Here is a 229,523-nt window from a genome sequence, read left to right as displayed (position 1 = left end):
CCGTCCTGCTGGTGCGGCTGCACCTGGCCGGCTTCGCCTGGGGCGACTGCTCGCTGTCCAACACACTCTTCCGGCGGGACGCGGGCGCGTACGCCGCCTATCTGGTCGACGCCGAGACCGGTGAACTGCACCCGCGCCTCAGCACCGGGCAGCGGGAGTACGACCTCGATCTCGCCCGCGTGAACATCAGCGGCGAACTGCTGGACCTGGAGGCGGCCGGCGCCCTGCACCCCTCGGTGGACCCGATCGAGTTCGGCCAGGAGATCTGCGCGCGCTACCGGAGCCTGTGGGAGGAGCTGACCCGCACCTCCGTCTACCCCGCGGGCAAGTACCACTACATCGACCGCCGCATACGCCGCCTCAACGACCTCGGTTTCGACGTCGCCGAGATGCAGATCGCGAGCTCCTCCAACGGCGACACCGTCACCTTCGTGCCCAAGGTCGTCGACGCGGGCCACCACCAGCGCCAGCTGCTGCGGCTGACCGGCCTCGACACCGAGGAGAACCAGGCACGCCGGCTCCTGAACGACCTGGAGAGCTGGATGGCCACCCAGGACGACTACGCGCCCGGCGACGCTTCCCCGGGCTCCCGGCTCCGTCCGGACGGAGGGCATCCCCACGCCGCCCGGCCGGAGGTCCTCGCCCACCGCTGGGTGCGGGACGTGTTCCGGCCGACGGTCCGGGCGGTGCCGCCGGACCTGCGGGGCTCCATGGAGGCGGCCGAGCTCTACCACGAGCTGCTCGAACACCGCTGGTTCCTGTCCGAACGCGCCCAGCACGACATCGGCCTTGACACGGCCGTCGAGGACTACATCGCGAACATCCTCCCCAAGGTCCGCGACCCCCTGCCGGACCCCGCGCGGGAGCCGGGGCCGCCCCGCTCGTCCCCGGTTCCTGAGCAAAGGTGACCGATCGTACATACGATTGGCTCTGTACCTGCCGCGCGGCGCCGCTCGGAGTCCGCGTGGCCGGGACGCAACTGACCTGCTCGGGGTGGGAGAGGTATGACCCAGGCCGCCAGTCCGGCGCGGACCGTCATTCTGACCGTCGACGACGATCCCGGGGTGTCGCGCGCCGTCGCCCGGGACCTCAGGCGTCGGTACGGCGAGGCGCACCGGATCGTGCGCGCCGAATCCGGGGAGACCGCCCTCGACGCACTGCGCGAGCTGAAGTTGCGCGGTGACCAGGTGGCGGTGATCCTCGCCGACTACCGGATGCCGCAGATGAACGGGATCGAGTTCCTGGAACAGGCCCTCGATGTGTATCCGGGCGCGCGCCGGGTGCTGCTGACCGCGTACGCGGACACCAACGCGGCGATCGACGCGATCAACGTGATCGACCTCGACCACTATCTGCTCAAGCCCTGGGATCCGCCGGAGGAGAAGCTCTATCCGGTCGTCGACGATCTCCTGGAGGCGTGGCGGGCCAGCGACTACCGGCCCGTGGGGGCCTGCAAGGTCGTCGGGCACCGATGGTCGGCGCGTTCGTCGGGCGTGCGGGAGTTCCTGGCCCGCAACCAGGTTCCCTACCGCTGGTACTCGTCCGACACCGAGGAGGGACAGCGTCTGCTGAGCGCCGCCGGGCAGGACGGACAGCGGCTGCCGCTGGTGGTCACCCCGGACGGCACGCCGCTCGTCGAGCCCGATGACCCCGACATCGCGGCGCACGTCGGGCTCGCCACGACGCCCACCTCGGAGTTCTACGACCTCGTCGTCATCGGCGGCGGTCCCGCCGGGCTCGGGGCCGCCGTGTACGGCGCCTCCGAGGGCCTGCGTACGGTGCTCGTTGAACGGTCCGCGACCGGCGGCCAGGCGGGCCAGAGCTCCCGGATCGAGAACTATCTCGGCTTCCCCGACGGCGTCTCCGGGGGACAGCTCACCGAACGGGCGCGGCGGCAGGCGGCCAAGTTCGGCGCCGAGATCCTCACCGCGCGTGAGGTGACCGGACTGGAGGTGACCGGGGCCTCGCGCACGATCCGCTTCTCCGACGGCTCCGCGATCTCCGCGCACGCGGTGATCCTCGCGACCGGAGTGTCGTACCGCCAGCTCCAGGCGCCGGGTCTGGCCGAGCTGACGGGCTGCGGCGTCTTCTACGGCTCGGCGCTGACCGAGGCCGCCGCCTGCCAGGGCCACGACGTGTACATCGTGGGCGGCGCGAACTCGGCCGGCCAGGCGGCGATGTATCTGGCCCGGGGCGCCAAGTCCGTCACCATCCTGGTGCGCGGTTCCTCGCTGTCCGCCTCGATGTCGCACTACCTGATCGAGCAGATCTCCGACGCGCCGAACATCTCGGTGCGCACCGGCACGGTCGTGGACTCCGCGCACGGCGACGGCCATCTGGAACAGCTCACGCTGCGCGATGTGGAGAGCGGCCACACCGAACTCGTCGACGCGCAGTGGATCTTCCTGTTCATCGGCGCGGCCCCGCTCACCGACTGGCTGGAGGGCACGGTACTCCGGGACAGCCGCGGATTCATCGTGGCAGGCCCGGACATGACACCCGACGGGCACCCGCCCCGCGGCTGGGAGCTGGACCGGCCTCCGTACCACCTGGAAACCAATGTGCCCGGCGTGTTCGTGGCCGGGGACGCGCGCGCCGAGTCGGCGAAGCGGGTCGCGTCCGCGGTCGGAGAGGGAGCCATGGCCGTCATGCTCGTCCACCGTTATCTGGAGCAGTCGTGAGCGGGCGGCCGGTGCCGTGCGACGCGGCGGAACTCAGCACGCTCTTCCTGTTCGAGAAGCTCGACGACGACCAGTTGGACCGGCTGTGCCGGGAGGGCCGGACGGAGCAGTTCGACCCTGGGCCCGTCTACACCGAGGGCGATCCGGCCACCTGCTTCTACGTGCTCCTCGAAGGCACGCTCGTGATGTCGCGCAGGGTCGGCGCGGACGACGTGGAGATCAACCGGACCTCGCAGCGCGGGGTGTACGCGGGCGCGATGCAGGCGTATCTCAGCGATCCGGGCGACGCGCAGTACAAGGGGTCCGTGCGGGTCACCGAGCCGTCCCGGTTCTTCGTGCTGCCCGCGGCGACGTTCGCAGCCATTCTGCGGGACTGGTTCCCGATGGCCGTCCATCTGCTGGAGGGCATGTTCTTCGGCAGCCAGAACGCCCAGCGCACCGTCGGGCAGCGCGAGCGGCTGCTGGCGCTCGGCTCGCTGTCGGCGGGACTCACGCACGAGCTCAACAACCCCGCCGCGGCGGCCGTGCGGGCCACCTCCTCGCTGCGTGACCGGGTGGCGCACATGCGGCAGAAGCTGGGGATGATCGCCGCGGGACCGTACGCGCGCGACGCTCTGGAGACGCTGGTCGAGATCCAGGAGCGGACCGCCGAGCAGGTCGCCAAGGCCACCCCGCTGAGCCCGCTGGAGGCCTCCGACCGGGAGGACGCGCTGGCCGACTGGCTCGACGACCACGACATCGCGGGCGGCTGGCAGCTCGCCCCGACGTTCGTGCAGGCGGGTCTCGACACGGACTGGCTGGACCAGGTCGCGGCGGCCGTGGACGGGCCGACCCTCGAAGGCGCGGTCCGGTGGCTGAACTACACGGTCGAGACCGAGCTGCTGATGAACGAGATCGAGGACTCCACCACCCGTATCTCGCATCTCGTGGACGCGGCCAAGCAGTACTCGCAGATGGACCGCGCGCCCTACCAGGTCGCCGACGTGCACGACCTGCTCGACAGCACCCTGATGATGCTCGCCGGCAAGATGGGCGCCGGCATCAAGGTCGTCAAGGAGTACGACCGTGCGCTGCCCCGGATCCCCGCCTATCCGGGCGAGCTGAACCAGGTGTGGACGAACCTCATCGACAACGCCGCCTCCGCGATGGCCGGCGAGGGGACGCTGACGGTGCGGACCGCGCCCGACGGCGACCATGTGCTCGTCGAGTTCCGCGACACGGGTCCCGGAGTGCCCGAGGAGATCCGCGACCGGATCTTCGACCCGTTCTTCACCACCAAGCCGGTGGGCGAGGGCACCGGTCTCGGCCTGGACATCTCCTGGCGGATCGTCGTCAACAAGCATCACGGAAGCCTGCAGGTGCAGTCCGTGCCCGGCGACACCCGCTTCCAGGTGCGCCTGCCCCTGACCGTCACGGAAACCTCCGAGGAGCCGACATGACCACGCCGAACGGTATCGACCCCTCCGTCCCGCCGAGCGGCACCGGCTGCACCGAGTGCGACGCCGCCGGCGGATGGTGGCTCCACCTGCGGCGCTGCGCTCAATGCGGGCACATCGGATGCTGCGACGACTCCCCGGCCAAGCACGCCACCGCCCACGCGCGGAGCACTGGGCACCCGGTCATCCAGAGTTTCGAACCGGGCGAGAACTGGTTCTGGGACTACGACACCTCGGAGCTGTACGAGTCGGGTCCCGACCTCGCTCCCCCGGTGAGCCATCCGCTCGACCAGCCCACACCCGGCCCCGCGGGGCGCGTCCCGGCGAACTGGGCCGAGACGCTGCGCTGAGGCCCGAGCCCCGGCGCAGGCCCCGGCCCCCGCCGCGGGCTCAGAGCACCGAGTTGCCGTACATCTCGCCGAGCGGTTCGGCGAGCAGTTCGACGCGGGCGCCGTCGGGGTCGCGGAAGTAGAGCGAGGTACCGCTCTCCTCCAGGTACTCGACCCCGGCGGCGTCGAGTCGCTCGCGAAGACCGCCCCAGGTGACGGGGTCGACGGAGATGGCGAGGTGGTGCAGTCCTCCCAGCACCTCCGCGTAGGGGCCGAGGTCGAGGCCGGGGAAGTCGAAGAACGCGAGCAGGTTGCCGTTGCCCAGATCGAAGAAGAAGTGGGTCGAGCCCTTGTAGTCCCGGTTCTCGATCATCTCGGTCAGGGGGAAGCCCAGAACGCCCTGGTAGAACCGTACGGTCCGCTCCACGTCCGAGGAGAGCAGGGCCACGTGGTGCACCCCGCGGGCCGTACTCGCCGGCCTCTCCGACACCAGATGGGCGTCCCGGATCCGCAGACGCTCCGCTTCGATCGCTGCCAGGTCCACCGCACCCATAGGAAGCTCCTCACCCAGAGACGTAGCGACGCACTCAGTACCGAATACAACCACTTCACGCCATACAACCACTTCACGTCGGCCGCTCCTCCTGTTCCGCCGACGTGCGCGAGCGTCGTCGGGGTGCGGATCCGCCCGCATCCGCCCGTCCGGATGCGACTTGCGGCGCGAGGGACGATCCTGGATACATGTCCGGACGGGCTCCTTTGGTTGTGCATCCGGCCCTGGGTACCAGTGGCCGCGAGGTGACCGCGCGGGGCGAGAACCTCGGCGTGGCGTTCTCGGACGAGGATCTCCTGGAGTTCCTCGGCCGGGCCGGTCTGCCGGACGCGGAGGATCTGCTGGACGATCCGGCATGGGTGAAGTGGCGCGGAGGCCAGGCGCACTTCTACGGGACCGGATAGCGGACCGGTATCGGTCGCGAGAACCGGGTCGGCGCGTTGCTCCGAACGGGGGGCGCGTTCACTCGACCCGGTGGGCGGTCGCGGGGGCGCGTTCCACCGGTGCGTACCCACACGTTCCTCCGGTATGGACAGCACTCACCAAGCGTTGCGACTCGTTCCCGCCGACGCGGGTGCGGGTGCTTCCACCCGCACGAGCGCGGGCACGGTCATGGGCACGGGTACCGGCCGGCCCTACGCCGAACCGGTCGGCCGTCATGGCGGCCACATCGGTCGTCGTGGCGGCCATCCGCCGATCTACGCCCAGCTCGTCGCGGAGTGGCGGGCCAAGGGCCGTCTGGTCCCCGAGCCCCGCGAAGTGCTGTGGGCCACCTTCGCGGTACCCGTTCCGGAGAAGCCGGAGAAGCCGGAGAAGGAGGACGACGGGCCCGTTCCCGCGATTCCCGTGCCCCGCGGCCTGCCCGGCTGGTGAGTTCTACCCCTCGGCCGAGGGCGCCAGAACGGCGAGTGTGCCGTTGGCCTGGCGCAGCGCCACTTCCAGGGAGAGGGCGGGGTGCAGGGCACCCGTCCCGTCCGGCGGAATGATCCACTCCAGCGGTCCCGCAGAGCGGTACGGCGGCGGTACGGCGATCCATGAGCCCTTGCCGAGGTGGCGCAGCCCCGATCCCACCCACCGGCTGGCCGGGTCGGGGGCCAGGAAGAAGCCGACGCGGCGGGCCGCGCAGTCGACCAGGGTGGGCCCCGGTACCTGAATCGGGTCGGCCCACAGGATGTCCAGGGCGAGCAGGCCGAGTTGCTCGGGCACGCTCAGCACGTCCCAGTAGCGCCCTGCTTCCAGGAGCACGCCGCCGCTCCCCTGATCCCACTGCCGTTTGCACGCCCTCGGATTTCTTGCGGCCGCCGCGAGCCACTCCACACTCTGCATCCACATCGCGTTCGTCATGGATCACCCCGGGATATTCCCTTCCGCTCCGCAGGCGCGGAAGGAGGCACGGCCGGGGCCATCGTTGCCCATCAGGTCCTCGGCATACGCATGTTGATAGATATCTCTACGTGACGGAAGGGGTGGCGCGGTGTGGCGTTTCCCGATGGCCGGTTGACGACGGCTGCGACGGTACGCGGAGGGATCCCAGGGAGCGGGCGTGGAGCGGGGTCGTGTGCCAGCGGGCGGTGAAAGTGCGCTCGGGAAGGGAACAGGTCACCGTCATGCGGTGCGGGGTCTCCAGGAACAGCACGTCGACACGGAGCGTGCCCGAGTCGGTCCAGCCCCCGCTCACCGCCGTGGGCGTCGGGCCGGGATCGACGGTCCAGCCGGTTCCGCCGAGCCGCAGGTCGAGTCGCCGGTCGCCCTCGACCAGGGTGACGCGCCGGCCCTTGTCGCCCTCGGCGACGACCACGCCCGTCAGCGACCGCTGGTCCGCGCAGACGCCTCCCTCGGGTACGAACACCGCGTCCGACCAGGCGTCGCCGGGCTCCGGGGGCTCGGACCGTGCCTCGACCGGTGGCAGGGCCAGCCGGGCGAGCCGTCGGCGCAGCGCGTCGTCGCCCTGGCCCCCGCCCGGCAGTGGTGCCGTACCGAAGGCGGGCAGCAGATGCCGCCACATCAGGTCCAGCAGATCCTGCATCCGGTCGGTCGCCGCGGTGGTGGCGATCACCGCGTCGTGCTCGGGCAGCACGACGCAGTACTGCCCGTACGCCCCGTCGCCGCGGTATCCGTGCCGCGCCCGCCAGAACTGGAGTCCGTAGCCCTGCTGCCAGTCCGACCGGGCCCCCTCGGGGGTCCCGTCCGCGGTGGCGATGTGCGTGCGGGTCGCCTCCGTGATCCATGAGGCCGGCAGGACCCGCTGTCCTTCCCACACGCCTTCGCGCAGGTAGAGCTGGCCGAGCCGGGCGATCGCGTCGGTCGCGGCGTGCAGCCCGCTGAAGCCGATCTCCCGGCCGGCCCGGTTCCGCGTCCAGGCGGTCTCCCCGATACCCAGGGGGTCGAACAGCCGGGGCCGCAGATACGCGGTCAGCGACAGACCGGTCACCCGCTGGACGATCGTGGCGAGCGTGTAGGTGGCGGACTGGTTGTACGCGAACACGGTGCCGGGGTCGCGGTCCGGCGGGATCAGCAGAAAGCCGCGTACGGCCTCTTCCCGGTCGAGCCGGACCGCGTCGGCGTAGGTCTCGGCCAGATGGCCGCTGGCCATGGCCGCGACATGGCGGACGAGCATGGCGCGGCTGCGCGGATCGGTGATGTCGGCCTCGAACTCGGGGAAGTACGAGATCACCGGGTCGTCCAGGTCCAACAGACCCTCGGCCACGGCGAATCCGGCCGCCGTGGAGGTGAAGCTCTTGCTGAGCGAGTAGAGCAGCTGAAGGCGCTCGGGCGTGTACGGCGCCCACCAGCCGGAGGCGACGAGGTGCCCGTGGCGCAGGATCATCAGGCTGTGCGGTTCGATGTCCGGGTCGGCCTCGACGGCGTCGAGGAACGCGGTGATGCCCGAGGCGTCGACTCCCTGCTCGGCGGGCGTGCTGACGGACAGCGGACGGGCGGTCATACGGGGGGCCTCCGGGTGGCTCGGGCGGTGAGCGGCGGCTGGACACGGTGACCCGCGGGGCACTGTGTGCATGCGGCATCTTTCCCGGGCGCCCCCCCTCTGTCCATGCCCCGGCGGCGGCAACGGCCCTTCGCACACCTGTACATCGGCAAAGGAACTGTCCGGTGAATCAGTGGGGAACACGGGCCTGAACTGTTCGTACGGGTGCGCGACGGCGGTGCGCCCGAGTAAAAAACAGGCATCTCGAACCGTCTCCCGTTGAACACTCTTCGTCACGCCCTGCGTACTTCCGGGAAAGGAAGAGTGCCCGGTACGCGACGAGGGATGACGATGGTGAAGGCGCAAGACTCCGCGGGCGACCTGATCGCCGGGAGATACCGGCTGCTCGAAGTCGTCCTGCGGGAAGAGGGCCGGGCCTGCTGGCACGGCGAGGACACCGCCTTCGGGCGGCCGGTCGTCCTGACGTGGTCACGCGTCGCGGAGCACCGGCGCGAGGGGGCGCGGGAGCCCGCCGCCGACCGGATCCTGCGCACGGCCGCGATCCTCGGTCCGGCCTGTCCCGGTCAGGTGGCCGCGGTTCTCGACGTGGTCGAGGAGCCCGGCTTCGTGTGGACCGTCACGGAGCGGCCCCCGGGCGCCCCGCTGACCGAGCTCCTCGGGCGCGGCCCCGTCGACTACGTGCTGGCGGCCCGCATCGGACTCGGCGTGCTCGACGTCCTCACCGCCGCCCAGCACGAGGGAGTCCACCACGGCGAACTCGGCCCGAGCCAGGTGTGGGCCGACGAGCACGGCGCGGTCACGGTGACCGGGTTCGGCATCACGGCGGCCGCCGACGCGACGCGCGTCACCTCTCCCTCGTACGCCTCCCCCGAACAGGCCCGTGGCGAGGGCGGCGCACCCGCGGCGGACCTCTGGGCGCTGGGCGCGATGATGTACGCGCTCGTCGAGGGCCGGCCTGCCGTCCAGGACCGGGGGCAGATGGACGCCACGCTCCGGGCGGTGGACCGGCTGCCGGTCAGGCCCCCGGTCAGCGCCGGCCCCCTCGCACCCGCCGTTCAGGGCCTGTTGCGCTGGAACCCCGTGGAGCGGGTGCCCGAAGCCGTCGTGCGCGAGGCGTTGACGCGCATCCTCCGGCAGAACTTCGACGAGACCACGCCACCGGAGCCGCTGCCCGGGTTCCCCGACCCCGGCGGGGACTTCCGCGACGGGGGCACGGACGAAGGACGTACGGGGCACGCCAGGGGAGGCCGGCTCGCCCGCCGGCCGGTCCTGCTGGGCGGGGCGCTCGGCGTCACGGTCGTCGCCGTCGCGGTGCTCGCCGCGGTGGGCGGACTGCAGGGCGGGGACAACACGTCTGCGTCCGGCTCCGCGCCGTCGCGGGCGGCCTCCCCCACACCGTCCGGGGCCCCCACCGCGCCCGGCGGCGGGACGCCCACGGCGTCCTCCGCTCCGTCAGCTTCGCCCTCCCCCTCCCCCTCTCCCACCGCCGGCTCGACCGTGCCGGCCGGCTTCTCTCTCTACCGGGCGCCCCAGGGCTTCGCCGTCGCGCTCCCACGGGCCTGGAAACCCCTGGAGACGCAGTCCTCCGACGACCTCGCCTACCGGGTGACCTTCGGCGCGAGCGGTGATCCGCGCACGCTGGCCGTCACCTACAGCACCCAGCTGGGTGCGGACCCCGTAGCCGTCTGGAGCGCCCTGGAACCGTCCCTGCGTGCCGTCTCCACCGGCTACGAACGGCTGGGCGACATCCAGCCGGTGACCTACCGCGGCAGGAAGGGCGCCGACATGGAGTGGTACTCCGTGTCCCAGGGAGAACAGGTGCGCACGTTCGGCCGCGGCTTCCTCATCGGAGACCACCGGGGTTTCTCCCTGCGCTGGACGACCCCGGCCGACGACTGGGACACCACCGCCAACCAGAAGGCGTTGAGCGTCTTCCTCAAGTCCTTCCAGCCGACCGCGAAGTGATCGACCGTCACTGTGTACGCATGTCAATGCCCTTCTGCGATACGGAAGTCAGGTCTTCGCTGCGCCAGCCACAGAGCGACCTCCTCGGCGATCGGCTGCCCAGTCTCCAGCTCGACGAAGCCGAACTGGCCTCCCTGGTTGCACTCCAGGAACCACCAGATGCCCTCCGCGTCCTCGGCGAAGTCGAAGGCGGCGTAGGCGAGTCCGGTGAAGGCGAGGTAGTCGTGGACCGAACGGGCGATGCGATCGGGCACCGGCGTGGGCTCCCAGCCGTTCCCCGCCTCGCCGAACCGGCCGTCGACCTGACCGGGCTCGGCGGCCTTGCGGGCGGCGAACAGACGGGTGCCGATGCCGGTGAGCCGGATGTCGGCACGCTTGGGAATGTAGCGCTGGAGCAACGCGGGGCCGGCCGCCACACCGGAGAAGTCCGCGTCGGGTCCGACCAGCGTGGTGGGCAGGGCCGCCGGAGGTTCGCCGGGCGGCGGCCCCGATGCCGATTTCACCACCACGTCCCCGTACTCCTGGACGAACTGCTGGGCCACCCGGGGAGCCGTCGTGATCACGGTGGGCGGCACCGCGAATCCGCTGCTGTGGGCCACCCGTAGCTGCCAGGGTTTGTGCCGGGCCTGCTCGGCCCGGCGCGGGTGGTTCATCCAGCGGGTCGAGGCGGAGTAGAGCATGCCGAACAGGGCCTGTCTGGTCTCGGCGGTGAGCCATGCCGAGGGTTCGGCGGCATGGGCCGCCGGCTCGCCCGGCCTGCGCACCCACACGGAGCGCAGGCCGCCCATGCTGAGCACATGGCCGTTGACCGACAGATAGCCGTCGAAGTCACCGTGGGCGTAGTCGGCGGACAGCACCGCCTTGCCGGGCAGGTCGGCGGGATCGAGGCGCACCATGGGCACGCCCCGCTCATGCAGTTTGGCCACCACCATGTCGGCGGTGACGTCCTGTTCGGCCGTGAGTATGAGAACCGTCATGCGCGCGGCATCCGTCAGTCGTCGAAGTGCGTCTGGGAACCGGCCGTCGATGTCGTGGTGCCGGTCGCCATCAGCAACGCGCGATCACTGACGGCCGGGCGGCCGTCGGGCAGCACGTTCAGTTGCAGGGACACGTCGAAGTGGTACGGGGGTACTGCGGCCGACTGCCCTGAGGGCTGGGCGTAGTTGAGAGTGAACGGTCGCACGAAAGATCCTCCCGCGGTCGCGCGATGGTCGATACCCAGCCGTACGTGACACGGCCGTAAGGAATTCATCACTTTCTGCCACATCGGGGTGAAGGTCATCACATCGCGTCGTTTCTGGCTTACACATTTCGGATTTACTGGGGTGTCCGCTTGGTTCCGGTCCATGCGTGGCTGCTTGATTCCACGCAAACCTTAGGCCAATGCTTCATCCTCCGTGACATCAACGCCCCGCCATCCCAGGAGAGTTCCCGTTGACCGCAGCCATCGCCTCGTCCGAAGAATCCGCCGCGCGCGCCGGCGCGCCGAACCCCGTCGAGCGCGACGCCCATGACTTCGGCGCCTACGCGCGCAACGGCGGCTGGGCCTTCGCGCTGAAGGTGGCGCGCAGTGTCCGTCCCGGCGGGCAGTCGGCCGACGACACGCCGAAGGTGTCCGCGAAGGAGTTCGCGGAACTCGCCGGATGCTCGCCCGAGCGCGTCATGCGCTACTACAAGGCCTGGGACAGGGCCGCCGACGACGGCGTGGTCCCCCACTTCGAGACCCTGGTCCCCGGCGAGGACATCGAGCTGCCGGACGCCGAGGTCTGGCAGTCCTATTACGTCTCCCGCTCCAGCGCCGCCTCGGAGCGCGGCACCGCCATCGCCGAGGCGGCGGAGGCCGAGGGCATCCGTCCCACGAAGGCCCTGGAGGTGGCCGAGAACCCCACCGCGCTGCGGGCCGCGATCCTCGCCGACCCCTCCACGGCCAAGGCGGCGCGGGCCGCGCTCCTTGACCGGGTGAAGGAAGACCCGGCGCTCCAGACCGAGTTGGCCCGCGACATCTCCCGCACGGACGAGTTGAAGAAGGCGGTCGCCACCGAGAACCGGGCGGCCGACCGCATCGGCTATGTTCGCCAGATCGCGGAGAAGGGCCAGATCAGGACACCGGCCGGGCAGACCCTGGACGCTCCGGCCGAGCTGCGCTCCGAGGCCGAGCGGCATCTCTCCCTCCTCGACGAGCTCGACGAGGGCGAGGACGCGGGCGAGTGGGCCACGGAGGCGTACGACACCATGAAGAGCCTCGTCGTCGAGACGGTGGAGGCCGACCCCGAACTGCGCGTCCAGGAACGCCGGACGAAGTTCTACAGCAGCCTGCAGAAGGCGACGAAGGTGTTCGAGGAACTGACCTTCGACGACGCCGACGACATCTACGAGGACGACATGGTGCAGCGCCTGGAGGAGCTCCAGCAGGCGATCGGCACCGCCATCGCGGCGCTGCGCGGGGCGGCCGGCCGGGAGTGAGCGGGCCGTACGGCCGTGCGGGAACAGGCGTTCCCGCACAGCCGCGCGGTCACTGCGGCAGGTCCTCCGGGTCGGTGGCCCACTGCGTGTTGGGCTGCTCTGCGAGCTCGAAGCTCACCGAGCCGCCCTCGGTCGCGAGCTCGGCGCCGGTCCAGGAGCGTTGCGTGGGGCGCCCGTTGACCCGTACGGCGTCGATGTACGGGTGTGCGGCATCGGCGTCGGGCGCGCTGATGACGATGCCCCTGCCGCCCGGACGGTGGAGCACCGCGTGCGGGAAGACCGGGGTGCCGAGGAGCATCGTCGCGGTGCCCGGGGTCTGCGGATAGAGGCCGAGGGCCGAGAAGACGTACCAGGCCGACATGGTCCCGAGGTCGTCGTTGCCCGGCAGGCCCGAGGGGCCGGTGCCGTACACGGTGTCGAGGATCTGCCGGACGGTCGCCTGCGTCTTCCAGGGCTGCGCGAGCCCGTTGTAGAGCCAGGGCGCGTGGATGCCGGGCTCATTGGTGGGGTCGTAGCGCAGGGCGTCCCCACCGCGAACGGACCAGGAGCCGTCGGCCTTGTGGAAGAAGCCGTCGAGCCGTGCTGCGGCCGTCTCCCGGCCTCCCATGGCGGCGGCCAGCCCCTGGACGTCCTGCGGGACCATCCAGGTGTACGTGGCGCTGGTGCCCTGCGCGAAGCCACGGTCGCTGCCAGGGCTGAACGGGGACACCCAGGACCCGTCGAGGTTGCGGGCCTGGATGTAGCCCGCGCCGGCCGTGGCGGCGGGGTTGAAAACATTGCGCCAGTAGGTGACCCGCTCGGTGAAGACGGCCGCCTCCTGGTCGCGGCCCAGCAGCCGCGCCCACTGCCCGAGCGCCGAGTCGGCGACCGCGTCCTCCAGCGTCTCGGCGGCGCCGCCCCAGCAGTGGCACACGTCCTGCGCCGCATAATGTGACGTCAGATACTGCGCCAGGTTGGGCCGTTGGCCCATGCACTGCCCCGGGCAGCCGGCGTCCAGCAGTCCTTCGGGGCGCGGCACGGTGGCCTGCCGTACGAGGGAGTCGAACGCTCCCTCGTAGTCGAAGTTGCGCACGCCCATGGCGTAGAACGTGGCCAGGGTCGCCGCCGAGGGGTCGCCCGTCATCACGTGGGTGGCGCCGCTGATGTGCACCCAGCGGTCCCATACCCCGTCGTTCTGCTGCGCGAAGTTGTAGAGGGACTGCGCGAAGTCGCCCGCGATCCGTGGCTTCAGCAGGGCGAGGAGCTGTATCTGGGCGCGGTACTGGTCCCAGCCCGAGAAGTTGCTGTACTGCGCGCGCTGGCCGCGGGCGAGACGGTGGACCGCGCCGTCCATGCCGTAGTAGCGGCCGTCGGCGTCGCTGATCAGGTTCGGTTGCATGAGCGCGTGGTAGAGCGCCGTGTAGAAGGTGGTGCGCCGCTCGGTGCCGCCGCCGTCGACGCGGACCGTGCTCAACTCACGGTTCCAGGCCCGGTCGCCCGCGTCGGCCACGGCCGCGACGCTCGCGCGCGGGGCGATCTCCCGGCGCAGGTTGGCCTCGGCACCGCCGAGACTGACGTACGAGATACCGATCCGCATGTGGACATCGTTGTCAGCACGCGTGTCGAAGCCGACGTACCCGCCGGAGCCGCGGCCCGCGCGGTCCGCCCCGGTGGCGTAGCCCTCCCCGCCCGAGGCGCTGGTGGAACCCGCGGACAGGGTGCCGTCCTTCCAGGTGCCGACGGAGGAGAAGTCCCGGTCGAACGACGCGCTGAAGTACAGCCGGTAGTAGCTCTTGCGGTTGTTCGTGCCCCCGTTGGCGCGGCGGCCGCAGAACGCGCCGGTCAGCACCGAGCCGGTCACCTTGCGGTGCGCGGTGTCGATGTCGACCTGCGCGTCCTCGCTGCCGTTGAGGGAGTTGGAGACCCGGAAGAGCAGGTTGGCGGGACGGTCGGCCGGGAAGGTGAAGTCGGCGACGCCCGCCCGCCGGCTCACCGCCAGGTCGGCCGACGCGCCCGACGCGAGGCCGAGCGAGTAGCGCCCCGGCACGGCCTTCTCCGCGGAGTGCGTGAAGTCGGCCGCGTACACCGCGTCCTTGGTGTCGGCCGAGGGCGAGGAGGTGACGTCACCGACGTACGGCATGATCGGGACGTCGCCCGCGGCGCCGGGGTTGCATCCGGCGCCGTTGACATGGGTGAGGCTCAGTCCGCGGATGCGGGTGACGTTGTACTGGTAGCCGTTGGCGGCCCCGGTGCTGGTCTGGTCGCCGGTCGTGCTGGTCGGGGACCAGCCGATCATGCCCTGCGGGAGCGTGGCTCCGGGGTAGGTGGTGCCGCTGTTCGCCGATCCGATCAGCGGGTCCACCAGGGAGACCGGCCGCTCCACGGCGGGGACGCCCGCGTCGGCGGGGAGCGGAGTGGCCAGGGCGAGGGCGGTGGTCACGAGCACGGCGGCGGACCTGCTGCCGAACCGTCTTGCTGTGCGCGGCCATGAGGGGCGCATGGAGGGTGTCACCTTCCGACGGGCGTGGTGCGAGGACAGGTCGGACCGGTGATGCCCGGCGACTGCCCCGGCCCCCGGCCCGGGCGCGAGGATAGAGGGCGCCCGGGAGTGCCGGAAGTGACGTGCGCGTCCGGAGGGTGACGACGTGATGAAGGGTGGGCCCGACCGGACCCGAACGGGGGCGAGTTGCCGTTCGCCGGGAGTCCGGACTTCACTGATGAACCGTCACATCAGCTGCCTCGTAGGCCAGTCCGAAGGCCGGGAGGTCAGTCGGCGTCGCCCCGGTACTGGTTCATGAGGTCGACCAGGCCCTGAGGGGCGTCCGGGCTGAAGCAGATCGAGAGGTTCGCGGCGGACTCGGTCGCCGAGATCTCGGAGCGCGGGAAGAGCGCCTCCTCGTACGCGGTCAGGGCCTTCTCGGTGTCGTCGGTGTGGGCGGCGAGGGCGGCGCCGAGTTCGGCTCCGTCGAGCATCGCGAGGTTGGCGCCCTCACCGGCGAACGGGGACATCAGGTGGGCGGCGTCACCGAGGAGAGTGACTCCGGGGACGCGCTCCCAGCGCAGGCCGGGGGGCAGCGCGTGGATCGGCCGGGCCACGAGTGCGCCGTCCGCCTCGGCGATGAGGGAGCGCAGGCTCTCGTCCCAGCCGTCGAAGTGCTCCAGGAGAATCCCCTTGGCCGCGTCGGTGTCGGTGAAGTCGACGGCGCCGGAGGCCGCCCAGTCGGCGGGCGTGCGCAGGGCGGCGTAGACGTGCAGGGAGCCGTCCGGGTCACGGTGGCCGAGCAGGCCCTTCTCCTCGGCGAGCGCGAACAGGATGCCGCCTCCGACCACGTCCGCGCCCTGCGGGTGACGGGTGTCGGCGTCGAGCAGATGCATCTCGACGAAGGAGATGCCGGCGTAGACCGGGGTGGCGTCCGTGACCAGCGGCCGCACCTTGGACCAGGCGCCGTCGGCACCGATCAGCACGTCGGCGGTGAAGGCGCGCCCGTCGGCGAGGGTCACCTCGTGGCGGCCGTCCCCGGCCGTCCGTGTCCCTGTGACCTTGGCGCCCCAGCGGACGGTGCGCTCGGGCAGGGAGCCGAGCAGGATGTCGCGCAGGGCGGCCCTGGAGACCTCCGGGCGCGCTTCGTTCTCACCGGCGTCCTCCATCCGGACGGTGGCGTTCTTGTCGAGGATGCGCATGGCCTCGCCGCCGGCGTGGATGATCGCGCGGAACTCGTCGTAGAGCCCGGCGGCGCGCAGGGCGGCCTGGCCGGACTCCTCGTGCAGGTCGAGCATGCCGCCCTGGGGGCGGGCGGTCGGTGAGGCGTCCAGGTCGTAGACGGCGGCCTCGATGCCGTTCAGGTGGAGGACACGGGCGAGCGTGAGGCCGCCGAGACCGGCGCCGATCACGGCGATGGGGTGGTGGATGTTCGTCATGGCTGGTTCTCCTTCTACGGGGGTGATCGTCGGTTGGGGTGACGGTGCTCGGCGGTGACAGCCGGGGCCCGGCGAGGCTCACGGCGTGTCGGCTGGGGTGGGTGCGCTCGGCGCCGCGGGCGTGTCCGGACGGGGTGTGAGCAGGACGCCGTTGATCAGGACGTGGAAGCCCCAGTTCAGACGGGCCTCGCCCGGACCGGAGAGCAGGTCCGCGCCCAGCGCGGCGATGTGCGGGTGCCGCTCGTGGGAGGCACCGCGCACAGCCGCGGCGAGCGCCGCCCACTCGCCCTCGGTGTCGGCCGGGTCCTTCTCCCCCGCGGCGTGCTCCGCCGCGGTGGCGGTGGCGAACTGGAGCAGCACGTCGATCGCCCATGCCGCCCGCTCACCGGGGACACCGCCCTCGTCGAGCAGCGAGAGCAGTGCCTCGACCAGGTCCAGGTAGCGCTCACCGGACGGGCGGGCCACCAGTGCGGAGCGGGCGAGTCCCGGGTGCTCGAACAGGACGGCCGTGTACGAGGTGAGGACCTTCACGAGCCGGTCGCGCCAGTCGCCGTCCGTGCGGACCGGGCCCAGGTCGACGCCGCCGAGCAGGTCGTCGAGCACCGCCGCGTGCAGCTCGGCGGTGTTGCGCACATAGACGTAGAGCGAGGCCGGTCCCGTGTCGAGCTCCTGGGCCAGGCGGCGCATGGTGACGCGCGGAAGACCTTCGGCACGCATCAGCGCGACGGCGGTCTCGATGATGCCGTCCCTGGTCAGGGCGGGCTTCGCCGGGCGCTCACGGCGGCTGGGGCGGGGGGAGGGATGTCCTGTCACCCCTCCACGATAACGAACATGTTCGTTGCGAACAAGTACGTCACGAACATGTTCGTCCAGATGCACCGGCTGGATGAGTACCCGTACTCATGCCGCCCGCCCCGCGCTCCACCACGATGGGGCCACCTGGACCAAGGAGCCCGCCATGCCCGGAACAGTCCTCGCCCCGCCCGACCGACACCCGGCTCCCCCGGAGCGCGCTCCGCGCGGGGCGCTCCCGGCCGTGCTCGTCGCGGTGGTGGTCGCGGGAATGGCGCTCTCCGTATGGCATCCGCACGACATGGCGACCTGGCTGCTGGAGACCGTGTGGGTGCTCGTCGGGCTGCCGGTGGTGGTGCTGAGCCGACGGCGCTTCCCGCTGACGAATCTGCTGTGCTGTCTCCTCGCGGCGCACGCGCTGGTGCTCGCGGTGGGCGGCCACTACACCTACGCGCAGGTGCCGTTGGGCGACTGGGTCCGCGACACCTTCGGGCTCGACCGCAACCCGTACGACCGGTTCGGGCACCTCATGCAGGGCTTCGTGCCGGCCGTCCTGGTGCGGGAGCTGCTCAGCAGGACGTCACCGCTGCGCGGCAGCCGGTGGCTGGCGCCGCTGACCGTGTGCGCGTGTCTCGCCTTCAGCGCCCTGTTCGAGATGTTCGAGTGGGCGGCCGCCGTGATCGGCGGCCACGGGGCGGACGCCTTCCTGGCGACGCAGGGCGATGTGTGGGACACCCAGTGGGACATGTTCTGCGCCCTGATCGGCGCGAGCGTCTCGGTGCTCGTGCTGAGCCGGGTCCACGACCGGCAGCTCGACTCACTTCTGGGGGCGCGAACCGCCGGGGGCTGACCTGCCCGGCAGCACCGCCCGCCCAGGGCCGGCATGCCCCGGCGGCGTGCACCGCAGAGAACGGGTGCGTCCCGCCGCCGGGTTCCGTGTCGCTGTTACCAGCGGCTCTCCACCTGCTCCTTGATCCGCCGCTCGTACAGGTCCCCGATGGTGTCCAGCGTCGTGCGCGACAGCTCGGGCAGCTTCGCGGCCGCCGCGTTCGCGTGGGCCTGTTCGGGTGAACGGGCGCCCGGGATCACCGTGGTCACGCCCGGCTGCTGGACGATCCACCGCAGCGCGAGCTGGGCCGGCGTGTACCCCTCGGGGGCGAGGGCGGAGAACTCGGCCGCCGCCTCCACGCCCGTCGCGAAGTCGACCCCGGAGAAGGTCTCGCCCTGGTCGAAAGCGTCGCCGTGGCGGTTGTACGTCCGGTGGTCGTCCGCGGCGAACACGGTGTCCTTGGTGTACTTGCCGGAGAGCAGCCCGGAGGCCAGCGGGACCCGCGCGATGATGCCGACGCCCGCCTCCCGGGCCGCGGGCAGGACCTGCCGCAGGGGCTTCATGCGGAACGGGTTGAGGATGATCTGGACACTCGCCACGTTCGGACGGGCGATCGCGGTCAGTGCCTCGTCGCACGTCTCGACGCTCACGCCGTACGCGGCGATCCGCTCCTCCTCGACCAGGGTGTCGAGGGCGTCGTACACCGCGTCGGAGGAGTACACGGGCGTCGGCGGGCAGTGCAGCTGCACCAGGTCGAGGCGGTCGACGCCGAGGTTGCGGCGCGAGCGGTCGTTCCAGGCACGGAAGTTGTCGAGGACGTAGTTCTCCGGGATCTGGTCGACGCGGCGGCCCATCTTGGTGGCGACCATGACGTGCAGGTCCGGCCTGCCGCGCAGGAAGCCGGCGATGATCTCCTCGCTCCGCCCGTCGCCGTACACATCGGCGGTGTCGAAGAAGGTCACTCCCGACTCCGCCGCCGTCTCCAGCACGGCCAGGGCGTCCTTCTCACTCACCTCGCCCCAGTCGGCACCCAGTTGCCAGGTGCCGAGACCGATGACCGAAGCCTGCTGACCCGACCTGTCGAATACGCGCTCGTCCATGGCGTCAGTCTGACATTCCCCCTGGCCGGACAGGACGCCCCCGCCCCGCGCGTCCCGCACCCCCGTGTCCGTCACCCGTCGGCGGTGCGCAGGCCGCGCCGGCCGACCCGGCGCCAGATGGCGCGCTGCCCCTTGAGCGTGAGCGTGCCCACGACGATCAACACGGCGACGTTGATGAGGAGTTGGATGAGCGATCCGCGCGCCTCGCTCGAGTTTCCGAAGGCCGCGGAGACGCTGAAGTCGGCGGCCGCGGGAATGGTGGTGACGGAGATGAAGACGCCCAGCAGAGCGCTGGTCCTGGCCTCGCTCAAGGAGACGATGCCCACGATTCCGGCGAGCGTGGCGACCGCGAACGAGAAGAAGTCGGGTGTGTCGATCAGATGGGAGACGGGGCGCACACCGAGGTCGAACGCCTTGGACTCCAGGTCGAATCCACGGATCAGCAGGCCGAAGAGGAACGTGGCCGCGATGGCCAGCGCGAACCCGGCCGTCAGGGCGGTCAGCCCCTCGCGGATTCTCGGCCCCGAGCGCCGGTCGATGCCCAGCGCGACGCTGACGATGGCCCCGTACTCGGGTCCGACGACCATGGCCGCGACGATGAGGATCTGGGAGTTGGTGACGATGCCGACCGCGCCGATGAGACCGGCGACCACCAGGTAGAGGTAGAAGCTCGGCGCGTAGGTGCCCTGCGCGCGGATGCGCGCCTCCACCTCCTCCCAGACGGGCGCCCGGGAGAGCGCACCGGGCCGATCGGCACCGGCCTGCGCGACACGTCCGGAGAACGCCATGTCGACGGGTTCGATGACGATGGAGCCCACCTGGTCGAGGCGCAGCTCCCGCAGACCGCGCAGCACGGCGTTCGCCTCTCCTGTCAGCACGTCGCAGGCGAGGGCGTCGCCGTCCGGGTTGCGCGCGATGCCGGGTTGCACCACGAGGTTGAGGACACCGGGGTCGGCCGCGAGGAAGGCGGCCACGGCGTCCGTCAGCCGGGCGGGGCTCACCATGCGCACATGGATCATGTCCATGCAGGTACCTCCCGGGACACCGGCGCGCGCGTCGTCGACGTTGAGCGGTCGTCTCCAGTAACCCCGGCCGTCCGGTGTTCGGCAATCCAGCCACCCTCCCGCGCGGTCCGCCCTCCCGGGAAGAACAAGCGCACATGTCCGCCATGTCGGATAGTGAAGATGCCTGGATCCTCGAGATTGGATCGCCATGGACCGTTATCCGCCGATAGCCGACCACGGCCTGGTGGGCGATCTCCAGTCCGCCGCTCTGGTCTCCTCCAGGGGGGTGGTGGACTGGTTCGCCGCCCCGCGCTTCGACTCTCCCAGCATCTTCGCCGCGCTGCTCGACCATGACGACGGAGGATATTTCCGGCTGGCGCCCTCCCGTCCGGAAGGCACCTGGAGGCAGCTCTACTACCCGGACACGGCGGTTCTGGTGACGCGGTTCATGTCACCGGACGGGGTGGGTGAGGTCCTCGACTGGATGCCGCCGGACCGCACCGGCACCGCCTCCGCCCGGCACCGGCTCATCCGGGCCGTGCGGACAGTGCGGGGAACGATGCAGTTCGCCCTGGAGTGCCGTCCGCGCTTCGACTACGGGCGGGCCGGCCATGACCTCGCCCTCGGGCCCGACGGCGCCGTCTTCCGCAGCCCGGGAATCACCGCGTTCCTGCAGAGCACCTTCCCGCTGGAGCGGGACGGGCAGGACGTGCGGAGCACCGTCACCCTCAACGTCGGCGAGACGGCGACGGCCGTGTTCACCGTGGACGGGCCGGACGCCACGGCACCACCGCCGCCCACCGTGGAGGGGACCGAGCAGAACCTGGCGGAGAGCATCGAGTACTGGCAGCACTGGGTGCGGACCTCCAAATACCGGGGTCGCTGGCCCGACATGGTGCACCGCTCCGCCATCACCCTCAAGCTCCTGACCTACGCGCCCACCGGCGCCCCGGTCGCGGCCGCCACCATGGGCCTGCCGGAACAGGTCGGCGGCGAACGCAACTGGGACTACCGCTACACCTGGGTACGGGACGGCTCCCTGTCACTGCGCGCCCTGCTCGACCTCGGGTTCGCCGAGGAGGCGACGGCGTTCACCCACTGGCTGCGCGAACGGCTGATGGAACGCCTGGACCAGGAGGGGGAAAGGCTCCAGATCATGTACCGGGTGGACGGGACACCCCTGCTGGGCGAGGAGATCCTGACCCACTTCGAGGGCTACCGCGGGTCCTATCCCGTACGGGTCGGCAACGCCGCCGCGGACCAGCTCCAGCTGGACATCTACGGCGAGGCCCTCTACGGCCTGTCGGAGGGCCGTGAGATCGGCATCCAGGCCGACTACGCCGGCTGGAAGGCCGTCGCCCGCTCGCTGGACTGGCTCGCCGACAACTGGGACCGCCCCGACGAAGGCATCTGGGAGACCCGCGGCGGGCGCAAGGACTTCACGTACAGCCGGGTGATGTGCTGGTCCGCCTTCAACCGCGGGCTGCGCCTGGCCCATGAGTGGAACCGGCCGGCGAACACGGCGCTCTGGACCCGGGCGCGCGACGCCGTCCTGGAGCAGGTGATGGAGCGCGGCTGGAACGACAAGGAGAAGGCGTACGTCCAGTACTACGACGGCGGCGTACTGGACGCCTCGCTCCTGCTCGCCCCCCGGGTCGGCTTCCTGGGCGCGAAGGACCCGACCTGGCTGTCGACCCTCGACGCGATGAGCCGGACGCTGGTCTCCGACAGCCTCGTCTACCGCTACGACCCCGCCGCCTCCCCGGACGGCCTGCGCGGCTCGGAGGGCACCTTCAGTCTGTGCACGTTCCTGTACGTCGACGCGCTGGCCCGCTCCGGCCGGCTGGCCGAGGCGCGATACACCTTCGAGAAGATGCATACGTACGCCAACCACGTCGGCCTCTTCGCGGAGGAGATCGGCCCCAGCGGCGAACAACTGGGCAACTTCCCCCAGGCGTTCACCCATCTGTCACTGATCATGGCGGCCACCACACTCGACGAGGCACTCGACAAGCAGCGCGACTGAGACCACCGAGCGCGCCCTCATGGCCGCTGCTGTGAGCGCCCGGCTCCGGGAGAGGTCGACGCACCGGAAGCCGTGCCCCTCGGGGTGGGCACGGCTTCCGGAGACAGAATCCGGCTACACCCTCGCCCCGGGCACATGCTTCGGCTCGACCAGCAGGCCGTAGATGACCAGCAGGGAGACGAGCATCGTGAACACCGACCAGAACGGGTAGACCGGAAGAAAGATCATCTGCGCGACCAGAGAGAACGCGGCCAGGCAGATGCCCGTCAGCCGTGCCGCCCTGGAGCCGACGAACACACCGAGGCTCGCCAGGGCCATCACCATGCCGACGACGACGAAGATCCAGCCCCAGGCCGTGTAGTTCAGGATGAGCAACCGGTTGCCCTGGGAGTACACCTTCGAGTAGTAGCCGTGGTTGAAGAGCGCCACGAAGCCATTGAGAAGGTTGAACAGAGCGCTGACCATCAGCAGGATTCCGGCGAAGGCCACCCAGTGCGAACGCTCCATCGGCGGCACAAGGTCGTCTTGCCCAGAGGCTTGTTGCTGCATGAAGACCATGAGATCCAGCCACACGGTGGACCGCAATCCGTACTGACCCGTTGGTGTCCTGACCGGGGCCGGACGAGTGGCCCCGATCGGCCGTCTTCAGTCCGCCCGCACCGGGCCGGGTGCCCGGTGCGGGCCGAGCAGGATCGCGGTGTCGTGGGCCCCCGGCTGCGGGGTGCGGGTCCTGGTGACCGGGTCCAGCCGCCCGTCGGGCCGTACGAGGAACAGCAACGTGTGTCCGGCCGGGAGGCCCTGCTCCACCGGGCGGGAGGCGATCCGCGCGCCGCCCTCGTAACGGCGGGCCAGTTCCGGTCTGTTCAGCTCGGCCCCGAAGAGGGTGTCGCCGGGCGTGTAGGGGGCGACCACACCGTGACTCAGGCCGGGTGGACCCAGCCGGTGGACGAACCCGTCGACCGTGCCGCGCAGGTTCGCCGACGCCAGCGCGTTGAAGTCGTCCTCCTCGGTGAGCAGCAGAACGCCGGTGATTCCTTCGAGTTCCGCGCCCTCGCCGGTGGCCGCGGCGAGCAGTTCACCCGGCGCCAGGTTCAGCCCGGCCGCCCTGATCAGGTCCCGTTGCTCGTCTCGTCCGGCCCACATGAGCACGTCGAGGCCCGCGGAGGTCAGGGCGCGGCCCAGGTCGATCGCCCAGAGGTCGCCGCCCACGAGCAGCGGGCGGGCCCGCGCCGGGCGCAGCACGCCGAGACGCCGGGCGACGGGGTGCGCGCTCAGCCCGTACAGCGTCACCGTGGTGACGATCACCAGGAAGGTGGCGGGCAGGATCTTCTGGGCACCGTCGACGTGATCGGCGACCAGGGTGGCGGAGAAGGTCGAGGCGGTGGCCGCGGCGACGATTCCGCGGGGTGCCATCCATCCGATGAACGCCCGCTCGCCGCGCGGCACATCCGTTCCCGCGGTGGACAGGAACGCGATCAGTGGCCTGATCACCAGGACCAGGGCGGCGACGAGAACGAGCGTGGGCAGGATGACGTGCCGCAGGGACGCCGGGGTGACCGTGGCCGAGATGGAAATGAACAGCAGCCCGATGGTCAGCGAAACCAGGGTCTCGAGGAAGGGGCGGCGCGCCGGGAGGGACACGCCCGGCAGGTTGGCCAGGGCCATCCCCATGACGACCGCGGCGATGAGTCCGGTGTCGTCACGGATCGCGTCGCAGGCGGCCGCCACGCCCACCGCGGCGGCGAGCTGCGCCGTCGTGCCCAGCACGTCGCCCAACTGCAGCCGGCTGAGAAGGAACCACAGCACAGCGGCGCCCACCGCGCCCCCGATCAGACCGACGGCCGAACTCACCGCGAACTGACCGAGCTTGCCGCCCAGGCCGTTGCTGTCGCTCGCGACGACGGCATGGAAGACGAGCGCCCCGAGGATGCCTCCGACCGGGTCGATCAGCGACCCTTCCCAGATCAGGATGCGTTGCAGCCGCTCGGTGGGGCGTACGAAGTGGAGCAGCGGGCCGACGACGGTGGGCCCCGAGACGACGAGGATCACGCCGAGCATGATCGCCGCGCTCTTCGACATGCCCAGCAGCGGTACCGCGAGAGCGGCGGTGGCCACCCAGGTGAGCAGGACGCCGAGCCAGATCAGACGCGCCACGACACGCCGCATGTGTCCGTGCAGCCTGCTGATGTTCAGGCCGAGCCCGGCCTCGTAAAGGATCACCGCCACGGCGAGCGACACCATCGGGGAGAAGGCGTCCCCGAGCAGTTTGTCGGGGTTGACGATGTCGGTCAGCGCCCCCGCGGTGAATCCGACCGGCAGCAGGACGATCAGGGCGGGGATCCGCAGCCGGCTCGCCAGCAGCTGGGAGCCGACGGCCAGGACGACGATCAGTCCGAGGCCTTCCAGGATCTGATTCTCCGTCACGGCGTCTCCCTGCGGTCAGCTCGGCCGACGGTCGGTTCGTCGCGGTCCGTTGTGCTGGGGCGGGCCGGGCGGTCAGCCCGCGCCGGGGCCGCTCGCACCGCCCCTCGACGTCCGCTTCGGTCCGCGCTTCGAGCGGAGGATCACCAGCAGCAGCCCCAGGCCGTGGGTGTGGCCGTGTGGACGTTCGTGGTGTGCTCGCGCGTCACACCGAGACCGATCAGGGCCAGGACGCCGACCGCGGCGCCCAGGAAGAAGGCTCGGGAGTGCCTGCGGCCAGGAGGGTGAACGCCTGGCTCATGCGGGCCTCATTGGCTGGTGCCGACGGTGGTGCCGACGCCGGGAGGCGCCGGGCACCGGGGTGACGTGAGCGCGGGTGCCGCCGTTTCAGCCGCCCGTCGCGAAGCCGGGGAAGAGGGTCATCCCGCCGTCGACGAACAGGGTCGTGCCCACCACGTAGTCCATGAGGTCGGAGGTCAGCACCGTCACCGCGTCGGCGATGTCCTCGGGGTCACCGACCCGGCGGTACGGGATCAGCCGCAGGAGGTCCTGCTCGGCGTCGGGTGTCTCCCAGGCGCTGCGGTTGATCGGGGTCTTGATGGCGCCGGGCGCGACCGCGTTGACCCGGATTCCGTGCGGGCCCAGTTCCTGGGCCAGCGTCTGCATGAGCATCAGGACGCCGCCCTTGGACGCGGCGTAGTTCAGGTGACCGGACCACGGAATGATCTGGTGCACGGAACTCATGCAGACGATCTTTCCGGCGGAGCGGGAGACCTCGGGCACGACACCGCGCCGCAGGAACTCCTTGGTCGCTTCCCTGGCGCACAGGAACTGGCCGGTGAGGTTCACGTCGATGACCTTGTGCCACTGCGCGAGGGTCATCTCCGTGACCGACGCGTCCCGTTGCAGGCCGGCGTTGGCCACCAGGATGTCGATCGTTCCGAACTCCTCCAGCATGCGCGCGAACATGCCGACGACCTGACCCTCGTCGGACACGTCGGCCTCATGGGCGAAGGCCCGTACGCCGAAGGCCTGGATCTGCCGGACCACGTCCTCGGCGGCCTCCTGTCCGGCGACGTAGTTGACGACCACGTCGGCGCCCGCCCGGCCCAGCGCGACCGCCGTCGCCAGTCCGATGCCGGAGTTCGCCCCGGTCACCATGGCCTTCTGGCCCCGCAGCAATGGCAACGCCGCAAGCTGCCCGCGGGTGTCCACGTCTGAGGTCACTGTCGTCTCCCATTCGTCGGTAAGCCGTGTGCGGGGACCGATGTGCTGTCGGTCCGCCGACCCACCCCGCGCGTGCCCGCTCGGCACGGCGCCGGTGTTCTTGGTCAGCGGGCGGGTCCCGTCCGCCGCGACCACGTGGACTTCGGGTCCGCGGGACCCGCACCGAGGCAATCACTCCCGCCCGAGGTCGGCGCGGGCGGACCCGCCGCGCTCGGCCGTTGGAAGTAACCGGGTCCCTCCGGCGGAGCAACCGCACGGCGCCGGTGTCCACGACGGCGCCCGCGCGCCCCGTCGTCGAGCAGCGCACCGCCGTTCGGCGCGGCGAGAAGGCGCCGGCGTCCACCGGATGGCGGGCCCCTCGGTGAGCGCGACGATCAGCACGACGACATCGGCGCGGGCGCGAGATCATGGAGTACGACGATGGAGTGCCCGGCTCGCGCGGCGCCGGGCGGCACCGGTCTCCGTCGCGGCGCGCCCATCCGGGTGCATTCCGCCGGACCCACGCCGCCGCGCGGCCCGACCTCCCGGCCCTCCCCCCAGGATTCCGGCGAGGGCCCGCCCACGTCCTGCCGGCCGATCCAGGAGGAGCCGCATGTCATCACCCGGGACCGCACCGACGATCGTGGTCGTCATGGGCGTCTCGGCGTCCGGCAAGACCACCTTCGGGAAGAGGCTCGCCCAGCATCTCAACGTGCCCTTCGTGGAGGGCGACGACTTCCACACACCGCGGAACATCGCCAGGATGAGCGCGGGCCGACCGCTCGACGACGTCGACCGCGAACCGTGGCTGCACACGCTCGCGAACTGGATCCGCGACGCGACCCGGTCCCGGCGGAGCGCGGTCGTCTCCTGCTCGGCCCTCAAACTCACCTACCGGGAACTGCTCCGTGCGGCCGGGCCCGGCGTGTGGTTCGTGCATCTGGACCTGGACCGCGAGACCGCCCGTCGCCGCATCGCGCACCGGACCGGTCACTTCATGCCGGAGGAACTGCTCGAGTCCCAGTACGAATCGCTCCAGCCGCTGCTCGACGACGAACCGGGGCTGACGGTCGACGCGGCGGTCGACACCGAGACGACCCTGGACCGGGTGCAGACCGCCCTGGACCGCTTCGAATCCGATCGCCGGGGCACGACCAGCGACTAGCACCGGACGGCCACACGGCACCCGGCACTCGGCCCGGCGCCCGGTGCACCGCCGCAGAACGCGCACGGCGCCCCGGAAGTGCTCCGGGGCGCTGTTCCGCGGCAGCCGCTTCCCTTGCCGCGGGACACGAACCGGCGGTGCCGGTCGGCGCGGTGGCCGGTGGATTCGCTGTGTGTCCACCACAGGAGTCACCGGCCCGGAACCAGAGTGCCCTGAGAGTCGGGTGGGGCGGGTGTGGTTTGCCGCCATGTCACCGCCTTGTAAGGAACCACACACCCGGCGCTCCTTCGCAACAAGGCGCTAAGGGCCACCTTTCAGCCGATGCACGGCATGTGACTCACCGTTCAAGAAGTGGACCGCGCATGACCGGGGATGACCGGGGACGAAGGGCGCACGCCTGCATGATCCCGACGTGGTCGCACGGCCTACTGGTGGCAACAACCCCTGCGCCGCAGGGTTTCTGGACGCCATGCCGATGAACACCCCTGCTACTGAGGCGAGTTCAGGAGCAACCGGCCTACTGGACGTTCAACTCCTTGTGCTGCCAGCCGATTTCAAAGGGTTCTTCGTTTCAAGTCTTGACGACTTTGGTGCAGACCTTTAGGTTCACCGATCACTACAACTCCATGAATGCATTCGCCGTTCACGGACATGAACCCCCCACTAGTGCAGGAGTGTCCCCCATGTCCAGATTCCCCCTGTCCAGATCCGGGAGAGAGTCCGGTCGTCATCGAACGACGAGGTTGCTGACGGTGACCGCGCTCGTGGCGACAACCGTGTCGGGCCTGACCATCGCCTCGCCGAACGACGCCACCGCCGCCCCGAAGGACGCGGTCGCGCAGGCCGCCGCGGTACCGACCGGCTGGGCCACCGTCGTCAACGTTGGCAACGGCAAGTGCGTCGACGCGCGCGCCGCCGGAACGGCGAACGGCACGGCGGTCCAGCAGTACGCCTGCAACAGCAGCCAGGCCCAGCAGTGGCAGTTCGCGGCCACGTCGAGCGGCTACTCCCAGGTCGACAACCGGGCCGACGCCACCAAGGCCTGGGACATCACCGACGTCTCGACCGCGGACAACGCGCTGGTACAGCTGTGGGCGTACGGCGGCGGCACCAACCAGCAGTGGCAGGCCGTGGCGGAGACCAGCGGCGCCTTCCACTTCGTGAACCGCAACAGCGGCAAGTGCCTCGATGTGCCGAGCGCCTCCACCGCCGACAGCGTGCAGCTCCAGCAGTACACCTGCAACGGCACGGCGGCCCAGTCCTTCTATGTCAACGCGGTGGACACACAACAGCCGCCCGGTACACCGGACCTGGGTCCGAACGTCACCGTCTTCGACCCGTCGACGCCGGCCGCCACCATCCAGAGCAGCCTCGACTCGGCCTTCTCCCAGCAGGAGACCAACCAGTTCGGCACGGCCCGCAAGGCCTTCCTCTTCAAGCCCGGCACCTACAGCGCCAACGCGAACGTCGGCTTCTACACCCAGGTCGCGGGTCTTGGCCTGTCCCCCGACGACGTCACGATCCGGGGCGCGGTGCACACCGAGGCCGACTGGTTCCAGGGCAACGCGACCCAGAACTTCTGGCGTTCGGCGGAGAACCTGTCGGTGACTCCCACCTCCGGCTCGGACCGCTGGGCGGTGTCGCAGGCGGCGCCGTACCGGCGGATGCATCTGCGCGGCAACCTGGCGCTGGACGACGGCGGCTGGTCCAGCGGCGGCTACATGGCCGACACGAAGATCGACGGACAGGTCAACTCCGGTTCGCAGCAGCAGTGGCTGTCGCGGAACACCGAGTGGTCGAACTGGACCGGCTCCAACTGGAACATGGTGTTCGTCGGCGCGAAGAACGCTCCCGCGAACAGCTTCCCGAGCCCGCCCTACACGACGGTGGACCAGACACCGGTCTCCCGCGAGAAGCCATTCCTGTACGTCGACGCGGCGGGCGCCTGGAAGGTGTTCGTTCCGTCCGTGCGCACCAACTCCAGTGGCACCAGCTGGAGTTCGGGCACTCCCGCGGGAGCGTCCCTGCCGCTCTCGGACTTCTTCATCGTGAAGCCGGGCGCGACGGCGGCGCAGCTGAACGACGCGCTGGCCCAGGGCAAGAACCTGCTGGTGACGCCCGGTGTGTACCACTTGGACCAGACGCTCAAGGTGACCCGGGCCGACACCGTGGTGCTCGGCCTCGGCCTCGCCACCCTCGTCCCCGACAACGGCATCACCGCGATGACGGTCGCCGACGTGAACGGCGTCCAGCTCGCCGGGCTGCTGATCGACGCGGGCACCACCAACTCCGCGCAGCTGCTGGAGATGGGGCCGAGCGGCTCCTCCGCCGACCACAGTGCCGACCCGAGCTCCCTGCACGATGTGTTCTTCCGCATCGGCGGCGCGGGCGTCGGCAAGGCCACCACCAGTCTGACCATCAACAGCGACGACGTCATCGGCGACCACCTGTGGCTGTGGCGCGCGGACCACGGCAGCGGGGTCGGCTGGACCAGCAACACCGCCGACACCGGGCTCGTCGTGAACGGCGACGACGTGACGATGTACGGGCTGTTCGTGGAGCACTACCAGAAGTACCAGACCATCTGGAACGGCAACGGCGGCCGCACGTACTTCTACCAGAACGAGATGCCGTACGACCCGCCCAACCAGGCGGCGTGGATGAACGGTTCGACGCAGGGCTACGCCGCCTACAAGGTCGCGGCCTCCGTGACGAGCCATCAGGTGTACGGCTTCGGCAGCTACTGCTACTTCAACGTCAACTCCGCCGTCGCCGCCGAGCGCGCCATCGAGGCGCCCAACAACGCGAACGTGCGCTTCAGGGACATGGTGACGGTCTCGCTGGGCGGCACGGGCACCATCCGGCACGTCGTCAACGACCGGGGCGGGCCGTCCAACTCCTCGACCAATGTCGCCAACCTCGTCAGCCACCCCTGACGTGTACGGGAAGGAGAGTCGGATGCGCATCAGCGAGTCCGGTCCTGCGCGCGGTGTCCTGCGGGTTCTCGTCCTGCTGGCGACCCTGCTCGGACTGGCGGCACCGCCCGCCGCGCACGCGAGCACGACGGCGGCGCCTTTCAAGGTGCTCGCCCTCTACAACGGCACCTGGGACGCCGCCCACATCAGTTTCGTCCACGAGGCCAACGACTGGTTCCCGAAGCAGGCGGCGGCGAACGGCTTCACCTACACGGCCAGCAACAACTGGGACCTGCTCAGCAACGGCGGCGTGAACGCGTACCAAGTCGTGCTGTTCCTCGACGATCTGCCGCAGACCGCGGCCCAACGCGCCGGTTTCGAGCAGTACATGCGCGGGGGCGGTGGCTGGCTCGGCTTCCACGTCTCGGCCTTCACCACCGAGGCGCAGAGCTGGCCGTGGTACCACAACCAGTTCCTGGGCAGCGGCAACTTCAGGTCCAACACATGGGGGCCCACCACGGCCGTCCTGAAGGTGGAGGACCGGGCTCACCCCTCCACCGCGAACCTGCCCGCGACCTTCACCTCGTCGGTCAGCGAGTGGTACAGCTGGTCCAACGACCTGCGGCAGAACCCGGACATCAGGATTCTCGCCTCGATCGACCCGAGCAGCTTCCCCCTGGGCACGGACCCCAACCAGACCTGGTACAGCGGCTACTACCCGATTCTGTGGACCAACACGAAGTACCGGATGCTGTACGCGAACTTCGGTCACAACGCGATGGACTACGCGACGAACACCACGCTGTCGTCGACGTTCGCCAGTGCGACACAGAACCGGTTCCTGCTGGACGGGCTCAAGTGGCTCGGTGGGGCGGACACGTCGGTGCCACCGGCGGATCCGATCTCCGAGACCACCTGGTACTCGCTGGCCAACTCCGGCAACGGCACCTGCGTGGACGCCCGTTCGGCCGGCACGGCGAACGGGACCGCGATCCAGCAGTACGCGTGCAACGGCACGCAGGCGCAGCAGTTCCAGTTCCGCTCGACGGACAGCGGCTACACGCGGATCACCCTCCGTCCGAATCCGCAGCAGGTCGTCGATGTGACCGACCGCTCGACGGCCGACAACGCGCCGTTGCAGCTGTGGAGTTGGTCGAGCGGCCAGAACCAGCAGTGGCAGCCGGTCAAGGAGAGCAGCGGGCGCTATCACTTCACCGCCCGGCACAGCGGCAAGTGTCTGAGCGCGGCGGGTTCCGCGACGAACAGCGTGCAGCTCACCCAGCGCGCCTGTGACGGCTCGGCCACGCAGAGCTTCGCCCTGACCGCGCAGCCCTGACCGGTCGATGCACGAGGGTGCCCCCGTCGCGTGCTCGCGGCGGGGGCACGCTCGTGTCGTCGGTCGGATACGAGGACCCGCAGGGCGTCATACCCTGCGCCAGCGTGCCATCGCGAAGGAGAAGAGCCCGAACAGGACCAGCCCCACGGCGACGCAGACCAGCAGCCACGGCCCCATCGGGGTTCCGGCGAACGACCGCAGCGTGTCGTCCATCCCCTTGGCCTTGTCGGGTTCGTAGTCGACGGCGGCCCGGACCGCGAAGGCGCCAGCCGCGGTGAACACCGCGCCGCGCGCGGCCCCGCCGCCCACCCCCGCCGTGTCGACGGCCCCGAGGATCCGTCGCGACATCTCGCCGAGCTTCAGATGCTTGTGGTACTTCCGCATGACTGCCCGTACGGCGATCCAGACGCCCGCCACGACCAGCCCCACGCCGACGGCGCCGACGATCCACTGGCCACCGGGCACGCCGAGCGCCTTGGCCGTGACATCGCGGGACTGCTTGTCGCTCGAACCGCTGCCTCGCGAACCGGCGGCGAAGGAGAGCACGGAGTAGGCGACGAACCCGTAGAAGACGCAACGCGCCGCCGACATCAGGCGCTTGCCCGCCGCGCCGCCGTCCTCCCCGGCGGCCCCGAACAGAGCCTCGGACAGCCGCCACAGCGCCATGCCGACGAGCCCGGCGCCAAGGGCCCACAGAAGGGCGGCGCCGAACGGCTTCGAGGCGATCTCCTGCAGGGCGCCGCCCCGGTCCGCCTGCCGCCCGCTGTCGCCGAAGGCGATGCGCAGCGCCAGTACCCCGACCAGGGCATAGATCACCCCGCGCGCGACCAGCCCCGCCCGGGCGGCTCCTTCCCGCGCCGAGCCGGCCGCCGCGCGGCGGGCTCCGATCTCTCCGTTACGGGCCAGCGCCCCGGCGTTCACCCGGAACGCGTCTCGTGCGCCGTACTCGAATCCAGCCGCAGCTTCATCTGAACCTCCTGGTCACCTGCCTCCGTGCCCAACTCGTGCACGGTGAAGACCGCACCGAGGGCCTCCCGCAGACGCTGCGTAGCGCGGGGGCCACCCTGCGCCTCCACCGTCGGTTGCCCCGAAAGTTCCAGGACAGGCCCGGCATCGCCTCCCCGGTCACCGGCCGTGTCGATCATCGCGGTCCACACCGTCGGCCGGCCGCCGGCGGACTCGTGCGGCTCGTCCGCGCCCTCCCGGTCCGCGGTGAAGCGGCCGGACAGGACGGCGAGCACGCTCTTGGCATCGGCCGCGGAGCAGTCGCCGAGCATCACGTGAACCGTTGACGCGGGCAGTTGTTGCACGCTCATGAAAACCCTCTCCCTCGCGTCGCCGAACAGGCACGCGCACCCGCGAACGAGCACGTCGTCCTACCTATACGAGTACCCCGCGACCACGCGCGAAACAAGGACCGCACACATTGCTTGCGCAGATACCCGCCCAGGTCAAAGCGGTCCGTGAGCTATGTTGAGTTCTCGTGGGACATCAAGCAGGCGCACCGGTGCCATCGCCGCAGCAGGCACGCGCACAGGCATCCGCGATCACCTCGGGAAAGACGGCTCCCGAGGCGGGCGTGGCACCCACGTCCCAGCTCAGGGAACTGTTCGACGGCCCCAGGCTCTCCCCGGGCCAGCGACGCATCGCCCAGTACCTGATCGAGCACATCACCGAGGCGGCGTTCCTGTCGATCACCGACCTCGCGGAGCGGGTGGGCGTGAGCCAGCCCTCCGTGACCCGCTTCGCGGCGGCGGTGGGGTTCAGCGGTTACCCGGCGTTGCGGGAGCGGCTCCAGGCCATCGCGCTCAGCACCCTGGGCAGCACACCGGGAACCCCCGCCGAGCTCACGAGCAACGAGCTCCAGGCCGCGGTGGACGCCGAGATCGAGAACCTGGAGAACCTGCGGCGGGACTTCGCCGATCCCGACCAGGTCATCCGGGTCGGCCGGGCGCTGTCGACGTCGGCACCGCTGACGGTCCTCGGCCTGCGGATCTCCGTCTCGCTGGCCGAGTACTTCGCGTACGCCGCCCGCCGTATCCACCCGGACGTCCGGCTGGTGACGCGCGGCGGCTCGGTCGCCTACGACGCGCTGCTCCAGTCGCGCGAGGCCGGCGGCACCTGGGTCCTGGCCTTCGGGATGCCCCGGCACGCCCAGGAGACGCTCACGGCCATGCGGGTCGCGCGGAGCGCGGGACTCCAGGTGGCCCTGATCACCGACCTCGGGCTCGGCCCGCTGGCCGACGAGGCCGACGTCACCTTCGCCACCGGCACCGGCTCCCGGCTCGTCTTCGACTCCTACGCGGCCCCCGTGGTGCTGTCGGCGGCGCTCCTCCAGGCCATGACCGACGCCGATCCGGAGCGCACGCAGGCGCGCCTGGAGGAGTACGAGCAGGTCGCCGAGCAGCACCAGTTCTTCCTGAAGGACTGACCCGGCACCACCCGGAGGACGAGCCCCACGGCGGCACGGGCCTCCTCGCGGAACCCGCCGAGCCCCCTCCCGACACCCACGGATCCCCTCCGCGACACCTGCCGAGCCCCTCCGCGACACCCGCCGAGCTGCTCTCCCGTACCGGCTGTCACCACGGCATCACGGGATCATTCACATCAAAGCGCGCATGAATGTTTTCATGCCCTTGCGCTTCCGGCGGTATATATAAATACTTCTTTCGGATCGTGACCCGGAGGCCTCCAGGTCACTACCCATGACCACCCGGGGCCGTCCGCTCCTACCCGCATCGGGTCCCGGGTGTTCGAGCGGGTCTCGCCTGCGAGACCCGTGGTGGCGGCCCCGGTCATCCCCTATGCCGGGGCCGCCCCAGAGTCCCCCGCCGACGTAACCCGGAAGCGATGAACATGGCCCTGACGTATTCACCGATCAGCACAGACTGGCCGTGCCAGGTCAAGACCCCCGGCAGCTTCGACTGGGAGCGATCGGCGGTGAAATGGCTGCGCGAGCTGGTGCCGAGCCGCTACGCGAGCTACCCCGTCCTGCACAAGCACCCGGTCCTCCTCGCCCGCCACGCGCACCTCCAGGTGCAACAGGAGATACGAGTGGCCCGCACGGCACTGCAGACCGCCCGCTCCGAGCTGCCCGGCCTCGGCCTGCACGAGGGCGTCATCGAGCACACCATCAAGCTGTACGCTGCCGAGCTCATGCAGCTCCAGCACATAGCCCGGAGCATCCGCTCGGTGTCCCAGGCGCTGGTGGAGCACGCCCCTGCGCGAAACTGAGGTCCCGGACCCGGCCGCGGTCCGGTGGGACCGAGTCCGAGGGAGACCGCGTGGACACTCAGAGGCAGCAGACCGACGGCGCCCGTGGAAGCGACGATTCCGCACCTGTCGCACCTCTCGACGTGCGGTGGATCCACGGCTCGCCCTCGGCCAAGCACAACACGGACCCCGACATCCAGGTCCACGCCTATGACGAGCACACGGTGATCCTTCGCCAGAACATGGCGATCGACTACGAAGCGCCCTTCATGTTCCTGCTGTTCGGCACGGCGCGGGCCGTCCTGATCGACACCGGCGCCACGGCCTCCCCCGACCACTTCCCGCTGCGTCGCGTCGTCGACGAGCTGATGGAGTCGTGGCTGGCCGGGCATCCCCGGGACGACTACGGGCTGCTCGTGCTGCACACCCATCCGCACGGCGACCACATCGCGGGGGACGGCCAGTTCACCGGCCGCCCCGGCACCGAGGTCGTGGACGCGGCCCTCGACAGCGCCTGGACCTTCTTCGGGTTCCGTGACGACCCCGACGCCGTCGCCCGGGTCGATCTCGGCGGCCGGGTGCTGGAATGTCTGGCCACGCCGGGCCACCACGAGGCCGCGGTGACGTTCTTCGACCCCTGGACCGGGTTCCTCCTCACGGGCGACACGGTCTACCCCGGGCGCCTCTACGTCGACGACTGGCCGGCCTTCACCCGCACCGTCGACCGCCTGATCGACTTCTGTACACGACGCCCCGTCACGCACGTACTCGGCTGCCACATCGAGATGACCCGGGAACCGGGGCGGGACTACCCCGTGCGCACCACCTATCAGCCCGACGAGCCGCCTCTGCAGATGACGACGGATCAGCTGCTGGACCTCCGCCGGGCGACCGAGTCGGCCGGACTGCGACCCGGTCGGCATGTCTTCGACGACTTCGTCATCTGCCGCCGCGACACCCCCTAGGCCGGACGACCCACCGACCTGGTCCGCGCGCGAATGGCCGAACCGGGGCGGTAGCCGGGGCACGAGCGGGCACACGGAAGGGAGGCACACTCCGACGAGAGCACTGGACGGACGCATGGATTCGACCTCATGGACCGTGGTCATCGTCGTCGCCGCGCTCCTCGCGGCCGCCGCGCTCGCGGGCGCGCTGGTGCTCCTGCTCCGCCTCGTACGCACCCGCCGTGATCTGCGGCAGGCCGGACTGCCGACCGGACCGCGCTGGGTGTTCTGGGGCGCCATCGCCTATCTGGTGCTGCCGACCGACCTGCTGCCCGACCCCGTCTACCTGGACGACATCGGCGTCATGCTGCTCGCACTGCGCTCGCTGCGCGCCGCCGCACCCCGTTAGTCGCCGCCTTCCGTCAGTCACCGCGCCTCCGTCCCGTGCTCCGGCGGCTTTCGCGCCGCGTTCCGCGGCTGGATATTTTGTGCGGCACCCACCTGTGCGGCACCCGCACCGGTCCGCAGTCCACCGCCGGTCACGGGAACCCTCGGGCGCGGGCTGCCCGTTGACCCTCCGACGGCCCGTGCTGTGCTCCCATGGCGCGACCGGCACGGATCACCACATCGACGGGCGGCGGCATGAACGAGCTGGTTCCCGGGGGCAACACACCCCTGCCGGACGGCGTCCTGACCCTCAGGGTGCCGGGCCCCTTCGACGTGTCCGCGCTGATCACCGACGACGGCGGCAAGGTGCGCGGCGACGGCGACTTCGTGTTCTTCAACCAGCCGGCGGCGCCCGGCGCCCGTCTCGACGGCGACCGCCTCACCATCGATCCGGCGCGGCTGAGGCCCGGAGCAGGCCGCGTCACCGTCGTCGTCAGCGCCGCCGACCCCGCCACTCCCCTGGGCCGACTGCCCTCCCCCACTGTCCAGGTCACCTCGTCGGACGGCCGCGCCCTCGCCCGGTTCACCCCGCCCCGACCGCAGCGGGAGACGGTGCTTCTGCTCGCCGAGCTGTACCGGCGCGGTGCGGCCTGGAAGCTCCGTGCCCTCGGCCAGGGGTACGCGGACGGGCTGGCGGGCGTCGCGCGGGATTTCGGGGTCGATGTCATCGAGGACACCGCGCCCTCGGGTGCGACGGCGAGCGCGACACCGGCCGGCGGGCCCGACCCCGATGGATTCCTGGCGCCGGTGAACTCCGCGCGCGCTGCCGCCGGTTCCCCTCCCGTCCGTCTCGACGCCCGGCTGACGGCGGCGGCACGGGACCACGCCGGCGCGATGGCGGCCCGGGGCCGGCTCGCCTCGGAGAGCCCGGACGGCGTTTCGGTGTACCAGCGGGTCACCTCGACCGGTTACAGCTATCTGACCATCGGCGAGCATCTGGTCTCCGGCCCGCGCACCCCGCACGAGTTCGTCGAGTACTGCCTCTCCGCCGAGCAGTCCCGGCGCACCCTGTGCGATCCCGCCTTCGACCAGGCGGGGCTGGCGGCCGTCCCCGACGCCCGCTCGGGCGACCTGTACTGGACGGCCCTGTGGGCCCGGCCGTTCAGCCCGGCGGGCCTGGAGCGGACCGCGCACGAGGTCATCGCGCTCACCAACGCCGAGCGGGCCTCGGCCGGCCTGCCGCCTGTCGCCGCCGACGCCCCGCTCACCGTCGCGGCCCAGGCCCACAGCGCCGACATGGTGGCCCGCGACTTCTACGCGCACACCTCCCCCGACGGCGGCCGGCCTTGGGACCGGGCCGCCGCCGCGGGCTCCACCCGCCGCACCATCGGCGAGAACATCGCCTGCGGGCAGCGCTCCCCCGCCGAGGTGGTCCGCGGCTGGATGAACAGTCCCGGCCACCGCGCCAACATCCTCAAGCGCGATTTCACCCACATAGGCATCGGCCTCGCCGGCGGTGGCCGCGCGGGTACGTACTGGACGCAGCTCTTCGGCGGCTGATCCCTCGTCACCCGCTGCCCACGGCCACGCGTGGCCGTCGACACGAGCTGCCCGCCGCGGCGCCTTTCCGCCAATTCACCGATTCCCCTTCACCGTTTCCGCTTCATCCCCGGGCAATGCAACCCGTGCGCCCTCGGAGCGCGTACAGATGGTGCCGACGTCCGCATCCGCGGCGCGGTCCCCGCCGGCAGTCCAACCGGCAGAAGGCACTCGGGAGAAGAATCAGATGGTCTCAGGAACGGTGGGCACGGGCACGGCGCTGGGCGCGGTGGTGGTCTCCCTGCTGGCGGCCCCGGCACAGGCCGCGCCGTCGGCGGACACGCACGGTGCCGACACCCGACAGGTCGCGGCCACGGCCGCCGCCGCGCCCGACGACGCGGGCCTGCGCGCGATCCTGCGTATGGCGCGGACGCAGGGAGCGCCGGGCGCGATGGCGAGAATCGACGACAACGGCACGGTGCACCGGCTGGTCGAGGGAGTCGCCGACCGGGCCACCGGACGGACCATCAGCACGAACGACCGGTTCCGCGTCGGCAGCATCACCAAGACCTTCTCCGCCGTGGTGCTGCTCCAACTGGTCGACGAGGGCAAGCTGAAGCTCGACAAGTCGGTCAACAGCTATCTGCCGGGCCTGCTCCCCGACGACAGGATCACCGTGCGGCACGTACTGAACCACCGCAGTGGTCTGTACGACTACACCAACGACATGTTCGCCCGGACGGTCCCCGGCTTCGAAGCCGTTCGCAACAAGGTGTTCAGCTACTGGGACCTGGTGAAGCTGTCGCTGAAGAAGCCGCGCACCAACGCACCGGGGGCCGCCTACTCCTACTCGAACACCAACTTCGTCGTCGCCGGCATGCTGATCGAGAAGCTCACCGGGCACGGTGTGGGTGCGGAGTACCAGAAGCGCGTCTTCACCCCACTGCACCTCACCGAGACCTTCTACGTCCACCCCGGCACCGCGATCCCGGGCCGCCACGCCAACGGCTATCTCAGGCCCGACACGGCGGGCGCGGCTCTGGTGGACTCCACCAAGCAGACCGCCTCCTGGGCCCAGAGCGCGGGCGCCATCATCTCCACCGCGCACGACCTGGACGTCTTCACCTCCGCGCTGCTGCGCGGCAAGCTCATGTCCGCCGCGCAGCTGACCCAGATGAAGAAGTGGACGCAGGTCAACAGCAACACGGCCTACGGCCTAGGGCTGCGCCGCCGCGATCTCTCGTGCGGGATCTCCGTCTACGGCCACACGGGCACCGTGCAGGGCTACTACTCGTATGCCTTCACCACGAAGGACGGCAAGCGCAGCCTCACCGCGCTGGCCAACACCTCCAACAACACCACGGTGCTCAACACCATGTACCGCACCCTGGAGTCGGCGTTCTGCGGCAAGCCCGCGGCCAGGGCAGCCACCGCCAAGGCCGCCGCACGGGCCGCCACACCCGGCGCGGCGCCCATGGAGCGCCACGAGGACATCGCGCCCGGCGTCACCCGCGACTGACGCACTCCTGACACGCCGGCTGCTTCCCCGCTGCGTCTCAGCCCTGAGGATTCGGCCGCCGGTGCGGCGGCTGGTCCGGGGCGGGGCGCAGCCTCGGCGCCGGGATGGGCAGGCTGTGGGGTTTGTCGGCGTCGACGGTGAAGGGCTCGCGGTAGTGGTGGATCTCCAGGGGGTCGCCGGTCGCGAGCGTGTACGTGGCCTCGTCCTGCTGGATCTCCACGCGCAGCCGGCGGCCGAGGAGTTCCAGGGAGAAGGCGAGGCGGCTGAAGCGTTCCGGCAGCCGGGGCGCGAACTCCAGGGTGTCGCCGTGGTGCCGCAGACCGCCGAACCCCGCGACCAGGACCATCCAGGTCCCGGCGAGCGAGGCGATGTGCAGGCCGTCGCGGGTGTTGTGCTCCAGGTCCTCCAGATCCATCAGCGCGGCCTCGACCAGATAGTCGTAGGCGAGGCCCGGATGGCCTGTCTCGGCGGCGATCACGGCCTGGCAGCAGGCCGACAGCGAGGAGTCCCGGACGGTGAGGGGCTCGTAGTAGGCGAAGTTGCGGGCTTTGTGCTCCTCGTCGAAGTAGGGGCTGCACTTATACATGGCGAGCACCAGGTCGGCCTGCTTGACGACCTGCTTGCGGTAGATGTCGAAGTAGGGGAAGTGCAGCATCAAGGGGTACTGGTCGGGGCGGGTGGCGGCGAAGTCCCAGCGCTGGTTGCGGGTGAACCCGGCATGCTGCTCGTGGACGCCGAGTTCGTGGTTGTAGGGGATGTGCATGGCGTCGGCGGCGTCGCGCCAGGCCGCGCTCTCCTCCTCGTCGACGCCGAGTTCCGCGGCCCGCCGGGGGTGCCGCTCGACGGCGTCCACGGCGGCCACGAGGTTCGCGCGGGCCATCAGGTTGGTGTACGTGTTGTCGTCGGCGACGGCGCTGTACTCGTCGGGCCCCGTCACCCCGTCGATGTGGAAGTTCCCCTGGTGGTCGTGGTGTCCGAGCGAGCGCCACAGCCGTGCCGTCTCGGTCAGCAGCTCGACCCCGGTGTCGCGTTCGAAGTGTGTGTCGCCGGTGGCGGCGGTGTAGCGGACGACGGCGTCGGCGATGTCGGCGTTCACATGGAACGCGGCGGTGCCGGCCGGCCAGTACGCCGATCCCTCCGAGCCCGCTATGGTCCGCCAGGGAAACGCGGCGCCCCGCAGCCCGAGTTGGGCCGCCCGCTCGCGTGCGGCCGGGAGGGTGTTCTGGCGCCAGCGCAGCGCCTCGGCGACGGCACCGGGCGAGGTGTAGGTGAGGAGCGGCAGGACGAAGGTCTCGGTGTCCCAGAAGGCGTGGCCGTCGTATCCGGAGCCGGTCAGGCCCTTGGCGGGGATGGCGCGCTGTTCGGCGCGGGCGCCGGCCTGCAGGACGTGGAAGAGGGCGAAGCGGACGGCCTGCTGGATCTCCTCGTCGCCTCCCACCTCGACGTCGGCGCGGGCCCAGAAGTCGTCGAGATAGGTGCGCTGTTCGTCGACGAGCTGCTGCCAGCCGCCGTGCCGGGCGGCGGCGAGCGCCGCGTCGACCTGGTCGCGCAGTGCGGGCAGGGAACGGTTGCCCGACCAGCCGTAGGAGACGAGTTTCTCCAGGCGCAGCGTCTGGCCCGGCTCCAGTACGGAGGTCACCGTGAGGCGGGCGACGTCGTCGCTGCTCTCGCTGGTCATGGTGGTCCGGTCTGGTCCCCCGACCGCGTGGTCGGCGGCCGCGGCGACCCGCAGCGCGCTGTTCCGGGTGCGGTGCACGAGCCGCAGCCGGCGGCCCGCCGCGAAGTGCTCCTCCGCCTGCAGCGGCGACTCCAGCGCGATCGCCGCCCGTGGATCGGCGGTGCGGCCGGGCAACTGCTCGTTGGCCACCAGCTCCGACTGGACGACCACCCGGGTCCGGCTGTCCACCGGCTCCACCTCGTAGGCGACGGCCGCGATGGCCCGCTGGGTGAAGGAGACGAGCCGGGTGGAGCGCACCCGGACCGTGGAGCCGGCCGGTGAGGTCCATTCGCAGGTGCGGGTGAGCAGCCCGGTGCGCAGGTCGAGGACGCGCTCATGGGAACGCAGTCGTCCGTAGCGCAGGTCGAACGGCTCGTCGTCCACGAGGAGCCGGACGATCTTGCCGTTGGTGACGTTGATGACCGTCTGCCCGGACTCCGGATAGCCGTAGCCCGCCTCGGCGTAGGGCAGCGGATGCACTTCGTGGACGCCTCCCAGGTAGGAGCCGGGCAGGCCGTGGGGTTCGCCCTCGTCGAGGTTGCCGCGCCAGCCGACGTGCCCGTTGGCGAGGGCGAACACGGACTCGCTCTGCGGCAGCAGTCCGAGGTGCAGCTCGCTCTCGCGCAGGGTCCAGGGCTCGACTCCGTACGACGTGTGGGTGATCACGCGCGCTCCCCGAGTTCCGCCAGATCCCGTACGACGATGTCGGCGCCGTGGGCGCGCAGCGCGGCGCCCTGTCCGACGCGGTCCACTCCGACGACGTACCTGAAGTGGCCCGAACGGCCCGCGTCCATGCCGGCCAGCGCGTCCTCGAAGACGGCCGCCTCGGACGGCGCGACCCCGAGGTCCTTCGCCGCGGCCAGGAAGGTGTCGGGGCGCGGCTTGCCCGGCAGCCGCCGTTCGGTGGCGACGACCCCGTCGATCCGCACGTCGAAGAGGGACTCCGCCCCCACCGAGCGCAGGATGTCGCGGCAGTTGGCGCTGGAGGAGACGACCGCGGTGCGCAGGCCGTGCGCGCGGACGGCCTCGATGTAGCGCAGCGAGCCGTCGTAGGCCTCGACCCCGTCCGTGCGGATCATGGCGAGGAGCAGCTCGTTCTTGCGGTTGCCCAGACCGTGGACGGTGCTGCGGTCCGGTGGGTCGTCGGGTGTTCCTTCGGGGAGTTCGATGCCGCGCGAGGCGAGGAAGGAACGGACGCCGTCGGCGCGTGGCAGCCCGTCCACGTACGCGGCGTAGTCGTCGGCGTCGTCGAAGGGACGGAATCCGGCGCCGTCGCGCCCGCGCAGGAAGTCGTCGAACGTCCGCTTCCAGGCGGCCGCGTGGATCACGGCGGTCTTGGTGATGACCCCGTCGAGGTCGAAGAGGCAGGCCAGGATCTCTTTCGGCAGGCCGAGCTCAGTCATACAAGCAGTCTTCCCCCGGGAACCGCCTCCAGCGGGTGGCGCACGCCACATCGCGCGGCGCCGGGTCAGTCGTACGGGAACCAGTGGTGCTCGTGGGCGTACGCCTTCCCACCCGCCTCCCGTCGCCGATACTGGGGGCATGGAATTCGCTGTCCTCGTGCGCCGGACCGGGCTCGTACGACCGGGGCGGGTATGACCTTCGACGACCTGGTGGAGCGGGCCGCCTCGCTCGTACGTCCCGGCCGACGCGCCCTCCTGGGGATCGCGGGCAGCCCCGGCGCGGGCAAGACGACACTGGCCGAGCGTCTGGTGCGGAAGCTCGACGAGGACGGGCCCTTCCGGGTCGCCCATGTGCCGATGGACGGGTTCCATCTCGCGGACGCCGAGCTGGACCGGCTGGGGCTCCGTGACCGGAAAGGGGCTCCGGACACGTTCGACGCGGCGGGGTACGCGGCGCTGCTGCGCCGACTGCGCGAGGACGAGGAGGATCTCGTCTACGCGCCCGGCTTCGAGCGGGTCCTCGAACAGCCCTTGGCGGGTGCCCTTCCGGTTCCCCGGGCCGCCCGTCTGATCGTCACCGAGGGAAACTACCTGCTGCTGCGCGACGACGCCTGGGCGCGGGCTCGCGCACAGCTCGACGAGGTGTGGTTCTGCGAGCTCGACGAGGCCGAACGCGTCCGGCGGCTGGTCGCGCGCCACGAGGAGTTCGGCAAGGATCACGACAGGGCTGTGGCGTGGGTGCTCGGGACGGATCAGCGCAACGCCGAGCTGGTCGCCGCGACACGGGACCGCGCCGATCTGGTCGTCCGGACGACGGCCATCGGGACAGCCACCGGGACGGCGGTCACCGGGCAGGCGGTCACCGAGGCAGGATCTCCAGTTCGGGTTCCCCGTGGGCATCGCCCACGGGGTCGCCGATCCGCGCGGTGAACGCCTCGGTGCGGACGGTCAGTCGGGCCGACGTACCCGTGAGCGTGGGGGCGTAGGAGCCGCCGGGTCCGTACCGGACGGCGAAGACGTGCAGGTCGTCCGGGGCGCCGGGGGCGGGGTCCGCTTCGAGGGCCGTGGAGGAGACGAGGTGGCGCCAGCCCTCGTCCGGATTGCCGTAGACGCGCGGATCGGCGGCGAGCGCGAAGGCCGCCCGCTCCTGGGTCGTCTCCGCCCGGGCGTCGAAGTGGTCCACGCCCTCGGTCCGGGGGTGTGTCAGGCGCAGGGCGGCGGCGGACCTCACCTCGGCCTCGGCGGTTCTGCGCACCCGCTCGCCGTCGTCCGCGGCGTACGGCAGCCCGGCGAGCAGATACGGGCTGCCCGGGAGGCGTTCCACGGCGACCGTCATCCACAGGCGCGTGCCGTCGGTGACGTACAGGGAGCGGACATGGCGCAGGACATGGTCGCGGCCGACGACCGGCTTCGTGACCAGTTTGGCGGTCAGCGGGCCGGTACGCAGGTCACGGACGCGGACCTCGCCCAGGGGACGGCAGTACAGGAACCCGTCGAGGACCGGGCCGAAGCCGTGCTGCCGGTTCACCACGGCGGGCAGGCAGTACGTGCCCGCCGCTTCGACCAGTGACGGGGTCATCCGGTCGTCGAAGGCCACCGAGACGGAGCCGGCGCGGAGTTGGTGCCGCACCGGGTCCTTCGAGGGCAGGCGGTGCCAGCGGGTGCCGTCCTGGATCTGCCAGACCAGCATGAACGCGAAGTGGCCGTCGACGCCTCCGTCGCGGTGTACCGCGTGCCGGCCCCAGCGGGTGTCGCCCCGGTAGCGGCCGAGGTCGGCGCCGACGCGGTGGCCGAAGTGGCGCAGGCCGAGGACGGCTTCGAAGCCGCAGTGCTGCTCGCTGTACCGGGGGCCTCCCACGTCGAACCCGCCGACGGTCAGGCGCGCGTCGATGTAGCGGGCGAGTGCCTCCCCGTCCTCGGCGAAGACGTCCTCTCCGCTGGTCCGGTGGGCCTGGGCGAGAAAGGACAGGGAGATGGGCCCGTAGTTGTTGTCGTAGGCGCCGCCGTGCTCGGGAGGCAGCAGAGCGCCGCGGTCGCGTACGCGGCGGGCACGGATCTCCTCCAGGTACAGCCGCATGGCACGCGCGCGGACCGATGCGGCGTCCGGGGCGGGGAGTCGCCGGGCGAGCATCAGGCCCCCGACGACACAGCCGATCGCCTGGTTGCCCGCCTCCTGCGGGTTGAAGAAGGTCACCTCGGTCAGCCGACGCCAGTAGCCGTGGGCTAACTCGACCAGCTCGCGGTGCTGTTCGCCGTCGATGATCCCGTCCCCGGCGTCCAGGAGGTTCACGGCCTGGAGCAGCGCCCACACCGTGCTGGGCCAGTCACCGAGGGGGTGTGCGCCTGCCTTCAGAACGTAACGAGCGTACGGTTCACCGGAGTTGCGGTGGCGCAGATTCGGGTAGCCGGGGTTGTCCTCGGTGTAGACCCGCTCACGCAGATGGAAGGCGAGGCTGCGGCGGACGGCTTCCGGCAGGCGGGGGTCCTCCATGCGCTGCCAGGCGAGCGCCAGCAGGGAGGTGATCCCGAGCGAGGTGTCGCCGATGTCCTCTCCGGCGGCGGGGTGTTCGAGATTCCCCTCGGGGGTGAGGCGGGCGAGAGCCCCCTCGGTGACGGCGGCGAGGACGGCGTCGTAGGCGGCCGGATCGTCAGGGAGGTCGTGCAACGGGCCGCGCTGGTACGGGAGATGCATCCGCGGTCACCTCTTCGCGCCGGAGGTCGCCAGGCCCTGGGCCAGGGTCCCGCGGACGTCGGGTAGGTGGATGAGCACGGGTGGGAGCCCACGTGACGCGCCGGCGAACATCCCGGTGTCCGGGCTCCCGGTGTCCGGGCCCTTCCGGGTCACGCGGTGAGATCCACGCCCGTTTCGGCGGGCAGCAGGCGGAGCGGTCCGGGATGTCCGCGGGGGTGGCCTCCGCGGGGTCCCCATCTGGCACGTACGCGGCACGGCGCCGAAAAGTCGCCGAGAAAGATCAACGCGTCGCAAGCCTGTAGCGGCTCCTTCGGCTCGCAGAAGCTCCAGACCCAGATGTGGCGCAGCTCGTGGAGTGGGCCGCGCGGCTACAACAACTGGCACGGGACTGGCCTCACGTCGAACAGCTTCATCGACTACGGATGGTCGACGGACTGCAACGACGGCGGCGGCACCTACTACCCTGCAATGCAGGGCTACGCCAGCGGTATCGGCTGGGGCCCGAAGACCCGCTCCGACAACGAACTGCGCAAGGGATGCGGGACCAGGTCTCCGAATCCGTAGGTGAGCGCATGGCCGAACACCCTCCGCCGCGTTACTCGCCCGAGGGCACCCCCTTGGGTCGCAGCGCGGACAACAACCGGGTTGGCAACAGCTACTCAACCGAAACTCCGCGTGCCCGCAAGCTGTGGTGGCGGGTCAGAGATGCGCTCAGCCGGCCGGTGAAGAACAGCAAGCAGCGCCACTGATCGCGAGGACCGGTGGGGCCTCTCCGTAGCAAAGCGTGGAGAGGCCCCACTTCCTTTCTGGCGCCGTCCGAACCCGCTCCGGCGTCCGCCGGCTTGTTACGGCGCTTTTGGATGAGAGCGCCAGCCCGCGATCTCTCCACGACGCAAACGAAGCCAGGTACGCGAATGCGGTTGAAAAGCGCCCCGATATTGAGTGGGCCTTTGTAGAAGCAGCTCGGGTGGTACTCGGCGGGGACCTGGCGGAACCTTGGTAGCGCGGATGGCCACTGACTAGTGCTCTGACCGGGAAGGTTCGCCGGGTTGGCTGTTCCAGCGGTTGGATGTGCGGTGACTTCTCCGAACTAACGGAGAACATCAATTCTTAGGCGCCATCAACGTCGACGTCGAAGCGGGACTGGCCAAGCTCGACACTGGCGGGTGGCGGCCACTACGACCGGCAGCCCTCGGGGATCTGGGTCTGTGACGCTTCCCTGTCCGCGGGTGCGGCGCGCCTGCCGGTGGCCCCACCGGAGTTTCGATATCGCCGGTGTCGGCGCGTTCAGCGCCGCAGGTTCCGAGTGCCACCTGCGCCTCTACCCATCGCCGCCTTCGTGCGTGCGCGCTGCGGGTTCGTCGGGCGACGGTCCGGTGTGGAAGATCGGCCAGCAGATCTCGGTGCGCCACTCGGCTGCCTCTGCGCTCTCGTGGCGCCCGACGGGGTAGTACTCGCGGATCGGGCCGTCCACGGCGAGGGCATGTTCAGCGACGTACGTGCCGAGGGCTCCGTAAGCCAGGTCGATATTCGCATGCGGGCCGCGGTGCACAATCGTCGCCAACTCGACCGCCGGGATGACCAGCGCGTCGACCCGACCCATGGGGCGCAGCGGTCCGGCGCACGGCACGAAGATCGTCGCCGGTCCGTGCCCGTGGGTGAACAGGTCGGTACTGAAGATCCCGCCAGCCGGCGCGTCGGCGGCCAGGCCCTGGGCGTCGAGCGTCGCGTAGATCTCACCGAGCGCACCCTGGTACCAGGTCAACGCCTCGGCAACGTCCACCGTCTCGGTGATCGCAGCCGCCGGCGTGGCCGGAACGCTCCGGCGCCCGATCTCGGCCCGGGTGCCGCCCCGCGGGCGGGTAAGCAGGTCACGCAGCGAGGCGACCGCAGACTGGCTGCGCGCCAACTCCTGCTCCATCTGGCTCAGGTGCGCGGCCAGCAGCGCGTTGCGGGTGTCGAGGTCGGGGGCGGCCAGCACCTTGGCGATCTGCTCGACCGGCATGTCCAGGGCGCGGAAGCGGCGGATGATCTGCGCGGTCGGGATCTGCGCGGTGGTGTAGTACCGGTGGCCGGTGTGCCGGTCCACTTCGTCCGGTTCCAGCAGGCCCACCTGGTGGTAGTAGCGCAGCGTCTTCACGCTCAGGTGCGTGGCCCTTGCGAAGTCCCCGATCGGCAGTGTCGCGTCCATGCCCGCCACTGTGCCACCTCCCCCAAGGGGAGATGCACGGGCGCGCGCGGGCCTTGCACCTCTCGTCGGGGCACGCCCGAGCCTGCTTGCAGGCGGTCGACCGGGCCGCCTGCCGAAGGGAGCCGAAACGATGACCACGCCCACGAGCACCGCCCTGCCGCCCGTCGTCGCCGAGTACCTGGCGGCGGTCAACGCCTTCGACCTGGACCGGATGGTCGCCACCTTCGCCGAGGACGCCTACGTCAACGACGCGCGCCGTGAGATCAGCGGCATCACAGCCATCCGGGCCTGGGCCGAGAAGGAGATGATCGGCGACCACGTCACGATGCAGCCGATCGAGGTCGTCGCGCACTACGGCCAGACCATCGTGCGCTCGCGCTATGACGGCACCTACGACAAGACCAGCCTGCCGGCCGAACTGGTGATGTCGGACTACTTCAGCGTGCGCGACGGCAAGATCGTCGGCCTCGCCGTGATCCGCAACCAGCCCTCCCCGTACTGACAGACACCGCTGTGTCCGGCCCGCCCGAGGCCCGCGGCGCACGCAACCAGCCCGCCGACCCGCGTGCGCCGCCACTTCGTTGCGCACCCATCCGTCCACCTCCGGAAAGCGGGTACCACTTCCCATGAACTACACCCTCGACCCCGAACTCGTCCCCCTCCTGGCCGCCCGCACCGAGCAGGCCGCCGGCGTAGCCGCCCGCGAGCGCGGGGACTGGAGGTCGATTCGCGAAGCTGGCAACCTCGGCCAGGCTGCCATGGCGGCCCTGGTCCCCCCAGTCACCGGGATCAAGACCGCCACCTACTTCGCCACGGCGCCCGACGGCGCCCGGATTGAACTGCGCTGGTACACCACTGGCGAGACCACGGCGCCCGGCCCGGCCGTGCTCTACGCCCACGGCGGCGGCATGATCCTGGGCGACCTGGACGCCTACGACACCCTGCTCTCCTGGTACGTCGCGCACAGTCGGGTGCCGTTCCTGTCCGTCGGCTACCGCCTGGCCCCCGAGGCGAGTGGCACCATGCTCGCCGAGGACGTCTTCGCCGGCCTGACCTGGCTCACCGACCACGCGCACGAACTGGCCGTGGACACCGGACGCATCGCGGTGATGGGCGACAGCGGCGGCGGCGCACCCGCCGCGGCCACCGCCATCCTGGCCCGCGACCGGCACACTCCCCTGGCTCGGCAGATCCTGGTCTATCCCATGCTCGACGACCGCAACCAGAGCCCCGACCCGGCCCGCGAACCCTTCCTGACCTGGACCTACGACGACAACTACACCGCCTGGAAGGCGGTGCTCGGCGACACGTTCGACACCGCGGATGTCTCCCCGATCGCCGCACCGGCCCGCCTGAGCGACTTCACCGGGCTGGCTCCTGCCTACATCGACACCGGTGACCTCGACATCGTCCGCGACGAGGACATCGCCTACGCCGCGCGCCTGGCCGCCGCGGGCGTCCCCGTTGAACTGCACGTCCATCCCGGGGTCCCGCACGGATGGGACCGCCTCGCCCCCCAGTCCGGGGCCGCCCGGCGGGCCTTCGCCGACCGCATCCGCACCCTGGCGGCCCTCTGAGCGGCCGGTTTCGCGGGGGAAACCCGCGATGTCCAGCGCTGACGGCAGGCCCTTGGCAGGGGATCTCCCCTCAGGGGAGATCCCGTCGCGGGGCTGGCTCTTGCACCTCCCCTGACGGCACGCCGCAGGGTTGTCCGTAGCGGCCGATCAGGGTCGCGAGATGAAGGGAGCAAAGTCATGACGACGACCGAGCAGGACAAGGAAGCCATCATCGCCATCGTCCGCGAGATGGCGGCGTCGATGACCGGTGCGCAGAGCACCCGGCACTGGGCGTCCGACGTGCTGTGGTTCGACATCCCCCCGTTCGCGTCCAGGGGCGTCGCCCCGGCGCGAAAGCTGTTCGACGACACCTTCGCCAACTTCGAGTCCTGCAACGTCGAGATCCTCGAACTGGACGCGAAGGTCAACGGGGACATGGGCATCGTCTGCACGGTGCAGAGCACGAACATCGTGCTCAAGAACGGCTCCACCAAGCACGTCATGGCCCGGCAGACCGACTGCTTGGAGCGGCGTGAGAACGGCTGGGAACTGATCCACCAGCACGCCTCCGTCCCGGCCGGCGGCGAGTGGGACGGCAAGATCACCACCGTGTAGGGCCTGATCTGCGACGCGACCGGCCTCCCTGCCGACCGGATCTCCTCGGCAGGGAGGCGCCCGCGACGGCAGACCCTCCCAGCCTCGTCGCGGGGCGCGACGGGGTGAATACGCGACTGGCGCCTACGTCCACAACCCAGCTCGTGGATGCCAACCTGGATCCGCCGTTTCCAAGCGGGCCCGGGTTCCGAGCCGCGGACCTGTTGGGCCACGCAAAGTTCGTCGAGCGGTTCCGGCCGCGGGTCGTGTCCACGACGCTGGCGTTGGCCTGGGTCGCCGCCGGCAAGCGCGCCGCGTACGTAACCGATGGTGATGACCTCTCCGGAAGTGTGCATTTCGCCGCCGGAATCGCTGTGTGCCGGGCTGCCGGCTGCGTGGTCACCGGGATCGACGGCCCCCCGATCGGGCAGGCGGGCCGCGGACTTGTGGTGGCCACCGATGCCGAGACCCACGGGCTCCTGACGTCGATGATCCGCAACCGAAGGTAGGACCGCGTAGGGTTCGCCGGGTTGGGTCAGGCTACGGCTTGGAGGGGGCGTCCGCCCCAGCGGAGGCTACGGATGCGGGCGCGTTCCCGGCGTTGGGCGGCCAGGACCTCTGGGTGGCGGGCGTTGGCGTTGCGCCAGCGCAGGTAGGCATGCAGCGCGCGGGTCTGGACCGGGTGGTTCGGGTGGTTGGAGTTCGCGAGGGTGAACTGCCGCAGCGGTCCGAAGTGCGCCTCTATCGGGTTCGCCCAGGAGGCGTTGGTCGGGGTGAAACGGAGGTGGACGTTGCTGTTCTTCGCCCAGCGGAGGATCCTCTTGCCGTTGTGGGCGGAGAGGTTGTCGAGGATCACGTAGACCGGGGCGCCGTCCGGGCGGGCGGCCCTGATCGACTTGAGCGCGGCCAGGGTGTTCGCGGTGCCCTTGCGGCGGCGGTTGACGCCCCACAGGGTGTCGTCGCCGATCGAGTAACAACCGTGGAAGTACGTGACGCCGTGGGTCCGCTTGTAGGTCGCCGGGAGCCGGTCGGCCCGACCCTGCCGGGCCCAGCAGCTGCCCGCGGTGGGGCGGATTCCGAGCGGCCCGAACTCATCGAACGCGAACGTGCGGTCGGGGAAGCGGTCCAGGGCGTGCTCGATCCGGTCGAGCTTGGCGTCGTAGTCGGTGTCGATGGACTCCTTCCATGTCTTGGTGCGCTGGAAAGTGACGCCACGTCGGGCGAGCAGGCAGCGCAGGGCCTCGCGTCCGATCCGGATCACCCGGCCGTGCACCTTGCGGAGGTAGGCGAGCAGTTTGCGGATGGACCAGCGGGTAAACGGCTGCCCGAGCTTGGCAGGGCGGGTGGTGGCCGTCTGGACGACGAACTCCTCATCGTCAGGACTGAGCAGGCGGGGACGGCCTCCCGCCCACCGAGGGTCCAGGCAGGCCAGGGCGATCTCGTTGAACCGGTGGATCACATCCCGCACCGTGTCCTCGTCCGCCTGCACCAGCCGGGCGATCACCGGCACCCGGTTCCCGCCAGCTGAGGCCAGCAGCATCATCGCCCGCCGGTACCGCACCGAGCTGGTACTGCCCCGACGCACGATCCTCTGTAACTGATGTCCTTCGTGATCCGTGAGCCTTCGGACCCTGACCGGCTCTGCCATCGCATCCCTTCCGAGCTGAACGTCTTGCGACATCCAACCCGTCAAGAGGCCGCCAGCGCCAACCCGGTGAACCAATGTGGTCAGAGCACTAGGTCGGTGGAGTCTCGATGGCCGAGTCAACCTGTACTTGGAACCGTCCATCGGTTGAGAACGGCGCCCCGCGCAGTCCTCGCGTCGGGCTGCCCCTCGATACGAACTACGGGCTGGGCGGTTGCTGAGGTCTGCTGGGGTGGTCAAGCGGGTCGCGAGGGGTGTGGACGGTTGGTGCTGGTCGGCGGGTTGCTGTACTTCACTGCCGTACGGGGTCCCGTCCAGCGCTGTCCGGATCGCTCTCGACGTAGATCTGACGGTCGTGAACATGCACCTCGCCTGCGACCAACCTACGCACAGCGCTCCCCTCAAGCGGACCCTGCTCACTGTCGTCCAAGCGGACGTGCCCAGGTGATCAAGCTGCGCAGAGAACAGTCGTGATCACCCACGGCCGCGGGCTTCTTGCGTCCAGGGCCCGACTCGCCCTGCTTCCCCTATCCGTGACGGTGTGACAGGCCGACGACAGCCAGACCCGCTCAGGCTCCAAGACTCGGCCCCGGGGCCTCCGCACGGGCGGAGTGAAGAACATCACGGCTGGCCTGCCCCACAACCCCCAACTCCCTCTGGGCCTCGGACATGCGCGAACCGGACATGACGCGACACGTCGAAGCCTTGGCTCCCGGACCTGCGATGACAGGGCCCACGGCGGTGTCAGTCTGCTGAAGTATCCTTCCCGCCACCGCACACCGACTGGGAGGATCGAGAGAATTGACTGGCCTGTCCGCTTTCCCACTGCCCTTTCATGCTTCCCGTTCCATATCGTTCGCGACACCGCGAACGCTGCGGGAACTTCAGATGTTGCAGTGCAGCGCACACATTCGGGCGAAGCCGGCGTGGTTCGACAAGATGAACGACGCCGAAATCGTGGCCCGGTGGACGCAAGAGGCGGTCGCCCAGGGCCTCACCGAAGCGCAGGTTCGCTACGTGCTTGCCGAACTTGTGTACTACGCCGCCCTGCGGGACGGACGAACCGGCGTCGAGGTGTCCGCCGTCGACGGGGTGTGGCAGTCGGACACCCTGGTCGACGACAAGCTCAGATCCCGGCTGCGCGAGGCGGTTCAGGTTCTTGAGCAGGTGCCCGAAGCAGAGCAGGACTGGCACCCCGGATCCGACGGCCAGGTACTGGATCTGGTTCACCCCTCACTGTTCTGCCTGGTGAAAGGGGTGAGCGGCGGGCCCGAGCGGGCATGGCAGAACCCGACGAACCGCTACTCGAAGTACGAATTCTCGGAGAAATTCCAGTGGCTCCCCACGGACGTCGACGTCAGTGACGACGGCGATGTCACCTTCCGCTCTTACATCAACAACGTCCACCCCGAGACTCATCGCGAACTGGCCTCCGTCCTGCCGGACTTGTTCGCACGCTTGCGCCCGCTCCTGGAGAACGTGCTCACCGATCTGCGCCATCCGCGGCCCTTGCGGATCGAGGCCGATCCTTACGGGTGGTACGAGTCACGGGAGCCGGAGTATCCGGACAAGTCCTCCTACAGTGATGGTGAGGCCTACGAAGAAGCCTTCCGTGCATGGGAAGAGGCACATGACCTCTGGTGGGAGACCCGCCGCCCGACCATCCCGGACGCCCCGGCCTTCACCCGGCCCGAGTTGCCCGATGAATCCGCCCGGGTCGACCTGCGCGGTCGCCGTCTCCAGGTCATCGTCAAGCTCGCCACCATTCAGCTCACCCCGGACAAGCCCGAGTACCCCGGCGGATCCTGGCATGTCGAGGGGATGTTGAACGAGCGGATCGTCTCGACCGGCATCTACTACTGGGACAGCGAGAACATCACCGAAAGCCGGCTGAGTTTCCGGGCGGCACTCGACGACCCGAACTACGAGCAGAACGACGACAACGGCCTGCGTGAGGTCTACGGCTTGGAGAACGAAGACGCACTGAACCAGGTGCTGGGATCGGCATCGACCCCAGCGGGTCGCTGCCTGGCGTTCCCGAACACCCTGCAACACCGCGTCGGCTCATTCCGCCTCACGAACCCCACCCGCCCGGGATATCGCAAAATTCTCGCGTTCTTCCTGGTCGATCCGTCGGAAAGGATCGTCTCGACATCCGATGTGACACCACAACAACCATGGTCCGACACCTCGACCATGACGCTTGAACAGGCCAAGAGCTACCGCGAACAACTCATGCAGGAACGCAAGTTCTTCGTCGACGAACACAACGAGCAGCTCTACGAACGAGAATTCTCCCTCTGCGAGCACTGAACCTCTTCAACCTGAATACACGCAGGTCCGAAGGGTGTGGATGGCCTGGACGATGCCGTGGCTCGTGCTGCGGTCAGGTCGTGGGCGCGCCCCGGTGTGACCGCGTTCGCCGTCTATGGAGTCGCACTGATTGCCGCTGCCCGCCCGTGCTGGCTCCCACGAGCCGCTCGGTCTCGGCAGGGCCGGAGGCTTCGGGGTCGATGCCGAGGTGCCGCGCCGCGCCGGTGATGTATCCGAGGTCGCCGCCGGGTTCGGCGGCGGCGAGCAGCAGCCAGGTCCGGGTCGGTTCCGGCAGGGCGTGGACCTGACGGAGGTAGTGGGCCTCCAGCCGGCCGCCGAGGGGCAGTGGTTCGGGCAGGGCGAGTCCGCCGGAGAGCTGCTCGGCGGAGAGCTCCTGTCCGAGGTCGGTCAGCGCCAGGGGGTTCCCGGACGTCGTGGTGACGATCCGGGCCGCGACCCGGGCGTCGAGCTGTCCGGGGACGGCTTCCCTCAGCGGTTCGAGGGCGAACGCGTCCTCCAGGCCGCCGACTTCGGTGACCGGCAGCCCGGGGGCACGTCGAATCCGGTGCGGGCGGTGAACAGCAGACCGACGCCCTCGGCGTGCAGCCGTCGGCCCACGAAGGACAGGACTCCAAGCGATTCGTCGTCGAGCCACTGTGTGTCGTCGACGCAGCACAACACCGGGCGCTTCCTGGCCGCTTCGGCGAGCAGCGTCAGCACCGCGAGCCCGACCAGGAAGCGGTCGGCGGGCGGACCGTCGGCCAGTCCGCAGGCCACGCGCAGCGCGGCGTGCTGCGTGGGCGGGAGCGCGCCGGAGTCCTTGAGCGCGTCCAGGCCGTCCCGTCCGTCCAGCAGCGGGATGAGCAACCGGTGCAGCGCGGCGAAGGGAAATCCGGCGGTCTCGGACTCGACCCCCGCCACCGTGACCACCCGCAGGTCGGCGGCCTCCGCCCGGGCGTGCTCCAGCAGCGCGGTCTTGCCGATCCCGGCGTCTCCGCGCAGCACCACCACACCGCTCAGCCCGTCGCGAAGGCCGGCCACGAATCGTTCGAGGACACGGCGTTCCCCGGCCCGCCCCTTGAGAATCAACGCCACCCCTTCGGAAGGTTCGGGTGGCGAGTCGACGATGTGGCGCTCCCTCGCGCACGCCGTTTCCTCACGTTCCCCTGTCCTGCCCATCCTGGAGGGACCGGACCGGAAACGGGGGCTGGTGGCGGAAGTCCAAGACCATGTTCCGCTTCGCCGGCTCCACGGTCGGGGCGGCGGGCGGTCGCACTCTCGTTCCGCTGGGCGGCCTGGGGTAACTCGCCCCAGCCGGTACAAGAGTTCACCCAGGAGCCCCGCACGGACCGAAGACGCGGGAGGTCGCCGGGGCGGGCGGGGCGACCGTCATCGCGCCGCCCGCCCCGGCTGCTTCAGGGGGTCGCCGTCCTGGATTCCAGGTCGGCCCGCGTGTCGTTGCCGTAGACGCCGGACTCGTCGCCGCGGATGCCGTACCAGACCTGGAAGCGGGCGACGGCCGCGGTGAGTGCGGCGTCGTAGGTTCCGCTGGTGCTGCCGTGGTCGTACACGTTCGGGATACGGAGCAGGCGTTGCTGCAGCGCCGTCACCTCGGGGCCGCTGGCGCCCTCCCGGAGGGTGCCGGCTCCGTCCGGGTCGGGGGCCCCGGACGCCCGGGCGGCGGGAGCGGTCGAGGAGTGGGCTCCGGCTCCCGCCGGGGACGAGTCGTCGTGGCCCGCGCCCGGCACCAGGAGAGCGAGGGCGAAGCCGATCAGGGCCGCCGCCGCGACGGCGACCGTGATCGCGGCGCGCCGCAGGCCGGCGCCACGCCCGAGGCCGTGACGGTTCCCTTGCCCTCTCCGGTTCGGGCCTCCGCTCTCGGCGGCGAGTGCGTCCTGGCCGTCCGTCCGCGGCGCACCGTCGGTGTAGTCCTCCCCGACCGGGACCGGTGGCAGCTCCTCGGTCTCGTCCTCCTCGAGAGGCGGCAGAAGCCGTGCCGTCGTCGCGGGCACGGTGACCGGCTCGTACCCCTCGTCCGCGTCCATTCCCTCTTGCTCGCGCACCAGCCGCAGCAGCTCCGCCAGCGACTCTGAACGGCGGCGACGCTGGATGTACGTGGGTTCGATCACGGAGCGCCCGGTGGGCTGCCCGCGTTCGGGCGATGTCGGCACACTGCTCTCCTTCCGTACACGCGGTCTCCCGCCGTCCGTGTGCAGTGATACGGGGGCGCGGGCCCGGACGTTCAGGGCGCCGGCCCGCTCGACAGACGATTCGATTTCGCTCGACACGATCACCCGGAGGCGACGGCCCGCGGCCTCGCAGCCCCGTGGAACAGAGGCCCGTGGGCGTCACGCGGTCCTTCCCGTGCGACCACCGGGCCCGTTCGTCATGGACGAATCAAAAGCCTAGTTGGCGGAAGGTTGACCAAATCGCTGGAGATCACTGACGGACGCGTCTATACGGTCGGTCGCATGCCCCCACAGCCTCCGAGAACACCGGCGTTGCCGGTCCTCCCCTATCGGAAACCCACCCGGGACCGGGACTACTGGGTCTTCGACAACGTGCTGCCCGACGTCGATGCCGTACGGGCCCGGTGCGTCGGCAAGGACGACTGGGTCAAGGGTCATCCGTACACCTCGGAGAGCTGGCCGGGTCTGCGGACGATGCCCGGACTCGAGCCGGATGAACTGACGCGCGTAGAGCGGTTGGTGAAGAAGGCCACCGGTGCGCAGAGGTTGTGGCAGCAGACGACACCATCGGGCGCCACGCTCAACCACAACTGCGTCCAGGTCGTCGGCGAGGAAGGGGGCGAACCGCGCCCCCACACGGATTCCCGCGCCCTGTGCCGTTACGCCGCGGTGCTCTATCTGAATCCGAACGTCTCCAAGGACTGCGGAACCAGCTTCTTCCGGCAGAACCTGCCCGGCGGCCGCCTGGGCGGCAACGTCGTCACCGCGCCACACAACAATCTGGTCGAGGCCCTGGGTACGCGCTTCGTCCCGCCGGACTCCTTCGTCGAGGACATCCGCGTTCCGCACCGCTACAACCGGCTGCTCCTCTACAGCGCCAACCTGATGCACAGCGCCACCGACTACTGCGGGACCACGATGGAGAACAAACGGATGACCGCCGTCTTCTTCTGGATGGCGTGACCCGGGCCGGCTCGCGGACCGGCTCCCAGCGTCAGAGGTGGCCCTGGACCGGGAGGTCCATGGCCACTCTCCGCTGTCTTGGACAGGAAACCCGACACGAAGCGTCGCCAATTTCGAGGCGATATCCGGACATTACCGGGCCGCCGCCGGATTACATCTGTGTCAACTCCTGGTGGCCGAGAGATGAGCTCGTCATGATGGGCGCATGACCTTGGCCTCCCGAGCCATGACGCGACTGGCGAACTGGCCGGACCTCGCGGAGTCCCTGCCGAGTTGCGGCACGGGGCGCGCACTGTGCGCGGCGCAGTGCGAGATCGTCCATTTCCATTCGGACCACGACGTGGACCTGCACCTCACGGACCGGGCCATCCGGCGCTTCGAGGACCACCTCAAGGACTCCACGGCCATCCGCATGGTGCCCGGCTCGCGCTGGGTGACCATCCATCTTGAGGTCGACTCGGACATCGACCTCCTGCTGACCCTGGTGAGTGTCGCCCTTCAGGCCCATCTGAACGGGCACATAGCGGGCGACGACACCTTGTCGGCGGGCTGCAACGACGGCTGACCGCCGAGGTCGAGGACCGTTTGCGGCCGGACGCTCCCGTGCGCTGCCTGCCGGACCCGGGAACCGAGGGCTGCCGCCCGCCGAAGCGCCTCCCGAACCGCCGCCGAGCGCGCCGGCCAAGGCACGGACGAGCCCCGGCACTCGCACAAGGAGCGAGTGCCGGGGCTCGTCACCGGGTCATCGGACGGCGATGACCCGGCGCGTCACGAGCGGGTGCCCGTCGCGCGCCGACGACGCGTGGCGACGGTGATCGCGCCACCGGCCGCGAGGACGGCCACGGCCGCGCCCGCGATCGGCAGGGTGCTGCCGCCGCCGGTCTCGGCGAGGTCGCCGGACGGGGTCGACCCGCCACCGTTCGGCGAGGGGGCGGCCGACGTGGAGGACTCGGGGGCGGACGGGGTCGCGGACGTCTCGGGAGCCGACGGCGTCGCCGGAGTCGCGGGCGCCGACGAGGCCGGGGTGCCGGGCGTCTCGGCGGGCGGCGTCGAGGCCGGCGGGGTCTCGGGGGTGGTCGGCTGAGCGGTGCAGTCCTTCTTGCCGCCGTTCCACGCCATGATGAGCTTGTCCTTGATGACCGCGTGGTCCGGCCCCGCCGGCAGGTCACCGTGCTCGAAGCCGTCCTGGGCGTCGTGCTTGCCGTCGAACTTGACCGCGCCTCGGTACAGGTCGATCTGCGCGAAGCAACCGGCGTCGGGTACCGAGATGTCGAGGGAGTCCGTGGCCCCCGGCTTCACCGAGACGGTGTCGAAGTCGTGGAAGACCTGGACCCCGGAGGTCTTGAAGGTGGCGCCGTGCGCGCGGTACGCGGCCAGCGAGGCCGTGCAGCTGCCGGCGTCGTCCGCGGCCCGGACCTTGATGTGGACCTTGCCGTCCTCGGTCGGCTTCAGGTTCTCGTCGTCGACCTGGACGGAGTCGTAGAAGTGCGTTCCGTCCAGGGAGAACTGACACCGGTCGGCCTCGGTCGCCGTACCCGCCCCCTGCCCGGGGGTGAACCCGCTGCCGGTCTTGTCCCAACCGTCACCGCCGGGCTTGTCGGTCGCCGACGCGGTCGTGGTGACCGCGCAGAGAGCGAACGCCGCCGCGCCCGTCCCCAGCAGGCAGCGAAGGGTGACACGTCTCGCTATGGACATGCGGATCCCATCCTGATGATGCGAGACCCGGTCGACGGCAGCGGGCAGCACACGGCAGCCGGGGGCCGTCCCGGGGATAAGTGGTCGAAGAACACTGGACCCATTGGTCACGTGGGCCACAGCTCGACCACATAGTCGATCACCTCCTACGGGCTGTCAACTTCACTCCCTACGCGGCGACTTCACGAGTGAACACAAATCGGCCACATAAGGAATCCGGTACTCCAGAGCCACCGGGGCACCGGACACGCGACCGGCCGAGCGAACACGGGGGCAGGTTCGGTGACGGTGATTCGGTGAGGGTGATTCGGTGACGGGCGTAGTTCGCAGAAACGTACAAGGCACTCAGTTCCCTGCATGAGCGCACCGAGTGCCATCGTGTCCGTTTCGGTGCTAGTTTCCGACCATGAACGAGGCATCCGGGCGCCGTGAGCCCGCCGACGCGACCACCGTCAAGCCCCCGATGCGGGACGCCCTGGTGGGAGCCGCCTTCCAGCTCTTCCTGGAGCGCGGCTACGAGGAGACCACGGTCGACGACATCGTGGCGCTCGCCGGGGTCGGCCGCCGTTCGTTCTTCCGCTACTTCCCCTCCAAGGAGGACGTGGTCTTCCCCGACCACGAGCGCTGCCTGGCCGACATGACGGCGTTCCTGAGCGAGGAGACCGACACGGACGACCCGGTCCTGCGCGTCTGCGACGCCGCCCGGCTCGTGCTGCGCATGTACGCCGAGAACCCGACGTTCTCCGTCCAGCGCTACCGCCTCACCCGGAAGGTCCCCGGCCTGCGCACGTACGAGCTGTCGGTGGTCTGGCGTTACGAGCGCGCCCTCGCCGAGTATCTGCGCGGGCGCTCCGCCGGCCCGGGAGGGGACACGCTGCGGGCCGATGTCGTCGCTGCGGCGGTGGTCGCCGCGCACAACAACGCCCTGCGCTCCTGGCTGCGTTCGGACGGAAAGGGGGACGCCGCGGAGGCGGTCGACCACGCGCTCGGGTACGTCCACGACACTTTCGGCTCCTCTACCGGCGAACCGACGGACGGGAATCCGGACGGGACGCCGGACGAGACGCCGGAGGACGTGGTGGTCGTCGTCTCGCGGCGCGGAGCGCCGATGTGGCGCGTGGTCCAGGAGATCGAGTCGGCCTTCGGGCGGGACTGAACCCGGACCCATGGCCGCGCGTACCCTCCTTCCAGATTGAGGGTACGGAGTGCCTTTACGGGTGACACTCAGTGCCATAACCTGTGGTCGTGCACGGCGATCCGCGCACATCAGATTCCGGCCGAGCGCAGGGAGATGCCATCGTGTACCACCCAGGAATCGCCCTTCACCCGGGCATCGGCTCCGCGACGGACGTGCTCGACACCGGTTCCGAGGAGCACGCCGGGGACGTCCTGCTCTTCCAGCGGTGCCGCTGGTGCGCCACCGCCATGTACAACCGCCTGCTGTGTCCCGTGTGCGCGGGCAGCGACCTGCGGACGGAGGCGAGCGCGGGCACGGGCGTCGTGCGCCACTCCACGGTGATCCACCGCAACACCCCGGCGGCCCGTAACGTCTCCCTCATCGAGATGTCGGAGGGCTTCACGGTCCGGGGCCGGGTCATGGGCTCGCCCGCCACCATCCACAGCGGAGACCGGGTCCAACTCGCCACCGCCCAGGACCCGGTGCGCCGGCAGCCGGTGTTCCAGCTCGTCGACGGCTCGTACGGCGGCTGGAACTGAGGACCCACGGCGGCCCGCACCGCGAGCCGCCGTCCGCCGTCCGCCGCCAGCCGCCAGCCGCCAGCCGCCAGCCGCCAGCCGCGAGAATGACAGACCTTGGGACAGTGCCCCGGGACGGACAGCCGTGCGCGGCTGAACGAACCGGTGTGCGGGACCGGTCCGTTCAGCCGCGGGGCGACGGACGTCAGCCGTAGGTGATGTCGGACGTCGCGTACTTGCAGTAGGTGCTGTCGGGGCCGCTGCCGTTCGTCGTCGGCTCCGCGCCGGTGTTGTTGCCGATGTACTTCTGGCAGGGGACGATCTTCTTGCTGCTGTCCCCGACGATCTTGATCGACCTGAGGGTCGCGCTGTCGCCGTAGTTGGTGTTGATGCCGACGAGTTTGCTTCCTTTGTAGGTCGCCTCGATGGCGCTGAGGTTGATCGTCCGCTTGTACTGCGTCTTGCAGTTGCCGCAGGACCGGACGAACGTGCCGAAGGTCTGTACGGCGAAGTTCGACACATTCAGCGTTCCGGCGCCGTTGAACTGGAACACCTTGTCGCTCGCAGCCTTCGCGCCCCCGCCGCTGACGGTGTAGACGTTGGACGACGAGGAGCCGAGGAACGTCGCCGCGTCCTCGCCGACATCCTCCCACCAGACGTTCTGGAGCGTGCAACTGCCCAGGCAGTGAATGCCGTCGGCGGCGGGCGCCCCGATGATGACGTTCTTCAGGACGGTGCCCGCGGCCAGCTCCAGGATCGGCCCCTGGTCCTCGTCCTGGCTGTCCGAGCCCAGGTCACCGGTGCCGTAGAGACGCTTCATCCCGTAGTCCTTGGTGCCGGAGACCGAGATGGTGGAGGAGACGGCCTGACTGCCGGTCGCCGTGGGCCAGGTGGCGGCGCTCGCCGGCGTCAGGGCGCCGTCGGCCATCACCATGGCGGCCGAGAGGCCGAGCGCGGCGAGGGCGCCGGTGAGGGCGCGCCGCCGGGCGCGCGGGCGTGCTGGTGAGGTCATGTCCCAAGCCTTCTTCCAGGTGGGGGTGGTGGAGTGGGGATGCTCGAAGGTGGGGGCGGTCAGAGCTTTCCGGAGCCCGCACCGGAGGTCACCGAGGCGACGACGGTCGAGGCGGACTCGGCGGTGTAGCTGTAGGACGGCTTCGTGAACGTGCCCACCTGCGAGATCTCGGTGGTTGCTCCGCCGAGGTCGTTGCCGGTGAGGTTGGCGTAGCCGTCCACATCGCTGTCGCGGCTCGTGGTGACGGCGACCGCCGTGCTCCGGAAGACGTTGTTCTCGACGAGCATCTGGGCGCCCATGCGGGAGTGCACGGCGGTGTCGGCGCCGACGACGTAGTTGTCGTAGAAGTGCCCGGTGCCGAAACGCAGGCTGGGGATGCGGGAGTTGACGTTGTTGAACCAGTTGTGGTGGTACGTCACCCGCAAGTGCCCGGTGTCCTCACTGCTGTTGCTGTCACTGTGGCCGACGAGCGAACCCTTGTAGTGGTCCTTGAAGGTGTTCCAGGAGACGGTGACGTAGTCGGAACCGTGGGTGATGTCGAGCAGGCCGTCGTAGTAGTCCTTGTCGTGGTCACGGTCCGACGAGAAGGCGTTGTGGTCGATCCACACCTTCGTCGAGGCCTGGACGGTGATGCCGTCGGCGGGTGCGACCGGCTTGCTGATGTTGAGGTTGCGGACGACGACGTTGGTGACCTTCTTCAGGCGCAGTCCGCCGCCGGTGAACCCGGACGCCGAACCGACGCCCAGCACCGTGGTGTTGGAGCCGATGTCGACCTGGCCGCTCAGCGAGATCAGGCCGTTGACCTTGACGACCTTGGCCGAGTTCCCGGTGACCGCGATCCTGAAGGCGTCGAGCGTCGTGACGGTGACGGCGGTCGAGCTGCCGCCGCCGGTGGTCCCGGCACCGAAGCCGACCGGCGAGGTCTCGGCGGCTCCGGCCGACTGCGGCAGGACGAGCGCCATGGTGACGGCCAGGGCGGCGGCCCCGGTCGTCGCCAGGGCAAGGCGTGAGGAGCTCTTCCGTGGGGGGCGAGTACGCATGCGGGTGTGTCCCTTCGGAGTCGACCGGGTCATGTACGCGAATGATGAACTTGCATCTGAACGGCGTGAAGTGTGCGGCATTGCGCGTACAGACTGAACGCGGTCTGGATGACGGCGACTTGCCCAGGTGGTGCGGCTCGGAGATCTGATGTCTCGTATACGAGATGTCACACGCGGGTCACGCTGTTGAACGGGAACGTATGGGGTAAGCGCTTTCTAGTCAACGCTTCCCGCAGAACACATCCGGCCAACTCACGTACCACCCACGTACCACCCGGGCACCCACTCGATCCGGCAACGACCGGGCGCCGTACGACCCGGCCCGTTCTACGCCCGGGAACGCGGAAAACGGCCGTACGGGGGTCCCGGTTGTGCGGAACCCCCGTACGGCCGTCGTATGACCGCCGGACTCATGGCGTCACGGCTCATGGCCTCACGGCTCATGGCCTCACGACGTCACGGCGTCACGAAGACACGGTGATGCGAATGCCGACCGTGCCGCTCTCGCCACGGCGCAGGCGGCTGCCGAACAGGGTGAGACGGCCCATCAGCCCGTACTTGCGGGCGATGAGCTTCCGGTAGCGGGCGGTCTCCGCCGCGTCGAGGATCTCGGCCGTGGCGGCCATCTGCTCCCCCGTCGGCCTGCCGCGCACGTCGCACGGGCCGACCAGGACGTCGGCCCGGTTGCGGATGCGCTTCACCTTCCAGCTGTCCGCGACGGTCCAGGCGCCGAGCGCCGCACCGTCCGGCACCACCCACACCGGCGTGGCCACCCCCGTACCGTTCTTGCGATAGCTGGTGATCAGCAGGTACTTGCCCGATCCCAGCGCGTCCAGCGAGGCCTCGTCCATGGCGGAAGTGTAAGCGGACCGGTCCGCGAGACCCGCGGCGGCCGAGCCGTCCGGGTCAGGACAGCTGGCCGTTGTAGTCCGGCAGCTTGAAGGTGCGCTCGGCGTGGCCGCCGACCAGGTCGGTGGTGTTGTTGCCGACGTTGGCGATGATCGTGTAGCCGAGGGACTCGATCTGCGCGCGCTTGCCGGTCTTGTACGCGCTGACCTCGTCGAAGAGGTCCGGCAGGTCACGCACGTAGAGGCCGTCGACCGGGTAGCCGACGCACTTCAGGTTCCACTTGGTCTCACTGGCGATGATGCCCGGCCGCGCGGTCACGAAGAAGACGGCGACACCGCGGGAGTGCGCGTAGCGGGCGAGCGCCAGCGAGGCCTTGACCGCCGGGGTGGGCAGCTCGTACCAGGGGTGGAAGTCGGTCTCCAGCGTCGTGTTGTCGATGTCGAAGACGAGCGCGAGCTTCTGACCGCCGGCGGCGGCGGTGCGCTGCTCGACGTACGGCGTCGCCTGGTCGATGACGGCCTGGACGTCATGCTGCCAGGTGCCGTAGTCGACGCCGGCCGTCGCGGTCGTGCTCGCGACCGCCTGGGCCGGGGCCGCGGCGGCGGACCCGGCCGCCGTGACCGTCCCTCCGATCCCCAGCGCCACAACCGCCGACACCACCCCTATTCGGCGCACCACACCGCGTCCCGTCATGCCTGTCCCCTTTTCACGTCTGCTGTGTACATCTGCTGATGGAGTCCGCGAACATCGCGACGGCGACAGTGTCTTGGGACCGTCGCCGCGGCAGACATGATCCTGGCGGCGCGTGTACGGAGGGGGAAGAAGTAGTTACTGATCGGTAGAGATCGTGGTTCGCGCGACACGGGGTGCCCGCGGTGCGGTGGCAGCCCCAGGCGTCCCGTGTGAGCCTGGGGCTTGCGGCTGGCACCAGTGGAGAGAGGCTGCTCGGATGCAAGGACCGAACATCGTCGTCGTCGGCGCGGGTTTCGCCGGAGTCGAGGCCGCCCGGAGCCTCGAACGGACGCTCACCCCCGGCGAGGCCCGGATCACCCTGATCAGCCCCACCGACTATCAGTTGTATCTGCCGCTGCTGCCGCACGTCGCCGCCGGTGTCGTCACTCCCCAGTCCGTGGCACCCTCGCTGCGCCGGATCCTGCGCCGCACCGCACTGGTGCCGGGCGGGGTGATCGGTGTCGATCCCGGGGCCAAGGTCTGCGTCGTCCGCAAGATCACCGGGGATCTCGTCGACCTGGGCTACGACTACCTGCTCCTCACTCCGGGGAGCGTGACCCGCACCTTCGACATCCCCGGCCTCGCGGAAGAGGCGCGCGGCATGAAGACGCTCGCCCAGGCCGTGTATCTGCGCGACCACGTGATCGCCCAACTCGACCTGGCGGCGGCCACGTCGGACGACGCCGAGAAGGCGGCGCGGCTTCAGTTCGTGGTGGTCGGCGGCGGATACGCGGGCACCGAGACGGCGGCCTGTCTGCAACGTCTGACCACCGCGGCGGCGGAGCGTTACCACCCCCGCATCGACCCCGGGCTCATCAAGTGGCATCTGGTCGACGTCGCCCCGAAACTGCTGCCCGAACTGGGCGACAAGCTGGGCGCGAGCGCGCTGCGGCTGCTGAGCGATCGCGGGGTGCGGATCTCGCTGGGCACGTCCGTCGCCTCCGTCACCAAGGACGAGGTCACCCTCACCGACGGTCGGGTGCTGCCCTCCCGGACGCTGGTGTGGACCGCCGGGGTCGCGGCGAGCCCGCTGGTCGACTCGCTGGGCGCGGAGACCGTGCGCGGGCGGATCGTCACCGAACCCGACTTCAGGGTGCCGGGGCTCGACGGGGTGTTCGCGCTGGGCGACGCGGCGGCGGTGCCCGACCTCGCCAAGGGCGACGGCTCGCCGTGCCCGCCGACCGCCCAGCACGCGGCCCGGCAGGGCCGGCACGCCGCCAAGGTCCTGGTGGCGAAGCTGCGCGGGGAGCCCTCCTATCCGTACCGGCACCGGGACCTCGGCCTGGTCGTCGACCTCGGCGGCCACGACGCCGTGTCCAAGCCGCTGGGGATCGGTCTCAAGGGCGCGCCCGCGCAGGTCGTGGCCCGCGCATACCACCTGTACGCGCTGCGCACGGGCGCGGCCCGGTTCCGTACGAGTGCCAACTGGCTGCTCAACGCCGTCGCGGGCGACGACTTCGTCCGCACCGGCTTCCTCGCGGACCGGAAGGGAACCCTGCGGGACTTCGAGCGTACGGACGTGTATCTGACGCCGGACGAGATGACCGCCCGGACCCGCTCCCGCGCGTAGGCCGGGCCCGGCGGGATCAGGTCGCGCCGCCCCGCCGGTCGGGTGTGCTCCGGAGCAGGGCCAGGTAGCGGCGGCCGAACAGGTAGGCGTCTCCAGGCCACCGGGCGGAGAGGTAGTGGCCGTCCTGGACGACGAAGGCGTGGGTGTCGTCGCCGGCGGTGCCGCGCCGGGTGAGCGTGCGCGGGCCGCGTTCGAACCGGCCGCCCGGTTCGGTGAGGGCCGCCCTGACCTCGTCCTCGACGTAAGCGGGATAGGTGCGGTAGTAGCGGCCGAGGCGCCAGGCGGTGGTGAAGTACGCCGTACGTTCCATGTACTTGGGCAGACAGGTCGTCCGGCGGTCGGCCAGGACGCTGCGGCCGGTGGCCGGGTCCTGGGCGCGGGCCAGGACGAGGACGCCGTGACAGATCGCGCCGACGGGTCGGCGCAGGGCCCAGAACCGGGCGATCTGCCCCTGCAGCGGCGCTGAGCCGAGGTACTGCCGCATGCCCGGCGCGTGTCCGCCCGGGAGCAGCAGTCCGTCGAAGTCCTCGACGTCCACGTCGGCCCAGGAGACGGTGGCCCGGAAGCCGGCCGACTCGGTCAATTCCTCGTAGAAACGGCGGGGTTCCCGCTCCGCGCCGAGCTGTCCGAACAGTACGCCCGTCAGCAGCCGCGGATCCGCCCGCGGCCGGGTGCCCGCGCCCTCCGTCGCGAAGACGACGTCGTGGCCCGCCTGCGTCAACATCCGCCAGGGTACGGCGACTTCGGTGACGTCGAAGTCGTGGTCGGGGAGCGGAATCAGCACACGCATGCACTCATCATGGCAGCCGGCTCCCGGGGCGATCCGGCCGCCTCGACGGGACCTCGGGGCGGCGGTGAACGCAGGGGCGTGGGCGCACGTATGAGGGGAGGGCCCTCGACCGGGGTCCTCGGCGGCGGTGACGCCGCTCCGTTCGGCTTCGGGAGCCCATGCATGAGGCACGCACGACGACGGATCGTCCGACGGGGGGCGCGCCTCGCGGCCGTCGGCGGGCTGCTCTGCGGGGGGCTGATGGTGACGCACGCGATGGCGAGCGAGCCGTCCGACGCGTCGCGTGCCACGGGAAGTTCGGCGCAGGCAGCCGCGGACACGGGTGCCGGGCTGGTGTCCCGGCTGGGCGCTTCGCGGACCGCCGGAAGCTGGATAGCCGACGACGGGCGTCCCGTCGTCGCGGTCACCGACGCGGGCGCGGCGGCCGAGGTGAAGCGGGCGGGCGCTCGCCCGAAGGTCGTGTCGCACAGCTTGGACGACCTCAAGTCCGTCACGCAGACGCTCAGTTCGGCGCCCCGGGTGCCGGGCACGGCCTGGGCGGTGGACTACACGAAGAACGAGGTGGTGGTGCAGGCCGACAGCACGGTCTCCGCCACCGACTGGTCCCGTATGACGAAACTGGCCGACGGCATCGGTGACTCGGTGCGGATGAGCCGGACCCAGGGTGCCTTCACCACGCGGGTGAACGGCGCACAGGCGATCTTCTCGACCGGCGGGCGCTGCTCCACGGGCTTCAATGTGACCAGCGCGCAGGGCGAGTTCATCCTGACGGCCGGGCACTGCGGTCCCGCCGGGTCGGTGTGGTTCTCCGACAACTCGGGCCGGCAGCAGGTGGGCCGCACGGTCACCACGGCGTTCCCCGGCAGCGACTTCTCCCTCATCCAGTACGACGCCGGACAGCAGCAGACGGCGGCCGGGAGCAACATCGTCGCCATCGGCGGCGGCAACGGCGTACGGATCAACGGCGCCGCCGATCCGACCGTGGGCCAGCGGGTCTTCCGCAGCGGCAGCACCAGCGGGCTGCACGACGGCAAGGTGACCGCGCTCAACGCGACGGTCAACTACCCGGAGGGCACGGTCACCGGACTCGTCGAGACCACGGTGTGCGCCGAACCGGGCGACAGTGGTGGCCCGTTGTTCTCCGAGGGCATCGCGCTGGGGGTGACCTCTGGCGGGAACGGGGACTGCAAGATCGGCGGTACGACGTTCTTCCAGCCGGTCACCAAGGCTCTGACGGCGCTGGGAGTGACGCTCGCGGGTCAGCCACAGGGTTCTGCCGGCGCTGCGGGCCAGGCGTCGTCGGTCGCACCCTCGGCACCGGCTTCGGCGACGGCCTCCCAGGGTGCGGGAGCGGCGGGCTCGCCGGGCTCCGCGGCACCGGGCGCGGTGGAGGCGGTGGGCAGTACGGGGGCCGGGACCGCCGAGACGTTCGTCTCCGGGCTCACGAACCCGCAGAACGTCGGCCCCGGCCTGCTCGTCATCGGGGGAAGCATCATCGCGCTGGTGGCGACCCGCTTCATCCGCACTGAGCAGGACCGCAAGGCCTATCGGCGGCAGTATTCGCAGAGTTGGGGCTGAGCGGATCGGAGTCCGGACCCGGCGGCCGGAGTTGGAGCCGAGCCGCCGGGGATCGGTGCGAGGTCCGAGGTCCGAGGCGCTGGCTCCCCTCGAAGGGGAGCCCCGGCCGGTACGCGGAAGGTCAGGCGGCCCGAGCCGAAGAGGGCGGGGCGGCTTCCGCCCACTCCAGCACGAGTCGCTGGTACTCCCGCCGCTCTTCCATGCTCAGCGTCCCGCCCGCCCGGAACCAGAGGGCCCGGATCTCCTCGTTGACCTCGGCGGCGGACCGCTGAGTGTCGGTATCAGGAGTGGTGGACATGGCGTGAAGCATACGGTCCTTGACGTGAAGACGATGTGAGTAAAGCCGCACCGGCCGACATAACGGACCGTGAAGCTCGTCACTCACGTGCCGGGCTTGCGGCCGTACACGAAGACGTCGTCGCCGTTCTTCAGCAGTGACCAGTACTTCTTGGCCGTGGTCGACGTCATGTTGACGCAGCCGTGCGAGCCGGGCGGGTTCCACATGCTGACACCCACCGAGTGGAAGGCCTGACCGCCGTCGAAGAACTGGCTGTACGGCATGGACACGTTGTAGATGCTCGATACGTGATCGATGTCACGCCAGTAGATCTTCTTCAGGCCGGTGCGGGTCTCGTAGCCGTCCCTGCCCGTGCGGACCGGGACCGGTCCGTAGACCAGCCGGCTGCCGTCCTGGATCCAGCTGAGCTGGAGCGTCAGGTTGACGCAGGCGATACGGCCCTTGTTCACCGGGCAGTTGCCGGCCCTGTTGGGGTTGGTCCCCACGGCCTTCTGCTTGTTCATGAGATCCATCACGCCCCAGGTGACGGGTCCCGCGTAGCCGATGTTCGGGGTGATGCCGTGCTTGGTCTGGAAGGCCTGGATCGCCTTGCAGTCGGCGGTGGACTGACGGCCGTCGACCGGTCGCCCGAGGAACTTCTCCACCTGCTTCTGGTTCGGGCCGGTCGCCGTCGTACAGCTCGCCGCCTGCGCGGGCGTCGAGCCCAGGGCGAGGGTGAGCGGTGCGACGAGTCCGGTGAGCCCGAGCGCGACGACGCCTCGTCTGTGCATGTCCCCCATGGCGGGCCTTCCTGTCGTATCCATCGTTGTCTGCCTGTCCAGACCGTCCTTGAGGGTATTGCGTTGTACGGCCGATCCGGCTGGGACCAAACAGTGACATTCCTCGCTGCGCCGATACGCCGCCGTCCGACAGCACGCCCGGCGCCCGGGGGCCGGGGCCGGCCACAGCGTCGGGCCCATCGCCCGGACGAGCATGTCCGGTGTATCCGGGTGAGCACGTCCGGCGTGTCCGGGTGCGAGGCGATACCTCTCGGCATCAGTCCAGTTTCCCGTGATTGGACCGGGGATCTGACGGGCCTCCCCTCCTACGCTGTCGTCATGCACCCCACCCTCGCCGACGACCTCGAACGCCTCCCCGAACTCCTCCAGGCCGCCCGGGACTTCGCCGTCCAGGAGGTGAGCGGCCTCGACCGCCGCCCGGTCGCGCGGCTCGGCAAGGCGCCCGGCCCCGCGCCGCTCCCGGCGAAGGGCGTGGGTGCCGAGGGCGCCCTGACCCGCTTCGCCGGGCGCTGGGCACCGGGGTTCTCCGGCTCCGCCGGCCCGCGCTACCTCGGCTTCGTCACCGGCGGCGCGACGCCCGCCTCGCTTACCGGGGACTGGCTGACCGGCGCCTACGACCAGAACGTGTCCGGCAGCGGCGGCTCCTTCGCGGCCGACCTGGAGCACGAAACGCTGGGCTGGCTGCGCGAGTTGTTCGGACTGGGCGAGGAGCACCGCGGGGCGTTCGTGAGCGGGGCGACGGCCTCCAACACGGTCGGGCTCGCCATCGCCCGGGAGTGGCTCGGCGAGCGCCTGGGCGTGTCGGTCGCGCACGAGGGGGCCGGTGCGCTCGGCCCGGTGCACGTGCTGTCGGGCAGCCCGCACTCCAGCGTCGCCAAGGCCCTGTCCGTGCTCGGCCTGGGCCGGGACAGCCTGCGTCCGGTGCCGGTGCTGCCGGGCAACCGCGAGGCCGTGGACGTGGAGCGCCTCGACGCCGCGCTCACGGCGCTCGACGGGCGCCCGGCCGTCGTCGTGGCGAACGCCGGGACCGTGAACACCGTCGACTTCGACGATCTACGGGCCATCGCCGCGCTCAGGGAGCGCCATGACTTCTGGCTGCACGTCGACGCCGCGTTCGGCGGCTTCGCCGCGCTGTCACCCACGTACGCCTCGCTGGTGGCGGGCCTGGACGCCGCCGACTCAGTCTGCGTCGACCTGCACAAGTGGCTCAACGTCCCCTACGACGCGGCCGTCCAGTTCACCCGCCGCCAGGACCTCCAGGTCCGGGTCTTCCACAACGCCTCGCCCTATCTCGGACTGCCCACCGGCGACCCGGACTTCCTGCACCTGACGCCGGAGAACTCACGCCGACTGCGCGCGCTCCCAGCCTGGTTCTCGCTGGCGGCGTACGGTCGTGAGGGGCATCGCGAGATCGTCGAGCGGAACGTCGCGCTCGCCCGGCGTCTGGGCGAACGGATCGCCCGTGTTCCCGGACTGCGCCTCCTCGCGCCCGTCCGGCTCAACGTCGTGTGCTTCACCCTCGCCGACGACCCGACCGAGGAGCGTGTCCACGCGCTGGCCGGTGCCGTCGCCGCCTCGGGCGAGGCCTTCGTGACACCGACGTTCTACGACGGGACGCACGGGCTGCGCGCCGCGTTCAGCAACTGGCGTACGACCGAGGAGGACACGGACCGGGTGTTCGACGCCATCGAGCGTCACCGCGCGGAGCCGCGCGGCTAGACGCCCGCCGTCCCGTTGCCGCCGCCACCGTCACCATCCCCATCGCCACCGTGCAGCCTGACCGCCTCCCTGAACCCGGTGTTCACGCCTGTCAGGCCGCCGTCGACGCACAGGGTCGTGCCGGTGATCCAGGCCGCGTCGCGGGAGGCGAGAAAGGCGACGGCGGCCGCGATGTCCTCCGGTTCACCGACCCGGCCCAGCGGATACAGCCCGGCCGCGATGGCGAGATCGTCCTCGCGGCCTTCCCAGGCCGTGGTGCGAACGGTCCCCGGCGCCACCAGGTTGACGCGCACGCCGCGGGCGGCGGCGTGGCCGGCCAGGGTGCGGGTGAGCGACATCAGTCCCGCCTTGGCCGCGCTGTAGGCGTGGTTGCCGAAGTCCTGGATGCCGTTGACGGAGCCGATGGTGACGATGGCACCGCGGCCGGAGGCCACCAGATGCGGGAGCGCGGCGCGGGCGCAGCGGTAGGCGCCGGTCAGGGTGATGTCCAGGTCACGGGTCCACACCTCGTCGCTCTCGTCCTCGAAGAGCGGGGCGTCGGGGCTGCACCGGTAGGCGTTGTTGACCAGGACGTCGAGCGAGCCGAAGGCGTCCACGGCGTACGCCACGGCGGCCTCGACCTGCGTCCGCTCCCCCACGTCGCAGGTGAACGCCTCAGCCTTCGCGCCGAGTTCACGCAGCGCGGCGGCCGTCTTCTCGGCCTCCGCCAGGTCCACGTCGGTGACGAGGACCTGAGCGCCCTCCGCGGCGAGGCGGCGGGCGGTCGCCGCGCCGATGCCACGAGCGGCACCCGTGATCAGAACCCCGTATCCCTCGAAGCGCCTCATCGCAGTCATGGCAGCGACGGTACTGCCATGATCGTCGCGACGACAGATACCGTGCGCCCATGTCCGCCTTCATACAACAACTCCCGGCGCTGATCGGCGTGGTCATCGGGGCCCTCGGTTCGTATCTGGCGATCGTGCGGGGCGACCGGGCCCGCTTCGGCCGTGAGCAGACGGCGCGGTGGGAGGAACGGCGACTCACGGTGTACGCCGACTACGCGCGGTGTCTGAAGAAGACGATCACGCTGACATACCGGGTCGCCGCTCATCTCGGCAACGACCCGCACCCGCATCCGCTGTCGCCGGAGGAGGCGGCTCCGCTACTGGCGGCGGCGCTCGACGCACGGGATCCGGCCTGGGAGGCGCTGCTCATGCTGGGCACGCCGGAGGTGGTGGAGAAGGCCCGGGAGTGGGCCCTCATGGCGATACGGATGGAGAACTTCCCGAACGAGCAGGTGCGCAGCCAGGACGCCTGGCAGGACCTGCTCGAACAGCAGCGCGCCACGCGAGAGGCGTACTACACGGCCGTCCGCGACGACCTGGCTCTGCCTCCGGGCCACTCGGCACGCTGGCAGCCGTACGTATCCCCTTGATCCGGTCTCCGGGCAGATCCCTCAGCGGTGCCGATCCCTCAGCGGTACCCCGTCGCGTCCGCCGGCTTCCCCTTGTCCTGGACCTCGACCATGTAGCGCCAGCAGTCCGGACGGCTGCCGTCGCGGTCGGTGAAGCCGTAGACCTGGGCGACCTGCCCGCTGGAGAGGGACTGCCCGTTCCAGCGCGCGACGTCCGGGTCGGCGGCCAGCGCGGCGACCGCGCGTCCCACGTAGTAGGGCGTCTCGGAGATACCGAAGTGCGGGACGCGTTCCTCGGCGTCGTGCCAGTTCTCCTCGGTCACGCCGAATGCTTCGAGCATCATCTCCGAGCGCAGCCAGCCGGGGGTGAGGGCCACGGCGGTGGCGCCGCGCGGGCCCAGTTCGTGTCCGAGGGCGAACGCCATGCGCAGCACGGCCGACTTGGCGATGTCGTAGAAGAACGAGACGCGGTAGGTGTCCCGGTTGTACTCCGCCGTGCCGTCGGTCATCTCGACGACCAGGCCGCCGGGGTTGCGCAGCAGCAGGGGCAGCGCGTGGTGGCTGGTGATGGCGTGGGTCTCGACGGCGAGCCTGAGCATCCGCAGGCCGTTGTCGAGGTCGTGATCCCAGACGGTGGCGTCCCACTCGAAGAGCTTCTCGGCGCCCCAGATGTCGTTGACCAGGACGTCCAGGCGGCCCTGCTCGTCCGCGATCCGGGCGACGAGCGCCGCCACCTCGGCCGGGACGAGGTGGTCCGTGGGGACCGCGATGCCCCGCCCGCCGGCCGCGGTGACGAGGTCCGCGGTGTCCTCGATGGTCTCCGGACGGTCGTACTCCGAGCGCCGTTCACGGGTGCTGCGCCCGGTCACGTAGACGGTGGCGCCTGCCGCGCCCAGTTCCACGGCGATTCCGCGGCCCGCGCCCCGCGTCGCGCCCGCCACCAGGGCGACCTTGTCCCGCAGCGTGCCTTCCAACGGCCCTGACATGTCCGACCTCCGTGCGCGTAGCGTCCACGGGCTGCTCCCACCCGTGTGTCCCTACGAGCGTCTCCCGGAAGCCGGACATCTTCTGTCAGGTATCTCCGAGCCGTTACCCCCGTGTCGCGGTAGACCTTGGCACCGGAGGGCAGGGCGGTGTCAGTGGCCGCGTGCGATCCATTCCTCCAGGTGCGGAGCCTCGGCGCCGATCGTGGTCGTCTCGCCGTGTCCCGTACGGACGACCGTGTCGGCCGGCAGGGCCAGCAGCCGGTCGCGGATCGACTCGATGATCGTCGGGAAATGGGAGTAGGACCGGCCGGTCGCCCCCGGGCCGCCCTGGAACAGGGTGTCGCCGGAGAAGAGGGTGCCGAGGCCCGGGTCGTAGAGGCAGACAGCGCCCGGGGCGTGGCCCGGGGTGTGCAGGACGGTCAGGTCCGTGCCCGCCGCCTCGATCACCTGGCCGTCCTGGAGCCAGGCGTCGGGCAGGCGGTCCGGGTGGGTGAACTTCCACAGCGGCAGGTCGTCGGGGTGGAGCCAGATGGTGGCGCCGGTGCGGTCCGCCAGGGCGGGAGCGGCGTCGATGTGATCGTTGTGAGCGTGTGTGCACACGATCGCCCGCAGTCGCCGGTCACCCACCGCCTCGGCGATGGCGTCGGCGTCGTGGGCGGCGTCGATCACGATGGCCTCGTGATCGTTTCCCACGATCCACACGTTGTTGTCGACGTCCCAGGTGCCGCCGTCGAGTGAGAACGTGCCCGAGGTGACGAGGTGTTCGATGCGCGCGCTCATCACAGCATCACCACCGAGCGCAGCACGTCGCCGTGGTGCATCCGCTCGAAGGCCGGTTCCACGTCGTCCAGGGTGATCGTCTCGCTCACGAACGCGCCCAGGTCGAGTCGTCCCTGAAGGTGCAGGTCGATCAGCATCGGGAAGTCGCGGGAGGGCAGACAGTCGCCGTACCAGGACGACTTGAGAGCGCCGCCGCGTCCGAAGACGTCGATCAGCGGGAGTTCGAGCTTCATGTCCGGGGTGGGCACGCCGACGAGGACGACCGTGCCGGCGAGGTCGCGGGCGTAGAAGGCCTGCTGGTACGTCTCCGGGCGGCCCACGGCCTCGATGACGACGTCGGCCCCGAAGCCGCCGGTGAGTTCGCGGATCGCCTCGACGGGGTCTGTCTCACGGGAGTTGACGGTGTGCGTCGCGCCGAGTTTCTCGGCGGTCGTGAGCTTGCGGGCGTCGATGTCCACGGCGATGATCTTCGCCGCGCCCGCGAGCCGGGAGCCGGCGATCGCCGCGTCGCCGACGCCGCCGCAGCCGATCACAGCGACCGTGTCGCCCCGGCCGACGTTGCCCGTGTTGATGGCGGCCCCGATGCCGGCCATCACACCGCAGCCGAGCAGTCCGGCGACCGCCGGGGAGACCGCCGGGTCGACCTTGGTGCACTGTCCGGCCGCGACCAGCGTCTTCTCGGCGAAGGCTCCGATGCCGAGGGCCGGGGACAGCTCGGTGCCTCCCCCAGACTTCGTCCGGGAGGTGCCCCCAGTCAGCGTCATCTTCTGCTTCGCGTTGTGGGTGTCGAAGCAGTACCAGGGGCGTCCGCGCAGACACGCACGGCACTGCCCGCACACCGCGCGCCAGTTGAGGATGACGAAGTCGCCGGGCGCCACGTCCGTGACTCCGGCGCCCACCGACTCCACGATTCCGGCCGCCTCGTGGCCGAGCAGGAACGGGAAGTCGTCGTTGATGCCGCCCTGCTTGTAGTGCAGGTCCGTGTGGCAGACCCCGCAGGCCTGGATCTTCACCACGGCCTCGCCCGGCCCCGGATCGGGCACGACGATGGTCTCGACGCGCACCGGCTCGTTCTTGCCCGGTGCGATCACGCCCCGTACTTCCTGCGCCATGTGAGTGAGCCCTTCCCTAGGTCGACGTTCCGTCAACCGACCCTACGGTGTGACCGGCCGGTAGAAGGCCAGGTGGCCCGCGGCGGCCCCGGTCCCGGTACGGCGAACGGCCACCCGCGCATCGACACCACTTCTCAGATACCCCCGGGGGTACCTCTGCTACGGTGGGGATATACCCCTGGGGGTAATTTCCCGTAGAGCCGCGAAGCCTGTCGGGCTTCACGGAGGAGAGGAGTGCTGCCGTGTTCTTCGTCGACACCATCGAGGTTGCGGGCCTGGGCAACCGGAGCTATCTGGCGGGCGGCCCGCGCGCCGCCGTGGCGGTCGATCCGCCCAGGGACATCGAGCGGGTGATCGCGACGGCGGCCCGGCGGGGCGTGCGGATCGCGTATGTCGTCGAGACGCACCTCCACAACGACTACGTGAGCGGCGGCCTGGAACTGGCCCGGCTCACCGGGGCCGCCTACCTGGTCCCGGCCGACGCCCGGGTCGCGTTCGAGCGGGTACCGGTGGACGACGGGGACACGGTGGAGGTGGACGCCGGACTGACACTGCGCGCGCTGGCCACCCCCGGGCACACCCCGCACCACACCTCGTACGTCCTGCAGGAGAGCGGACGCGCGGTCGCGGCGTTCACCGGCGGCTCCCTGCTCATCGGCACGGTCGGCCGGCCGGATCTCGTGGAGCCGCGGCTGACCGGGGACCTGGCCCGCGCGCAGCACGCGTCGGCACACCGGCTCGCCGCGGAGCTGCCCGACGACACCGCCGTCCTGCCCACCCACGGCTTCGGCAGCTTCTGTTCCGCGAGCAACGCGGAAGGCGACGCGATGACGACGATCGGGCATGAGCGCGACAGCAACGAAGCCCTGGTCAAGGACGTCGACTCATTCGTCGCGGACCTCCTCGCCGGGCTCGGCGACGTACCCGCGTACTACGCGCACATGGGCCCCGCCAACGCCGCGGGCCCGGCCTCCGTCGATCTCACCCCGCCCGCTCTCGCGGACCCCACGGAGATCGCCGAGCGGCTCGCGGCCGGCGAGTGGGTCGTGGACCTGCGCAGCCGGCTCGCGTTCGCGGCGGGGCATGTCGCCGGGGCGGTCAACTTCGAGGCGGACGGTCAGCTCGCCGTCTATCTGGCCTGGCTGCTGCCCTGGGGCAAGCCGGTCACCCTGCTCGCCGAGTCTCCGGAGCAACTCGCCCACGCACAGCGAGAGTTGGTGAACGTCGGCGTGGACCGGCCGGCCGCGGCCGCGATCGGCTCACCGCGCGACTGGGTACGCGAAGGGGAAGCGCCGCGTACCTTCCGTCGCGCCGGATTCGCCGAACTCGCCGAGGCGTACGTCGTCCCCGGACGGGTCGTGATCCTGGACGTCCGGCGCGACTCCGAGCGTGCGGGGGGCCACATCGCGGGTTCGGTGCACATACCCGTCCACCAGGTGCGCGGCCGGCTCGGGGAGATACCCGCCGGAACCGTCTGGGTGCACTGCGCCGGAGGCATGCGGGCCGCCGTCGCCGCCTCGCTGCTCGACGCGGCCGACCGGGAGGTCGTGGCCGTCGACGACGCCTTCGCCGCCGCGGTCACGTCCGGCCTGCCCATGGCGCGGATCACGTCGGCCGGGACCCGAGAGCTCAGGGGCCCCGGAGCCGGTGCGGCCCCGCTGGACGTGCGCGGACCGGACGACCGGGCCGGAGCCCCCGCCGCCGGCGGCCCGGCCACGCCCGTCGCGGCCGGCTGTGAGCTCGACGGCCCCGCGGCGTGAGCGTTCTGATCCTCGCCCTCGTCGCCGGAGCCGTGACCGGGCTCGCGCTCGGGGCGCTCGGCGGTGGCGGCAGTGTGCTGGCCGTGCCCGCCCTGATCTATCTGCTGGGCTTCACGCCCGCGGCGGCCACCTCCGCGAGTCTGGTCGTCGTCACCGTCACCTCGGCGACCGCGCTGTCGGCGCACGCCCGGGAGGGCACCGTCCGCTGGCGCGCCGGCGCGCTGTTCGCGGCGGCGGGGCTGATCCCGGCGGCGCTGGGCGGAGCCGTCTCAGGACTGTTGCCGCCCGCCGTCCTGACCGGCGCGTTCTCGCTGATCGCGGGCATCGCGGCGTTCCGTATGCTCCGGCCCTCGGCCGGTGGGCCGGATGGTGTGCCCGCGCGGCCCGGCCGGATCACCGGGGCGGGCGCGGGCCTCGGCGCGGTGACCGGGGTGCTGGGCGTGGGCGGCGGCTTTCTCGCCGTACCGGCTCTGGTGAACATCGTCGGTCTGCGGATGCGGGCCGCCGTGGGCACCAGTCTGCTGGTGATCACGGTGAATTCGCTCGCCGCGCTGCTCGCCCGCGCCGGGACGGCACAGAGCCTCGACTGGGCGGTCGTGGCGCCGTTCGCCGGGGCGGCCGTCCTCGGCGCGTGGGACGGGAAACGGCTGGCGGCCCGGGTGTCCGGCGGCGTGCTTCAGCGGATCTTCGCCTGCGCCCTGCTGGGCGTGGCCGCGCTGATGCTCCTGGACGTCGTGCTGTGAGGCTCAGGCCAGCGACAGGAAGAGCTTCTCCAGACGGGCCCGCATCTGCTCGTTGCTCTCACCGTTCTTCGCACCGTTCTCTGCGTCGGTCAGACACTGCTGGAGCCCGGTGGCGATGATCGCGAAACCGGCCCGGTCCAGGGCGCGGGAAGCCGCGGCGAGCTGGGTGACCACTTCCTCGCAGTCCCGCCCCTCCTCGATCATCCGGATCACTCCGGAGATCTGTCCCTGCGCCCGGCGCAACCGGTTCAGCACTGACTTCAGCTCGGCACCCGCGAGTTCCAGTTCCACGAACACTCCTTCAGCCATACCCCTAGGGGTATGGTACTCCGCCCTGCGGGGCACCCCCGAAGACCAAGGATGACACTCCTCATGAACACCCCCTTCGCCCTCGACGTCGACCAGGCCCGCGGCCGGCTCACCGAGCTGACCGTCATCGACGTCCGCACCCCCGGCGAGTACGCCTCCGGCCATCTGCCCGGTGCCCTCAACATCCCCCTGGACGGACTCCACCGGGCACTGGCCGTGCTCGGGGACGCCCGTCCCGAACTGCTGGTCGTCTGCGCCTCCGGCAACCGCTCGGCGAAGGCCTGCGCCCTGCTGGCCGAGCACGGTGTGCGGGCGGCCACGCTCACCGGCGGGACCAGCGCCTGGGCGGAGCGCGGGCACGAGCTGCACCGCCCGGTCACCTCCACCCGGGCCACCTGGTCCATGGAGCGCCAGGTCCGGTTCACCGCCGGCACCGTCGTCCTCGCAGGCCTCGGACTCGGACTCCTGCACCCCGCCTGGCAGTTGCTCTCCGCCGCCGTGGCGGGCGGCCTGGTCTTCTCGGCCGTCACCGACACCTGCGGCATGGCCGCGCTGCTCGCCGGGCTCCCGCACAACCGGCCCCGCCCGGCGGACCTCGACGCCACCCTGGCGGCACTTGGGGAACGCGTGTCCTGAGTCCGCGCGGACTTGGGGCGGTCGGGACCGGTGCGGGCACGCCCGCGACGTAGCCTGAGTGCTCCGTCTCAACTCCCGCAAGGAGCGCCGTGAGCCTGACCGAGGCCGAGCCCGAGGTGCCCGCGTGGCGCCTGTTGCTCGGGTACGTACGACCGCACCGCCGGGCCTTGTTCGCGGGTGCCCTGCTGGCGCTCACGACCGGGGCCACCGGCCTGCTGCTGCCCCTGGTGGCACGCGGGCTCATCGACGACCTGTCGCACGACCGGCCGATCGGGCGGGCCCTGCTCGGCATGGCGGCCCTGGTGGTCACCAACGCGGCGGTGGGAGCGCTGGGTTCGTACGTTCTGCGGCGCACCGCCGAGTCGGTGGTGCTCGGCGCGCGACGCGCTCTCTCGTCGTATCTGCTGCGGCTGCGCATACCCGCCGTGGACCGCAGCGAGCCCGGCGACCTGATGGCCCGCATCACCTCCGACACGACTCTGCTGCGCGAGGTCACGACCGATTCCCTGGTCGGCCTCGGCACCGGCGGCCTCACCCTGGTCGCTACGGTGGTGATGATGGGCCTGGTCGACGTGGTGCTGCTCGGCGTCACGCTGGGCGTGGTCCTGTGCGCGGGAACGGTGCTCGGCGTGATCGTGCCGCGCATCAACCGGGCGAGCAGGCAGGCCCAGGACGCCGTTGGGCTGATGGGGGCCTCGCTGGAGCGGACCCTCGGCGCGCTGCGCACGATCAAGGCGTCCGGAGCCGAGCACCGTGAGGAGCAGACCATCCACGCGGCCGCCCAGGAGTCGTGGCGGCAGAGCGTCCGGGCCGCCAAGTGGTCGGCGGCCGCGGGCAATACGGCCGGTCTGGCGATGCAGATCGCCTTCATCACGGTCCTCGCGGTCGGCGGCGCCCGCGTCGCCACCGGGTCCATCGACGTGGGCACCCTGGTCGCCTTCCTGCTGTACGTGTTCTATCTGATGTCTCCGATCCAGCAGGTGGTCGGCGCGGTCACCCAGTACCAGACCGGCGCCGCCGCGCTCGCCCGTATCCAGGAGGCCCTGCGGCTGCCCGCGGAGCCGGCCGCCCTGCCCGCGCCGCTGCCGGCCCCGGACGCCGAACCGGCCGCGCTCGCCTTCGACGAGGTCCGCTTCCGGTACGCCGACGATCTGCCGTACGTCCACCACGGGGTGACGTTCACCGTCCCGGCCCGCGGCCTGACCGCGTTCGTCGGCCCTTCCGGCGCGGGCAAGACCACCGTCTTCTCGCTCATCGAGCGGTTCTACGATCCCGAGGCGGGCCTCATCACCGTCGACGGCCGTGCCCTTCAGGAGTGGGATCTGCCCCGGCTCCGGTCGGCCATCGGCTATGTGGAGCAGGACGCGCCGGTGCTGTCGGGCTCGCTGCGCGACAACCTCCTGCTCGGCAATCCGGAGGCCGAAGAGGGCGAGCTCACCCGGGTGCTGAAGACGACCCGCCTCGACGGCCTGGTCGCCCGGCTGCCGCGCGGCCTGGACACACTGGTCGGCCATCGCGGCACCAAACTGTCGGGCGGCGAACGCCAGCGCGTCGCCATCGCCCGGGCCCTGCTGCGCCGCCCCCGCCTGCTGCTCCTCGACGAGGCCACGTCACAGCTCGACGCCGTCAACGAGGCCGCGCTGCGTGACACGGTCGCCGATGTGGCCCGTACGACCACGGTTCTCGTCGTCGCGCACCGGCTGTCCACCGTCACGACGGCCGACCGCATCATCGTGATGGACGCGGGCCGCGTCCGAGCCGTGGGCACCCACCGCGAACTCGTGGCCGCGGATCCGCTGTACGCGGAGCTGGCCGCCACCCAGTTCCTCGCGACCGCCGGATGACGTCGGCAGCCGGGTTCCGGCGAAGAAGGCCGTCACCGGTGGACTCGCCGGACATCCCGGTGCGTCGGCGATGTCCCTGAATTCCTTGGCCACGGACCGGCTCTCCTCTATCGTGATGCCCTCTTTCCGCCACGCGGGGCGGTCGTCCGCTCGCGACCACCCCCGACCGGGCGGGGAGGCACGTCCCACCGGATAGCCAGGCGACTGATGATGGTCAAAAACCGACACCCGGCCGGGCAGGCCATCCCCGAGGTCACCTTCGCGGCCGCCGTCGGCACGCCGGCCGGTCTGGAGGTGATCTCGCTGGCCGCGCTGCGCGCGCGGGCCCGTGCCCACGGAGCCGATCTCGGCGTGCCGCAGCGCCCCGGCTTCCACCACGTGCTCACGCTCGCCTCCGGCACACTGCGCCAGACCGTGGACTTCGCGGCCCACGACGTCCAGCGGGGCTCCTGGCTGTGGACCCGCCCCGGGCAGGTCCTCCAGTGGGGAGACCTCGCGCGGGCCGAGGGGACGCTGATCGCCTTCGAGCGGGACTTCCCGGACGCGGCCACCGTCCGCTCGGCCCGGCTCGACGATCCGCACGCCCGCGTGCTGCGCACTCCGAAGGCCGAGGACGCCGCGTCCCTGCGGGTGGCCACCGCGCATCTGGAACACGAGTTCCTGGCACCGGGGCCACTGCCGCTCGACGCGCACATCGCCGTACTACGTCATCTGCTGGACGTACTGATCCTGCGCCTGGCCCATCTGAAGGTGCCCGGCAACCCGGCCCCCGCGCCAAGCGAAACCTTTCTGCGGTTCCGTGAGACCGTCGAACGGGACTTCGCACACACCCGCAGAGTGGACGACTACGCCGCCGCCCTCGGCTACTCCGCCCGCACGCTGTCCCGGGCCGCCCTCGACTCGGCGGGGGTCGGCGCCAAGGAGTTCATCGACCGCCGGGTTGTCCTGGAGGCGAAGCGGCTGCTCGCCCACACCGACCTGGCCGCCGCCCACATCGCCGCCCACCTGGGCTTTTCCAGTGCCACGAACTTCGCCAAGTACTTCCATCAGCGTGCCGGGCAGGCCCCCATCGCCTTCCGCACGACGGTACGCGGACAGGGCACGGAGATCCCGGGAGCACGGGGCAGCGGGGACTTCACCCGGCGAACCGGGCACACGGCCGACGCGTGAACCTGCCTGGCCGCCGCGTGAGCGGGTTCGCGGGTGCGGGAGCGGCTTGCCCGCGGTCGACCGGGACGGCTCCGGGCACCACGGACGACGGGCCCCGGCGGAACGTCATTGTTCCGCCGGGGCCCGTCGTGGCCGGGGGCCCACCTGGCCGCGCCCGGCGCGGCCCGTGGCCCACCGGCTCTCCGTGGTACCCGCTAGGGCCTGTCCGGCGGATCAAGTCGGAGGAGACCTGCGGCGCCTGATCAGTGCACGTGAGTGGGGCCTGGTGCGTCCAGCTGCAAGGCGGAGGAGGGCGTCGATGCGGAGCATCGGCAACCGACGACAACGCAGCAGGTGGGGGTGCCAGGCCCCGCGTCTACGGCATGATCCGCCGGACAGGCCCTAGCTCTCGATGCCGCCGAGGACCCCGGTGGCCGGTGCGGCCAGGTCGGTGACCTGGTGCAACTGGTTCAGGTCGTTCAGCCGGTTGAGGCCGGCGAGCTGGGCGGAGGGCCGCGGAAGTTCGGCCTGGTGCTCGACCGGGATGTCGCTCAGAGCCAGCGAGTCGAGCGTGGCGACGGGGTTCGCCTTCCCGGCATCGTGGGCCTCGGAGCCCGCGGCCGTCGCCATCGGCGCGGCAAGTCCCGTGACGCCGACGGCGAGACCAACGGCGGCGACAATACGTCGTGTTGAGATCATGCTTTCAGCAACGGCCCGGGCCCCCGGACAGACACGGCCCGTCCCCCGCGCTCACCCGAGAGGCGCACAGGGCCCTTGCGTTTGCCGTGGGCCCCGGGGCGGAGGACGCTCGGTAAAGAGGCCCTTCGCGGTCGGCTCCTCGCCGGTCCGCGGCCTTCCCGAGGAGGTCACCCATGGGCACAGCGGCATTCCCCACGTTCGACACCGAGACACTGCGCCGGGGTATTGAGGGCCACAGCGCGGAAGCCCTGGTGTCGCTCTACGCCGACGACGCGGAGCTGCGCGTCGTGGACCGCAACACCCAGCCCAGTCACCCGATGGTCAAACACGGTCGCACCGAGATCGCCGAGATGCTCAACGACGTCTACAGCCGGGACATGACGCACAAGATGGACCAGTGCGTCGTCCAGGGCGACCACGTCGCCTTCACCGAGTCCTGCGAGTACCCGGACGGCGTGCGGGTCCTCAGCACGTCGATGATGTCGTTGCGCGACGGGAAGATCGTCGAGCAGACACTGGTCCAGGCATGGGACGAGTAGGGAGGAACTGGCCGAAGGTCCAGGTCAAGTCGAGTCTGACCTGGACTTTCTCGGTTGGTGCGGCAATGGGAAGGACCCGTCCGAACCGGCCTCGGCGGCGACGACCAATTTCCGCAGCAGGCCTGCGAGTGTCTGCCTCTCTGCTGGACTCAGTACTGCGAGCAGCGCGTTCTCACCCTCGTCCTCCGACGCCGCGTGCCGCTCGAAGGCTTCATATCCGGCCCCGGTGAGCCGCACCCGTACCCGGCGGCGGTCGGCCGCCCCGGCACTCCGGGTGATCAGCCCGGTGTCCTCCATCGGGCCGAGCCGCGCCGACAGGGCGCCACGGGTGAGGCCGAGCATGTCGGCGAGGTCCGACGGGCTCGCTTCGTAGGGCCGGCCGAGCCTGCGCAGCATCAGCAGGACTTTGAACTGCCCGCGCTGGAGGCCGCCGGAGAGCAGGGTGTCCCGGCGGGCGCGGTCGGCGTGCCGGGCCAGAACGGCGAGCCGGGCGAAGATCGCCTCCTTGACCGGGTCCATCCAGTCGAGCTCCCGCGACCAGAGCGCGACATGCCGGTCGACGGAATCCGGGGCCGGCGCGTCGCACGGCTCTGTCATGAGGTCCTCCGAAAGTAGTTTCCTTGTGGATAGTTTTTCGGATTACTACTTTCCTCGCCATGACAAACACCGCAAGCACCATCACGACGGTCGTACCGCTGGACCAACTTCTTGCCGCGGTACGTGAATTGAGGATCTCCGGTCGCTGGAGGCGCGCGACGGACCTGCTGGACGCGGCCCGGGCCGCAGACGCCCGCGACCGCGCCCGGCTCGCGGTGGCCGCCGTCGAAGTCGCCCTGGAGAGCGACTGGTTCGGCGGAACGAGCCTGGCCGGGGAACGGCTCGACGCGGCGGAGCGGGCGTTCAAGGAAGCCCGCCTGGACGGTGGTTGGGATCTGGACTTCCTCCGGCTGCGCCACGGCTACCTCCGTCTGGTCCGGGTCGACGGGCGGTTCCGCCCCGGGCCCGACGGCAAGGACCCGGCCGCTCTCACCGCTCTCCACGCGGCCGCGGGGGGCCTGCGCGACCGGGCGCCGGACGCGGTCCGCCGGGGCTGGGCGGAGATGTATCTGGGCCTCGTCGCCGACAACCTCCTCGCCGAGCGCGATCGCGCGCCCGCGCACTACGAGGCCGCGCTGCGGGCCGGCGAGTCGGGGGACGACCTGCTGTCGCGGGAGGCGCTGCGGCACCTCGGCGATCACGACCACGACAGCGGCGACCACACGCGTGCCCTGGAACGCTGGCGCCGCGCGACCGAACTGGGTGCCCGCGCCGGCGCTGTCCCCGGCACGCTCTCGCAGCAGATGCTTCTCGCGGTGCTGGCCCGTGACGCGGGTGACGAGGCCGGAGCCGCCGCGCTGGCGCGGGAGGTGGCGCGCTGGGCGGGAGCCATCGGCGCCGCGACCACGGAGGCGCAGGCCCACGGCTTCCTGTCCGGCGCCGACCCCACGGCACCCCCTTCTCCGAGCGCCGCGGGCAGGTGATCGTACGGACCGCTCCGGTCGACGGGCCGCGACCGACCCTGACTGGAGCACCACCGGGGAGCCGCCTGACAGCCGGCCCTGGGCAGACCGCCGCTGTCGTGTCCGCGCCGCGCGTCCGTGCGACTGTCAGCAGCGCTCCGGAGGAACCCGCGTCCCAGGCCCGGCTCCTGGACGGCGCCGGTCTCGCTCGCCGGAAATGCGAGGAGACCGCGCGGCGCGCGGACGGGGGTCGTCTCCGGCGGGGGTCAGCGCAGCCACGCGCGGTAGGACATCACGGCACCGGCCTCGACGCCGTACTCGGGATCGGCCCGGGTGACGGTGTCCTCAAGGCCGAGGACGGCTCCGGTCGTCTGGTCGAGGATCAGCATCCGGCGGACGGACCGGGCCGTGTCGTCGTACACGTACGCCTGCCCGGGGCGGCCGAACCGGTCGGTGACCGCTCCCACGGGGCGCAGCCCGGGTGCGTCGGCGAGGACGCGGGCCAGTGCGGTGGTCTCCCGGCTGCCGAGCGTCCAGTTGTCCAGCAACTCCGCCACCGCGTCCAGGAGTTCGTCCGTGCCCATGGGGTTGATGCGGTCGATCTCGTCCAGGTAGGCGCGCAACCGCGCGGCGTCGTGCGGCGGTTCCGCCCGCGGCGGCGCGTCGCTCCAACTCGGCGGGTACGTCCGCCGGCTGAGGACGTGGCCGTCCTGGACCGTGCGCGGGACGGGATCGGCGTCGGTGACGACCGGCCTGCCGGGGTGGCGCGGATCGGTCGCCACGACCAGCTCCGTGTGGCTGCCGTCGGCCGCCCAGCGCACGACGCGTTCCTCGGGGAGCGTGACGGGCGGGCGGGCGCCGGGCCCCGAGGTCATGCTCAGGCTCCAGCTCTGGACATGGGTGCCCTGCCGCAGCCGGAGCACGTCGTCGGACGCGGCGGCCAAGCCTGCCAGCCGGTCGAGGGGCAGGGCGGCGGAGCCGGGCGCGACGACCAGCGGGCGGGGCGCGGCGACAGCGGGAACGGTGGTCGGGCCCGACAGGGTGAGCGTGAGCACGACCGCGCCGACGGCTGCGGCCGCCCCGAGGCCGAAGGCCCAGTGACGCGAACGGCGTGGCCTGCGTGGACGCAGGCCGTCGAGCAGGCGGCCCAGGGTCGGGGCGCGCCTCGGCCGGTCGGGGCGGGGGCGCCGTGCACGGGTCAGGGCGTCGAGGCGGGCCTCGGCCGGTCGGTCGAGCGGGCGGTCGTGGAACCGGGGGTCGTCGGACGGCACCGGGTTGGCGTGGCGCAGGAGTTCGAGTTCGTCAGCCATGGCCGTGCTCCTTCGAGGTGTCGCGGCGGGGCGTCGCGGTGCCGGTGGGCACGGTGATCCGCAGGCGGTCGATCTCGGCTCCGAGCCGGCGGCGGGCGCGGTGCAGGCGCATCGCCGCGGCCCGGCTGCCGCAGCCGAGGGCGACGGCCACCTCGTCGATGCCGAGTTCCTCCCAGGCCGTCAGACGCAGTACTTCCTGGTCGGCCTGGGAGAGCCGGGCCAGTGCCTCGTGCACCCAGTCGGCGGGCGACTCGGCGTCGGGACCCGCCACGACCTGCCTGCCGTGCGCGCTCTCGTGGTTGCCGAGCCGGTCGAGGAGCCTGCGGCGGCGCCCGTAGCCGCGTACGGCGTTGGCCAGACAGTGCCGGGCCACGCCGTAGAGCCAGGGAAGGGGGGACGGTGGGAGGTCGGACCGGCGCCGCCAGGCGACGGTGAAGACCTCGGCCACCACCTCCTCGACATCGCTGCTCCGGCCGTCCAGTCGCCGCGCAACGTAGCGGCTGACCGCCCAGTAGTGCTCGCGATAGGCAGCGGCGAAGGTCTCGTCGTTGCTCATAGTCCGTAGGTGTCCGGCAGGTCCCCCGTCGTCACACCCCTCGGTGTGACGCTCGTCGCTTCCCCTCAGTGTGACGTGGGCGGCGGCGTCGGACACAGGCGGGGCATGGAGAGCAACACTGTTACGGCGCCGACCGCGCCCCCTTCCGTGCGCGCACGGCGTCCCGGACTCGCTGCGGTGAAGTGGCTGACCAGCACGGATCACAAGACGATCGGCACGCTGTATCTCGTCACGGCGTTCGGGTTCTTCTGCGTCGCCGGGGTGATGGCGCTGCTGATGCGCGCCGAACTCGCGCGTCCCGGGCTGCAGATCATGTCGAACGAGCAGTTCAACCAGGCGTTCACGATGCACGGCACCGTGATGCTGCTGATGTTCGCGACGCCGCTGTTCGCCGGGTTCGCCAACTGGATCATGCCGCTGCAGATCGGGGCACCCGATGTGGCGTTCCCGCGGCTGAACATGCTGGCCTACTGGCTCTACCTCCTCGGCTCGCTGATCGCCGTCGGAGGATTCCTCACCCCGCAGGGCGCCGCCGACTTCGGCTGGTTCGCCTACGCGCCCCTGTCCGACGCGGTGCATTCACCGGGTGTCGGCGCCGACATGTGGATCATGGGGCTGGCCTTGTCCGGCTTCGGCACGATTCTCGGCTCGGTCAACTTCATCACCACGATCATCTGTCTGCGCGCTCCGGGCATGACGATGTTCCGGATGCCGATCTTCGTGTGGAACGTGCTGCTGACCGGTGTGCTGGTGCTGCTGGCGTTCCCCGTGCTCGCGGCGGCGCTGTTCGCGCTGGAGGCGGACCGACAGTTCGGCGCCCACATCTTCGACGCGGCCAACGGCGGGGCGCTGCTGTGGCAGCACCTCTTCTGGTTCTTCGGCCATCCTGAGGTGTACATCATCGCCCTGCCGTTCTTCGGGATCATCAGTGAGGTGATCCCGGTGTTCTCGCGCAAGCCGATGTTCGGTTACATGGGCCTGATCGGCGCGACCATCGCGATCGCCGGTCTGTCCGTGACCGTGTGGGCCCACCACATGTACGTCACCGGTGGCGTCCTGCTCCCGTTCTTCTCCTTCATGACGTTCCTCATCGCCGTGCCGACCGGCGTGAAGTTCTTCAACTGGATCGGAACGATGTGGCAGGGTTCGCTGTCCTTCGAGACGCCGATGCTCTGGGCCGTCGGTTTCCTGGTGACCTTCGTGTTCGGTGGACTGACCGGCGTGATGCTCGCCTCGCCCCCCATGGACTTCGCCGTCTCGGACTCCTATTTCGTCGTGGCGCACTTCCACTACGTGATCTTCGGTACGGTCGTGTTCGCGATGTTCTCCGGATTCCACTTCTGGTGGCCCAAGTTCACCGGCAGGATGCTCGACGAGCGCCTCGGCAAGATCACCTTCTGGACGCTATTCCTCGGCTTCCACGGCACGTTCCTCGTCCAGCACTGGCTGGGTGCCAACGGAATGCAGCGCCGGATTCCCGACTACCTGGCGGTGGAGGGCCTCACGACGCTCAACACCGTGTCGACGATCTCGTCCTTCCTGCTCGGCATCTCGTTCCTGCCGTTCCTCTACAACGTCTGGAAGACCGCCAGGTACGGGGAGAAGGTGGAGGTCGACGACCCGTGGGGGTACGGCCGTTCGCTGGAGTGGGCGACTTCGTGCCCGCCGCCGCGGCACAACTTCCGCGTCCTGCCGCGCATCCGGTCGGAATCCCCGGCCTTCGATCTGCACCACTCCGAGGCCGGCACCCAGGGCACACGGTCGCGGTCGGCACCGAAGGAGCTCGGGTGACTCGCTATCGGTGCCGGGCCGGAACCGCTCGGGCGATGGGCTCCGCCGCCTGAAGAAGCATCGGGGAGGCCCGGTCCACGAGGTCGTGCAGGACGGACAGATGGGCCGCGTCGCCGCCGAGCATGTCCAGGAGACGGTGGGCGCCGTCGCGGAAGCCGTTGATGTCCGCCTCGTACCGGCGCAGCACGTCCGGTGCGAGCAGGATGCCGGTGAGTGCCGCGCGGGCATCGGGCGACGTCCGTGCGGCGACGTGCAGTTCCAGGATACGGTCCGCGGAATCCGGCTCGGCGTTCTCCAGGGCGCACGCCAGCAGATAGGTCACCGTGCCGTTCACGAGGTCTTCGTCGCGGCCGGTGAGGATGTCCTGCTGATCGTTGAACAGCTGCCACAGGATGCCGAAGACGTTGCCGAACTCCCGCCAGAGTTCGACTCTTTCGTCCGCGCGGCCCGCCAGTCGCGCGGCCATGGCGGTGACCATGCTGAAGGGCGCGCCCGACTTCCCGAGGTACGCCGTGACCACGGCGTCGCGGGTGGCGGCGCCCACGTCCGCGCGAAGGTCCTTCAACTGTCCCTCGGTGGCCGTGATCCAGCACCTCACGATCTCGGCCGACAGCGGGACGCGCGCCGCCTCGGGGATGCGCGGCGACTGCACGACGAGCAGGGGGAGCGGAATTCCGCTGATGACCGTGGCGAGCAGTGCCTCGCTCTCGCCGAGACCACCGGCGGCGAAGACGGCCTGGCCGTCGGCGAGGTCGTCCAGGTAGCACGCGGAGGTCCACCACAGCTCATGGACGACGGCCAGGGGGACAGCCGGCCCGGTCGCGCCCGTCTCCACGGCGTGGACGATCACCGGCAGCACGGACAGAGGGTAGACGAACGTCCGGTGTGCCAGGAGTTCGGCGACGGACGCCCTGACCGACGCGGCAGAGGGTCCGAGCAGGTCGAGTGCGGATTCCCGCTCCGCCTCGATCTCCGAGGACATCTCCCGATGCAGATCCATGTACGACCTCGCGCGCACGCAGCCCACCCCCACCACCGAGATTAATCGAGCACCGATTCGATCATTCGCCATCGTGGCGAGCTAGAGCGATTTCGAGCCATGGCTGGTTTCATGCGGAGCCTGTATTCCGCAGCCCTCCGGACGCCAACCCCGCCATACTGACCGTCGTGCGAGTAGCGATCATGAGCGCGGGTTCGCGGGGCGATGTGGCGCCGTTCACCGGACTCGGCCACGGCCTGGTGCGGGCCGGGCACGAGGTCACTCTGGTGACGCACGCGTGCTTCGCGGAGCTGGTGTCGGGTTCGGGTGTGGGGTTCCACGCGCTGCCCGTCGATCCGCGGGCCGAGCTGGAGTCCACGCGCGGGCGGCGGCTGCACCGCAGCGTCACGGGAGCCGGGAAGATCATCCGACTCGTCGAGATGGCCCGGTCGCTCGTTGGGCGGCTGACCGACGACATGATCGCGGCGGCCCGCTCCAGCGACGTCCTCCTGCTGTCCGGTTCGCTGGGGCCGCTCGGGTACACCGTCGCGGAGGGTCTGTCCCTGCCCAGCATGGGAGTACACCTCCAACCAATCGCCCCGACAAGGGAGTTCGCCCCTCCGGTGGCCGGCGTCCGCTCGTGGGGGCCCACCGTGAACCGGGCGGCCGGGTACGGGGTGAATCTGGCCGTCGAGCGGGTCTTCGCCGACACGGTGCGAACCCTGAGGCAACGGCTCGGCCTGCCGCCCATCGGTCCTGTCGCGGCGCACCGCGCCCGCGAGCGGCGGGCCTGGCCGGTGCACCACGGATTCAGCCCCTTGGTGGTGCGCCGTCCGCGGGACTGGAGGCGCGGGCTCGATGTGTCCGGGTACTGGTGGCCCTACGACGGCGAGGACGCCCGACTCCCCACCGCGCTGCGGGACTTCCTGGACGCCGGCCCCGCTCCGGTCTTCGTCGGCCTGGGCAGCGCCACCCTCCCCGATCCCGAGCGGCTGAGCGCTGAGGTGGTGCGCGCCCTGCGGGCCGCCGGGCTGCGCGGGGTGATCCAGCGGGGGTGGGGTGAGCTGCGCGCCACCGGCGACGACATGTTCACGGTCGGCGAGGTGCCGCACTCCCTCCTGTTCCCCCGTATGGCCGCGGTGGTGCACCACGCGGGGGCCGGTACGACAGCGGCGGGGCTGCGGGCCGGGGTCCCCGCCGTCCCCGTGCCGATCCAGTTCGACGAGGGGTTCTGGGCCGCCCGGCTCGTCTCGCTCGGCGTCTCGCCCGGAGCCCTGTCGCTGCGGGGGCTGCGCGCCGAACGGCTGGCGTCGGCGCTGGTGCGGGCGACCACGGACCCCTCGTACCGCCAAAGCGCGCGGGAGCTGGCGGAGCGCCTTCGCGCCGAGGACGGGGTGGCGCCGGTCGCTGAGGCGCTCGGCCGGCTCGGCACCTGACGAGGACGCACCCCGCGGACTCGTCCCCACCTCCACCCTGCGGCCTCGCGGGCCCTCTACTGACGGACTCGCAACCGCCTGCGGACTCACGGGGCCCCGCCAACGGACTCGCGACCGCCCACGCCTGCGAACTCGCGGCCCTCTACTGACGGACTCGCGACCGCCTACGGACTCACGGCCCTCCGCCCACGGCTCGCGACCGTCTCCACCCACGGCTCACGCGCCCTCCGCCCCGGCTCGCGCCACCTACGGACTCGCGGCTCACGCGCCCTCCGCCCCCGGCTCGCGCCACCTACGGACTCGCGGCCCCGTCCGCGCACCACCCGGCGGGCCGCAGGATCCAGAGCAGTTGGCGGACCAGTTCCTCCACGACCTCTTCGAGCGTCGCGTCCACCCATCCGGCGTTCCAGTCGTGCAGCAGGCCGTTCACGCTCCCGATGAAGGCGGCCGCGGCGACCCGGAAATCGCGCGGCGCGGCCTCCCCGCGGGCGACGGCGGCCGCCGCCTCGCCGCAGATGAACTCCACCCAGCGGGCCCGTCGGGCGAGCCGCTGCTCCTCCAGCCGGGCGCTCACGCCGATGATCTCCACGAAGGTGATGCGGATGCGACGCGGATCGCTCGTCACGTTCGCCGCGTAGGCGTGGAAGACGGCGGTGGCACGCTCGGCGAGCGGCAGCTCACGGGCCTCGGCGAGCGCGGCCAGGGCGGCTTCCTCGGCCCAGCCGTTGACCTGGAGATGGAGGGCCGCCAGTACGTCTTCGAGGGTACGGAACGCCTCGTAGAACTGGCGCGTCGACAGTCCCGCCGCCTCGCTGAGGGCCGCCACGGTCGTGGAGCGGTAGCCGGGGCCGGCGCCGAACAGCTCAAGCCCGGCGTCGAGAAAGCGGCGGCGCCGCTCCTCCTGCCGTTCCTCGGCCGTTCTGCCGCCGTATCGGCCGGTGGGCTGTCTGAGCCTGCCCGCCACGCGTTCCTCCCTCACCGCCGACACGAACCAGCGTTCGCCCCTCCGCCGATTTTGTCGTGTACCGCCCCTTGTGGAGAGGCTCCCCCATTCCTTACTTTCCAGTAAGTGCACTTTGAAAGCGCACGTGTTCAGATTTCTGATTGTCATGCTCGCGCCATCCATAAGCGCTCCCGACTTTCAGCACCCGCCACCCGCACTCCTCTACGACAGGACCCCCCATGTCCGTCTTCAGACCCAGACACCTCTGTTCTCTCGCCGCCGCCCTCACGCTGACCCTCGGCGCCACGGCGACCGCCGCGTCCGCCGCCACCGCGCAGGTGTCCGCCGCCGATCTGCGCGAGGTGATGTTCGTGGGCAACAACTGGGAAGGCACCGCGGACGTCATCAAGTCCACCGGTGACTTCGCGAAGGTCGGCCGGATCAACGTCGTCCCGGACAAGGCCGAGCGGCTCGCGGCGATCAACGCCGATCCCATCAAGTGGGCCTACTTCATGGCCATTCGAAGCGGCGTCGGCGAGGGGCACGACCAGTTCGTCGACGACATGTACTCCACGCCCGACGGCAGGTCGGTGGTGGTCTCGCGCCCGAGTTTCGCCGATGTCGTCTCGATCGACCTCGCCACCGGCCGGATCAACTGGCGTTTCGCGGTGTCGGGTTACCGCTCGGACCACATGGCCGTGTCCCCCGACGGCACCCGGGTCGCGGTCTCGGCCTCGACCGCGAACACCGTGCACGTTCTCGACATCACCACCGGCAGACAGCTCGGTTCCTTCGCCACCGGCGACAAACCGCACGAGAACGTCTTCACCCACGACGGCAAGTACATCTGGAACATGGCCATCGGTGACGTCAACACCGCTCTCGACGACCCCTGGCTCGACTGGACGAAGGGCGACCGGCACATCACGGTCGTCGACGCGACCACCTTCAAGCAGGTCAAGGTGATCGACATGCGCCAGCGCCTCGACGCGATCGGCCTCACGGACTACTCCGACGCCGTCCGCCCGGCCGTCTTCTCGCCGGACGAGTCCAAACTGTATTTCCAGGTGTCGTTCTTCAACGGCTTCCTGGAGTACGACGTCGCCGGCGACCGGATCACCCGGGTCAAGACCCTCCCGAAGAACCCCGCCACCAGCAGCGACCGCACGACCTGGGTGAACGACTCGCGCCACCACGGCATTTCGATGAACCCGTCCGGCACCAAGCTGTGTGTGGCGGGGACGATGGACGACTACGCGACCGTCGTCGACCGGGCGACCCTCCAGGAAGGTCCGCTGGTCACCGCCTCCAAGCCGTACTGGGCGACCGTCAGCGGTGACGGCAAGGACTGTGTCGTGTCCGAGAGCGGCGCCGACCAGGTCACCGCCATCGACTTCGCCACCGGGCAGAAGACGGTGTCGGTGCCGGTCGGCGACCACCCCCAGCGAGTTCGCCTCGGCCATGTGGAGGCGAACTGGACCGGCGCTTCCGGCAGTTGACCGGAGATCAGCCGAACTGCGCCGCTGCCCAGGCGGCCAGTTCGGTCCGGGCGCCGTTCAGCAGAGCAGGGGACGGGGCGTTCGCCCCGTTCGTGACCAACGCGTAGTGCACGGTTCCCGAGCCGGGCGCGGTGAGCAGGAGGCGGCGGCTTCCGGTGCCGCCCGGCTCGGGAGCCACGGCGATCGGCGTGGCCGAGGTGTAGGCGGGCGGGGAGACCAGCGCTCCGAGGTCGGACACCACGGTCGTTGCCGAGGTCGGGAAGGAGGCAGGCAGGTGGAGTTCCGTCGGGGCGGCCGCGCCGTCGGAGCGCCAGACGAGCAGACCGTACTGCCCCGATCCCACCAGTTGGGAGACCTGCGGCAGGGTCGAGGGCACCGGGTTCCAGGTCAGCGTGGTGGAGCCGTCGCGGGAGCGGTCCTCGTAGGTGAAGGCGAGGGTGGAACCCGCGGTGGCGCCGGGGTAGAGGCGGTCGAGGAGCCGGGCGTCCTGGCGCGGCACGGCGGTACCCGAGTCGTCGAGGCGCACGGCGGAGAGGTCCTCGTCGTTCCAGGCGTCGCCCGAGGTGAGGACCTTGTCGGGGTTGTCGTTCATCAGCTCGTGGTGACGGCCGCTGTAGATGTCCCACTGCCATTGGGTACCCGACAGAACCGGTCCCGACGAGGCCGTTCCGGTCCACCAACGGGAGCCCGGGAGGCGGGAGTCGAGGGCCTGGTACATCGCCTTGTCGACGGTCGGGGCCTTGTCCGAGACCGTTCCCGAGAGTGGATGGCCGAACTCGCTGACGACCGCGGTCGTCCCTGCGGCCGAGGCCCGGTCCCGGACCGTGCCGAAGTCGGTGGCGTACTGACCGTCCCCCGCCTTGCCCCACATGAGGATGCCCGAGATGGCCTTCTGGTCGTAGAAGTGGGTGTTGAACACATAGCGCGGGCCGAGGGTGCCCGCGTCCAGCAGTCCGCCCTCCTGCTTCTGGGAACTGATGTTGGAGTTCCAGAAGAGGTTCGGTTCAACGAAGGCGGGCTTGTCCTGCCAGCCGGCCGCGTCCATGCGGGCCCGGAACTTCCCGTAGAACGGCCAGAGCAGGTCGCGTTCCCAGGTACGGCTGGTCTGGCCCGAGTCGTAACTGCCCGCGTAGGGCTCGTTGAACGGGTCGAAGCCGGCGACGCCCGCGAACTCGGCGGTGGTGAGGTGCTGTCGGACGTACGTCATGGTGGCCTGGGCCGTGGCGAGGAACGCGTCCTGGAGCCCGTAGGCGTTGTGCCAGAAGTCGTACTGCGCCGCTTTGACGGCACCGTTCTGGGTGATGTTCTGGCCCCAGAAGAGGCAGATGCCGCAGGACTCCTGGGGGTAACCGCCCGCGGTCACCGCCCATTTGGGGGCGCCGTCGCCGGAGTACCAGCTGCCCGTGTTGAAAAGGTGGCGGGAGTAGAGGTCCTGGTGGAAGTCGGGGAAGACGCGGATGCCCGCGTCGAGGAAGGCGCGCATCTGGTCGGTGGCCGCGCCGAGGTAGGCGCTGTCGACCTGGCCGCGGGCGGGTTCCGCGTGCGCCCAGGAGAGCAGGAAGCGCACGGAGTTGCCACCACCGAGGGCGCGCAGCGCCTTCGCGGACTTCCCCGCGTCGGCGACCGAGGCGAAGGGCAGTCCGCTGTTCTCCTCCAGCTTGGTCTCGCCGGAGACGTTGTAGCCGCGCAGGACGACCTCACGGCCGAGGCCGTCGGTGAAGCGCCCGTTCGCGACCGTGAGGGTGGCGGCGGGTTCGTCGAACCAGAGGGAGTCGGGGAGTCCGTCCGCGGCGGCGGGCCCGGTGCCCGCCGCCGTGAGGAAGCCGGTGAGGAGTACGAGGACGCCGAGCAGACGCGCACGCAACTTTGGCATGTCCACAACAGTCCCGCCGGTCCCGGGAGGCGTCAACACCTCTGACTCGTGAGTAAGTTTCTTGTTTCACCGCCTCCTCGCGCGGCGCCGGAACCCGGCGGTCGGCTCACCCGCCGACCCGGCGCGTCAGGTTCAGCAGATACTCCTTGCGGTCCAGCGGGTTCAGATCGGTCCGGGGACGGTCCGGGATCGCGTCCTGCGCCACCGGCGCGTAGTGGTCGAAGGCGCATTCCAGCTCACCCTCGCCCCGCGTCAGCCCCGGGAGCTGCTGCTCCAGTTCATGCGCCCGCACCACCGGGAGGACACCCTCCAGCACACAGGAGGACCCGTGCAGCCGCGTGGTCCGCGGTACCGCGCGCTGCCTGGCCAGCAAGGGCAGCACAGCGGCGAGCGTGTCCGCCGGCGCCTCCAGACGGAAGTGGTGCATCGGCTCGTACACCTGGCTTCCGGCCGCCCGCAGCGCGTCCATCACCACCAGCGGGGTCAGGCCCCGGAAGTCGGCGCCCGTGCTGGACATGCTCTTGTCGAAGCCCTGGTGGGCGTGGCTCTGGCGCGGTGAATAGCCCGAATGCGTCATCGTGACCGTGCAGTCGGTGACCTGCCAGCCGTGCACGCCCTGCCCCAGCGTCTCCTTGACGGTGTCCTCGACCGCCTTGAAGAACGCGTACGGCATCGATCCGAGTTCGACCTCCAGGCGGAATTCCACGCCGGAGCCGGTCGGCGCCGGGTCGATGCGCAGTCCGACGGTCGCGAGAAACGGATTGGGGTCCTTCTTGTTGAACTCGACCGACGCTCCGGTTCCGAGGGGCCGTTCGACGCACAGGGGAGTCGTCTCGCGGAACAGGACGTCGATGCCGAACTCGTCCGCCAGGGTCGCCTGGAGGACTTCCTTCTGCACCTCGCCGTAGAGCGATACGGAGATCTCTCCCCGCAGGTCGTCGTGCCGGAGATCGATCAGCGGGTCCTGCTCGGCGAGCTGGGTGAGCGCGAGATGCAGCGCGCCCCTGTCGGCCGGGTCGGCGGGAGAGACGACGGTCTCCAGGGTCGGCGGGGCGAAGTGGTGTCCGCCCGCCGGCGAGGGCCTCGGTTCGCCGATGGTGTCGCCGATCCGGATCGCGCCGAGTCCCCACAGCTTGCCGATGCGTCCCGCGGTCACGCACGCCTCACGGACGGCCGAGCCCTGGTCGAAGACGCTGATCGCGGTGACCTTCCCCTCCGCTCCGTCGTGCAGGGCGAGCCGGTCCCGGGTCCGCAGCGTTCCGGAGAACATCCGCGCGTACGCGATCCTCTCCCCGGCCGCTCCCCGCTCGACCTTGAAGACGGTGCCCGACACCGGTCCGTCGGTGTCCGCCTTCGCGACGGGCAGCAACTCCCCGATCCCGGCGATCAGTTCGGCGATGCCCGCGCCGGTCATGGCCGATCCGAAGAACACGGGGTGCACCAGGGCCTCCCCGGTCTGCGCGACGAGAGCGGCGCGCAGTCGCTCGTACGACACGGTGTCCTCGACGTACGCGGCCAGCAGTTCCTCGTCGTGCTCGGCGAGCGGATCGAGGAGGTACGGCCCCAGCCGGGCCTCGGGGTAAGGGGTGAAGTACGCGGCGCGCGTGCCCGGTTCACCGACCTCGCCCATCGGGACGATCGCCGGGGTGAGCCGCTCGGAGATCTTCTCCAGGACATGCTCGTGGCGCGCCCCACGGCGGTCGATCTTGTTCACGAAGATCAGCGTGGGAATGCGCAACCGCTGGAGCGTGCGCATCAGGACGCGCGTCTGCGCCTGTACGCCCTCCACGGCCGAGACGACCAGGACGGCGCCGTCGAGCACGCCGAGCACCCGTTCCACCTCGGCGATGAAGTCCGGGTGACCGGGGGTGTCGATCAGGTTGACGGTGAGGTCGTCGATCGCGAAGGAGACGACGGCTGATTTGATCGTGATACCGCGCTCGCGCTCCAGCGCGAGGAAATCGGTCTGGGTGTCCCCGTCGTCGACGCTGCCGATCTCGTCGATGACCCCGACCGTGTGCAGCAGCCGCTCGGTCAGGCTTGTCTTACCGGCGTCTACGTGCGCCAGAATTCCCAGGTTGAGCATATGCACCGGGTGTCATGTCCTTCGAAGTGGGAGTGATTCCTTCCTGGGTGGACATGAACGGTGCGCGCATTTTCTGCTCCTCGATCCCGGTGAACGCTTCCCCCGTAGTCCAGCAGGCGGCCTCCCTCGACGGCAACGCATTAACGCTCCACGAAGGTCGGTCGCGGAGCGGATCCTTGACGGTGACCGGATCCTTGAGACAGACCCGCCCCCGCGGCGAGAGGAGCGGATGATGCGCGAGATCCTCCCGGCGCTGTACGAGTGGTACGCGGCCGGAACTCCGTTCGGGCTGGCCACGGTGGTGGCGGTCGACCGCAGCGCGCCCCGCGCGCCGGGGGCCGCCATGGCGGTGGGTCCCGGCGACGAGGTCGTCGGCAGTGTGTCCGGCGGCTGTGTGGAGGGTGCGGTGTTCGAACTGGCCCAGGAGGTGATCGCCTCGGGCGAGGCGCGCCTGGAGACCTTCGGGTACAGCGACGAGGACGCCTTCGCCGTGGGACTCACCTGCGGCGGTGAGATCACGCTGCTGGTCCGGCGGGTGTCGCCCGCCGACGACCCGGCCTTCGCGGCGGTGGCCGAGTCGGTGGCCGCGGGACGCCCCGTGACGGTGGCGACGGTGATCGACGGGCCCGCACCGCGCGGAGCCACGCTCGCCGTGTGGCCGGACGAGACGACGGTGCGGAACGAAGAACCGGGTCCGGACGCGGCGAGGGGGCGGGACGAGGGGCCGGGGCGGGACGCGACGACGGGCCGCGACGTGGAGCCGGGGCCGGACAAGGAGCCGGGGCCCGACAAGGTGCCGGGGCCCGACAACTTGCCGGGGCCGGACGAGGAGCCGGGGCCCGACAAGGAGCCGGGGCGGCCCGGCGCGGTGTCCGACGGGCCGCCCCGCCGGGTGGCCGACGGGCCGCCCGACCAGGTAGCCGGCCCGCACGGCCAGGTTGCCGGTTCGCTCGGCCAGGTTGCCGGTTCGCTCGGGTCGCCGGGGCTGGACGTCGCCGTCGCCGCCGACGCGCGTGGCGAGCTGGCCCAGGGTGCCACGGGGCAACGGCACTACGGCCCGCACGGCGAACGGCGCGAGGACGCCGTCACCGTCTTTCTGCACTCCTTCGCGCCGCCGCCGCGCATGCTGGTGTTCGGCGCGATCGACTACGCGGCCGCCGTGGCCCGCATCGGCGACTTCCTCGGCTACCGGGTCACGGTGTGCGACGCCCGTCCGGTCTTCGCCACCCCGAAGCGGTTCCCGGCGGGCGTGGAGGTCGTCGTGGACTGGCCCCACCGCTATCTGAGCGGCACGACGACCGACGCGCGCACGGTGATCTGCGTCCTGACCCACGACCCCAAGTTCGATGTGCCCCTGCTCGACGAGGCGCTGCGCCGCCCGGCCGCGTACATCGGGGCGATGGGCAGCCGTCGTACCCACGACGACCGCGTCGAACGGCTCCGGGCGTCCGGCGTGTCGGAGCGCGAACTGTCCCGGCTGCGCTCCCCCGTCGGCCTCGACCTCGGGGCGCGTACACCGGAGGAGGTGGCCGTGTCCGTCGCCGCGGAGATCGTCGCGCTGCGCTGGGGCGGCAGCGGGAGGCCCCTGACGGCGACGGGCGGGGCGATCCACCCGCGGTAGCCGTGATCAGCCGGTGCGCGGCGGCAACCGGTGAAGGGTCACGTCGGTGAGCCGGCCGTCGTCGGTCACCGTCGCCGTCATGTACGTGCGGTACGGCTGGCGGCGGCGGTCGGTCGGCGAGCCCGGGTTGAGCAGGCGCAGGCCGGTCGGCGCGGTGGTGTCCCAGGGGATGTGGCTGTGGCCGAAGACCAGGACGTCGAGGTCGGGGAAGCGTTCCGCGCAGCGCTGCTCGCGGCCCTGCGCGGCGCCGGTCTCGTGCACGACGCCGAAGCGCAGGCCGCCCAGCTCGGCGCGGGCGATCTCGGGGAGGCGGGCCCTGAGGTCGGGGCCGTCGTTGTTGCCGTACACCCCGATGACCTGTCGGGAGCGGGCCTCCAGCAGGTCGAGGGTGGCGGCGTCCACCCAGTCCCCCGCGTGGATCACGACGTCGGCGAGCGGAAGCTCGGCTAGCAGCGCGGCCGGGAGCTCTCTGGCCCGCTTCGGGAGGTGGGTGTCGGACAGCAGCAGGAGGCGCACCGCTTCAGGGTGTCACTCCGGTCGCCCCCTCGGTCGCCCCTTACGTGCCTCCCCGGGTCGCTCCGGGTCGCCCCGGGACGCTCTGGGTCGCTCAGGGTCGCTCCGGGTCGCTCTGGGTCCCCCCGGTGCGGCCCCGCGTCGCTCCGGCGTGATTCCACCTCGGTCCAGCGGTGGCGCGTCGTTCCACCGGGAACCGGCGTCAGTCCAGCGCGATCTCGCTCCAGACCTGCTTGCCGCCGCTCACCGGCACCGTTCCCCAGGTCGCCGACATCGCCTCGACGAGGAGGATGCCTCGGCCGCCGGTGGCCTCCCAGCCGATGCTGGTGGGCTTGATCGGCGTCCGGGGCGAGTTGTCGGCGACCGCGATGCGCAGGCGGTGGTTGATGAGGGTGAGGTCGAGCCTGACCTGCCCCTCGGTGTGCACCAGGGCGTTGGTGACGAGTTCCGAGACGATCAGCAGGGCGGCGTCCGTGAAGTCGCCGACGCCCCAGGTGCGCAGAGCGCGCCGGGTGTAGCGGCGGGCGTGCCGGACCGCCTCGGGGACCCGCCAGACGGTCCAGCTCTCGCGGAGCGGGAGCACCGCCATGCCGTCGTAGCGCATCAGCAGGAGGGCCACGTCGTCGCTGCGGTTGGCGCCGGTGAGCAGTGCGTCGGCCACGAGGCCGAGGTGGGCGGGGTCGGAGCCGGCCAGACCCGCGGCGAGCCGGTTCAGGCCGTCCTCGATGTCGAGCTCGACGGACTCGACGAGCCCGTCCGTGGTCAGCGCCACGATGGTGCCGGGCTGGAGCCGCAGCGGGCTCATGGGGAAGTCGGTCTGCCGGATGACGCCGAGCGGCGGTCCGACGTCCGATTCGGGGACCTCGGTACCGCCGTTCGGGTGACGCAGTACGGGTGGGAGGTGTCCGGCGCGCACGTACCAGGCGGACCCCTCCTCCATGTCGACATCCACATAGCAGCAGGTGGCGAAGAGATCGGTCTCCAGATCGAGCAGGAGCCGGTTGGCGTGCGAGACGACCACGTCCGGGGGGTGGCCCTCGACGGCGTAGGCGCGCAGGGCGGTGCGCATCTGGCCCATGAGGGTCGCCGCCGAGGCGTTGTGTCCCTGGACGTCGCCGATGACGAGGGCGACGTGGTTGTCGGGCAGCGGGATCACGTCGTACCAGTCGCCGCCGACGTCCAGGCCCGACGTGGTCGGCAGGTAGCGGGCGACGGCAACCGCGCCGGGGAGCCGGGGCAGCCTGCGCGGGAGCAGGGTCCGCTGGAGCATGCCGATCAGTTCGTGTTCGGCGTCGAAGGCGTGGGCGCGCACCAGGGCCTGCCCGGCGAGGCCGGCGGAGGCGGTGAGCAGGGCGCGCTCCTCGGGGCCGAAGTCGTGCGGCGTGTCCCAGCCGATCAGGCAGGCGCCGGCCATGCGTCCGCCCGCCGGCAGCGGCAGGACGGCGAGGCCGCCGGGGCCGACCTCGGCGAGGGCGGGTTCCAGGTCCGCGCCGGCGGGCCAGATGGCGGGGCGCCCCTCGTTGAGGGCCGCCGCGAGCGTGGGCATGGCCCGGACGGGGGCGTCGGGCCACTCGGAGCGCCATTCGCTGCGCCACAGCTCCGGCCAGTACTCCGGCTCGGGCGGGTCCAGAAGCGTGACGACGAGCCGGTCGCCCTCCAGCTCGGCGAGGGCGATCCGGTCGGCCTGGAGTGGTTTGCGCAGGGCCGTGACGACGGCCTGGCCGACATCGCGGACGGTGCCGGCGGTGGCGAGGGCGGCGGCGAGCCGCTGGACGCGGCCCACGTCGTTCAGGCGGGAGCGGAGCTTGGAGGCGTCGGAGACGGTGCCCACGAGCCGTGCGGGGCGCCCTTCGCCGGAGGGCAGCAGGCGGGCGCGCAGCCGAAGCCACTTGTGTCCGCCGGACGGCTGGAGGATACGGAACTCCAGTTCGCGTTCGCCGATGGAGATGTGGTCCGGTTCCACCGCGGACATCAGCGAGGGGAGGTCCTCGGGCACGGTCATCGACAGCAGGGTCTCGACCTTGCCGTCGAAGGCGGTGGAGCTGAGCCCGAACAGGTCGAGCACCTCGCCGTCGACCTCGACGTGTCCGGTGTCCATGGAGAGACTGAACGAGCTGGCGGGCAGTGCGGCCACGTCGTCCGGCAGCGGGGGCGGCGGGCAGATGGCGGCCTCGGCGAGCATCCCGAGGCAGGTCCGGTCCTCGGCCCCGAAGCCGTCGGGGTTCTCGCTGACGGCGACCATGCAGCCGTTGTCCCGCAGGGGGAGCACGGCCAGCGAGAAGTCCTGGGAGGTCAGCCTCCGGGCATCGCCGCAGCGGGCGACCTCGCCCGGTCCGAGCCAGCACGGCTCCCCGGAGCGCAGGGCTTCCGCGGCCGGGGAGCTGCCGGACAGCGCGTAGCTGTCGCGGAGCCCGTACAACGTCCTGGGCACCCCCGCGGACTCGGCCAGATGCAGTTCGCCGCCGCTCACGCTCGGTGAGTACACGGCGGCGACGGTCGCACCGGTGAAGACGAGTGCCTGTTCGAGCAGGCGGTGCAACCGTTCGCGCGGGTCGAGGTCCGCGGTGAGCGTCTTCAGGGCAAGTTCGGCGCGCGACGTTCTCGATTCGCGTTCCGCAGCACCCTCACTGACCACGCCGCAATTACAGCGCTTCCCGGGCTCGGGCGCAGCCCCTGTGACCGTTCCGAACCCGTCGGGCCTGCGGGGCAGCCCATACGGGACAGCCGATCGAACGAAATCGAACTCGTCTTGATTCATGTGTTTCGCACAGTGATCGGGTGACAGGCGTGACGGTCCGTGCTTCCCCGGCGGGCTGGAAGCCTCGGTGGCACGGGGCCCGACGCGCAGACAGACAGCGTTCCTGGGCGCCGACGAGGGGCATGGCCCGAGGCCTAGGAGCAGCGGCGCGGGTCCGCCGGCCTCGCTCGCCGTGCGGGATGGGCCTCCAGGAGGGAGCCTTGATCCCTGGAGGTGCGGAGGCCGTCAGCGGCCCCGCGAGGAGGTGGTCGGCGTGTCCGACGGGCAGGGGGCCGCACAGGCGCCGGCGAGTCGGCCGGCCCCGGTGGGACGGCCGCTGCTGTCGCTGACGCTGGCCGCGATGATGGACGACGTGCACGCCCACTCGGGAGCCGTGTACCTGCTGGCGTCCCATGAGCCGGTGCTGGAGATGGCGGTCTCCGCCGGTCTGCCGAGGGCCTTCGCCGCGCCGTGGGAGCGCGTGGGGCTCAGCGCGCCGATCCCGGTCGCCGAGGCGGTACGGGAGCGGCGGCTGATCTGGGTGGGGGGCGAGCAGGAGATGGCCCGCAGGTACCCCCGGATCGCGGTGGTGCTCCCCTACCCCTTCGCGCTCGCGGCGGTTCCGGTGGCGACGGCGACCACCGTGTACGGCGCCGCCTACGTGACGTGGCCCGGCTCGCACCCGACGGACCTCTCCGACCGGGAACGGCAGCACCTCACCGCCGCCGGCGACCGGCTCGCGCTGCGCCTGGAGCGGGCCACCGAGGAACACCGCCCGATGCGCCCCGAGTCCGACCTGCTCACTCCGCCCGCTGTGGCGTCGGCCGGCACGCTCGGCACGGTGGAGGCCGCACGGATGGTGGCGCGGCTGCCGTACGGGCTGTGCTCGCTGGATCTGCACGGGCGGGTCGGTTACGCCAACGCGGCGACGGCCGAACTGCTCGGCGTGCCCGTCAGCCGGCTTCTGGGCACCCAGCTGTGGGCGGCCGTGCCCTGGCTGAACGATCCGGTCTACGAGGACCGCTACCGGGCGGCGCTGATCAGCCAGCACGTGACCTCGTTCGTCGCGCTGCGCCCGCCGGGCGACTGGCTGTCGTTCCGCCTGTATCCGAGTACGAGCGGGCTGAGCGTCCGTATCTCGCGGGCCCGTCCGGTGTCCGAGATGACCCGGGCGGGGCCGCAGCCGCGCGACGGCAGCCATCGCCTGGTGACGATCTCCCATGTGCTGAGTCTGGCCAGCGCGCTGACCGAGGCGGCGGGCGTGCAGGACGTGGTGCAGCTGATCGCGGACGAGATCTCGCCCGCCGTCGGCAGTCAGGCCCTGGTCGTCCTCGGCAGCCGGGCCGGCCGCCTGCACGTGCTCGGGCATCGCGGCTATCCGGACCCGGAGGTCGTGGAGCGCTTCGACGGGCTGCCGCTGAGCGAGCAGACCCCGGGCACCCAGACGCTGAACACCGGTGTGCCCGCGTTCTTCGACTCGCGCGAGCAGCTGGAGCGCCTGTACCCGTCGCGGGAGGCGACACCCGACGGCATGGGCGCGTGGGCGTATCTGCCGCTGATCGCCTCCGGACGACCGGTGGGCACCTGCGTCCTCGGCTACGCGCGCTCCCATCACTTCGCGGCCGACGAGCGGGCGGTGCTGACCAGTCTGAGCGGGCTGATCGCGCAGGCGCTGGAGCGTGCCCTGCTCTACGACGCCAAGCTCCAGCTCGCGCAGGGTCTGCAGGCCGCGCTGCTGCCGAGCTCGCTTCCTCCGCTGGCCTCGATCGAGGCGGCCGCGCGCTATCTGCCGGCCACTCAGGGCATGGACATCGGCGGGGACTTCTACGACCTGGTGTCCTCGCACGGCCGGGCGGCGGCGGTGATCGGGGACGTACAGGGGCACAACGTGACGGCCGCGGGCCTGATGGGGCAGATCCGCACCGCCGTCCGCGCGTACACGGCGGTCGGCCAGGCGCCGGAGGAGGTGATGCGGAGCACCAACCGACTGCTCATCGACCTCGGCGCCGAGCTGTTCGCCAGTTGTCTGTATCTGCGCCTGGACCCCGCGCGCGGGGTGGCCGTGATGGCCCGCGCGGGTCATCCGCCTCCGCTGCTGCGCCGGCCGGACGGCCAGGTCAAGGTCCTCGACCTGGCCGGCGGGCCGCTGCTCGGGATCGACGCCGACGCCGTCTATCCGACGACGGAGGTGCCGCTCGTCCCGGGGTCCGTGCTCGCGCTGTACACCGACGGTCTGATCGAGTCACCGGGCGTCGACATCGAGGACGCCCTCGCCGACCTCGGGCGCCGGTTCGCCGCGGCCGGGGACCAGCCCCTGGACGAACTGGCCGACACTCTGCTCCAGCGGGGCGAGGAGGCCGTTCAGGAGCGGCCCGACGATGTCGCGCTGCTTCTGCTGCGGGTACGGCCGCTCGGCTGACACGGCTCGCGAAAGCCGACACGGCTCGCCGAAAGGGCGCAGGTCGATCGTGGAAACGGAGCGGGTCGATCGCGGAATGGGAGCGGTCCGATCGCGGAAACGGAGCGGTCCGACCCTCCCGCCGGAGGGCCGGACCTGTCCACTGCCGACCGGAATTCCCTGTTCCGTTGGCCGAGTCAGTGGTTCTTGATCGCCGGATTCACCGGCTTCAGGGGGTGGTCACCACGCCCGAGCCGTCGTCCATGCCCGCGCCGGACTGGTCGTGGACCGCGCCGTTCTGGTCACCCGCCGCGCCGTTCTGATCGGCGGCACCGGCTCCGGCCTGGTCGTCCGCGCCGGCTCCGGCCTGATCACCCGCGCCGCCCGCCGCGTCACTGGCGCTCGCGCTCGGGTCCACGGCGCCGCCGGCGCCCGCGTCCCCGGCGCCCGCGTCTCCGGCACCCGCGTCCCCGGCACCCGCGTCTCCGGCACCCAGCGTCGCGCCGACCGCCTGCAGCGCGGTGGTGACCGGCTGGAAGAAGGTCTCGCCGCCGACGGTGCAGTCACCGCTGCCGCCCGAGGTCAGGCCGATCGCGCTGCCGTCCTGGGTGAACAGGGAGCCGCCGCTGTCGCCCGGCTCGGCGCACACATCGGTCTGGATGAGACCGGTGACCGTGCCCTCCGGGTAGTTCACGGTGGCGTCGAGGCCGGTGACGTTGCCGTCGTTGAGACCGGTGGTGCTGCCCATCCGGAAGACCTGCTGGCCCACGGCGGCGTCGGCGGCCTGGTTGATCTGGACGGTCTGTCCATTGCCGACGTTCACCACGCTGTTGGCCTGCGTGTTCGGGTCGTCGTACTTGACGAGGGCGAAGTCGCCGTTGCCGGGGAAGGTGGCCTGGTCGACCGTGGCGATCGGCGCGCCGTCCTGCGCGTCCGACCACTTCGCGGCGGCGACACCGCAGTGGCCCGCGGTGAGGAAGGCCGGGCTGCCGTCGCCCGCCGTGACGTTGAAGCCGAGGGAACAGCGCGCTCCGCCGCCGAAGATGGCGTCGCCGCCGTCGACGAACGTCTTGAAGGTGCCCGCGGACTTCTTCAGGGTCGCCACGCCCGAGCCGAGGCCCTTGACGGTCGACTCCACCGTGTCCCACTTGGTGCCCGTGACAGTGGAGTCGGCGGTCACGCGGATCTCGTTGGTCTTCGGGTCCACGGACCACGCCGTGCCCGGGACCGTCGCGTCCGCCTTCAGCGTCTTGGCGGCGGCCTGCAGCTCGGAGGTGCTGTTCTGCACCTGGTGGGCTACGGCGCCGGCCTTCTCGATCTGATTGACGACGTTGCTGTTGTTACCGACGATGTTGATGACCAGCTGCTTGTTCGACGCGTCGTAGTACGACCCGGCGAAGGCGTCGCCCAGTTGGGAGGCGAGCATCGAGGCGACGTCCGAGACATCGGTCGACTTGAACGTTCTGGGGGTGGCGTCGTCCCCGTTCGACTGCGACGCGTTGGCGTTGGGCAGCAGAAGAGCCGCTGCTCCGAGCGCTGCCACGCCGCCCACCGCGATGGCGGCCTTGCGCTTGGGTATCCGTTTGTGACTCAACTCTTGACCTCCTGGGGACGGGGTCGATGCCGCCGTCCGGCAGCTGACTGGGGGGCGCCTGGTTGCCTGTTGATACGCGTGAGTCGCCCGAGGTGTTCAACTGCCATTGCAAATTGCGGGAGTTGGCCAACACAAAGTCATGGATTGCGGAGCCAATCGGGCCATTTCCGCCGCACGGGGCCGGGAACGGGGAGCAAGAGGGGAGCGCGCGAGCGGCGGGGGCCGGAAACGTCGGGCGGACAGCCGACGGCCGGGTGCGACGCGACCGACGGCCGGAACGGACAGGCAGTGGCGAGTACAAGGGAACCGGCGGCCGGAGCGGGAACAATGCGCCGTATGACGTTGACCCTCGCAGAAGCCGACAAGATCCTCTCCGCCAACTTCGCCCCCTGGGTGCTCGACCTCGGTCTGTCCGTGGTCGAGCTGGACGACCACCGCGCCGTCCTGCGGCTGCCATGGTCCGCACAGCTGGCCCGGGAGGGCGGCTCCCTGTCCGGCCAGGCCCTGATGGCGGCCGCCGACACGGCGACGGTGATCGCGGTCTCCGCGGCCCGCGGCACCTTCGTCCCGATGACGACGGTTCAGCAGTCCACGAGTTTCCAGCGGGCGGTGACGGACGCGGACGTGCTGATCGAGGCGGTCCTCACCAAACTCGGCCGCCGCATGGCCTTCGCGGACATCACGATGACCGCCGAGGGGTCGGCGGAGATCGCGGCGCGGGCGAGCACGGTGTACGCGATCCTCGGCTGAACGACGACGGCCGCACGACTCGGCCCGTCGGCACGGTGTGCAATCGATCGGCGACGTTCCGTCGCCGATCAAGAACGGAATCCCGGGTTCAGCGAATCTGCACAGCCCATACTCATCGAAGTCACCGCGTGCGATGGATCTGCACAGGCGCGCGCCCCCCTGCGTGCCATTGGGCCGGGACTGTCCCATTCGGTCCGGGAGCGGCAAGAGCTCCCGTGAATCGATGCCGCGCAGCTTGTGAAGAAGTCGCCGCAGAGGCGTGTGGGCGCCTGCACGGTTCCCCGCCCATGGAGCACAAGTGCCCAGGTGAGAGCCCTGGTTGATTGGAAGCCCGCCCCGCGGCCGTGCTTTGATCCGTTGCACCGCGGAGGTCGCAGCACAGCTTCCGGGAACGGAAGCCGCACCCCTGCGGTGGCGGCCGCCATCTGTCCCCCAGAGGGGGCCGCTCTCCCCCTTGTGAATATCCATATGAAGGGAAGTTCCATCATGAACTCCACCCCCCGTGTCGAGACCGCCGAGATCTCGGACGCCGACCTCGACAACGTCTCCGGCGGCCTCGCGCTGAACGCTGTCGGCACCGTCACCGGTCTGGTGGACGGCGTTGCCCCGGTCTCCGGCCTCCTCGGTACGGCCGTCGGCACCGTCGAGGGTGTGACCGGCCTGAACACCGCGCCGGTCTCCGGCCTGGTCGCCGGTCTCTGATCGCGTTTCACGCCGCTGAGTCCCGGAACCGCCCCACCGGTTCCGGGACTCTCGGGTGCCGTAGGCCTCTCGAACAGGTGAGGGAAGTCCCGTGCAGTTCCGCCAACAGGCCCTCGCCAAGCTGCGGTCGCCCGAAGAGCTCGACCTTCCGGTGCGTTTCGCCCGCCCTCAGGGCTGGCTCGTCCTGTCCGTGACGGTCGTCGCCATGGCTGCCGCGTCCGTGTGGGCCGTGACCGGCACCGTCACCTCCACGGTCGGCGCGCCCGCCGTCCTCACGCACGCGGAGGGCAGTTACATCCTGCAGAGCCCCGTCGCCGGCCAGGTCACCGCGGTCCTCGCCAAGGAGGGCGCACGGCTCCCCGCGAACGCCCCCGTACTGAAGGTCCGTACGGCACAAGGGGAAACGGCCGTCGTCCGCACGGTCGCCGCGGGCCGTGTCACCGCGCTCGCCGCCACCATCGGCGCGATCATCTCGACCGGCGCGAACGTGGCCGCCATGGAGAAGGTCGCCCACGCCGACGACCCGCTCTACGCGACGGTGTACGTCTCCGCCGGGAGCGCCGCCTCGATTCCCGCCGACGCCGCGGTCGACCTCACCGTCCAGTCGGTGCCGACCCAGCGCTACGGGGTACTGCGCGGCCATGTGAAAACGGTGGGCCGGAGCGCGCAGAGCCGACAGCAGATCGCCGCCTCCCTGGGCGACGACCAGTTGGGCGAGCAGTTCACCGAGAAGGGCCGGCCGGTGGCCGTCCTGGTCCGTCTCGACCGTTCGTCCGCCACCGAGAGCGGCCTGAAGTGGTCGTCCGCCGACGGACCGCCCTACCCGATCACCTCCATGACCCTGGCCACCGCTTCCATCCGGCTGGCCGGTCAGCGCCCTGTCGACTGGCTCCTGCCGTGACCGCCGCACCGGACACCCGGAGCAGACGGCGCGCCGCCCCGCCCCGGCGCAGCGTGCCCAAGGGCCGGGTCAAGGCCGTACGCACCCCCACCGTTCTCCAGATGGAGGCCGTGGAGTGCGGTGCGGCCTCCCTCGCCATGGTGCTCGGCCACTACGGCCGGCACATCCCGCTGGAGGAGCTGCGCATCGCGTGCGGTGTCTCACGGGACGGCTCACGCGCCAGCAACCTGCTGAAGGCGGCCCGCAGTTACGGCCTGACCGCCAAGGGCATGCAGATGGACACGGCCGCGCTCGCCGAGGTGCGGGGGCCCGCGATCCTGTTCTGGGAGTTCAACCACTACGTGGTGTACGACGGTGTGGGGCGCCGCTTCGGGCGCCGTGGCGTGCACATCAACGACCCCGGCAAGGGCCGCCGTTTCGTGCCGATCGAGGACTTCGACTCCAGCTTCACCGGAGTCGTCCTGGTGATGGAGCCGGGCCCCGACTTCCGCAAGGGCGGCCGCAAGCCCGGGGTGTTGGGCGCGATGCCGGCCCGGCTGCGCGGCACTTCGGGCACGATGCCCGCCGCCGTGCTGGCGAGTCTGCTCCTGGTGGCGGTCGGCGCGGCGGTGCCCGCGCTCAGCCGGACGTTTATCGACCAGTATCTGATCGGCGGTCAGAGTTCGCTGCTCGGCGTGCTGTTCGCGTCGATGGGTGCCTCCGTCGTGCTGACGGTGGTGCTGACCTGGTTGCAGCAGGCGAATCTGCTGCGTGGCCGCCTCATCTCCTCGACGCTCTCCAGCGCCCGTTTCCTGCGCCATCTGCTGCGGCTGCCGGTCACGTTCTTCTCCCAGCGCAGCCCGGCCGACCTCGTGCAGCGGCTCCAGTCGAACGACGCGGTGGCCGAGACCCTGGCCCGCGATCTCGCGGCCGCGGGTGTGGACGCGATCGTCGTCGTCCTGTACGCCGTGCTGCTGTACACGTACGACCCGCAGCTGACGGCCGTCGGCATCGGCGTCGCGCTGCTCAACGTGGTGGCAATGCGGGTGGTGATCCGGCTGCGCGCGACCCGCACCGCCAAACTCCGCGCCGACAGCGCCCGGTTGACCAACACCGCTTACACCGGGCTCCAGTTGATCGAGACGATGAAGGCCACCGGTGGCGAGGACGGCTACTTCCGCAAGTGGGCCGGACAGCACGCCACCACGCTGGAGGAGCAGCAGCGGCTCGGTGTGCCGAGCGCCTGGCTGGGGGTCGTCGCGCCGACGCTCGCGACGCTCAACAGCGCGCTGATCCTGTGGATCGGCGGGCTGCGCGCGGTCGAGGGGCATGTCTCCGTGGGTCTGCTGGTCGCCTTCCAGGCGCTGGTCACGCGCTTCACCGCGCCGATCACCCGGCTCAACGGTGTCGCGGGCCGCATCCAGGACTTCGCCGCCGACGTGGCCCGTCTCAAGGACGTCGAGAACTTCCGGGCCGACCCGCTCTACGCCCGCTCGGGCACCGGCGAGTCCACCCGGCGCCTTCAGGGCCATGTCGAGCTGGAGAACATCACCTTCGGCTACAGCCCGCTCGACAAGCCCCTGCTCACCGGGTTCTCACTGACGGTCGGCCCGGGCCGGCAGGTCGCGCTGGTCGGCGGCTCGGGCAGCGGCAAGTCGACGGTGTCCCGGCTCATTTCGGGGCTCTACGCACCGTGGGAAGGCACGATCCGTATCGACGGCCGGCGTCTGGAGGACATCCCGCGCGGCGCGCTCGCGGCCTCCGTGTCCTTCGTCGACCAGGACGTCTTCCTCTTCGAGGGGACGGTCCGCGACAACGTGGCGCTGTGGGATCCGTCGATCCCCGACGACGCGGTGGTCGCCGCCCTTCAGGACGCGGCGCTGTACGACGTCGTGACGCGCCGGCCCGGCGGTATCCACAGCAGGGTCGAGCAGGACGGGCGGAACTTCTCCGGCGGTCAGCGGCAACGCCTTGAGATCGCGCGGGCGTTGGTGCGCAGGCCCAGCATCCTGGTGCTCGACGAGGTGACCAGCGCCCTGGACGCGGAGACGGAGCAGACCGTCATGGACAACCTGCGTCGGCGCGGCTGTGCCTGTGTGGTGATCGCCCACCGGCTGAGCACCGTGCGGGACAGCGACGAGATCGTCGTCCTCGAACACGGCACGATCGTGGAACGCGGGCGGCACGAGGCACTGTTGGCGGCCGACGGTCCGTACGCCGCTCTGGTCAGGGAGCGATGAGATGACCACGGTTCACGAGGGCGTCCACGAGGGCGACGTCGTACTCGGCGCGCTCGGCGGCATGGGGACCCGGGTCGACTGCGCGGGGCTGAGCCGCCTCGATCTGGAGGGCCCGCAGGTCCTGTGGCTGGTGGCCGCGGGTGCCATGGACCTGTTCGCGGTCGACGCCGCGGAGCAGGGTCACTGGCATCACCTCGGCCGGCTCGAGGCGGGATCCCTGCTGCTCGGCCCGGTGGCGGGCCCCCAGCACACCCTGGTCGGGCGGCCGTTGCGCGACTGCGTGGTGCACCGGATCGGGTTGCGCGAGCTGTACCAGCCGGCCGACACGGCGACCTGGTCGTACGACGAGTACGGCAACCCGCGGTACACGCCGCCGACGACGAGCCCGCTGGAGTACGCGCTCGCGCTCGGCGTCGGACGCAGTCTGTCCATCCTCTTCCAGGCGCCGATGGCGACGGAGAACGCGGCGGCGCCCACCGACGACGACGTCTTCTGGATGCAGGTCCCGCCGGGAAGTGTGCAGTACGGCTCCCTGTACGGGGCCGAGGCGGCGGCCGACCTGCTGATGGACTCCGGCGTCTGGCAGGGCATGGTCGACCAGCAGTACCGGCTGCTGTCCACGCTCGACCGCTGGATCGAGCAGGTCGAGGCCGGTCACGAGGACCGTACGGCGGCGGGCATCAAGGCCGGTGAGGCCGTTCGCGCCCAGGCCGACCGCACGCTGCTCGCCTCGATCGGCAGATCGTCGGCGAAACGCCCGACCGCGGCCGACGCGGACGCATCGTACGCGGCCTGCGCGCTGGTCGCCCGCGCGGCCGGGATCACCCTGGCCGAGCAGGCGCAGAGCGGCACGGAGAGCGACCGGCTCGACCCCGTGGAGCGGATCGCGCTCGCCTCGCGCGTCCGTACACGTGCCGTACGGCTCGACGGGCGCTGGTGGCGCGACGACATCGGCCCGCTGGTCGGCCACCGGGCGGTGTCCGGCGCACCGGTGGCACTGCTGTGGCGGCGCGGCGGATATGTGGCCGTGCAGCCGTCGTCCGGGCGGGAGACACCGGTGGAGAAGGCCAACGCGGCGGAGTTCGAGCCGCGGGCCGTGATGTTCTACCGGCCGCTCCCCGAGCGTCGGCTGAGCCCGCTGAGGCTGCTGCGGTTCTGTATGACGGGTACCGGCGGAGACCTGCGCAACCTCGCGATCAGCGGTCTGGTGACCGTCGCGATCGGCGCGCTGGTGCCGATCGCGACCGGCAAGGTGCTCGGCGAGTACGTGCCGAAGGCCCAGCACGGCCTCATCGTGCAGGTCTGTCTCGCGCTCATGGTCACCAGCGTGGTGTCGGCGGCGTTCATGCTGATGCAGAACCTCACCCTGCTGCGGATGGAGGGCCGGATCGAGGCGAGTCTCCAACCTGCCGTCTGGGACCGGTTGTTGCGGTTGCCGACGGCGTTCTTCGCCTCCCGCTCGACCGGTGAGCTCGCCGGCGCCGCGATGGGCATCAGCGCGATCCGCCGGCTTCTCGCCGGTGTCGGCCCGACCCTCGCGCAGGCGGGCACGGTCGGCGCGATGAACCTGGGGCTGCTGCTCTGGTACAGCGTGCCCATGGCGCTGGCCGCGATCGGGATGCTCGTGGTCATCGCGTCGGTGTTCCTCGGTCTCGGTCTGTGGCAGGTGCGCCGGCAACGCAGCCTGGTGGTGCTGAGCAACAAGCTCAACAACCAGGCCTTCCAGACCCTGCGCGGCCTGCCCAAACTGCGGGTCGCGGCGGCCGAGAACTACGCGTACGCGGCCTGGGCGGGCGAGTTCGCCCGCAGCCGTGAGCTCCAGCGGCAGGTCGGCCGCATCAAGAACCTGACGACGGTGATGGGCGCGGTGTATCTGCCGCTGTGCTCCCTGCTGATGTTCATGCTCTTGGCGGGTCCGGCGCACGGCTCGCTGTCGGCCGCCGACTTCCTCACCTTCAACACGTCGATGACGATGCTGCTGACCTCTGTCACCCAGATCACCGGCGCGTTCGTCTCGGCGGCGGCCGCGCTGCCGATGTTCGAGGAGATCAGGCCGGTGCTCGACGCGACGCCCGAGGTGCGCGTGGCGAGCACCCGTCCCGGTGTCCTGTCCGGCGGGATCGAGGCACGGCGGCTGTCGTTCCGGTACGCCGACGACGGTCCGCTCGTCCTCGACGACGTGTCGTTCGACATCCGGCCGGGCGAGTTCGTGGCGATCGTCGGACCGAGCGGCTGCGGCAAGTCCACCCTGCTGCGGCTGCTGATCGGCTTCGACAGGCCGGTGTCGGGCAGTGTGCTGTACGACGGCCAGGATCTGGGGGCGCTCGACCAGTCCGCCGTACGCCGTCAGTGCGGTGTGGTGCTCCAGCACGCGCAGCCGTTCACCGGGTCGATCCTCGACTGCATCTGCGGCACCGAGCCGTACACGCCGGAGGAGGCGATGGCGGCGGCCGAGATGGCGGGGCTGGCCGAGGACATCAGGCGGATGCCGATGGGCCTGCACACCCTCGTGGCGGGCAGCGGCGCGATCTCGGGCGGCCAGCGCCAGCGTCTGATGATCGCCCAGGCGTTGATACGACGGCCGCGCATCCTCTTCTTCGACGAGGCGACCAGCGCCCTCGACAACGCCACGCAACGCACGGTGATCGAGAGCACCAAGGCGCTCAACGCCACCCGGGTCGTGATCGCGCACCGGCTGTCGACGGTGCTCGACGCGGACCGTGTCATCGTGATGGAGGAGGGCCGCGTCGCCCAGCAGGGCCCGCCCGCACAGCTGCTGGCGGACACGGGCGGGCGACTGCACGAGCTGGTGCGACGGCAGCTGGCCTGAGCGGTCAGTCGACTCCCGGGACCGGGGCGCCGGAGGGGACCCCCGCGTCGACGTAGATGCTGTAGATCTCCTTCCAGGGCGTGTTCCCCCCGGCGTGCGGGCCCCCGGACCGCTCGCCGCGCGCCGTCGCGTCGAGCGCGGTGAGGCACACCTCCCAGCCGGCACCGTTGCGGGCGGCCGTGTTCGGCTCGGCGAGCACGTTGGTGAGCGTGAAGCGGGTCCGCCGGTCGTCGAGGGCTTCGAGGTCGAAGCGCAGTTCGTCGCCGCCCCACTCGAAGGAGAGATGGCGGGGCGGGTCGACGGCGAGGACACGGCCCGTCGACTCCGGCATGTTCGGATCGCCGCTGAACGTGATCGTGCCGCCGGGGCGCAGTTCCATCTCGGCGCGGGAGGGGAACCACGCGGCGAGTTCGTCGGGGTCGGTCACGAACCGCCAGACCCGGTCGACGGGGTGGTCGTAGGTGCGGCTGAAGCGGACGGCGGGGCGGCCGTCGTCCAGGGTGAGGTAGGTCCCGGTGAGGGCGGTGGTCTCGGCGGACATGGTGGCTCAGTCCTTCGGTGAGGGTGCTTCGCCGTTCGGCTGCCTTCTGTCGTGCGGGAACGGCTCTTCGGCAGGGTCCGACGGCTCGCCCTTGGCCCTGTCCGGACCTCCGTCCAGGCGGCGGCCGAGGGCGTCCAGGCTCTCGTTCCACAGGGTGCGGTACGGGGCGAGCCAGGCGTCGAGTGCGGCGATCGGGGCCGGATCGAGAGCGTAGACCCGGCGTTGCGCGTCCTGTCGTACCCGGACGAGCCCCGCGTCGCGCAGCACCCGCAGATGCTTCGAGGTGCCCGGCTGACTGAGCCCGCACGCCTCGACGATCTCACCGACGGCCCGCGGGCGCTCCAGGAGCAGCGCGACGATGGCCCGCCGGTGGGGGTCGGCGAGGGCGGCCCAGAGGGAGGCGTCGGACATGGCTTCAATATGCCTCTGCAGTTATATGACTGTCAAGGAATACATGGGACGGACGTCACACCCGGCCCGCCTAGCGAAACGTTGCCGTTTCGCTAGGCGGGGTTTAGTCTCGTAGCGTCGATGTGTACGAAACCGTTTCGTTTACGTGCACGCAACGAGCGACTTCCCTGGAGTGCTTCTCCCATGTCCCAGACCCTGACCAAAGGCACCGGCACGGGTGCCGCGGACGCGACGTCCGCACCCACGTCGAAGCGGCGATGGTGGATCCTCTCGATCATCGGCATCGCGCAGCTGATGGTGGTCCTCGACGCCACCATCGTGAACATCGCCCTGCCCTCCGCCCAGGCGGACCTCGGCTTCTCCGACGGCAACCGGCAGTGGATCGTCACCGCGTACTCCCTGGCCTTCGCCTCCCTGCTCCTGCTCGGCGGGCGCATCGCGGACCTCTTCGGACGCAAGCCCGCCTTCCTGGTCGGTGTCGCCGGGTTCGCCGGGGCCTCCGTCCTGGGCGGCGTCTCCAACAGCTTCGGGATGCTGGTCACCGCCCGCGCGCTGCAAGGTGTGTTCGGCGCGCTCCTCGCGCCGGCCGCCCTCTCCCTGCTGAACACGACGTTCACCGACGCCAAGGAGCGTGCCAAGGCGTTCAGCGTGTACGGCGCGATCGCCGGTGCGGGTGGCGCGGTGGGCCTGCTGCTCGGCGGCGTCCTGACCGACGCGCTCGACTGGCGCTGGACGCTGTTCGTCAATCTCGTCTTCGCGGTCGTCGCCTTCGCCGGCGGCTGGGTCCTGCTGAGCGGTCACCGGGACGCGGCGAACTCCAAGCTCGACCTGCCGGGCACACTGCTGGTCTCCACCGGACTCTTCGCCGTGGTCTTCGGATTCTCCAACGCCGAGACGCACGACTGGAGTTCGCCGGCCACCTGGGGCTTCCTGGCCGCGGGCGGAATCCTGCTGACCGCGTTCGCCTGGTGGCAGACGCGGGCCGAGCACCCGCTGCTGCCGATGCGCGTCCTGCTCGACCGCAACCGGGCCGCCTCGTTCCTCGCGGTGCTGATCACCGGCGCGGGCATGTTCGGCGTCTTCCTCTTCCTCACCTACTACCTGCAGTTGAACCTCGGCTTCAGCCCCACCAGGACGGGTGTGGCGTTCCTGCCGATGATGGCGGCGCTGATGGTCATGGCGCAGGTCTCCACCACGGCCCTGGTGCCGCGGATCGGCCCGAAGGTCGTCATCCCCGCCGGCTTCGCGGTCGCCGCGCTCGGCATGGCCTGGCTCACCGGTATCGGCGTCGGTTCGTCCTTCTCGACCGACGTACTGCCGCAACTGCTCCTGATCGGCGCCGGTCTCGGCATGGTGATGCCGCCCGCGATGTCGCTGGCCACCAGCGGGATCGCCCCCGAGGACGCGGGCGTCGCCTCGGCGACCGTCAACACCATGCAGCAGGTGGGCGGTTCCATCGGAACGGCGTTGCTGAACACGCTCGCGGCGAGCGCCGCGACCAGCTATCTGGCCGGCAAGGACGCGACGAACAAGCTGGTCCAGGCCCAGTCCACGATCGAGAGCTACACCACCGCCTTCTGGTGGTCGGCCGGCTTCTTCGCCGCGGGAGCGCTCATCGCGCTCGTGCTCTACCGCCGCGGCAAGCCCGTCCAGGACCAGGACGCCGCACCCGTCGTCCACATGTGATCGTGTCCTGACCCGATCACCCATCAGGCCGAGGGGCCGCCGTCCGCAGGGAGACGGCGGCCCCTCACACGTCGCCGGTAACGGGCCGTCGCGGCGACCCGGCGTGCCTCCTGGCGCAGTTCGTTCCCCGGCCGGGCGGGCCGGTACACGACCAAGGCCCGGTACTCCTTCTCCAGCCGCAACCCGGCCGCGCCGGGGTGGACCTCGCCGTCGTACGCGAGGGTGTCCGCCCCGGAGACGCCCTCCAGCTCCACCCAGGGAACCCGCTCGGCGCTGTAGACCCGCGAGTGCCCCAGGGTCCCGAGGAGCGTGGAGGCGACGACCCGGGTACGGGCGAAGTGGTGATCGCCGTCGATCAGACGCAGATCGAGCAGCCCGTCGTCCAGGCGCGGCCGGACGGCGGGGGCGAAGCCCTCCGGGAAGGAGCGGCCGTTGCCTGCGAGGAACAGCCACAGACGGCGGGGCCGGCCGTTGACGTTCAGCTCGATGGGATCCGCGGTACGCAGCACCCGGACGAGAGCGACGGCCGCCGCCGGCCACCTGCCCCAGCGCTGCTCCGACTTCTCCCGCAGGCGCACGAGTTCGGGGTACGACCCGATACTGAACGTGGTGAGGAACGGCATGTCCTGTCCCGCCCCCGAGCGGGCCACGCCGATGTCCACCGCCACCGCCTCACCCCCGGCGACCGCCACCGAGGTGTCCTCGAAGTCCGGGACGCCCACGTCCAGCGCGAAGTGGTTGAGGGTGCCGCCGGGGAACACGGCCAGTGCCAGCCCCCGTTCGGCCGCCGCGCGGGCAGCGGCGTTGACGCTGCCGTCGCCACCGCAGACGCCCAGCGCTCCACGGGTCTCCGCGGCGCGATCGGCCGCCGCGGCTAGCAACTCCGCGACGTCGTCGTCGGGGCCGCGCTCGATCAGCTCGGCCTCGGGCAGCAGGGCGCGCAGCCGCTCGGCGGGCGGCACCTTCGCATCGGGCGCACGGTCATCGGGCCGGCTGTCGACGAAGACGACCAGCCCCTTGCCGAGCGGCAGCGCGGGCGCCCGTACGGCCGGTCGCTCCCGTTCCGGTACGGCGGCGTGCGGCGGCCACCAGCGGCAGGTGAGGGCGGCCGCGCCCGCGCCGATGGCCACGCCGGCGAGCACGTCTCCCGGGAAGTGGACCCCGACGTACACACGCGAGAAGGCGACGGCGGCGGCCACGGGCACGACCAGGGCGCCGTAGCGCGGGGACTCCAGGGCGACCGCGGTGGCGAAGGCCGCGGCGGAGGCGGAGTGCCCGGAGGGAAAGGACGTGGTCCGCGGCTGACGGGTCAGGTGCCGGATCGAGGGCACCCCCTCGAGCAGCGGGCGCGGACGGCGGGCGCTCCACTTCACCAGCGTGTTGACGGTGAACGAGGCCAGGGCCAGTGAGCCCAGGCCGCGCAGCGCCGCGCGTCGCGCCGTGGGCCCGCCGACGAGGCTCATCCCCGCCGCCGTCCCGATCCACAGACGTCCGTGGTTGGCCGCGTGGCTGAGCCGCCGCAGCGCCGGATCGGCTCCGGGTACGCGCGCCGCGGCCACCCGTGTGAACAGCCGCTGGTCCCATTCGCCGAGTGCACCCATGCTCCACGGCTACGCCGTCCCGGCCGTACCGGCATCCCGGGTGACTCGGAACGGTGACAAGCGTGGGCCGTGCGGCGCACGGGGCGGACGGCTCGGGGATGCGGTTCCCTCCGGGGCGTGACGCCCGTCCCGCGGTTGTTCCGGCCGTATACACAGATATGCCGAGGGCCGGCCGACGGCCCCACTCCGTCTGACCGACCCTCGGTGCGAAATCACATGGCGCCTCGCGACGGAGCCCGCACTCCCCAGCTACGGACCCCGGTCCATGTCCACAAGGACCACGCGATCCCGGTCTCTCAGAACGCGAAGACAGTCATCCCGTAGGAGTTCTTCACGCACTCGTTGGCGAAGGTGTGCTCGTACGCGACGCGCTTGCCCTGCCAGACGCCGGCCACCGTGACGACCACGGGGTCGTACTGCCTCGTACAGAAGACGTCGTTTCTGGGTGTCAGCGCGTCGAAATCACCTTTGACCACCCGGAGTTCGGCGCAGGCGTCGACCGCGGCAGGGTGGGTCCCGGAGGCCGTCGGGGCGCAGTTGAGGGTGACGGCGCGTTCTGGGGTGGTGACGGCCGCGCTCTGGCCGTGGCCCGTGGTGAGCACCAGGGCGGAGGGGGCGTAGAGCCCGGACGGGCCGAGGCTGGGGGCTGCGTGGGCGGACCCCATCAGGGGGCCGCAGACGGCGGTGGCCGTCAGAGTGAGAGTCGCTGCCCAACGCGCGGTGTTCGGCATTGTGTGCATCCTTCCGCTCGATCGAATGCGATACCGGCTCGGTCGAGTGCCGGTTCGGCGAGCGCGAGTCTGCCGAGTCCGCACAGGAAACACACATCGACCCCATGCGTTTCAGTAACTTTGAGTATTGAAGCAGTGGCGTGAAGTTACAGAATTCGAACGACCGAGGCCCGGAACTGAGCGGTTGTTGATCGCCACCGACGGCCACCTGGCCGGATTGACATGGCTCGGCAATAGGCCTGAAACATTCCGATTGAACCGGCACGCCGCCTCGACTTCCGCTCACGGCGGACTTCGCCGCCACCCCTTGCATCGTGAGTGCAACGGAGTAATCCTCATTACATGATTACAACGGAGCAACGCGAGAAGCTGCGCGGCTGGTTCGCCGGCCGCCTGCCCGACGATCTCTTCGAGAGCCTGACGGAGGTGACGGTCGACCGTGAGGAGATCACCGTCGTCGGCCGCATCCCCGAGCCGAAGCTCGCCGAAGGCGCCTCGGACGCCGAGAAGGAGGCGGCGCTCCACGCCCGTATCCAGGACTTCCGCGAGCGCACCCGCGACGACCGCGTCGCGGTGGCCCGCGAGGCGGAGCACCGCTTCAGCAAGAAGGTCTCCTGGGGTGTGGAGTGCGGCACCGAGCGCGCCCTGTTCACCCATGTCGCCGCGCCGGTCATGACCCGGCTGCGCCAGCCCGAACGCGAGGTCCTCGACACGCTCATCGCCGCCGGGGTCGCCCGCAGCCGCAGTGACGCCCTGGCGTGGTGCGTGCGCCTGGTGCAGCGGCACACGGACGACTGGCTCATCGAGCTGCGCGACTCGCTGGAGCATGTGCAGCGGGTCCGCTCGCAGGGCCCGGACGCCGAACCGCAGGACGCCTCCGGCGACGAGGAGTGACCCGGAGCCGCGCGGCCATGACCGCGCGGCTCCGGGGTACCGCGCTCCAGCCGAGGTCCGCGGTGGGGCGCGTGGACCCATGGAGTCCCACGGGTCCACGCGCCCGACTGGAACGTAGAACAAAAGTTTGAGTCGACGGGCCCATTGACCGCGGTGGACAAAGGCGGGACCCTCCTTATCCATGCGGGTGATCGGGGGGCTTCAGGCATGCCCGAGGGGATTCTTCAGTACGTAGTGTCACCGGAGTACGCGAATGACCTGTCCGCTGTCCGTAGAATCTGGACGGCTCCCAGAGTTCTGGGTGGCGCGGGCATGTTCATCTTCACCACCTACGCCACCCTTCCATTGCTCTCCCGTGTGGGATCGATTCGTGGAGACGGCGGAGCCCTGATGTTACGGAGGATCATCGACGGGGGGCGGGAGAGGGAATTCCTGTCGGGTCTCCTCGGCATCGGTGACGAAACCGTACCGGACGGCGGAATAGCAAATCCCGTGGTCCGCAGGATGCTCACCGATCTCGGCGATCTTCACCGCGATCTGCATGACATGAAGGGCGAGTATCTCGATATCTTTTCCGGGATCATCGCCCTGTCGTGCATACGAACCATAGCCGCCCTGAATCTGGTCCTCGACGTCGATGACTGCTGCCGCTATTGGCGCTATCTTCGCCATTCCCTGACTCTCTTCGGCGTCGAACTCGGTGACCGGGAAACGGTTTCCGACGCGTGCGAGCGCTTCGTCGCCCGGCATGCCGGAGCCGATCGCCAGACGAAGGCCTATCTGCCACGACTGTTCGCCGCCCATCCCGAACACATGGCGGTCTGCTCTCGCGCGTTGTTCCCGGCGAGTCGACGAGTCGTCGTCAGCACCATGTCCGCACAACGGCCCACGCAATGGGCGACCCCATGACAGTGCTGCCACGGACGGGTGGTCGCGCGCGTACCGCACTCCGCCTGCTTCCCCGGTACGGGCGGCACCTGTTGTTCCACCCCTACCGGACGGGCCTGGCTCCTGCGGTGGGTGGACGGGGCTGGGAGATCGCCGCCTACGACCTCTTCCTCGATCTTCTGCTGTCGGGCTTCGTCGAGATCACAGGGCGCCCGGTGCGGCGGGGAACGGCACAATTGCTGATCCTGGTCAACAGGATCGCCTTCCTGATGGACGACGAATTCGAGCGGCGCGTCGGGAAGGAGTCCGTCGATTTCGACGATCTGGCCGCCGCGACGGATGTCGAGCGTGCCGTTGCGGACATGCGGACGTACCTGGGTGCCACCTGTGACCCGGCCCGGCGTGACCTGATCCGACAAGCGCTCCGCCGGACCGTCGACACGGAATACCGGCGCTACGCGACGTCGGTCGAGAACCGGCGAGCCGCACCATCGGTGGACGAAATCCTCGAGGACGCCGCTGTGGACTGCGGTGCCGTGATGAGGCAACTCGCAGAGATCACGGGCTTGTTTCAGGGCGCCGCCGCGCCAGAGACCGCTTTGGACGACTTCTACGCGCTCGGTCTCGCCTGCAGGTTCGCGGACGATCTGAGGGACTGGCGCCACGACAGCGAGAAGGGGACGGGAAACATTCTCCTGTCCATCCTCGCCCGGTACCCGAAAGAGTCCCTGCAGCTCACCCGCGCGCAGCTGTCAGGGACTCGGATGAACGAAAAGAGTTGGCACCGGCTGTGTCCCGAAGGGTTCGCCGAGTTCACCCACCTCTACGAGGAACACTACGCACGCATTCGCACGAAGAACCTGCGCATCGCCGCCGACTTGATGATGGAGACAGGCCGAAATGGTCATCATGCGAAGACTGACGGGCTGACGGCTGCTCGGACTTAGAAGAGGAAATCCGCATGGACAGATGGTCGGCCGCGCCACCCACGGCCGTAGCACTCACCGACGACCGGGCAGCCGACCCCCGAGTGACCGGGCGCAAGGCAGCCACCCTGGCGCAGTTGCTGACGTCGGGTTTCCCCTGCGCTGATGGCATGGTCGTACCCGCCTGGATCCACCAGCACTTCCAGGACAGTGCCCGGACCGGATGGAGCGACGGCGAACCGCTGGCCCACCTTGAGCGCGCCTTGGACGAGATCACAGACGTCCATGGCCGGGCCCCGCTCGCCGTCCGGTCGTCCGGCACCGTGGAGGACACGTCCGAAGCGTCCTGTGCCGGCCTCTACACGAGTGTGCTGGACGTGACGGGCACCGCCTCGCTACGAGCCGCGGTACTGAAGTGTTGGGCGTCCGCAGAAAACGCGGCTCCCTCCCACCACGAGGGAGCCACCGGAACACCGCCGATGGCCGTCCTGGTGCAGCGCATGCTCGAACCCGACGCTGCCGGCGCCGCGTTCGCCACCGACCCGACGGGTGGTGACGCCGCGGCCGTGTCCGTATCCGCGGTGCGAGGCCGCGCCGACCGACTGATGCAGGGCGAGACAACCGCGGACGAGTGGACAGTGACGGCCTCGGCCGCCACCTGTGTGCGCAACTCGTACGACGCGATCACGTCCGACCAGGCCGCCCAGATCGCCGAGCTGACCCGGCGGGTCTCCACCCGCCTGTCATGTCGCGCCGAGGTCGAGTGGGCCCTTCTGGGCGGCAGGATCACGCTGTTGCAGGCGCGGCCGATGACCGCCGTCGACGAGCGCGTGATCGCCTGGCAGGCGCCGCCGCGCGGCGAGTGGCGGCGGGACATCCGCCTCGGTGAATGGCTTCCGGAACCGGTGACCCCGCTGTTCGCCACCTGGTTCCTGCCGACGGTGGATCTGCGGTTCCGCCGAGCGCAATGGCGACGCAGCGGCGTCCTGGTGCCGACGCCGTCCTACCGGCTCGTCCACGGCTGGTACTACCACTCGCCGTTGGGCGAGCGCCGCTCCTCCGCGCTCCTTGAGGGAATGCTCGCGCATCCCGGCTTCGCCTGCGCCATGCTGGCCGGCAGACTCTGGCCGGCGGTCACGAACAGGATCGTGGTCGCCAAGGAGACAGCCGTCCTGGAGAGTCACACGCGCCACTGTCGTGCGTTGCTCGGCACGGTGGCCGCGGGCTTCGGGGGCGTCTCCGAGCACGCGACAGCCGACTTCGTCGACCGGGTGATCGAGCTGGTCGGAGACTACGTCTCGCCGATGCTCCTGGTGGGCGGCGCCGCCTGGCGGGCGGAGCAGGCACTGGCCCGCTACTACCGGAAGACGATCCTCCCCTACACGGATGAGCCCTATCACGGATTGCTGGTCGACCGCGGGCAGGCCGACGGCGTCGCTCCGCACGCGGTCTCCACCCTCGACTGGTACCGCCCGACCCTCGGCGAGATCGCGCACAGCACGCGCCCGGAGCCGCGGCCCGAGGCGCACACCGATACCGCTGAACGTCTCAAGGAGTCGTGCCTCTCGGTCCTGTCCCGACAAAAGACGGACCCGGCACTTTTCAACCGCTTGCTCACGAACGCCCGGGACACGGCGCGCCTGCGGCGGCGGTACACGGGGAACCTGACCGAGCCATGGCCTGTCCTCCGGCAGGCGGTCCATCGGCTGGGCGCCGCGCTGGAGGAGAAGGGCGTCATCGACCGCCCGGAGGACGTGCACTTCCTGACCTACGAGGAACTGCGAGCGGCGCTGTCGCAAGGTGCTCCCGCCCGAAGGCAGGAGCTGATCGCCCACAGAACCTCGACCTGGGCACGGCAGCGCGCTCTGTGGCCGCCTCTGACTCTCGGCACCGCCGCGTTCCTACTGCCGCTGCTGCTCGGCCGCCCGGCGACGCAGGCGGACGGATGCGACGCGGACGGCGTGCTCGACGGGATCGGGGTGAGCCCCGGAAGGGCGACCGGCAGGGCTCGGCTCGTCGATCACCCGGCGCGAGCGGACATTGCTGCCGGGGACGTGCTCGTCGTCCGGTCCCTCGTACCGGCACTCGCTCCGCTGATCGCACGAGCCGGAGCTGTCGCGGCCGACGTCGGGAGTGTGGCCGCACACATGTCGGTCATCGCTCGCGAGTACGGCGTACCCGCCGTCGTCGCGCTGCACTCGGTCACACGAACCGTTCGGGACGGCGACGTCATCACCGTGGACGGCACGACGGGCCGCGTCCATCGACGCGGAACCGTGCTGTAGGACAGCGGACGAGGAGACGGAACTCCATCGATGGTTCACACCGCCTCACAGTGCGGCTTCGGCTCACGGATCGTGTCCACCTGCAGGATCGTACGACCCGTCACGTGCGTGCTGGCCGCACTGTCCGCGGCATGCGGTGGCCACCTCGCGACGGACTCGTCGGACGGGGGCCTGGGCCGGGTCCTGCTGTCGATGGTGTGCATGGCTGGGGTGATGGGCGTCGCGAACGCCGTGAACGACATCGCCGACCTGCCCGCCGACAGGATCGGCAAGCCCTGGCGACCGATCGCGTCCGGGCGGGTCGGGCTCCGGACCGCCTGGTTCGTGGTCCTGGCCCTGGCGGCACTCACGATGACGACCGCTTTCGTGCTGGGCCCGATGGAGACGCTCTTCGCTGCTGCCCTGCTGTTCCTGGCTTTCGCCTATTCCTATCGTCTGAAGGACACCGTGCTGGTCGGCAACCTCGTCGTCGCCGCCGTGAGCTGCGGCACTCTCCTCTTCGGTGCCATGGTCTCCAGCGGAATGTCGCCGAGATCATGCGTCGCGGCAGGGACCGTCCTGTTGTTCGTGGTCGGCTACGAGATCGTCAAGACCCTGCAGGACCGCGACGCCGACGGCGAAGCCGGTTTACGCACCCTCGCCACCGCGTTCGAACCCGCGGTGAGCGTCGCCGCCTACACGGCCGTGGCCGCGGTCCTCTGTGCCGCCGTACTCGGCGTGGGCCCCCCGGTCAGCTCGGAACCGTCGCCCTACCTCGTCTGTGTCACCCCGTTTCTGATCGCGCCGGTGTGCTCGTGCACCTACATCCTCTGGTCCTGGCCGGACCGGGACAGGTCAGCGGCCCGATCGCTGCTCATCCTGCGGTTGGCCTGGTTTCCGGGCCTGTTGTCCCTTGCCCTGCTGAAATGACGTCTTTGGTGGATATCGGATGGATATGGGTCACATCGCGCTCGTGACGGGCTACATCGTCGTGAGCTACTTCATCGGCTGCGTCTCGACCAGCTACTACTTGACGAAGGCTCGCATCGGAGAGGACATCAGGGGCCTCGGCAGCGGCAACGCCGGTGCTCAGAACGTGGGCAAGGTGCTCGGCCGCCGGTGGTTCGTGGTCATCCTGATCCTGGACATGCTGAAGGGGTATGTGGTCGTCCTCGGCGGTGTCGGCCTGGGGGTGGGCGATGTCGTCATCACCCTGGCGATCGTGGCCGTCGTCTCCGGCCACATCTGGCCGGCTCAGATGGGGTTCAGGGGAGGCATGGGCATCGCGACATCGCTCGGTGCCGTGGGGGCGTTTCACTGGCTCGTCATGGCCGGCATCGTGGGGATGTTCGCCGCAACCTACTTTCCGCAGGTGTGGACCGGGCGGATCGTGGCGCGCAAGGCAGCCGCCAGGAGCGCGGTGGCCTCCATCAACCTGACCGCCCTGTCCATGGTGCTGCTGAAACAGCCGTTGATGAGCTGGCTCTCATTGATCATCCTCGGGTTCGTCCATTACGCGGGCTACCGGTCCCGGTTGGCCAGGGGCTGGCCGCGGCCGGCCAGGGACAGGGCAGCCGCATGAGCGCCGGTCTGCACGACCATTTCGCGGACCAGCTGCGTGGAATCGACGACCGCATGCGGGCCGGCTTCGAGTTCTGGCCGTGGGGTCACCGTGACCGGATGCGTGTGCTGGTGGAACGGCAGCTGGCACGGAAGGGGAAGCGGCTTCGCTCGTTGTTCGGGCTGATGTGCGGCGAGCTCCTGGGTGGCACACCGGAGAGGACGCAGCCGCTGGCAGCGGCCGTCGAGCTGTACCACGCGGCGTCGCTGGTGCTGGACGACGTCCAGGACAACGCGGTCTTCCGTGACCGCGACCAGGCCGTACACGTCAGCGAGAACGTCAGCAACGCGATCAACCTGGCGTGCATCGTGCGGTCGTTCGCGCATTACCCCCTCCACGGTTGCGATCTCACCCTGCCGGAGAAGGACGGTGTGCGCCGCGAGCTCGACCTGATGGCGACGCTGGTACCGCTCGGGCAGAGCATGGACATCGGCTGGCACCAGGGCTGGTACGACTACAGATCGGTTCCCTACGAGGAGCTGATCCGCCTGAAGACCGGTGCGCCGTTCGCCTGTGTCGCCGCCGGCGCCGCGGTGACCAGCGGCAAGGACAGCGGAACGCGCGCGGAAATGGAGCGACTCGGCTACCGCGTCGGCATGCTCTACCAACTGGTCGACGACTACAACGACATGTTCCTGCACGACGATGCCGCCGTACCGAGCGACCTCACCGAGGGAAAGTTCACCAGGCCTGTCGCGATCCTGATAGGGCTGCTGTGCGCGGCCGACAGGGAAGACCTCGCCGAACAGGTGGCGTCCCGGCTGAAGCAGCCGGACGACGACGGCTCGCGGTGGATCCTGGACCTCATGTCCGCCCATTCCGTCGCCGCACGCCTGGAGAAGGAGATCCGGGGCAGTGCAGCCGGCATCGAACGGGACGTCGCCGCCCTGTCGTCCGGTGGCCGTGAAGCGACCGACCGCATGACGGAGTTCGTCCGCTCCCTCGCCGCGATGGTCGGCGAGCGCCCTCACCCTGGAGCCGCGCAGTCCCTGTCGTAGAGCAACCGTTCCAGATAGCGAGCCACGGGCAGATTCGCACGGACCTCCAGTCCGTTGCCGAGGATCCTCTTGGCCCAGATGGGTGCGAGGACCGCGGCTACCGAGGGGAGGGAGGCGCGGCGCTTCGGCGAGAGGAGAGCGACGGACAGCAGCAGAAGCTGGGACGCGAAGGCTCCGAGCCCCGTTTCCTGGCAGACGTATCCGAGGGTGGGGCCACCGAGGACCACCGCGGCCCCCTTCCAGTCGGTGCAGAGAAGCGCCCCGGTCGCCGGCGTGATGCCGCGACCACCCGCTCCGCGGAGGAAGGGCGACCAGTTGTGTCCGGCGACGACGAGGGCCGTGTGCACGGCGACCGCGCGCCGGCTGCGCCCGGCCAGCCTGATGGCGACATAGCCCTTCGCCACGTCCAGCACCGCAACGACCAGGAACGGCGCCAGCCCCGCGGCCCGATACGCTCCGGTCGCCGACACGGATTCCGGGTGGGCCGTACGCAAGTCGACTCCTGCGGCGCACTTCGCCACGAGGTGCGCGGACGGCAGCGCACCGATGAGGAACGAACACCCCGCCCCCCACAGGCCCTCACCGACCGCTGCGACCCGCGGCCCAGCCCCGAAGACGACGGTGTCAGCCACTGACAGCTCCCAAGGCCCGGCCACATCTGGTGCCTGGGACCTTGCCCAAGGCCACGGCTGCCATGCACCACACTGCCGCCGGGTCCAGGGTGGGGCCACGAAACGGTCGTCAGGCACGTCCAGGTCAACCACACTGGCAGCAGGTGCCGAGGCCGTGTCCACCTACCGCTGACGGCCCAGGACCGCCGTCGCCGTCGCCGTCGCCGAGGGATCGGAGCCGATCGTGCCCGACATGGACGAGGACCAGGCGCGCCGCCGCTTCCTGGCGGCGCGGGTGGCGCGGCTCGCGACCGTGGACGCCGACGGCCGCCCGCATCTGGTGCCGCTCGTGTTCGCGCGGTGCGGCGACGACCTCGTCACCGCCGTCGACCACAAGCCCAAGCGGTCGCCACTGCTGCGGCGGCTGCGCAACATCGCCGCCCATCCGGCCGTCTGTCTGCTGGTGGACGCCTACGACGAGGACTGGGAGCGGCTTTGGTGGGTACGGGCGGACGGCGACGCGCGCGTCATCGCGCCGCCGGGGTGGCTCGATCCCGGCGAACCGGGGCTCGGTGAGATCCCGCACGTCTACGCCCGGGCGATCGACGCACTGCGGGACAAGTACCCGCAGTACCGGAACCGGCCACCGGACGGCCCGGTGACGGTGATCACCGTCCGCCGCTGGCTGGGCTGGCAGGCCGCACCAGAGCCCTGAGCGACGGCCGGGCACCGAGGGAAAACAACCCTTGCCCCGGCTCAGTCGCGGATCGTGCGGGCGATGTCCAGGGTGAGCCGATGCCAGGGGTCGCGGGGGTCGCGGCCGGTCAGTTCGTGGACGCGTCGCAGGCGATAGCGCAGGGACTGCGGATGAAGGTGCAGCGCCCGCGCGGCGGCGTTCGCCGAGCCCGAGTCGATGTACGCCGTGAGCGCTTCCAGCAGATGCCGCTGAGCGGTCTCGGTGAGCGGCCCGAGCACCAGCCGGGCGATGTGGTCCGGCGCGGCGGCCGGGCGCCCGGCGAGCAGGGCGAGAACATGCGCGTCGGCGTCGGCGAGTACGCACCCGGACCGATGGGCGTGGGCCGGCGCGGTGTCGAGGGCGTCGGCGGCCAGCCGGTGCGCGACGGCGACCCGGTCCAGGCTCTCGCCTGTGATGACGCACCCGCGCCAGGACCGTTCGCCCAGGACCGCCCCGACGCGTGCGGACGCCGCGAGCGGCAGCAGCAGAACGGCCCTGGACCCTCGTACCGTCGCCAGGGGCGTCACCTCTCCCCCGGGACCGGCCAGAGTTTCGAGCAGTTCCGTCGCCGTCTCGTGCGCCATGTCGGGACGGTCCGGGGCGATCGGCTCCGCCGCCAGCAGGCAGAAGGGATCCGGAAGCTGGACGCCCAGCCGGGCGGAGCGGTCGGTCAGCGCGCCCACCGAGGCGTGCCGCCCGGCGATCAGGTCGTCGAGCAGCAGCCGCAGCGCCCGGGTCCGGTCGCCGGCCAGGTCCTCACTGGTGGCGGCGTACGCGGTGGCCATCTCCTCGGAGAGCGTGTCGAGGGTGGCGAGCAGCATGCGGGCGAGTGCGAACGCGTCAGCGGCGGCGAGCCGGGGCGCGCGGGCGGCGACCTCGTCCGTCAGGACGGTGCCCGCCACCCGGTAGGCGCGCAGCACCGCCTGCACCGGGCGGCCGTCCGCCGCACGGGCCGACGCGATGCCCCGGAAGCGCCGCAGATCGGCCGGCCCCAGTGTGCCGTCGGTGGCCCATAGACGGAGCAGCCGCTCAAGCCCCCAGGCCGCGATGGCCCGTACCTCCGGCAGCCGGCTGTCGTCGAGCGCCGCGTACACCGGGACCTGTTCATGGACCGCCGCGACGATCGCCTCCACCACCCGCGGGTCGGCGACCATTTCCTGCCGGACGCGTTCCCGGACTTCGGACGGCTTGTTTGTCACAGGGTGATGATTCCAGCCGCACGTTGTGCGCACCACAGTGGACGGGACTTGTCACAGTCGCCAGGATCGACGTCGTACAGCGCGGTCTCAGGGACGAGAGGCGGGACGTACGGATGGCGAAGCATTGGGCCGACTTCCAGTACGAGATCTATCTGAACGGAATGACGGGCGCCGTACCGCGGCTGCCGACCGATCTTTCCCGGCTGGAGGAACTGACCGAGCAGCGACTCGGCCCCGGTCCGGTCGGCTATGTGGCGGGCAGCGCGGGGACCGGCAGCACGGCGCGCGCCAACCGGGAGGCCCTGGACCGGCGCAGGATCGTGCCGCGCATGCTGCGCGATGTCCATGAACGCGACCTGTCCGTCGAGGTGTTGGGGCGCCCGCTGCCCGCACCGCTCGCGCTCGCCCCGATCGGCGTGCTGTCGATCATGCATCCCGACGCGGAGTCCGCCGCGGCGCGGGCCGCCGCCGCGCAGGGCGTCCCCTACATCCTGTCCTCCGCCTCCAGCACCCCCATGGAGCAGGTCGCCGAGGCCATGGGCGACGGCGAGCGCTGGTTCCAGCTGTACTGGGCGAAGGACCGCGAGGTCACCCGGAGCTTCCTGGACCGGGCGAAGGCGGCCGGGTTCACGGCGCTGATCGTCACGCTCGACACGCCTCTGCTGGCGTGGCGCCCGCGCGATCTCGACCAGGCGTACCTGCCGTTCCTGCACGGCGTGGGCACCGCCAACTACTTCTCGGATCCGGCGTTCCGGGCCGGTCTGGCCAAGCCCGTGCACGAGGACCCGAACGCGGCCGTGATGCACTTCGTGAGCATGTTCGCGGACCCCGGCAAGACCTGGCCGGACCTGGCCTTCCTGCGGGAGAGCTGGGACGGGCCGATCGTCCTCAAGGGCATCCTGCACCCGAACGACGCCCGGCGTGCCGCCGAGGCCGGGATGGACGGCGTGGTGGTCTCCAACCACGGCGGCCGGCAGGTGGCGGGGTCGGTCGCGGCCGCCGACGCGCTGCCCCGCGTCGTGGAGGCGGTGGGCGACCGGCTCACCGTCCTCTTCGACAGCGGGATCCGGACGGGCGACGACATCTTCAAGGCGCTCGCGCTGGGCGCGCGGGCGGTCCTCGTCGGACGTCCTTACGCCTACGGGCTCGGCCTCGACGGACAGGCGGGCGTCGAACACGTCGTCCGCTGTCTGCTCGCCGAGTTCGATCTCACCCTCGCCCTGTCCGGGCACGCCCGCCCGGCCACGCTCGGCCCCGACGACCTCATCGAGGAATCCGCATGACCGTCACGAAGAACGTGCTGGCCGTCGTCTCTCCGCATGTCGGCGGCCGTACGGCGGGAGCCGCACTCGCCACGCTCTTTCCCGGGCAGGTGCGCGTCACCGTCGTGGAGGCGACGGACGAGGACCCCGCCGCGCTGCGCGAGGCCCATGTCGTCGTCACGGGCCTCGGCCCGGTGACCGCCGAACACATCGCCGCCGCACCGGACCTGGAGCTGATCCAGTGCGCGAGTCACGGCTTCGACTACGTCGACCTGGACGCCGCGCGTGACCGGGACGTGCCCGTGTGCAACATCGGTTCAAGCGGCGCCGAGAAGCAGAACGTGGCCGAGCAGACGTTCGCTCTCATGCTCGCCCTGGCCAAGCAACTGGTGCCCGCCCACACCGCGTTGACCGAGGCCGACTGGGCGCTGCCGCGGCTCCAGCAGTCGATCACCGAGCTGTCCGGCAAGACGCTCGGCATCATCGGACTCGGCCACATCGGCGAGGAGGTCGCCCGTCGCGCGGTCGCCTTCGACATGAGCATCGTGTACTCCGGGCCGAAACCCGTGTCCGCCGAGACGGAGGCCCGCCTCGGCGCCCGCCATGTCGAACTCGACGAACTGCTGCGCACATCGGACTACGTCAGTCTGCACGCGCCGCTCACCGAGGCGACACGGCACCTGTTGAACGCCGAGCGGCTCGCGCTCCTCAAGCCGACCGCGTTCGTCGTCAACACCTCGCGGGGCGCCCTGATCGACCAGGACGCCCTCGCGGACGCTCTGCACGCGGGCGCCCTGGCCGGAGCGGGGCTCGACGTCTTCGACCCCGAACCGCCCACTGCGGACCTGCGGTTGCTCAAGGCGCCGAACGTGGTGCTCTCACCGCACGTCGCCGGTGTCACCCGCGAGACCCTCGTACGGATCGCGCTGGCCGCCGTCCAGAACGCCGCGGACTTCGTGGCGGGCAAGCCGCCCCGGGACGTCGTCTCGTAAGCCGCCCTGTCGCCCCTTCGCCCCGCTGTCGTGCCGTCGTGGCGTACGGCAACGGGGCGTCGACGACCCGTGGCGTTACCAGCCGATGCCGCCGACCACTGCGCCGCTGTCCTCGATATCGACGCCCTGAGGGATCGCGGCGATCTCGGTGACATCGGCAATTTCAGTGATATCGCCGAGATAGTCGACATCAGCGGCATCGGGGAGCGGCAGCGGCAGGACGGGCCGGGGGCCCGGGTCGGCGCCGTGGCCGTCGCCGACGGTCACCGTTCTCGGCTGCCCCCGGTAGGTCTCCGCCGGGGTGGCCTCCGGGTCCGCCGGCACGCCCGCCGACGGTTCGTCCGCGGGCTCGCTCGGCGAGGCGGGTGAGCCGTCGGAGGACGAGGGTCCGCTCCGGGGCCGGGGCGAGCTTGTCGACGTGCCCACGATCGGCAGCGAATCGAGGCCGGCCGACGAACCGTCGGTCCGCCACCGCTGCGCGTCGGAGCCGTCGCGGACCTTCGCCACCACATCGGCGTCAGGGTCGGTGGAGGCGGGTGCGACGGCCAGTCCGTCGTTCCAGCGGGGCAGCAACTCGCCCTGCGCGGTGAGGTCGTAGCGCATGTCCTCGCCCTGCTTCGCGTCCTCGGCGACACAGCGGCCGAGGAAGGCGACACCGTTGTCGGCGTGCGAGTCGAGGCAGAGCTCCGGACGGGCGACGCTGCGCAGCAGTCCGTCCTTCTCGTACGACCACTGCTGGGTCCAGGCGGACGAGCACACTGCCAGCCTGGCCCCGGCGCCTTCCTCGGCCGTGGCGCCCCGGATGTCGAGGCACAGGTCCGCGTCCAGGTTGCGCAGCCGGGTCCGCCCGGCCTTGGCGGGAAGTCCGGCCGGGTTGGACGGCGCGGAAGCGGGCGGTGTCCCGGAGCCGGGGGCGGGCGACAGCGTGCGGCTGCTGCTCGCGCCGGTGGTGGACGCGGGGTCGGCGCCACCCTCCTCGTTCGGCCACAGGCTGACCGCGAGGACGGTGACCAGCAGAGCGGCCGAGAGGCCCGCTCCAGTGACCAGCGCCTGGGGCGGCCGCTCGCCCGACCTGGCGGCGCGGCGTCCCGTCGAGGGGGCCGACGAGAACGACGAGACCGACGACAGCAGACGATGACGTCCACTCGTCGCGGGGCGGCCGGCGCCTCCCGAGCGTCCGCCGTCGCCGGAGCGCCCGCTCTTCTCGGGACGTCCTCCGCCCCGCTGCCGTCGGCCTCCGAACGGGGAGACGCTCCGGAGGCGTGGCGCTTGCCCCGCGCGACCCGGGCGGGAGTCGAGATAGCGGCGTGCCCCCCAGCCGAGTACCGACTCGGCGATCAGAACGCCCAACCCGCCCTCGAAATGGCTGAGTTGCTCGGCCGCGTGCCGGCAGTAGGCGCACTGCGCCAGATGCTGCTGGACATCCGGGAGCAAGGTGCCGCCGCGGCGAATCGGTACGTCGAGGAGCCGGTTGTAGAAGCCGCATTCCCTGGTCGGCGCGAGTTCCCGGTGGGCTCGTACACAGCCTTCCCGGAATTGTTCACGGGCCTGTTCCCAGGCGGCCGACGCGATGTCGGTGTCCATGCCCGAAAGGCCGGCCGGCACGGACAGGGACTCGGCCTCCACCTCGGTGTGCCACAACAGGCATCGGGCGAGGCCGGGAAGAGTCAGGAACGCGCGCTCGGCGAGCGTGCGGTTTTCGGCCGTCATGGACTTCGCCGCGCGCATACCGCGGCCTCCCGCGGGTTTCCTCAAGTCCGGCAGAACGCCGGATATCCGATCGTCCGCCGACCAGTTCCGGACCGTGTCCCTTACGGTCACAAGAAGTTGGGGCCGCAGTGCGAGAGCCGGTTCGCCGCCCCCGAGCCGGTCGAGCACGTGATGGAAGGAGGCCTCAGTGACCATGGAGGCGACGTGTCCCGACGTGGCGAGGCAGATCACCGCGTAGTCGTACGTCGGCTTCCAGTGGCGGGCCGTCAGCAGGGCGACGGGACGGGTGGTGTCGCCCTCCGCCCGGCCTCTCAGCAGCGCGGCGACGGCCTCGTCGGATTCGCCGGGAACGCCACTGGGCGGATACTCGGGAAGCGGGGGGTGGGGGGTGCGCACGGAGCGGGTTCCTTCCGAGGTGCAAGGCGGCACACAGAAAGTGCTTGCCCGTCGAAAAGGAGTCCTGATTGGTGTGGACCTTTTTGACGGAGCGCCGGGAAAACGGCCGGGGACGAAGGCCGTGCGGCGACCGTCGGTCAGGAGCCTCTTGAGCTCATCGACAGCCGGGAATGGCGAACAGCGATTCAGACCCGGCCATTGACCAAGCGCGGGAGGCTCACCCTCGCACAACACACTCATGACCAACAAGGCGGACGGGCAAGATCAGCCCTATTGAAAGAATGTCAAAAGCGGGCGGCAACTCACCGGGGTCGCACCGGCTTTCGATATTCCATGCGCCCCGTGTGAACCGTGCGCACACGCCGGGCTCTCTCGCACGCTCCCGGCGCAGGGGGCTCCGTAGTCCACTGGGACCGGCCCTCTCACAGGCCCCGCGCGGGAAGGCGGCTCTTCCGCGCGAAACCGGCCGCCGACCCCGTTCCTCCCGCCCTCGGTCGGCGGCCCCGAGGGGCTTCGTCATCCGTCAGCACCTGGGCGTGGCGGTAGGTCCGGGCGGGTGCTCAGGCGGCCTTCCGGCCGGTCAGAGCGAGCAGTCGCTCCATGGACGTGGCGTCGGGGGCCGGCTCGACCTCGGGCCCGAAGACCCCGTTGGCGCGGGCGCCCTCGGCGATCTGCCCGGCGAGGGCCGTCACGGTGCCGATCACGTCGTCGTCCGCGGTGAACGACTGACCGGTGGCGGTGGCCAGGTCCCAGCCGTGCACGGTCAGTTCCATGATGGTGATCATGCCGGCGAATGTGGCGGGGCGGGCGCTTCCGGCGAAGGGCGTCTCCCCCTCCCAGGCACCCGGCTCGGCCCATGCAGCGGCGAGCTTGTCGAGGAGGGGCGGGAAGACCACCCAGGGGGCCTGGGTCAGTGCCGTCGGGGCGTCGGCCGGCACCGGTTCCTTCGCGGCGGCGTAGGAACCGGCGACCAGCGAGCCGAGCAGATGCTCACTGAGCCGGTGGACGTCGAAGTCGTCACAGGGGGTGGGGAGCTCACGCTTGCCGTCGAGAGCCGGCCGGCGCGTGTGGTCCTGGAGGTTGCGGGCCGCCCGGGCCAGCTGGTCGGCGAGCTCCACGGGGTTGGCGTTCATGACGGTTTCTCCTGTTCGAAGGGGTGGTCCGGCGACGCGCTGGACGGTTCACCCATGACAGACCCGGCTCGGCCCGAAAAGGAATCGCGCCTGCCGGTCCCGGCGTGCGACATGAGGCGCGGAGAGGACCGGCGAACCTGTGCCGTCCGTCCGGTGTGACTCCGGAGCTCTTCCTTCTTCACCGACGCCGGTGGCTGTCCTGGCAGGGCGTCGAGGGCGCGTTCGACCCGCGGCCCGGTGGCGCGTACCGGAGGCGGGTCGCCGGCGACTCCACCGTCGCCGGGCGCTTCGAGCTGGGTGGAGCGGACCCGCACCTGACCGTCCGCCGCCCCGGGCCGCCCGGTGCCGCCACGAGGAGCGGCCACGAGCCTGCACGAGCCGCCATGAGCCGCCGGGTCAGCTCCCCCACAGCCCCCTCCTGCGGTAACCGGGTTCCCAGAACAGGCGGTTGAGGACGCGGACCGGAGGCGGCAGCGCGCCGAGGAAGGCGGCGCGGTCGGCGGGCGCGATGCCGTCGACGATCCACGGCACGAACACGGCCGCGCCACGCAGACCCTGCGTCCTGCGGATGCGGCCCGTGAAGGCACCCCAGTCCTCGGGGGTGAGCACCTCCTGGATGAGCGGCAGGGCACTCGCCTCCTCGTGCGCGAGATGGTCGTCGAGCGTGCCGGCCAGCGCGTGCACCAGCGCGGGGAGTTCGGCCGACTCGGTCGTCAACGTCCTGTCCACCGCGTCCAGTCGGGGTGCCAGCCGGGCGTGCTCGGCCTCCATCTCCGCGAGCAGGGCGATGTCCGCGGGACGGCCCTCGACCGCACGCAGCACGCGTGGCCACAGGTCGCTGTCCTCGGCGGTGTGGTGGATGTGCAGCTGGCACGTGAAGTTGGCCCATCCGGAGCGGACCGATGGGGTGAAGGCGGTGCCGTCCGCGGCCGCCTTGCCGAGGCGTTCCAGGTCGCGCCGGAAGGCGTCGTGGGCGGCGTACATGACGGTGAGGTCGATGCTCATGAGCCGGCTTCCTCCAGTTCGGGCTCGTACACGGGCAGGGCGTGCGGGTTGGCGGACGGGCCGCAGTGCCGGCGTACGGCGAGACAGGCGAGCGCACCGGTCAGCAGGACGCCTGCGGAGAGCAGGACCGCGGGACCCATGGCGTCCACGAAGCCGTGGCCGAACACCTGGCCGCCGAGCTCCCGCATGCGGTCGGCGACATCGCGCGGCGCCCCGGACGGAGCGCCGGTCGTCTGCCGGGCGGACACATCGGACTCGGCCCGGGAGAAGGCGGCGACGAAGCCGTCGCGATAGGCGGCGGGAAGCTGTCCCGCGCGCTGCCGTGCCTGGTCGGTGAGCGACTGCGCGAGCTGCGCCTGGAGCACGGCCCCGACGACGGCGCCCGCAAGGACCGAACCGACCTGCCGCAGGGCGTTGTTCACGCCCGAGGCCGCGCCGGAGAGCCGTGCCGGGACGTTGCGCATGACCTCGGTGGCCATGGGCGCGAAGGTGCAGCCGGCGCCCAGTCCGGCCAGGAAGAGCGGGAAGGCGACCGCCGTCCAGCTCGACCCGACGTCGGCCGCCGCCACGATCCAGACCAGTGCGGCCGCCCAGGCGAGCAGCCCCGACATCAGGATGAACCTGCCGCCGATCCTGTCCGCGAGGACCCCCGCGGGACCGGCCATCACGAATGAGCCGAGGGCGAGCGGCAGCAGCACGAGACCTGACTTGAGCGCGCTGAAGCCGAGGACGGACTGGAGGTAGATCGTCAGCGGCAGGAACATTCCGATGACACCGAAGGACACGGTGACGCCCACGAAGTTGATGAGGGTGAAGTTGCGGTCCCTGAAGAGCGAGAACGGGACGAGCGGGTCACGGCTCTGCCGGCCGCGCTCCTGGACGAGGAACCCGGCGAAGAGCGCCGCGGCCGCGCCGAACAGCGACCAGATCCAGCCGTTCCAGTCGTAGCGCTGCCCCTCGGTCAGGCCGAAGGCCAGACAGAACAGCGCACCCGAGGCGAGCACGACGCCGAAGGTGTCGAAGCGATGCCGTACCGAGCGCCGCGAACCCGGGATGATCGTCAGGGCGAGGACCAGGACCAGGGCGCCGAGCGGCAGATTGACGTAGAAGATCCAGCGCCAGTCGAGATGGGTGATCAGCGCGCCCCCGATGATCGGCCCGAGGGCGCCGGAGATCCCGGCGACGGCACCCCAGACACCCATCGCGGCACCGCGCCGGTCGGCCGGGAACACCTCCGCGATGATCGACAGGGTCTGCGGCATGAGCAGTGCGGCGCCGAGTCCCTGGACCGCGCGGAAGGCGATCAGCTGGGCCGGATCCCGCGCGAGGCCGCAGGCCAGGCTGGCCACGGTGAACAGGGCGACCCCCGCGACGAACAGGTTCCGTTTGCCGCGCAGGTCGCCGAGGCGTCCCGCGGTGATCAGCAGGACGGCGAGGGCGAGCGTGTAGGCGTTGACGACCCACAGGATCTCGTCGAGTGAGGCGTCCAGGTCCTGGCCCATGTCGGGGATCGCGATGTTCACGATCGTCAGGTCCAGGAGCGTCATGAAGAACCCCAGGGAGAGCGTGACGAGAATCGCCCAGGGGTTGCCGTGCCATTTCTTGAACACGATGTGTGTCTCCTTGTGCCGGAACATCGGAGTGCCGGGACATCCGACTCGCGTTCAAGAGGGCGGTCGTCGCGATCGGTGTGACACACAGAACCCGACATGAGACGTACGTCACATTTCGGCCGTCGGATGTCACATCCGGGCCCGCTTCTCCCCTCGCAGTAGTGAGCGCATCAAGGGAGGCGAGTCATGTCCGAACGCCCCGAGGCGGACACCGACGGCGCGACGCCGGTCTTCGTCGAGCACCGGGAGCTGCTGTTCGCCATCGTCTACAACATCCTCGGTACCGTCGCCGACACCGAGGACGTGCTCCAGGAGACCTGGCTGTCGTGGACGGGCCGCGCCCACCGCTCCCCGATCGAGGACATCGGCAACCCGCGCGCCTACCTCGTCCGCATCGCGGTCAACCACGCACTCGCGCGGCGCGCCGCCATCACCCGCCGTCGGGAGACGTATGTGGGCCCCTGGCTGCCGGAACCCCTGCTCGACGAACCGGCCGCCGACGACTCCGCGGACGACCGCACCCTGCGCTCCGAGTCCGTGTCGCTGGCGTTGCTGGTCGTCCTGGAGTCGCTGACCCCGCTGGAGCGCGCGGTGTTCGTGCTCAACGAGGTGTTCGGTTACCCGCACAACGAGATCGCGCAGGTCATCGACCGTACTCCGGCGGCGGTCCGCCAGCTCGCGCACCGCGCCCGGGAACACGTGCACGCCCGCCGTCCGCTCTACCGGGCCCATCCGCGCGTCCGGCGGCAGGCGACCGAACGCTTCGTGGAGGCGGCACTCGGCGGTGACATCACCGCGCTGATGGAGATCCTCGCGCCGGACGTCACGGTGTGGACGGACGGCGGCGGCAAGGCGCGCCCGGCGGGGCTGCGGCCGGTGCACGGCCGGGACAAGGCGGCACGCCTGCTGGCCGGCTACGCCACCCGCCGTGGCTCCGGCCTCGACGTCCGCTACCGGCGGGTCAACGGCGACGACTCCGCGGTCGTCTTCGACGGCGCGTCGCCGTACGCGGTCATGGTCATGGACCTCACCCCGGACGGCGAGCGGGTGTCCGACGTCTACATCGTCACCAATCCCGAGAAGCTCACGCACGTCCGGCGCGACGAGGGAACCGACGCGGACGACCTCACAGAGGCCGCGGACGGGAGGCGGGGATGACGACCACCGGACGAGCGGGCGGGCAGGCGTCCTCCGGCGAACGGGTCGCCGACTGGCTCGACGCCCGCCTCGGTCTCCACTCCCTCGGCAGGCGGTACCTGCGCAAGGTCTTCCCGGACCACTGGTCCTTCCTGCTCGGCGAGATCTGCCTCTACAGCTTCGTCGTCCTCGTCCTCACCGGCGTCTACCTCACCCTGTTCTTCCATCCGTCGATGAACGAGGTGGTCTACCACGGCAGTTACGTCCCGCTGAACGGCGTACGGATGTCGGAGGCGTACGCCTCCACGCTCGACATCAGCTTCGACGTGCGCGGCGGGCTGCTCATCCGGCAGATCCACCACTGGGCCGCGCTGATCTTCCTCGCCGCCATGCTCACGCACATGCTGCGGCACTTCTTCACGGGCTCGTTCCGCAAACCCCGCGAGGTGAACTGGGTGTTCGGCTGGACGCTGCTGCTCCTCGGCATGTTCGAGGGCCTGTTCGGCTACTCGCTGCCGGACGACCTGTTGTCCGGGACCGGACTCAGGTTCGTGAACGGGGCGCTCCTGGCGACACCGGTCGTCGGCACGTACCTGTCGTTCTTCCTGTTCGGCGGGGAGTTCCCGGGCCATGACATCGTGGCCCGCTTCTACGCGCTGCACGTCCTGCTGGTCCCGGGGATCATGGCGGCGCTCGTCGTGGCCCATCTGATCCTGGTCGTGTACCACAAGCACACCCAGTTCGCGGGGCCGGGCAGAACCGAACGCAACGTCGTGGGAACTCCGTTCATGCCGGTCTACCTGGCGAAGGCGGGCGGCTTCTTCTTCCTGGTGTTCGGTGTCCTCGCCCTGATCGCGGCGGTCGCGACCATCAACCCCGTCTGGTCGTACGGGCCTTACCGCGCCGACCAGGTGTCGACGGGTGCCCAGCCGGACTGGTACCTGGGGTTCGCGGAGGGGCTGGTGCGGGTGATGCCGGGCTGGGAGATCACGCTGGGGGGCCACACCGTCGTGCTCGGCGTGCTGATCCCCGTCCTCGTCTTCCCGCTTCTTCTGGTCGCCATCGGCGTCTATCCGTTCGTCGAGGCCTGGATCACCGGCGACCGGCGCGAGCACCATCTGCTGGACCGGCCCCGCAACCGGCCCGTCCGTACGGCGCTCGGGGCGGCCTGGATCAGCCTGTATCTGATCCTGCTCGCGGGCGGCGGCAACGACATCGTGGCGACTCGCTTCCATCTGTCGATCAACACGGTCACCTGGACGGTGCGGATCTCCGTGCTGGTCGTCCCGGTCGTCGTGTTCGTCGTGACCCGCAGGATCTGCCTGGGTCTGCGACTGCGGGACCGTGAACTGGTGGCGCACGGCCGTGCGACCGGCGTCGTCAGGCGCCTGCCGCACGGCGAGTACGTCGAGGTGCACCGTCCGCTCGGCCCGGCAGAGCTCCATACGCTCACCGAACACGAGCGGCGAGCCCTCGCGCCAGGCCCGTCAGACGACCGGGACCTCCAGCCGGCTGATCCGCAGTCCGCCGTCGACCGCACCCGGGTGCCCGCTCGCCATGACGAGCCGCAGTCGTGAGCCGCGTACCGCGTCGAAGGTGATCACGGTCGGCGCGTCCGAGGCCGTGGCCCAGTCGACGGCCGCACCCCGCACCGGCGCGTACCGCTTCCCGTCCCACACCGACACCTCGACCGTGGCCGGCCGGGTGTGGGTCGCGTCGACGGTGAAGGAGACCTCGACGCGGTCGACGCGGCGGGAGCGCGCCCAGGCGACCGAGACCCAGTCCTCGGGGCGGGCTCCGCTGAAGGCGGGAAGCAGCGCCGTCGCCGACTTGTAGAAGGCGGTGGAACAGCCGGTGGCCGCGTCGCCGTCGAGCATCGCGACCGGCAACGTGTCCGGGCGGCCCGAGTAACTGGCGTCCGCGTGCGGGTGGTCCGGTGCTGCGGGGTGCTCGGGCGCGAAAGGTGTCACGGGGGTGGTCGCCCAGGACCCGGCCGGGGTGGCACGCACGGTCGTCGAGCCCGGCCGGAGCCCCTCCGCCCTCGCGGTCACCTTCAGGACGCCCGTCCTCGTCCCGGAGCGGACCATGGCGAGTGCCTTGCCGTGGAAAGCGGTCCGGGTGCTCGCCTGATAGCGCTCGGCGCTCTCCTGGCGGCCGTTGTCGAGGCCCGCGATCGATCCGCCGTCGACGTCGAACGCGATCATGTGTTCCGCGTCGGGCACGACGACACCCCGGGCGTCGACCACTTCGGCGGTCACGAACACCAGCGAACGCCCGTCCGCCGCGAAGGAATCCCGGTCCGGCGTCAGGCGAATCGCGTGCGGGGCCCCGGCCGTGCGCAGAACGTCCGTCGCGACCGCCCTGCCGTCGCGCCGCGCCACCGCCTTCAACTCCCCCGGCGCATAGGGGACTTTCGGTGCCGTCGACGCGCAGTTCGGTCTCCAGTGCGTAGCGGTGATCCGGCGTCGCGAAGTCCCACAACTTCGGCTTCTCGACGGTCAGTTCGTGGGTCTCGTCCGTGCGGTCGCCGACGGTGACGGTGATGGCCGTCCGGGCGGCGGTGCGGCCGTCGGGGCCGGTGATCCGTGAGATCACCTGGACTTCGGCCGGGGCTCCGGTCGCGTTGACGACGGTCGTCCGGGCCCGGACGACCGCCCGCTCCCCGCCTACCTCGGGCGTCGTGACGTAGGTGCCCCAGCGCGCGACATGGATCGCCTCCGTCACGACCAGGCGGGCGTCGCGGTAGATGCCGCTGCCCGAGTACCAGCGGCTGCTGGGGAGTTGGTTGCGGACCTGGACCGCGATGACGTTCTCGGCACTGCCGTCCGTGTGCAGCAGACCGGTCAGGTCGAAGGCGAAGCCCGTGTATCCGTAGGGGTGGCGGCCGACCTCCTCGCCGTTGCAATACACGGACGCATCCATGTACACCCCGTCGAACTCCACGGAGATCCGCTTGTCGGCGAAGGCGGACGGCAGGGTGAAGGCGGTGCGGTACCAGCCGAGGCCGCCGGGGAAGAACCCGGTGCCACTGGTGGTGCCGTGGTCCTTCGTGGGGCTCTGCTCGATGCTCCAGTCGTGGGGCACGGCCACCGCGCGCCACGCCGAGTCGTCGTAGCCGGGCCGTTCGGCCCCCGCGTAGGCGCCGGTCGGGTCGGTGACGCCGCCCGCGTCGACCAGGGCGAAGCGCCAGCCGTCGCGCAGCGCGAGCGTGCGGCGTCCCGCGGCGTGCTCGGTGGCCGCCGCCCGGGCGTCGGCCGCGCCGGAGAGCGCGCCGGCGGCGGGTACGGCCGTTCCTGCGATCAATACCGATCTTCGAGTGACCGTCACGGCGGCTCTCTCTCATCAGGACCCATAAGTCATCACAACTGATCGTGAGCAAACAGATTCTGACGGAGAGGCACACGGAGGCGTCAAGGGGCCGGCAGCCCTTACCGTCACGCCCGTCGCATCGGCCGAAAACGCACCCTACGAATGGCTGTCCGAGCCGCCCGGGTTCGGCGGTGCGCCGGGCGCCCAGCCACTAGGCTGGAACCCGGATGACGCGCTTGTTCACTGTGAGTGTGCACAAGGGAAAGTGGCGACGATGAGCTCGGTCCACCCCCTCGACGAGGCCGCCACTGCACGGGCGGTCCTCGACGAGAACGGCACCCTGATCCGCTGGAGCGAGGGTGCCCACCGGCTCCTCGGCTACGCGCCCGAAGAGGTCGAGGGCCGCCCGGCGGCGGAACTCCTCGCCCCCATGGACACCGCGGCACCACGGGGGTCCATCGGCAGCCGCTGGGACGGGGTGCTCGCCCTGCGGCACCGCGACGGCCGGATCCTGTCCGTGTGGCTGCTCGCCCACCGCCTCGAACCGGACGGCGACTGGCTCGTGGTCACCCCGCTGGACAGCCAGGAGCCCCGCACCCTGGACGACCCGCTGACCCGCGCGGCCTTCGCCCAGTCGCCCTGTGCCATGGCCGTCTACGACGAACGGCTGCGGCTGTACGGCGTCAATGACGCGATGGCCGAGGTGATCGACCTCCCGGAGGACCGTATCCGGGGCCTGCGGATCTCCGAGATCGACGACCAGCGGGCCGGAGATCAGCTGGAACGCGCGATGGCCGACGTCCTCGCCACCGGCCGGGGACGCACGGTGGAGACGTACACGCGCAGCGGCGGCGAGGACCGGCCGCACCGCTGGCTCGCGCGGATCGCCCCGCTGACCGACGCCCACGGACGGGTGCGCGGCGTGTGTCTGGCCGCGCACGACTTCACCGAGCAGTACCGGGCCCGCGAGCGGCTCCAACTGGTCAACGAGGCGAGCGTGCGCATCGGCACCACCCTCGACGTCACCCGGACGGCCCAGGAGCTGGCCGACGTCTGCGTCCCCGCCCTCGCCGACTTCGTCAGCGTCGATCTCCTGGACCCGCCGGACAACGGCGGCGAGTACCGCCTCGAACCGCCGGCCGCCCCGATCACGCTCCGCCGCGCCGCCCACCGGTCGGTGAACGCGGGCTGCCCGGAAGCGGTCGTCGAACCCGGCGACGTCGACGTCTACCCCGCGTCGTCCCCGCAGGCCGACTCCCTGATCGCCGGCCGGCCGCTCGTCGCACCGAACGCGAACGGCACGCTGGAGGAGTGGCTGAGCTGGGACGAACTCCGCGGCAAGCGCGTCCGGGAGTACGGCATCCACGCCACCATGTCGGTGCCCGTCCGCGCCCGCGGCCGGACGCTCGGGGTGGCCGTCCTCAGCCGGTTCCGGCGGCCCGAGCCCTTCACCGCCGACGACGTGCTGCTCGCCGAGGAGGTCACGGCCAGGGCCGCCGTCTGTATCGACAACGCCCGCCGCTTCTCCCGCGAGCGCCAGACCGCGCTGGCCCTGCAACGCAGCCTGCTCCCCCAGTCCCTCCCCCGGACGGCCGCCCTGGAGGCCGCGTCGCGCTATCTGCCCGCGGCGCGTGCCGGGGTGGGCGGGGACTGGTTCGATGTGATCCCGCTGTCCGGGATGCGGGTCGCCATGGTCGTCGGCGATGTCATCGGCAACGGCATCCAGGCCTCGGCGACCATGGGCCGGCTGCGCACCGCCGTCCGCACCCTCGCCGACATCGACCTGGCCCCGGACGAGCTGCTCACCCACCTCGACGACCTCGTCGTCCGGCTGTCCGCCGAGGCCGGGTCCGAGGGCACCACCGGAGAGGTCGGCGCCACGTGCGTCTACGCGGTGTACGACCCGGTCTCCCGGCGCTGCACCCTCGCCCGCGCGGGCCATCCGCCGCCCTTCGTCCTCCCGCCGGACGGGCCTCCCCGGCAGATCGACCTGCCGCCCGGTCCGGCGCTCGGCATGGGCGGACTGCCCTTCGAGTCCGTCGAGCTCGACCTGCCCGAGGGCACGGTCCTCGCGCTGTACACCGACGGCCTGCTCGAGAGCCGTGAACGGGACCTCGACACCGGCCACCGGTTGCTGTGCCGGGCGCTGGAGCAGTCGTCGCGGTCCCTGGAGGGGACGGCGCACGCGATCCTCCAGGCACTGCTTCCGGCGGGCGGCGCGCCGGACGACGTGGCGCTGCTGCTCGCCCGCACCCATGGCCTCGCCGCTTCCGACGTGGCGACCTGGGACATTCCCGCCGACCCCGCTCTCGTCGCGCCGATCCGCAAGCAGGTGGCCGACCAGCTGGAGGTCTGGGAGCTGACCGGGGCCACGTTCACGGCCGAGCTCGTGGTGAGCGAACTGGTCACCAACGCCATCCGCTACGGCGAGCCGCCCATTCGGCTGCGGCTCATCCACGACGCCGAGACCCTGATCTTCGAGGTCTCGGACAGCAGCCACACCGCGCCGCATCTGCGCCGGGCGAAGACCTTCGACGAGGGCGGGCGCGGGCTGCTGCTCGTCGCCCAGCTCACCCAGCGCTGGGGCAGCCGGCACACACCGGAAGGCAAGACCATCTGGGCGGAGCTGTCACTCGTCGGCGAGGAGTGACAGCCCCTCGGGGCCAGGAACGGGCACTTCACCGGCCCGGGTCGAGGGCCGTTCGAGGGTGGAGCGGGGCACCTCGTCGACGCGGGGTGAGGGCGTTCGGGGGCGAGCGGTGTCGCGTCTGATGTGATGGACGGCGCCGTCACCACCGCCCGGAGGACCGAATCCTGAACAGCCCGCTCGTCCAAGGCCTCTCCGGCACGGCCGACACCCCGCTCGCCGAAGCACTCTCCACCGGTCCCGCCACCCATGCCACCGCGCCGCTCGCCACCGGTCCCGGCACCCACGTCGCCGCGCAGCTCGCCACGGCTCTCGGCAGCCCGTTCGCCGAGACGCTGTCCGTCGTCCTGCTCGCGGCCGTCCTCGTCTGCGCGGTGGTACGGCCATTCAACTGGCCCGAGGCGGTCGTGGCCGTTCCGGCCGCGGGGCTGGTCCTCGCCACCGGCGCGATCTCCTGGGACCACGTCCGCGCGGAGGCCGCGCACCTGGGTCCGGTGATCGGGTTTCTGGCGGCGGTCCTCGTCCTGGCCAAGTTCTGCGACGACGAGGGACTCTTCCATGCCTGCGGCGCCTGGATGGCCCGCTGGGCCGCGGGGCAGCCCGGCCGGCTGCTGACCGCGGTCTTCGTGCTCGCCTCGGCGATCACGGCGGTACTCAGTCTCGACGCCACCATCGTGCTGCTCACCCCCGTCGTGTTCGCGACGGCCGCGCGGATGGGGGCTCGTCCGAAGCCGCATGTGTACGCCTGCACCCATCTGTCGAACACCGCCTCCCTGCTCCTGCCGGTCTCCAACCTCACCAACCTCCTCGCGTTCACCGCGAGCGGTCTGAGCTTCACCCGGTTCGCCGCGCTGATGGTGCTGCCGTGGCTGGTCGCGATCGGCGCCGAGTACCTGGTCTTCCGGCGCTTCTTCACCCGTGACCTCGGGGCGGGCGCGCTCCCCCGGCGGGCGGAGGAAGCGCCGGACGTGCCGCTGTTCGCGCTGATCACCGTGGGCTGCACCCTGGCCGGTTTCGTCGTCGCCTCGGCGGTCGGCATCGATCCGGCCTGGTCCGCCACGGCGGGGGCGCTCGTGCTGGCCACCCGCGCCCTCGTCCGTCGCCGTGCCACCCCGCTCAGGGTGGTGCGCGCCGCCGCGCCGTCCTTCCTCGCGTTCGTCCTCGCGCTCGGCATCGTCGTGCGCGCGGTGGTCGACAACGGTCTGTCCGACGCCCTCGGCCGGCTCCTCCCGGAGGGCAGCTCGCTGCCCGCGCTGCTGGGCATCGCCGCGATCGCCGCCGTCCTGGCCAATCTGATCAACAACCTGCCCGCCGTCCTCGTCCTGCTGCCGCTGGCCGTCGGCTCGGGCCCGGGCGCGGTGCTGGCCCTCCTGCTCGGCGTCAACATCGGGCCCAATCTGACGTACGCGGGTTCCCTGGCGACGCTGCTGTGGCGGCGTATCGTGCATCAGCACGAACACGGCGTCGACCTCAAGGAGTTCACCCGGCTGGGCCTGATCGCCGTGCCCGCGGCGCTGGTTCCCGCCGTACTGGCGCTGTGGGTCTCGCTCCACGTCATCGGAGGCTGATGGGCATGCGGGTGGTCGTCTGGCTGGTGGAGGGAACATGGCCCGCGTGCGTGGACGCCGTACGTTCGCACGTGCCCGGCGCGACGGACGTGGTGCTGCTGCACGTGGCGGACCCCGGGGTGTCCGGTCTCGCGCACGGCGCCTTCGCGGGGCTTCTCGGCCGCGGACGCTCCGAGCCCGATCCGGGCGACCTCCTGGAGACCCTCGGTACGACCTCGGCCCTGGCGCTCCTCGACGCGGCGGCCGAGCGGCTCGGCGGCCCGGCGACCCGGCTGGAACGCGTCGGCCGGGGCGAGCGGGAGGTGGTCGCCGCGGCCGAGGGTGCCGATCTGCTCGTGCTGGCCCGCGACGGCGACCGCAGCCGCCTCGGCCCGCACAGTCTGGGACCCGCCGGGCGTTTCGTCGTCGACCACGCGCCCTGCCCGGTGCTCCTCGTGTGGCCAGAACCGGCACCGGACGTCACGACGATCCCGCCGCCGCCCCCGCATCCGCCGCATCACTGAGGGCGCGCGTCCGGCACTCGCCCGGTGGCGTCCCGAGCCACGGACGGGGCAGCACTCTCACGTAGGCGTCACTCGGAGAGAAGGAACGCGCGTATGACCGTCACGGACAGGAGCGGGCTCGGCCGGTTCGAGGAGGACGGCTTCGCGGTGGTGCGCGGGCTGTTCACGCCGGCCGAGATCGATGAACTGTGCGCGGAGTTCGCGGCGCTGCACGCGGCCGGCCCGGTCCCCGGGCACTTCGAACTGTTCTGCCCGCAGGAGGCGGACCCGGCGCTGTCGTTCGCCCGCGAGTACGTGCCGCCGCCGTCGGACCTGGCCACCATGCCCGTCGACATGGAACCGGGCGACGTCCTGTTCATCAACGGCAGCCTCGTCCACGGCTCCGGCCCCAACCGCAGCGCCGACCGCTTCCGCCGCTCCTTCATCGGCCACTACGTCGGCCGCTCCACCCGGCGCATCGGTGGCTTCTACGGCACCCTGACGATGGACGGCGCACCCGTCGCCCTGCCCGAGAGCGAGGGCGCGGGTCCGTGCGGCACGGATTTCCCGGCGGCCGGTCCGCACTGAGGCGGGCTACTCCGGCAGGGGGTTCGTCGTAGCCGTGAAGGCGAGGACGGCGTCGGCGACGGCCCTCGGGTTCTCCAGGAGCATCGCGTGGGTTCCGTCGATCTCGGCGACCGTCACGTCGGCGCGTTCCGAGGCCAGTTGGGCCAGATCGCGGGCAAGTCCCCGCGCGTAGGCGGCCGTCAGTGCCGCGAACCAGTCCAGGCCCGGGACCGGCGGGAGGGGCCGCACGGCGCGCCCGTGGAGCTGGGGTACGGGGGCGCCGCGGAACAGGGCGAAGAGGTCGAGCGAGTCGATCGTGTCGAGCATCTCCAGCGCGTGTTCCCGCCGCGGTCCCACGTCCAGCCCTCCGTCGGGCCGCTCCCGCAGCGAACGCACGGCGGAGGCCTCCAACAGCTCGTACGGGATGCCCAACTGCTCGGACGTCGCACGCTGTTGATCGAGCAGCTCCCGCAACCCGTCGGCCGAGAGCGGGAGGCCGGTCCTGGCCTGCGCCAACTCCCTGATCTGGATGAGCCGTTCCCGGACGTAGGCGGGGTCGAGTCCCACGTACTGGTCGGGGCGGCCCCATCCGTACCCGTCGAGGTTCACCGCGCCGGGCGTGACGTCCGGGTGCCGCGACGCGTGGAGCACGGCCAGCATCCCGCCGAGCGAGTGGCCCACGGGCAGCGCGTGGGGGATGCCGTAGGTCTCCAGTACCCGTTGGAGGTCGGCGAGCACTTCGGGGAGGCTCCAGGTGCCCGCGGGTGAGCGACCGTGTCCGCGCAGGTCGACGGCGAGCACCCGGTGGCGGGGGACGAGCAGCGGGGCGACGGCCGCCCAGTCGGCGAGGGTGCGGGCCGCTCCGTGGATGAGGAGCAGGGGCGGGCCGTCTCCCCCGTGGTCGTGCACGGCCAGTTCGATGGGCTCTCCGATCATGCCCTGACCATAAAGCGTCAGGTCAGGGATGGCCGGAGGGTGCCCTGGCGCGGGCGGGCCCTTGACGAAGTCGGGCATGCACGATTTGATCCTGGCGTGCCGTGGTGCGACCCGGCACGCAGAGGTACGCCCAGCCGGTAGCGGACAGTGTTCAAGTCCGGCCAAAGTCGCCAGGATCGCGTGCAGCGTCCGAGGCGGGGACGTACTCGCGATTGATGGAGCGGACATGCCCCCCGTCAAACGTGTTCTCCGCGCCGGAGTTCTGGGCACAGCCACGGCCCTGGCCGGTCTCCTGACGCTCGCGGGCTGCGATGCGGGCCAGGACACGAGCGCCTCGCCGAAGAGCCCGAGCGAACCGTCCAAGGCCCCGACCGCCTCGCCGACGCCGTCCGGGACCACGGCCGATCCCTCGGCGCCCGTCGAAGCGGCCTCCACCTCGCCCAAACCGACACCCCGCCGCGGCCGGACGTCGACCGCGGTCACGCTCCCCCCGCTCCACGCGGGTTTCGACTACCAGATCGGCGGCGCCTATCCCCCGGCCGCCGGTGTCCGCGTCGTCAGCCGCGACCGCGCGTCGTCGCCCGCGCCCGGCCTGTACAACATCTGCTACGTCAACGCCTTCCAGGCACAGCCCGAGGAACGCGGGCAGTGGCCCGCCGACCTGCTGCTGCGGGACGCGCACGGCAAGGTCGTCGTCGACGAGGACTGGAACGAGGCACTGCTCGACATCCGCACGCCGGCCAAGCGCCGGCGGGTGGCCGCCCGCGTCGACCGATGGATCGACGACTGCGCCACCAAGGGATTCGACGCGATCGAGCCCGACAACTACGACAGCTACACCCGCTCCCGGAAGCTGCTGACCCCGGACGACGCCACCGCGTTCATCACCCTGCTGTCGCGGCACGCGCACGCCCGGCATCTGGCGATCGGGCAGAAGAACACCGTCGAACTGGCAGGGCTGAGATCGCGGACCGGGCTCGACTTCGCGGTGGCGGAGGAGTGCGGCGAGTACGACGAGTGCGGGGAGTACGCGAAGGCGTTCCACGACCGGGTGGTCGTCATCGAGTACACCGACAGCGGTCTGCGCAAGGCCCGTTCGGCCTTCGGCGACCGGCTGAGCATCGTGCGCCGGGACGTGCTGGTCTCGACGCCCGGCAGCGCGGACTACGTCCGCAGGACCCGCTGACGGGGGCCGGGATGACACGCGTGATTCCGCGGCGCCGACTGCTCCTGGGCGCGGCGGCCGCCGGGGCCCTCGCCGGCTGCGGCGGCTCCTCGGACGGCGTCGGCGCCGACGGCCGGGTGACCGTCGAGCTGTGGCACGGCCAGAACGACACGGCCAGGAAGGCCGTGGAGTCGCTGGTGGCCGAGTTCAACCGCACCCATCCGCGCATCCGCGTGGACAGTTCGGGCGGCGGGGTGCTGTCCGACGCGATGCTCCAGAAGGTGACGGCCGCGCTCGCCGCCGGCTCGTACCCCGACATCGCCTACCTCTTCGGCTCGGACCTGGCGAGCGTCGCGCGCAGCCCCCGGGTCGTCGACCTGACGTCGGCGGTGCGCGAGGGCACCCCGCCGTGGAACTCCTTCTGGGCGCCGGTACGGGACGCGGTCACGGTCAACGGCAGGGTGCGCGCCGCCCCGGCGGTGCTCGACTCGCTGGCCGTCGTCTACAACAAGAAGCTGTTCCGGCAGGCCGGGGTCCCCTTCCCGAAGCCGGGCTGGAGCTGGGACGAGTTCGTCGACACCGCGCGGCGGCTGACCGACTCCGGGCGCGGGGTGTTCGGCACGGGCTGGCCCGGCACGGGCGACGAGGACACCGTCTGGCGGCTGTGGCCGATGATCTGGGACCTGGGCGGCGAGGTGGTCGCCGCCGACGGCAAGGGCATCGGCTTCGCCGAGCAGGGCACCGAGGCCCTGAAGACCCTCGCCCGGCTGACCCGCGACAAGAGTGTGTACGTCGACCCGAAGCCCGGCGGCGAGCAGATGTACCAGGTCTTCCTGGGCGGCCGGATGGCCATGGTGGCGACCGGCCCCTGGCAGCTTCCGGACATCATCACCGCCAAGGTCGACTACGACGTCGTCCCGCTGCCGACGTACAACGGCAGACCGATCACCATCTCCGGGCCGGACACCTGGACCGTGTTCGACAACGGCTCGGCCCGTTCCCGGGCGGCCGTCGAGTTCGTGCGCTGGATGAGCCGGCCGGCCCAGGACGCGCGCTGGGGCATCTCGGCCGGCAGCCTCCCGCTCAGCTCGGCCACCGCCCGGCGGCCGGAGTGGCGCAAGCACTCCGCGAGGACCACGGGACTCGACGTGTTCACCGACGCGCTGGATTCGGCCCGGGTCCGGCCCGTGCACGCGGCCTACCCGCAGATCTCCCAGGCTCTCGGCGAGGCGATCGTCTCGGTCCTGCTCGGCAAGGACTCCCCCGCCCGTGCCATCCACCGGTGCGCCGAGCAGGCCGACGCGGCCCTGCTCATCCCCCGGTGACCTCGCCTTCCGACGTTCCCGGCTGACTCCCAGCTGAAGGAGGCCGTCTTGTCCACTCTTCCCCGCGCCCTCACACTCGCACCCGGCGCAACCGTCACCCCGGCCGCCGCGCGGCGCGCCGCCCGCCGCCGTGCCCGTCGCGAGACGGCCACCGCCTGGGGGTTCATCAGCCCGGCGGTGATCGTGATCCTCGGGCTGAGCATCGTGCCCGTCGTCTGGTCGCTGCTCCTCTCCTTCCGCGCCGACGATCTGGTCACCCCGGGCCGCTGGGTCGGCCTCGACAACTACCGGGCGCTGGCCCAGGACCCCAACTTCCGTACGGCCGTGGGCAATACGCTGCTGTACACCGCCCTGTACGTGCCGCTCAGCCTGCTCGGCGGGCTGGTGCTAGCTCTGGCGCTGAACCGCCGTATCCGGTTCATCGGCCTCTACCGCACGCTCATCTTCGTTCCGTTCGTGGTGTCGGCGACCGCGCAGGGCGTGCTCTTCTCGTTCATCCTCGATCCGGAGTTCGGCGTCGCGAACTCCCTCCTGCACAAGATCGGGCTCTCCCCGCAGGGCTTTCTGACCGACCCGGACCAAGCGATCTATCTGCTGGTGCTGATCTCGCTTTGGAGCGGTGTCGGTTTCTGTGTCGTCGTCTATCTGGCCGCGCTCCAGGACGTGCCGCCCGAACTCGTGGAATCCGCGCGGATCGACGGGGCGGGCCGCTGGCGGGTGCTGCGCCACATCACCCTGCCGACCCTCACTCCGGTGACCGTGTTCCTGCTGCTGTGGCAGCTGATCACGGCGCTCCAGGTCTTCGACCTGATCTATGTGACGACGAAGGGCGGGCCACTCGGTTCGACCGGTGTGGTCGTCTACTTCGTCTGGCAGCAGGCGTTCCAGATGTTCACGGCGGGCTACGGGGCCGCGGCGGCGTACGTCCTCGCGCTCGCCCTGCTGGTGGCGGGCGGGGCGCTGCACCTCGTACGGCGCCGGCAGGAACGTATGGAAGGAGCGGCCCGATGAGTTCACCCGCGACGACCCGGAGGCCGAGCGGCCGGCACCTGCTGCTGGCGCCGCTGGCCCTGTGCTTCGCGCTGCCGCTGGTGTGGCTGGTGCTCAGCTCGGTGATGTCCAACGCGGAGATCAACCGCTTCCCGCCCGCGCTGTGGCCCGAGGGGATCGACCTGGGCGGCTACCGGTATGTACTCGGTAACGCCATGTTCCCCCGCTGGTTCGCCAATTCACTGATCGTCGCGGCCGCGGCAGTCCTGTCGAATCTGCTGCTGGGGGCACTCGGCGGCTACGCCTTCGCGCGGATGCGGTTCGCCGGATCGCGCGTGCTGCTCGGCCTGATGCTGGCGACAATGGTGATCCCGTTCCAGCTCACGATGATCCCGACCTTCCTGGTGATGAAGGAGCTGGGGCTCATCGACACGCTCGGCGCGCTGATCGTGCCGTCGCTCGTCACCCCGTTCGCGGTCTTCCTGTTCCGGCAGTTCTTCCTCGCCCTGCCCCGGGAGATGGAGGAGGCGGCCTGGATCGACGGGTGTTCGCGGCTGCGGGTGCTGTTCTCGATCGTGCTGCCGCTGGCCCGGCCGGCCCTGGCCACGGTCGCGGTGCTGACGTTCCTGAGCACCTGGAACGATCTGTCCTGGCCTCTCATCGCGATCAACCACGACACCCGGTACACGCTGCAACTCGGTCTGACGACGTTCCAGGGACAACATCACACCCGGTGGTCGGCGGTGATGGCGGGCAATGTGATCACCGTGCTGCCCGTCCTGGTCGCGTTCCTGCTCGCGCAGAAGACCTTTGTCCAGTCGCTCACGTCGAGCGGGCTGAAGGGATAGGCCGTCATGAAGACCTTCGATCTCCTGGTCGTCGGCGACGCCAATCCGGATGTCGTGGTCGGCCCGCTGCGCGGCCCCCTGGAGTTCGGGCAGCGCGAACAGCTCGTCGAGCACGCCGGGTTGGTGCTGGGCGGCTCCGCGGCGATCATGGCGTGCGGGGCCGCGCGGCTCGGGCTGCGCGTGGCGTTCGCGGGCCGGGTCGGTGACGATCCCGCGGGTGTCTTCGTGCGCGAGGCGCTCGCCGGGCGCGGTGTCGACGTCGGATTCCTGGTCACGGACCCGGTCCTGCCCACCCCGCTCACGACGGTCGTCACGGCCGGGGACGGGGACAGGGCGATCCTCACCGCGCCGGGCTGTCTCACGGCGACCGGTCCCGAGGACGTGCCGCGGGACCTGATCGCGGCCGCCCGGCATGTGCACGCGGCCTCGTTCTTCCTGATGCCCCGTCTGGCGCGGTCGCTGGCCGAGGTGTTCGCCCGGGCGCGGGAGACGGGCGCGACGACGTCGCTCGACACCAATGACGATCCCGCCGGCCGTTGGGACCACGAACTCCTGGACCCGGTGCTGAAGTTCACCGACTTTCTGCTGCCCAACGCGGCCGAGGCGTGCGCGCTGTCCGGGGAGCCCGAACTGGTCCCGGCCGCCTCCTTCCTGGCCGGCCGGGGACCGACGGTCGTCGTCAAGGACGGCGCGAACGGAGCCCTCGCCTGCTCAGGGACACGGCTGTCGCGGGCGCCGGCCGTGCCCGTGGACCCCGTGGACAGTGTCGGCGCGGGCGACAGTTTCGACGCCGGATTCGTCGCCGCGACCCTGCGGGGGCTGGACCTGCGCTCCGCGCTCGCGGTGGCCGCGGCCTGCGGTTCGCTGTCGACACGGGCGCACGGCGGTACGGCGGCCCAGCCCACGTGGGACGAGGCCCGCGCCGCGACCGCCTCACCCCGGTCCACCGTGCCCGGGTCCGGTGTTCCCCGGTCCACCGCCGAAGGAGCGAACACTCCTGAAGTCGCGAACACGCCTGAAGTCGGCGGCACTTCAGAAACTCCCCGCACCTCCGACACCTGGAGCCGTTCATGAACGACGTCACCGCCGCGAAGATCGCCTTCATCGGGGCCGGGAGTGTGGTGTTCACCCAGGGACTGCTGGCCGACCTGTTCACGTTCCCCGAACTCGCCCACGCGCGGATCGCGTTGCACGACATCGACGCGGAGCGGCTCGCCACGGCGGAGGGCGCCGCCCGGTACATCGCCGGCGAGCGCGGCGCCAAGCCCACGATCACCGCGCATCTCGACCGGCGCGCTGCCCTGGAGGACGCCGACTTCGTCATCAACATCATCCAGGTCGGCATGGACGGGGCGACCCGCACCGACTTCGACATCCCCGCCCGCTACGGACTGCGCCAGACCATCGGCGACACGCTCGGCATCGGCGGCATCTTCCGCGCCCTGCGCACCTTCCCGGTGCTCCGCGCGCTCGCCTCCGACATGACCGAACTCTGCCCGGACGCCCTGCTGTTGAACTACACCAACCCCATGGCGATGAACGTCCTCTATCTGAGCCGCATCGCCCCGGCCCTGCGCGTCACCGGCCTGTGCCACTCCGTGTACTGGACGATGCACGACCTCGCCCAGCTCGTCGGCGTGCCCTTCGAAGAGGTCACGCATCTGGCCGCCGGGGTCAACCACCAGGCGTGGGTGCTCCGTTTCGAGCGCGCGGGCCAGGACCTCTACCCCCTCCTGGACGAGGCCATCGCCAAGGACCCGGGGCTGCTGCGCCGGGTCCGCGTGGACATGTACCGCCGCCTCGGCCACTACCCCACCGAGACGAGCGAGCACTCCTCGGAGTACGTGCCGTGGTACCTCCACCACGACAGCGAGATCGAGCGGCTCCGGCTGCCGGTGGGCGCCTATCTGGAGATCATCGAGGAGAACGCGGCGAGCTACCGGCGCACCCGCGAGGCGCTCGCCTCGGGGGCGCCCCTCCCCGTCGAGGGCACGTTGGAGTACGCGCCGCAGATCATCCACAGCACGCTCACCGGTACGCCGCGCACGATCTACGGCAATGTGCCGAACCGTGGCCTGATCGACAACCTCCCGGCGGACTGCGTCGTCGAAGTCCCCTGCCTGACCGACGCGTTGGGGGTGCAGCCGACCCGCGTCGGCGCGTTGCCGCCGCAGTGCGCGGCACTGAACAGCGCGTACGTCGCCGTGAACGACCTCGTGGTCCGCGCGGCCACCGATCACGAACCGCGCCACATCCGGCACGCCGCGATGGCCGACCCCGCGACGGCCGCCGCCCTCCCCGTCGAGCGCATCTGGGACCTGTGCGACGACCTCGTACGAGCCCACGGAGACCTGCTGCAGCCCGAGCTGAGGGCGCGCTTGGGCCACTGAGCCGCGGCGGGGGCCCGGCGCTGGTCCGATCTCTCTCCTCACATCGTCACCCCTGGCGGGTGAGGTCGGAGGGGATGGTCCGGCGCACGCTGGGTGACGAGTGGCTGCGGTCGCAGCCGTGCAACGGAGGTTCTGCCATGGCAACCACCCAGCATCACACCCACTCCAAGACCACCCTGACGGCGGCCAGCGGCTTGATGATCTTCGCCTCGGTGATGCTGTTCGTCGCCGGCGTCCTGGACATCCTGCGGGGCGTCATGGCGATCGCCGAGGACGACGTCTTCGTCACCAGCCAGAACTACGTCTTCAAGTTCGACCTGACGAGCTGGGGCTGGATCCACCTGGCGCTCGGCGCGGTCGCCGTGATCGTGAGCCTCGGCCTGTTCACGGCGGCCACCTGGGCACGCGCGATCGGCGTCGGCATCGCGGCGCTGCTGATCATCGCCAACTTCCTCGACATCCCGTACTACCCCGTCTGGTCGCTGACGCTGATAGCCCTGTACGCCTTCGTGATCTGGGCGCTCTGCGTGGCACGGCCGGACACGGACACCGCATAGCCCGGTCGGTACCGGGCGGAGACACCGGACGGCACGGACCCGCGGCTCACAGGAGGTGCAGATCGCGGGCCCGTCGTACGGCCTCGCCCCGGCGGGTCGCTGCGAGCTTGCGGTAGACGCTCTTCAGGTGGGTCTTGACGGTGTTGACCGACAGATGCAGGTCGGCGGCGATCTCGTCCCTCGACATCATCTGCGCCAGGCGTTCCAGCACCTCCCGCTCGCGATCGCTGAGCGGTTCGATCACCGGTGCGTGAACGGCCTGCGGGCCCGGCTCCGTGCCCCGGACCGCCGCCATGACCGGTAGCCACTCGTGGCCCTGGGCCAGTGCGGGCCGGCGGCGCACGAGTGACCGCAGCCAGGGACCGCCGACCTCCACGAACGGCCGTCTCAGATGCTCCGGCCTGGCCATGCGCAGGGCCCGCGCCAGCAGCCGCTGGGCGGTGAAGTCGTCGCCCGTCGCGTCCGCGGCCTGCGCCCGCGCCAGCAGCACCCGGACGGCGATGCCCGGCCCCTCGTCCAGCTCGGTGGAGAGTCCGTCGAGCAGGACGCGCGCCGCCTCTCTGTCGCCGGTCGCGAGCCGGGTGCGGGCGGCGGCCACCGTGGCCTCCGGTCCGGTGGCCCCCTCCTCCACGAGTACCTCCATCGCGGCGAGCGGATCACCCAGGGCCAGGTACGCGGTGGACATGACCAGGGCCACCCGGTCGCTGACCCATGGCGAGGGCTCGACGCCGCGCGGCGGGCGCTTCAACTCCTGCAGGACGCGCAACGCCTCCTTCGGATGCCCCTTGGCCAGCAGCATCCGCGAGCGCAGGAGACCGTGGCCCGCCGCCGCCACGGGGTCGTGCGAGGCCATGGGGGAGGCGGTCGCCTGGTCCAGGTGTGTCTGCGCCGCGGCCAGGTCGTCACGGTCGACGGCCACCGCCGCCAGGACGAGCTGGGCGACCCCCGTCCGTGCAGCGGGCGGCAGTCCGGAGCGCTCCGCCTCGGCGACCGCCGCCCGCGCGTGCGACTCCGCGCGGCTCGGCCAGCCGCACAGGAGGTCGATCAGGGCGAGCCGGCTGAGCGATTCGTGCCGGGGGTACGCGGTGGACGGTCCGTCATCCACCTGTGCGGCGGCGGACAGCGCGCTCCGGGCGGCCTCGAACTGTCCCGCCCACAGCTGCGCGGACCCCAGGTCCGTGAGCATCAGGGCCGACAGCTCCGGGTGCTGTTCCAGCCGCTCGGCCGGGAGGGACCGCTGCGCGGCCGTCACGTCCTCGGCGGCCGCCTGCGCCGCGTCGGCCGAGCCGGTCAGGCGGGCGGCGAACACCCGCAGCAGACCGTGGCTCAACCGCAGGGCCGGCGCGTGGACGCTCTCCTCGGTCAGGTTCTCCCCGGCCCGGCGCAGCTGGTCGAGACCTCGGTCGACGTCGTGGCGGACGAGCTCACGGGCGGCGCGCACCAGGCACGCGGCCGGCCCGGCGGCGTCCGGCGCCATGGCGGCGAAGAGTCCGTCGAGGCGCTCGGCGTCGAGTCCGGTCAGCAGCTGCCCGATGGCCAGCTCGTCGATGAACCGGCCCGCCGCAAGCTCCCATTCGCCGGCCCCTGCCGCATGCGGCAGGGCCTCCGCGAGCAGTCCCGCGTCGCTCAGCCAGCGGGCGGCCCGCCGGTGCAGCTCGGGCTCGAGGCCCGGATGCCGGACGCGCAGATGGACGCGCAGGATCTCCGCGAACAGGGGGTGCAGCCGGTACCACGAGTGGCCGATGGCCTCGACGAACGCGTTGGCGTGCTGAAGCCCGGCCAGGATGGGTTCCGCGTCGTCCCGGCCCGTCAGGGCGTTGGCCAGATCGGGATGGATCTGTTCGAGGATGCTCGACCGCAGCAGCAGGTCCTGCGTCTCGTCCGACTGCGCTTCGAGCACCTCGGCCAGCAGGAAGTCGGCGAGGGTGCTCTGGCCCGCCTCGAAGTTCTTGATGAACGTGTCCGGATCGTCCACGTGCTGCGCCGCGAGGATGCACAGCCGCAGCCCGGCGGCCCAGCCTCCGGTCCACTCCGTCAGCGACCGGGCGCCGTCGTCCGACAGCCGGATGTCGTGGCGGCTCAGCAGGGCGGCCGTTTCCCCCGGGACGAACGCCAGGTCGGCGCCCCGGACCTCGGCGACCGCTCCGGCGGCGCGATAGCGGTGCAGCGGCAACTGCGGCTCCGTACGGCTGACGATCACCAGGCGCAGACCGCCACCCGCGTGGCGCAGTACGAACTGGAGTTCGTCGGCGATCTCGGCCGAGGCTCCCACCCGGTCGAACTCGTCGAGCACCAGGATCACCGGATCGGCGCGCTCGCTCAGCCAGGCCGCGAGCCGCGTCAGCAGGGAGTGGTCCACATCGCCGGGGCTGGAGGGGCTTCCGATGTCGTCCGGAACCGCCGCTCCGTGACGCCGCAGGGATTCCAGGACGTACGTCCAGAAGATGCCGGGGCCGGTGTCCTCGTGTTCCACGGTCAGCCAGGCCACATCACCCGGATGGTCCATCGTGGAGATCCAGTGGGCGACCAGAAGTGTCTTGCCCGCGCCCGCGGGCCCGTTCACCAGGGTCAGCGGGCCCTGAACACCCTCGGCGAGACGTCCGACCAGACGCGGCCTGCGCACGAAGGTCTCCGTCAGGTCCGGGACGGTGAACCGGACGGCGAGCAGGGGGTCACCCCCTGGGGTCAGGAGCCCTGCCATGGGGTTCTGCCTCCGCGATCTCTCGGCTGCGGCGACGCGTTCGATCCGATGCGGTCCGGGTCCACAGCTCCCTCCCCGGTAGCCCCCGCACATTGATCGTCACCCGCTGTGCCGAAAGTCGCAAGGCAGACTCCGGTCGCCCGCGGCGGGGGAGGCGCGGCGCGCCTTCTTCGGGTGTCATGGGAGCGGAGCAGGGGCCGGATGCCACTGTTCGACGCACCAGCGTCGCGGGCCGACTCGATGAGGTGGTTACCGGTGAAACACTGGCGCGCTCTGATGGTGCTCGGCACGGCCCAGTTCCTGATGGTCCTGGACACCTCCGTCATGAACGTGTCCATCAGCCAGCTGGTCGAGGACTTCGACACCGAGGTCACCGCCATCCAGGCGGTCATCACGCTCTACGCGCTGGTCATGGCGGCCTTCATGGCCACCGGCGGGCGGCTCGGTGACATCCTCGGACGCCGTCGCCTGTTCATCATCGGACTGATGGTCTACGGCGTCGGGTCGGCCCTGACCGCCGTCGCTCCCACCGTCTGGGCTCTCGCGCTCGGCTGGTCGGTCATCGAAGGCCTCGGTGCCGCCATGGTGCTGCCGGCCATGGCGGCCCTCGTGGCGGAGGCCTACACCGGACGGGACCGGGCCGTCGCCTACGGCGTCATCGGCGGCCTCGCCGGCGCGGGCATCGCGGTCGGACCCCTGCTGGGCGGCTGGGTGACGACGTACCTCACCTGGCGTCTGGTCTTCGCGGGTGAGGTCGTGGTCGTTGTCGCGATGCTCCTCTTCCGCGGGGCGATCACCGAATCGCCCCGACCCGAGCCCCGCCCCCGGCTGGACGGCGTGGGCTCCGCTCTGTCCGCGGCCGGGCTGGGACTGGGCGTGCTCGGTGTCCTTCAGAGCAGTTCCTGGGGCTGGGTACAGCCGCGCAACCCGCCCTTCACCATCTTCGGCTTCCCTCCGACGCTGTTCGTCGTCGCCGCCGGCGTGCTCGTCCTGGCCGCGTTCGCCAAGTGGGAGCGCCGGAGGGAGCAGCACGGCACCGACCCCCTGATCCATCTCGCCCTGCTGCACAAACTGCCGCTGCGCTCCGGTCTGCTGACGCTGCTCAGCCAGAACCTCATCCTGCTGGGGCTGTTCTTCGCCATCCCGCTGTATCTCCAGGTGGTGCAGGGCTTCGACGCGTTCCAGACGGGACTGCGGCTGCTCCCGGTGTCCATCACCATGCTGGCGGCCTCCGTCCTCGCCTCCAGGCTCGGGCGGGTGATGGGGCCGCGCCGTGTGGTCAGACTGGCCCTGCTGACCCTGCTCGGAGCCATCGCGTGGCTGCTGGGCACCATCGACCCGGTCATCGACGACTCCCAGTTCGCCGGAGCCATGGCCCTGCTGGGCGTCGGCATGGGCCTGCTCGCCTCCCAGTTGGGCAACGTGGTGCAGTCCACCGTCGGCGAGGAGGAGCGCAGCGAGGTCGGAGGGCTCCAGTTCACCGCCCAGAATCTCGGCTCCGCGCTCGGTACCGCGCTCATCGGCTCGATCCTCATCGGCGCCCTGGCCCAGGCCTTCACCACCCAGGTGGCGAACAACCCGGACGTGTCGCAGGAGGCACGCCAGCAGACCAGTGTCGCGCTCGAAGCGGGCATCAGCTTCGTCCCCACCGACGAGGTGCGTTCGGCGGCCGAGGAGGCCGGACTGCCGCCGTCCGAAGTCGCCGCCGTCACGGACTCCTACGCGACGGCGCAGCTGAACGGCCTGAAGGCGGCGATCCTCGCGGCCGGCGGCATCACGCTCGCCAGTTTCCTGGTCACGACGCACCTGCCGACCGGGCGGGCAGGCCGGAAGGACTCCCCCGGCACCGGCACCGAGGCCGGCTCCCTCGGGCCCGCGTGATCCCGACGCCCGCCCCCAGGTTCACCTTCTGCGGGTGAGGGCGGGCGCGGCGGTGAGCCGGATGATCGTAGGGAAGGGTGCCGTCCGCCCACCCCAGGCCGCTCGCCGGGGGGAGCCCCGCATGCAGTACGAGATCCGCGTCGAGGGACATCTGTCGGAGACGCTTTCCGAGGCGTTCCCGGAGATGGATCACGTGCTGATCTCCGGACAGACCATCCTCTTCGGCCCCGTCGTCGACGACGCACATCTGTACGGGCTGCTGGCCCGCTGCCGGTCGCTGGGGCTGCGCGTCGTGGAGATGCGCCAACTGCCGGAGTAGCCGCGAGGATCACCCGTCGGGGGTGACCCGCGGGACGCCGGCGCACGGGACGCTGGATGCCGGGAATCCCACCCACCGTCCCGTCGGCGGTCCGGCAGTGGTCCGCTCGACCGCGTGAGGAGGAGCCATGACCGAATCGCGTGGTTCGGCACCGTACAACGGATCGGAGCCCAGGCCCGACGATTCGTTTTCCGGGCCCCCGGGTGACCCCGCGGCGGTGCTGGCCGGAGTCGGCGCCTCCTGGACCTGGCTCCTCGGCTCGGCGATCGCGACGCTGATCCCGGGCATCCTGGTCCTGGTCTGGCCGGAGGAGACCCTGCACATTCTCGCCGTTCTCCTCGGCCTCTATCTGCTCGTGATCGGCCTGTTCCGCTTCGTGTCGGTGTTCGGCCACCGGGAGCAGGGCAACCGGTTCGCCAGTCTGCTGATCTCGGTTCTCTACGTGCTGGCCGGCATCCTGTGTCTGCGCAACCCGCTGCAGACCATCGCCGCGCTGTCCCTGATCGTCGGCGTCGTCTGGCTCGTGTCCGGTGTGCTGACCGCGTACACGGCCCTGGCCAGCAAGGACCTGCCGCACCGCGGCTTCGTCCTGTGCGCGGCCGCGATCGGCATCATCGCGGGGATCGTCGTGCTGGCGCTGCCGACCGAGTCGGCCCGCGCCCTGACCCGGCTGCTCGGCCTGTGGATGATCCTGATCGGTCTGGTCGAGCTGGCCGTGGCCTTCGCCTGGCGGGCCGCCCTGCGCAGGGCGGTCTCGGCAGGGCCGCGTGACCCGGCCTCCCCGTACTGAGGCGAACTGAGGCGTACTGAGGCGTACTGAGTCGAGAGCGGGGCGAGGCCGAGACCGCCCGCAGCGCGTACGCGGCCGCCCGCGAGCCCTTGAGTCGCGCGGAAGGCCGGGCATACTCGTGACTCCCCAGCCTGGGCGCCGGCCGGATCATCCGGCCGGCGCCTCGACGCGCACCCGAATCCGGGCGCCGGCCGATGAGCAGGCTCGCACGGAGCGGACGTAACAAAGGGCATGCCGACATTCATGGCCAGCAGGCACGACGACCGCGTGCCGGTGAACAGCGCGACGGCACCGCCGAGCCGCTTCGAGCGGCTGCGACGGCACCGACGGGCCCTGTTCGTGGTGGCCGTGGTCATGCTGCTGGCCCAGATGGCTTTCGCCATGGTCAGTACGGCGGTGGAGCAGACGCCGACGATCGACGAACCCGTGTACGTGGGCACGGCGGCGGTCTACGTCCAGCAGCACGACCTGCGCTACAACCCCGAGCATCCGCCGCTCGGCAAGCTCATCATCGGGAGCGGGCTGCTGTTCGCGCACCCGCACCTCGATCCCGCGTTCCGGGGCGACCAGACGGAACTCGGGCGGCATGTGCTGTACGAGTCCGGCAACGATCCCTGGCGGGTGATGCTGTGGGCACGGTTGCCGGTGATCGTCCTGACGCTGCTGTCCGGTCTGGTCGTCCTCGCGTTCGCCCGTGAACTCGTGGGCCGCGTGGGCGCGTTGGTGGCCCTCGCGCTCTACGCGTTCTCGCCCGACGTGATCGCGCACGGCTCGCTGGCCACGCTCGACGTGCCCGCGTCGGGTTTCCTGCTGACATCGGTGTGGCTGGTGTGGCGGGCCAGGCGACGGCCGTTCCTGTACGTGCCGCTCACCGGGGCGGCGCTCGGCGCGGCGGTGGCGACGAAGATGAGCATGCTGCCGGCCGTTCCGGTGCTGCTGCTCCTCGCGGTCGTGTCCGTGTGGCACGCGGGCCGCCCCGACGCGGACGCGGCGCCGCGGAGCGACGCGCGGGCGAGGGTCCGGCTGCTCGGACTCGGTGCGGCGGCCGCGGCCGGGCTGGCCGTGGTGGCTGTCGCGGTGGTGTGGGCGTCGTATCTGGCCGTCGATCCCCGGCTGCGCTGGACGGCGCCCGCGGACCTACCCAGCGTGCACGGACTGCGCGCGCTGCTCATCGACCGGCTGCCCGTGCCGCAGCCGTACCGGGACGGGATGCGGGTCCAGTTCGGCTTCGAGAACGCGACGTGGCAGGGGTTCCTCTTCGGCCGTCTCTACAGCGGCTCCCTCTGGTACTACCTGCCGGCCGCTCTGCTGGTGAAGACCCCGCTCGGCATGGCGGCGCTGTGGGCGGCCGGTTCGGTCGCGCTGCTCGCCGTGCGCCGGCTGCGGCCCGCCGCCCCGTACCTCCTGATCCCTCCGGCGCTGCTGCTGGCCACGGCGATGACCGGCTCCCGCGATCTCGGCGTGCGCTACGCCCTTTTCATGCCGGTGTTCCTCGCGGTCGCGGCGGGCTGTGCGGTCGTCGTGCGCCGACGGTGGGCGGGGATCGTCACGGCGGCGCTGGTCCTGTTCGTCGCCGTCAGTTCGCTGATGACGTACCCGTACTACCTGCCGTACTCGAACGAGGCGTTCGGCGGGCCGGAGAAGACCTATCTGCGCCTGCACGACTCGAACGTCGACTGGGGCCAGGACCTCGGCCGTCTCGCCGACCGGCTGGAGGAGCACTACCCGCACGAGAAGGTATGGCTCGTGTACAAGGGCGCCGGTGTGCCGTCCGCCTACGGCATCGACGCGGCCGACCCGCGCAAGGTGCCCGCGGAGCGGGTGCATGGGCTGCTCGTCGTGTCCGACACCTCGATCGACAAGGCCGACGCCCGGCTGACGGCCCTGCTCGCCACCAGCCGTCCGGTCGAGGAGGTCGGCCACTCGATCACGATCCTCCGTCGAACGTGAGCCGACCCGCTGTCACCTGCCGCCGCCTGCCACCCGCGTCCTGTCGCCTGTCACCTGTCTCACGTGACCCGAGCCGCCGTCACCGCTCGGGCGTGAGCAGGTCCAGCACCCGCTCCCACCGGAAATCCCTTCGCCCGCCGTCCTGTTGGCCGTCCCCGGCATAGGGGTCGCCGAAGCGGACACCCATCTCGCGCAGCCGCTCGACACTCGCGCGGTAGGCGGGGTGAGCCTCCAACGCCTCGTTCACACAAGGCAGTACGGCGATCGGGACGCCGAGTCCGTACGCCTCGCACAGCGTCCCGAGGGCGAGGGTGTCGGATATGCCGGCCGCCCACTTGTTGACGGTGTTGAAGGTGGCCGGCGCGAGGGCCACCGCGTCGGGCGCGGGGAACGGCCGCGGGTCGCCGGGTGCCCGCCAGGCGGAGCGGATCGGACGGCCGGTCCGCGCCTCGACCTCGGACGCGTCGAAGAAACCGAGGCCCTGGGGCGTGGCGATGACGCCGACCTCCCAGTTCCGTGCCTGCGCCGCGCTGATCAACGTGCCGATGTCCTCGGCGATGCCCGCCGCGCAGACGATGACATAGAGGAAGGGCTTCTCGGTGGGTGCGCTCACAGGGGAACCCTAATGAAGATCCGGGAGCGCTACCGGAGCGGGAAGGTCTCCTCGCGTTCCGACTCCGGGCGTGGCCCGAAGATCCGGCGCTCCTTCTCCTCGATCGGCACGTCGTTGATGGAGGCCTCGCGCCGGGTCATCAGACCGTGCTCGTCGAACTCCCACAGTTCATTGCCGTACGAGCGCCACCACTGACCGTCGGCGTCCCGCGACTCGTACTGGAATCGGACGGCGATGCGGTTGCCGTCGAAGGCCCACAGGTCCTTGCGCAGGGCGTACTCGTGCTCGCGCGCCCACTTGTCCGTGAGCAGCTCGACGATCCGGGCGCGGCCCGTGACGAAGGTGTCCCGGTTGCGCCAGACCGAGTCCTCGGAGTAGGCGAGCGAGACCTTGTGCGGGTCGCGGGTGTTCCAGGCGTCCTCGGCCGCCCGGACCTTCTGGAGGGCGGTCTCGCGGGTGAAGGGCGGCAGGGGCGGGCGGTCGGTCATGGGGACTCCTCGACACGGGCAAAACACGGGAGAACGAGCGTTCTCCATCTCTGACGCCTAAGGTAGAGAACGCTCGTTCTCTCGTCAAGGAGTCCTCCGTATGGACAGCACGACCACCCGGGGCCAGGCCCTCGCACTCGCCACGGAACAGGCCCTCGACGCCGCGGAACGGCTGTTCTACGGCCGCGGCATCCAGGCCGTCGGTATGGACGACATCCGCGGTGCCTCGGGTGTCTCGCTCAAGCGGCTCTACCAGTTGTTCCCGGCGAAGGAGCAGCTGGTGGAGGCGTATCTGGAGCGGCGCGATGCCCAGTGGCGGGCGCGGCTGGCCGAGCACGTCGACGGGCAGCGCGAACCCGAGCGGCGAATCCTGGCCGTCTTCGACTGGCTGGGCCTGTGGTTCGCGGAGCCCGACTTCCGCGGCTGCGCGTGGATCAATTCGTACGGTGAACTCGGTGCCACCTCGGAGCGGGTGGCCGCGCAGGTCCGCGCGCACAAGGCGGCGTTCAGGGCGTATCTGGCCGGGCTCGTGAGCACGGCGGGTCTGCCTCCCGCCCTGGGCGACCACCTCTTCCTCCTCGCCGAGGGCGCCATGGTCACGGCGGGCATCACCCAGAGCACCGAGCCCGCCGAACAGGCGCGCGCGGCCGCCCGACTTCTGCTGGACGCGGAGCGGTAGGGCCTCGGCTCAGGTGGTGCGCTCCGTCACCGTGATGGCGGCGACCGGGCAGGCCCGCGCCGCCTCCCGCAGGAGCGGGTCGCCGCCCCCGTCCGCGCGGCCCGGCAGCAGCTCACTGAATCCGTCGTCGTCCTGGGTGAAGACGCCCGGGGCGGCGAGGGCGCACTGACCCGCGCCGATGCAGACGTCCTTGCCGATCGCGATGCCGATGCCCGTTCCCATGCCCACAACTCCCCACCAGGTCACGGGGAGTTCCAGCATCCCCTGGATGGAAAATCGGTTGCGTGGGCATATCCGGTGGCCCGAGCATCGGCCCATGTCCACGATCGAAGCCTTCCTGCCGCCGACCTCCGCCGCCGTTCGTCCGGTGCGGGTCCAGCAGCAGCCCGGCCGACCGCGGAGGCCCGAGCTTCCCCGGTCGTGACCGCCGCGCTCGTCGCGGGGCTTCTCGCGGGCTATGGCATCGCCATGCCCGTCGGAGCGGTCGCGACCTACCTCGTCTCCCTCACCGCTCGTACGTCCCTGCGGATCGGCGCCTCGGCCGCGCTGGGCGTCGCGACGGCCGACGGGCTGTACGCCCTCGTCGCCGCCCTCGGCGGTACCGCGCTCGCGGCCGAGCTCCGGCCGGTCCTGGTTCCGCTGCGCTGGGCCTCCGCCCTGGTCCTCGTCGCACTGGCGGTCCGCGGTGCGATCGGCGCGATCCGCCAGTACCGCGAACGTCGGCTCGCCGAGCGCGGGGGTCAGGATCCCCCACGCCCGGCCCGTGCCTATCTGGCGCTACTGGGGATCACCCTGCTCAACCCCACCACGGTCGTCTACTTCGCCGCGCTGGTGCTCGGCAGCCGTGCGGCCGAGGCGGTCCGTCCGCTGGAGCAGGGGGTGTTCGTCCTCGCCGCGTTCGCCGCGTCCGCGAGCTGGCAACTCCTGATCGCCGGGGGCGGCGCACTGCTCGGCCGGACCCTGACCGGCCACCGGGGACGGCTGGTGACGGGGCTCGCGTCGAGCGGCGTGATCATGTTGCTGGCCGTGCGTATGCTCGTGGCCCCGCAGTGAGATCCCGGTGAGAACGCGGCGAGAACCCGGAGCCTGTCACGAGGTCATCGCCTGCCCGGCCGACCCCGGCGGGCCTCGCCCGCACTACCCGGCGCGCTCCTCCTGCGACCGCCAACCATGGATCAGCAGGTCGAACACCGTCTCCACGGCCGCGCCTGGATCCGGTCGTCCCTTGGCCAGGGCCGGCAGTTCCAGGACGAACCGCGCGAGGGCCGAGCACGCGAGATCATCCGTCTCCCGGCCGAGTTCCTGCGCGATCACGGCGCCGAGGGCGTCCGCGTGCCGCATCCACATACGCTCCGCGTACTCGCGGAGCGCGGGCGTTCGGTCCACCAGCGCCGTGAACTGGCGCAGACGAGGATCCGACGCCAGCGGCACCCATGACCTCAGCGCGTGGGCGCGGAGCGCCTCGACCACGTCCTGACCGGCCGGCCGTTCACGGACGGCGGCGGTCAGCTCGGCCTCGACGTCCTCCTCGCGGTCGAAGACCAGGGCCTCCTTGCTCGGGAAGTGCGCGAAGAGTGTCGTCGTCGACACATCGGCCTTCTCGGCGATATCGCGGACGCTCACCTGTTCGAACCCGTGCTCCAGGACGAGTTCCAGGGCGGCGTCGGCGATGGCCTGCCGCGTCGCGGCCTTCTTGCGCTCGCGACGACCGACGGTCGGGGATTCGGGCATGGCATCACTCTACCCCACGACTGAAACGAAGCAGAAACTGTAACTGTTGCACTTATGGACTCGTTTCTGCTTTGGTGGTCTCCGTAGGGGTCGCCGCCCCATGGGGTCGCGGCGCCGGCCGTCGCCGCGCCGTGGCGTCTCCGGAACCCCGACCGACGAAAGGAATCCACCGTGGAATCTCCGACGCCCACCAACGCGCGGATCAGCATCATCGGTGCCGGGCCGGGAGGCCTCACATGCGCACGCATCCTGCAGCGCCACGGCATCGCGGTGTCGGTGTACGACCGCGACGCCGAGACCGATTCCCGGAACCAGGGAGGCTCGCTCGACCTGCACGAGGAGGACGGCCAACTCGCGCTCCGTGAGGCGGGCCTGCTGGAGGAGTTCTTCGCGCTCGCCAGGCTCGAAGGGCAGGAAATGCGCCAGTTGGACCCATCGGGGCGCGTCCTTGCCCACCATCTGCCGGACGAGGACGAAAAGGCCGCCCCCGAGATCGACCGCGGACAGCTTCGCGATCTCCTGCTGCGCTCACTGCCTGCGGGAACCGTTCAGTGGGGGCGCACGCTCGCGTCGGTGAGCGGACCGGCCGCCGGGCCGCGAACACTGACGTTCACCGACGGGACGGCCGTTGAGGCGGATCTTGTGATCGGCGCGGACGGCGCCCACTCCCGCGTCCGCGCCGCCGTGTCGCCCGCGGCACCGCGCTACACCGGGGTCAGCTTCCTCGAGGCATGGTTCGACGACATGGAGCACGCGCACCCCGAGCTTTCCCGACTGGTCGGGAAAGGCAGCGCCCACATCGCCGACGGTGAGCGTGGCCTCTTCGCACAGCGCAACAGCGGCGGCCACATGCGCGTCTACATCATGCGGCGCGTCCCCGTGGACTGGATCGCGGCGCAGGGCCTTCGCCCCGAGGACACCGAGGGCATCCGCGGGCATCTGCTCGGCGAGTACGCGGCCTGGTCCCCGCGGATACTCCGGATGATCACCGACAACGACGGCGCCTACGTCGATCGCCCGCTCTTCGCCCTGCCGGTGCCGCACACATGGGAGCACTCGCCCAGCGTGGCGCTCCTGGGAGACGCCGCCCACCTCATGCCACCGCTCGGCGTCGGCGTCAACCTCGCCATGCTCGACGCCGCCGAACTCGCCCTCGCACTCGTCCGCTCCTCCACCATCGACGACGCTGTGGACCGCTACGAGAAGTCGATGCTCCCGCGCTCGGCCGAAACGGCCCGGTTGCTCGAAGGCGGCGCCGAGCATCTTCTGTCCGTACCCGACCCGGCGTCAGCCGGTGGGGCGGCGGCCCGGGGCTGAGCCGGTCCTCGGCAGCGATGCGCCGGGCCACCGGAACGCCCTCCAGGGCGAGATGCCGGGCGCACACGGTGTGCCGGGCACGCCCCACCGGAGGATCGGCCCGGCGCGCGGAGCCACGCGGGGCGGCGGTACGGAAGATTCACGTCCGCACTGGTGTTGAATCGTGCCGAGACAGGACCAGTCCGACGCGACGATGGGACGGAAGTCATGCCACTTGAGGGCGAGTACGAGCCCAGCCCCACGCAGTGGGTGCGGGACCAGGTGGAGTTGTACGAGGGGTCCGGCGGGACCAAGGGGACGACGCTGATGGACACGGGCTTGCCCGTCATCATCCTCACGACACGCGGCGCCAAGAGCGGCAAGATCCGCAAGACCCCGCTGATGCGCGTCGAGCACGACGGAAGCTACGCGGTGGTCGCCTCGCTCGGCGGAGCCCCCAAGCACCCGGTCTGGTACTACAACGTCACCTCCGATCCGCGCGTCGAGCTCCAGGACGGGGCCGTGCGCAAGGAGTTCACGGCCCGGGAGATCACCGGCGACGAGAAGGCCCAGTGGTGGGAGCGCGCGGTCGCCGCGTATCCCCCGTACGCCGACTACCAGAAGAAGACCGACCGGGAGATCCCCGTCTTCGTGCTGGAGCCGACCGGCTGACACCGGGACGCCCGCACGACGGTGGCCCGTAACGGCACACGCGCCGGTACGGGCCGCTTCGCGCCTGCAGGTGCCTCTTCACTGCACGGCCGGGGCGGACCGCCGAACGCCACCCCGGTCCGCGCTGAGCGTGCCCGTACTTCCGCGGTATCGGTGTGCATGAACCGTGGTGCGTCGGGCACCCGAGCGTCAGGCCCCGCCGCGTTCCCCCGGCGCGGCGGGGCTTCCCGCCGTAGTGTCGTCGGCCCGCGCCCAGTCGCTCGCCCCCGTATCGCCGCGGCGCGCGGCCGCTCGCGCCACCTGGGCATCGGTCACGTCGAGGAAGATCTGGTCGGCCTCGGGGAAGGCGTGGGCGACGGAGCGCTGCCGGGTCGCGCATGCCGTCGCCGTCCTTGCCGCGTACCTGGAAGAGCGCCCGCAGCAGCGAGGCGTTCCGCAGGCCCTCGTGCCTCACACCGTGTCGACGGAGGGAATCGGGGGCCGCGCAACGGGCACTCTTACCGGGGTCGGAGCAGGCCGGCTCACGTAGGCGGCCTCGGGAGCGAAGAAGGAGCCCCAGGTGTCCAAGTCCAAGAAGCAGCAGAAGCGCAAGCTGTCCCTGGCCTACAAGCCGATCGGCTTCGTCCTGAGCTGGGCCGGGGGCGCCGTCGCCGGACTCGCCTTCCAGAAGACCTGGATGGCGATACGTCACGAGGAAGACGCTCCCGACGCGCTGGACAAGGACCGCGGCTGGGGCGAGGTGCTGCTCGCCGCCGCGCTCCAGGGCGCGATCTTCGCCGTCGTGCGCAGTGCGGTGGACCGCACGGGCGCGAAGGTCATCGAACGCTCCACGGGTGTGTGGCCCTCCCCCGGCACGTCCGGCCGCGACTGAGGAAGTACGCGTTCAAGCCCTCGTCGCCACCTGCTCAGCTCATCGCCGGGGGCTGGATCGACCGCTCCGTGCGCCCGTCCGGTGCGGTCCCGTCGGCCGCGGGAAGCCCGCGCCGCTTCTCGTGGCGCAGCGCCGCGCCAGTGGCCACGGCTCCTGCTCCCTCCCACAGGCCCACGCCCAGGAAACCGTCCGGGGCACGGCCGCCGAGTACGGCGAGCGTGAAGACCGTGCAGGTCAGCAGGCGGAAGGGGACAGTCCAGCGGAAGAAGGCCTTCCAGTCGGAGAGGGAGGCCAGCACGTAGTACACGCCCATGTTCAGCGCCGCCATGGAGGAGGCGGTCAGGAAGACCAACGTGTAGTCGTCGTCCGCTCGTTCGGGTCCTGCGTCCGGCGCGAAGCCCATGAGCGAGAGCAGGGTTTCCGGAGCGATCAGCCCCAGTGCGCCCATTGCCGCGGCGCAAAGGCCGAACACCGCGATGGTCCAGCCCGACAGCGAGCGGGGAAGGAACTGCATGGGTCCTCCGAGTGTGAAGCAACGCGTCGAAGGATCCCGCCGCTTCGGCCTGACCGGCTCGCCGCGCGCGCTACGGCGAGGCCGTGAAGGCCCGGCGGTAGGAACGGGGCGGCACTCCCCTGCGTCGTACGAACTGTTCGCGCAGGACGGCCGCGCTTCCGTATCCGACGCGGCGTGCGATCTCCTCCACCGGGAGGTCCGTGGTCTCCAGGAGTTCCTCGGCACCGCTCAGACGCAGGCTTCGCAGCCAGGCGTGGGGGGTGGTGCCGGTCGCGGCGGTGAAGCGGCGGGCGAAGGAGCGCTTGCTCATCACGGCGCGCCGGGCCAGTTCCGCGACGGGAAGCGGTTCGTGGAGGTTCTCGCGGGCCCACGCGAGCACCTCGGCCAGTCGTTCGTCACCGCAGCCTTCGGGGGCGGGGGCGGCCAGGTACTGCGCCTGCCCGCCGTCGCGGTGGGACGGCAGGACCACGTCCCGGGCGACGGCGTTGGCCATCGCGGCCCCGTGCTCGCGCCGCAGCAGGTGCAGGCACAGGTCGAAGCCCGCGGCGGCTCCCGCGCCCGTCAGGATGCGCCCTTCGTCGATGTAGAGGGCGTCGGGTTCGACGGTGGTGTCGGGGTGGCGGCGGGCGAGCAGTTCGGCGAACCGCCAGTGGGTGGTGGCCCGTCGGCCGTCGAGCAGTCCGGCGGCGGCGAGCGCGAAGGCGCCGACGCAGTGGGCCGCGACCAGCGAGCCGCGCCCGTGTGCGTCCGACAGCGCGTCGAGCACGGCGGGAGCGGGTGGTGTGCGGAAGTCGGCCCATGGCAGGGCGATCACGAGATCGGCGGAGGCGAGCCGGTCCAGGCCGTGTGTGACGGTGAGCGGTATGCCCACATCGGTGCGGACCGGCCCCGGCCGGTCGGTGCACAGGGCGAAGTCGAAGCCGGGCAGTCCCTCGCCGTGCGGGCCGAAGACCTCGGCGACGATGCCGGCGGCGAGCAGGCCGACTCCCGGCGGGGCGTACGCGGCCACGGTGGCGAAGGGAGGCACGCGGGCAGTGTGGCACGAATCCTGCGATCAGCGGCAGCTGTGCCACTCGTGGACGGTCCGCCCTCACGGAATGATCGGAGTCATGACAGACGCACCGCTCGGCCGCGACGCCGTGTACACGATCCTGACCACCGGCTACACGGGCTCCACCGGCCCGGGTGTCGCCGCCACCGTCTCCTACGTCTTCGACGCGGGCCGGCATGTGATCTTCGACCCGGGCATGGTGGCGAGCCGCGACCGGATCCTCGCCCCGCTCGCGGAGTTGGGACTCGGCCCCGACGACATCACCGACGTGGTACTCAGTCACCACCACCCGGACAACACGATGAACGTGGGTCTGTTCGGGCGGGCCCGAGTGCACGACCACAAGGTGGAGTACCTCGGCGATCAGTGGAGGAACCGGGACGCGGAGGGGTACGAACTCACGCCGTCGCTGCGTCTGATCCGTACTCCGGGCCACAGTCCCGAGGACATCACGCTGCTGGCCGGTACGGACTCGGGTGTGGTCGCCTTCGCCGGCGATCTGTGGTGGGACGCGAACGGCCCGGCGGACGACCCCGTGGCCCCCGACCGTGACGTGTTGCGCGCCTCCCGGCTCCGGGTGCTGGACGCCGCGGACCTGATCGTGCCGGGCCACGGTGGCCCGTTCGAGGCCGACGACACCACGCCACGCTGACCGGGTCCGGTCCGCGCCCGGGTGCGCCGCTGCGCCGATCGTCCCCGGTCCACGGCCCCGTCGGCCAGGAGGACTTCGTCCGTGGCACCGGCGGAGAGGGCCGAGGAGCCGGCCAGGCGCTCAGCCCTGTTTGGGGGCCGTCGACCGGGCGTACCGCAGGGTGAAGGAGTGTCCGGCCGGGTCGGCGTAGCCGCGTTCCTCGTACGGGCCGGACGCGTCCTTGGTGTCGAGCGGCCGGCCGCCCAGGCCGACCACCACGAGCTCCGCCTGGTCGAGGTCCTCCACGTGGAAGTCGATGTGGGCCTGGAAGGCGTTCTCGGGACGCGGCCAGCTGGGCGGCGTGACGTTCCCGTCACGGCGGAAGGCCATCCGCATGCCGTCGGTGCCCTTGATCTCGACGCGGTTCGCGCTCGCGTGCGTCTCCTCGGCGTCGAGCAGCTCCTTGTAGAAGGCGGCGAGCTTCTCGGGCTCGGCGCAGTCCAGCACCACGACAGCGGCGGTGACCAGTGCCATGTTTCCTCCGTAAGGGGTTCCGGGACGACAGGGCGGCATCCGGCGGCCGCAGCCCTGTCGTCCCGTCTTACCGCGTCCGGGGAATTCAGTCGGCCACGAGCCACGCGCCCTCGCGCATGAGGTCGCGTCCGGAGATCTCGTCGGCCTCGCGCCAGGCCCGCACGCGCTGCGGGATGACGCTGAAGTACAGCCGCGATACGGGCGTACGCGTCGCTCTACGGTGATGACGGTGGAGCGGGCCTCAGTGTGACGGGCCGGGTGGCCACGGCGGGGTTCCCGTGGTGTCCGCCTCCGGTGATCTCCGCGAGCCGGGCCGCCGCCGCGCTCAGCAGCAGGTCGAGCGCCGTCGGATAGGCGCTGCGCCGCATGTCGAGGACGAGGTGGCGGGCCGTCGCCGCGATGTTCGGGTGGCTGTCGGCGGGCAGCCGGGCGTACATCGCCCGCCACACGCCGGCCTCGGCCTCGCGCGCGGCCCGGGGCAGGGCGACGCTCGCGGCGTCCAGGGCCGCGAACGCGAGCGCCTGGTCGACGAAGGCGTGGTAGATCCGTACGGCCTCGGGATCGGGGAACCCGGCACCGCGCAGCACACCGATGATCGTCTCCACCGCCTCGATCTCGTGGACGCGGCCCGTCACCCGGTAGGAGCTGAGCACGGCGGCCTGCGGATGGGCGAGGGACCCGGAGTGCACGCGCAGGCCGAGATCCCTGAGGTCGGCGCGCCAGTCCCCGGTGGGGTGCCAGGTGCGCAGCGTCCGGCCGATGAGCTCGTCGGCGATGGCGAGCAGCAGATCGTCGGTGTCGCGGAAGTAGCGGTACAGGGCGCTGGGGTCGGCGCCGAGGGCGAGGCCGAGGCGACGGACGGTGAGCGCGTCGGCGCCGTGTTCCTTGAGCAGGCGCAGGGCGGTCTCGACGATCAGTTCCTCGGAGAGGACGACGCCGGTCTTGGTGGGGCGTCTGCGCCGCCGGGCGGCGGGCGGGACGACTCGGTCGTTCGTGGACGTCATGGCGTCTCCCTCCGGTGCGGGCACCTTATGTCAACGGCGTTGACCTGTTAAGGCCCCGGGCAGTTTCATTTCCGGTCATCGGGCCGGAATCAGGCCCCGGGTGCGATCGGAGCAGGCCATGACGCAGAAGCCGTACGGTGTGGATCCCCCGTCCTTGCGCAGGACGCTCGGCGTCATGGACGGCGTCGCCATCGCCGCCTCCAGTACGGCGGCGACGACCAGCATCGGCATCGGGCTCGGCGTGACGGCCGGGGTGGTCGGGCTGCATCTGCCCGCGATCATGCTGCTGGCCTTTCTGCCGATCCTCGGGATCGCGGGCGCCTTCTCCCGGCTGAACCGGGTCGAGCCGAACGCGGGCAACGGCTATGTGTGGGTGGGCCGTTCACTCAGTCCCTGGCTCGGTTTCCTGGTCGGCTGGGCGAGCATCGTGGCCACGGTGGCGTTCCTCGCGTACACCACGGCGGTGACCGGTTCGGCGATGATCCAGCTCGCCGGCGAGGCGGGTCTGCACACGGTGGCGGGCCTTGCGCTCGATCCGGGCTCGACCGCCCAGACCACGGCCGTGGGCGTCGTGATCCTCGTCGCCGTCACCCTCACCGCGGTGACCGGGGTCAGGACCGCCGCGCGGCTCCAGGGCGGGCTGCTGGTCTTCGAGTACGTCGTCCTGCTGAGCTTCTGCGGATACGGCATCGTCACCGGCCCGCACCCCTTCAGCCTGAGCTGGTTCGACCCGTTCCAGATCCCCTCGGCGACGGCGCTGGCGCAGGGGCTTCTGCTGTCGGTGTTCTGCTACTGGGGCTTCGAGGCGGCGTTCACCGTGAACGAGGAGGTACGCGATCCGCGGGACGCCTCGCGGGCCGGGACCATCACGCTGGTGACCATGCTGGGGATCTTCCTGCTCGGCTCGGTGGCCTTCCAACGCGTGCTGTCCGAGGACGAGTTGGCCGGGCACGGTGCCGAGGGCCTGGCCTTCCTCGGGAACCGGCTCGCCGACCAGCCGCTGGCCGCGCTGCCCCTGGTGGCGCTGATGTTCTCGGCGGTCGCCTCGCTGCAGGCCGGGGTGATCCCGACGGCGCGCGGGATGTTCGCGATGAGCCGGGACCGTACGCTCGGGCCCGTGTGGTCCAGGGTCAGTGCCCGGTACGGGACTCCGGCGACCGGCACGCTGCTGATCGGCGCGATGGCCGTCGTCGTGGCCACGCTCTCCCTGGTGATTCCCCGGCTCGCCGACATGATCATGGCGACCGTGAACGCCGTCGGGATCGTCGTGGCGTTGTCGTACGCGCTCGTCGCCCTCGCGGCGGCCGCCCGGTTCCGCGGACTGCTCCGCGAGGACTGGCGGGAGGGGATACGGGCGGTCGTCCTCCCCACCCTGAGCGCCGTGTCGCTGCTCGGCCTCGGCGGCTATCTCGCCTGGTCCTTCTACACCTCCACCGACCACTTCGAGGTCAGCGCGGACAACGGCTGGTTCCTGCTGCTCACCCCCACCGTCATGATCGTCTCGGGTTTCGCGGCCGCCGCGTGGGCCAAGTGGGTCCGCAAGTCCGCGTACTTCACCACGGGTCGGGGAACCGACGCCGACGCGCCCCAGCTCCTGGCCACCCTCAACTGAAGCGACCGAGGGCCTCTGGCCACCCCGACCAAGGAACGGAACCATGCACGCTGACCTTCTCTTCACCGGCGGACCGGTGTTCACCCCCGAGGGCCGCACCGCGACCGCGGTGGCCGTCACCGGCGAGCGGATCACCGCCGTCGGAAACTCCGAGGTCCATGAGCTCATCGGACCGGGCACCGAGGTCGTCGACCTGGCCGGGCGGCTCCTGCTGCCCGGGTTCCAGGACGCGCACGTCCACCCGGTCCCGGCGGGCCTGGAACTCACCCAGTGCGATCTCACCGGCGCGAAGACGGCCGAGGACACCGTCGCCGCCGTCCGCGCGTACGCCGACGCGCACCCCGAACGGGAGTGGATCACGGGCGGCGGCTGGTCCATGGAGGCCTTCGAGGGCGGTACGCCGACCAAGGAGCTGCTGGACGCGGTCGTACCGGACCGGCCGGTGTACCTGCCCAACCGGGACCATCACGGCGCCTGGGTCAACAGCCGCGCCCTCGAACGCGCGGGAGTCGACCGCGACACGCCCGATCCGGCCGACGGACGGTTCGAGCGGGACGCGTCGGGCGAGCCCACCGGCATGCTGCAGGAGGGGGCCATGCAGTCCGTCGGCCGGCTCACTCCCGCGGCCACGCCCGCCGACCGGCTCGCCGCGCTGCTGCACGCCCAGCGGCATCTGCACGCGCTCGGCATCACCGCCTGGCAGGACGCGATCGTCGGCACCTTCCTGGGCATGGAGGATCCGTCCGAGGCGTACCTGACGGCGGCCCGCGACGGTTCGCTGACCGCGCGGGTGGTCGGCGCCCTGTGGTGGGACCGGGCGCGGGGTGCCGAGCAGATCCCCGAACTCGTCGAGCGGCGCGCCGCGTTGGAGCACGGCAGGTTCCGGGCGACCAGCGTCAAGCTGATGCTGGACGGAGTCGCCGAGAACGGCACCGCCTCGCTGCTCGACCCCTACCTCGACAAGTGCGGCTGCGCCACGGCCAATCGGGGCAAGAGCTTCATCGATCCGGCTCACCTGCCGTCGTACGTGACCGAGTTGGACGCCCTCGGGTTCCAGTGCCACTTCCACGCGCTGGGCGACGGTGCCGTACGCCACGCCCTGGACGCGGTCGAGGCGGCGCGCAAGGCGAACGGGCCGAGCGACACCCGCCCGCATCTGGCGCATCTCCAGGTCGTGCACCCCGACGACGTGCCCCGCTTCGCCCAGCTCGGCGCCACGGCGAACATCCAGCCGCTGTGGGCCGCGCACGAACCGCAGATGGACGAGCTGACCATCCCCTTCCTCGGGCCCGAACGCGCCGCCTGGCAGTACCCGTTCGGGGCGCTGCTGCGCTCCGGCGCGCAACTGGCGGCGGGCAGCGACTGGCCGGTCAGCAGCCCCGACCCGCTCCAGGGCATCCATGTCGCGGTCAACCGGGTGAGCCCGGACGAGCCGGGGCCGGTGTTCCTGCCGGCCGAACGCATCGACCTGACGGCCGCGTTGACGGCGTACACCGCCGGAACGGCGTACACGAACCATCTGGACGACACCGGGAGCGTGCGGGCGGGCGCCCTCGCGGATCTCGTCGTCCTGGACCGCGACCCCTTCGCGGGGCCGCCGGAGGCGATCAAGGAGACCGGGGTCGCGCTCACCTACGTCGGAGGGGAGCGGGTGTACGCGGCGCCGGACGCCTGACCCGTCCCAAGGGGGCGCATCCGGCTTGCGGTCACGCGGCCTGCGTGGTCATTTCTTGGACACTCGTCCAGCTATAGTGGACACCTGTCCAAGAAATGACCGAGCGCTAAGGAGTCTGCCGACGATGGAAACGGTCGCGAACGTACTGGTGGGCCTGGTGGCCGCGCTGCACGCGTACATCCTGGTGCTGGAGATGTTCCTGTGGGAGAAGAAGCCGGGGCGGGGACTTCATGGATTCGACGAGCAGATGGCCCGGGCGACCGCGCCGCTCGCCGCCAACCAGGGGCTCTACAACGGCTTTCTGGCCGCGGGCCTGATCTGGGGGCTGATCGCGGCGGACCCGACCGGTCATGACATACAGGTCTTCTTCCTGTGCTGCGTCGTGATCGCGGGCGTGTACGGATCGGTCACCGCGAACCGCCGCATCCTCTTCGCACAAGCCCTGCCGGGCGCCCTCGCCCTGGCCGCCGTGCTCATCGCCGGATGACGCCCGACGACCCGCGCACCGCCCGGACCCGCGCCAAGCTGCGGCAGGCGCTGCTGGCGGAGTGCGCCGAGCATCCGCTGGAGGAGATCGGCGTCGCCGCGCTGGTCCGGCGGGCCGGGGTCGGCCGGGCCACCTTCTACGTGCACTACGCCGATCTGGAGGCACTGGCGGTCGACGCGTGCGCCGATGTCGTACGGGAGGCCGTGGAGGCGCTGCACGCCTGGCGCGGACGACCCGACCCGGTGTCCGCGCCCCCCGCTCTGCGCGCCTTCTTCACCGAACTCGCCCCGCACACCGGTCTCTACCGCGCGCTGCTGAGTCCGGGCGGCGGTGGCCCGCTGGGCCGCGTGCTCCACCGCGACCTGCGGGCCCGCAGCCTGGCCGAGCGCACCCTCGCCGGCGCACCGGACGCCCCACTCGTCGCCTCCGCGGTCGCCGCCACCTTCGCGGGCGTCCTCGCGGACTGGCTGCACGGCCTGCTGGAGGGCACCCCGGACGCCGTCGCGGACCAGGTCTGGCAACTGCTCGTCGCCCTGCACATGAGCCGGTGACGCCTCGGGTCATACGCATGAGCCGGCGACACCTCGGGGCCGGAGCCGTCGAGGTGCGGGCTCCGGAGCCGTGTACGCAGGTTCGAATCCTGCCGGGCCACCCCTTATTCGTCCCGCGCTCGGCTGCTTAGAGGTCGCCCTGTGGGGCTGATGAGACCGCAGCCTGGGCCGAACGCACCTACCGCTATGACAGCAAGCACAGAGGCGCGCTCCAGGTGATCGACCACCGCTTCAGGTCGACCGAGGGCACGATCTGCCCAATCATCATCATTGGTCCCGAAGCGCTGCCTGAGCACATGACCCGCGAGCCACTTGTCATGGCGGTGAGATCGTTCTGCCTCAAGGGGATGACCTGCTCCAAAACGTAGTTCGAACGGGTGAACGCTGTGGCCTCGCGGCCCCGCGAGGCCACAGCAGCCGGGCTGATTCCCCATCCCGTGGTAACACCTGACGGGGTGTCCGAGCCCGCGGCCCCAGTCCCGTCCGCGAGGAGTGGATGCGTATGCCGGCCGGACCCGCCACCGCCCCTCAGAACCCGCTCGAAATCGTCCGCACGCGCAACTACATCTCCCTACTGGTGATCTCGGCCGTACTGGGCGTCCCCATTTCCTGCGTGGCCTACGGGTTCCTCGCCCTCGTCTCCGAACTCCAGTCGTTGGTCTACGAAGACCTGCCCAAGGGCCTCGGCTTCAGCGGAACACCGGACTGGTGGGCCGTGCCCCTGCTCGCTGTGGCCGGCGTGCTGGTCGCCCTCACTATTCGTCATCTGCCCGGAAACGGCGGGCACGAGCCCGCCGAAGGGCTCAAGACCGGCGGCACCCCGTCGGTGACATCGGTGCCCGGCGTCGCCCTCGCCGCGATCACCACGCTCAGCCTCGGCGCCGTCCTCGGCCCGGAGGCCCCCCTCATCGCCCTCGGCGGCGGACTGGCGGCCGGCGCGATCCGGATGCTGAAACGCGACGCCCCTCCCACCGGCGTCGCCGTCGTCGCGGCAGCGGGCAGCTTCGCGGCGATCAGTGAGCTCCTCGGCTCCCCGCTGCTCGGAGCGTTCCTGCTCATGGAAGCCTCCGGCCTGGCCGGGCCGATGCTCGGCGTCGTGCTGGTACCCGGCCTGCTCGCCGCAGGCGTCGGCTCCCTGATCTTCACCGGCCTGGACACCTGGACCGGACTGGGCACCTACTCCCTGTCACTGCACCAGGTGCCGCCCGCCGACCGGCCGACACTCGCCGCGTTCGGCTGGGCGATCCTCGCCGGCCTCGCCGCCGCGCTCCTCGGCGAGGCGATCCGCCGCTCGGGCCAGCACATGCAGAAGCGCGTCGAGCGGCGAAGGATGCCCCTCACCGTAGCGATGGGCGTACTCATCGGACTCCTCGCCCTGCTCTACGCCACCATCACCGGCAAACCGATCTCCGGCGTGCTGTTTTCCGGCGAGACCACCATCGGCCCCCTGCTGGCCGACCACGCCAGCTACTCCCTCGGCACCCTGCTGCTCCTCGTCGTGTTCAAGTCCCTCGCCTACAGCGCCTCGCTCAGCGCCTTCCGGGGAGGTCCGGTCTTCCCTTCCCTGTTCGTCGGCGGTGCGGGCGGGCTGGCCATGTCCCACCTTCCCGGCCTCGACGCCACCACCGGCTTCGCGCTCGGCATGGGCGCGCTGAGCGTCGCCATGCTCAAACTGCCGATGACCGCGGTCCTGCTGGCCACCCTGCTCCTGGGTACCGTCGGGCTGACCGTCATGCCGTTGGTGATCGTGGCGGTGGTGGTCGCGTACGTCCTGACCCTCAGGCTCGCTAGGCCGGAATCTCCTCACCTCGGCGAGCAGAAGACCGACGGGCCAGCCGTACCGTGACCGGCAGGGCGGGTCGTCGACCCACCCGGCAGGCATGCCAGACGCGTGGAGCTGTAAGGGCAGCGAAGACCCAGCGGTCCCACCCGGCCCCCGGGCGCCGTCTGCAGAGCTTCGCAGGAGCCGGCCCGCCCGTCGAGGTCGCCGCCGGCACCTCACTTGCAGCCGATCCACTGCCTCGCCGCGGGCCACGCCTCCACCCCGTCGGAGGTCCGGACGTACGCCGTGTTCTTGTCCGGCGCCAGCCAGAGGTTCCAGTCGCGGTAGCGGTAGCCGGTGTCACGCGCGTCCGCGGGCATGCGGACGTCGCCGTCGTACGCGGCGGTGAGATCCTCGGACCTCAAGACCCCGCGCGGATCGCGCACGTACTGCCGGACGTCCTTGCCACTGCCCAGGTCGAGAAAGTGCGCGCTCTGCCAGTCGCAGTGCTCGGCGCCGACGAAGCTGGTCACCTCGGTGGTCGGTACCCGGTGGCCGTCCCGGTCCGTCCAGATCTCGTACCCCAACGACTCCGCGAAGGCCGCCGGAAACTCGGACGGATCGCAGGACGCGCTGGTCTCCGGGCCCCAACCCGGGCGCCCCGGCTGGTCCTTCGCGACGACGACGGCGACCTTGGTCCTGCCTTCGACGTCGTACGAGTACAGGACGCGCCCCCCTTGCTCGCGCTCCACCCGGTAGCCGGACTCCGGCATGAGGGGCTGGTAGATGTCGAAGTACGCGTTCAGCCCCTCCTCGGGGGTCGACCCGCCGTCACCCTTGCTCCACCCGTCGCCCGCGGCACCCGTGTAGATGGCGCCGTCGCACTCCAGTGCCCGTCCGGCCGCGCCCGAGCTCTCCTTCGCCCCCTCTTCGCCGCCGTCCACGCTCTCCTTGTAGGGCAGGTCCAGCCGCCCGGCGTACGGACTGGCGGGCGGCGTGCCCTTCACCACAAGACCGTCACGCCCCTCCCCCTCGCACCCCACCGCCGCCAGCCCCACCAGGACCAACGCCGCCACGATTCCCTTGCGCATCCCCACCCCTGTTCCTCCGACCCTCGTTGGCCCCCCTACGACGCACGAGTGCGGACGATCGTTCGGTGGTCAGCGCGCGGCCTGGAACGTCCGCCGGTACGCCTGCGGCGAGACACCGATCGTCGCGTGCAGATGCTGGCGCAGCGAGGCTCCCGTCGCGAAGCCGACCTCGCCCGCGATCCGGTCCACCGACAGATCGCTGGCCTCCAGCAGATGGCGGGCCCGGGCGACCCGCTGCTGGATGAGCCACCGGCCGGGGCTCAGGCCCACCTCGTCGCCGAAGCGGCGGGCGAAGGTGCGCAGGCTCATCCCGGCGTGGCCGGCGAGATCGGTCAGGGTCAGCGGGTCGCCGAGACGCGTCAGCGCCCAGTCGCGGGTGGCGGCGGTGCTCGCCGTCGAGGGCTCCGGCACGGGCTGCTCGATGTACTGGGCCTGGCCGCCCTCGCGCAGCGGCGGGACCACGCAGCGCCTGGCCACCCTGTTGGCCAGTTCGCTGCCGTGGTCCCGGCGGACGATGTGCAGGCAGATATCGATGCCGGACGCGGCGCCTGCCGAGGTGAGGATGTCGCCGTCGTCGACGAACAGGACGTCCGGGTCCAGGTCGACGCGCGGGAAGCTGCGCCGGAACTCGTCCGCCACATGCCAGTGCGTGGTCGCCCGGCGCCCGTCCAGCAGCCCTGCGGCGGCCAGCACGAAGGCGCCCGTGCAGATGGAGACGATGCGGGTGCCCGGACGGATGAACGCGAGGGCCGCGGCGACCTCATCGGTGATGCCGGTGGTGATCGCGGCCGGGGTGACGGCCGCGATCACCACGGTGTCCGCCGTGCCGAGGACCTCGGGACCGTGGTCGACCGTGACGGAGAAGTCGGCGTCGGTGCGGACCGGTCCTCCGTCGACGGTGCAGGTCAGCACCTCGTAGCGGCCTTCCGCCGCGCCGAAGATCCGGCTGGGCATGCCCAGCTCGAAGGGATAGACGCCGTCGAGCGCCAGGACCACGACCCGCTCCACATGCCGCATGGCACGATCTTATCGAAGGTTGGCAATTCTGCCATTTCCCGAGGAGGCGGGCCCCGGCAGGCTGGTTCACCATGAGCACTGTGAACACGATGCGAGCCATCGGCCAGAACGTCCTCGGCGGTCCCGAGGTCCTTGAGGAAGTAACCCTGGAACGGCCCGCGCCGCGTCCGAACGAGATCTTGGTCCGGGTACGGGCCGCAGGAGTCAACCCGACCGACTGGAAGCACCGCGCGACCGGAGGGTTCCTCGGCAAGCCGCCCTTCGTCCTCGGCTGGGACGTCTCCGGCGTGGTCGAGGCGACCGGGATCGGCGTCGCGCACGTCAAGCCCGGGGACGAGGTCTTCGGCATGCTGCCCTACCCCTACGGCCACGGCTCGCACGCCGAGTACGTGACCGGTCCGGCCCGCGCCTTCACCCTGAAGCCGTCGGCGATCGACCACACGCAGGCCGCCGCGCTCCCCCTGGTCTCCCTGACCGCGTGGCAGGCGCTGACCGAGCGGGCTGACGTGCGGGCGGGGCAGCGGGTGCTGATCCACGCGGCGGCCGGCGGGGTCGGCCACGTGGCCGTGCAGATCGCGAAGGCGCGCGGCGCGTATGTGATCGGTACCGCGAGCGCGGGCAAGCACGACTACCTGCGGTCCATCGGCGTGGACGAGCCGATCGACTACACCTCCGTCGACTTCGCCGAGACCGTGCGTGACGTCGACGTCGTGCTGGACACGATCGGCGGCGAGACGGGAATCCGCTCGCTGCGCGTGCTGCGCCCGGGCGGCGTGGTCGTCTCCATCCTGCCGGTCGGGTCCGACGAGTTCTACGAAGAGGCCGAGCGACTCGGGGTCCGGGCGGTGCGGATGCTCGTCGATGCCGACCAGACCGGCATGAGGGCGATCGCGGACCTCGTCGAGCAGGGCACGCTGCGCGCGACGATCGCCGAGACCTTCCCGCTGGCCGATGCCGCGAAGGCGCACGCGCTGGGCGACACGGGCCGGACCACGGGGAAGATCGTGCTGCTGGTCGACTGACGGCCGATCCCGCGCGCCAGTTGGCCGACTCGCCCCGCGCGCAGTCGGCCAACTCGCCACGCACAGCGAAGACATATGTCAACCGAACATGCTGGAATTCACTCCTACGAGGGTAACTTGCAGAGCGAGGAACGATTTTGCACCCACCGGTGCCCTGGGGCTGTGTCTAGGATTGCTTGACGTATTGTCACCCCGGCCCCCGGTGATCCTGCCCTCCTGCCTTCGGGAGCAGGTCAACAGCCGGTTGGAGGTGATGTGCGCGTGGCGATGTACCCCGCACCGCACACCAGGCATCTGCGTATCCACCACACCGACGGTCATGTGGTGCTGGAGTTGCACGGGGAGATCGACCTGCTGGTGGCGATGGAGATCACCTCGCTCCTGGACTCGGCGACCTCCGGACCGGCACCGCAGGTCGTGATCGACCTGCGGTACGTCGAGTTCTTCGACTGCTCGGGCCTGAGACTGCTGTACCGGGCCAGACGCCGCGTCCTCGCCCACGGCGGCCGGCTGCACCTGGTCTGCACCCATCCGCTGACGCTCCGCATGCTCCGGCTGACCGGGCTCTCGCAGATTCTCCCGCCCTCGGCCTCGCTGGAGGAGGCGCTGAGCCGCCCGGAGGCCACCTCGGACTCGGTCTGAACGACCTCCGAACACCGCCGCCTACTCCCGGATCTTCGTGACCCCCCGGCGCCGACCGTCCTGCCCCCTCCCGGATGGCGAACTTCAGCCCTTCCTCCATCGCGATCGGCTGGATCAACTCCACCTCCATGGTGGTGTTGTCGCCCGGCATGACCATCTCAGGGCGTGCCGATGCCATGGCCCAGTGCTGCCCTGCCCAGAGATCGTGAGGCCGCAGCTCATTTGGACACTCGAGCGTCGGTCACCACGCAGCAGCCTGGCCGGGTACATACGTGCTTACGCAGCCCCCACAGGGCCACGGGTACGCCGACGGCCACCAGAGACGCAGCGGTGTACAGGCCGGCCTGGTAGCCCACCAGAAAGACATGTTCGGAGCTCGCGCCCGTCGAAAAGGCTGAGCGCTGCGCAAGCGTCACAATCAGACCGACCACGGCGATACCGAGGACGCCGGATGCTTCTCGGGTGGCGCTGAACAGCCCCGCAGCGATGCCGGACAGCTGGCCTGGGGCGGATTCCAGAGCCCGTGTGGTCAGGGGAACCGCCAGCGCCGAGCCGACACCGATCGTCGCCAACCCCGGCAAGAGGTCGATGAAGTCACTCTGTTCGCTCCCCACGGCCACCAGCAGAAGGCCCAGAGCCACGAAAAGTATTCCCGTCGCAGCCACCCGCCCATCCCCCCAGCGGCGAGCCAATGCCGCGACAAAGGGAGCGGTGATCAGGAGCGCCAGAGCTACCGGCGTGAACATGAACCCGGTAGAAGTGGGGCTCAGGTGCAAGACATTCTGCAGGTACAGCGTGGTGAAAAAGTAGACCCCGCTGACTCCCAATCCCCAGAGGAGTTGGGTGATGAGGCCGCCCGTAAAGGCGCGCCGTCCGAAGAGGACAGCGATGGTGGCCCGTCGTTGAGGTGATGACTTCAGAGCGAGCGTGAGCAGGGAGAGGACTGAGAGAAGGGCGACGAACACGATGCGGGGAGCGTTGAACCCGTCGCGGGGTCCTTCGATGAGGCAGTACGCAAGTCCTGCGACAGGGAGGCAGACCAGGGCGACCGCGCGCAGTGAAGTGGCGGGAACCTCAGCGTCGTGCTGTGCTGCGCCCGATGTTGACGGGTGAGGCACGCACGCCACGCAGAACAGGAGGCATACGGCCCCGATGGGCGCGTTGACTGCGAAGAGCCAGTTCCATCCCAGGTGCTCTGTGATCAGGCCGGACAGGACGGGGCCTCCTGCCAGGGCGGAGGTCAGGGCGACGGTGAGAGCGGTGACGCCTGCGTTCCTGGAACGGGGCGGGAGGTCGTGCGTCAGAACGGCCAGGGAGGCGGGGAGGATCAAGGCAGCCCCCATGCCTTGCAGCCCTCGGCCCGCGATGAGCGCCGCCGCGTGATGCGATGCGCTGCACAGCATCGACGACAGCGTGAAGACGACGACGCCGAGCAGAAGGGTCAGGCGTCGGCCTTTGCTGTCCGCCAGATGCCCGCCGAACAGAAGAAAACTGGAATGCACCAGGGGGTAAATGGCGGCCACCCACTTCAGCCCGGACTCATCGAGGGCGAGTTGTGTCTGAATCTGTGGCAGAGCCACGTTGACGACAGTACCGTCCAGAGCCGTCATGAAAGAGGGCAGGATGACGGCTACCAGAATGCCGCGACTGCGCAGTCGGCTCATCAACCAGTCCCGTGAGTGAGCCCCGGTATCAATGGCGAGGACCGCCAAAGGGTCAGAGGACCCAACCGGGTTCACCCATACTCGGGGTGCGCAACGCGGCGCTCAAAGCCGACACGCCGCAGCCCTCCAGCGCCCCGAGGCCACCGTCCTTGAGCCGTTTCCATCAGTACCCACTGCCTCTGCTGACGGGGCACGGCCTGCATCGATTACGGCGTGTCACACAAGTCCCGGATCGGGTTCGTGTTCTTCTGATCTTCGTTGCGCGCCCATGTCCGGAGATCCCGGACCAAGGCGCCGAACCAGGGACATAGGCTCGCTGACACACGGCACTGTCACACATGCCGGTCTCCACCGGGCCGACGGGGAAGTCCTTCGATCCTGTCCGAACGCGACGAAGGCTTGGTGACGCATTGCCATCTGCCATGGGAGATACACTCAGCCGCCATCTGGCTCAGAACGCATTGCATACGCCCGACGAGACGGCATTCACCTTCGTGGATTTCAGTGCCGAAGGAAACGGCACAGCGTGTGAGCTGACCTGGAAACAGCTCCAGGACAAGGTCCGGGCCACCGCGACAGGCCTGCGCGCAGCGGGAGTGACCGGGGAACGAGTCGCCATCGTCGCGCCACAGAGCCTGGACTATGTCATCGGCTTCCTCGCAGCCGCCTGCGCCGGCGCCATCGCGGTCCCCCTCTTCCCGCCCTCCCTGCCTGGGCACGGCGAAAAGCTGGCCTCCTCGCTGGATGACGCCGCACCCCTGTTGGCCATCTCCACCCAAGAGCAGCGCGCATCGGTGGCGGACTTCTGCACCGAGCGCAGGATCGTGCCCGGCATGCGCGTCACGACCCTGGAGGACCTCCAGGCGGACGCCGGCGACGACGCGCAGGAACCGCTCGGGCACGTCACCCCGGGAGACTGCGCTTACCTGCAGTACACGTCAGGATCGACAAAGTTCCCCTCCGGGGTGGAGATCACCCACTCCAATGTCTGCACCAACGCCCGCCAGGCGCTGGAGGCATACGACATCCGCCGGGGCCACAACTGCGCCGTTGGATGGCTGCCGCTCTACCACGACATGGGCCTGGTGCTGATGATCGCACTGCCCGTTGTCGGCGGCGTTCCCTCGGTCCTCATGGATCCGCTGGCGTTCGTCCAGCAGCCCGCGCGATGGCTGCACCTGCTCACGCGGTACAGCGGCGCTGTCACCGCGGCGCCGAACTTCGCCTACGACTACTGCGTCCAGCGGGTGAAGGAAGAGGACCGCGCCACCCTGTCCCTGGGATCGGTAGCCGCGATGGTCAACGGCAGCGAACCGATTCGTGCCCAGACACTGACGCGGTTCCAGGAGGCCTTCGCACCCTGTGGCATGCGCAGAACGGCGATGCGCCCTTCCTACGGTCTGGCGGAAGCCACCGTGTTCGTCGCGGCCTCGCCCTTGGCGGAAGAGCCGACCGTCACCCCCTTCGACAGGGACATGCTGGCGCAGGGCAACGCTCGCGTGGCAGAGCCCACCGAAGGCGGGGCCGTCAGCGAACTGGTCGCCTGCGGCCGGCCGACCAACCAGGAAGTCGCCATCGTCGACGCCACGACGCACCGCAGGCAGGAGGACGGCACCGTCGCCGAAATCTGGATCAAGGGGCCCAACGTCGGGCGTGGTTACTGGCGCCGCCCTCAGGAGAGCCGGGCGACGTTCCACGCGGTCCTGGACGGAGACAGCCCCGAGGATCCCTCCAAGCGCTGGCTGCGCACCGGCGACTTGGGGATGTGGTACGACAAGCAGCTCTACGTCACCGGACGCACCAAGGACCTGGTGATCGTCGACGGCACCAACCATTACCCGCACGACATCGAAGAGACCGTGCAGAACGCGCACCCGGCCCTGCGGCGCAGCCACTCCGCGGCCTTCGCCGTGAGCACCGAGGAGGGCGAGAAGCTCGTCGTCGTTGCCGAGCACACCCGCGACCTCGCAGACCCCGAGACGGTCCGAGAGGAGGTGACCCGCGCCGTCCGCGCCGCGGTCGCCGGCAGTCATGCCATCGCGGTCTACGACTTCGTCCTCGCGGCACCCAACACGGTGCCCCACACGACCAGCGGCAAGGTCGCCCGCACGGCCTGCCGCGAGCGTTATCTCGCAGGCGAGTGGCCGCAGGCGAAGCACGCAGCGCAGAAGGGGGCTGACTGCACATGACGGCAGCAGGCGAGCAGGCCGGCAGACGGACAGGCACCGGATCGCCGGACGCCGGCGATCCGGTGCGCACAGAAGCGCCGGACGCCGCGGAGCTGCGCTCCGTGCTGCGAGAACTCGTCGCGAGCCTGTGCGGCGTACCGGCGGACGAGCTGGACGACGTACGCCCCCTGCCCGAATACGGCCTCACGTCACGGGATGCGGTCGATCTCAGCGGGCGCCTCGAGCACCTCCTCGGCATGTCACTTCCCGCCACCCTGCTGTGGGAGAACCCGACCATCGGGCAGCTCCTTCACCGCCTCGCGCCGCCCGGACAGCCGGCCCACGCTGCGGAGCGCTCAGCCGACGGGGGCACCCCGGTCAATGGGGCCGTGCCCATTGCGGTGGTGGGCATCGGATGCCGTCTACCCGGCGGCATCAACGGGCCCGAAGCCTTCTGGCAGCACCTCCTCGCCGGTACCGACGCGGTCGGCCACGTCCCGCACAAACGCTGGCGGGACTTCGACGACGGAAGCTCCCACACCGCCGCCGTACTGGACCACACCACTCGGTGGGGCGGGTACCTGGATGGCATCGAGGGCTTCGACGCCGATTTCTTCGGCATCGCCCCCCGCGAAGCCGAGGTCATGGATCCGCAGCAGCGGCTCCTTCTCGAAGTGGGCTGTGAAGCCCTCGACCACGCGGGGATCGCCGCCCCGGCGCTGCAAGGAACAGCCACCGGCGTCTTCGTCGGCATCAGCGCACTCGAATACGGGCATCTGACCACCGCGGAACTGTCACGTGTCACCGCCTGGACCAGTACCGGAGCGGCAGGCAGCATCGCCGCGAACCGGCTGTCCTACCTACTGGACCTGCACGGCCCGAGCATGACCATCGATTCCGCATGCTCGTCGTCCCTCGTCGCCGTCCACCAGGCGTGCCGCAGCCTGCGCAGCGGCGAAAGCGACACCGCGCTGGCAGCGGGGGTCAACGTACTGCTGTCTCCTGCTGTCACCGTGAACTTCGACCAGGCCGACGCTCTGGCGGACAACGGCAGATGCAAACCCTTCGACGCGAGCGCCGACGGCATCACACGAGGCGAGGGCTGCGGTGTCGTTGTCCTCAAACGGCTCCCCGATGCCCAACGCGACGGTGACAGGATCCTCGCGGTCATCCGCGGCACCGCCGTCAATTCCGACGGCCGCTCGGCCGGTCTTATGGCACCCAACCCCATCGCCCAGCAGGCCCTGTTGGGCAGTGCCCTGCGCGATGCCGGTGCAGAAGCCGCCGATATCGACTACGTCGAGGCACACGGCACAGGCACCCTGCTGGGTGACCCCATCGAGGCGGGCGCCCTCGGCGCCGTCCTCGGGCGCGGGCGGCCGGCCGACCGCCCGCTGCTCATCGGATCGGTCAAGAGCAACCTGGGGCACCTCGAAGGGGCGGCAGGCGTCACTGGCCTGATCAAGACTGTGCTGTCGCTCCACCATGGACAGCTTCCTGCGACCCTGCACTTCCACAGCCCCAACCCGCACATCGATTTCACAGCCCTCGGGCTGCGGGTCGTCACCGAGCCGACCCCGTGGCCGGGCGGCAGCGACCGGCCGGGCCGCGCCGGCGTGTCAGCCTTCGGATTCGGAGGCACCAATGCGCACGTCGTCCTGGAGCAGGCGCCGCACACCGCGCAGACACCCCACCGGCCGGGCGCGGGTGCGACCGCCGACGAAGCGGGCTGCAGTCTCCCGCACGTCCTCCTCGTCACCGCACGCTCGAAGGACCGGCTGGGCGACGTCGCCACCAGCCTCACGCACCGGCTGGCTTCCAAAGACAACATGCCGCCGCTCACCGACCTCGCCCACACCCTCGCCCACCACCGCCGGGGCCCGGTCACCGCAGCCGTCGTGGCCAGAACGCGCAGTGACCTGGCCGACGCACTGGCCGCGCTCGTACGGGACGAATCCATGCCCGGTGTCATTGCGCCCAGCGTCCAGGGGGACCGGCCCAGCCCCCGGCAGCCGGTCTTCGTCTTCTCCGGCTACGGCTCCCAGTGGCCCGGCATGGGACGCCACCTGCTGAGAGACAGCCCGGTCTTCACCCGGTCCGTGGCCCGGCTGGACCCCGTGTTCGCCTCCGAACTGGGCACTTCCCTGACCGACCTCATCCGTGCCGACCAAGGGACGAGCGTGGACCGTGTCCAGCCGCTCCTGTTCGGTCTGCAATGTGCGCTCGCCGACACCCTGCGCGCCCACGGCGTGGAACCAGCCGCGGTGATCGGCCACTCGATGGGAGAGGTCAGCGCAGCGGTGGTCGCCGGTGCACTGGACATGCGCGACGGCCTGAAGGTGATCCTGCACCGCTCGGTGAAGCTGGCAGGGATCGACGCCGAACACGCCGGTGCCATGGCAGCGGTGGAACTTCCGGACGAGGAACGCGCCGACGTCCTGGGCCGCTACCCGGGCGTCGGCATCGCGGTGCATTCCTCACCGCATCGGTGCACCGTTGCCGGACCGGCCGGACCTGTCGGCGAGCTGGTCGAGGACCTCACGGCGGAAGGCCGCTTGGCCCGTCTCCTGTCCGTGGGCGGAGCCGGCCACTCATCCGCGGTCGACCCCATCCTGCCGACGCTGCGCGAAGCCCTCGCGTCCGTTCAAGCCCGCACGCCCACGATCCCCTGGTACGGCACTGTCCTCAGCGACCCGCGCGCGACCGTCCGCTCGGACGCGGACTACTGGTGCGCCAACGCCCGTCGGCCTGTGCGATTCCAGCAGGCGGTGGCCGCCGCCGCGGCAGACGGCCACGACCTGTTCCTCGAAATCGCACCGCACCCCGTCGCCGCTGTCCCCCTCAGTGAAACGCTCACCGCCGTATCCGGCGACACAGCCCTCGTGGTGCCGACCCTGCACAAGAACGCCGACGACACCGTCGACTTCTTCGCCGCGCTGGCCCAGCTCCATCTCGCCGGCGTCGCAGGACCCGGTGACACGCTGTGGCCGAGCGGCCGGCGCGTTCCGCTACCCACCCCGCCGTGGCGCCACGTACGCCACTGGTTCCCCGCCCACAGGGCAACGCGAGGGGCAGCACCCGCTCGTGGCAGCCATGGGCTGCTGGGCCTGCGCGTGGAGGACCCCCAGACTGACCGGGTCCTGTGGCAGGGGGATGCGGGCACCGCCAGTTGCAGACAGCAGCCTCGCACGCTGCACGGGCGGCCTGTACTCAGCCTGCCGATGTGTGCGGAGCTGGTGCTCGCTGCGGCAGAGGACATCCGCCGGACGGACTTGGCGAGCGTCCGCATCGAGGACCTGGTCGTGCACGAGTGGCTGCCGCTGTCCACCAGCACACCCATTACCACCGTGTGGCAGCCGTCAGGCCTTCACCAGGCAGCCGTCACCATCCATTCACGGTCCGCCGCGGATACCTGGCTGTGCCACGCATCAGCCCGGGTCCTGACCGCACCGGGCCCCCTCGATCCGGACCGGCCCTGCGACGACGCCTCACTGATCGAGGCCACCCCATGGAAGGCAGCCGGCTCCCGGCCGACACCCGGCCGGCACCATCTCGCGGAACTGCTCGACGCCCTTTTGTGCGCGCCGGTCACTCCCGGAGCGGGCCAGGACAAGACGGCACCGCAAGCGCACTCGGCCGAAAGCGCCCCGGCCTCACTGCAACTCCTTCATCTGCAGCGCACCGCGGTGGACGACGAGTACCGGATCCGGTGCTTCGCGTCGGCGCGCGACGACGCCCCCGCGAACAGCCCGCACGGTCGATGGGACATCCAGGCACAGAGCGTCCCCGGTGATGCGGACATCGTGGCTCACGGTGTGGAAGTGCGGCTCATCGAGCCGGGCGACATCGCGGCGCCCCTGGACGACATCACGTATGACATCCAGTGGCAGAAGAACGGCGTCGGCGTCCCGCGCCCACCGGCCTCCGTCCTGGTGCTGGCCGGTCCCAACGCCAACGAAGACGACCAGCTCGCCGCCCCCCTCGCAGCGGCCCTCGAAGACAGAAGCGTGGCTGTCACCGTCGGGGAGTACCAGGACGGCTCCGTCAACAGCCTCCTGGACACCTGGCGGGTACAGACCGGTGAAAGCCGGGCCGCAGTCGTCATGCTCTTCGGCCCCGGACCGGCACCACTTGGGACCTCTCCCGAATTCCATGCGGCCTCACATATGGCACGGCTTCTCGCCGCCGGCCCCCCCGGCGCGCCGGCCCCCCGCCTGTGGCTTGTGACAAGCAATGCTCTGGCCACGGCCCCGAGCGAAGTACCGGACCCCGACCAGGCCTGTCTGCGCGGTCTCGTCCGCGTCATGACTCTTGAACGCCCAGATCTTCGGTCCTCGCTCGTGGACATCTCCCCCCAGCCGGGACTGGTGGATGACCTCGTCCAGGAAATCCTCGCCGACGGCGACGCCGACGAGGTCGCCTGGCGTGCCGGAACCCGCCTCGTGGCCCAGCTGGCACGGGCGGACATGAGCGAGCCGTACGACGAAGTGCCCTTCGCCCGTCCCAACGGCGCCTACATCCTCACCGGCGGACTCACCGGTCTCGGCCTGGCCACCGCCCGGCGGCTCGCCGAACGCGGAGCGGGCCGCATCGTGCTCAACGGCCGCAGGGCTCCGGGCCCGGAAGCCGAAACGGCACTGGCGGAACTACGCACGCACGGAACCTCCGTCACCGTGGTCCAGGGCGACATCGCCGAACCAGACGTGGCACAACGCCTCGTCGAAGCCGCCGTGGCCGAAGGCCATGCACTGCGCGGCGTCGCCCATGCCGCCGGTGTACTCCACGACCACATCATCACCGACATGCAGCCGTCCGACATCGCCACGGTCTTCAGGCCCAAGGTCATGGGGGCGCTGCGCCTGGAAGACGCCACCGCCGAGCACGACCTCGACTGGTGGCTCGCCTACAGCTCCGCTGCCGCCCTGTTGGGCTCTCCCGGGCAGGCAGCCTATGCCGCCGCCAACGCATGGCTGGACGCCCTGGCACACCAGCGACGCGCCGCCGGTCGTCCCGCAACCGCCATCGCATGGGGTCCGTGGGCACAGGTCGGTGCCGCACCGGACAACCCGGCCCTGGCACTGGAACCCATCCGCCTGTCCGAAGGCCTGGACGCCCTGCAAGCGCTCATCACCCGCGGGCGGCCATACACAGGAGTGGTGCACCTGGACACCCAACGGGCCCTGACTGCCTATCCGGGTCTGGAGACCATTCCGTTCTTCGCCGGGGTCCTGTCGGACGAAGACGGCCTCGCCGGGGACTGGGCCGGTCCCGAAGGCATCGCAGGACTGGGCGACGCCGCCGCCGGCAAGGTCTGCGAGCGACTGGCCAAGCGCACAGCAGCGGTCATGGGTTTCGCGGTGCATGATCTTGACGAGAGCGCCGCGCTCACCGGCTTGGGACTCGACTCCCTCATGACCGTGCGGATCCAGAACGCGGTCAGGCAGGACTTCGCGCTGGACCTGTCCCCCAAGCTCCTGCTGCGGGGAGCCAGTCTCCGCGACCTCAGTGACATGGTGCTGGGCGAACTGGGACTTGAGCACCCCGGCCGGACGCAGCACACCGTGTCCGGGCCGACTGCGCAGGACTCGCCGCATTCGGCCGGCGGGGACACGCACCCTCCCCTGCCCACGTACATCGGTCCCCGGGACGCCGCCGAACGCCTCGTGGCGAGCGTCTGGGCCGAGACAATCGGTACCCGCCCCGAGGGCGTCCATGACGACTTCATCGCCGCATGCGGCGATGAGCACACGGCCCGGGCCCTCGCCGACGCGATCCTTCAGCGCCTCGGCGACACGGATGTCACCCTGTCCGAGGAGCAGGTCGTCAAGGGCCGCACCGTCGCGGCCATTGCGGAACTGATCCGACCCGCGGTCAACGCCACCGGCGAGTCCGTCGTGCGCACGCTGCGCGAAGCCCAGCCCGGTACCTCCCGCTCACCGTTGTTCACCTTCCACCCCGCGGGTGGCCCGACGTCCGTGTACCGCCCTCTCGTCCAGTTGCTTCCCGCCGGCCCGCCCGTCTACGGGCTCGAACGGCTGGACGCGGTCGCCACACTGGAGGAAAAGGCAGCTCACTACCTGCACATCATCACAGAGCTTCAGCCCGAGGGGCCCTACCACCTACTGGGCTGGTCCTTCGGCGGCTGCTTGGCCTATGAGGCTGCTTGCCAACTGCGCGACCAGGGCCGGGCCGTGGGCTTCCTGGGGCTGATCGACACCATCCTGCCCGCCGCTCTGCCGGGGCTGGACTCGCAGGGCATGCTGCTGGAGCGGTTCGGCCGGTTCGCCCAATACATCGAGCAGACTTACGGACACCGCCTGGACCTCCCCTACGAAGAGCTGGCCGCCACTCCCGACGAGCAGCAGATCGACCTCGTGATGAGGCTGGTGGCCGAAGCCGGCCTCAGCATGAGCCCCGGCATCCTGGAACATCAGCGGACCTCCTACATCGACGCCCGCGTCGGAGAGCGCTACCAGCCGCGGCCGTACGACGGGCACGTCGTGCTGTATCGGGCTCAAGAGGCCCAGCCGCTGACGACCGCCCTCGACCCGCGCTACCTGCGATCGGAGGAAGACCTGGGCTGGGCTCCGCTGTGCCCCTCGCTCGAGGTCGTCCCCGTCCAGGGTGATCACCTGTCATTGATCGACCCGCCCTACGTGGAGGCCATTGCCGAGCACCTCACCGGAGCTCTCTTGCACCGCGGCAGCTGACCTGCACAGCCGCAGGACTGGCTGGAGCGCAACGCAAGGCTTCAGGCCCTTGATGGTGCGCTGTCCGCTCACCTCGACCGCTCTGCACAGGCGGGCCATCAGGTGAGCGGACACTCGGGGTCTTCGACGGGGCTCAGCTCCGGAAGAGCCGCAAGCGGCTTTCCCCGACCTTCGCCCGAGCCTGTGGGTCCGTCACGCCCAGACCCGGGCTCGGGGCCAGGCAGAGTACGCCGACCTTGCCGATGTGCTGATTGGTCTGCACGCTCCTGGTAGCCGCCCCCACATCACTCAGGGCATAGGTCTTCGACAGCGCCGGCACGAGATGCCCCAGGCTGAACAGCCGGTTCACCTCGGACTGTTCGTACAGGTTGGCGCCGTGACTGCCGATGATTCGCTTCAGACGCATCCACAGGTAACGGTTGTCGTAGGTGTGCGCATATCCGGTGCTGGAGCCGCACGTGATCACGGTTCCGCCGCGGCGCGCGAGGAAGACCGAGGCCCCGAACGTCCTGCGACCCACGTGCTCGAACACGATATGCGGATCCTCACCCACCGCTTCGCGGATGGCCGCGCCGACCTTCTTCCATCCCTGCGGCCGCTCCAGTGCGGTGGGATCCCCGTCCTCGATGTCCGAGCGGTTGATGACCGCCTCGCATCCCAACGACCGCAGCAGGGCGGCCTTCTCCACGGAGTTCACCACGCCGACCGGAATGCCGCCCCCGTTACGCACCAACTGGATGGCGTACGAGCCCAGGCCACCGGTCGCTCCCCACACGAGAACCACGTCACCCTGCTTCATCTGCGCGCCACGGTCGCTCACCAGCATGCGGTAGGCAGTGCTGGCACACAGAGGATTGACGGCCGCCTCCTCCCAGCTCAGCAGTGCAGGCTTGGGCATCAGCTGGCTTGCCCGCACGACGGCGTAGTGGGCCAGAGCGCCGAAGTTCGTCTCAAAGCCCCATGCCTTCTGCCCATCTCCGAGCATCCCGTCGCGGTGCGTGTCGGGGTCCTGCTCGTCGACATAGGCGGGTGCGACGACCACATGGTCCCCGACCTTCCACTTACGGACAGAGGAACCGGTTCGTACGATCACACCGGAAGCGTCCGATCCCAGCACGTGATAGGGAAGATCGTGGCGTGCCTCCCACCCGCCGGCCTTGCCCATCTGTTTCAGGAAGTGGAACGTCGGCAGAGGCTCGAACATGGCGGACCACACCGTGTTGTAGTTGATCGCACTCGCCATCACCGCGACCAGCGCCTCGTCCGGAGCCAGTTCAGGCATCGGAATCTCGTCGACGAACAGCGACTTTCGTACGTCCTTGTCCTCGACCCCCTCGAACATGCCGACGTCAGAGGCTCGGATCGTCGCTGCCGTGAAGTAGTCGGGCACAGGCAGGGTCTCCAGGGTCCGCCCGTCGACCCCTGCCACTACGGCTTCCGACATGGTGCTGTTCATCAAGAACCTGGCCTCCTGCTCGTGTCCCGATCGCGGTTGGCTGTCCTGCTGTCTGAGGTGCCGGGACCCCCTTTACAAGCAAGCTCTGTCGGGTGCCGGGACGCAACCGCAGGGGCACTGCTTGAACCCTTGATCACTGAGAGTGTGCAGATCAAGGCACGCAAGAGCCAGGCAGCCGGGACCCAGTCGTAGACCATAGGGAGTAGTTGCCGTGCGCTGGTGAAGCAGTGAGCAGTGCGGTGCCGCTCCGCAGTAGCAACCGGTCCTTCCTGCCGTACGTGTTACGGGAACGGCCCATGCACAGCGCCACAAACAAGGGCGCACTCAGGCATCTCGGAAGCCCGGCGGGCGTCCCTGACTGCGGGGACACGACCCCGCGCACCCGCCATACGGGTGATGTTCTGTCATCCCTCTTGCCACCAGGTCACCCATCTGGGTGAAAACACCGGTAGGCAGCCCGTCCCATCCGGGTAGCGCGCATCAGTGATGCCGCTGTCCGAAGGCTGTTCTGGCGGGAGCCGGCCGGTGGGGTGTCCGTCCTCAGGTGAGTGGCACGCGCGTTCGGCGTGGGCCAACAGGGCACGGTGAGATCTCCGATCGTCATCGGAGAGCTCTGGTGTGGGGTACGAACTGCAGACAGTGACAGCCCGGGTTGGCATACTTCGAGCTGCCTCAGGAACTGACTGCCGCCCGGCTTGACCCCCTTGGGCAAGGCCTGGCCTCGATGCCGATGACCGATGAGCTCTTCGACTCCGTCACGGACGGCAGCACTTCAGGCTCGCTGTTGACCACCTCCTCGCGAACTGGTCGACGGAAGGGCCGGTTGCCTGTGTCGAGGCCGACTACTTCGGTGGTGCCGGCTGGCAATGGGCCCGCAGTCTGGGCGGAGGGGCGCTCGAGTGGGGTCTGCTCCAGATGGCCGTCTCACCTGGCGCTTGCGTGGATGCCTTTGCCCAAGGCCCCGTCGAAGCCGCTGGAACGCCGCTTGAACAAGCACGCCAGCCTCCTGCCGAATTGGCCGCGCTCGATATGTTCCTGGACGACGAGAGGAGGCCTCCCCTCGGGGGCTCCCGCCGCCCGGGAAGTGACGGAGCAGGACGAAGGTCTTTGTCTTGGACCGGTGGATCCACGCCGCCGAGCCGGCCGGCCCCGACGTGAAGTCGCGTACGAGACACCGGCGGAGCATGAAAGTACTCGGGCCTGTTCGTCCACCCGCCGCTCGGGGTTCCGGCGCGGCCTTCGCACTCTGTGCTCGCCGGACACTCTCGACGTCAGCTCCGCGCCGGGCGCCGTGGCCATCTGCGTGAGATCCGCCCAGGACTCGCAGAAGGCCGTCCAAGAACCGCGGCGGTCGAATTCGGGGTGCTCACTCGCTCACCCATCCGGACCTCTACGAAGATCCTGCCGTGCTCGTTGGCACTTTTGTGAACGTACCAGGAGAGTCTCCTTCAACGACTGCTGCTGCAGAGGGCCGCGAAATCAACGATCTCTGTCAGGCCGCCGGCCCTTCAACAGGTTCGGCCTGTGCCGATCCCTGGGCAGAGGTGCAGGACTTCCGCTCGTTGCTGAGGATGTGCCTCTGCGCCCTGGACAACGCTCGGCTCGCACGGTCCGCGCCACCGCAGCTGAATCTGCGACCGGTGATCCCTGCCCCGGGCCGGGGCAGCGAGGGTCTGAGGCAACCCGGAGACGGAAACCCCGACCATGTCCACCGAGACAGCAGCCCTGCCAACCGTGGCCGGAACACGCATGGTGAACAGCAGCCGGCATGATCGTTGCATCGCTGTTCCCACCGCGCCCCACAGCCGAGAGGCAGCCATACCGGTACCAGTCAGGGAACAGCCGAGAGCTTTCGGCCATTTCACAAGGGCTCATCCAGGCATGCGCCCTCCGGTGCGCCCCGCTGATCGGATGACTGAACATCACATCCCCTTGGGGCATATTCCACGGCCTGCGTCACTGTAAGTCTCCAACCGGTGGGCAGCCCATCCCTCTCCGGGGGAGCGCGGCCTCCAGTATGGCCGCTGCCTGCCTTGCGCCCGGGGCAGACCAGCGTCCAGCTTGATGTCGCGACGGGCGCCCCCTGAGAGGGGGTGGATCCCCCAGCCGGTGCTATCTTCCAGGTCACTGGCTGGGCGGTTGGGGCAGGAGCACGTTCATCCTGAGGAGCCGTCCGACCGATGAATGCCAGCTCCGCACCGCCGAGTCGGCCCGATTCCGCGGACTGAAGAGTGGCCAGTCGTGAGCTCGTCGGCAGCGACGAAGGTGGTGTCGTGTGCGTGCGATGTGCGGTCGGCACTCGCGCCAGTCACGGCGCCGGATGACCTGCCCGCGTGGCCTGTTTCCCTTCGCGCACGTCACTGGGGGATCCGACGGACACGTCATCGTGCGTGGACGAGCGTGTCCAGGACGGAGCAGGCACGAGCGGTGCCGTCCTCGGACTTGAGTGCACGGCCGAGTCGGCGGGCGGCCTCGGTGTAGGCGGTGTCCGTGGTGAGGGCATACAGGCGTTGGGCGAGAACGGGGACGGTGAGGCGACGGGCCGGCAAGGGCTTGGGGCCCGCGCCAAGGCTGTGCACGCGGGCGGCCCAGTATGCCTGGTCGCCGAAGAACGGGCAGACGAGCGAGGGTACTCCAGCGCGCAGTGCCGAAGCCGTGGTGCCCGCGCCGCCGTGGTGGACGACCCCGGCCGTCCTGGGGAACATCCAGTCGTGGGGAAGGTCGCCGACCACGAGCATGTCCTCTTCGCTGGTGGCGGGATCGCCGGCCAGCACGCCGCGGAGTCCTGCGCGTCGCAGTGCCGTTCGCACGAGGCGTCCGGTGGCCTCGGGGTCACTGGTTTTCATGCTGCCGAATCCGACGTACACCGGTGGGGGGCCTTGGTCCAGGAAGGCGAGCAGTCGCCGTGGCGGATTCCATTGCGGCTGCTCATGGTGCCAGAAACCGGTCACGTGGACGTTCGGCCCCCAGTCGGACGGTCGCGGCACGATCGTGTCACTGAACGCGCAAAGGACGGGGGCACGGCGAGCCCGGCGGAAGGGGTCCAGCAGGGACAGGGCGGGGAGGCCGAGGCTCTGTCTGCGCCAGGTGTTGATGAACTGGCGGCACACGAGCCAGGATCCCAGGTCCACCGCGTCGAAGCTGAGGCGGTTGCCGAGGGAGCCGAGGAAGCGGGCAGCCGGTGCGAGTGGGTGCGGGAACATGCCGGTGGGCTGGCTCGGCTGGAAGTGGATGATCGCGTGCGGCACGCGCAAGTACTGGCTCAGGTGGACGCCGAGGAAGCTGAAGGTGGGGGCCAGGACCAGATCGGCTCCCACGGCGCCTTCCTGCGTGCGGGCGAGGATCGAGGCGATCCGGGGCTGCAGGACTCTGTTGATGCTGCGGATGAATGCCACCGGGTTGCTTCGGCCGGCAAGCAGTTTCTGGCCCTCTGCCGACTCGATGATCTCGGTGGGATCGGCTGGGAGGTGATGGAAGTCCAGTCCGGCGGCTTCGATCAGGTCCTGGTAGCGGGTGCTGGCGAGCACCCGCACGTTGTCGCCGCGCTGGGTGAGAGCCCGGCCCAGGGCCAGGCAGGGCTGGACGTCTCCGCGGGATCCTGCCGCAAAGATCACTACGTTTCGGCCCATGTCCCTTGCTTCTCTCGGTCCGCAGCAGATGCATGCCGGCAGTGGTGGGATGAACGGGAGGCGGGCGATGCGGCCCCCCGAACGGGCTACTTGAGTGATTTCATGACGGTCGGCCAGATGGCGTGCAGTTCACGCTGCCAGTACGGCCATGAGTGGGTGCCCGGTCCATAGAGGTGTGTCGTAGTCCTGACACCTGCCGAGCGAAGTGAGGCGGCGAATTTCTTGACCGAGTTCGGGAGCGCTGCTTCGGCCAGCGCACCCACCACAATGACATCGAGCGGATGGCCCTGGTCCAGTGGTCCGGGAGTGCCGTTGCCGCAGGAAATGTGGACGGTTGTCCCGCGGAACGCTCGTGGCATTGCGGAGGGGTTGTGGGCCTGCCAGATGTCGGCGTTCTCGTTGGGGTCGCCCCAGACTTGTTTGAGGTCGATGCCGTCCCTCTGGGAGCCGAGGGCGAGCACCAGACGCACCGCGGGGTCGTTGAGGTCGACGTAGGAGCTCATGGCCGCGACGTACCGGAACATGCCCCGGTGGTGTGCTGTGTAGTTGAGTGCGCCGAGTCCCCCCATGGACAGGCCCACGATCGCCCGGGACGACGGGCTGGCGCGGAACTCCTTTTCCATGAGCTGGACCAGTTCGGTGGTGTGGAAGGTCTCCCAGCGGGACGCTCCGACATGCCAGTCGCTGTAATAGCCGAACTTCCCTCCGTCGGGCATGACAATCAGCACGTCGGAGTTCTCGGCGAGTGCTTCGACATCCGTCTCTCGCGTCCAGGACGTGTAGTCGTCGTTCCCGCCGTGCAGCATGTAGAGCACGGGAAAGGTGGACTTCTTCTTCGTGGCCCAGCTTCTGGGAAGAATGACGCGGACAGGGATCGAGCTGTTCATGGCCGGTGAACTGACCGTCAGGTCTTCGGTGCGTGCATCGATCTTCCTGACGGCGGTGATCCGGGCAACGGGCTGGGGCAGCAGAGACTTGCTGTCCGTGCCGCGGGCAGCCGCGGTTGTTCCGGCACTGAGCACGGCGGCGAGCGACAGGCAGGCCAGGAGAGCGCAACTGACACGTCGTGCACGGCCGGTCAAGGAGTTGACGGCAGATGGCATGGGCTGAGGAACTCCATCGGGCAGAGGGGCAGGGGCGCCGGCGGCGCGCCGGCTCACAGAGAGATCCGACAGCGACGTGCCACGAGTCGCGGGGACGGCAGCCGGCCGCCGGATACTGGTCGGCGGACCGACGGTGAGGGTGTGCGGGCCTGGTGGCACTCCTGGTTTGCGGTGCAGTTCAACGTCACACCACGCCGGGTGGCACAGCCGATGCCCGGCAGCTGCCAAGTCCGGCGGGAAACCCTTGTCCTCCGGCCGTACGGGATCGCGGCAGCGGAGCTGCCCGGTCCCGTGCATCCCCCGAACCACGATCGATACGCATGGTACAGACCGTGCCGAAACGGACGATCAAATGCCAGGAGGCGCACCGGCCGGAGCATGAAGCGGTCTGGGGCGGCGTTCCGCCGGGGCCACCGCCGGTCCCCCGAGTGGCGCGGGGGCGCGGGTGCCCGTACCGGTGGAGAGTGTCGCACTCACCTAGTCGGCGCACGCGGCTGGGACGGTGAACTGGCGCTGCTCCAGCTCGCGCAGGAGCGAGGGCACGCCGACGCAACGTGCGCGTGGTGACTGTCGCCAGGGCTCCGCCCGGGCTTCCCGCGGGTGTGACCGCCATGATCGGGTCTGCCGAACGAGCGGTATATCTGGGGTGGTTGTTGGTTGCTGACGGGCGGCTGAGAGCCGGCCGTCGAAGGCGTTCAGGGCGGTCTTCCAGCGCATGGTCCAGCGGGCCTGGCCCTTGCCGGTGGGGTCGAGCGGCATGATGGCCAGACCTGCTGTTTCGCCATGGATGAAGGCCGTGTCCCGGCCCGCACCTCGGGGACTACCCATTCGGCGGCAACACGACTGTGCGCCCCGCACCTTCGGTCCGCTGCGGCCCTTGCGCGTCCTTGTCCCCCACCCCCAGCCACGTAAGGTTTCTCGCGGACGTTCGGCTCAGAGGCTCGCTCCGTCGCCCAGCAATCGAGCGAGCGTGCTCACCGTACCGTCGATCTCGCGGGCGCACCCGTACAGCACGGAGCGGGGCCTCCCCCACGGGTCCGAGATGTCGTCGTCGGCCGGCGGGACCGGGGCGGTGGCACCCCGACGGCCGGCCGTGGCTGCAACCACGACATCGAAACCGTCCACGACCGGCGGGACTTGCCCATCCGGTGTGTCGCCATGCGTGGTCGCCGTACCTTCCCCGCCCCGCACCGTGTCGACTCCCCCCGCAGCGAGACGTACGAACTCCTTCAGGGTGAAGCAGCGCCGCAGCGCCGTCGGCGCGAGCCGTACGGCGGCCTCCCGGTGTTCGTGCGCGAGCCCGAGGACCAGCGCTGCTCCCGCGACGAGCTGCGCGGTGAGCGGGCGGGCCGCGAAGCCGGAGCCGTCACCGCCCAGTTCCTCCAGCACCGCCCTGGTGGAGGCCTCCATGCCGGACCAGGGCCGCGCCTGCGTTCCGGCGCTCTCCGGCCGTACGGCCGAACCGGGCGGAAGCCTCGCGGCCAGCAGCCGCTCGGCGAGCACCGAGCGGTGCACGTTGCCCGTGCAGACGAACAGGACCCGGGTCATTTCTCCCCCGCGAGACGTGTCGCCGCGGCGGCCTCCTGCCGGGGGTCCGACTCGCGAGGAGCGGGCAGCTCGCCGTACGACCCGTAGGTGCCGTAGCGATTGCCCCGGGGCACCGGAGCCATGCTGAAGACGGTGCCGAGGACGCGGACACTCACGCGGTCCAGCGATTCCGCGGCGGTGCGGACCTGTTCCCGGCTGGTCTTCGCGGCGCGGACGACGAGCAGCGCGCCCTGGGTGAAGGAGGCGAGTCCGAGGGTGTCGGCGACCGGCAGCAGCGGCGCGGTGTCGACGATCACGACCTCGTAGGTGTCCGCCAGTTCGCGCAGTACCTCTTCCATGCGCGCCGAGGCGAGCAGCTCCGTGGGGTTCGGCGGCACGGCGCCGCTGGCGAGAACCGAGAGCCGGCCGCCGGCCTGCTGCATCACGTCCTCGATGCGGGCCTGTCCGATGAGCACGGTGGTCAGACCGGCGTCCTGGACGAGGCCGAAAGTCGAGGCCACGCAGGGTCGGCGCAGGTCGCCGTCCACGAGGCAGGTGGAAAGACCTGCCTCGGCGAGCGAGAGGGCGAGGTTCACCGCGGTATTGGTCTTGCCCTCACCAGGCACCGAACTTGTCACCGCGATGATCCGGGGCGGCTCGTCGACCTGCGAGAACTGCAGGTTGGTGCGCAGCTTGCGGAAGGCCTCGGCACGGGGGGAGTGCGCGTCGGCGCTGACGAGCGGTTGCCTGGGGACGTTCCTGTCGTAAGGGATGCTGCCGAGACCCGGCAGCGTGGTGAACTCGCCCAGCGCCTCGCTGGTCTTGAGCGTGGTGTCGAGGGTCTCGCGCAGGGCGACGAGTCCGGCACCGAGCAACAGGCCGCCGAGCACTCCTGCGACCAGGTTCACCAGCGGGCGGGGTGAGACCGGACCGGCGGGGGCGACTGCTTCCTGGGTGACGCCCAGAGAGACGGGCGAGGCACCGGCGCCCGTAGGTCGGCTCTTTCGTGTCTGCGCCGAGCCGGGCGCGCGCTTGGGCGCCTCCAGTCGCTCGACGACCGCGCTGAACCGCTGCGCCACGGCGTTGGCGATGCGGGCCGCACGCTTGGCGTCGGCATCCCGGACGGTGATGTCGATGAGCACGGTGTTGAGTGGGGCGGCGGCGGTGATCCGCGACGCCAGTTCCTCCGGAGTGGTGCGCAGTCGCAGCTCCTTCACCACGGGCCGGGTCACCTGACGGGTGGTCACGATCGCGGCGTACGACTGAACGCGCGCCTGCGAGAAGCTCTGCCCCTGGTTCATCTGGGCGGTGTCGTCGCCGGTGCGGGTGGCGACGAAGAGCTGGGTCCGCGCCTCGTAGACGGGTGTGCTCAAGCTCGTCGCGGCGAGCGCCGCCCCGGTCGCGAGAACGAGACAGACCACGACCGTCGGCCAGCGTCTGGCAAGAGCCTTCAGGAATCCGTGGAGATCCAAACTTCACCCCTCATGAGACCGAGGGAACCACCCGAAACGGAATGTTCTGTTCCCTGTGTACGCGGCCGACGATAGGGACTCGCGCGCGTCAACCGGGGGAGCCACCCCTGTGTCGGCCGCCGAACGACCCGCGCGACGCACACCGCTGGGCCGGGGTGTCGGCGTGGGCCATCGAGAAGCAAGCGCTACACCATCGGGTGACTTCTGGGCTGCACCACGCCAGTCGGTGCCATATATCTCATTTGTTCGATGTATTCAGATCTTGGTATCCGGATCTTGCTTTCGGCCGACGTTGCAGCCCGGCCCGGACTGAAGTCGAGGAGAGTGAAGAAGATGACATCGCCCAGATGGCGGGTGGCTCTGGCATCGGCAGCATCAGTTGCTGTGTTCGTTGCCGCACCGCTGGTGGGGGCGCAGGCCGCCCACGCACAGCCGCCTTCCCCAACGTGCCAGGCGTACCCGCCGGTGCCCCCGCAACTCACCCTGAGCCGCACCGTGGTGCCCGCCGGGGACACGCTGACATTCCGTGGCAGTTGCTTCGCCCCCTTCGAGCGGGTCGTGGCGGAACTGCACTCGCATGAGGTCGTCCTGGGCTGGTTCACGGCGAACGCGCAGGGAGTTGTCAGGGGCAGAGTGACCATCCCGCGGAAGACCGGTCCGGGGTACCACACCATCGAGCTGGAGGGCCGCAGGTCCAGGCTGGAGCTCTCCGCCCGTATCAAGGTGCTGCGCGCGAAGCACGAGCAGGGTCACAGCGGGCTCGGGCAATACGGCTGGTCCGACGGGTCGAACGGATCCGACCGTGCCGGCGGACAGGGTGGGCCCGGCTCGCACGACTCCGGCGGATGGGGGAGCTCCCATCATGACTCGGCCCTGGCTGCCACCGGCAGCGATCACGCCGTGGCCGTGGGTGGCATCGCGGCCGGGCTGGTCGCGGCGGGCGTGGCCGCGATGCGGGCCGTGCGCCGTCGCCGCAGTTCATGACGGAGCAAGACATCGGCACGGCGGAACCAAGGCGTCCCGGCCCCGGCCGAGACGCCTTCCGCATGCGCAGGCCCGGCCGGTCCCGCGAGGGGGCACCGGGCCGCCGTCGCGTGCTCAGGAACGCCCTGCTGGCCGCCGCGACGTTCCCGCTGGCCGGCGCCGTCTGGATCGGTGTCACCGGCCTGCTCGCCCGTTCGGAGCTGATCGCGGCCGGGCGGGACCTCGACACGCTGCGGCAGTCGGTGGCGGCCGTGCCCGGCGCCGCCTCCGGTGCAATGCCCGCGTCCGCCCGGGTGCGGGAGGTGCGTTCTGCCGCCGCCCACGCCGCTCGGGCGCATCGCCTCACCACCGGCCCGGCCTGGTACCCCGCAGCCGCGCTGCCCTTCCTCGGCGGCCCGGTCAGGACCGTGCGCGGGGCCGCGTACGCGGCCGACCGGCTGGCAGGCGATGTACTGTCGCCGTTGGTGCGAGCCCTGCCGTCACCCACCCCGGACAGCCGTGGTGACGGGATGTCCGAGGCCCTCATGACCTTGCGGAAGCATGCGCCGGAAGTCGTTCGCGCCGCCCGCGCCGCGGTCGAGGTGCAGGCTGACGTGCAGCGGCTGCCCCGGTCCACCTGGTTGCCGGCGGCCGACCGGGCAAGGGCCGGGCTCGCGCGGCAGGTCGACCGCCTCGGCCCGGCGATGACCGACGCCTCCGTGGCGGCCCGCGTCCTGCCGCCCATGCTCGGCGCGCGAGGGGAACGGCGCTATTTCCTCGCGTTCCAGAACATCGCCGAGGCGCGTGGTACCGGGGGCGTTCCGGGGGCTTTCGCCGTGCTGTCGGCCGACCGGGGTCACCTGTCCTTCGAGCGGTTCGGCAACAACACCGAGATGGCCACGGCGAAGACGGACCTCGACCTGGGAGCCGACTTCGCGGCCCACTACCAGGGCAGCGAGCCCACCCGCGTGTGGGCCAACTCCAACATGAGCCCCCACTTCCCCTACGCGGCCCGCATCTGGGCCGCGGCGTGGCGCGAACACACCGGCGAGCGCGTGGACGGCGTGTTCGCCGTCGACCCCACCACGTTGAGCCGTTTCCTGCGCGTCACCGGTCCGGCCCGCATGGCGGGCGGCACCGAGCTCACCGCCGACAACGTCGTGGACCTCACCGAACGGGCCAGCTACGCGATGTACGACGACGTCGCCCAGCGCAAGGCGTTCTTCGTCGAGGCGGCCCGCGCCGCCGCCGGACCCCTGATCGCCGCGACCGGCGACGTGCGTCGGCTGCCTGCCCTGCTCGTCGCCCTGAACGACGCCCAGCGGGACGGACGGCTGAAGGTGTGGAGCGCGCATGCGGCGGAGCAGCGTCTCATCGAGTCGCGCCCCTACTCGGGCACGCTCCCGGACACTCCCGGTCCCTTCGCGGGGCTGGTGGTGAACAACGCGGCCGGCTCCAAACTGGACTACTACCTCGACCGGAGCCTGGTGTGGGAAGCGAACGGCTGCTCCAGCGGCGACCGCCCGGTCACCGCAACCGTGACCCTGACCAACCGGGCCCCGGTCTCCGGGCTGCCTGGTTACGTCACGCTCCGGGAGGACTCCCCGCCCTACCGCACCCGGCCGGGTGACAACCGGCTCCGGGTGTCGTACTACGCGGGCGTCGGCGCCACCCTGACCGGCGCCACCCTGGACGGCCACCCGGCGGAGCTCGCGCCCGGCGTCGAACGCGGCCACTCCGTATTCACGCTGGACCTGGAGCTGCCCGCCCGCTCCAGCCGCACGCTGGTGCTGCACCTGCTGGAGCCGCACGCGGACCGCACCCCGGTCCTCCTGCGGCAGTCCCTGGTGACGCCACTGCGAGCCACATTGAAACCGGGCGTCTCCTGCCGTGTCTGAGCGCCTGCGCCGCACCGGGGCGGTGCTCCTGAGTGTGCTGCTGCTCCCGTCGTGCGCGACGGGAGAGCACGCCCCGGACGATCCGGCAGGTGCGGCCGCGGGCGCGCGGCGGGTCGCCTCGCACCGGATCGAGCGCCTGCGGGTCAAGGTGCTCAAGACCTTTCCGCACGACCCGCAAGCGTTCACCCAGGGACTCGAGATGGCCGGCGACACGCTCTACGAAGGCACCGGCATCTCCGGCCGGTCCTCGGTACGGGCGGGGCCTTTGGGCAAGAAACCCACGGTCCGCACGGCGCTCCCCGCGCCCTTGTTCGGCGAGGGCGTCACCGTGCTCGGCCGAACTCTGTGGCAGCTCACCTGGCGGAACCGGACCGCCATCGAGCGCGACGTCAAGACGCTCAAGGAACTGCGTCGCGTCCCGTACCAGGACGACGGCTGGGGCGTGTGCCTCGATCGAGCCCGGCACCGGCTGGTGACCAGCGACGGCTCGTCACGACTGACGTTCCGTGACCCCAGAACGCTCGCGAAGACGGGCGAGGTCGCCGTGACCGAAGGGGGCCGGCCGGTGACGGCGCTGAACGAGTTGGAGTGCGTCGGTGTCGCCGTGTATGCGAATGTGCTCTTCACCGACCGGATCGTGCGCATCGATCCCATCACCGGAGCGGTTAGCGCGAGCATCGACGCATCGGGCCTGCTGCGCGACGACGAACTCGTCCCAGGGTCCACGCTGAACGGTATCGCGGCGGTCCCCGGCACCCATCAGTTCCTGATCACCGGGAAGTTCTGGCCCAGAATGTTCCGTGTCGCGCTGGCGCCGGCCTGAGGGACGGGCGGCTCCGCACACCCTTTCGGCGCCCTCCTGGGGACCTCTCGCCTCCCGGCGCCCGGGTGTCCGCATATGCACGAGGCATAGAGCTCTGCTCATCGGGTGAGAGTTGCCCGCGGTCCAGCGTCGCGGCCCGCCGTTCAGTGAACAAGCGCTCACACTCAAGAAGTCCTTTTTGACATGGTTGGAGGGTGAATGCGGCTCTTCGGTGAGACGATGCCCCAGGTACCAGTGGCAAGACCTGCCCAGCCACAGGTCATCCGGAAGCAGCCGACCGGGCGCCGTACCGGCAAGCCCGTCTGGTACGCGCCGGCCGCCGTCATCGGCGACGTGACCGGCGCCGCGGTGCCGGTGTATCTGGCCTTCGCGCTGGCCGGCGGCACGCATGCCGTGGCCTACGCGACAGTGGCGGCCGCGGCATGGCTGGTCGTGCGCGCCGCGCGGGACCGCTACGGCGAGCGCCGTCTCGGTGAGGGCGACAACGTCGGCCCGGCGCTGCAGGACTGGCTGGTGCTGGTCGGACTCCTGGCGGTGGTGCGGGCGGCCACAGGCGAGGAGTCCCCGTTCCTCATTGCGCTGGCCGCCCTGGTGCCCTGTGCCCCGACGAGCGCCGTCGTACAGACGCTGATCCACCGTCATCTGGCCGCCCGACGCCGCGACGGCCGGACCGTCCGCCGGGCCCTGGTGATCGGGGAGGCGAACGCTGTAGACGGTCTGGTGAGCCACCTCGCGAAGCGGACGGACCACGAGTTCGCGGTCGTCGGGGTGTGCCCGATCGGGGACGAGGACCCGCACGGACTGGCCCCGGTCGCCACCCGTGTCGGCCGGCAGGCACCGCCACGCCCGTCGGCCGACTCCGCCCCGGTACTGGCGGCGGCCGGGCGGCTCAACGCGGATGTGGTCCTCGTCGTGCCGGGACCGTACATGAGCGGAACGCGCCTGCGGCGGCTGTCGTGGGCCCTGCACGGCGAGGAGTGCCCGCTCGTGGTCGTACCGGGTCTGGCCGAGGTGGCCGGGCGCCGGGTAGGCGTCCTCTCCGTGGCCGGGCTCACCATGCTGGCCGTGGCCCCGCCCCTGAGGCGGGGGCTTGCGACGCTGCTCAAGTCGGTGACAGACCGGCTGGGCGCGGTGCTGCTGATCGTGCTGTTCGCCCCGGTGTTCGTGGCGGTGGCCCTCGCCGTACGGATGGACTCCCGAGGCCCCGCCGTGCATCGGCAGACGCGCATCGGACGCGGCGGAAAACCGTTCACCATGGCCAAGTTCCGCACCATGGTCACCGACGCGGAGCGGCTGAGGCATCAGCTGACCGGGACCAACGAGCAGGACGGCCGAATGTTCAAGATCCGCCGGGATCCGCGGATCACCCGCGTCGGACGGGTGCTGCGCCGCTGTTCCCTGGACGAACTGCCCCAGCTGTTCAACGTGGTGCGGGGACACATGTCCCTGGTAGGTCCCCGGCCGCCGCTGCCCGACGAGGCCGCCGGTTACGACGAGGTGGAGCGGCGCCGGCTGGCCGTCAAGCCGGGGCTCACCGGCCTGTGGCAGGTCAGCGGCCGCTCCGACCTCTCCTGGGACGAGACGGTCGCTCTGGACCTCAGGTACGTGGACAACTGGTCCCCGTCGGGGGACCTCGAGGTGCTGTGCCGGACGGTGGGGGCCGTCGTGGCGGGCAGGGGCGCCTACTGAGCGGCTGCCTGCCACGCCACGGCGTCCGACAGCACCGACGACATCCACTGATGTCCACCGCGTCCACCAGCACCCGCGATCCTCCTGGAGGGCCCATGCCGCCCGGAACCCCCACCGGCCACTCACCCCGGAACCGCTTCGGACCGGACCACCACGCCCCGGCGGGCCGCCTCGGCTCGTCCCTGGAGGCCACGGACGTGCTCGTCCTGGCGGACCGGCTCTTCCGGTGGGCCGACGCCCGCGACTGGGCGGGCCCGGACCCGTACGACGGGCTGACCGGCCCGCTGGGACGGCTGGCCGTGCACCGTGTGCTTCGGCAGGTCGTCCTGCAGGCCGTCAAGCGCAGCCGGATCGACCTGCGTCCGGTCCTGGGCATTCACCCACTGCGCACCGCGACGGCCGCCGGCACCGCGGCCGGCGCCTGCGCCAGGCTCTCGGCCTCCCCCGTGTGGCGGGAGCGCGCCCTACGGCTGGGCCGCTCGGCTGCCGACGAGCAGCTGTCCGGGCGCTACGCTGGGCTGTGGCGCTACGAGTTCGACGTGCAGACCCGCTGGGCGTACTACCCCGCCTCCGTGCCGAACCTCGTGGCGACCACCTTCTGCGCGGACGGCTGTCTGGACACCGGGACGCTGGGCGACAAGGCGGTACGGTCCCTCGCTCACGGGCTCCTGGAACACCTGCACAACGGCGAGTTCTTCACCTACACACCGGCCAGTGACGTCCTCGTCCACAACGCCAACCTCATGGGTGCCGCGCTCGCCGCCCGCCTGGCCCGCACCGGGACGCTGCCCGGCGAACTGACGGACCGCCTGGTGGGTGCCGCCCGCGGCGCGGTCGAGGTGAGCCTGGACGGGCAGCGCCCCGACGGCTCGTGGCCCTACGGACGGGGCCCGCGGCTGGGCTGGGTGGACGGCTTCCACACGGGGTACGTGCTGCTGCGCCTCGAACAGGCGGGAACGCTGCTCGACGTTGACGTCCGGCGCCCCCTCGAACGGGGAGTGGACCACTACCTGCGGCACCTGTTCGAAGGCCCCCTGCCCCGCTACTTCGCGGACGGCGGGAGCAGACGGGACCCGAACAACGACGCGACAGCGGTACGGATGGCGGCATGGGCGGCCCACCACGGTTTCGTCCGGGCCGACTTCCCCAGGGCCGTGCTGGCGGCCGTCGTGGACCGCTACCCCGGTCTCGGCGTGGACACGCGGGCCGGCGGCTCCCTGAGGAACAGGTCCCTGTGGGAGTCGCCCCGGTGGAGCGCCGCTCCCCTCCTGGACGCGCTGACCGCCCTCCACGCCGTCCTGCCTGGCGGCCGGCACCACTCCGCCCCAGTCGCTGCTCAGCCGACGACGGCCGCCTCGTAACCCGACAGCACGTCCGCGCTCCGCCCCGCGCCTCCCGCCGCGTTGCGCTCCCACCACACGGCCGCGCAGAACAACCCGAACACGGCGAGCCCCCGGTCGCGCCGGCCCCGGACGTGTTCGGCGACGAGGCGGTCGGCGGTCCGCCGGTCGAAGACGTCATCGAACACAGGGGAGCGCCGTACCTCGGCCCACAGACGGGTACCGTGCTCGCGCAGCAGCGACCGCACCGGCGCCCCGAACCCCGTCTTGGGGCGCCTGGCGACGAACTCCGGCACACCGGACGCCACCGCCGCCGCGCGGAAGCGCGCCTTGCCGTCGCCGAGCCGCAGCTGCTCCTCCGCGACGGCGCCGAGGGCGGCGGCCACCACCGGCTCCCCCAGGAACGGCACCCGCAGCTCCACACTCGCCCGCATCGACGCGCGGTCGCCGTACAGCAGGTTCAGCCCCGGCAGGAACAGCCGCCGGTCGCATTCCGCCAGCGCCGCGAGGGGCGTCCCGCCCGCGTCCAGCACGCCGCCCGCCACCTCGCGATGCCGCTCGGTGACCGCCTCCAGCCCGACGAGCGGCGACAGCGCCGCCCACTCCCGCCCGGAGTAGTACGCCTGCGTCGCCCACGACCAGTCCCGGGGGCTGAGCTGGAGCAGCCGCCCGAACTTGTCCGCACGGCCCCGGTAGCGCCGGGGTCCGGGGACCAGGGTGGTGGCGCCGAGTGCGGGGCGCGCCCACGCGGGGAGCCGTTGCAGCAGCAGCACGGCCTGGTAGCGCTCGTAGCCGAGGAACAGCTCCTCGACCCCGAGCCCCGACAGCAGCACGGTCGCCTCGCCGCGTGCGGCGCGGGAGAGCTGCATGAGGGCGACGGCGGCCGGGTCCCCGAAGGGGAGCTCCATGGTGGTGACCAGCTCCGGGATCCGGCGCAGTACATCGACGTCCAGGTCTACCCACGTCAGCGGCAGGCCCAGCTGCCGGGCGACCCGGGCGGCGTACGGGGCGTCGTCCTCGAAGGGCTCCGAGGTGGTCGCCGAGGTGCGCGCTCTGGCGGCGAAGGCGGGTCCCTCGAAGCCCTGGCGGCTCATCTCCACGCCCAGCCAGGTGCTGTCCAGCCCTCCGCTCAGCAACAGCCCCACCGTCACGTCCGCCCGCACCTGCCGGGCGACCGACGCGCGGACCGCGGCACCGATGTCCTCGGCGGGCACCGCGGCACCGGCCTGCCACCAGGGTGACGCCGTGTCATAGCCGGGAGCGCGCCGGGACAGCACCGTCCCGGCCGGTACGGCACGAACGCGCTGCCAGCCGGTCCGCGGTGGCGGCGTCCACAGGAACATGGCGCCCTGCGCCACCGCGACCGGGTCGGCACCGCCGGTCAGCCCGGCGGCCCGCAGCGGTTCGATCTCACTGGCGAGCGCGACCGTGCAGCCCGCGGCGTTGACCGCCGCGTACAGCGGTTTGACACCCAGTCGGTCCCGCCCGTAGCGGAGCTCGCCGTCGGGCAGGAGGAGGACGAAGGCGAACATGCCGTCCACCTGGTCGAGCAGCCGCGGCGCGTCGGGCTGCAGCAGCAGTTCGTAGAGAACCTCGGTGTCGCCATCGGTCGTGAACGTCACATGCCGCTTCCGCAGCACCTCGCGCAAATACGCAGCGTTGTAGATCTCGCCGTTGTAGACCAGCACGCCCCGCTTCGGGGAGCCGAAGGGCTGGTCGCTCCTCGGATCGAGGTCCACGACGGCCAGGCGGCGAAAGTGCAGTGCCGCGTGCCAGTTGCCACCGCCGAGGTCCAGGTGTCCGCTCGCGTCGGGGCCGCGGTGCGCGAGCGCCGCGCACGGGTCCCCGTGCGACGGTTGCAGGTGGCGCTCGGCGTGGTTCAGCAGGACCACGAAGCCGCACATCAGAGTGCCGCCGTGGTCGATGGGGAACCACCGGCCGGGCAGGCAGCCCGCCTGCCCGGTTCCGGGACGGCGCCCGCGGCGCCGGGACCGGGCGGCGGACACCCCAGTGCCCTGGCCAGAGCCGGTGTGCGGGGGGCGGTCCCCACGACGCCATCCTCCGTGAGCGAGCGGGCCGCACGGCAGGCGACGAGGGAACTCCACAGCGCCGAGGCGAAGTCGGCGGCGGCAGCGGCCTCCTCGCCGAGGGGCTCGCCCCGGACGAGGCGGACGAGGGAGTGCATCTCGGCCTCGTGCCCCTTCGGCCCGCCTCGGTACTTCGTCGTGACCGCCCGGCCGTCCTTCCACACGGTGAGCGAGCGGAAGTCGTCGATCCTGGCCGCCACCCGGTCGGTGGCCACTTCCAGGAGTTCCTTGGGAGCGCCGGGCGGCGTCAGTCCTCCGTACACGATGGAGGCGGCCGACCCGTCGTCGTAGGTGATCTGGAGGGTGAGGCTCTGCGCGGCGGCCGGGTCCCGTGCATCCACGCCGACCGCCCGCACGCCGACCGGCCTGCCCGGGACCAGGAAGCCCGCGGTGTCGATGAAGTGGCACACCTCGCCGAGCAGCCGGCCACCCTGCCCAGGGTCGAAGTACCAATGGCCGGCCGGGAGCCGGCCCGCGAACACCCGGTGGACGACCTGGAGGGGCGCACCCGCGGGGAGCGCGGCGCGAAGGTCCCGCACCGAGGGGGCGAACCGCCGGTTGAACCCCGCCATCGCCGGGGCGCCGGAGATCAGCCACGCGTCCGCGACATCCTCCAGCTCCGTCTCCGTCAGGCCCAGCGGCTTCTCGCAGTACAGGGCGGCACCCCCGCGCAGCACCTGCGCCGCGTACCGGCCGTGGCTGTCATGGCGGCTGAGCACCATCACGCAGTCCGCGTCGCCCGAGGCGAGACCTGTGTCGACGCTCTCGGCGACGGTACGAAAACCCCACCGCCGGCCCTGGTGCGCTGCGGACAGCCCTCGTCCGCCGGCCACCCACGAGAACGCGACGCCGCGTTCCCGTGCCAGCTCGGGGAAGAGCGTCCTCGTGGCGAAGTTGCCCGCGCCGATCGCCGCGAGCCGCAAGGTGCCCCTGGGGGTGGTCCAGGTGCGGGACCCCGCCTCCGGGGCAGACCGGAGCGGGAGCTGAGCGGTTGCGGCGTAGCGCAGCAGCAGCGCGACGCTGCGTCCGGCGGTCGGCGGCTTCAGCGCCTCGTACGCGTCGGCCGCGTCCTCGACGGGGAAGACCCGCGGCTTGAGCCGGGCGAAGTCCACCGCGCCCGTCGCCAGGAGCCGCAGCACCTCGGCGAGGTTGCGCCGCTCCGTCCAGGGGACATAGCCCTCCGGGTACGGGTGGCCGTTCTCTTCGAAGCGGGCGTCGTACCGGCCGGGACCGTAGGACCGTGCATAACGGATCGTCAGTTCCTTGTGGTAATAGGACGACCGTGGCGGTGCGACGTTGACGTCACCGACGACCACCACGGTGGCGCGGTCACGGGCGAGGAGGCCGGCGAACTCGACGGGGTCGGAACTGGACGTGGCGGCGGTGATGAGCACCGCGTCCGCGTCGGCGCCTGCCCAGTGCCGGGAGACGGCGCCGGGCAGGCCGTCCGCCGCCCGCGGGAAGGCCACAAGACCCCCCGACTCGGCGAGCGCCACCATGGCGGGGTCGGGATCGATGCCCACCCCGTCGTATCCGTAGGCGCGCAGCAATTGGAGCGTGATCTGGCCGACCAGGCCTAGGCCGATGACGGCGATCCGTGAGCCCGGCACCACCTCGGCCTGATGGATGCCCTGAAGCGCGATTGCGCCGACCGTGGCGAAGGCGGCCCATTGGGTGTCAACTCCGTCCGGCACCGGGACGACAAGGTTGCGGGGCACGGCGACGATCTCCGCGTGCGACGCGTAGCGGGCCCCGGCGGCAGCCACCCGCATTCCGGTGCGGATGTCGTCGACCCCCTCACCCGTCCTCAGGACCGTGCCCGCGCAGGAGTACCCGAGCTGCACCGGACGGTCCAGGCGGTCCTGGACCGTCCGGTAGGTCTCGACGAGGCCCGTTCGCTTCACGCTGTCGAGGACCTGCGCCACCTGGTCCGGCCGGTGCCGCGCCTTGCCGAGCAGGCTCTGCGCGCCGGTCGAGACGGTGGCCCGTTCCGTACCTGCGCTGATGAGTGACCAGTCGTTGCGGATCACCACCACACCGGCGGCTGCTTCGGGGGCGGGAATATTTCCCACCGTGATGGCACCGGTGCGTGGGGACAGGAGGACTGTCTTCATTTCCCGCCTTTACGGGGAGGGGTCGCGGCCCAGCGCACTGTAGGGAGGGCAGATCCCCGACACATGCACTTCTCCCGCGGCACGGGCCAGACAGACGAACATCTCCATTCGGACGTATGAATATGCGTTCGGCATGATGGGCGTTGTCGCGGAAAACCGATTCCCTGGTGCAGGGCGAGCGCTTCTTTCGCTCCGGGAGCTACGGCCGCCGGTGGGTCCCGCCCCGGCAGTGGTCCGATGCCCGCTCGGAAGGAGAATTTGGGTGAAGCGACTGATGGTCGTCTACGGAACGAGACCGGAGGCCATCAAAATGGCCCCCGTCATCGAGGCACTCGACCGGTCTCCGATATTCCGGCCGACGGTGACGGTGACCGCCCAGCACCGCGGACTGCTCGACCAGGTCCACGCGTTGTTCGGCATCCGAGCCGACCACGATCTGGACATCCTCAGCGAGCGCCAGTCCCTCGCCGACATCACCGTGCGCGTCCTCGACGGCCTGTGTCCGCTGCTGCGGCACGAGCGCCCGGAGGCGGTGCTGGTCCAGGGGGACACCACGACCGCGTTCGCCGGGGCCCTCGCCGCCTTCTACAGCCAGGTCCCCGTGGTCCACCTGGAGGCGGGACTGCGCACCGGCGACCGGTACTCGCCCTTCCCCGAGGAGATCAACCGCCGGCTCGCGACCCAGCTGGCATCCCTGCATCTGGCGCCCACCCCTCACGCACGGGACAACCTGCTGCGGGACGGCGTCCCCGCGTCGTCCGTCGTGGTCACCGGGAACACGGTCATCGACGCCCTGCTCTGGGCGGTCGGACGCAAGGCGCACTACGGGGACCCGGCGCTGGCCGACCTCGACGACACTGCCCGCCGGGTCCTGCTGGTGACGGCCCATCGCCGGGAGTCGTGGGGCGGCGGAATGGAGTCCATCGGCAGGGCCCTCGCCGATCTGGCGCGTGCGGAGCCCGACCTCCTCATCGTGCTCCCGCTGCACCCCAATCCGGTCGTACGGGCGGCGATCCTGCCCCAGGTCGCCCACATCGGCAGCATCCGCCTGACGGAACCGCTGGCCTACGGGGCGTTCGCCCGGCTGATGAACCGTGCGCACATCATCCTGACCGACAGCGGAGGCATCCAGGAGGAGGGGCCGGGCCTCGGCAAGCCCGTGCTGGTCATACGGGACACCACGGAGCGTCCGGAGGCCCTCCGGGCCGGAACGAGCCGCCTGGTGGGAACCGGCCGTGAGCACATCGTGAAGCAGGTACGCCTGCTGCTGCACGACCGTGCGGCCTACGCGGCCATGGCGAAGGCGGTGAACCCGTACGGCGACGGGCGCGCCGCGGACCGTACCGTACGGGCGATCGGGCACTGGATGGGCCTGTGCGGGCGCCCTGCGGAGTTCGGCGACGCGCCGGACTCCGCAGGCGACTTGGCGTCAGCTCCAGATGCCGCGCGTGTCGAAGACGGCCTTGCCGCGCAGAGCGGTCCGTCTGACGCCGCGGAAGGCATCGTGGTCCACGAGCAGGACGACGACATCGGCGTCCCGCACCGCGGTCGTGACGTCGACGAGTTCGGCAACGCCCGTTTGCGCCAGTGAGTCCGGCAGTTCCCTGATGTGCGGCTCCGCGACCAGCAGCCGGCCGAGCTGACGCTGGGCCAGCTGCGTGACGATGTGCAGGGCAGGGCTCTCCCGGAGGTCGTCGATGTTCGCCTTGAAGGCCAGACCGAGGCAGGCGATCACCGGGTCCTTGTACCGGCCGGCCGTCCGTGCGACCTCGCCGAGCACGTAGTCGGGCCGCTCGTCGTTGACCTCGCGGGCGAGCCGGATGAGACGCGACTGCCGGGGCGCGGTGCCGACGATGAACCAGGGATCAATGGCGATGCAGTGCCCGCCGACACCCGGGCCCGGGCGCAGGATGTCAACCCGTGGGTGACGGTTGGCCAGGGCGATGACGTCGCCCGCGTCGATGCCGAGGTGGTCGCAGACCATGGACAGTTCGTTGGCGAAAGCGATGTTGACGTCCCGGAAGGCGTTCTCGCTGAGCTTGGCCATCTCCGCCGTCGTGGCGTCGGTGAGCAGGCACTCCCCCTTGGCGAACACCTCGTAGAGCGTGCGCGCCCGCTCGGCGCAGCCCTCGCCCACGCCTCCGACGACCCGGTCGTTGGTCACGATCTCGATCATCGTCCGGCCCGGCAGGACACGTTCCGGACAGTGGGCGACGAGCACGTCGGGCGCGTTGCCCACGTCGTGCGGGAAGGTCAGGTCGGGCCGGTGCTTGCCCAGCCACCGGGACAGCTCAACGGTGGTGCCGGGTGGCGAGGTCGACTCCAGGATCACGAGGTCACCGGCCTTGAGCACCTCGGCCACCGAGGCCGCGGCGCTGCGCACGTACGACAGGTCCGCGGTGCGGTCCTCCTGGAGCGGGGTGGGGACAGCGATGATGAAGGCGTCGGCGGGCTCGGGCGCGCCGGTCGCCCGCAGCCTGCCCATGGCCACAGCCCCGCTGACGGCCACCGCCAGATCCGGTTCGACAAAGGGGGCACGGCCGGCGTTGATGAGTTCGACGGTGGCGGGGTTGACGTCGACACCGACGACGTCGATGCCGTGGGCGGCGAGGGCGGCGGCGGTGGGGAGGCCGATGTAGCCGAGGCCGACGACGCAGACAGTGGAGAACACCTGCAGAACTTCCCTTCGACGTGGCGATTTCTTTGTCGCATGAGGGCGGTGCGCGCTGCGGACCGGACTCGGTCCCTTGCCTGGTCTGCCGGAATCTCACCGCCGGACGCCCTAAGCGGCCGGGATGGCCGACTTCCGGGGCAGCGGCGGGTTGGATTCGATGCCGGTCGTCGCACCGGGGTCGCCCTTCCTCCGCGAGAGTGCGACCCAGATCGTGAAAACGCCGTAGCCCGTGGTGCAGGCGAGTGCGGTGTGAACCGCGCTTGTGCCCCCGAGGAGAAGCACAGCGGCGAATTCGATGACTCCGGCGACCAGCGCGATCCCTGCCAGGCTCTTGCGCCTGGCGGGTTCTCTGAGCTCCACTCCCTGGATCAGACGGCCGACTGCGAGCACACCGGAGGCCGGCATGAGAACCAGAAGTGCGTAGCTCCCGGAGCGGTACTCGCTGCCGTAGACCAGCGGAAAGGCGAAGAAGGCCGCAGGGGTTACCAAGGCGATACCCGCCCCGAGCGCGAGAAAGATCTTCCTCAGGTGCACCGGGCTGTCGGGGCGTCCCCTGGCGACCAAGGGGAGCAGCGCCACCGGAACATAACCGATGACTTCCGACATGTTGGCGGCCACCGCATAGATACCCAGAGTGCTGCCGGCTCCCAGTAGGGACAGGGCGATCTGATCCGAACGCAGCATCGCGTATGTAGCGACGTTCAACAGGTGCAGATGCACGTTGGACCTGCGCCAGACGACGTGTGCGTCACGGAGTGGGTGGGCCGGGAACGAACAGGAGACAAAACGCTTCAGACAGGATCGCACGCAGCGGAAGGGGATGAGGAAAAGAGAATTCAGAACGGCCTGACAAAGGAACGAAAGGGCGGCCAGGTGCACAGCCGATGGACGATCGGCGAGCAGGAAGAACAGGCTTCCCGGGATCGTTCCTGCATTCGCCGCGGTTCGCGCCATGATCAGGGTCCTGAGTTTTCCACTGCTCAGGAGAAGGCCTGCGACCAGCCTGGCGACGAGCGCCGAGTAAATGGCGGCTGCACCACATGGAGCAAGGAACCACATGGGTCGCAGCCACGGAAAGAAAACGACTGAAGCGGCCGCCGCAAGAATTCCGAAGAAGACCGATGCGATCAGTGTCCAGCATAGATATCCCGAAATGAACCGGGTTTCATCAACCTCATCCTCCGTCAGGCCTCTTATGACACCGAGGCCTCCTCCCATTTCGAGGAGAGTGGCGGCCAGCGTCACGAAGACCAGAATCGAGGCGTATTCACCCCGCTCGCCGGGGGACAAAAGGTGTGCGACGAAGAAAGATCCCACAAACGCGGCCAGCGCCCCGCCGGCCACCCCGAGAAAGGCCTGCGAACCCTCAAGCCGTAAGAGAGACAGCAGCCGTCGTGACAGAGGCGCTCTCGCCTTCCGATCAGTTCGGTGCGGGGAGTCCGTTCTGGGAATCACAGGCGATTCACGGCTCTCTTCTCTGAGCAATGATCACTTCTCCGTCAGATCGAACGAGGTGGAACCGTGCGAGATGGGATGGGCGCCTATACCGGCACACCCTTGACGATGTCGAGCACTGCGGCAGCGTCGGCGGCGGCCTCTCGCATGTACCGGCGCGAGCGGAACACCCCGGCCATGGCAAGGAGCATGAGAGCGTCTCCGAGAACGGAGTAGAGCACCGCTGCGCGGCTCACTGGACTCACGCCGAGAACCGCAAGCCTCCAGCGGGAGCGAATGCCGCGGCGTCGCACCCAGAGATCGTCTTCACGATTGATGGGAGACAACAGGTGGTCCAGGACCGCCCTCGGGGTCCAGAGGAGTTCGGTGCGCTCCGCGACCCGCGCGGAGAAGTCGACGTCCTCGCCCATTCCGTTGCCGGCCCGGGTTTCGTCGAAGCGCAGACCACGGATCGCGCTGTGCCGGTACGACATGGAGCAACCCGAAAGCCAACCGACCCGTCGCGGTCGGCTGCCCGTTCGACACATCACGTTCATCCCGGAGGAGAGCAGGGCACCCTGCCGCGGGCTGTCGAGGAGAAAGAGACAGCGATACCACCGCGCCAACCCCGAGGCTCGACGCTCCGACAGATTGGAGATGCGTCCACCGATCCCACCGCATGAGGGACTCTCTTCGAACAGTGCCAGAATCTCACTCGTATATTCGGGATCAAGAATGATATCGTCATCGGTGAAGTGGACAAAATCCGTCGACTTATCAAGCAGATCGAGTGCCATGTTGAGCTGAACGGTTTTGCGCGGCGCCGCACGAAGGAATTTCACGCTCATCCAATCGTGGGTCTCCGCAAAACCCTCAACGACCTGACGCGTTGAATCAGCGTCACTGCTGTCGACGATGATCAAGCGATCAGGCAAGCTTTTCTGCTCGGCGACCGATTCAAGGCAGCGACGCAGATCGTTCGGCCTGTTCCTGGTGCAAATGATCATTTCGTGGCGCATTTAAACCGTCCGCTTTCTTCTTGAACGTGAGTCCTACCCAGACCTTGGCTGATCCTGATACACGATGGGCAAAGGTTCCACATTCGACCCTTCGGTGACCTATCGTCTCGGGTCTGTGGAATTAGGGTTCCCCTGTCGGCGGATATTGCCACTGCCCGCGACGTCCCATATGAGCCTCGGCTCGCTCACTTTGAAGTCTCGGACTGGGCGCCAACGCCTATAGGTGAAGACGTGGTCGCCCGCACTTCACCGTTCGCCCATGACAGCAGTTCCCCGGTGGTCAGCTGCCCGGTTTTCCACTGACGGACCGCCGCCACTACCTTCTCAAGAGAATCCTGCAGACAGCGGACGTGATCGGCGACCACGGAGATCCGACTTGGCTCCGTTGCCCGGCGGAGTTCCTCAGCGATCTGTTCGCTGGTCGCTCCAACTTGGAGATTCGGGCTCTCGCCCGTAACGCTCAACCAGAAGTCGTCGCACTTGCTCGCGTAAGCCAGCGGAACAGTGGGGACGCCGGATGCCACGCCGACGACGGCGCCGTGGAGCCGCTCGGACAGCAGTACTGAGCACTCGCCGATGGCCCGGACCATCGCCCGTACATTTCCGTCAAAGGTGACGACTGCCGAGTCGAGGCGTGACGCCAGGTCCTGCGCGGTTCCTGCGTCCTCCGGGAAGAGTTGCAGGACACGGACCAGCGATTCGGGGTATGCGGCGCGATAGGCCGTGATGGCTCGGACAACGGTCGCGGTGCTGAACCGGGTCGCAGGGCTCGCGCCGAGGCACACCCCGATGAGGTGCTGAGACGTTCCGCGCGAAGGCAGTCCGACCTGAAGGGGATACAGGAGCGCAGGATCACCGATCACGTTGGTGGCGCGCCACTGCCGGACGCACACGTCCGCGGTCAGCGGACCCCTGACTCCGCACAGCGCGACGTCGCGGAGCGCGCGCCAGGTCTCCCAATCGTCCCGCTGGAGGCCAAGAGCGAAACGATCGTGCGGGGCGGCAGCACCCGAACCGGCGATCACAAGCCCCTCTGCCCGGTAGTACCTCAGGGCGAGGTGGGCGGCCCGACCCCAGTTCTGGAAGCCGATCGTGGTTCCACCGCCCAGAAGAATGATCCGCTCCGCACCCGTCAGGCTCATGCGCTGCCCGATCACCTTCGGAGCGGCCTTCAGGTAGGCCCGCCTGGTGACCGGTGCCTGAAGCTCGAGCGGGTCGGCGAGTGCCCCCTTCCAGGTGTCGTGCAGGAGGTCGTCACCGAAGTTGCCAAAACCCTGCCACCCCAGGTAGATGATCCGGCGTTGCCCAGGCATGCCTCTCCTTCAGATGTCCTCTGATCTGCGGTGCCGGTGCTCTGCGGTGCCGGCCATCGGTCCAGTGCCTGGAGGCGTCAGTGGTCCGCGGGACTCAGACGCGCCCATAGGTGCCAGCCCATAGCCCTCGCTCCCGGAAGACCATGGACCGGGATGGGCGGCGCGTGCATGAAGTGCTTCTCGGCGCGTGTCACCGTAAAGTCCGGGAAGTCCTGGTGCAGGCGCCGCAGGTCGTAAACGCGCGAGTACGGATTTTCCGGACCATCGGTGTTGCGGTGAATGAAATCTTCCATGCGCAAGTACGAAAACAGGCCTTGCCGCGCCGCGTTGTCCACATGGGCACGCAGAAGCCCCCGGGGCTGTCGGAGCACTCCCGAGCGGACGAGAGGATAGGCAGCCAAGAGCGCCGCACGTCGCACCAACCCGATGGCGACCAGGTAGTTGAGGGACCAGCGCGCGTAAACCATGACCACCAGCGCGCCGTCCGGCCGCATCACCCGGCGAATCTCCCGTTGCGCCTTCTGGATCTCAGGGACGTGGTGGAGCACGCCATGGCTGAACACCACGTCGAATGAGGCGTCCGGAAAAGGAAGGTCGAGGACACTGGCCAAGTGCACGGCTTCGAAGGGCAGCCGTCGCAGCTCGAGACGGGCCCGGGTGCGCTGGACAGCGGTCCCGGTGAGGTCGACTCCAGTCCAGCTTGCACCGCGTCTGATGATCTGCTCCGCCTCGGAGCCCTGGCCCAGCCCGATCTCCAGAACCCTTCGCCCCTTGAGGTCCAGGCCATCCAGGCACCTGGGGATGTGGGACTCAAGACGGTACTTCTCAGCGTCATACCGGGAGAAGAACGCTTCGTAGTGCGAATGGTCGCTTCCGTCCGGCGACCCGAACAGGTCGTCCCCGCACGGATGGGCGGACCAGAACTCCCGGATCTGCGTTTCGCTCACTAGGCGCTCCAGATGACTCGACGTAGCTCAGTAACGTTGTTCGGCGACGCACCCGAAGGTGGTTGGAGGCGCCAGTCGTTCACCAAGAGTCTGCAAGAAACCCGACTGTGTGGACCAATAGCGACTTGAGCGATCTTCCGGAGCAAGTAAGCATTTCGGTCCACGCGCATCGACATTTTTGTCCGGCGGCGATACCGGAGCGGATCCTGAAAGCTCAAAAAGTGCCCCGGCGGGCACGATGTGGTCGACGAGGCGCTCGACGGTACCCAGATATTCAGGGAAATGGTGAAGAACGAAAATCGCCACGACCGCGGTCATGCATCACAGTGACGCGCGGATTGTGGCGGAAGCGACGCCTGAGGGCATCGGCACTGGGGGAGCACCATGGGCCTGCTCTTGCAGATTCCCTATGGTGGGCTTTGCCTCGGTGCCGTTCATGCATGAAGCGTATCGATTTTCGGAGCTGCTTCGTTGAACCTTCGGGCCGGCCCCAAAAGATTCACACGGACGGTGCATCCTCGTGAAGAAGTATTCTGATTACCCGAGGCGTCCGGCAAGACCGGGGTGGCGGTGGGATTTGGAGACCTGAAACTGATCGCCCGAGGACGGTTTGTCGAGTCAGGAACCGGTGGGCACCGCCGGGGAGGTGGGCAGCGAGCGCTCAGTGCAGGCATCGGAGCCGCCAGGGGCGGGAACGAGGTGGCCGGCGGCCGTGGGCCGGGAACCCCTGCTGACTTCCCGCTCCAACGGGACTCCGATGCGCGCGTAGGCGCAGGCCAGCACCAGCCAAGACGGCAGGCCGATGAAGGTGACCTCCAGCGCGACGTTGGTGAGGGCGGTGACGCAGACCCCAACGGTCGCTCCGAACCAGGCTGAGGCGACCGGGTGGTGGCGTGCCCGCCACGTCCGGCACAGGGTCGCGGCGACCAGGAACACCAGGGCGATTCCGGCGGGCCACCCCAGGTAGTAGACGTATCCGACGAACGAGTTGTGAGGGCCCGAGCGAAGGTCGTTCAGCGGTTGCCCTTCGAACGCCACGTCGATCGGACGTCCCGTCCCCGCTCCCAGAAGCGGCTCCTTCCCAGCTTCCTTCAGGGCTTCCTGCCACATCACGAACCGGAGTTCGACGTTGTTGGCGGCTTCGCTGTCAGGATCCTGGGTGCCGGCCTCCAGCCGGGTGGCCAGACCTCCCACTACCGGGACATCCGAAAGGCGTTGCTGTGACGCGGAGTAGCTGACAGCGGTCACCAGTCCCAGCGCGACGAGGGACAACGACAGGACCGGCCATCGCCCGAGGCGCCGACCACCGGTCCGGAGGGCGACGGCCGTCGCGGCCATGGCGGCCAGCACGGCCAGCAGCGGGCCGCGCTTGCTGGCGGCAGCCGTGAGTAGGGCCGCGCCCATCAGTGTCACGAGTAGCAGCCGACTACGCCCCAGGCACCGCATCCTGACACCGAACGCTCCCGCGATCGCCAGATACAGTCCCGAAGCCGCGGACGTCATCGGCACGTGGAACACCACCTGCACCAGAACACCGAGGGCCGGCACGTACAGAACCCAGCGCAGACGGATCAGTTCCTCGCCCGCCCGGGTGAGCAGCCAGGTCGCCGCAAGCCAGCCGACGACGGGATACAGGCCGAGAATCACCCCCTTGAGGGGGTCGGGATAATCCGCCGCGATCCCCCGGCACACCGCGGGGACGGTTACGACGGCCAGCAGTAGGGCGACCCGGCGGAATCCTCGCAGTCGCTCTTCCGAGAAAGCCCGGGGCGCCCAGGTGCATGCCGCCGCAAGCAGCGCCAGAGCGGCGAGGCAGTCCATGAGATAGAACGGCGCGACACCCACCGCCGCATAGGTCCTGCCCAGGAGAAAAAGGGGCACCAGGCAGGCGGTCCACAGAAACGACGCCGCCCCGCGGAGGCAGACCGCCAGAAGGACGACACCCGCTGCGCACAGTGCGGCGAAGGCGAGCCAGAACAGCTGATCAGCGTCGCCCGGCATCATTTCCGGCACCCTCTTTCATCAATTGAGAAACAATCTTCTATCACGTCGGACGTCGGACGTGAAGCGCCTGCTCCGCAAGTTTTCATATTCAGTTTCGGCATATTCTATGAACAATGAGAAACGGGCGTGTCGCACTGGACTCGGCAATTCGTGCATGATGCCGTGAGGGATCGGCATATCCGAGGAAATTGTTTTTGTGGTTTCCGGGGGTTCTTCCGCCCTCTTCTCGCTCCCCGGTCGCCAGCCCTTCCGGGGTTCCGATCCAGTCCATAGGGAGGGACGGAGTCATGTTTCCGATCCGCCCGAAGGGTCCACGGCGACCCTCGGCGCCGACCGTCCTCGTGCTGAGGCACAGCGCGGGCCTCGGCGGCATGGGCAGGGCCGCCGAGTTCTTCACCCCGGCACTCAGGCGCCTGTGTCCGATCGTGGCCGTTGTCTCCCTTTCCGCGAAACGCACGTCCGACGGCTTCGAGGCATCCTGGCCCGCGAAGGTCGGCGCGACGGCCTCGGCGGTGGGGCGCTGCGCCATGGTGCTGGTCAGGGAATCCCCCGATGCCGTCTACCTGCCGATCGCCCAGTGGGGTCTCCCCCTCCTGCGGGACGCCCTCGTCGTCGCGCTCGCCAGGGCCACCGGAAGCACTCCGGTGCTGCACCTTCACGGCGCCCAGCTGCCGGCCCGGCTCTCCGCCGCCCTGCCCCTGCGGAAGGTACTGGGAGGAGCCCACTGGATCGTCCTGAGCGAGGACGTGGCGGCGAACCTGCAGACCAGTGGTTGCCGCACGAGATCGGTGACGGTGATCCGGAACCCGGCGCCGGCCCCCGAACATGCCCTTCCCCAGCAGAACGGCGGGCCACCAACGGCATCGTGCGCTTCGCGGCCGCTGCGCGTCGGCTGGCTCGGCACGATGTGCCGGGCCAAGGGCTTCGACGTCCTGTGCGATGCCGTGGACCGGGTAAAACGGCGTGACACCGCCGTGGAATTCTCCGTCGCCGGGATGCGTCTGGACGTGCCGCGGTCCCGGATGGGCTCCGTGGACCGCGATCTCGGCGTGGTCCATCAGGCGGACGTCCCAGAGTTCTGGTCCACCGTGGACGTGTTCGTCCTTCCGGCCCGCTGGGTGGAAGGACTCCCCTTCGTGCTGCTCGAGGCGTTGCAGGCGGGCTGTGTCGTGGCGGCGACCCGGTCCTCGGGTAGCGCGGAACTCTTCCGCCACGGGTGTGTGGACGCCGTCGAGCCCACGGTCGACTCGGTCACCGGCTTCCTCGAGGCGTGCCGGACCGACCTCGACGGCGTCCGGCGCCGTCAGCAGAAGGCGTGGCGCCAGCTGCGACCGCTCTACGCGCACGATCGCGTCGAGGGGGCGTTCGCGCGGTTCTGGGAGACCGCGCCTTTCGGACGAGGATGACGAACTGTTGGAGGCAAGGTGCACACACTGCGTATGCCAGGGCTGCCGGACGAGGCCACGGCGACCGGGACGGTGGGTCCATGTCCGCCCGTGACAGTGTGCGGGCTGCCTGTTCATCCTCTGACGCTCGAGGAGTCCGTGGCCGCCGCCGAGGCACTCATCGCGGACGGCGGCCCCCACCAGCACGTCGTGCTGAACGCCGCCAAGATCGTCCAGGCGCACGACGACCCGGAACTGGCGCGCATCATCCGCTCGTGCTCGCTCGTCAACGCCGACGGGCAGTCGGTTGTGTGGGCGGGCCGCGTCCTGGGAAGCCCTCTGCCCGAGCGGGTCGCGGGCATTGACTTCATGCTGGCGCTGTGGCGCAGCGCCGCGCGCAACGCATACCGCGTGTATCTCCTGGGCGCTGAGGCGAAGGTGGTCGAGGAGACCGCGCGCATCGCCGCCCGGCGGGGTGTCGAGGTCGTCGGGTACCGGGACGGCTACTGGGACGAGAGCGAGGAGGCGCGGGTGGTGGCGGCCGTCCGTGAGGCCCGCCCGGACATCCTGTTCCTCGCCGTGCCGAGTCCACGCAAGGAGTACTTCCTCGCCCGCCGACAGAAAGACCTGGGCTGTGCCCTGGTGGTCGGTGTCGGCGGATCCTTCGATGTGGTGGCGGGACTCCGCAGCAGGGCGCCGCGGTGGATGCAGCGCAGCGGCCTTGAATGGTTCCACCGATTGGTCCAGGAGCCGCGCCGCATGCTCCTGCGCTACGCGGTGGGCAACACCCGATTCCTAGCCCTCACCGCCGCGTACTGGGCGCGGCTGTTGACCGGCCGCGGGGGCGACGCGTAGGGCCGACGGCCCGCACCGGCATCGGCCGGCCGCGCACGCGGAGCGCGTTTTCCGGCTGCTGCACCGCCCCAGCCGGTGCAGCAGCCGGCCGCAATCCTTGGCCTGGCGCGGGTCGTCGCAGCATCTCGAACACGTGCGTTATCACCACCGCGGAGAGTTCGGTCTCATAGGGTCGGTGCGGAATGCTTGCGGCCGGATGTGTGAATTACGCTTCCCGATCTCTGTGAACACGGCCCTGAAGACAGCCTCCGGAATAGTGTCCTCACATGACGGATACCTTGGCTGGGCCCACAATTGGACATCTTCAGGAACGCGCCCACGGCGATGGCCATGATTATGTGAAAGGTTCTCCGCATATCCGGCATCATCGCATTCGCGAGCGAGTGATCTCGGGCGTGCACGACCTGGTGGGTAAGGTCATCGAACGGAATGGCCAGTGCCGGGTCCTCGAGGTCGGCGCCGGACATGGAACCTTCACCGACCATCTGGTGGCGGCCGGGGCAAACGTCGAGGTGACGGAGATGAGCGCCCCCAGCGCGGCGGTTCTTCGGCACCGTTTCCGGAACAATCCGCACGTCACGGTCATTCATGACCCTGAAGGAAAGGAAATCTTCCGCCCGGAGCCGCTCGACGCCGTGGTGTGCATCTCTGTACTTCATCACATCCCTGACTACCTGGGTGCCGTCGAACATCTCATTCAGCGTATTGCTCCCGGCGGCGTTTTCTTCAGCATTCAGGACCCCTTGTGGTACCCGCGCAGGTCGGGACTTTCCATGAATCTGGATCACGGCGCTTATCTACTTTGGAGGCTCGGCCAGGGCGAACTGCGCCGTGGCCTGGCCACCAGGGTGCGCCGCCTGCGCGGCCGCTACGACGAGACGAAAGAGGCGGACATGTCGGAGTACCACGTCGTCCGCCAGGGAGTGGACGAGGTGGCTCTACAGGGACTCCTGGCCCCGGTGTTTCACGATGTGGAGCTGCAACGTTACTGGTCGACGCAGTCAGGAGTGCTGCAGGCGCTGGGGCAACGATTCGCTCCTGCCACCACATTCGGGCTCTTCGCACGGAACCGCTGCTGATCAGCGTTCCGTCCAAGACGGACCCTCCTGCCTCGGGGTCATTCCATACGGGGCCTCGAACCTGGTGTGCGGGGTCACCGAGCCCGGCTTGGGGTGACCTGCCCCCGCTCCACGTCCTCGCGCCTCACCCCGCGCAGCAGCAGTCCGAGGTTCTCGCCCGCCCGGCCCCGTCGAGGAGCTTCCGGAACATCTCGACGCCGGTGACGGTGGTACGGGACGCCGACCTGCCGGGCCAGCAGGACGTGCTCCTTGGTCTGCGGCATCGGACCGTCGGTCGCCGCGACCACGGTCATGCAGGACCTTGGCGATGGCCGCCGTCAGTGTCGTCTTGCCGTGGTCGATGTGCCCGATGGTGCCGATGTTCACATGCGGCTCGGTCCGCTCGAATTTCGCCTTGTCCACTGCGAGCCCTCCTGATCACCTGGGTGACGCCGAGCGTTGCTCCGCGGCTTCCCGGCCGGGCACGGCAGCCGGTCCTGGTGACCGAGCGGGCAGGTGGGAAGTTCCGCTCCTTCCTGGCTATTGGTTATGCGGCGCGTCGAACAGGGCGCTGACGGACTCACCGTTGTGAATGCGCCGGACCGCCTCGGCGAGCGCCGGGGCGATGGACAGGACGCTCAGCTTCTCCGTGTGCTCCTCGGCCGGGATCGGCACGGTGTTCGTGCAGACGATCTCCAGCACGTCGGGCTGTTCGCTGAGCCGCTTGAGCGCGCCCGCCGCGAACAGCCCGTGGGTGCAGGCGACCCGGATCGAACGCGGTCCCAACTCACGCAGCCGCTCCAGAAGTTCGAGGACCGTGCTGCCCTTGGCGATCTCGTCGTCGAGCACGATGACATCGCGTCCGGCGATCTCACCGATGACGGAACTGATACTCACCCGGTCGTCGGCGAACCGCTGCTTGGCACCGGCGGCCACCTGGGCCCCGATCAGCCGCGCGAACGCCGCGGCCTCCTTGGCGTTGCCGAGGTCCGGCGAGACCACCGTCGTACGCGAGAGGTCGTTGGTGCGGAAGTGCGCGGCCAGTTCCCGCAGGGCGTGCAGATGGTCGACCGGCACCGAGAAGAAGCCGTGCACCTGCGGGGAGTGCAGCGTCATCGCGAGGACGCGGCTCGCACCGGCCGCCACCAGCAGATCCGCCACGAGCCGGCCGCCCATGGAGATCCGCGGCATGTCCTTCTTGTCCGAACGTGCGTACGAATAATGGGGCATGACCACGGTGATCCGCCCGGCGGAGGCGCCGCGCGCCGCGTCGCACATCATCAGCAGTTCGACGAGATGCTCCTGCACCGGAGTGACCAGCGGCTGCACCAGGAAGACATCACGCTCGCGGCAATTGGCCTGGAGCTGGACCTCCAGGCAGTCATTGGCGAACCGGCTGACACGGGTCGGGCTGAGGGGCACACCGAGATGCGCGCAGAGCTCGGCCGCCAGCTCGGGATGGGCACTACCGCTGAACACGGCGATGTCACGCACGACCGCTCCTCGCATGATCGAACCGGGTTGCGTCGCCGGTTGGCAAGATCGGCCCGGAGTGCGTACCTCATGCTACTGGGCACCTTTCGGGCCTTCGACCGGGGGGAATTCCGGTTGCGGACCGGTCGCGCGTCCGGTCGCGGAGTCACGGGCCGGTCCCGGACACCGCTCGGCGACCGGCCGTACCGGGTCGCCCCGCCCTTCACGGCGTACGAGCCGACGCCTCGGGCAGCGGCCGGGACCTGCCGACCCGGGTGTCCCGGGTGCCCCGACTCCCCCACCGCACCGCGCCCCGCCTCGCGACGGACGGCACCCCGGTCTTCCGGCACCGGAATCAACGCGCCAACCGGGCGGCCTGCCAAGGGGGTTGGCGGGTACACGGACGGTTGAAAGGAGGACCGTCGACATGACGACGTCCATCAAACGCATACCCGGATGGGCGAAGGTGCTCTCCGCCTTCGTACTGGTGCTCGTGGTGCTCTTCGCCGGGCTGCGGCTGGCCGTTCTGCCGGGGCTGCGCGATGTGTTCGGCACGGAGACACACGACAATTCGGGCCCCACGCTCCTCAAGTCGATCCAGGACATGAGCCGTTACGACGCCGCCTCGGGCAACTTCCAGGTGGTCGTGGACCTGGAGAAGGACGCCAAGTATCTGCCCGACGCGATCCGCGGCACCCGCACGCTGTACGTGGGCGCCGGCACCGTCGACGCCTATGTCGATCTCGGGCGCATCGGCCAGAAGGACGTGCTGGTCAACGACGACCGTACGTCGGCCACGCTCCATCTGCCGCACGCGGCACTGGGCAAACCCGCTCTCGACCCCGACCACTCCTACGCCGTCTCGAAGCAGCGCGGACTCCTCGACCGGATCGGGGACATTCTCTCGGGCAACCCGAACGACGAGCGGGCCGTGCAGCGGCTCGCGGCCAAGCACATCGGCGCGGCCGCGAAGGACAGCGGGCTCACCTCGCGGGCCGAGAAGAACACCACCGGCATGCTCGAAGGCCTGTTGCATTCTCTCGGCTTCAAGGAGGTGACGGTCACCTACGGAGTCTGAGTCCGGGCGGCACCGACGGCGCCGGGGGCGATCACGCGGTCGCACCCGGCGCCGGCCACCGTCACGCGGGCGGTTCCCCGGATGGCAGTCCCCTCCACGCGGGCAGACGATGGAAGGAGGCAATGGAAGGGAGCCGTCATGCTGGAGATCAAGACGGTGGACAAGCCGGATGAGCGACGCGATTTCCCGCGCGGCCACCTCGAAGCGGTCCACATGACCGGGCTCGACTTCGCCGTGGGAACCTTCGAACCGGGCTGGCGATGGTCCGAGTCCGTCGGCCCGATCGCGGGAACGAAGAGCTGCGAGGTCCACCACAACGGCTATGTCGTACAGGGACGGATGCACCTCGTCATGGACGACGGCGGCGAGGGCGAAGTAGGACCCGGCGACGTCTTCGTGTGCCCGCCCGGGCACGACGCCTGGGTCGTGGGTGACGAACAGGTCATCGTGTACGACTTCGCGGGAGGCATGGCCACCGACTACGCGAAGGCCAAGGACGCCTAGGGCCAATGCCGTGACTCTGTTGGTGATCTTGTGAGGGGTGCTGACAGGTCGTCTGTTCGGCGGTTTGCTGGAGGGGGCGGGGTGGGTTCTCGGGAGAGGGCCGGAGATGTCCTTGCGGGCGAGGAGTTGCCAGCGGATTCCGACGCGGACGGTGTTGACGGCGCGGGCTGCGTGCCCGAAAGGCACGCCGGCGATGCTGATCCGGGACCGGCTGGATGTGGTGTTCGAGGACGAGGAGTTCGCGGACCTGTATCCCAAGGACGGGCGGCCGGGGCTGTCGCCGGGGCAGTTGGCGCTGGTGTCGGTGCTGCAGTTCGCAGAGAACCTGTCCGACCGTGCGGCTGCGAACGCGGTCCGCACCAGGATCGACTGGAAATACGCCCTGGGCCTGGAGCTGGACGATCCCGGCTTCGACCACTCGGTGCTGTGTGAATTCCGGGCCCGCCTCGCAGAGGGCGACGCGGCCGACCGGCTGTTGCAGGTGATGCTGCACGGCCTGGTTGAGGTCGGGCTGCTGAAGTCCGGCGGGCGGCAGCGCACCGACGCGACCCATGTGCTCGCGGCGGTGCGCACGCTCAGCCGACTGGAACTGGTCGGCGAGAGCCTGCGGGCCGCACTGGAACAGCTCGCCCAGGCAGACCCGGACTGGCTGCTCGCTCTGGTCTCGCCGGAGTGGGACAAGCGCTACGGACGGAAGGTGGAGATCGGCAAGGTCCCCGGCGGGAAGGCCGGGATCACCGCCCTGGCCGAGGCCTTCGGCCGGGACGGACGCAAGGTCCTGGCCGCGGCCTGGGCGGCCGACGCCCCGCCCCGGCTCAGGGCGTTGGCGCAGGTGGAGATCCTGCGGCAGGTGTGGGTGCACCACTACTACTGGGACGCCCGCGGGCGGCTGCGCTGGCGCGACGGCCACACGCTGCCGCCCGCATCGCTGCGGTTCGACTCTCCGTATGACGCCGACGCGCACTACTGCGTCAAGCGGGACACCGCCTGGTCCGGTTACCGGACCCACTTCACCGAGACGTGCACGTCAAGCCTGCCGGAGGTGGTCGTGCACGTGGCCACCACGATCGCCCCGGTCCAGGACGGCGAACTCACCGCCCAGATCCACGACGACCTGGCGGCGATCGGCCTGGCCCCGGCCGAGCACGTGGTCGACGCCGCCTACGTCAGTCCCGCGCAGATCGAACGCGCCCGGCGGGCGCACGGCATCGCCCTGCTCGGCCCGGTCGTGCCCGACCACAGCCACCAGGCCAAAAGCGGAGCCGGCTTCGACAAAGCCGCCTTCGCCATCGACTGGGGCCACTGCCGGGCCACCTGCCCCCAGGGCGCCGTCAGCCGCGAATGGCGGCCCCTGCACATCAGCGGACACGACTACATCCAGGTCAAGTTCGACAAGGCCACCTGTCTGGCCTGCCCCGTCCGGCCCCAGTGCACCAACGCGGTCAGCGGTCCGCGATCGCTCGCGCTGCTGCCCACCCGCGAACTCCACGACATCCAGACGCGCAACCGTCTGGACCAGCGCACCGAGGACTGGCAACGCCGCTATGCGATCCGCGCAGGCATTGAAGCCACCCTCTCCCAGAACGTCCGCACCTACGGACTGCGCCGGACCCGCTACCGAGGCCTGCCCAAGACGCACGTCCAGCATGTCCTGACCGGTCTGGCCTGCAACGTCACCCGCATCACCGACTGGATCACGGACCCGACCCGCACCCGGCGAGCATCCAGCCACTTCCACGCCCTCTGCACTGCCACCGGCTGACCCTCACAAGATCACCAACAGAGTCACGGCATTGGCTTTAGGGGCCGAATGGCATCCGAGCGAGTGTCGGCCTGAATGTCTGGCCCCCGCCGAGCCTGGACCACCAGACCACGGACGTCCGTAGCGCCAACCCGAGAACACCCAGACCGGAGCACCCTGTCTGCGCCGGACCGTCACCACCAGAGAAAACTGGAACACTCCGGCACCACCGAATATGCGACAGAGCCTGATTCATGACACTCCCAGAAAGGCCGGTCGAGTTAGCCCTTCGCCTTCCGCGCACGCTTGCGACGCAGAATGAAGATTCCACCAGCAAGGGTGCTCAGTGCTGCAAATCCAGCAATTACAGAGTTGCGTGCATCGATGGTGTTAGCCGTGTTTTCCTCGCCCATCATGCTCGCAGGTGCTACTGCTTTTGGCGCGGCCGCATCGGCATTCTTTGCGGCTAGCCAGCCTCCTCCAGCGTGCATGCCGCCCTCAGGATTGTGCGGCTTGGGGTGCTCGGGCTTGGGGTGCTCGGGCTTGGGGTGCTCGGGCTTGGGGTGCTCGGGCTTGGGGTGCTCGGGCTTGGGGTGCTCGGGCTTCGGATGCTCGGGCTTCGGATGCTCGGGCTTCGGATGCTCGGGCTTCGGATGCTCGGGCTTCGGGTGGTCCGACTCCTGCCCGTAGCCGGAGCCGTGGTCCGACTCCTGCCCGTAGCCGGAGCCGTGGTCCGACTCCTGCCCGTAGCCGGAGCCGTGGTCCGACTCCTGCCCGTAGCCGGAGCCGTGGTCACGT

General features: G+C 70.5%; 190 protein-coding genes and 7 pseudogenes (1 of these 197 cut by a window edge). 107 read left to right on the top strand and 90 right to left on the bottom strand.

What is annotated here, in order from left to right; all coding sequences use genetic code 11:
- From ABZX90_RS05725 to ABZX90_RS05710, 4 genes are all read left to right on the top strand, one after another.
- On the top strand, positions 1-908 hold the 3' portion of the coding sequence (locus ABZX90_RS05725; protein WP_355201706.1) for a DUF4032 domain-containing protein. It extends 406 nt beyond the left edge of the window; the window shows 908 of its 1,314 coding nt (coding positions 407-1,314); the start codon falls outside the window, past its left edge; its stop codon occupies positions 906-908.
- A gap of 96 nt (positions 909-1,004) precedes the next feature.
- On the top strand, positions 1,005-2,681 hold the full coding sequence (locus ABZX90_RS05720; RefSeq protein WP_351133400.1) for an FAD-dependent oxidoreductase: 1,677 nt from the start codon (positions 1,005-1,007) through the stop codon (positions 2,679-2,681).
- Entirely contained in the window at positions 2,678-4,120 is a 1,443-nt protein-coding gene (locus ABZX90_RS05715; protein ID WP_355201704.1) for an ATP-binding protein, read from the top strand. The genes ABZX90_RS05720 and ABZX90_RS05715 overlap by 4 nt, the downstream gene beginning before the upstream one ends.
- Entirely contained in the window at positions 4,117-4,467 is a 351-nt protein-coding gene (locus ABZX90_RS05710) for a UBP-type zinc finger domain-containing protein (protein ID WP_351133396.1), read from the top strand. Before ABZX90_RS05715 ends, ABZX90_RS05710 begins: the two co-directional genes overlap by 4 nt.
- 40 nt (positions 4,468-4,507) lie before the next feature.
- Here ABZX90_RS05710 and ABZX90_RS05705 read toward each other — a convergent pair whose 3' ends face one another.
- Positions 4,508-4,999 carry a VOC family protein gene (locus ABZX90_RS05705; RefSeq protein ID WP_351133395.1) on the bottom strand — a complete coding sequence of 164 codons (492 nt, stop codon included), beginning with the start codon at positions 4,997-4,999 and terminating at the stop codon, positions 4,508-4,510.
- Positions 5,000-5,187: 188 nt separating this feature from the next.
- Here ABZX90_RS05705 and ABZX90_RS05700 point away from each other — a divergent pair, with 188 nt between their 5' ends.
- Positions 5,188-5,403 carry a hypothetical protein gene (locus ABZX90_RS05700; RefSeq protein WP_351133393.1) on the top strand — a complete coding sequence of 72 codons (216 nt, stop codon included), beginning with the start codon at positions 5,188-5,190 and terminating at the stop codon, positions 5,401-5,403.
- 124 nt (positions 5,404-5,527) lie between these two features.
- The gene (locus ABZX90_RS05695; RefSeq protein WP_351133391.1) at positions 5,528-5,872 is read left to right on the top strand and encodes a hypothetical protein; all 345 of its coding nucleotides are present in this window, start codon (positions 5,528-5,530) and stop codon (positions 5,870-5,872) included.
- Positions 5,873-5,875: 3 nt separating this feature from the next.
- Here the strand turns inward: ABZX90_RS05695 and ABZX90_RS05690 are convergent, their stop codons facing one another.
- Together ABZX90_RS05690 and ABZX90_RS05685 are read right to left on the bottom strand one after the other, a co-directional pair.
- Positions 5,876-6,343 (bottom strand): hypothetical protein, encoded by a 468-nt coding sequence (locus tag ABZX90_RS05690; protein WP_351133389.1) that lies wholly within the window; start codon positions 6,341-6,343, stop codon positions 5,876-5,878.
- Positions 6,344-6,449: 106 nt separating this feature from the next.
- On the bottom strand, positions 6,450-7,943 hold the full coding sequence (locus ABZX90_RS05685; RefSeq protein ID WP_355201700.1) for a serine hydrolase domain-containing protein: 1,494 nt from the start codon (positions 7,941-7,943) through the stop codon (positions 6,450-6,452).
- Positions 7,944-8,267: 324 nt separating this feature from the next.
- Between ABZX90_RS05685 and ABZX90_RS05680 the strand changes: the two genes are divergently transcribed.
- Complete coding sequence (locus ABZX90_RS05680) at positions 8,268-9,908, top strand: serine/threonine protein kinase (RefSeq protein WP_355201698.1); 1,641 nt, start codon at positions 8,268-8,270, stop codon at positions 9,906-9,908.
- Positions 9,909-9,931: 23 nt separating this feature from the next.
- Here ABZX90_RS05680 and tgmB read toward each other — a convergent pair whose 3' ends face one another.
- Both tgmB and tgmA read right to left on the bottom strand, forming a co-directional pair.
- Positions 9,932-10,885, bottom strand: coding sequence for an ATP-grasp ribosomal peptide maturase (gene tgmB / locus ABZX90_RS05675; protein WP_351133383.1), 954 nt, complete (start codon positions 10,883-10,885; stop codon positions 9,932-9,934).
- A gap of 14 nt (positions 10,886-10,899) precedes the next feature.
- A complete protein-coding gene (tgmA, locus tag ABZX90_RS05670; protein WP_261706291.1) occupies positions 10,900-11,091 on the bottom strand; it encodes a putative ATP-grasp-modified RiPP in 192 nt (63 codons plus the stop codon).
- Positions 11,092-11,354: 263 nt separating this feature from the next.
- Here tgmA and ABZX90_RS05665 point away from each other — a divergent pair, with 263 nt between their 5' ends.
- Positions 11,355-12,371, top strand: a complete 1,017-nt coding sequence (locus ABZX90_RS05665) for a hypothetical protein (protein ID WP_355201788.1) — start codon at positions 11,355-11,357, stop codon at positions 12,369-12,371.
- Positions 12,372-12,420: 49 nt separating this feature from the next.
- Here ABZX90_RS05665 and ABZX90_RS05660 read toward each other — a convergent pair whose 3' ends face one another.
- The 3 genes from ABZX90_RS05660 to ABZX90_RS05650 all read right to left on the bottom strand — a co-directional run bounded on the left by ABZX90_RS05660 (position 12,421) and on the right by ABZX90_RS05650 (position 17,081).
- Entirely contained in the window at positions 12,421-14,850 is a 2,430-nt protein-coding gene (locus ABZX90_RS05660) for a GH92 family glycosyl hydrolase (RefSeq protein WP_355201696.1), read from the bottom strand.
- Positions 14,851-15,116: 266 nt separating this feature from the next.
- On the bottom strand, positions 15,117-16,268 hold the full coding sequence (locus tag ABZX90_RS05655) for an NAD(P)/FAD-dependent oxidoreductase (protein WP_351133514.1): 1,152 nt from the start codon (positions 16,266-16,268) through the stop codon (positions 15,117-15,119).
- Between the two features lie 78 nt (positions 16,269-16,346).
- Positions 16,347-17,081, bottom strand: coding sequence for a TetR/AcrR family transcriptional regulator (locus ABZX90_RS05650; protein WP_355201694.1), 735 nt, complete (start codon positions 17,079-17,081; stop codon positions 16,347-16,349).
- A gap of 250 nt (positions 17,082-17,331) precedes the next feature.
- On the opposite strand from ABZX90_RS05650, the gene ABZX90_RS05645 reads away from it, so the two are divergent.
- On the top strand, positions 17,332-17,910 hold the full coding sequence (locus ABZX90_RS05645) for a DUF2238 domain-containing protein (RefSeq protein ID WP_355201786.1): 579 nt from the start codon (positions 17,332-17,334) through the stop codon (positions 17,908-17,910).
- A gap of 95 nt (positions 17,911-18,005) precedes the next feature.
- Here ABZX90_RS05645 and ABZX90_RS05640 read toward each other — a convergent pair whose 3' ends face one another.
- Positions 18,006-18,989, bottom strand: coding sequence for an aldo/keto reductase (locus tag ABZX90_RS05640; protein ID WP_355201692.1), 984 nt, complete (start codon positions 18,987-18,989; stop codon positions 18,006-18,008).
- Positions 18,990-19,060: 71 nt separating this feature from the next.
- Positions 19,061-20,014 (bottom strand): DUF389 domain-containing protein, encoded by a 954-nt coding sequence (locus ABZX90_RS05635; RefSeq protein WP_355201690.1) that lies wholly within the window; start codon positions 20,012-20,014, stop codon positions 19,061-19,063.
- A 181-nt stretch (positions 20,015-20,195) separates the two neighbouring features.
- On the opposite strand from ABZX90_RS05635, the gene ABZX90_RS05630 reads away from it, so the two are divergent.
- Positions 20,196-22,019 (top strand): glycoside hydrolase family 15 protein, encoded by a 1,824-nt coding sequence (locus ABZX90_RS05630; protein WP_355201784.1) that lies wholly within the window; start codon positions 20,196-20,198, stop codon positions 22,017-22,019.
- Positions 22,020-22,133: 114 nt separating this feature from the next.
- Here the strand turns inward: ABZX90_RS05630 and ABZX90_RS05625 are convergent, their stop codons facing one another.
- The 3 genes from ABZX90_RS05625 to ABZX90_RS05615 form a co-directional block, all read right to left on the bottom strand.
- The gene (locus tag ABZX90_RS05625; RefSeq protein ID WP_355201688.1) at positions 22,134-22,526 is read right to left on the bottom strand and encodes a hypothetical protein; all 393 of its coding nucleotides are present in this window, start codon (positions 22,524-22,526) and stop codon (positions 22,134-22,136) included.
- A 138-nt stretch (positions 22,527-22,664) separates the two neighbouring features.
- Positions 22,665-24,443 carry a cation:proton antiporter gene (locus ABZX90_RS05620; protein ID WP_355201687.1) on the bottom strand — a complete coding sequence of 593 codons (1,779 nt, stop codon included), beginning with the start codon at positions 24,441-24,443 and terminating at the stop codon, positions 22,665-22,667.
- 384 nt (positions 24,444-24,827) lie between these two features.
- The gene (locus tag ABZX90_RS05615; protein ID WP_351133500.1) at positions 24,828-25,667 is read right to left on the bottom strand and encodes an SDR family oxidoreductase; all 840 of its coding nucleotides are present in this window, start codon (positions 25,665-25,667) and stop codon (positions 24,828-24,830) included.
- A gap of 592 nt (positions 25,668-26,259) precedes the next feature.
- Between ABZX90_RS05615 and ABZX90_RS05610 the strand changes: the two genes are divergently transcribed.
- The 3 genes from ABZX90_RS05610 (at position 26,260) to ABZX90_RS05600 (ending at position 31,062) form a co-directional block, all read left to right on the top strand.
- The gene (locus ABZX90_RS05610; protein WP_351133498.1) at positions 26,260-26,811 is read left to right on the top strand and encodes a gluconokinase; all 552 of its coding nucleotides are present in this window, start codon (positions 26,260-26,262) and stop codon (positions 26,809-26,811) included.
- Between the two features lie 683 nt (positions 26,812-27,494).
- Positions 27,495-29,747: an RICIN domain-containing protein gene (locus ABZX90_RS05605; protein WP_355201685.1), complete on the top strand. Its 2,253-nt coding sequence runs from the start codon at positions 27,495-27,497 to the stop codon at positions 29,745-29,747.
- 22 nt (positions 29,748-29,769) lie between these two features.
- A complete protein-coding gene (locus ABZX90_RS05600; protein ID WP_355201683.1) occupies positions 29,770-31,062 on the top strand; it encodes a ThuA domain-containing protein in 1,293 nt (430 codons plus the stop codon).
- Positions 31,063-31,149: 87 nt separating this feature from the next.
- On the opposite strand, the gene ABZX90_RS05595 is transcribed toward ABZX90_RS05600, so the two are convergent.
- Complete coding sequence (locus ABZX90_RS05595; protein ID WP_355201681.1) at positions 31,150-31,983, bottom strand: DUF1206 domain-containing protein; 834 nt, start codon at positions 31,981-31,983, stop codon at positions 31,150-31,152.
- Entirely contained in the window at positions 31,980-32,378 is a 399-nt protein-coding gene (locus ABZX90_RS05590) for a hypothetical protein (RefSeq protein WP_351133487.1), read from the bottom strand. The genes ABZX90_RS05595 and ABZX90_RS05590 overlap by 4 nt, the downstream gene beginning before the upstream one ends.
- Before the next feature lie 191 nt (positions 32,379-32,569).
- Here ABZX90_RS05590 and ABZX90_RS05585 point away from each other — a divergent pair, with 191 nt between their 5' ends.
- From ABZX90_RS05585 to ABZX90_RS05560, 6 genes are all read left to right on the top strand, one after another.
- Positions 32,570-33,493: a MurR/RpiR family transcriptional regulator gene (locus ABZX90_RS05585; protein WP_351133523.1), complete on the top strand. Its 924-nt coding sequence runs from the start codon at positions 32,570-32,572 to the stop codon at positions 33,491-33,493.
- Between the two features lie 419 nt (positions 33,494-33,912).
- A complete protein-coding gene (locus ABZX90_RS05580) occupies positions 33,913-34,296 on the top strand; it encodes a hypothetical protein (RefSeq protein ID WP_351133485.1) in 384 nt (127 codons plus the stop codon).
- A gap of 50 nt (positions 34,297-34,346) precedes the next feature.
- Positions 34,347-35,240 (top strand): MBL fold metallo-hydrolase, encoded by an 894-nt coding sequence (locus tag ABZX90_RS05575; protein ID WP_351133483.1) that lies wholly within the window; start codon positions 34,347-34,349, stop codon positions 35,238-35,240.
- A 115-nt stretch (positions 35,241-35,355) separates the two neighbouring features.
- On the top strand, positions 35,356-35,628 hold the full coding sequence (locus ABZX90_RS05570) for a YkvA family protein (protein ID WP_351133481.1): 273 nt from the start codon (positions 35,356-35,358) through the stop codon (positions 35,626-35,628).
- A 233-nt stretch (positions 35,629-35,861) separates the two neighbouring features.
- Positions 35,862-37,166, top strand: a complete 1,305-nt coding sequence (locus ABZX90_RS05565; protein WP_355201782.1) for a CAP domain-containing protein — start codon at positions 35,862-35,864, stop codon at positions 37,164-37,166.
- A 226-nt stretch (positions 37,167-37,392) separates the two neighbouring features.
- Positions 37,393-38,664 (top strand): serine hydrolase domain-containing protein, encoded by a 1,272-nt coding sequence (locus ABZX90_RS05560; protein ID WP_355201678.1) that lies wholly within the window; start codon positions 37,393-37,395, stop codon positions 38,662-38,664.
- Positions 38,665-38,701: 37 nt separating this feature from the next.
- Here ABZX90_RS05560 and ABZX90_RS05555 read toward each other — a convergent pair whose 3' ends face one another.
- On the bottom strand, positions 38,702-41,047 hold the full coding sequence (locus ABZX90_RS05555; RefSeq protein WP_355201676.1) for a glycosyl hydrolase family 65 protein: 2,346 nt from the start codon (positions 41,045-41,047) through the stop codon (positions 38,702-38,704).
- Positions 41,044-41,784 carry a beta-phosphoglucomutase family hydrolase gene (locus ABZX90_RS05550; RefSeq protein WP_351133475.1) on the bottom strand — a complete coding sequence of 247 codons (741 nt, stop codon included), beginning with the start codon at positions 41,782-41,784 and terminating at the stop codon, positions 41,044-41,046. The genes ABZX90_RS05555 and ABZX90_RS05550 overlap by 4 nt, the downstream gene beginning before the upstream one ends.
- Positions 41,785-41,976: 192 nt before the next feature.
- Here ABZX90_RS05550 and ABZX90_RS05545 point away from each other — a divergent pair, with 192 nt between their 5' ends.
- Positions 41,977-42,714 (top strand): nucleoside/nucleotide kinase family protein, encoded by a 738-nt coding sequence (locus ABZX90_RS05545; protein WP_355201674.1) that lies wholly within the window; start codon positions 41,977-41,979, stop codon positions 42,712-42,714.
- On the opposite strand, the gene ABZX90_RS05540 is transcribed toward ABZX90_RS05545, so the two are convergent.
- Positions 42,644-44,476: a hypothetical protein gene (locus tag ABZX90_RS05540; RefSeq protein ID WP_355201672.1), complete on the bottom strand. Its 1,833-nt coding sequence runs from the start codon at positions 44,474-44,476 to the stop codon at positions 42,644-42,646. The two genes, ABZX90_RS05545 and ABZX90_RS05540, sit on opposite strands and share 71 nt — an antisense overlap.
- Before the next feature lie 336 nt (positions 44,477-44,812).
- Here ABZX90_RS05540 and ABZX90_RS05535 point away from each other — a divergent pair, with 336 nt between their 5' ends.
- Positions 44,813-45,040 carry a hypothetical protein gene (locus ABZX90_RS05535; protein ID WP_355201670.1) on the top strand — a complete coding sequence of 76 codons (228 nt, stop codon included), beginning with the start codon at positions 44,813-44,815 and terminating at the stop codon, positions 45,038-45,040.
- A gap of 757 nt (positions 45,041-45,797) precedes the next feature.
- Here ABZX90_RS05535 and ABZX90_RS05530 read toward each other — a convergent pair.
- Positions 45,798-46,667, bottom strand: coding sequence for a MerR family transcriptional regulator (locus ABZX90_RS05530; RefSeq protein ID WP_355201668.1), 870 nt, complete (start codon positions 46,665-46,667; stop codon positions 45,798-45,800).
- 130 nt (positions 46,668-46,797) lie between these two features.
- On the opposite strand from ABZX90_RS05530, the gene ABZX90_RS05525 reads away from it, so the two are divergent.
- The 4 genes and pseudogenes from ABZX90_RS05525 to ABZX90_RS05510 form a co-directional block, all read left to right on the top strand.
- Positions 46,798-47,169, top strand: coding sequence for a nuclear transport factor 2 family protein (locus ABZX90_RS05525; protein ID WP_217574718.1), 372 nt, complete (start codon positions 46,798-46,800; stop codon positions 47,167-47,169).
- Positions 47,170-47,293: 124 nt separating this feature from the next.
- The gene (locus ABZX90_RS05520) at positions 47,294-48,244 is read left to right on the top strand and encodes an alpha/beta hydrolase fold domain-containing protein (RefSeq protein ID WP_355201666.1); all 951 of its coding nucleotides are present in this window, start codon (positions 47,294-47,296) and stop codon (positions 48,242-48,244) included.
- A gap of 177 nt (positions 48,245-48,421) precedes the next feature.
- Positions 48,422-48,838: a nuclear transport factor 2 family protein gene (locus ABZX90_RS05515; protein WP_217574716.1), complete on the top strand. Its 417-nt coding sequence runs from the start codon at positions 48,422-48,424 to the stop codon at positions 48,836-48,838.
- Positions 48,839-48,933: 95 nt separating this feature from the next.
- Positions 48,934-49,326: pseudogene (locus tag ABZX90_RS05510) on the top strand (inositol monophosphatase family protein); the annotation flags it as partial.
- Between the two features lie 26 nt (positions 49,327-49,352).
- Here the strand turns inward: ABZX90_RS05510 and ABZX90_RS05505 are convergent.
- Positions 49,353-50,465, bottom strand: coding sequence for an IS630 family transposase (locus ABZX90_RS05505; protein ID WP_355201664.1), 1,113 nt, complete (start codon positions 50,463-50,465; stop codon positions 49,353-49,355).
- 798 nt (positions 50,466-51,263) lie between these two features.
- Here ABZX90_RS05505 and ABZX90_RS05500 point away from each other — a divergent pair.
- Positions 51,264-52,775: a DUF4246 domain-containing protein gene (locus ABZX90_RS05500; protein WP_355201662.1), complete on the top strand. Its 1,512-nt coding sequence runs from the start codon at positions 51,264-51,266 to the stop codon at positions 52,773-52,775.
- A gap of 489 nt (positions 52,776-53,264) precedes the next feature.
- Here ABZX90_RS05500 and ABZX90_RS05495 read toward each other — a convergent pair whose 3' ends face one another.
- Positions 53,265-53,870: an ATP-binding protein gene (locus ABZX90_RS05495; protein WP_355201660.1), complete on the bottom strand. Its 606-nt coding sequence runs from the start codon at positions 53,868-53,870 to the stop codon at positions 53,265-53,267.
- Between the two features lie 320 nt (positions 53,871-54,190).
- Positions 54,191-54,946, bottom strand: coding sequence for a peptidoglycan-binding domain-containing protein (locus tag ABZX90_RS05490; protein ID WP_355201659.1), 756 nt, complete (start codon positions 54,944-54,946; stop codon positions 54,191-54,193).
- A 300-nt stretch (positions 54,947-55,246) separates the two neighbouring features.
- Here ABZX90_RS05490 and ABZX90_RS05485 point away from each other — a divergent pair, with 300 nt between their 5' ends.
- The gene (locus ABZX90_RS05485) at positions 55,247-55,927 is read left to right on the top strand and encodes a DUF6445 family protein (RefSeq protein ID WP_355201658.1); all 681 of its coding nucleotides are present in this window, start codon (positions 55,247-55,249) and stop codon (positions 55,925-55,927) included.
- Positions 55,928-56,132: 205 nt separating this feature from the next.
- The gene (locus ABZX90_RS05480; protein ID WP_351133456.1) at positions 56,133-56,492 is read left to right on the top strand and encodes a luciferase family protein; all 360 of its coding nucleotides are present in this window, start codon (positions 56,133-56,135) and stop codon (positions 56,490-56,492) included.
- 203 nt (positions 56,493-56,695) lie between these two features.
- On the opposite strand, the gene ABZX90_RS05475 is transcribed toward ABZX90_RS05480, so the two are convergent.
- Positions 56,696-57,622, bottom strand: coding sequence for an LAETG motif-containing sortase-dependent surface protein (locus tag ABZX90_RS05475; RefSeq protein WP_351125200.1), 927 nt, complete (start codon positions 57,620-57,622; stop codon positions 56,696-56,698).
- Positions 57,623-58,085: 463 nt separating this feature from the next.
- Between ABZX90_RS05475 and ABZX90_RS05470 the strand changes: the two genes are divergently transcribed.
- Positions 58,086-58,778: a TetR family transcriptional regulator gene (locus ABZX90_RS05470; protein WP_355201780.1), complete on the top strand. Its 693-nt coding sequence runs from the start codon at positions 58,086-58,088 to the stop codon at positions 58,776-58,778.
- Between the two features lie 176 nt (positions 58,779-58,954).
- Entirely contained in the window at positions 58,955-59,338 is a 384-nt protein-coding gene (locus ABZX90_RS05465) for a hypothetical protein (protein ID WP_351125600.1), read from the top strand.
- Between the two features lie 184 nt (positions 59,339-59,522).
- Here ABZX90_RS05465 and ABZX90_RS05460 read toward each other — a convergent pair whose 3' ends face one another.
- From ABZX90_RS05460 to ABZX90_RS05445, 4 genes are all read right to left on the bottom strand, one after another.
- Positions 59,523-60,329: a pectate lyase gene (locus tag ABZX90_RS05460; RefSeq protein WP_355201656.1), complete on the bottom strand. Its 807-nt coding sequence runs from the start codon at positions 60,327-60,329 to the stop codon at positions 59,523-59,525.
- A gap of 59 nt (positions 60,330-60,388) precedes the next feature.
- A complete protein-coding gene (locus ABZX90_RS05455) occupies positions 60,389-61,369 on the bottom strand; it encodes a polysaccharide lyase family 1 protein (RefSeq protein ID WP_355201654.1) in 981 nt (326 codons plus the stop codon).
- Between the two features lie 464 nt (positions 61,370-61,833).
- Positions 61,834-62,220 (bottom strand): PPOX class F420-dependent oxidoreductase, encoded by a 387-nt coding sequence (locus ABZX90_RS05450; protein ID WP_355201652.1) that lies wholly within the window; start codon positions 62,218-62,220, stop codon positions 61,834-61,836.
- A 55-nt stretch (positions 62,221-62,275) separates the two neighbouring features.
- Positions 62,276-62,911, bottom strand: a complete 636-nt coding sequence (locus tag ABZX90_RS05445) for an HAD family acid phosphatase (RefSeq protein ID WP_355201650.1) — start codon at positions 62,909-62,911, stop codon at positions 62,276-62,278.
- 256 nt (positions 62,912-63,167) lie between these two features.
- Between ABZX90_RS05445 and ABZX90_RS05440 the strand changes: the two genes are divergently transcribed.
- On the top strand, positions 63,168-64,520 hold the full coding sequence (locus tag ABZX90_RS05440; RefSeq protein ID WP_351125215.1) for an NAD(P)/FAD-dependent oxidoreductase: 1,353 nt from the start codon (positions 63,168-63,170) through the stop codon (positions 64,518-64,520).
- Between the two features lie 16 nt (positions 64,521-64,536).
- Here ABZX90_RS05440 and ABZX90_RS05435 read toward each other — a convergent pair whose 3' ends face one another.
- Positions 64,537-65,310: a type 1 glutamine amidotransferase domain-containing protein gene (locus ABZX90_RS05435; protein ID WP_351125218.1), complete on the bottom strand. Its 774-nt coding sequence runs from the start codon at positions 65,308-65,310 to the stop codon at positions 64,537-64,539.
- 162 nt (positions 65,311-65,472) lie between these two features.
- Between ABZX90_RS05435 and ABZX90_RS05430 the strand changes: the two genes are divergently transcribed.
- A complete protein-coding gene (locus ABZX90_RS05430; RefSeq protein ID WP_351125220.1) occupies positions 65,473-66,888 on the top strand; it encodes an alpha-lytic protease prodomain-containing protein in 1,416 nt (471 codons plus the stop codon).
- Positions 66,889-67,009: 121 nt separating this feature from the next.
- On the opposite strand, the gene ABZX90_RS05425 is transcribed toward ABZX90_RS05430, so the two are convergent.
- Both ABZX90_RS05425 and ABZX90_RS05420 read right to left on the bottom strand, forming a co-directional pair.
- Positions 67,010-67,198 carry a hypothetical protein gene (locus ABZX90_RS05425; RefSeq protein WP_351125223.1) on the bottom strand — a complete coding sequence of 63 codons (189 nt, stop codon included), beginning with the start codon at positions 67,196-67,198 and terminating at the stop codon, positions 67,010-67,012.
- Positions 67,199-67,269: 71 nt separating this feature from the next.
- Complete coding sequence (locus tag ABZX90_RS05420) at positions 67,270-67,965, bottom strand: L,D-transpeptidase (protein ID WP_351125226.1); 696 nt, start codon at positions 67,963-67,965, stop codon at positions 67,270-67,272.
- Between the two features lie 318 nt (positions 67,966-68,283).
- On the opposite strand from ABZX90_RS05420, the gene ABZX90_RS05415 reads away from it, so the two are divergent.
- Positions 68,284-69,684, top strand: coding sequence for a pyridoxal-dependent decarboxylase (locus tag ABZX90_RS05415; RefSeq protein ID WP_355201647.1), 1,401 nt, complete (start codon positions 68,284-68,286; stop codon positions 69,682-69,684).
- Here ABZX90_RS05415 and ABZX90_RS05410 read toward each other — a convergent pair.
- Positions 69,681-70,520 (bottom strand): SDR family NAD(P)-dependent oxidoreductase, encoded by an 840-nt coding sequence (locus ABZX90_RS05410; RefSeq protein ID WP_351125232.1) that lies wholly within the window; start codon positions 70,518-70,520, stop codon positions 69,681-69,683. The two genes, ABZX90_RS05415 and ABZX90_RS05410, sit on opposite strands and share 4 nt — an antisense overlap.
- A 50-nt stretch (positions 70,521-70,570) precedes the next feature.
- Between ABZX90_RS05410 and ABZX90_RS05405 the strand changes: the two genes are divergently transcribed.
- Positions 70,571-71,101: a hypothetical protein gene (locus tag ABZX90_RS05405; RefSeq protein WP_351125235.1), complete on the top strand. Its 531-nt coding sequence runs from the start codon at positions 70,571-70,573 to the stop codon at positions 71,099-71,101.
- Between the two features lie 38 nt (positions 71,102-71,139).
- Here the strand turns inward: ABZX90_RS05405 and ABZX90_RS05400 are convergent, their stop codons facing one another.
- From ABZX90_RS05400 to ABZX90_RS05390, 3 genes are all read right to left on the bottom strand, one after another.
- Positions 71,140-72,066 carry an SDR family oxidoreductase gene (locus tag ABZX90_RS05400; protein ID WP_355201645.1) on the bottom strand — a complete coding sequence of 309 codons (927 nt, stop codon included), beginning with the start codon at positions 72,064-72,066 and terminating at the stop codon, positions 71,140-71,142.
- 150 nt (positions 72,067-72,216) lie between these two features.
- Positions 72,217-72,846 carry an MBL fold metallo-hydrolase gene (locus ABZX90_RS05395; RefSeq protein ID WP_351125241.1) on the bottom strand — a complete coding sequence of 210 codons (630 nt, stop codon included), beginning with the start codon at positions 72,844-72,846 and terminating at the stop codon, positions 72,217-72,219.
- Entirely contained in the window at positions 72,846-73,958 is a 1,113-nt protein-coding gene (locus ABZX90_RS05390; RefSeq protein ID WP_351125244.1) for an S-(hydroxymethyl)mycothiol dehydrogenase, read from the bottom strand. The genes ABZX90_RS05395 and ABZX90_RS05390 overlap by 1 nt, the downstream gene beginning before the upstream one ends.
- A gap of 242 nt (positions 73,959-74,200) precedes the next feature.
- Between ABZX90_RS05390 and ABZX90_RS05385 the strand changes: the two genes are divergently transcribed.
- Both ABZX90_RS05385 and ABZX90_RS05380 read left to right on the top strand, forming a co-directional pair.
- Positions 74,201-75,718 carry an MBL fold metallo-hydrolase gene (locus ABZX90_RS05385; RefSeq protein WP_355201642.1) on the top strand — a complete coding sequence of 506 codons (1,518 nt, stop codon included), beginning with the start codon at positions 74,201-74,203 and terminating at the stop codon, positions 75,716-75,718.
- On the top strand, positions 75,715-76,461 hold the full coding sequence (locus ABZX90_RS05380; RefSeq protein WP_355201640.1) for a sulfite exporter TauE/SafE family protein: 747 nt from the start codon (positions 75,715-75,717) through the stop codon (positions 76,459-76,461). Before ABZX90_RS05385 ends, ABZX90_RS05380 begins: the two co-directional genes overlap by 4 nt.
- A 3-nt stretch (positions 76,462-76,464) precedes the next feature.
- Here the strand turns inward: ABZX90_RS05380 and ABZX90_RS05375 are convergent, their stop codons facing one another.
- Positions 76,465-76,752, bottom strand: a complete 288-nt coding sequence (locus tag ABZX90_RS05375; protein ID WP_351125603.1) for a metal-sensitive transcriptional regulator — start codon at positions 76,750-76,752, stop codon at positions 76,465-76,467.
- An 81-nt stretch (positions 76,753-76,833) separates the two neighbouring features.
- Here ABZX90_RS05375 and ABZX90_RS05370 point away from each other — a divergent pair, with 81 nt between their 5' ends.
- The 3 genes from ABZX90_RS05370 to ABZX90_RS05360 all read left to right on the top strand — a co-directional run bounded on the left by ABZX90_RS05370 (position 76,834) and on the right by ABZX90_RS05360 (position 80,420).
- Positions 76,834-77,406, top strand: a complete 573-nt coding sequence (locus ABZX90_RS05370) for a rhodanese-like domain-containing protein (protein ID WP_351125253.1) — start codon at positions 76,834-76,836, stop codon at positions 77,404-77,406.
- 89 nt (positions 77,407-77,495) lie between these two features.
- Positions 77,496-79,250, top strand: coding sequence for an ABC transporter ATP-binding protein (locus ABZX90_RS05365; RefSeq protein WP_355201638.1), 1,755 nt, complete (start codon positions 77,496-77,498; stop codon positions 79,248-79,250).
- A 207-nt stretch (positions 79,251-79,457) separates the two neighbouring features.
- Entirely contained in the window at positions 79,458-80,420 is a 963-nt protein-coding gene (locus ABZX90_RS05360; protein ID WP_355201636.1) for an AraC family transcriptional regulator, read from the top strand.
- A gap of 381 nt (positions 80,421-80,801) precedes the next feature.
- Here the strand turns inward: ABZX90_RS05360 and ABZX90_RS05355 are convergent, their stop codons facing one another.
- The gene (locus ABZX90_RS05355) at positions 80,802-81,098 is read right to left on the bottom strand and encodes a hypothetical protein (RefSeq protein ID WP_355201634.1); all 297 of its coding nucleotides are present in this window, start codon (positions 81,096-81,098) and stop codon (positions 80,802-80,804) included.
- Between the two features lie 173 nt (positions 81,099-81,271).
- Between ABZX90_RS05355 and ABZX90_RS05350 the strand changes: the two genes are divergently transcribed.
- Positions 81,272-81,637 (top strand): nuclear transport factor 2 family protein, encoded by a 366-nt coding sequence (locus ABZX90_RS05350; protein ID WP_351125264.1) that lies wholly within the window; start codon positions 81,272-81,274, stop codon positions 81,635-81,637.
- Between the two features lie 24 nt (positions 81,638-81,661).
- Here ABZX90_RS05350 and ABZX90_RS05345 read toward each other — a convergent pair whose 3' ends face one another.
- On the bottom strand, positions 81,662-82,234 hold the full coding sequence (locus ABZX90_RS05345; RefSeq protein WP_351125267.1) for a MarR family winged helix-turn-helix transcriptional regulator: 573 nt from the start codon (positions 82,232-82,234) through the stop codon (positions 81,662-81,664).
- A gap of 59 nt (positions 82,235-82,293) precedes the next feature.
- Here ABZX90_RS05345 and ABZX90_RS05340 point away from each other — a divergent pair, with 59 nt between their 5' ends.
- Positions 82,294-83,157: a hypothetical protein gene (locus ABZX90_RS05340; RefSeq protein ID WP_355201632.1), complete on the top strand. Its 864-nt coding sequence runs from the start codon at positions 82,294-82,296 to the stop codon at positions 83,155-83,157.
- Between the two features lie 245 nt (positions 83,158-83,402).
- On the opposite strand, the gene ABZX90_RS05335 is transcribed toward ABZX90_RS05340, so the two are convergent.
- Together ABZX90_RS05335 and ABZX90_RS05330 are read right to left on the bottom strand one after the other, a co-directional pair.
- Entirely contained in the window at positions 83,403-84,446 is a 1,044-nt protein-coding gene (locus tag ABZX90_RS05335; RefSeq protein ID WP_355201630.1) for a CU044_5270 family protein, read from the bottom strand.
- A complete protein-coding gene (locus ABZX90_RS05330; protein ID WP_351125274.1) occupies positions 84,439-85,002 on the bottom strand; it encodes a sigma-70 family RNA polymerase sigma factor in 564 nt (187 codons plus the stop codon). Before ABZX90_RS05330 ends, ABZX90_RS05335 begins: the two co-directional genes overlap by 8 nt.
- Before the next feature lie 105 nt (positions 85,003-85,107).
- On the opposite strand from ABZX90_RS05330, the gene ctaD reads away from it, so the two are divergent.
- Complete coding sequence (gene ctaD / locus ABZX90_RS05325; protein ID WP_355201628.1) at positions 85,108-86,793, top strand: cytochrome c oxidase subunit I; 1,686 nt, start codon at positions 85,108-85,110, stop codon at positions 86,791-86,793.
- 4 nt (positions 86,794-86,797) lie between these two features.
- Here ctaD and ABZX90_RS05320 read toward each other — a convergent pair whose 3' ends face one another.
- The gene (locus ABZX90_RS05320) at positions 86,798-87,793 is read right to left on the bottom strand and encodes a polyprenyl synthetase family protein (RefSeq protein ID WP_351125280.1); all 996 of its coding nucleotides are present in this window, start codon (positions 87,791-87,793) and stop codon (positions 86,798-86,800) included.
- A 182-nt stretch (positions 87,794-87,975) separates the two neighbouring features.
- On the opposite strand from ABZX90_RS05320, the gene ABZX90_RS05315 reads away from it, so the two are divergent.
- Positions 87,976-89,208, top strand: a complete 1,233-nt coding sequence (locus tag ABZX90_RS05315; RefSeq protein ID WP_351125606.1) for a glycosyltransferase — start codon at positions 87,976-87,978, stop codon at positions 89,206-89,208.
- A gap of 292 nt (positions 89,209-89,500) precedes the next feature.
- Here the strand turns inward: ABZX90_RS05315 and ABZX90_RS05310 are convergent, their stop codons facing one another.
- Positions 89,501-90,172, bottom strand: a complete 672-nt coding sequence (locus ABZX90_RS05310; protein WP_355201626.1) for a TetR/AcrR family transcriptional regulator — start codon at positions 90,170-90,172, stop codon at positions 89,501-89,503.
- 218 nt (positions 90,173-90,390) lie between these two features.
- Between ABZX90_RS05310 and ABZX90_RS05305 the strand changes: the two genes are divergently transcribed.
- Positions 90,391-91,650 (top strand): YncE family protein, encoded by a 1,260-nt coding sequence (locus ABZX90_RS05305; RefSeq protein WP_351125286.1) that lies wholly within the window; start codon positions 90,391-90,393, stop codon positions 91,648-91,650.
- 7 nt (positions 91,651-91,657) lie between these two features.
- On the opposite strand, the gene ABZX90_RS05300 is transcribed toward ABZX90_RS05305, so the two are convergent.
- Positions 91,658-93,523 carry an endoglycosylceramidase gene (locus tag ABZX90_RS05300; RefSeq protein WP_355201624.1) on the bottom strand — a complete coding sequence of 622 codons (1,866 nt, stop codon included), beginning with the start codon at positions 93,521-93,523 and terminating at the stop codon, positions 91,658-91,660.
- A gap of 106 nt (positions 93,524-93,629) precedes the next feature.
- Positions 93,630-95,615: a translation factor GTPase family protein gene (locus ABZX90_RS05295; RefSeq protein ID WP_355201622.1), complete on the bottom strand. Its 1,986-nt coding sequence runs from the start codon at positions 95,613-95,615 to the stop codon at positions 93,630-93,632.
- 226 nt (positions 95,616-95,841) lie between these two features.
- Between ABZX90_RS05295 and ABZX90_RS05290 the strand changes: the two genes are divergently transcribed.
- The gene (locus ABZX90_RS05290) at positions 95,842-97,230 is read left to right on the top strand and encodes an XdhC family protein (protein WP_355201620.1); all 1,389 of its coding nucleotides are present in this window, start codon (positions 95,842-95,844) and stop codon (positions 97,228-97,230) included.
- A 6-nt stretch (positions 97,231-97,236) separates the two neighbouring features.
- Here ABZX90_RS05290 and ABZX90_RS05285 read toward each other — a convergent pair whose 3' ends face one another.
- Positions 97,237-97,746 carry a metallophosphoesterase gene (locus ABZX90_RS05285; protein ID WP_355201618.1) on the bottom strand — a complete coding sequence of 170 codons (510 nt, stop codon included), beginning with the start codon at positions 97,744-97,746 and terminating at the stop codon, positions 97,237-97,239.
- A gap of 199 nt (positions 97,747-97,945) precedes the next feature.
- Complete coding sequence (locus ABZX90_RS05280; RefSeq protein ID WP_355201616.1) at positions 97,946-100,378, bottom strand: SpoIIE family protein phosphatase; 2,433 nt, start codon at positions 100,376-100,378, stop codon at positions 97,946-97,948.
- A gap of 367 nt (positions 100,379-100,745) precedes the next feature.
- On the opposite strand from ABZX90_RS05280, the gene ABZX90_RS05275 reads away from it, so the two are divergent.
- On the top strand, positions 100,746-102,899 hold the full coding sequence (locus tag ABZX90_RS05275; RefSeq protein WP_355201615.1) for a SpoIIE family protein phosphatase: 2,154 nt from the start codon (positions 100,746-100,748) through the stop codon (positions 102,897-102,899).
- A gap of 208 nt (positions 102,900-103,107) precedes the next feature.
- Here ABZX90_RS05275 and ABZX90_RS05270 read toward each other — a convergent pair whose 3' ends face one another.
- The gene (locus tag ABZX90_RS05270) at positions 103,108-104,472 is read right to left on the bottom strand and encodes a S1 family peptidase (protein WP_355201613.1); all 1,365 of its coding nucleotides are present in this window, start codon (positions 104,470-104,472) and stop codon (positions 103,108-103,110) included.
- A 336-nt stretch (positions 104,473-104,808) separates the two neighbouring features.
- On the opposite strand from ABZX90_RS05270, the gene ABZX90_RS05265 reads away from it, so the two are divergent.
- The 5 genes from ABZX90_RS05265 (at position 104,809) to ABZX90_RS05245 (ending at position 111,874) form a co-directional block, all read left to right on the top strand.
- The gene (locus ABZX90_RS05265; RefSeq protein ID WP_355201611.1) at positions 104,809-105,222 is read left to right on the top strand and encodes a PaaI family thioesterase; all 414 of its coding nucleotides are present in this window, start codon (positions 104,809-104,811) and stop codon (positions 105,220-105,222) included.
- Positions 105,223-105,708: 486 nt separating this feature from the next.
- Positions 105,709-105,924 (top strand): type A2 lantipeptide, encoded by a 216-nt coding sequence (locus ABZX90_RS05260; protein ID WP_351125311.1) that lies wholly within the window; start codon positions 105,709-105,711, stop codon positions 105,922-105,924.
- Positions 105,925-106,015: 91 nt separating this feature from the next.
- Positions 106,016-106,825, top strand: a complete 810-nt coding sequence (locus ABZX90_RS05255; RefSeq protein ID WP_351125314.1) for an HlyD family efflux transporter periplasmic adaptor subunit — start codon at positions 106,016-106,018, stop codon at positions 106,823-106,825.
- Positions 106,822-109,044 carry an NHLP family bacteriocin export ABC transporter peptidase/permease/ATPase subunit gene (locus ABZX90_RS05250; protein ID WP_355201609.1) on the top strand — a complete coding sequence of 741 codons (2,223 nt, stop codon included), beginning with the start codon at positions 106,822-106,824 and terminating at the stop codon, positions 109,042-109,044. The genes ABZX90_RS05255 and ABZX90_RS05250 overlap by 4 nt, the downstream gene beginning before the upstream one ends.
- Position 109,045: 1 nt before the next feature.
- Positions 109,046-111,874 carry an NHLP bacteriocin export ABC transporter permease/ATPase subunit gene (locus ABZX90_RS05245; protein WP_355201607.1) on the top strand — a complete coding sequence of 943 codons (2,829 nt, stop codon included), beginning with the start codon at positions 109,046-109,048 and terminating at the stop codon, positions 111,872-111,874.
- A 4-nt stretch (positions 111,875-111,878) separates the two neighbouring features.
- Here the strand turns inward: ABZX90_RS05245 and ABZX90_RS05240 are convergent, their stop codons facing one another.
- Both ABZX90_RS05240 and ABZX90_RS05235 read right to left on the bottom strand, forming a co-directional pair.
- Positions 111,879-112,415: an SRPBCC family protein gene (locus ABZX90_RS05240; protein WP_355201605.1), complete on the bottom strand. Its 537-nt coding sequence runs from the start codon at positions 112,413-112,415 to the stop codon at positions 111,879-111,881.
- A 6-nt stretch (positions 112,416-112,421) separates the two neighbouring features.
- The gene (locus ABZX90_RS05235) at positions 112,422-112,826 is read right to left on the bottom strand and encodes a metalloregulator ArsR/SmtB family transcription factor (RefSeq protein ID WP_351125326.1); all 405 of its coding nucleotides are present in this window, start codon (positions 112,824-112,826) and stop codon (positions 112,422-112,424) included.
- Positions 112,827-113,009: 183 nt separating this feature from the next.
- On the opposite strand from ABZX90_RS05235, the gene ABZX90_RS05230 reads away from it, so the two are divergent.
- Entirely contained in the window at positions 113,010-114,512 is a 1,503-nt protein-coding gene (locus tag ABZX90_RS05230; RefSeq protein WP_351125329.1) for an MFS transporter, read from the top strand.
- Between the two features lie 23 nt (positions 114,513-114,535).
- Here ABZX90_RS05230 and ABZX90_RS05225 read toward each other — a convergent pair whose 3' ends face one another.
- Both ABZX90_RS05225 and ABZX90_RS05220 read right to left on the bottom strand, forming a co-directional pair.
- The gene (locus ABZX90_RS05225; RefSeq protein WP_355201603.1) at positions 114,536-116,113 is read right to left on the bottom strand and encodes a phosphatase PAP2 family protein; all 1,578 of its coding nucleotides are present in this window, start codon (positions 116,111-116,113) and stop codon (positions 114,536-114,538) included.
- Positions 116,114-116,409: 296 nt separating this feature from the next.
- Positions 116,410-116,844 (bottom strand): protease inhibitor, encoded by a 435-nt coding sequence (locus ABZX90_RS05220; RefSeq protein ID WP_351125335.1) that lies wholly within the window; start codon positions 116,842-116,844, stop codon positions 116,410-116,412.
- Positions 116,845-117,186: 342 nt separating this feature from the next.
- Here ABZX90_RS05220 and ABZX90_RS05215 point away from each other — a divergent pair, with 342 nt between their 5' ends.
- The 7 genes from ABZX90_RS05215 (at position 117,187) to ABZX90_RS05185 (ending at position 124,435) form a co-directional block, all read left to right on the top strand.
- Positions 117,187-117,738 carry a hypothetical protein gene (locus ABZX90_RS05215; protein WP_351125338.1) on the top strand — a complete coding sequence of 184 codons (552 nt, stop codon included), beginning with the start codon at positions 117,187-117,189 and terminating at the stop codon, positions 117,736-117,738.
- 312 nt (positions 117,739-118,050) lie between these two features.
- The gene (locus ABZX90_RS05210) at positions 118,051-118,647 is read left to right on the top strand and encodes a hypothetical protein (RefSeq protein ID WP_355201600.1); all 597 of its coding nucleotides are present in this window, start codon (positions 118,051-118,053) and stop codon (positions 118,645-118,647) included.
- Positions 118,644-119,573 (top strand): class 1 isoprenoid biosynthesis enzyme, encoded by a 930-nt coding sequence (locus tag ABZX90_RS05205; RefSeq protein ID WP_351125344.1) that lies wholly within the window; start codon positions 118,644-118,646, stop codon positions 119,571-119,573. Before ABZX90_RS05210 ends, ABZX90_RS05205 begins: the two co-directional genes overlap by 4 nt.
- Before the next feature lie 14 nt (positions 119,574-119,587).
- Positions 119,588-121,837, top strand: coding sequence for a PEP/pyruvate-binding domain-containing protein (locus tag ABZX90_RS05200; protein ID WP_355201598.1), 2,250 nt, complete (start codon positions 119,588-119,590; stop codon positions 121,835-121,837).
- 30 nt (positions 121,838-121,867) lie between these two features.
- Positions 121,868-122,746 carry a UbiA family prenyltransferase gene (locus ABZX90_RS05195; RefSeq protein WP_351125350.1) on the top strand — a complete coding sequence of 293 codons (879 nt, stop codon included), beginning with the start codon at positions 121,868-121,870 and terminating at the stop codon, positions 122,744-122,746.
- A gap of 19 nt (positions 122,747-122,765) precedes the next feature.
- A complete protein-coding gene (locus ABZX90_RS05190) occupies positions 122,766-123,398 on the top strand; it encodes a glycerol-3-phosphate acyltransferase (RefSeq protein ID WP_351125353.1) in 633 nt (210 codons plus the stop codon).
- Complete coding sequence (locus ABZX90_RS05185; protein WP_355201596.1) at positions 123,395-124,435, top strand: polyprenyl synthetase family protein; 1,041 nt, start codon at positions 123,395-123,397, stop codon at positions 124,433-124,435. The genes ABZX90_RS05190 and ABZX90_RS05185 overlap by 4 nt, the downstream gene beginning before the upstream one ends.
- Here the strand turns inward: ABZX90_RS05185 and ABZX90_RS05180 are convergent.
- The gene (locus ABZX90_RS05180) at positions 124,405-125,067 is read right to left on the bottom strand and encodes a glycerol-3-phosphate acyltransferase (RefSeq protein WP_351125359.1); all 663 of its coding nucleotides are present in this window, start codon (positions 125,065-125,067) and stop codon (positions 124,405-124,407) included. The genes ABZX90_RS05185 and ABZX90_RS05180 overlap by 31 nt on opposite strands.
- Before the next feature lie 232 nt (positions 125,068-125,299).
- Here ABZX90_RS05180 and ABZX90_RS05175 point away from each other — a divergent pair, with 232 nt between their 5' ends.
- Complete coding sequence (locus tag ABZX90_RS05175) at positions 125,300-125,761, top strand: TIGR03668 family PPOX class F420-dependent oxidoreductase (protein WP_355201594.1); 462 nt, start codon at positions 125,300-125,302, stop codon at positions 125,759-125,761.
- Positions 125,762-125,802: 41 nt separating this feature from the next.
- On the opposite strand, the gene ABZX90_RS05170 is transcribed toward ABZX90_RS05175, so the two are convergent.
- Entirely contained in the window at positions 125,803-126,981 is a 1,179-nt protein-coding gene (locus tag ABZX90_RS05170) for a helix-turn-helix domain-containing protein (protein WP_351125364.1), read from the bottom strand.
- A gap of 113 nt (positions 126,982-127,094) precedes the next feature.
- Between ABZX90_RS05170 and ABZX90_RS05165 the strand changes: the two genes are divergently transcribed.
- Positions 127,095-128,264 (top strand): lactate 2-monooxygenase, encoded by a 1,170-nt coding sequence (locus ABZX90_RS05165; RefSeq protein WP_351125367.1) that lies wholly within the window; start codon positions 127,095-127,097, stop codon positions 128,262-128,264.
- Positions 128,261-129,235: an NAD(P)-dependent oxidoreductase gene (locus tag ABZX90_RS05160; RefSeq protein WP_355201591.1), complete on the top strand. Its 975-nt coding sequence runs from the start codon at positions 128,261-128,263 to the stop codon at positions 129,233-129,235. Before ABZX90_RS05165 ends, ABZX90_RS05160 begins: the two co-directional genes overlap by 4 nt.
- Before the next feature lie 75 nt (positions 129,236-129,310).
- Here ABZX90_RS05160 and ABZX90_RS05155 read toward each other — a convergent pair whose 3' ends face one another.
- The 4 genes from ABZX90_RS05155 to ABZX90_RS05140 all read right to left on the bottom strand — a co-directional run bounded on the left by ABZX90_RS05155 (position 129,311) and on the right by ABZX90_RS05140 (position 135,089).
- Positions 129,311-131,341, bottom strand: a complete 2,031-nt coding sequence (locus ABZX90_RS05155) for an RICIN domain-containing protein (RefSeq protein ID WP_355201589.1) — start codon at positions 131,339-131,341, stop codon at positions 129,311-129,313.
- Between the two features lie 560 nt (positions 131,342-131,901).
- Positions 131,902-132,474: a TIGR03086 family metal-binding protein gene (locus ABZX90_RS05150; RefSeq protein WP_351125376.1), complete on the bottom strand. Its 573-nt coding sequence runs from the start codon at positions 132,472-132,474 to the stop codon at positions 131,902-131,904.
- Positions 132,475-132,870: 396 nt separating this feature from the next.
- Positions 132,871-133,479, bottom strand: a complete 609-nt coding sequence (locus ABZX90_RS05145) for a hemerythrin domain-containing protein (RefSeq protein ID WP_355201588.1) — start codon at positions 133,477-133,479, stop codon at positions 132,871-132,873.
- Complete coding sequence (locus ABZX90_RS05140; RefSeq protein WP_355201586.1) at positions 133,476-135,089, bottom strand: MFS transporter; 1,614 nt, start codon at positions 135,087-135,089, stop codon at positions 133,476-133,478. Before ABZX90_RS05140 ends, ABZX90_RS05145 begins: the two co-directional genes overlap by 4 nt.
- 189 nt (positions 135,090-135,278) lie before the next feature.
- Between ABZX90_RS05140 and sigJ the strand changes: the two genes are divergently transcribed.
- Together sigJ and ABZX90_RS05130 are read left to right on the top strand one after the other, a co-directional pair.
- Complete coding sequence (sigJ, locus tag ABZX90_RS05135; RefSeq protein WP_355201584.1) at positions 135,279-136,250, top strand: RNA polymerase sigma factor SigJ; 972 nt, start codon at positions 135,279-135,281, stop codon at positions 136,248-136,250.
- Positions 136,247-137,806: a cytochrome bc complex cytochrome b subunit gene (locus tag ABZX90_RS05130; RefSeq protein ID WP_355201582.1), complete on the top strand. Its 1,560-nt coding sequence runs from the start codon at positions 136,247-136,249 to the stop codon at positions 137,804-137,806. The genes sigJ and ABZX90_RS05130 overlap by 4 nt, the downstream gene beginning before the upstream one ends.
- Here the strand turns inward: ABZX90_RS05130 and ABZX90_RS05125 are convergent.
- Positions 137,717-139,556 (bottom strand): annotated as a pseudogene (locus ABZX90_RS05125) (sugar-binding domain-containing protein). The gene ABZX90_RS05130 and the pseudogene ABZX90_RS05125 overlap by 90 nt on opposite strands.
- Positions 139,557-139,812: 256 nt before the next feature.
- Between ABZX90_RS05125 and ABZX90_RS05120 the strand changes: the two are divergent.
- The 4 genes from ABZX90_RS05120 to ABZX90_RS05105 all read left to right on the top strand — a co-directional run bounded on the left by ABZX90_RS05120 (position 139,813) and on the right by ABZX90_RS05105 (position 144,823).
- Positions 139,813-142,188: a SpoIIE family protein phosphatase gene (locus tag ABZX90_RS05120; protein WP_355201580.1), complete on the top strand. Its 2,376-nt coding sequence runs from the start codon at positions 139,813-139,815 to the stop codon at positions 142,186-142,188.
- A 332-nt stretch (positions 142,189-142,520) separates the two neighbouring features.
- Entirely contained in the window at positions 142,521-143,753 is a 1,233-nt protein-coding gene (locus tag ABZX90_RS05115) for an arsenic transporter (RefSeq protein ID WP_355201777.1), read from the top strand.
- A gap of 5 nt (positions 143,754-143,758) precedes the next feature.
- The gene (locus ABZX90_RS05110) at positions 143,759-144,256 is read left to right on the top strand and encodes a universal stress protein (protein WP_355201578.1); all 498 of its coding nucleotides are present in this window, start codon (positions 143,759-143,761) and stop codon (positions 144,254-144,256) included.
- A gap of 93 nt (positions 144,257-144,349) precedes the next feature.
- Positions 144,350-144,823: a phytanoyl-CoA dioxygenase family protein gene (locus ABZX90_RS05105; RefSeq protein ID WP_355201576.1), complete on the top strand. Its 474-nt coding sequence runs from the start codon at positions 144,350-144,352 to the stop codon at positions 144,821-144,823.
- Between the two features lie 6 nt (positions 144,824-144,829).
- Here the strand turns inward: ABZX90_RS05105 and ABZX90_RS05100 are convergent, their stop codons facing one another.
- Positions 144,830-145,738 carry an alpha/beta hydrolase gene (locus ABZX90_RS05100; RefSeq protein ID WP_355201574.1) on the bottom strand — a complete coding sequence of 303 codons (909 nt, stop codon included), beginning with the start codon at positions 145,736-145,738 and terminating at the stop codon, positions 144,830-144,832.
- Positions 145,739-145,964: 226 nt separating this feature from the next.
- Here ABZX90_RS05100 and ABZX90_RS05095 point away from each other — a divergent pair, with 226 nt between their 5' ends.
- The 7 genes from ABZX90_RS05095 to ABZX90_RS05065 all read left to right on the top strand — a co-directional run bounded on the left by ABZX90_RS05095 (position 145,965) and on the right by ABZX90_RS05065 (position 153,013).
- Positions 145,965-146,924: an endo alpha-1,4 polygalactosaminidase gene (locus ABZX90_RS05095; RefSeq protein WP_355201572.1), complete on the top strand. Its 960-nt coding sequence runs from the start codon at positions 145,965-145,967 to the stop codon at positions 146,922-146,924.
- Between the two features lie 11 nt (positions 146,925-146,935).
- Entirely contained in the window at positions 146,936-148,228 is a 1,293-nt protein-coding gene (locus tag ABZX90_RS05090; RefSeq protein WP_355201570.1) for an ABC transporter substrate-binding protein, read from the top strand.
- A 48-nt stretch (positions 148,229-148,276) separates the two neighbouring features.
- Positions 148,277-149,239 carry a sugar ABC transporter permease gene (locus ABZX90_RS05085; protein ID WP_351125409.1) on the top strand — a complete coding sequence of 321 codons (963 nt, stop codon included), beginning with the start codon at positions 148,277-148,279 and terminating at the stop codon, positions 149,237-149,239.
- Positions 149,236-150,066, top strand: a complete 831-nt coding sequence (locus ABZX90_RS05080; RefSeq protein ID WP_351125412.1) for a carbohydrate ABC transporter permease — start codon at positions 149,236-149,238, stop codon at positions 150,064-150,066. Before ABZX90_RS05085 ends, ABZX90_RS05080 begins: the two co-directional genes overlap by 4 nt.
- Before the next feature lie 6 nt (positions 150,067-150,072).
- A complete protein-coding gene (locus tag ABZX90_RS05075) occupies positions 150,073-151,140 on the top strand; it encodes a carbohydrate kinase family protein (RefSeq protein WP_355201568.1) in 1,068 nt (355 codons plus the stop codon).
- Positions 151,137-152,456, top strand: coding sequence for an alpha-glucosidase/alpha-galactosidase (locus ABZX90_RS05070; RefSeq protein ID WP_355201566.1), 1,320 nt, complete (start codon positions 151,137-151,139; stop codon positions 152,454-152,456). Before ABZX90_RS05075 ends, ABZX90_RS05070 begins: the two co-directional genes overlap by 4 nt.
- 137 nt (positions 152,457-152,593) lie before the next feature.
- Positions 152,594-153,013 carry a hypothetical protein gene (locus ABZX90_RS05065; RefSeq protein WP_355201564.1) on the top strand — a complete coding sequence of 140 codons (420 nt, stop codon included), beginning with the start codon at positions 152,594-152,596 and terminating at the stop codon, positions 153,011-153,013.
- Positions 153,014-153,059: 46 nt separating this feature from the next.
- Here the strand turns inward: ABZX90_RS05065 and ABZX90_RS05060 are convergent, their stop codons facing one another.
- On the bottom strand, positions 153,060-155,714 hold the full coding sequence (locus tag ABZX90_RS05060; protein WP_355201562.1) for a LuxR C-terminal-related transcriptional regulator: 2,655 nt from the start codon (positions 155,712-155,714) through the stop codon (positions 153,060-153,062).
- Between the two features lie 255 nt (positions 155,715-155,969).
- Here ABZX90_RS05060 and ABZX90_RS05055 point away from each other — a divergent pair, with 255 nt between their 5' ends.
- The 4 genes from ABZX90_RS05055 (at position 155,970) to ABZX90_RS05040 (ending at position 160,654) form a co-directional block, all read left to right on the top strand.
- Positions 155,970-157,595, top strand: coding sequence for an MFS transporter (locus tag ABZX90_RS05055; protein WP_351125427.1), 1,626 nt, complete (start codon positions 155,970-155,972; stop codon positions 157,593-157,595).
- A 121-nt stretch (positions 157,596-157,716) separates the two neighbouring features.
- Entirely contained in the window at positions 157,717-157,914 is a 198-nt protein-coding gene (locus tag ABZX90_RS05050) for a hypothetical protein (RefSeq protein WP_355201560.1), read from the top strand.
- Positions 157,915-158,041: 127 nt separating this feature from the next.
- Positions 158,042-158,704 carry a DUF308 domain-containing protein gene (locus tag ABZX90_RS05045; RefSeq protein WP_351125433.1) on the top strand — a complete coding sequence of 221 codons (663 nt, stop codon included), beginning with the start codon at positions 158,042-158,044 and terminating at the stop codon, positions 158,702-158,704.
- Positions 158,705-159,058: 354 nt separating this feature from the next.
- On the top strand, positions 159,059-160,654 hold the full coding sequence (locus ABZX90_RS05040; protein WP_355201775.1) for a phospholipid carrier-dependent glycosyltransferase: 1,596 nt from the start codon (positions 159,059-159,061) through the stop codon (positions 160,652-160,654).
- 79 nt (positions 160,655-160,733) lie between these two features.
- On the opposite strand, the gene ABZX90_RS05035 is transcribed toward ABZX90_RS05040, so the two are convergent.
- Both ABZX90_RS05035 and ABZX90_RS05030 read right to left on the bottom strand, forming a co-directional pair.
- Positions 160,734-161,267 (bottom strand): flavoprotein, encoded by a 534-nt coding sequence (locus ABZX90_RS05035; protein WP_355201558.1) that lies wholly within the window; start codon positions 161,265-161,267, stop codon positions 160,734-160,736.
- A 29-nt stretch (positions 161,268-161,296) separates the two neighbouring features.
- Positions 161,297-161,755: a nuclear transport factor 2 family protein gene (locus ABZX90_RS05030; protein WP_355201556.1), complete on the bottom strand. Its 459-nt coding sequence runs from the start codon at positions 161,753-161,755 to the stop codon at positions 161,297-161,299.
- 100 nt (positions 161,756-161,855) lie between these two features.
- On the opposite strand from ABZX90_RS05030, the gene ABZX90_RS05025 reads away from it, so the two are divergent.
- Positions 161,856-162,434, top strand: a complete 579-nt coding sequence (locus ABZX90_RS05025) for a TetR/AcrR family transcriptional regulator (RefSeq protein WP_355201554.1) — start codon at positions 161,856-161,858, stop codon at positions 162,432-162,434.
- A 9-nt stretch (positions 162,435-162,443) separates the two neighbouring features.
- On the opposite strand, the gene ABZX90_RS05020 is transcribed toward ABZX90_RS05025, so the two are convergent.
- The gene (locus ABZX90_RS05020) at positions 162,444-162,644 is read right to left on the bottom strand and encodes a ferredoxin (protein WP_355201773.1); all 201 of its coding nucleotides are present in this window, start codon (positions 162,642-162,644) and stop codon (positions 162,444-162,446) included.
- Positions 162,645-162,854: 210 nt separating this feature from the next.
- On the opposite strand from ABZX90_RS05020, the gene ABZX90_RS05015 reads away from it, so the two are divergent.
- Positions 162,855-163,487: a LysE family transporter gene (locus ABZX90_RS05015; RefSeq protein WP_355201552.1), complete on the top strand. Its 633-nt coding sequence runs from the start codon at positions 162,855-162,857 to the stop codon at positions 163,485-163,487.
- Positions 163,488-163,571: 84 nt separating this feature from the next.
- Here the strand turns inward: ABZX90_RS05015 and ABZX90_RS05010 are convergent, their stop codons facing one another.
- Positions 163,572-164,165, bottom strand: a complete 594-nt coding sequence (locus ABZX90_RS05010) for a TetR/AcrR family transcriptional regulator (RefSeq protein ID WP_351125448.1) — start codon at positions 164,163-164,165, stop codon at positions 163,572-163,574.
- A gap of 171 nt (positions 164,166-164,336) precedes the next feature.
- Here ABZX90_RS05010 and ABZX90_RS05005 point away from each other — a divergent pair, with 171 nt between their 5' ends.
- The 3 genes from ABZX90_RS05005 (at position 164,337) to ABZX90_RS04995 (ending at position 167,004) form a co-directional block, all read left to right on the top strand.
- Positions 164,337-165,482 carry an NAD(P)/FAD-dependent oxidoreductase gene (locus tag ABZX90_RS05005; protein ID WP_355201550.1) on the top strand — a complete coding sequence of 382 codons (1,146 nt, stop codon included), beginning with the start codon at positions 164,337-164,339 and terminating at the stop codon, positions 165,480-165,482.
- A gap of 207 nt (positions 165,483-165,689) precedes the next feature.
- Positions 165,690-166,133, top strand: coding sequence for a nitroreductase family deazaflavin-dependent oxidoreductase (locus ABZX90_RS05000; protein ID WP_351125454.1), 444 nt, complete (start codon positions 165,690-165,692; stop codon positions 166,131-166,133).
- Positions 166,134-166,692: 559 nt separating this feature from the next.
- Positions 166,693-167,004, top strand: coding sequence for a DUF4235 domain-containing protein (locus ABZX90_RS04995; protein ID WP_355201548.1), 312 nt, complete (start codon positions 166,693-166,695; stop codon positions 167,002-167,004).
- A gap of 34 nt (positions 167,005-167,038) precedes the next feature.
- On the opposite strand, the gene ABZX90_RS04990 is transcribed toward ABZX90_RS04995, so the two are convergent.
- On the bottom strand, positions 167,039-167,518 hold the full coding sequence (locus ABZX90_RS04990; protein ID WP_355201546.1) for a hypothetical protein: 480 nt from the start codon (positions 167,516-167,518) through the stop codon (positions 167,039-167,041).
- Positions 167,519-167,588: 70 nt separating this feature from the next.
- On the bottom strand, positions 167,589-168,545 hold the full coding sequence (locus ABZX90_RS04985) for a helix-turn-helix domain-containing protein (RefSeq protein ID WP_351125463.1): 957 nt from the start codon (positions 168,543-168,545) through the stop codon (positions 167,589-167,591).
- Positions 168,546-168,627: 82 nt separating this feature from the next.
- On the opposite strand from ABZX90_RS04985, the gene ABZX90_RS04980 reads away from it, so the two are divergent.
- Complete coding sequence (locus ABZX90_RS04980) at positions 168,628-169,221, top strand: MBL fold metallo-hydrolase (protein WP_266764338.1); 594 nt, start codon at positions 168,628-168,630, stop codon at positions 169,219-169,221.
- 120 nt (positions 169,222-169,341) lie between these two features.
- Here the strand turns inward: ABZX90_RS04980 and ABZX90_RS04975 are convergent, their stop codons facing one another.
- The 3 genes and pseudogenes from ABZX90_RS04975 to ABZX90_RS04965 form a co-directional block, all read right to left on the bottom strand.
- Positions 169,342-169,734 (bottom strand): VOC family protein, encoded by a 393-nt coding sequence (locus tag ABZX90_RS04975; protein ID WP_351125466.1) that lies wholly within the window; start codon positions 169,732-169,734, stop codon positions 169,342-169,344.
- An 85-nt stretch (positions 169,735-169,819) separates the two neighbouring features.
- A pseudogene (locus ABZX90_RS04970) lies at positions 169,820-169,924 on the bottom strand (pyridoxamine 5'-phosphate oxidase family protein); the annotation flags it as partial.
- Positions 169,925-169,949: 25 nt separating this feature from the next.
- Positions 169,950-170,738, bottom strand: coding sequence for a TetR/AcrR family transcriptional regulator (locus tag ABZX90_RS04965; RefSeq protein ID WP_355201544.1), 789 nt, complete (start codon positions 170,736-170,738; stop codon positions 169,950-169,952).
- Positions 170,739-170,856: 118 nt separating this feature from the next.
- Between ABZX90_RS04965 and ABZX90_RS04960 the strand changes: the two genes are divergently transcribed.
- From ABZX90_RS04960 to ABZX90_RS04940, 5 genes are all read left to right on the top strand, one after another.
- On the top strand, positions 170,857-172,350 hold the full coding sequence (locus ABZX90_RS04960) for an APC family permease (RefSeq protein WP_355201542.1): 1,494 nt from the start codon (positions 170,857-170,859) through the stop codon (positions 172,348-172,350).
- Positions 172,351-172,393: 43 nt separating this feature from the next.
- On the top strand, positions 172,394-174,025 hold the full coding sequence (locus ABZX90_RS04955; protein WP_355201541.1) for an amidohydrolase: 1,632 nt from the start codon (positions 172,394-172,396) through the stop codon (positions 174,023-174,025).
- Positions 174,026-174,149: 124 nt separating this feature from the next.
- On the top strand, positions 174,150-174,512 hold the full coding sequence (locus tag ABZX90_RS04950) for a DUF1304 domain-containing protein (protein WP_355201539.1): 363 nt from the start codon (positions 174,150-174,152) through the stop codon (positions 174,510-174,512).
- A complete protein-coding gene (locus tag ABZX90_RS04945; RefSeq protein WP_351125481.1) occupies positions 174,509-175,063 on the top strand; it encodes a TetR/AcrR family transcriptional regulator in 555 nt (184 codons plus the stop codon). Before ABZX90_RS04950 ends, ABZX90_RS04945 begins: the two co-directional genes overlap by 4 nt.
- A 502-nt stretch (positions 175,064-175,565) precedes the next feature.
- Positions 175,566-176,909, top strand: coding sequence for a chloride channel protein (locus tag ABZX90_RS04940; RefSeq protein ID WP_355201537.1), 1,344 nt, complete (start codon positions 175,566-175,568; stop codon positions 176,907-176,909).
- Between the two features lie 152 nt (positions 176,910-177,061).
- Here the strand turns inward: ABZX90_RS04940 and ABZX90_RS04935 are convergent, their stop codons facing one another.
- Positions 177,062-177,916 (bottom strand): hypothetical protein, encoded by an 855-nt coding sequence (locus tag ABZX90_RS04935; RefSeq protein WP_355201535.1) that lies wholly within the window; start codon positions 177,914-177,916, stop codon positions 177,062-177,064.
- A 69-nt stretch (positions 177,917-177,985) separates the two neighbouring features.
- Positions 177,986-178,933 carry a helix-turn-helix domain-containing protein gene (locus ABZX90_RS04930; RefSeq protein WP_355201533.1) on the bottom strand — a complete coding sequence of 316 codons (948 nt, stop codon included), beginning with the start codon at positions 178,931-178,933 and terminating at the stop codon, positions 177,986-177,988.
- 71 nt (positions 178,934-179,004) lie between these two features.
- Between ABZX90_RS04930 and ABZX90_RS04925 the strand changes: the two genes are divergently transcribed.
- Both ABZX90_RS04925 and ABZX90_RS04920 read left to right on the top strand, forming a co-directional pair.
- On the top strand, positions 179,005-179,955 hold the full coding sequence (locus tag ABZX90_RS04925) for an NADP-dependent oxidoreductase (RefSeq protein ID WP_355201531.1): 951 nt from the start codon (positions 179,005-179,007) through the stop codon (positions 179,953-179,955).
- 267 nt (positions 179,956-180,222) lie between these two features.
- Positions 180,223-180,597 (top strand): anti-sigma factor antagonist, encoded by a 375-nt coding sequence (locus tag ABZX90_RS04920; protein ID WP_351125618.1) that lies wholly within the window; start codon positions 180,223-180,225, stop codon positions 180,595-180,597.
- A gap of 52 nt (positions 180,598-180,649) precedes the next feature.
- Here the strand turns inward: ABZX90_RS04920 and ABZX90_RS04915 are convergent.
- Positions 180,650-180,757, bottom strand: a pseudogene (locus ABZX90_RS04915) (hypothetical protein); the annotation flags it as partial.
- 58 nt (positions 180,758-180,815) lie between these two features.
- Complete coding sequence (locus ABZX90_RS04910; RefSeq protein ID WP_351125499.1) at positions 180,816-182,261, bottom strand: MFS transporter; 1,446 nt, start codon at positions 182,259-182,261, stop codon at positions 180,816-180,818.
- A gap of 422 nt (positions 182,262-182,683) precedes the next feature.
- Between ABZX90_RS04910 and ABZX90_RS04905 the strand changes: the two genes are divergently transcribed.
- Positions 182,684-184,450 (top strand): fatty acyl-AMP ligase, encoded by a 1,767-nt coding sequence (locus tag ABZX90_RS04905; RefSeq protein ID WP_355201529.1) that lies wholly within the window; start codon positions 182,684-182,686, stop codon positions 184,448-184,450.
- Positions 184,447-191,139 (top strand): SDR family NAD(P)-dependent oxidoreductase, encoded by a 6,693-nt coding sequence (locus ABZX90_RS04900; RefSeq protein ID WP_355201527.1) that lies wholly within the window; start codon positions 184,447-184,449, stop codon positions 191,137-191,139. The genes ABZX90_RS04905 and ABZX90_RS04900 overlap by 4 nt, the downstream gene beginning before the upstream one ends.
- A gap of 133 nt (positions 191,140-191,272) precedes the next feature.
- Here the strand turns inward: ABZX90_RS04900 and ccrA are convergent, their stop codons facing one another.
- The 3 genes from ccrA to ABZX90_RS04885 form a co-directional block, all read right to left on the bottom strand.
- A complete protein-coding gene (gene ccrA / locus ABZX90_RS04895) occupies positions 191,273-192,595 on the bottom strand; it encodes a crotonyl-CoA carboxylase/reductase (protein ID WP_351125508.1) in 1,323 nt (440 codons plus the stop codon).
- Between the two features lie 2,381 nt (positions 192,596-194,976).
- Positions 194,977-196,224, bottom strand: a complete 1,248-nt coding sequence (locus ABZX90_RS04890; RefSeq protein ID WP_351125511.1) for a glycosyltransferase — start codon at positions 196,222-196,224, stop codon at positions 194,977-194,979.
- Positions 196,225-196,310: 86 nt separating this feature from the next.
- Positions 196,311-197,111, bottom strand: coding sequence for an alpha/beta hydrolase family protein (locus ABZX90_RS04885; protein WP_355201525.1), 801 nt, complete (start codon positions 197,109-197,111; stop codon positions 196,311-196,313).
- Here ABZX90_RS04885 and ABZX90_RS04880 point away from each other — a divergent pair.
- Positions 197,110-197,334: a hypothetical protein gene (locus ABZX90_RS04880; RefSeq protein ID WP_355201523.1), complete on the top strand. Its 225-nt coding sequence runs from the start codon at positions 197,110-197,112 to the stop codon at positions 197,332-197,334. The two genes, ABZX90_RS04885 and ABZX90_RS04880, sit on opposite strands and share 2 nt — an antisense overlap.
- Before the next feature lie 470 nt (positions 197,335-197,804).
- Here the strand turns inward: ABZX90_RS04880 and ABZX90_RS04875 are convergent, their stop codons facing one another.
- The 3 genes from ABZX90_RS04875 to ABZX90_RS04865 form a co-directional block, all read right to left on the bottom strand.
- Positions 197,805-198,155: a hypothetical protein gene (locus ABZX90_RS04875; protein WP_355201794.1), complete on the bottom strand. Its 351-nt coding sequence runs from the start codon at positions 198,153-198,155 to the stop codon at positions 197,805-197,807.
- Between the two features lie 105 nt (positions 198,156-198,260).
- A complete protein-coding gene (locus ABZX90_RS04870) occupies positions 198,261-198,875 on the bottom strand; it encodes a low molecular weight phosphatase family protein (RefSeq protein ID WP_355201521.1) in 615 nt (204 codons plus the stop codon).
- Positions 198,872-200,326 (bottom strand): polysaccharide biosynthesis tyrosine autokinase, encoded by a 1,455-nt coding sequence (locus ABZX90_RS04865; protein WP_351125522.1) that lies wholly within the window; start codon positions 200,324-200,326, stop codon positions 198,872-198,874. The genes ABZX90_RS04870 and ABZX90_RS04865 overlap by 4 nt, the downstream gene beginning before the upstream one ends.
- 465 nt (positions 200,327-200,791) lie before the next feature.
- Between ABZX90_RS04865 and ABZX90_RS04860 the strand changes: the two genes are divergently transcribed.
- The 5 genes from ABZX90_RS04860 (at position 200,792) to ABZX90_RS04840 (ending at position 207,060) form a co-directional block, all read left to right on the top strand.
- Complete coding sequence (locus ABZX90_RS04860) at positions 200,792-201,310, top strand: hypothetical protein (protein WP_355201519.1); 519 nt, start codon at positions 200,792-200,794, stop codon at positions 201,308-201,310.
- 62 nt (positions 201,311-201,372) lie between these two features.
- The gene (locus ABZX90_RS04855; protein ID WP_355201517.1) at positions 201,373-203,187 is read left to right on the top strand and encodes a DUF4012 domain-containing protein; all 1,815 of its coding nucleotides are present in this window, start codon (positions 201,373-201,375) and stop codon (positions 203,185-203,187) included.
- Positions 203,180-204,010, top strand: coding sequence for a glutaminyl-peptide cyclotransferase (locus tag ABZX90_RS04850; RefSeq protein ID WP_355201515.1), 831 nt, complete (start codon positions 203,180-203,182; stop codon positions 204,008-204,010). Before ABZX90_RS04855 ends, ABZX90_RS04850 begins: the two co-directional genes overlap by 8 nt.
- A gap of 219 nt (positions 204,011-204,229) precedes the next feature.
- On the top strand, positions 204,230-205,699 hold the full coding sequence (locus ABZX90_RS04845; protein WP_351125534.1) for a sugar transferase: 1,470 nt from the start codon (positions 204,230-204,232) through the stop codon (positions 205,697-205,699).
- A gap of 95 nt (positions 205,700-205,794) precedes the next feature.
- A complete protein-coding gene (locus ABZX90_RS04840) occupies positions 205,795-207,060 on the top strand; it encodes a hypothetical protein (RefSeq protein WP_355201513.1) in 1,266 nt (421 codons plus the stop codon).
- On the opposite strand, the gene asnB is transcribed toward ABZX90_RS04840, so the two are convergent.
- Both asnB and ABZX90_RS04830 read right to left on the bottom strand, forming a co-directional pair.
- The gene (asnB, locus tag ABZX90_RS04835) at positions 207,036-208,943 is read right to left on the bottom strand and encodes an asparagine synthase (glutamine-hydrolyzing) (protein WP_355201511.1); all 1,908 of its coding nucleotides are present in this window, start codon (positions 208,941-208,943) and stop codon (positions 207,036-207,038) included. The genes ABZX90_RS04840 and asnB overlap by 25 nt on opposite strands.
- Positions 208,943-211,240 carry a bi-domain-containing oxidoreductase gene (locus ABZX90_RS04830; RefSeq protein WP_355201509.1) on the bottom strand — a complete coding sequence of 766 codons (2,298 nt, stop codon included), beginning with the start codon at positions 211,238-211,240 and terminating at the stop codon, positions 208,943-208,945. Before ABZX90_RS04830 ends, asnB begins: the two co-directional genes overlap by 1 nt.
- 262 nt (positions 211,241-211,502) lie before the next feature.
- On the opposite strand from ABZX90_RS04830, the gene wecB reads away from it, so the two are divergent.
- Positions 211,503-212,831, top strand: coding sequence for a UDP-N-acetylglucosamine 2-epimerase (non-hydrolyzing) (gene wecB, locus ABZX90_RS04825; RefSeq protein WP_351125546.1), 1,329 nt, complete (start codon positions 211,503-211,505; stop codon positions 212,829-212,831).
- On the opposite strand, the pseudogene wecC reads toward wecB, so the two are convergent.
- From wecC to ABZX90_RS04790, 7 genes and pseudogenes are all read right to left on the bottom strand, one after another.
- Positions 212,733-213,911, bottom strand: a pseudogene (gene wecC / locus ABZX90_RS04820) (UDP-N-acetyl-D-mannosamine dehydrogenase); the annotation flags it as partial. The gene wecB and the pseudogene wecC sit on opposite strands and share 99 nt — an antisense overlap.
- A 111-nt stretch (positions 213,912-214,022) precedes the next feature.
- Positions 214,023-215,258: a hypothetical protein gene (locus ABZX90_RS04815; RefSeq protein WP_351125549.1), complete on the bottom strand. Its 1,236-nt coding sequence runs from the start codon at positions 215,256-215,258 to the stop codon at positions 214,023-214,025.
- A 197-nt stretch (positions 215,259-215,455) separates the two neighbouring features.
- The gene (locus ABZX90_RS04810; protein ID WP_351125552.1) at positions 215,456-216,367 is read right to left on the bottom strand and encodes a glycosyltransferase family A protein; all 912 of its coding nucleotides are present in this window, start codon (positions 216,365-216,367) and stop codon (positions 215,456-215,458) included.
- A gap of 185 nt (positions 216,368-216,552) precedes the next feature.
- Positions 216,553-217,680 carry a polysaccharide pyruvyl transferase family protein gene (locus ABZX90_RS04805; RefSeq protein WP_355201506.1) on the bottom strand — a complete coding sequence of 376 codons (1,128 nt, stop codon included), beginning with the start codon at positions 217,678-217,680 and terminating at the stop codon, positions 216,553-216,555.
- 77 nt (positions 217,681-217,757) lie between these two features.
- Positions 217,758-218,627: a class I SAM-dependent methyltransferase gene (locus tag ABZX90_RS04800; RefSeq protein ID WP_355201505.1), complete on the bottom strand. Its 870-nt coding sequence runs from the start codon at positions 218,625-218,627 to the stop codon at positions 217,758-217,760.
- A 27-nt stretch (positions 218,628-218,654) separates the two neighbouring features.
- Entirely contained in the window at positions 218,655-218,945 is a 291-nt protein-coding gene (locus tag ABZX90_RS04795; RefSeq protein ID WP_355201503.1) for a hypothetical protein, read from the bottom strand.
- Between the two features lie 300 nt (positions 218,946-219,245).
- Complete coding sequence (locus ABZX90_RS04790) at positions 219,246-220,631, bottom strand: O-antigen ligase family protein (RefSeq protein ID WP_355201502.1); 1,386 nt, start codon at positions 220,629-220,631, stop codon at positions 219,246-219,248.
- 341 nt (positions 220,632-220,972) lie between these two features.
- Here ABZX90_RS04790 and ABZX90_RS04785 point away from each other — a divergent pair, with 341 nt between their 5' ends.
- The 3 genes from ABZX90_RS04785 (at position 220,973) to ABZX90_RS04775 (ending at position 223,950) form a co-directional block, all read left to right on the top strand.
- Positions 220,973-222,037 (top strand): glycosyltransferase family 4 protein, encoded by a 1,065-nt coding sequence (locus ABZX90_RS04785; RefSeq protein ID WP_355201500.1) that lies wholly within the window; start codon positions 220,973-220,975, stop codon positions 222,035-222,037.
- A 138-nt stretch (positions 222,038-222,175) separates the two neighbouring features.
- Positions 222,176-222,871 carry a WecB/TagA/CpsF family glycosyltransferase gene (locus ABZX90_RS04780; protein WP_355201498.1) on the top strand — a complete coding sequence of 232 codons (696 nt, stop codon included), beginning with the start codon at positions 222,176-222,178 and terminating at the stop codon, positions 222,869-222,871.
- Between the two features lie 266 nt (positions 222,872-223,137).
- Complete coding sequence (locus tag ABZX90_RS04775; RefSeq protein WP_355201496.1) at positions 223,138-223,950, top strand: class I SAM-dependent methyltransferase; 813 nt, start codon at positions 223,138-223,140, stop codon at positions 223,948-223,950.
- A gap of 54 nt (positions 223,951-224,004) precedes the next feature.
- On the opposite strand, the pseudogene ABZX90_RS04770 reads toward ABZX90_RS04775, so the two are convergent.
- Positions 224,005-224,352 (bottom strand): annotated as a pseudogene (locus ABZX90_RS04770) (GTP-binding protein); the annotation flags it as partial.
- 117 nt (positions 224,353-224,469) lie between these two features.
- Positions 224,470-225,423 carry a ribose-phosphate pyrophosphokinase gene (locus ABZX90_RS04765; protein WP_351125576.1) on the bottom strand — a complete coding sequence of 318 codons (954 nt, stop codon included), beginning with the start codon at positions 225,421-225,423 and terminating at the stop codon, positions 224,470-224,472.
- 406 nt (positions 225,424-225,829) lie between these two features.
- On the opposite strand from ABZX90_RS04765, the gene ABZX90_RS04760 reads away from it, so the two are divergent.
- The 3 genes from ABZX90_RS04760 (at position 225,830) to ABZX90_RS04750 (ending at position 228,746) form a co-directional block, all read left to right on the top strand.
- Positions 225,830-226,480: a DUF4230 domain-containing protein gene (locus ABZX90_RS04760; RefSeq protein WP_355201493.1), complete on the top strand. Its 651-nt coding sequence runs from the start codon at positions 225,830-225,832 to the stop codon at positions 226,478-226,480.
- Between the two features lie 138 nt (positions 226,481-226,618).
- Positions 226,619-226,984 (top strand): cupin domain-containing protein, encoded by a 366-nt coding sequence (locus tag ABZX90_RS04755; RefSeq protein WP_351125582.1) that lies wholly within the window; start codon positions 226,619-226,621, stop codon positions 226,982-226,984.
- A gap of 106 nt (positions 226,985-227,090) precedes the next feature.
- On the top strand, positions 227,091-228,746 hold the full coding sequence (locus ABZX90_RS04750; protein ID WP_355201491.1) for an IS1182 family transposase: 1,656 nt from the start codon (positions 227,091-227,093) through the stop codon (positions 228,744-228,746).
- Between the two features lie 260 nt (positions 228,747-229,006).
- Here ABZX90_RS04750 and ABZX90_RS04745 read toward each other — a convergent pair.
- Positions 229,007-229,523, bottom strand: a pseudogene (locus ABZX90_RS04745) (hypothetical protein); the annotation flags it as partial.

The sequence above is a fragment of the Streptomyces sp. NPDC002935 genome (assembly GCF_040611295.1).
Lineage (GTDB): Bacteria > Actinomycetota > Actinomycetes > Streptomycetales > Streptomycetaceae > Streptomyces.
This window is presented reverse-complemented; position numbering and strand designations above follow the sequence as displayed.

Bases quoted from the DNA above. Each gene is read 5' to 3' on its own strand.
- ABZX90_RS05720 (WP_351133400.1), top strand. From the start codon at position 1,005: ATGACCCAGGCCGCCAGTCCGGCGCGGACCGTCATTCTGACCGTCGAC.
- ABZX90_RS05710 (WP_351133396.1), top strand. From the start codon at position 4,117: ATGACCACGCCGAACGGTATCGACCCCTCCGTCCCGCCGAGCGGCACC.
- ABZX90_RS05705 (WP_351133395.1), bottom strand. From the start codon at position 4,999: ATGGGTGCGGTGGACCTGGCAGCGATCGAAGCGGAGCGTCTGCGGATC.
- ABZX90_RS05700 (WP_351133393.1), top strand. From the start codon at position 5,188: ATGTCCGGACGGGCTCCTTTGGTTGTGCATCCGGCCCTGGGTACCAGT.
- ABZX90_RS05695 (WP_351133391.1), top strand. From the start codon at position 5,528: ATGGACAGCACTCACCAAGCGTTGCGACTCGTTCCCGCCGACGCGGGT.
- ABZX90_RS05690 (WP_351133389.1), bottom strand. From the start codon at position 6,343: ATGACGAACGCGATGTGGATGCAGAGTGTGGAGTGGCTCGCGGCGGCC.
- ABZX90_RS05685 (WP_355201700.1), bottom strand. From the start codon at position 7,943: ATGACCGCCCGTCCGCTGTCCGTCAGCACGCCCGCCGAGCAGGGAGTC.
- ABZX90_RS05680 (WP_355201698.1), top strand. From the start codon at position 8,268: ATGACGATGGTGAAGGCGCAAGACTCCGCGGGCGACCTGATCGCCGGG.
- tgmB (WP_351133383.1), bottom strand. From the start codon at position 10,885: ATGACGGTTCTCATACTCACGGCCGAACAGGACGTCACCGCCGACATG.
- ABZX90_RS05660 (WP_355201696.1), bottom strand. From the start codon at position 14,850: ATGCGCCCCTCATGGCCGCGCACAGCAAGACGGTTCGGCAGCAGGTCC.
- ABZX90_RS05655 (WP_351133514.1), bottom strand. From the start codon at position 16,268: ATGACGAACATCCACCACCCCATCGCCGTGATCGGCGCCGGTCTCGGC.
- ABZX90_RS05645 (WP_355201786.1), top strand. From the start codon at position 17,332: ATGGCGCTCTCCGTATGGCATCCGCACGACATGGCGACCTGGCTGCTG.
- ABZX90_RS05640 (WP_355201692.1), bottom strand. From the start codon at position 18,989: ATGGACGAGCGCGTATTCGACAGGTCGGGTCAGCAGGCTTCGGTCATC.
- ABZX90_RS05635 (WP_355201690.1), bottom strand. From the start codon at position 20,014: ATGGACATGATCCATGTGCGCATGGTGAGCCCCGCCCGGCTGACGGAC.
- ABZX90_RS05625 (WP_355201688.1), bottom strand. From the start codon at position 22,526: ATGGAGCGTTCGCACTGGGTGGCCTTCGCCGGAATCCTGCTGATGGTC.
- ABZX90_RS05610 (WP_351133498.1), top strand. From the start codon at position 26,260: ATGTCATCACCCGGGACCGCACCGACGATCGTGGTCGTCATGGGCGTC.
- ABZX90_RS05605 (WP_355201685.1), top strand. From the start codon at position 27,495: ATGTCCAGATTCCCCCTGTCCAGATCCGGGAGAGAGTCCGGTCGTCAT.
- ABZX90_RS05600 (WP_355201683.1), top strand. From the start codon at position 29,770: ATGCGCATCAGCGAGTCCGGTCCTGCGCGCGGTGTCCTGCGGGTTCTC.
- ABZX90_RS05590 (WP_351133487.1), bottom strand. From the start codon at position 32,378: ATGAGCGTGCAACAACTGCCCGCGTCAACGGTTCACGTGATGCTCGGC.
- ABZX90_RS05580 (WP_351133485.1), top strand. From the start codon at position 33,913: ATGAACATGGCCCTGACGTATTCACCGATCAGCACAGACTGGCCGTGC.
- ABZX90_RS05570 (WP_351133481.1), top strand. From the start codon at position 35,356: ATGGATTCGACCTCATGGACCGTGGTCATCGTCGTCGCCGCGCTCCTC.
- ABZX90_RS05565 (WP_355201782.1), top strand. From the start codon at position 35,862: ATGAACGAGCTGGTTCCCGGGGGCAACACACCCCTGCCGGACGGCGTC.
- ABZX90_RS05560 (WP_355201678.1), top strand. From the start codon at position 37,393: ATGGTCTCAGGAACGGTGGGCACGGGCACGGCGCTGGGCGCGGTGGTG.
- ABZX90_RS05550 (WP_351133475.1), bottom strand. From the start codon at position 41,784: ATGACTGAGCTCGGCCTGCCGAAAGAGATCCTGGCCTGCCTCTTCGAC.
- ABZX90_RS05545 (WP_355201674.1), top strand. From the start codon at position 41,977: ATGACCTTCGACGACCTGGTGGAGCGGGCCGCCTCGCTCGTACGTCCC.
- ABZX90_RS05540 (WP_355201672.1), bottom strand. From the start codon at position 44,476: ATGCATCTCCCGTACCAGCGCGGCCCGTTGCACGACCTCCCTGACGAT.
- ABZX90_RS05535 (WP_355201670.1), top strand. From the start codon at position 44,813: ATGTGGCGCAGCTCGTGGAGTGGGCCGCGCGGCTACAACAACTGGCAC.
- ABZX90_RS05530 (WP_355201668.1), bottom strand. From the start codon at position 46,667: ATGGACGCGACACTGCCGATCGGGGACTTCGCAAGGGCCACGCACCTG.
- ABZX90_RS05525 (WP_217574718.1), top strand. From the start codon at position 46,798: ATGACCACGCCCACGAGCACCGCCCTGCCGCCCGTCGTCGCCGAGTAC.
- ABZX90_RS05520 (WP_355201666.1), top strand. From the start codon at position 47,294: ATGAACTACACCCTCGACCCCGAACTCGTCCCCCTCCTGGCCGCCCGC.
- ABZX90_RS05515 (WP_217574716.1), top strand. From the start codon at position 48,422: ATGACGACGACCGAGCAGGACAAGGAAGCCATCATCGCCATCGTCCGC.
- ABZX90_RS05505 (WP_355201664.1), bottom strand. From the start codon at position 50,465: ATGGCAGAGCCGGTCAGGGTCCGAAGGCTCACGGATCACGAAGGACAT.
- ABZX90_RS05485 (WP_355201658.1), top strand. From the start codon at position 55,247: ATGCCCCCACAGCCTCCGAGAACACCGGCGTTGCCGGTCCTCCCCTAT.
- ABZX90_RS05480 (WP_351133456.1), top strand. From the start codon at position 56,133: ATGACCTTGGCCTCCCGAGCCATGACGCGACTGGCGAACTGGCCGGAC.
- ABZX90_RS05475 (WP_351125200.1), bottom strand. From the start codon at position 57,622: ATGTCCATAGCGAGACGTGTCACCCTTCGCTGCCTGCTGGGGACGGGC.
- ABZX90_RS05470 (WP_355201780.1), top strand. From the start codon at position 58,086: ATGCGGGACGCCCTGGTGGGAGCCGCCTTCCAGCTCTTCCTGGAGCGC.
- ABZX90_RS05460 (WP_355201656.1), bottom strand. From the start codon at position 60,329: ATGACCTCACCAGCACGCCCGCGCGCCCGGCGGCGCGCCCTCACCGGC.
- ABZX90_RS05455 (WP_355201654.1), bottom strand. From the start codon at position 61,369: ATGCGTACTCGCCCCCCACGGAAGAGCTCCTCACGCCTTGCCCTGGCG.
- ABZX90_RS05450 (WP_355201652.1), bottom strand. From the start codon at position 62,220: ATGGACGAGGCCTCGCTGGACGCGCTGGGATCGGGCAAGTACCTGCTG.
- ABZX90_RS05445 (WP_355201650.1), bottom strand. From the start codon at position 62,911: ATGACGGGACGCGGTGTGGTGCGCCGAATAGGGGTGGTGTCGGCGGTT.
- ABZX90_RS05440 (WP_351125215.1), top strand. From the start codon at position 63,168: ATGCAAGGACCGAACATCGTCGTCGTCGGCGCGGGTTTCGCCGGAGTC.
- ABZX90_RS05435 (WP_351125218.1), bottom strand. From the start codon at position 65,310: ATGCGTGTGCTGATTCCGCTCCCCGACCACGACTTCGACGTCACCGAA.
- ABZX90_RS05430 (WP_351125220.1), top strand. From the start codon at position 65,473: ATGAGGCACGCACGACGACGGATCGTCCGACGGGGGGCGCGCCTCGCG.
- ABZX90_RS05425 (WP_351125223.1), bottom strand. From the start codon at position 67,198: ATGCTTCACGCCATGTCCACCACTCCTGATACCGACACTCAGCGGTCC.
- ABZX90_RS05420 (WP_351125226.1), bottom strand. From the start codon at position 67,965: ATGGGGGACATGCACAGACGAGGCGTCGTCGCGCTCGGGCTCACCGGA.
- ABZX90_RS05415 (WP_355201647.1), top strand. From the start codon at position 68,284: ATGCACCCCACCCTCGCCGACGACCTCGAACGCCTCCCCGAACTCCTC.
- ABZX90_RS05410 (WP_351125232.1), bottom strand. From the start codon at position 70,520: ATGACTGCGATGAGGCGCTTCGAGGGATACGGGGTTCTGATCACGGGT.
- ABZX90_RS05405 (WP_351125235.1), top strand. From the start codon at position 70,571: ATGTCCGCCTTCATACAACAACTCCCGGCGCTGATCGGCGTGGTCATC.
- ABZX90_RS05400 (WP_355201645.1), bottom strand. From the start codon at position 72,066: ATGTCAGGGCCGTTGGAAGGCACGCTGCGGGACAAGGTCGCCCTGGTG.
- ABZX90_RS05395 (WP_351125241.1), bottom strand. From the start codon at position 72,846: ATGAGCGCGCGCATCGAACACCTCGTCACCTCGGGCACGTTCTCACTC.
- ABZX90_RS05390 (WP_351125244.1), bottom strand. From the start codon at position 73,958: ATGGCGCAGGAAGTACGGGGCGTGATCGCACCGGGCAAGAACGAGCCG.
- ABZX90_RS05370 (WP_351125253.1), top strand. From the start codon at position 76,834: ATGAACACCCCCTTCGCCCTCGACGTCGACCAGGCCCGCGGCCGGCTC.
- ABZX90_RS05360 (WP_355201636.1), top strand. From the start codon at position 79,458: ATGATGGTCAAAAACCGACACCCGGCCGGGCAGGCCATCCCCGAGGTC.
- ABZX90_RS05355 (WP_355201634.1), bottom strand. From the start codon at position 81,098: ATGATCTCAACACGACGTATTGTCGCCGCCGTTGGTCTCGCCGTCGGC.
- ABZX90_RS05350 (WP_351125264.1), top strand. From the start codon at position 81,272: ATGGGCACAGCGGCATTCCCCACGTTCGACACCGAGACACTGCGCCGG.
- ABZX90_RS05345 (WP_351125267.1), bottom strand. From the start codon at position 82,234: ATGACAGAGCCGTGCGACGCGCCGGCCCCGGATTCCGTCGACCGGCAT.
- ABZX90_RS05340 (WP_355201632.1), top strand. From the start codon at position 82,294: ATGACAAACACCGCAAGCACCATCACGACGGTCGTACCGCTGGACCAA.
- ABZX90_RS05335 (WP_355201630.1), bottom strand. From the start codon at position 84,446: ATGGCTGACGAACTCGAACTCCTGCGCCACGCCAACCCGGTGCCGTCC.
- ABZX90_RS05330 (WP_351125274.1), bottom strand. From the start codon at position 85,002: ATGAGCAACGACGAGACCTTCGCCGCTGCCTATCGCGAGCACTACTGG.
- ctaD (WP_355201628.1), top strand. From the start codon at position 85,108: ATGGAGAGCAACACTGTTACGGCGCCGACCGCGCCCCCTTCCGTGCGC.
- ABZX90_RS05320 (WP_351125280.1), bottom strand. From the start codon at position 87,793: ATGGATCTGCATCGGGAGATGTCCTCGGAGATCGAGGCGGAGCGGGAA.
- ABZX90_RS05315 (WP_351125606.1), top strand. From the start codon at position 87,976: ATGAGCGCGGGTTCGCGGGGCGATGTGGCGCCGTTCACCGGACTCGGC.
- ABZX90_RS05305 (WP_351125286.1), top strand. From the start codon at position 90,391: ATGTCCGTCTTCAGACCCAGACACCTCTGTTCTCTCGCCGCCGCCCTC.
- ABZX90_RS05300 (WP_355201624.1), bottom strand. From the start codon at position 93,523: ATGCCAAAGTTGCGTGCGCGTCTGCTCGGCGTCCTCGTACTCCTCACC.
- ABZX90_RS05290 (WP_355201620.1), top strand. From the start codon at position 95,842: ATGCGCGAGATCCTCCCGGCGCTGTACGAGTGGTACGCGGCCGGAACT.
- ABZX90_RS05265 (WP_355201611.1), top strand. From the start codon at position 104,809: ATGACGTTGACCCTCGCAGAAGCCGACAAGATCCTCTCCGCCAACTTC.
- ABZX90_RS05260 (WP_351125311.1), top strand. From the start codon at position 105,709: ATGAACTCCACCCCCCGTGTCGAGACCGCCGAGATCTCGGACGCCGAC.
- ABZX90_RS05245 (WP_355201607.1), top strand. From the start codon at position 109,046: ATGACCACGGTTCACGAGGGCGTCCACGAGGGCGACGTCGTACTCGGC.
- ABZX90_RS05240 (WP_355201605.1), bottom strand. From the start codon at position 112,415: ATGTCCGCCGAGACCACCGCCCTCACCGGGACCTACCTCACCCTGGAC.
- ABZX90_RS05235 (WP_351125326.1), bottom strand. From the start codon at position 112,826: ATGTCCGACGCCTCCCTCTGGGCCGCCCTCGCCGACCCCCACCGGCGG.
- ABZX90_RS05230 (WP_351125329.1), top strand. From the start codon at position 113,010: ATGTCCCAGACCCTGACCAAAGGCACCGGCACGGGTGCCGCGGACGCG.
- ABZX90_RS05225 (WP_355201603.1), bottom strand. From the start codon at position 116,113: ATGGGTGCACTCGGCGAATGGGACCAGCGGCTGTTCACACGGGTGGCC.
- ABZX90_RS05220 (WP_351125335.1), bottom strand. From the start codon at position 116,844: ATGCCGAACACCGCGCGTTGGGCAGCGACTCTCACTCTGACGGCCACC.
- ABZX90_RS05215 (WP_351125338.1), top strand. From the start codon at position 117,187: ATGATTACAACGGAGCAACGCGAGAAGCTGCGCGGCTGGTTCGCCGGC.
- ABZX90_RS05210 (WP_355201600.1), top strand. From the start codon at position 118,051: ATGTTCATCTTCACCACCTACGCCACCCTTCCATTGCTCTCCCGTGTG.
- ABZX90_RS05205 (WP_351125344.1), top strand. From the start codon at position 118,644: ATGACAGTGCTGCCACGGACGGGTGGTCGCGCGCGTACCGCACTCCGC.
- ABZX90_RS05200 (WP_355201598.1), top strand. From the start codon at position 119,588: ATGGACAGATGGTCGGCCGCGCCACCCACGGCCGTAGCACTCACCGAC.
- ABZX90_RS05195 (WP_351125350.1), top strand. From the start codon at position 121,868: ATGGTTCACACCGCCTCACAGTGCGGCTTCGGCTCACGGATCGTGTCC.
- ABZX90_RS05190 (WP_351125353.1), top strand. From the start codon at position 122,766: ATGGATATGGGTCACATCGCGCTCGTGACGGGCTACATCGTCGTGAGC.
- ABZX90_RS05185 (WP_355201596.1), top strand. From the start codon at position 123,395: ATGAGCGCCGGTCTGCACGACCATTTCGCGGACCAGCTGCGTGGAATC.
- ABZX90_RS05175 (WP_355201594.1), top strand. From the start codon at position 125,300: ATGGACGAGGACCAGGCGCGCCGCCGCTTCCTGGCGGCGCGGGTGGCG.
- ABZX90_RS05165 (WP_351125367.1), top strand. From the start codon at position 127,095: ATGGCGAAGCATTGGGCCGACTTCCAGTACGAGATCTATCTGAACGGA.
- ABZX90_RS05160 (WP_355201591.1), top strand. From the start codon at position 128,261: ATGACCGTCACGAAGAACGTGCTGGCCGTCGTCTCTCCGCATGTCGGC.
- ABZX90_RS05150 (WP_351125376.1), bottom strand. From the start codon at position 132,474: ATGAACGCCAACCCCGTGGAGCTCGCCGACCAGCTGGCCCGGGCGGCC.
- ABZX90_RS05145 (WP_355201588.1), bottom strand. From the start codon at position 133,479: ATGAGCATCGACCTCACCGTCATGTACGCCGCCCACGACGCCTTCCGG.
- sigJ (WP_355201584.1), top strand. From the start codon at position 135,279: ATGTCCGAACGCCCCGAGGCGGACACCGACGGCGCGACGCCGGTCTTC.
- ABZX90_RS05130 (WP_355201582.1), top strand. From the start codon at position 136,247: ATGACGACCACCGGACGAGCGGGCGGGCAGGCGTCCTCCGGCGAACGG.
- ABZX90_RS05120 (WP_355201580.1), top strand. From the start codon at position 139,813: ATGAGCTCGGTCCACCCCCTCGACGAGGCCGCCACTGCACGGGCGGTC.
- ABZX90_RS05110 (WP_355201578.1), top strand. From the start codon at position 143,759: ATGCGGGTGGTCGTCTGGCTGGTGGAGGGAACATGGCCCGCGTGCGTG.
- ABZX90_RS05105 (WP_355201576.1), top strand. From the start codon at position 144,350: ATGACCGTCACGGACAGGAGCGGGCTCGGCCGGTTCGAGGAGGACGGC.
- ABZX90_RS05100 (WP_355201574.1), bottom strand. From the start codon at position 145,738: ATGATCGGAGAGCCCATCGAACTGGCCGTGCACGACCACGGGGGAGAC.
- ABZX90_RS05095 (WP_355201572.1), top strand. From the start codon at position 145,965: ATGCCCCCCGTCAAACGTGTTCTCCGCGCCGGAGTTCTGGGCACAGCC.
- ABZX90_RS05090 (WP_355201570.1), top strand. From the start codon at position 146,936: ATGACACGCGTGATTCCGCGGCGCCGACTGCTCCTGGGCGCGGCGGCC.
- ABZX90_RS05080 (WP_351125412.1), top strand. From the start codon at position 149,236: ATGAGTTCACCCGCGACGACCCGGAGGCCGAGCGGCCGGCACCTGCTG.
- ABZX90_RS05075 (WP_355201568.1), top strand. From the start codon at position 150,073: ATGAAGACCTTCGATCTCCTGGTCGTCGGCGACGCCAATCCGGATGTC.
- ABZX90_RS05070 (WP_355201566.1), top strand. From the start codon at position 151,137: ATGAACGACGTCACCGCCGCGAAGATCGCCTTCATCGGGGCCGGGAGT.
- ABZX90_RS05065 (WP_355201564.1), top strand. From the start codon at position 152,594: ATGGCAACCACCCAGCATCACACCCACTCCAAGACCACCCTGACGGCG.
- ABZX90_RS05060 (WP_355201562.1), bottom strand. From the start codon at position 155,714: ATGGCAGGGCTCCTGACCCCAGGGGGTGACCCCCTGCTCGCCGTCCGG.
- ABZX90_RS05050 (WP_355201560.1), top strand. From the start codon at position 157,717: ATGCAGTACGAGATCCGCGTCGAGGGACATCTGTCGGAGACGCTTTCC.
- ABZX90_RS05045 (WP_351125433.1), top strand. From the start codon at position 158,042: ATGACCGAATCGCGTGGTTCGGCACCGTACAACGGATCGGAGCCCAGG.
- ABZX90_RS05040 (WP_355201775.1), top strand. From the start codon at position 159,059: ATGCTGCTGGCCCAGATGGCTTTCGCCATGGTCAGTACGGCGGTGGAG.
- ABZX90_RS05030 (WP_355201556.1), bottom strand. From the start codon at position 161,755: ATGACCGACCGCCCGCCCCTGCCGCCCTTCACCCGCGAGACCGCCCTC.
- ABZX90_RS05025 (WP_355201554.1), top strand. From the start codon at position 161,856: ATGGACAGCACGACCACCCGGGGCCAGGCCCTCGCACTCGCCACGGAA.
- ABZX90_RS05010 (WP_351125448.1), bottom strand. From the start codon at position 164,165: ATGCCCGAATCCCCGACCGTCGGTCGTCGCGAGCGCAAGAAGGCCGCG.
- ABZX90_RS05000 (WP_351125454.1), top strand. From the start codon at position 165,690: ATGCCACTTGAGGGCGAGTACGAGCCCAGCCCCACGCAGTGGGTGCGG.
- ABZX90_RS04990 (WP_355201546.1), bottom strand. From the start codon at position 167,518: ATGCAGTTCCTTCCCCGCTCGCTGTCGGGCTGGACCATCGCGGTGTTC.
- ABZX90_RS04980 (WP_266764338.1), top strand. From the start codon at position 168,628: ATGACAGACGCACCGCTCGGCCGCGACGCCGTGTACACGATCCTGACC.
- ABZX90_RS04975 (WP_351125466.1), bottom strand. From the start codon at position 169,734: ATGGCACTGGTCACCGCCGCTGTCGTGGTGCTGGACTGCGCCGAGCCC.
- ABZX90_RS04965 (WP_355201544.1), bottom strand. From the start codon at position 170,738: ATGACGTCCACGAACGACCGAGTCGTCCCGCCCGCCGCCCGGCGGCGC.
- ABZX90_RS04960 (WP_355201542.1), top strand. From the start codon at position 170,857: ATGACGCAGAAGCCGTACGGTGTGGATCCCCCGTCCTTGCGCAGGACG.
- ABZX90_RS04955 (WP_355201541.1), top strand. From the start codon at position 172,394: ATGCACGCTGACCTTCTCTTCACCGGCGGACCGGTGTTCACCCCCGAG.
- ABZX90_RS04950 (WP_355201539.1), top strand. From the start codon at position 174,150: ATGGAAACGGTCGCGAACGTACTGGTGGGCCTGGTGGCCGCGCTGCAC.
- ABZX90_RS04945 (WP_351125481.1), top strand. From the start codon at position 174,509: ATGACGCCCGACGACCCGCGCACCGCCCGGACCCGCGCCAAGCTGCGG.
- ABZX90_RS04940 (WP_355201537.1), top strand. From the start codon at position 175,566: ATGCCGGCCGGACCCGCCACCGCCCCTCAGAACCCGCTCGAAATCGTC.
- ABZX90_RS04935 (WP_355201535.1), bottom strand. From the start codon at position 177,916: ATGCGCAAGGGAATCGTGGCGGCGTTGGTCCTGGTGGGGCTGGCGGCG.
- ABZX90_RS04930 (WP_355201533.1), bottom strand. From the start codon at position 178,933: ATGCGGCATGTGGAGCGGGTCGTGGTCCTGGCGCTCGACGGCGTCTAT.
- ABZX90_RS04925 (WP_355201531.1), top strand. From the start codon at position 179,005: ATGAGCACTGTGAACACGATGCGAGCCATCGGCCAGAACGTCCTCGGC.
- ABZX90_RS04920 (WP_351125618.1), top strand. From the start codon at position 180,223: ATGTACCCCGCACCGCACACCAGGCATCTGCGTATCCACCACACCGAC.
- ABZX90_RS04910 (WP_351125499.1), bottom strand. From the start codon at position 182,261: ATGAGCCGACTGCGCAGTCGCGGCATTCTGGTAGCCGTCATCCTGCCC.
- ABZX90_RS04905 (WP_355201529.1), top strand. From the start codon at position 182,684: ATGGGAGATACACTCAGCCGCCATCTGGCTCAGAACGCATTGCATACG.
- ABZX90_RS04900 (WP_355201527.1), top strand. From the start codon at position 184,447: ATGACGGCAGCAGGCGAGCAGGCCGGCAGACGGACAGGCACCGGATCG.
- ccrA (WP_351125508.1), bottom strand. From the start codon at position 192,595: ATGAACAGCACCATGTCGGAAGCCGTAGTGGCAGGGGTCGACGGGCGG.
- ABZX90_RS04890 (WP_351125511.1), bottom strand. From the start codon at position 196,224: ATGGGCCGAAACGTAGTGATCTTTGCGGCAGGATCCCGCGGAGACGTC.
- ABZX90_RS04880 (WP_355201523.1), top strand. From the start codon at position 197,110: ATGGCCGGTGAACTGACCGTCAGGTCTTCGGTGCGTGCATCGATCTTC.
- ABZX90_RS04885 (WP_355201525.1), bottom strand. From the start codon at position 197,111: ATGAACAGCTCGATCCCTGTCCGCGTCATTCTTCCCAGAAGCTGGGCC.
- ABZX90_RS04875 (WP_355201794.1), bottom strand. From the start codon at position 198,155: ATGGGTAGTCCCCGAGGTGCGGGCCGGGACACGGCCTTCATCCATGGC.
- ABZX90_RS04870 (WP_355201521.1), bottom strand. From the start codon at position 198,875: ATGACCCGGGTCCTGTTCGTCTGCACGGGCAACGTGCACCGCTCGGTG.
- ABZX90_RS04855 (WP_355201517.1), top strand. From the start codon at position 201,373: ATGCGCAGGCCCGGCCGGTCCCGCGAGGGGGCACCGGGCCGCCGTCGC.
- ABZX90_RS04845 (WP_351125534.1), top strand. From the start codon at position 204,230: ATGCCCCAGGTACCAGTGGCAAGACCTGCCCAGCCACAGGTCATCCGG.
- ABZX90_RS04840 (WP_355201513.1), top strand. From the start codon at position 205,795: ATGCCGCCCGGAACCCCCACCGGCCACTCACCCCGGAACCGCTTCGGA.
- asnB (WP_355201511.1), bottom strand. From the start codon at position 208,943: ATGTGCGGCTTCGTGGTCCTGCTGAACCACGCCGAGCGCCACCTGCAA.
- ABZX90_RS04830 (WP_355201509.1), bottom strand. From the start codon at position 211,240: ATGAAGACAGTCCTCCTGTCCCCACGCACCGGTGCCATCACGGTGGGA.
- ABZX90_RS04810 (WP_351125552.1), bottom strand. From the start codon at position 216,367: ATGCGCCACGAAATGATCATTTGCACCAGGAACAGGCCGAACGATCTG.
- ABZX90_RS04805 (WP_355201506.1), bottom strand. From the start codon at position 217,680: ATGCCTGGGCAACGCCGGATCATCTACCTGGGGTGGCAGGGTTTTGGC.
- ABZX90_RS04795 (WP_355201503.1), bottom strand. From the start codon at position 218,945: ATGACCGCGGTCGTGGCGATTTTCGTTCTTCACCATTTCCCTGAATAT.
- ABZX90_RS04790 (WP_355201502.1), bottom strand. From the start codon at position 220,631: ATGATGCCGGGCGACGCTGATCAGCTGTTCTGGCTCGCCTTCGCCGCA.
- ABZX90_RS04775 (WP_355201496.1), top strand. From the start codon at position 223,138: ATGACGGATACCTTGGCTGGGCCCACAATTGGACATCTTCAGGAACGC.
- ABZX90_RS04760 (WP_355201493.1), top strand. From the start codon at position 225,830: ATGACGACGTCCATCAAACGCATACCCGGATGGGCGAAGGTGCTCTCC.
- ABZX90_RS04755 (WP_351125582.1), top strand. From the start codon at position 226,619: ATGCTGGAGATCAAGACGGTGGACAAGCCGGATGAGCGACGCGATTTC.
- ABZX90_RS04750 (WP_355201491.1), top strand. From the start codon at position 227,091: ATGTCCTTGCGGGCGAGGAGTTGCCAGCGGATTCCGACGCGGACGGTG.